Source organism: Pantoea sp. QMID4 (assembly GCF_030270445.1).
Lineage (GTDB): Bacteria > Pseudomonadota > Gammaproteobacteria > Enterobacterales > Enterobacteriaceae > Pantoea > Pantoea vagans.
Genome location: NZ_BSXL01000008.1, coordinates 1 through 228,991, shown reverse-complemented (window position 1 = coordinate 228,991; position 228,991 = coordinate 1). Strand labels below are relative to the sequence as shown.

Annotated in this window: 208 protein-coding genes, 2 tRNA genes and 1 riboswitch (1 of these 211 cut by a window edge); of the genes, 91 read left to right on the top strand and 119 right to left on the bottom strand. The window is 56.6% G+C overall.

Translation table 11 applies throughout. The features are described 5' to 3' along the window. A protein-coding gene (gene kefB, locus QSK07_RS18875) for a glutathione-regulated potassium-efflux system protein KefB (RefSeq protein ID WP_013359253.1) crosses the window boundary here: on the bottom strand, positions 1-789 show its start. It extends 1,020 nt beyond the left edge of the window; only the first 789 of its 1,809 coding nucleotides appear in the window; the start codon lies at positions 787-789; its stop codon lies off the left edge, out of view. Continuing rightward, entirely contained in the window at positions 790-1,341 is a 552-nt protein-coding gene (gene kefG, locus QSK07_RS18870) for a glutathione-regulated potassium-efflux system ancillary protein KefG (protein ID WP_033784144.1), read from the bottom strand. It abuts the gene before it with no gap. 112 nt (positions 1,342-1,453) lie between these two features. Here kefG and QSK07_RS18865 point away from each other — a divergent pair, with 112 nt between their 5' ends. Next, positions 1,454-3,358 carry an ABC transporter ATP-binding protein gene (locus QSK07_RS18865; RefSeq protein ID WP_285722291.1) on the top strand — a complete coding sequence of 635 codons (1,905 nt, stop codon included), beginning with the start codon at positions 1,454-1,456 and terminating at the stop codon, positions 3,356-3,358. Positions 3,359-3,391: 33 nt separating this feature from the next. Here QSK07_RS18865 and tauD read toward each other — a convergent pair whose 3' ends face one another. From tauD to tauA, 4 genes are read right to left on the bottom strand one after another with little or no spacing between them, the layout of a single operon-like run. After that, positions 3,392-4,231 carry a taurine dioxygenase gene (tauD, locus tag QSK07_RS18860; protein WP_285722289.1) on the bottom strand — a complete coding sequence of 280 codons (840 nt, stop codon included), beginning with the start codon at positions 4,229-4,231 and terminating at the stop codon, positions 3,392-3,394. Continuing rightward, entirely contained in the window at positions 4,228-5,055 is an 828-nt protein-coding gene (tauC, locus tag QSK07_RS18855) for a taurine ABC transporter permease TauC (protein WP_285722287.1), read from the bottom strand. Before tauC ends, tauD begins: the two co-directional genes overlap by 4 nt. Next, entirely contained in the window at positions 5,052-5,819 is a 768-nt protein-coding gene (gene tauB, locus QSK07_RS18850; RefSeq protein ID WP_033784147.1) for a taurine ABC transporter ATP-binding subunit, read from the bottom strand. Before tauB ends, tauC begins: the two co-directional genes overlap by 4 nt. Positions 5,820-5,828: 9 nt before the next feature. Further along, entirely contained in the window at positions 5,829-6,806 is a 978-nt protein-coding gene (gene tauA, locus QSK07_RS18845; RefSeq protein WP_285722285.1) for a taurine ABC transporter substrate-binding protein, read from the bottom strand. 236 nt (positions 6,807-7,042) lie between these two features. On the opposite strand from tauA, the gene QSK07_RS18840 reads away from it, so the two are divergent. After that, positions 7,043-8,023, top strand: coding sequence for a LacI family DNA-binding transcriptional regulator (locus tag QSK07_RS18840; protein ID WP_098052220.1), 981 nt, complete (start codon positions 7,043-7,045; stop codon positions 8,021-8,023). A gap of 1 nt (position 8,024) precedes the next feature. Here QSK07_RS18840 and QSK07_RS18835 read toward each other — a convergent pair whose 3' ends face one another. After that, entirely contained in the window at positions 8,025-8,627 is a 603-nt protein-coding gene (locus tag QSK07_RS18835; RefSeq protein WP_098052219.1) for a LysE family translocator, read from the bottom strand. A gap of 57 nt (positions 8,628-8,684) precedes the next feature. Here QSK07_RS18835 and QSK07_RS18830 point away from each other — a divergent pair, with 57 nt between their 5' ends. The 3 genes from QSK07_RS18830 to QSK07_RS18820 all read left to right on the top strand — a co-directional run bounded on the left by QSK07_RS18830 (position 8,685) and on the right by QSK07_RS18820 (position 10,855). Then, positions 8,685-9,701, top strand: a complete 1,017-nt coding sequence (locus QSK07_RS18830; RefSeq protein WP_275222237.1) for a hydrolase — start codon at positions 8,685-8,687, stop codon at positions 9,699-9,701. Between the two features lie 4 nt (positions 9,702-9,705). Then, on the top strand, positions 9,706-9,924 hold the full coding sequence (locus QSK07_RS18825) for a YheU family protein (RefSeq protein WP_013359263.1): 219 nt from the start codon (positions 9,706-9,708) through the stop codon (positions 9,922-9,924). A 61-nt stretch (positions 9,925-9,985) separates the two neighbouring features. After that, positions 9,986-10,855: a phosphoribulokinase gene (locus QSK07_RS18820; protein ID WP_013359264.1), complete on the top strand. Its 870-nt coding sequence runs from the start codon at positions 9,986-9,988 to the stop codon at positions 10,853-10,855. Positions 10,856-11,366: 511 nt separating this feature from the next. On the opposite strand, the gene QSK07_RS18815 is transcribed toward QSK07_RS18820, so the two are convergent. Beyond that, on the bottom strand, positions 11,367-11,771 hold the full coding sequence (locus QSK07_RS18815) for an OsmC family protein (protein ID WP_013359265.1): 405 nt from the start codon (positions 11,769-11,771) through the stop codon (positions 11,367-11,369). Between the two features lie 303 nt (positions 11,772-12,074). Between QSK07_RS18815 and crp the strand changes: the two genes are divergently transcribed. Continuing rightward, positions 12,075-12,707, top strand: coding sequence for a cAMP-activated global transcriptional regulator CRP (gene crp, locus QSK07_RS18810; protein WP_003852956.1), 633 nt, complete (start codon positions 12,075-12,077; stop codon positions 12,705-12,707). 57 nt (positions 12,708-12,764) lie between these two features. Beyond that, positions 12,765-14,840: a YccS/YhfK family putative transporter gene (locus tag QSK07_RS18805; RefSeq protein ID WP_013359266.1), complete on the top strand. Its 2,076-nt coding sequence runs from the start codon at positions 12,765-12,767 to the stop codon at positions 14,838-14,840. A 1-nt stretch (position 14,841) separates the two neighbouring features. Here the strand turns inward: QSK07_RS18805 and argD are convergent, their stop codons facing one another. From argD to ppiA, 5 genes are all read right to left on the bottom strand, one after another. Then, the gene (argD, locus tag QSK07_RS18800; protein ID WP_285722277.1) at positions 14,842-16,062 is read right to left on the bottom strand and encodes a bifunctional acetylornithine/succinyldiaminopimelate transaminase; all 1,221 of its coding nucleotides are present in this window, start codon (positions 16,060-16,062) and stop codon (positions 14,842-14,844) included. 81 nt (positions 16,063-16,143) lie between these two features. Next, positions 16,144-16,719: an aminodeoxychorismate/anthranilate synthase component II gene (locus QSK07_RS18795; RefSeq protein WP_285722275.1), complete on the bottom strand. Its 576-nt coding sequence runs from the start codon at positions 16,717-16,719 to the stop codon at positions 16,144-16,146. 41 nt (positions 16,720-16,760) lie between these two features. Then, positions 16,761-17,354, bottom strand: a complete 594-nt coding sequence (locus QSK07_RS18790) for a putative adenosine monophosphate-protein transferase Fic (protein ID WP_285722273.1) — start codon at positions 17,352-17,354, stop codon at positions 16,761-16,763. Then, on the bottom strand, positions 17,344-17,514 hold the full coding sequence (locus tag QSK07_RS18785) for a YhfG family protein (RefSeq protein ID WP_285722271.1): 171 nt from the start codon (positions 17,512-17,514) through the stop codon (positions 17,344-17,346). Before QSK07_RS18785 ends, QSK07_RS18790 begins: the two co-directional genes overlap by 11 nt. A gap of 99 nt (positions 17,515-17,613) precedes the next feature. Beyond that, positions 17,614-18,186 carry a peptidylprolyl isomerase A gene (gene ppiA / locus QSK07_RS18780; RefSeq protein ID WP_003852970.1) on the bottom strand — a complete coding sequence of 191 codons (573 nt, stop codon included), beginning with the start codon at positions 18,184-18,186 and terminating at the stop codon, positions 17,614-17,616. Positions 18,187-18,447: 261 nt separating this feature from the next. Between ppiA and tsgA the strand changes: the two genes are divergently transcribed. Then, complete coding sequence (gene tsgA, locus QSK07_RS18775) at positions 18,448-19,626, top strand: MFS transporter TsgA (RefSeq protein ID WP_285722269.1); 1,179 nt, start codon at positions 18,448-18,450, stop codon at positions 19,624-19,626. Between the two features lie 35 nt (positions 19,627-19,661). Here the strand turns inward: tsgA and QSK07_RS18770 are convergent, their stop codons facing one another. Beyond that, positions 19,662-20,939, bottom strand: coding sequence for a cytosine deaminase (locus QSK07_RS18770; protein WP_275222242.1), 1,278 nt, complete (start codon positions 20,937-20,939; stop codon positions 19,662-19,664). A 221-nt stretch (positions 20,940-21,160) separates the two neighbouring features. Between QSK07_RS18770 and nirB the strand changes: the two genes are divergently transcribed. The 3 genes from nirB to cysG are packed head-to-tail and all read left to right on the top strand — an operon-like array spanning position 21,161 to position 25,434. Further along, on the top strand, positions 21,161-23,701 hold the full coding sequence (gene nirB, locus QSK07_RS18765) for a nitrite reductase large subunit NirB (RefSeq protein WP_285722266.1): 2,541 nt from the start codon (positions 21,161-21,163) through the stop codon (positions 23,699-23,701). After that, entirely contained in the window at positions 23,698-24,024 is a 327-nt protein-coding gene (gene nirD, locus QSK07_RS18760; protein WP_098052209.1) for a nitrite reductase small subunit NirD, read from the top strand. Before nirB ends, nirD begins: the two co-directional genes overlap by 4 nt. 45 nt (positions 24,025-24,069) lie before the next feature. Continuing rightward, on the top strand, positions 24,070-25,434 hold the full coding sequence (gene cysG / locus QSK07_RS18755; protein ID WP_285722264.1) for a siroheme synthase CysG: 1,365 nt from the start codon (positions 24,070-24,072) through the stop codon (positions 25,432-25,434). A 55-nt stretch (positions 25,435-25,489) separates the two neighbouring features. Here cysG and trpS read toward each other — a convergent pair whose 3' ends face one another. The 7 genes from trpS to aroK form a co-directional block, all read right to left on the bottom strand. Further along, positions 25,490-26,491, bottom strand: coding sequence for a tryptophan--tRNA ligase (trpS, locus tag QSK07_RS18750; protein ID WP_285722262.1), 1,002 nt, complete (start codon positions 26,489-26,491; stop codon positions 25,490-25,492). A gap of 16 nt (positions 26,492-26,507) precedes the next feature. Then, positions 26,508-27,185: a phosphoglycolate phosphatase gene (locus tag QSK07_RS18745; protein WP_285722260.1), complete on the bottom strand. Its 678-nt coding sequence runs from the start codon at positions 27,183-27,185 to the stop codon at positions 26,508-26,510. After that, positions 27,169-27,852 carry a ribulose-phosphate 3-epimerase gene (gene rpe / locus QSK07_RS18740; protein WP_098052205.1) on the bottom strand — a complete coding sequence of 228 codons (684 nt, stop codon included), beginning with the start codon at positions 27,850-27,852 and terminating at the stop codon, positions 27,169-27,171. The genes QSK07_RS18745 and rpe overlap by 17 nt, the downstream gene beginning before the upstream one ends. A 67-nt stretch (positions 27,853-27,919) precedes the next feature. Further along, positions 27,920-28,735: an adenine-specific DNA-methyltransferase gene (dam, locus tag QSK07_RS18735; RefSeq protein ID WP_098052204.1), complete on the bottom strand. Its 816-nt coding sequence runs from the start codon at positions 28,733-28,735 to the stop codon at positions 27,920-27,922. Positions 28,736-28,828: 93 nt separating this feature from the next. Then, positions 28,829-29,881, bottom strand: a complete 1,053-nt coding sequence (locus tag QSK07_RS18730; RefSeq protein WP_098052203.1) for an SPOR domain-containing protein — start codon at positions 29,879-29,881, stop codon at positions 28,829-28,831. A 72-nt stretch (positions 29,882-29,953) separates the two neighbouring features. Beyond that, complete coding sequence (aroB, locus tag QSK07_RS18725) at positions 29,954-31,042, bottom strand: 3-dehydroquinate synthase (protein WP_098052202.1); 1,089 nt, start codon at positions 31,040-31,042, stop codon at positions 29,954-29,956. A 38-nt stretch (positions 31,043-31,080) separates the two neighbouring features. After that, complete coding sequence (aroK, locus tag QSK07_RS18720; RefSeq protein WP_003852989.1) at positions 31,081-31,602, bottom strand: shikimate kinase AroK; 522 nt, start codon at positions 31,600-31,602, stop codon at positions 31,081-31,083. Positions 31,603-31,678: 76 nt separating this feature from the next. On the opposite strand from aroK, the gene QSK07_RS18715 reads away from it, so the two are divergent. After that, positions 31,679-31,873: a hypothetical protein gene (locus tag QSK07_RS18715; RefSeq protein WP_098052201.1), complete on the top strand. Its 195-nt coding sequence runs from the start codon at positions 31,679-31,681 to the stop codon at positions 31,871-31,873. Between the two features lie 91 nt (positions 31,874-31,964). On the opposite strand, the gene hofQ is transcribed toward QSK07_RS18715, so the two are convergent. Genes hofQ through pilM form a run of 5 tightly spaced genes read right to left on the bottom strand, consistent with a single transcriptional unit; the run spans position 31,965 to position 35,386 of the window. Further along, positions 31,965-33,236 (bottom strand): DNA uptake porin HofQ, encoded by a 1,272-nt coding sequence (gene hofQ, locus QSK07_RS18710; protein ID WP_285722254.1) that lies wholly within the window; start codon positions 33,234-33,236, stop codon positions 31,965-31,967. Next, positions 33,175-33,558 carry a HofP DNA utilization family protein gene (locus tag QSK07_RS18705; protein ID WP_285722252.1) on the bottom strand — a complete coding sequence of 128 codons (384 nt, stop codon included), beginning with the start codon at positions 33,556-33,558 and terminating at the stop codon, positions 33,175-33,177. The genes hofQ and QSK07_RS18705 overlap by 62 nt, the downstream gene beginning before the upstream one ends. Next, entirely contained in the window at positions 33,548-34,045 is a 498-nt protein-coding gene (locus QSK07_RS18700) for a HofO family protein (protein WP_098052198.1), read from the bottom strand. Before QSK07_RS18700 ends, QSK07_RS18705 begins: the two co-directional genes overlap by 11 nt. Beyond that, positions 34,038-34,580 (bottom strand): PilN domain-containing protein, encoded by a 543-nt coding sequence (locus QSK07_RS18695; RefSeq protein ID WP_352230971.1) that lies wholly within the window; start codon positions 34,578-34,580, stop codon positions 34,038-34,040. Before QSK07_RS18695 ends, QSK07_RS18700 begins: the two co-directional genes overlap by 8 nt. Beyond that, on the bottom strand, positions 34,580-35,386 hold the full coding sequence (pilM, locus tag QSK07_RS18690) for a type IV pilus biogenesis protein PilM (protein WP_285722247.1): 807 nt from the start codon (positions 35,384-35,386) through the stop codon (positions 34,580-34,582). The genes QSK07_RS18695 and pilM overlap by 1 nt, the downstream gene beginning before the upstream one ends. Positions 35,387-35,503: 117 nt before the next feature. Between pilM and mrcA the strand changes: the two genes are divergently transcribed. From mrcA to QSK07_RS18670, 4 genes are all read left to right on the top strand, one after another. Next, positions 35,504-38,053, top strand: coding sequence for a peptidoglycan glycosyltransferase/peptidoglycan DD-transpeptidase MrcA (gene mrcA, locus QSK07_RS18685; RefSeq protein ID WP_098052195.1), 2,550 nt, complete (start codon positions 35,504-35,506; stop codon positions 38,051-38,053). A gap of 487 nt (positions 38,054-38,540) precedes the next feature. Next, positions 38,541-38,951 carry a GNAT family N-acetyltransferase gene (locus QSK07_RS18680; protein ID WP_285722244.1) on the top strand — a complete coding sequence of 137 codons (411 nt, stop codon included), beginning with the start codon at positions 38,541-38,543 and terminating at the stop codon, positions 38,949-38,951. 24 nt (positions 38,952-38,975) lie between these two features. Then, complete coding sequence (locus QSK07_RS18675) at positions 38,976-39,665, top strand: helix-turn-helix transcriptional regulator (protein WP_275222254.1); 690 nt, start codon at positions 38,976-38,978, stop codon at positions 39,663-39,665. A gap of 19 nt (positions 39,666-39,684) precedes the next feature. Then, positions 39,685-40,983 (top strand): cytosine permease, encoded by a 1,299-nt coding sequence (locus QSK07_RS18670; RefSeq protein WP_285722241.1) that lies wholly within the window; start codon positions 39,685-39,687, stop codon positions 40,981-40,983. A gap of 50 nt (positions 40,984-41,033) precedes the next feature. Here the strand turns inward: QSK07_RS18670 and nudE are convergent, their stop codons facing one another. Then, positions 41,034-41,597, bottom strand: a complete 564-nt coding sequence (nudE, locus tag QSK07_RS18665; RefSeq protein ID WP_098052191.1) for an ADP compounds hydrolase NudE — start codon at positions 41,595-41,597, stop codon at positions 41,034-41,036. Positions 41,598-41,988: 391 nt separating this feature from the next. Here nudE and QSK07_RS18660 point away from each other — a divergent pair, with 391 nt between their 5' ends. The 5 genes from QSK07_RS18660 to pckA all read left to right on the top strand — a co-directional run bounded on the left by QSK07_RS18660 (position 41,989) and on the right by pckA (position 48,146). Continuing rightward, on the top strand, positions 41,989-44,124 hold the full coding sequence (locus QSK07_RS18660) for an intracellular growth attenuator family protein (RefSeq protein WP_285722239.1): 2,136 nt from the start codon (positions 41,989-41,991) through the stop codon (positions 44,122-44,124). A 55-nt stretch (positions 44,125-44,179) separates the two neighbouring features. Beyond that, complete coding sequence (gene yrfG / locus QSK07_RS18655; protein WP_098052189.1) at positions 44,180-44,827, top strand: GMP/IMP nucleotidase; 648 nt, start codon at positions 44,180-44,182, stop codon at positions 44,825-44,827. A gap of 13 nt (positions 44,828-44,840) precedes the next feature. Beyond that, the gene (gene hslR, locus QSK07_RS18650; RefSeq protein ID WP_098052188.1) at positions 44,841-45,242 is read left to right on the top strand and encodes a ribosome-associated heat shock protein Hsp15; all 402 of its coding nucleotides are present in this window, start codon (positions 44,841-44,843) and stop codon (positions 45,240-45,242) included. Positions 45,243-45,291: 49 nt separating this feature from the next. Continuing rightward, complete coding sequence (hslO, locus tag QSK07_RS18645) at positions 45,292-46,158, top strand: Hsp33 family molecular chaperone HslO (protein ID WP_033734210.1); 867 nt, start codon at positions 45,292-45,294, stop codon at positions 46,156-46,158. 368 nt (positions 46,159-46,526) lie between these two features. Beyond that, the gene (pckA, locus tag QSK07_RS18640; RefSeq protein ID WP_285722235.1) at positions 46,527-48,146 is read left to right on the top strand and encodes a phosphoenolpyruvate carboxykinase (ATP); all 1,620 of its coding nucleotides are present in this window, start codon (positions 46,527-46,529) and stop codon (positions 48,144-48,146) included. Between the two features lie 39 nt (positions 48,147-48,185). On the opposite strand, the gene envZ is transcribed toward pckA, so the two are convergent. Both envZ and ompR read right to left on the bottom strand, forming a co-directional pair. Continuing rightward, the gene (envZ, locus tag QSK07_RS18635; RefSeq protein ID WP_013359293.1) at positions 48,186-49,553 is read right to left on the bottom strand and encodes a two-component system sensor histidine kinase EnvZ; all 1,368 of its coding nucleotides are present in this window, start codon (positions 49,551-49,553) and stop codon (positions 48,186-48,188) included. Beyond that, on the bottom strand, positions 49,550-50,269 hold the full coding sequence (gene ompR, locus QSK07_RS18630; RefSeq protein WP_003853014.1) for an osmolarity response regulator transcription factor OmpR: 720 nt from the start codon (positions 50,267-50,269) through the stop codon (positions 49,550-49,552). Before ompR ends, envZ begins: the two co-directional genes overlap by 4 nt. Positions 50,270-50,804: 535 nt before the next feature. On the opposite strand from ompR, the gene yjbE reads away from it, so the two are divergent. The 4 genes from yjbE (at position 50,805) to QSK07_RS18610 (ending at position 55,950) form a co-directional block, all read left to right on the top strand. Continuing rightward, positions 50,805-51,053 carry an exopolysaccharide production protein YjbE gene (gene yjbE, locus QSK07_RS18625; protein ID WP_013359295.1) on the top strand — a complete coding sequence of 83 codons (249 nt, stop codon included), beginning with the start codon at positions 50,805-50,807 and terminating at the stop codon, positions 51,051-51,053. A 179-nt stretch (positions 51,054-51,232) separates the two neighbouring features. Further along, positions 51,233-51,706, top strand: a complete 474-nt coding sequence (gene greB / locus QSK07_RS18620) for a transcription elongation factor GreB (protein ID WP_013359296.1) — start codon at positions 51,233-51,235, stop codon at positions 51,704-51,706. Positions 51,707-51,809: 103 nt separating this feature from the next. Then, positions 51,810-54,137, top strand: a complete 2,328-nt coding sequence (locus QSK07_RS18615) for a Tex family protein (RefSeq protein WP_285722230.1) — start codon at positions 51,810-51,812, stop codon at positions 54,135-54,137. A 127-nt stretch (positions 54,138-54,264) separates the two neighbouring features. Continuing rightward, positions 54,265-55,950, top strand: coding sequence for a sugar phosphorylase (locus QSK07_RS18610; RefSeq protein WP_285722228.1), 1,686 nt, complete (start codon positions 54,265-54,267; stop codon positions 55,948-55,950). Here the strand turns inward: QSK07_RS18610 and QSK07_RS18605 are convergent, their stop codons facing one another. Together QSK07_RS18605 and bioH are read right to left on the bottom strand one after the other, a co-directional pair. Beyond that, a complete protein-coding gene (locus QSK07_RS18605; protein WP_003853019.1) occupies positions 55,951-56,220 on the bottom strand; it encodes a YdgH/BhsA/McbA-like domain containing protein in 270 nt (89 codons plus the stop codon). A gap of 170 nt (positions 56,221-56,390) precedes the next feature. Next, on the bottom strand, positions 56,391-57,167 hold the full coding sequence (gene bioH / locus QSK07_RS18600; protein WP_285722224.1) for a pimeloyl-ACP methyl ester esterase BioH: 777 nt from the start codon (positions 57,165-57,167) through the stop codon (positions 56,391-56,393). Between the two features lie 34 nt (positions 57,168-57,201). Between bioH and gntX the strand changes: the two genes are divergently transcribed. Both gntX and nfuA read left to right on the top strand, forming a co-directional pair. Continuing rightward, a complete protein-coding gene (gene gntX / locus QSK07_RS18595) occupies positions 57,202-57,882 on the top strand; it encodes a DNA utilization protein GntX (RefSeq protein WP_098052182.1) in 681 nt (226 codons plus the stop codon). A 58-nt stretch (positions 57,883-57,940) separates the two neighbouring features. Further along, positions 57,941-58,516, top strand: coding sequence for a Fe-S biogenesis protein NfuA (nfuA, locus tag QSK07_RS18590; RefSeq protein WP_061063562.1), 576 nt, complete (start codon positions 57,941-57,943; stop codon positions 58,514-58,516). Positions 58,517-58,836: 320 nt separating this feature from the next. On the opposite strand, the gene malQ is transcribed toward nfuA, so the two are convergent. The 5 genes from malQ to glpE form a co-directional block, all read right to left on the bottom strand. Then, positions 58,837-60,918 carry a 4-alpha-glucanotransferase gene (gene malQ, locus QSK07_RS18585; RefSeq protein WP_285722222.1) on the bottom strand — a complete coding sequence of 694 codons (2,082 nt, stop codon included), beginning with the start codon at positions 60,916-60,918 and terminating at the stop codon, positions 58,837-58,839. Between the two features lie 9 nt (positions 60,919-60,927). Further along, positions 60,928-63,333 carry a maltodextrin phosphorylase gene (gene malP, locus QSK07_RS18580; RefSeq protein WP_285722219.1) on the bottom strand — a complete coding sequence of 802 codons (2,406 nt, stop codon included), beginning with the start codon at positions 63,331-63,333 and terminating at the stop codon, positions 60,928-60,930. A 155-nt stretch (positions 63,334-63,488) separates the two neighbouring features. Next, positions 63,489-64,247, bottom strand: coding sequence for a DeoR/GlpR family transcriptional regulator (locus tag QSK07_RS18575; RefSeq protein WP_013359303.1), 759 nt, complete (start codon positions 64,245-64,247; stop codon positions 63,489-63,491). 32 nt (positions 64,248-64,279) lie between these two features. Further along, positions 64,280-65,101, bottom strand: coding sequence for a rhomboid family intramembrane serine protease GlpG (gene glpG, locus QSK07_RS18570; RefSeq protein ID WP_285722217.1), 822 nt, complete (start codon positions 65,099-65,101; stop codon positions 64,280-64,282). Between the two features lie 29 nt (positions 65,102-65,130). Beyond that, the gene (glpE, locus tag QSK07_RS18565; RefSeq protein ID WP_285722215.1) at positions 65,131-65,457 is read right to left on the bottom strand and encodes a thiosulfate sulfurtransferase GlpE; all 327 of its coding nucleotides are present in this window, start codon (positions 65,455-65,457) and stop codon (positions 65,131-65,133) included. A gap of 230 nt (positions 65,458-65,687) precedes the next feature. On the opposite strand from glpE, the gene glpD reads away from it, so the two are divergent. The 9 genes from glpD to mdcH all read left to right on the top strand — a co-directional run bounded on the left by glpD (position 65,688) and on the right by mdcH (position 74,609). Then, on the top strand, positions 65,688-67,193 hold the full coding sequence (gene glpD, locus QSK07_RS18560) for a glycerol-3-phosphate dehydrogenase (protein ID WP_275222262.1): 1,506 nt from the start codon (positions 65,688-65,690) through the stop codon (positions 67,191-67,193). A 355-nt stretch (positions 67,194-67,548) separates the two neighbouring features. Further along, positions 67,549-69,204 (top strand): malonate decarboxylase subunit alpha, encoded by a 1,656-nt coding sequence (mdcA, locus tag QSK07_RS18555; protein WP_285722213.1) that lies wholly within the window; start codon positions 67,549-67,551, stop codon positions 69,202-69,204. After that, a complete protein-coding gene (locus QSK07_RS18550; RefSeq protein WP_285722211.1) occupies positions 69,205-70,065 on the top strand; it encodes a triphosphoribosyl-dephospho-CoA synthase in 861 nt (286 codons plus the stop codon). Between the two features lie 8 nt (positions 70,066-70,073). Then, entirely contained in the window at positions 70,074-70,373 is a 300-nt protein-coding gene (mdcC, locus tag QSK07_RS18545; RefSeq protein ID WP_285722209.1) for a malonate decarboxylase acyl carrier protein, read from the top strand. Continuing rightward, positions 70,366-71,199 (top strand): biotin-independent malonate decarboxylase subunit beta, encoded by an 834-nt coding sequence (locus tag QSK07_RS18540; protein WP_285722207.1) that lies wholly within the window; start codon positions 70,366-70,368, stop codon positions 71,197-71,199. The genes mdcC and QSK07_RS18540 overlap by 8 nt, the downstream gene beginning before the upstream one ends. Continuing rightward, positions 71,199-71,999 (top strand): biotin-independent malonate decarboxylase subunit gamma, encoded by an 801-nt coding sequence (gene mdcE, locus QSK07_RS18535; protein WP_285722205.1) that lies wholly within the window; start codon positions 71,199-71,201, stop codon positions 71,997-71,999. The genes QSK07_RS18540 and mdcE overlap by 1 nt, the downstream gene beginning before the upstream one ends. Positions 72,000-72,131: 132 nt before the next feature. Next, positions 72,132-73,091 carry an AEC family transporter gene (locus tag QSK07_RS18530; RefSeq protein WP_285722202.1) on the top strand — a complete coding sequence of 320 codons (960 nt, stop codon included), beginning with the start codon at positions 72,132-72,134 and terminating at the stop codon, positions 73,089-73,091. Position 73,092: 1 nt separating this feature from the next. Further along, a complete protein-coding gene (locus tag QSK07_RS18525; protein WP_285722200.1) occupies positions 73,093-73,710 on the top strand; it encodes a malonate decarboxylase holo-ACP synthase in 618 nt (205 codons plus the stop codon). Further along, positions 73,707-74,609 (top strand): malonate decarboxylase subunit epsilon, encoded by a 903-nt coding sequence (gene mdcH, locus QSK07_RS18520; RefSeq protein ID WP_275222270.1) that lies wholly within the window; start codon positions 73,707-73,709, stop codon positions 74,607-74,609. The genes QSK07_RS18525 and mdcH overlap by 4 nt, the downstream gene beginning before the upstream one ends. On the opposite strand, the gene QSK07_RS18515 is transcribed toward mdcH, so the two are convergent. The 7 genes from QSK07_RS18515 to asd form a co-directional block, all read right to left on the bottom strand. Further along, positions 74,590-75,525 carry a LysR family transcriptional regulator gene (locus QSK07_RS18515; RefSeq protein ID WP_275222271.1) on the bottom strand — a complete coding sequence of 312 codons (936 nt, stop codon included), beginning with the start codon at positions 75,523-75,525 and terminating at the stop codon, positions 74,590-74,592. The two genes, mdcH and QSK07_RS18515, sit on opposite strands and share 20 nt — an antisense overlap. 228 nt (positions 75,526-75,753) lie before the next feature. Continuing rightward, positions 75,754-78,201: a glycogen phosphorylase gene (gene glgP / locus QSK07_RS18510; protein WP_285722196.1), complete on the bottom strand. Its 2,448-nt coding sequence runs from the start codon at positions 78,199-78,201 to the stop codon at positions 75,754-75,756. Between the two features lie 19 nt (positions 78,202-78,220). Continuing rightward, a complete protein-coding gene (gene glgA, locus QSK07_RS18505) occupies positions 78,221-79,654 on the bottom strand; it encodes a glycogen synthase GlgA (RefSeq protein ID WP_098052165.1) in 1,434 nt (477 codons plus the stop codon). A 63-nt stretch (positions 79,655-79,717) separates the two neighbouring features. After that, complete coding sequence (gene glgC / locus QSK07_RS18500) at positions 79,718-81,010, bottom strand: glucose-1-phosphate adenylyltransferase (protein ID WP_098052164.1); 1,293 nt, start codon at positions 81,008-81,010, stop codon at positions 79,718-79,720. 10 nt (positions 81,011-81,020) lie between these two features. Next, a complete protein-coding gene (glgX, locus tag QSK07_RS18495) occupies positions 81,021-83,003 on the bottom strand; it encodes a glycogen debranching protein GlgX (protein WP_285722194.1) in 1,983 nt (660 codons plus the stop codon). Continuing rightward, on the bottom strand, positions 83,000-85,183 hold the full coding sequence (gene glgB, locus QSK07_RS18490) for a 1,4-alpha-glucan branching enzyme (RefSeq protein WP_285722192.1): 2,184 nt from the start codon (positions 85,181-85,183) through the stop codon (positions 83,000-83,002). Before glgB ends, glgX begins: the two co-directional genes overlap by 4 nt. A 909-nt stretch (positions 85,184-86,092) precedes the next feature. Beyond that, entirely contained in the window at positions 86,093-87,202 is a 1,110-nt protein-coding gene (gene asd / locus QSK07_RS18485; protein ID WP_013359322.1) for an aspartate-semialdehyde dehydrogenase, read from the bottom strand. 217 nt (positions 87,203-87,419) lie between these two features. Between asd and QSK07_RS18480 the strand changes: the two genes are divergently transcribed. The 4 genes from QSK07_RS18480 (at position 87,420) to QSK07_RS18465 (ending at position 89,484) form a co-directional block, all read left to right on the top strand. Beyond that, positions 87,420-88,013 (top strand): YhgN family NAAT transporter, encoded by a 594-nt coding sequence (locus QSK07_RS18480; protein ID WP_013359324.1) that lies wholly within the window; start codon positions 87,420-87,422, stop codon positions 88,011-88,013. A 123-nt stretch (positions 88,014-88,136) separates the two neighbouring features. Further along, a complete protein-coding gene (locus QSK07_RS18475) occupies positions 88,137-88,718 on the top strand; it encodes a hypothetical protein (RefSeq protein WP_285722189.1) in 582 nt (193 codons plus the stop codon). Continuing rightward, complete coding sequence (locus QSK07_RS18470; RefSeq protein ID WP_285722187.1) at positions 88,715-89,140, top strand: hypothetical protein; 426 nt, start codon at positions 88,715-88,717, stop codon at positions 89,138-89,140. Before QSK07_RS18475 ends, QSK07_RS18470 begins: the two co-directional genes overlap by 4 nt. Then, positions 89,137-89,484, top strand: coding sequence for a DUF805 domain-containing protein (locus QSK07_RS18465; RefSeq protein ID WP_285722184.1), 348 nt, complete (start codon positions 89,137-89,139; stop codon positions 89,482-89,484). The genes QSK07_RS18470 and QSK07_RS18465 overlap by 4 nt, the downstream gene beginning before the upstream one ends. Here the strand turns inward: QSK07_RS18465 and gntU are convergent. The 4 genes from gntU to QSK07_RS18445 form a co-directional block, all read right to left on the bottom strand. Continuing rightward, positions 89,479-90,819, bottom strand: coding sequence for a gluconate transporter (gene gntU, locus QSK07_RS18460; protein ID WP_285722182.1), 1,341 nt, complete (start codon positions 90,817-90,819; stop codon positions 89,479-89,481). The genes QSK07_RS18465 and gntU overlap by 6 nt on opposite strands. A 2-nt stretch (positions 90,820-90,821) precedes the next feature. Further along, a complete protein-coding gene (gene gntK, locus QSK07_RS18455; protein ID WP_275222279.1) occupies positions 90,822-91,358 on the bottom strand; it encodes a gluconokinase in 537 nt (178 codons plus the stop codon). 140 nt (positions 91,359-91,498) lie between these two features. Beyond that, complete coding sequence (gntR, locus tag QSK07_RS18450) at positions 91,499-92,494, bottom strand: gluconate operon transcriptional repressor GntR (protein WP_098052155.1); 996 nt, start codon at positions 92,492-92,494, stop codon at positions 91,499-91,501. A 102-nt stretch (positions 92,495-92,596) separates the two neighbouring features. Then, positions 92,597-93,292 carry a pirin family protein gene (locus QSK07_RS18445; RefSeq protein WP_098052154.1) on the bottom strand — a complete coding sequence of 232 codons (696 nt, stop codon included), beginning with the start codon at positions 93,290-93,292 and terminating at the stop codon, positions 92,597-92,599. A 348-nt stretch (positions 93,293-93,640) separates the two neighbouring features. On the opposite strand from QSK07_RS18445, the gene QSK07_RS18440 reads away from it, so the two are divergent. Both QSK07_RS18440 and QSK07_RS18435 read left to right on the top strand, forming a co-directional pair. Beyond that, positions 93,641-94,135: a GNAT family N-acetyltransferase gene (locus QSK07_RS18440; RefSeq protein ID WP_098052152.1), complete on the top strand. Its 495-nt coding sequence runs from the start codon at positions 93,641-93,643 to the stop codon at positions 94,133-94,135. 448 nt (positions 94,136-94,583) lie between these two features. Then, positions 94,584-94,910 carry a hypothetical protein gene (locus QSK07_RS18435; protein ID WP_275222282.1) on the top strand — a complete coding sequence of 109 codons (327 nt, stop codon included), beginning with the start codon at positions 94,584-94,586 and terminating at the stop codon, positions 94,908-94,910. Between the two features lie 669 nt (positions 94,911-95,579). Here QSK07_RS18435 and ggt read toward each other — a convergent pair. Next, positions 95,580-97,331: a gamma-glutamyltransferase gene (gene ggt / locus QSK07_RS18430; RefSeq protein ID WP_285722178.1), complete on the bottom strand. Its 1,752-nt coding sequence runs from the start codon at positions 97,329-97,331 to the stop codon at positions 95,580-95,582. Between the two features lie 207 nt (positions 97,332-97,538). On the opposite strand from ggt, the gene QSK07_RS18425 reads away from it, so the two are divergent. Further along, entirely contained in the window at positions 97,539-97,826 is a 288-nt protein-coding gene (locus QSK07_RS18425) for a DUF2756 domain-containing protein (protein WP_098052149.1), read from the top strand. Here QSK07_RS18425 and ugpQ read toward each other — a convergent pair. The 11 genes from ugpQ to QSK07_RS18370 all read right to left on the bottom strand — a co-directional run bounded on the left by ugpQ (position 97,823) and on the right by QSK07_RS18370 (position 109,064). Then, entirely contained in the window at positions 97,823-98,566 is a 744-nt protein-coding gene (gene ugpQ, locus QSK07_RS18420) for a glycerophosphodiester phosphodiesterase (RefSeq protein ID WP_285722175.1), read from the bottom strand. The genes QSK07_RS18425 and ugpQ overlap by 4 nt on opposite strands. Continuing rightward, entirely contained in the window at positions 98,563-99,636 is a 1,074-nt protein-coding gene (locus tag QSK07_RS18415) for a sn-glycerol-3-phosphate import ATP-binding protein UgpC (RefSeq protein ID WP_285722173.1), read from the bottom strand. The genes ugpQ and QSK07_RS18415 overlap by 4 nt, the downstream gene beginning before the upstream one ends. Position 99,637: 1 nt before the next feature. After that, positions 99,638-100,483, bottom strand: coding sequence for a sn-glycerol-3-phosphate ABC transporter permease UgpE (gene ugpE, locus QSK07_RS18410; RefSeq protein WP_285722170.1), 846 nt, complete (start codon positions 100,481-100,483; stop codon positions 99,638-99,640). Beyond that, positions 100,480-101,367 carry a sn-glycerol-3-phosphate ABC transporter permease UgpA gene (gene ugpA, locus QSK07_RS18405; protein WP_285722169.1) on the bottom strand — a complete coding sequence of 296 codons (888 nt, stop codon included), beginning with the start codon at positions 101,365-101,367 and terminating at the stop codon, positions 100,480-100,482. The genes ugpE and ugpA overlap by 4 nt, the downstream gene beginning before the upstream one ends. A gap of 51 nt (positions 101,368-101,418) precedes the next feature. Beyond that, positions 101,419-102,735: a sn-glycerol-3-phosphate ABC transporter substrate-binding protein UgpB gene (ugpB, locus tag QSK07_RS18400; protein ID WP_285722167.1), complete on the bottom strand. Its 1,317-nt coding sequence runs from the start codon at positions 102,733-102,735 to the stop codon at positions 101,419-101,421. Positions 102,736-103,053: 318 nt separating this feature from the next. Further along, positions 103,054-103,971, bottom strand: coding sequence for a bestrophin family protein (locus tag QSK07_RS18395; RefSeq protein WP_285722165.1), 918 nt, complete (start codon positions 103,969-103,971; stop codon positions 103,054-103,056). Between the two features lie 172 nt (positions 103,972-104,143). Next, entirely contained in the window at positions 104,144-104,857 is a 714-nt protein-coding gene (gene livF, locus QSK07_RS18390; RefSeq protein WP_098052142.1) for a high-affinity branched-chain amino acid ABC transporter ATP-binding protein LivF, read from the bottom strand. Position 104,858: 1 nt separating this feature from the next. Then, positions 104,859-105,626 (bottom strand): high-affinity branched-chain amino acid ABC transporter ATP-binding protein LivG, encoded by a 768-nt coding sequence (livG, locus tag QSK07_RS18385; protein ID WP_010253302.1) that lies wholly within the window; start codon positions 105,624-105,626, stop codon positions 104,859-104,861. Then, positions 105,623-106,894, bottom strand: coding sequence for a high-affinity branched-chain amino acid ABC transporter permease LivM (locus QSK07_RS18380; RefSeq protein ID WP_098052141.1), 1,272 nt, complete (start codon positions 106,892-106,894; stop codon positions 105,623-105,625). Before QSK07_RS18380 ends, livG begins: the two co-directional genes overlap by 4 nt. Beyond that, positions 106,891-107,817, bottom strand: a complete 927-nt coding sequence (gene livH / locus QSK07_RS18375; RefSeq protein WP_009087789.1) for a high-affinity branched-chain amino acid ABC transporter permease LivH — start codon at positions 107,815-107,817, stop codon at positions 106,891-106,893. The genes QSK07_RS18380 and livH overlap by 4 nt, the downstream gene beginning before the upstream one ends. 134 nt (positions 107,818-107,951) lie before the next feature. After that, the gene (locus tag QSK07_RS18370) at positions 107,952-109,064 is read right to left on the bottom strand and encodes a branched-chain amino acid ABC transporter substrate-binding protein (protein WP_013359345.1); all 1,113 of its coding nucleotides are present in this window, start codon (positions 109,062-109,064) and stop codon (positions 107,952-107,954) included. A 395-nt stretch (positions 109,065-109,459) separates the two neighbouring features. Between QSK07_RS18370 and panM the strand changes: the two genes are divergently transcribed. Further along, positions 109,460-109,855, top strand: a complete 396-nt coding sequence (gene panM, locus QSK07_RS18365; protein ID WP_285722161.1) for an aspartate 1-decarboxylase autocleavage activator PanM — start codon at positions 109,460-109,462, stop codon at positions 109,853-109,855. Between the two features lie 60 nt (positions 109,856-109,915). Here panM and rpoH read toward each other — a convergent pair whose 3' ends face one another. From rpoH to ftsY, 4 genes are all read right to left on the bottom strand, one after another. Beyond that, positions 109,916-110,773, bottom strand: a complete 858-nt coding sequence (rpoH, locus tag QSK07_RS18360; protein ID WP_003852201.1) for an RNA polymerase sigma factor RpoH — start codon at positions 110,771-110,773, stop codon at positions 109,916-109,918. Positions 110,774-111,012: 239 nt separating this feature from the next. Continuing rightward, positions 111,013-112,002: a permease-like cell division protein FtsX gene (gene ftsX / locus QSK07_RS18355; RefSeq protein ID WP_098052140.1), complete on the bottom strand. Its 990-nt coding sequence runs from the start codon at positions 112,000-112,002 to the stop codon at positions 111,013-111,015. After that, on the bottom strand, positions 111,992-112,660 hold the full coding sequence (gene ftsE, locus QSK07_RS18350; RefSeq protein ID WP_013359348.1) for a cell division ATP-binding protein FtsE: 669 nt from the start codon (positions 112,658-112,660) through the stop codon (positions 111,992-111,994). Before ftsE ends, ftsX begins: the two co-directional genes overlap by 11 nt. Before the next feature lie 5 nt (positions 112,661-112,665). Next, a complete protein-coding gene (ftsY, locus tag QSK07_RS18345; RefSeq protein ID WP_275222349.1) occupies positions 112,666-114,375 on the bottom strand; it encodes a signal recognition particle-docking protein FtsY in 1,710 nt (569 codons plus the stop codon). 231 nt (positions 114,376-114,606) lie between these two features. On the opposite strand from ftsY, the gene rsmD reads away from it, so the two are divergent. Next, positions 114,607-115,206, top strand: a complete 600-nt coding sequence (rsmD, locus tag QSK07_RS18340) for a 16S rRNA (guanine(966)-N(2))-methyltransferase (RefSeq protein ID WP_285722157.1) — start codon at positions 114,607-114,609, stop codon at positions 115,204-115,206. Continuing rightward, positions 115,196-115,468: a DUF1145 family protein gene (locus tag QSK07_RS18335; protein WP_003852192.1), complete on the top strand. Its 273-nt coding sequence runs from the start codon at positions 115,196-115,198 to the stop codon at positions 115,466-115,468. Before rsmD ends, QSK07_RS18335 begins: the two co-directional genes overlap by 11 nt. Before the next feature lie 24 nt (positions 115,469-115,492). On the opposite strand, the gene QSK07_RS18330 is transcribed toward QSK07_RS18335, so the two are convergent. After that, entirely contained in the window at positions 115,493-115,849 is a 357-nt protein-coding gene (locus QSK07_RS18330; protein WP_285722154.1) for a DUF2500 domain-containing protein, read from the bottom strand. 137 nt (positions 115,850-115,986) lie between these two features. Here QSK07_RS18330 and QSK07_RS18325 point away from each other — a divergent pair, with 137 nt between their 5' ends. Both QSK07_RS18325 and QSK07_RS18320 read left to right on the top strand, forming a co-directional pair. Beyond that, positions 115,987-116,616: a lysoplasmalogenase gene (locus QSK07_RS18325; protein WP_013359353.1), complete on the top strand. Its 630-nt coding sequence runs from the start codon at positions 115,987-115,989 to the stop codon at positions 116,614-116,616. Positions 116,617-116,709: 93 nt separating this feature from the next. Beyond that, entirely contained in the window at positions 116,710-118,986 is a 2,277-nt protein-coding gene (locus QSK07_RS18320; RefSeq protein ID WP_285722151.1) for a zinc/cadmium/mercury/lead-transporting ATPase, read from the top strand. A 49-nt stretch (positions 118,987-119,035) separates the two neighbouring features. Here QSK07_RS18320 and tusA read toward each other — a convergent pair whose 3' ends face one another. Beyond that, positions 119,036-119,287, bottom strand: coding sequence for a sulfurtransferase TusA (gene tusA / locus QSK07_RS18315; protein WP_098052136.1), 252 nt, complete (start codon positions 119,285-119,287; stop codon positions 119,036-119,038). 204 nt (positions 119,288-119,491) lie between these two features. Between tusA and QSK07_RS18310 the strand changes: the two genes are divergently transcribed. Together QSK07_RS18310 and QSK07_RS18305 are read left to right on the top strand one after the other, a co-directional pair. Further along, positions 119,492-120,157: a 7-cyano-7-deazaguanine/7-aminomethyl-7-deazaguanine transporter gene (locus QSK07_RS18310; RefSeq protein WP_285722149.1), complete on the top strand. Its 666-nt coding sequence runs from the start codon at positions 119,492-119,494 to the stop codon at positions 120,155-120,157. Positions 120,158-120,273: 116 nt separating this feature from the next. Further along, complete coding sequence (locus QSK07_RS18305) at positions 120,274-120,828, top strand: DcrB family lipoprotein (RefSeq protein ID WP_275222295.1); 555 nt, start codon at positions 120,274-120,276, stop codon at positions 120,826-120,828. Between the two features lie 49 nt (positions 120,829-120,877). Here the strand turns inward: QSK07_RS18305 and iolE are convergent, their stop codons facing one another. The 3 genes from iolE to iolD all read right to left on the bottom strand — a co-directional run bounded on the left by iolE (position 120,878) and on the right by iolD (position 124,835). After that, positions 120,878-121,774 (bottom strand): myo-inosose-2 dehydratase, encoded by an 897-nt coding sequence (gene iolE / locus QSK07_RS18300; RefSeq protein ID WP_098052133.1) that lies wholly within the window; start codon positions 121,772-121,774, stop codon positions 120,878-120,880. Between the two features lie 47 nt (positions 121,775-121,821). Then, positions 121,822-122,832, bottom strand: coding sequence for a bifunctional inositol 2-dehydrogenase/D-chiro-inositol 1-dehydrogenase (gene iolG / locus QSK07_RS18295; protein ID WP_098052132.1), 1,011 nt, complete (start codon positions 122,830-122,832; stop codon positions 121,822-121,824). A 62-nt stretch (positions 122,833-122,894) separates the two neighbouring features. Beyond that, positions 122,895-124,835, bottom strand: coding sequence for a 3D-(3,5/4)-trihydroxycyclohexane-1,2-dione acylhydrolase (decyclizing) (iolD, locus tag QSK07_RS18290; RefSeq protein ID WP_098052131.1), 1,941 nt, complete (start codon positions 124,833-124,835; stop codon positions 122,895-122,897). Between the two features lie 544 nt (positions 124,836-125,379). On the opposite strand from iolD, the gene QSK07_RS18285 reads away from it, so the two are divergent. Continuing rightward, positions 125,380-127,293: a bifunctional 5-dehydro-2-deoxygluconokinase/5-dehydro-2-deoxyphosphogluconate aldolase gene (locus tag QSK07_RS18285; protein WP_285722144.1), complete on the top strand. Its 1,914-nt coding sequence runs from the start codon at positions 125,380-125,382 to the stop codon at positions 127,291-127,293. A 590-nt stretch (positions 127,294-127,883) separates the two neighbouring features. Next, positions 127,884-128,726: a MurR/RpiR family transcriptional regulator gene (locus tag QSK07_RS18280; RefSeq protein WP_098052130.1), complete on the top strand. Its 843-nt coding sequence runs from the start codon at positions 127,884-127,886 to the stop codon at positions 128,724-128,726. Between the two features lie 74 nt (positions 128,727-128,800). Here the strand turns inward: QSK07_RS18280 and iolB are convergent, their stop codons facing one another. Continuing rightward, complete coding sequence (gene iolB / locus QSK07_RS18275) at positions 128,801-129,619, bottom strand: 5-deoxy-glucuronate isomerase (protein WP_285722142.1); 819 nt, start codon at positions 129,617-129,619, stop codon at positions 128,801-128,803. 113 nt (positions 129,620-129,732) lie between these two features. Further along, positions 129,733-131,238, bottom strand: a complete 1,506-nt coding sequence (locus QSK07_RS18270; RefSeq protein WP_095706558.1) for a CoA-acylating methylmalonate-semialdehyde dehydrogenase — start codon at positions 131,236-131,238, stop codon at positions 129,733-129,735. 420 nt (positions 131,239-131,658) lie between these two features. Here QSK07_RS18270 and QSK07_RS18265 point away from each other — a divergent pair, with 420 nt between their 5' ends. Further along, the gene (locus tag QSK07_RS18265; RefSeq protein WP_285722139.1) at positions 131,659-132,474 is read left to right on the top strand and encodes a TIM barrel protein; all 816 of its coding nucleotides are present in this window, start codon (positions 131,659-131,661) and stop codon (positions 132,472-132,474) included. A gap of 74 nt (positions 132,475-132,548) precedes the next feature. Here QSK07_RS18265 and QSK07_RS18260 read toward each other — a convergent pair whose 3' ends face one another. Continuing rightward, positions 132,549-133,772 carry an MFS transporter gene (locus tag QSK07_RS18260; RefSeq protein ID WP_285722138.1) on the bottom strand — a complete coding sequence of 408 codons (1,224 nt, stop codon included), beginning with the start codon at positions 133,770-133,772 and terminating at the stop codon, positions 132,549-132,551. Positions 133,773-134,048: 276 nt separating this feature from the next. On the opposite strand from QSK07_RS18260, the gene QSK07_RS18255 reads away from it, so the two are divergent. Beyond that, a complete protein-coding gene (locus QSK07_RS18255) occupies positions 134,049-135,104 on the top strand; it encodes an AI-2E family transporter (protein WP_285722136.1) in 1,056 nt (351 codons plus the stop codon). Here QSK07_RS18255 and QSK07_RS18250 read toward each other — a convergent pair. Then, entirely contained in the window at positions 135,093-135,770 is a 678-nt protein-coding gene (locus QSK07_RS18250) for a FadR/GntR family transcriptional regulator (protein ID WP_098052125.1), read from the bottom strand. The genes QSK07_RS18255 and QSK07_RS18250 overlap by 12 nt on opposite strands. A 148-nt stretch (positions 135,771-135,918) precedes the next feature. Between QSK07_RS18250 and uxuA the strand changes: the two genes are divergently transcribed. From uxuA to QSK07_RS18225, 5 genes are all read left to right on the top strand, one after another. Further along, positions 135,919-137,103 carry a mannonate dehydratase gene (gene uxuA, locus QSK07_RS18245; RefSeq protein WP_098052124.1) on the top strand — a complete coding sequence of 395 codons (1,185 nt, stop codon included), beginning with the start codon at positions 135,919-135,921 and terminating at the stop codon, positions 137,101-137,103. A 282-nt stretch (positions 137,104-137,385) separates the two neighbouring features. Further along, entirely contained in the window at positions 137,386-138,993 is a 1,608-nt protein-coding gene (locus QSK07_RS18240) for an EAL domain-containing protein (RefSeq protein WP_285722133.1), read from the top strand. 439 nt (positions 138,994-139,432) lie between these two features. Further along, a complete protein-coding gene (proP, locus tag QSK07_RS18235) occupies positions 139,433-140,938 on the top strand; it encodes a glycine betaine/L-proline transporter ProP (protein ID WP_275222304.1) in 1,506 nt (501 codons plus the stop codon). A 127-nt stretch (positions 140,939-141,065) separates the two neighbouring features. Continuing rightward, positions 141,066-142,043: a porphobilinogen synthase gene (gene hemB, locus QSK07_RS18230; protein WP_033734324.1), complete on the top strand. Its 978-nt coding sequence runs from the start codon at positions 141,066-141,068 to the stop codon at positions 142,041-142,043. Positions 142,044-142,143: 100 nt separating this feature from the next. Beyond that, the gene (locus QSK07_RS18225; RefSeq protein WP_285722131.1) at positions 142,144-143,112 is read left to right on the top strand and encodes a sensor domain-containing diguanylate cyclase; all 969 of its coding nucleotides are present in this window, start codon (positions 142,144-142,146) and stop codon (positions 143,110-143,112) included. A 26-nt stretch (positions 143,113-143,138) separates the two neighbouring features. Here the strand turns inward: QSK07_RS18225 and QSK07_RS18220 are convergent, their stop codons facing one another. Continuing rightward, positions 143,139-144,161 (bottom strand): alpha/beta fold hydrolase, encoded by a 1,023-nt coding sequence (locus QSK07_RS18220; protein WP_285722129.1) that lies wholly within the window; start codon positions 144,159-144,161, stop codon positions 143,139-143,141. Between the two features lie 344 nt (positions 144,162-144,505). Here QSK07_RS18220 and QSK07_RS18215 point away from each other — a divergent pair, with 344 nt between their 5' ends. Next, on the top strand, positions 144,506-145,006 hold the full coding sequence (locus QSK07_RS18215; RefSeq protein ID WP_275222307.1) for a helix-turn-helix domain-containing protein: 501 nt from the start codon (positions 144,506-144,508) through the stop codon (positions 145,004-145,006). Here QSK07_RS18215 and QSK07_RS18210 read toward each other — a convergent pair whose 3' ends face one another. Further along, on the bottom strand, positions 145,007-145,666 hold the full coding sequence (locus QSK07_RS18210; RefSeq protein WP_098052117.1) for an epoxyqueuosine reductase QueH: 660 nt from the start codon (positions 145,664-145,666) through the stop codon (positions 145,007-145,009). Between the two features lie 271 nt (positions 145,667-145,937). Between QSK07_RS18210 and QSK07_RS18205 the strand changes: the two genes are divergently transcribed. Continuing rightward, the gene (locus tag QSK07_RS18205; RefSeq protein ID WP_098052116.1) at positions 145,938-147,326 is read left to right on the top strand and encodes a sugar porter family MFS transporter; all 1,389 of its coding nucleotides are present in this window, start codon (positions 145,938-145,940) and stop codon (positions 147,324-147,326) included. A 15-nt stretch (positions 147,327-147,341) separates the two neighbouring features. Here QSK07_RS18205 and QSK07_RS18200 read toward each other — a convergent pair whose 3' ends face one another. Beyond that, positions 147,342-148,019 carry an SDR family oxidoreductase gene (locus tag QSK07_RS18200; RefSeq protein WP_098052115.1) on the bottom strand — a complete coding sequence of 226 codons (678 nt, stop codon included), beginning with the start codon at positions 148,017-148,019 and terminating at the stop codon, positions 147,342-147,344. 227 nt (positions 148,020-148,246) lie between these two features. On the opposite strand from QSK07_RS18200, the gene QSK07_RS18195 reads away from it, so the two are divergent. Continuing rightward, a complete protein-coding gene (locus tag QSK07_RS18195) occupies positions 148,247-149,266 on the top strand; it encodes a LacI family DNA-binding transcriptional regulator (RefSeq protein ID WP_285722124.1) in 1,020 nt (339 codons plus the stop codon). A 320-nt stretch (positions 149,267-149,586) separates the two neighbouring features. After that, positions 149,587-150,672, top strand: coding sequence for a type I restriction endonuclease (locus QSK07_RS18190; protein WP_285722122.1), 1,086 nt, complete (start codon positions 149,587-149,589; stop codon positions 150,670-150,672). 28 nt (positions 150,673-150,700) lie between these two features. Here QSK07_RS18190 and QSK07_RS18185 read toward each other — a convergent pair whose 3' ends face one another. Then, a complete protein-coding gene (locus QSK07_RS18185) occupies positions 150,701-151,528 on the bottom strand; it encodes a hypothetical protein (RefSeq protein WP_098052112.1) in 828 nt (275 codons plus the stop codon). A 1-nt stretch (position 151,529) separates the two neighbouring features. After that, positions 151,530-151,727: a hypothetical protein gene (locus tag QSK07_RS18180; RefSeq protein WP_098053120.1), complete on the bottom strand. Its 198-nt coding sequence runs from the start codon at positions 151,725-151,727 to the stop codon at positions 151,530-151,532. 293 nt (positions 151,728-152,020) lie between these two features. Here QSK07_RS18180 and QSK07_RS18175 point away from each other — a divergent pair, with 293 nt between their 5' ends. Continuing rightward, positions 152,021-153,007 (top strand): aldo/keto reductase, encoded by a 987-nt coding sequence (locus tag QSK07_RS18175; protein ID WP_285722119.1) that lies wholly within the window; start codon positions 152,021-152,023, stop codon positions 153,005-153,007. A gap of 7 nt (positions 153,008-153,014) precedes the next feature. On the opposite strand, the gene QSK07_RS18170 is transcribed toward QSK07_RS18175, so the two are convergent. Continuing rightward, positions 153,015-154,199: a BaiN/RdsA family NAD(P)/FAD-dependent oxidoreductase gene (locus QSK07_RS18170; protein ID WP_013359384.1), complete on the bottom strand. Its 1,185-nt coding sequence runs from the start codon at positions 154,197-154,199 to the stop codon at positions 153,015-153,017. Positions 154,200-154,442: 243 nt separating this feature from the next. On the opposite strand from QSK07_RS18170, the gene pitA reads away from it, so the two are divergent. Next, the gene (gene pitA, locus QSK07_RS18165) at positions 154,443-155,945 is read left to right on the top strand and encodes an inorganic phosphate transporter PitA (RefSeq protein ID WP_285722356.1); all 1,503 of its coding nucleotides are present in this window, start codon (positions 154,443-154,445) and stop codon (positions 155,943-155,945) included. A gap of 349 nt (positions 155,946-156,294) precedes the next feature. Here pitA and uspB read toward each other — a convergent pair whose 3' ends face one another. Continuing rightward, complete coding sequence (gene uspB, locus QSK07_RS18160; protein ID WP_013359386.1) at positions 156,295-156,630, bottom strand: universal stress protein UspB; 336 nt, start codon at positions 156,628-156,630, stop codon at positions 156,295-156,297. Positions 156,631-157,045: 415 nt separating this feature from the next. Between uspB and uspA the strand changes: the two genes are divergently transcribed. Then, a complete protein-coding gene (gene uspA / locus QSK07_RS18155) occupies positions 157,046-157,483 on the top strand; it encodes a universal stress protein UspA (protein WP_003852123.1) in 438 nt (145 codons plus the stop codon). 60 nt (positions 157,484-157,543) lie between these two features. On the opposite strand, the gene rsmJ is transcribed toward uspA, so the two are convergent. Beyond that, positions 157,544-158,290 (bottom strand): 16S rRNA (guanine(1516)-N(2))-methyltransferase RsmJ, encoded by a 747-nt coding sequence (gene rsmJ / locus QSK07_RS18150; protein ID WP_285722114.1) that lies wholly within the window; start codon positions 158,288-158,290, stop codon positions 157,544-157,546. Between the two features lie 8 nt (positions 158,291-158,298). Further along, a complete protein-coding gene (gene prlC, locus QSK07_RS18145; RefSeq protein ID WP_285722113.1) occupies positions 158,299-160,341 on the bottom strand; it encodes an oligopeptidase A in 2,043 nt (680 codons plus the stop codon). Between the two features lie 416 nt (positions 160,342-160,757). Between prlC and QSK07_RS18140 the strand changes: the two genes are divergently transcribed. Further along, positions 160,758-161,600: a 23S rRNA (adenine(2030)-N(6))-methyltransferase RlmJ gene (locus QSK07_RS18140; protein WP_098052106.1), complete on the top strand. Its 843-nt coding sequence runs from the start codon at positions 160,758-160,760 to the stop codon at positions 161,598-161,600. A gap of 6 nt (positions 161,601-161,606) precedes the next feature. After that, positions 161,607-162,425 (top strand): CPBP family intramembrane glutamic endopeptidase, encoded by an 819-nt coding sequence (locus QSK07_RS18135; protein ID WP_275222315.1) that lies wholly within the window; start codon positions 161,607-161,609, stop codon positions 162,423-162,425. Here the strand turns inward: QSK07_RS18135 and rnz are convergent. Further along, positions 162,422-163,333 carry a ribonuclease Z gene (gene rnz, locus QSK07_RS18130; RefSeq protein WP_275222316.1) on the bottom strand — a complete coding sequence of 304 codons (912 nt, stop codon included), beginning with the start codon at positions 163,331-163,333 and terminating at the stop codon, positions 162,422-162,424. The genes QSK07_RS18135 and rnz overlap by 4 nt on opposite strands. A gap of 128 nt (positions 163,334-163,461) precedes the next feature. Here rnz and gorA point away from each other — a divergent pair, with 128 nt between their 5' ends. Beyond that, positions 163,462-164,814: a glutathione-disulfide reductase gene (gene gorA / locus QSK07_RS18125; RefSeq protein ID WP_275222317.1), complete on the top strand. Its 1,353-nt coding sequence runs from the start codon at positions 163,462-163,464 to the stop codon at positions 164,812-164,814. 109 nt (positions 164,815-164,923) lie between these two features. On the opposite strand, the gene QSK07_RS18120 is transcribed toward gorA, so the two are convergent. From QSK07_RS18120 to QSK07_RS18105, 4 genes are all read right to left on the bottom strand, one after another. Next, on the bottom strand, positions 164,924-165,820 hold the full coding sequence (locus QSK07_RS18120; RefSeq protein ID WP_098052102.1) for an alpha/beta hydrolase: 897 nt from the start codon (positions 165,818-165,820) through the stop codon (positions 164,924-164,926). 168 nt (positions 165,821-165,988) lie between these two features. After that, positions 165,989-166,333, bottom strand: a complete 345-nt coding sequence (locus tag QSK07_RS18115) for a hypothetical protein (protein WP_033784234.1) — start codon at positions 166,331-166,333, stop codon at positions 165,989-165,991. Positions 166,334-166,355: 22 nt separating this feature from the next. Continuing rightward, positions 166,356-167,702, bottom strand: a complete 1,347-nt coding sequence (locus tag QSK07_RS18110; RefSeq protein WP_285722107.1) for a cation:proton antiporter — start codon at positions 167,700-167,702, stop codon at positions 166,356-166,358. A gap of 60 nt (positions 167,703-167,762) precedes the next feature. Then, the gene (locus tag QSK07_RS18105; protein ID WP_285722105.1) at positions 167,763-168,965 is read right to left on the bottom strand and encodes an MFS transporter; all 1,203 of its coding nucleotides are present in this window, start codon (positions 168,963-168,965) and stop codon (positions 167,763-167,765) included. 93 nt (positions 168,966-169,058) lie between these two features. Between QSK07_RS18105 and QSK07_RS18100 the strand changes: the two genes are divergently transcribed. Continuing rightward, entirely contained in the window at positions 169,059-170,027 is a 969-nt protein-coding gene (locus QSK07_RS18100; RefSeq protein WP_285722103.1) for a LysR family transcriptional regulator, read from the top strand. A 37-nt stretch (positions 170,028-170,064) separates the two neighbouring features. Here QSK07_RS18100 and QSK07_RS18095 read toward each other — a convergent pair whose 3' ends face one another. The 9 genes from QSK07_RS18095 to QSK07_RS18055 all read right to left on the bottom strand — a co-directional run bounded on the left by QSK07_RS18095 (position 170,065) and on the right by QSK07_RS18055 (position 181,679). Then, complete coding sequence (locus tag QSK07_RS18095; RefSeq protein ID WP_003852093.1) at positions 170,065-170,562, bottom strand: TIGR00645 family protein; 498 nt, start codon at positions 170,560-170,562, stop codon at positions 170,065-170,067. A gap of 54 nt (positions 170,563-170,616) precedes the next feature. Continuing rightward, entirely contained in the window at positions 170,617-173,292 is a 2,676-nt protein-coding gene (kdpD, locus tag QSK07_RS18090; RefSeq protein WP_285722098.1) for a two-component system sensor histidine kinase KdpD, read from the bottom strand. Between the two features lie 226 nt (positions 173,293-173,518). Then, positions 173,519-174,085: a potassium-transporting ATPase subunit KdpC gene (gene kdpC / locus QSK07_RS18085; RefSeq protein ID WP_098052097.1), complete on the bottom strand. Its 567-nt coding sequence runs from the start codon at positions 174,083-174,085 to the stop codon at positions 173,519-173,521. A 10-nt stretch (positions 174,086-174,095) separates the two neighbouring features. Next, positions 174,096-176,144, bottom strand: coding sequence for a potassium-transporting ATPase subunit KdpB (gene kdpB, locus QSK07_RS18080; protein WP_266307936.1), 2,049 nt, complete (start codon positions 176,142-176,144; stop codon positions 174,096-174,098). Further along, positions 176,141-177,829 carry a potassium-transporting ATPase subunit KdpA gene (kdpA, locus tag QSK07_RS18075; protein ID WP_285722090.1) on the bottom strand — a complete coding sequence of 563 codons (1,689 nt, stop codon included), beginning with the start codon at positions 177,827-177,829 and terminating at the stop codon, positions 176,141-176,143. The genes kdpB and kdpA overlap by 4 nt, the downstream gene beginning before the upstream one ends. After that, positions 177,829-177,918, bottom strand: a complete 90-nt coding sequence (kdpF, locus tag QSK07_RS18070; protein ID WP_010253443.1) for a K(+)-transporting ATPase subunit F — start codon at positions 177,916-177,918, stop codon at positions 177,829-177,831. Before kdpF ends, kdpA begins: the two co-directional genes overlap by 1 nt. Before the next feature lie 108 nt (positions 177,919-178,026). Then, complete coding sequence (locus tag QSK07_RS18065; protein WP_285722088.1) at positions 178,027-179,193, bottom strand: HD-GYP domain-containing protein; 1,167 nt, start codon at positions 179,191-179,193, stop codon at positions 178,027-178,029. A gap of 157 nt (positions 179,194-179,350) precedes the next feature. Continuing rightward, a complete protein-coding gene (locus QSK07_RS18060; protein WP_285722086.1) occupies positions 179,351-180,307 on the bottom strand; it encodes a 2-hydroxyacid dehydrogenase in 957 nt (318 codons plus the stop codon). Further along, positions 180,288-181,679, bottom strand: coding sequence for an MFS transporter (locus QSK07_RS18055; protein WP_285722084.1), 1,392 nt, complete (start codon positions 181,677-181,679; stop codon positions 180,288-180,290). Before QSK07_RS18055 ends, QSK07_RS18060 begins: the two co-directional genes overlap by 20 nt. 420 nt (positions 181,680-182,099) lie before the next feature. Here QSK07_RS18055 and QSK07_RS18050 point away from each other — a divergent pair, with 420 nt between their 5' ends. Continuing rightward, on the top strand, positions 182,100-183,017 hold the full coding sequence (locus QSK07_RS18050; RefSeq protein WP_098052091.1) for a sugar ABC transporter substrate-binding protein: 918 nt from the start codon (positions 182,100-182,102) through the stop codon (positions 183,015-183,017). Between the two features lie 35 nt (positions 183,018-183,052). Here QSK07_RS18050 and QSK07_RS18045 read toward each other — a convergent pair whose 3' ends face one another. After that, positions 183,053-183,553, bottom strand: a complete 501-nt coding sequence (locus tag QSK07_RS18045; protein WP_285722081.1) for a GNAT family N-acetyltransferase — start codon at positions 183,551-183,553, stop codon at positions 183,053-183,055. Positions 183,554-183,625: 72 nt separating this feature from the next. On the opposite strand from QSK07_RS18045, the gene QSK07_RS18040 reads away from it, so the two are divergent. Beyond that, positions 183,626-185,458: an ABC transporter ATP-binding protein gene (locus tag QSK07_RS18040; protein WP_285722080.1), complete on the top strand. Its 1,833-nt coding sequence runs from the start codon at positions 183,626-183,628 to the stop codon at positions 185,456-185,458. On the opposite strand, the gene QSK07_RS18035 is transcribed toward QSK07_RS18040, so the two are convergent. Beyond that, the gene (locus QSK07_RS18035; protein ID WP_285722078.1) at positions 185,455-186,579 is read right to left on the bottom strand and encodes a GNAT family N-acetyltransferase; all 1,125 of its coding nucleotides are present in this window, start codon (positions 186,577-186,579) and stop codon (positions 185,455-185,457) included. The two genes, QSK07_RS18040 and QSK07_RS18035, sit on opposite strands and share 4 nt — an antisense overlap. A 141-nt stretch (positions 186,580-186,720) precedes the next feature. Between QSK07_RS18035 and QSK07_RS18030 the strand changes: the two genes are divergently transcribed. From QSK07_RS18030 to QSK07_RS18020, 3 genes are all read left to right on the top strand, one after another. Next, entirely contained in the window at positions 186,721-187,620 is a 900-nt protein-coding gene (locus QSK07_RS18030) for a LysR family transcriptional regulator (RefSeq protein WP_285722076.1), read from the top strand. 98 nt (positions 187,621-187,718) lie between these two features. Then, positions 187,719-188,660: a glutathione S-transferase family protein gene (locus QSK07_RS18025; RefSeq protein ID WP_285722075.1), complete on the top strand. Its 942-nt coding sequence runs from the start codon at positions 187,719-187,721 to the stop codon at positions 188,658-188,660. An 11-nt stretch (positions 188,661-188,671) separates the two neighbouring features. Then, positions 188,672-189,277, top strand: a complete 606-nt coding sequence (locus tag QSK07_RS18020; RefSeq protein ID WP_285722073.1) for an alpha/beta hydrolase — start codon at positions 188,672-188,674, stop codon at positions 189,275-189,277. On the opposite strand, the gene QSK07_RS18015 is transcribed toward QSK07_RS18020, so the two are convergent. Next, entirely contained in the window at positions 189,274-190,089 is an 816-nt protein-coding gene (locus tag QSK07_RS18015) for a sugar phosphate isomerase/epimerase family protein (RefSeq protein ID WP_098052084.1), read from the bottom strand. The genes QSK07_RS18020 and QSK07_RS18015 overlap by 4 nt on opposite strands. A 121-nt stretch (positions 190,090-190,210) precedes the next feature. Beyond that, positions 190,211-190,588, bottom strand: coding sequence for a fluoride efflux transporter CrcB (crcB, locus tag QSK07_RS18010; RefSeq protein WP_013359414.1), 378 nt, complete (start codon positions 190,586-190,588; stop codon positions 190,211-190,213). 88 nt (positions 190,589-190,676) lie between these two features. After that, a riboswitch (Fluoride riboswitch) is annotated at positions 190,677-190,752 on the bottom strand. A gap of 117 nt (positions 190,753-190,869) precedes the next feature. Between crcB and QSK07_RS18005 the strand changes: the two genes are divergently transcribed. After that, on the top strand, positions 190,870-191,790 hold the full coding sequence (locus QSK07_RS18005) for a nucleoside hydrolase (RefSeq protein ID WP_285722070.1): 921 nt from the start codon (positions 190,870-190,872) through the stop codon (positions 191,788-191,790). A gap of 6 nt (positions 191,791-191,796) precedes the next feature. Here QSK07_RS18005 and QSK07_RS18000 read toward each other — a convergent pair whose 3' ends face one another. After that, positions 191,797-192,825 carry a zinc-binding alcohol dehydrogenase family protein gene (locus tag QSK07_RS18000; protein ID WP_285722068.1) on the bottom strand — a complete coding sequence of 343 codons (1,029 nt, stop codon included), beginning with the start codon at positions 192,823-192,825 and terminating at the stop codon, positions 191,797-191,799. A gap of 137 nt (positions 192,826-192,962) precedes the next feature. Between QSK07_RS18000 and QSK07_RS17995 the strand changes: the two genes are divergently transcribed. Next, positions 192,963-193,865 (top strand): GntR family transcriptional regulator, encoded by a 903-nt coding sequence (locus QSK07_RS17995; protein ID WP_285722067.1) that lies wholly within the window; start codon positions 192,963-192,965, stop codon positions 193,863-193,865. A gap of 170 nt (positions 193,866-194,035) precedes the next feature. Then, on the top strand, positions 194,036-195,388 hold the full coding sequence (locus tag QSK07_RS17990) for an MFS transporter (RefSeq protein ID WP_098052080.1): 1,353 nt from the start codon (positions 194,036-194,038) through the stop codon (positions 195,386-195,388). Between the two features lie 16 nt (positions 195,389-195,404). Here QSK07_RS17990 and QSK07_RS17985 read toward each other — a convergent pair whose 3' ends face one another. Together QSK07_RS17985 and QSK07_RS17980 are read right to left on the bottom strand one after the other, a co-directional pair. After that, positions 195,405-196,796 carry a hypothetical protein gene (locus QSK07_RS17985; protein ID WP_275222332.1) on the bottom strand — a complete coding sequence of 464 codons (1,392 nt, stop codon included), beginning with the start codon at positions 196,794-196,796 and terminating at the stop codon, positions 195,405-195,407. Further along, positions 196,789-197,700 carry an alpha/beta fold hydrolase gene (locus tag QSK07_RS17980; RefSeq protein WP_098052078.1) on the bottom strand — a complete coding sequence of 304 codons (912 nt, stop codon included), beginning with the start codon at positions 197,698-197,700 and terminating at the stop codon, positions 196,789-196,791. Before QSK07_RS17980 ends, QSK07_RS17985 begins: the two co-directional genes overlap by 8 nt. 371 nt (positions 197,701-198,071) lie before the next feature. On the opposite strand from QSK07_RS17980, the gene QSK07_RS17975 reads away from it, so the two are divergent. Beyond that, entirely contained in the window at positions 198,072-198,401 is a 330-nt protein-coding gene (locus QSK07_RS17975) for a hypothetical protein (protein ID WP_107319138.1), read from the top strand. Here QSK07_RS17975 and QSK07_RS17970 read toward each other — a convergent pair. The 3 genes from QSK07_RS17970 to mntP all read right to left on the bottom strand — a co-directional run bounded on the left by QSK07_RS17970 (position 198,379) and on the right by mntP (position 200,401). After that, the gene (locus QSK07_RS17970) at positions 198,379-199,194 is read right to left on the bottom strand and encodes a DUF4225 domain-containing protein (RefSeq protein ID WP_285722061.1); all 816 of its coding nucleotides are present in this window, start codon (positions 199,192-199,194) and stop codon (positions 198,379-198,381) included. The two genes, QSK07_RS17975 and QSK07_RS17970, sit on opposite strands and share 23 nt — an antisense overlap. A gap of 436 nt (positions 199,195-199,630) precedes the next feature. After that, the gene (gene azuC, locus QSK07_RS22880; protein WP_123809971.1) at positions 199,631-199,708 is read right to left on the bottom strand and encodes a stress response protein AzuC; all 78 of its coding nucleotides are present in this window, start codon (positions 199,706-199,708) and stop codon (positions 199,631-199,633) included. Positions 199,709-199,825: 117 nt separating this feature from the next. After that, a complete protein-coding gene (gene mntP, locus QSK07_RS17965; protein WP_098052077.1) occupies positions 199,826-200,401 on the bottom strand; it encodes a manganese efflux pump MntP in 576 nt (191 codons plus the stop codon). Positions 200,402-200,716: 315 nt separating this feature from the next. Between mntP and QSK07_RS17960 the strand changes: the two genes are divergently transcribed. Next, complete coding sequence (locus QSK07_RS17960; RefSeq protein WP_013359425.1) at positions 200,717-200,959, top strand: DUF1158 domain-containing protein; 243 nt, start codon at positions 200,717-200,719, stop codon at positions 200,957-200,959. Here QSK07_RS17960 and pdxR read toward each other — a convergent pair. Next, a complete protein-coding gene (gene pdxR, locus QSK07_RS17955) occupies positions 200,949-202,385 on the bottom strand; it encodes a MocR-like pyridoxine biosynthesis transcription factor PdxR (RefSeq protein WP_285722057.1) in 1,437 nt (478 codons plus the stop codon). The genes QSK07_RS17960 and pdxR overlap by 11 nt on opposite strands. A gap of 57 nt (positions 202,386-202,442) precedes the next feature. Here pdxR and QSK07_RS17950 point away from each other — a divergent pair, with 57 nt between their 5' ends. The 3 genes from QSK07_RS17950 to QSK07_RS17940 all read left to right on the top strand — a co-directional run bounded on the left by QSK07_RS17950 (position 202,443) and on the right by QSK07_RS17940 (position 207,540). After that, entirely contained in the window at positions 202,443-202,898 is a 456-nt protein-coding gene (locus QSK07_RS17950) for a carboxymuconolactone decarboxylase family protein (RefSeq protein WP_285722056.1), read from the top strand. A 511-nt stretch (positions 202,899-203,409) separates the two neighbouring features. Then, the gene (gene mqo / locus QSK07_RS17945; RefSeq protein ID WP_098052074.1) at positions 203,410-205,026 is read left to right on the top strand and encodes a malate dehydrogenase (quinone); all 1,617 of its coding nucleotides are present in this window, start codon (positions 203,410-203,412) and stop codon (positions 205,024-205,026) included. A gap of 129 nt (positions 205,027-205,155) precedes the next feature. Next, complete coding sequence (locus tag QSK07_RS17940) at positions 205,156-207,540, top strand: phosphoketolase family protein (RefSeq protein ID WP_285722054.1); 2,385 nt, start codon at positions 205,156-205,158, stop codon at positions 207,538-207,540. On the opposite strand, the gene QSK07_RS17935 is transcribed toward QSK07_RS17940, so the two are convergent. After that, positions 207,537-208,124, bottom strand: coding sequence for a LysE family translocator (locus QSK07_RS17935; protein WP_285722052.1), 588 nt, complete (start codon positions 208,122-208,124; stop codon positions 207,537-207,539). The two genes, QSK07_RS17940 and QSK07_RS17935, sit on opposite strands and share 4 nt — an antisense overlap. 134 nt (positions 208,125-208,258) lie before the next feature. Between QSK07_RS17935 and QSK07_RS17930 the strand changes: the two genes are divergently transcribed. After that, positions 208,259-209,746: an aminotransferase-like domain-containing protein gene (locus QSK07_RS17930; protein WP_285722049.1), complete on the top strand. Its 1,488-nt coding sequence runs from the start codon at positions 208,259-208,261 to the stop codon at positions 209,744-209,746. Here the strand turns inward: QSK07_RS17930 and QSK07_RS17925 are convergent. Beyond that, complete coding sequence (locus QSK07_RS17925; protein ID WP_285722047.1) at positions 209,713-210,336, bottom strand: glutathione S-transferase family protein; 624 nt, start codon at positions 210,334-210,336, stop codon at positions 209,713-209,715. The genes QSK07_RS17930 and QSK07_RS17925 overlap by 34 nt on opposite strands. A 106-nt stretch (positions 210,337-210,442) precedes the next feature. Between QSK07_RS17925 and QSK07_RS17920 the strand changes: the two genes are divergently transcribed. Next, positions 210,443-211,288: a PhzF family phenazine biosynthesis protein gene (locus QSK07_RS17920; RefSeq protein ID WP_285722045.1), complete on the top strand. Its 846-nt coding sequence runs from the start codon at positions 210,443-210,445 to the stop codon at positions 211,286-211,288. 39 nt (positions 211,289-211,327) lie between these two features. Here QSK07_RS17920 and QSK07_RS17915 read toward each other — a convergent pair whose 3' ends face one another. Continuing rightward, entirely contained in the window at positions 211,328-212,086 is a 759-nt protein-coding gene (locus QSK07_RS17915; RefSeq protein WP_285722043.1) for an SDR family NAD(P)-dependent oxidoreductase, read from the bottom strand. A 115-nt stretch (positions 212,087-212,201) separates the two neighbouring features. Here QSK07_RS17915 and QSK07_RS17910 point away from each other — a divergent pair, with 115 nt between their 5' ends. The 3 genes from QSK07_RS17910 (at position 212,202) to QSK07_RS17900 (ending at position 215,770) form a co-directional block, all read left to right on the top strand. Further along, the gene (locus QSK07_RS17910; RefSeq protein WP_098052068.1) at positions 212,202-213,101 is read left to right on the top strand and encodes a LysR family transcriptional regulator; all 900 of its coding nucleotides are present in this window, start codon (positions 212,202-212,204) and stop codon (positions 213,099-213,101) included. Positions 213,102-213,146: 45 nt separating this feature from the next. Then, entirely contained in the window at positions 213,147-214,166 is a 1,020-nt protein-coding gene (yhjD, locus tag QSK07_RS17905; RefSeq protein ID WP_098052067.1) for an inner membrane protein YhjD, read from the top strand. A 272-nt stretch (positions 214,167-214,438) separates the two neighbouring features. Beyond that, positions 214,439-215,770, top strand: a complete 1,332-nt coding sequence (locus QSK07_RS17900; protein ID WP_285722040.1) for an MFS transporter — start codon at positions 214,439-214,441, stop codon at positions 215,768-215,770. 642 nt (positions 215,771-216,412) lie between these two features. Here QSK07_RS17900 and ilvC read toward each other — a convergent pair. After that, a complete protein-coding gene (gene ilvC / locus QSK07_RS17895) occupies positions 216,413-217,888 on the bottom strand; it encodes a ketol-acid reductoisomerase (protein ID WP_033784686.1) in 1,476 nt (491 codons plus the stop codon). Positions 217,889-218,049: 161 nt separating this feature from the next. Between ilvC and ilvY the strand changes: the two genes are divergently transcribed. Then, positions 218,050-218,931 carry an HTH-type transcriptional activator IlvY gene (gene ilvY, locus QSK07_RS17890; protein ID WP_033734419.1) on the top strand — a complete coding sequence of 294 codons (882 nt, stop codon included), beginning with the start codon at positions 218,050-218,052 and terminating at the stop codon, positions 218,929-218,931. On the opposite strand, the gene ilvA is transcribed toward ilvY, so the two are convergent. The 6 genes from ilvA to ilvL all read right to left on the bottom strand — a co-directional run bounded on the left by ilvA (position 218,932) and on the right by ilvL (position 225,491). After that, the gene (ilvA, locus tag QSK07_RS17885; RefSeq protein WP_098052064.1) at positions 218,932-220,479 is read right to left on the bottom strand and encodes a threonine ammonia-lyase, biosynthetic; all 1,548 of its coding nucleotides are present in this window, start codon (positions 220,477-220,479) and stop codon (positions 218,932-218,934) included. It lies immediately after the preceding gene. Between the two features lie 2 nt (positions 220,480-220,481). Then, a complete protein-coding gene (ilvD, locus tag QSK07_RS17880; protein WP_098052063.1) occupies positions 220,482-222,332 on the bottom strand; it encodes a dihydroxy-acid dehydratase in 1,851 nt (616 codons plus the stop codon). 62 nt (positions 222,333-222,394) lie between these two features. Further along, positions 222,395-223,324, bottom strand: coding sequence for a branched-chain amino acid transaminase (locus tag QSK07_RS17875; RefSeq protein WP_098052062.1), 930 nt, complete (start codon positions 223,322-223,324; stop codon positions 222,395-222,397). An 18-nt stretch (positions 223,325-223,342) separates the two neighbouring features. Beyond that, entirely contained in the window at positions 223,343-223,600 is a 258-nt protein-coding gene (gene ilvM, locus QSK07_RS17870; protein WP_008926359.1) for an acetolactate synthase 2 small subunit, read from the bottom strand. Continuing rightward, a complete protein-coding gene (gene ilvG / locus QSK07_RS17865) occupies positions 223,597-225,243 on the bottom strand; it encodes an acetolactate synthase 2 catalytic subunit (RefSeq protein WP_285722028.1) in 1,647 nt (548 codons plus the stop codon). Before ilvG ends, ilvM begins: the two co-directional genes overlap by 4 nt. Before the next feature lie 149 nt (positions 225,244-225,392). Then, positions 225,393-225,491 (bottom strand): ilv operon leader peptide, encoded by a 99-nt coding sequence (gene ilvL / locus QSK07_RS17860; protein ID WP_098052060.1) that lies wholly within the window; start codon positions 225,489-225,491, stop codon positions 225,393-225,395. 330 nt (positions 225,492-225,821) lie between these two features. Here ilvL and QSK07_RS17855 point away from each other — a divergent pair, with 330 nt between their 5' ends. Further along, on the top strand, positions 225,822-227,345 hold the full coding sequence (locus QSK07_RS17855; protein WP_285722025.1) for a YifB family Mg chelatase-like AAA ATPase: 1,524 nt from the start codon (positions 225,822-225,824) through the stop codon (positions 227,343-227,345). A gap of 26 nt (positions 227,346-227,371) precedes the next feature. Here QSK07_RS17855 and QSK07_RS17850 read toward each other — a convergent pair whose 3' ends face one another. Then, positions 227,372-227,710, bottom strand: a complete 339-nt coding sequence (locus QSK07_RS17850; RefSeq protein ID WP_098052058.1) for a MaoP family protein — start codon at positions 227,708-227,710, stop codon at positions 227,372-227,374. A 120-nt stretch (positions 227,711-227,830) separates the two neighbouring features. Between QSK07_RS17850 and hdfR the strand changes: the two genes are divergently transcribed. Continuing rightward, entirely contained in the window at positions 227,831-228,664 is an 834-nt protein-coding gene (gene hdfR / locus QSK07_RS17845) for an HTH-type transcriptional regulator HdfR (RefSeq protein ID WP_061061087.1), read from the top strand. A 118-nt stretch (positions 228,665-228,782) separates the two neighbouring features. On the opposite strand, the gene QSK07_RS17840 is transcribed toward hdfR, so the two are convergent. Next, positions 228,783-228,858: transfer RNA gene (locus QSK07_RS17840), tRNA-Trp, on the bottom strand. Between the two features lie 7 nt (positions 228,859-228,865). Continuing rightward, positions 228,866-228,942, bottom strand: a tRNA-Asp gene (locus QSK07_RS17835). Positions 228,943-228,991 lie beyond the last annotated feature (49 nt).

Here is a 228,991-nt window from a genome sequence, read left to right as displayed (position 1 = left end):
GATAGCGACTTCCAGCTCATGCCGGTATTCACTTTCTGCCAGCAGGATCCCGGCGATAAAGGTGCCCAGCGCCATCGATAGCCCGAGCGCATCCATAAACAGCGCGGAGCCCAGCACCAGCAGCAGCGACGCCGCGGTAAAGACTTCGCGCACGCCTGATGCCGCGATGTAACGGAAGATCGGCCGCAGCAGATAGCGTCCGCCCACCAGCATGCCGGCAAACGCCAGCACCTTCATACCGACTTTCATCCAGTCGATGTGACCGCTGTCGGTGCCGGCCAGCAGCGGGATCAGCGCCAGCGCCGGGATGACCGCGATATCCTGAAACAGCAGCACCGAAAAGCCCAACTGCCCGGCTTCGCTGCGGTTCATGCCTTTATCCATCATCAGCTGCAGCGCCATGGCAGTCGAAGACATCGCCAGACCAATTCCACCGATGATTGCCGCCTGCCAGCTAAAGTCGGTCAGCCATAATAAGCCGCCCAGAATAGCCGCTGAGAAGATCACCTGCGCCGCGCCGACGCCAAAAATGGAGCGGCGCAGCGCCCACAGCTTTGCCGGGTTCAGCTCCAGCCCGATAATAAACATCAGGAAAACCACGCCGAGCTCAGAGAAATGAAGAATCTCATCGACGTCGCTGATAAAGCCTAAACCCCAGGGGCCGATAGCGATACCCGCCACCAGATAGCCCAGAACAGCACCAATACCGAGGCGAGCCGCCACCGGCACAATCAATACCGCCGCGACCAGATAAATCACCCCGGCGGTCAGCAGCGTTTGCCCTTCCATCTATACCCCTCCATTCGGCAGCGGTGCTGCCAGCCAGTCGCCATAGGCGCGGGCATAATTTTTCATTAATTCCGGACTCTGCCGACGCGCCCAGTAGACGATCATCGGCGGCATCCAGTGCATACGGCACATCTGCGCGGTCAACTCAAAAGGACGCATAATGTCATTGAGCGAATAGCGGTTCAGACCCTGCTGTTTAAAGGCACTTTCCGGCTCCCCGGTCGTCACCACGCTGCGCCAGTACTTGCCCTCCAGCGCATTGCCATCCACACCATTGGCGAAACCGCGTGAAAGAACGCGATCCAGCCACTCTTTCAGCAGCGCCGGACAGCTATAGGTATAGAGCGGATGCTGGAAAATGATGACGTCATGTTCACGCAGCAGCTGTTGTTCATAGTGAATATCGATAAAAAAATCCGGATAGGTCGCGTACAAATCGTGCACGGTAACGTGTTCCAGTGCCTGAGCCGGCTGTAGCAGAATCCGATTCGCGATCGAATCCTGTGATTCCGGATGAGCATAAAGCAGCAAAACCCTGGGTGGCTGCGACATCCTTTCCCTCCAAAGCGTCGTCATTGGTGCGGTTTTCCGCTACCATGCACAACGCAGCAAAATCTCATTATGTTGCCAGTAAATTAACATATTCTGACGATACGGCGCTTACATGATTGTCTTCTCAGCCTTACAAATTCGCCGCGGCATCCGCGTCCTGCTTGACAACGCCACCGCCACCATCAATCCCGGCCAGAAGGTCGGGCTGGTGGGTAAAAACGGCTGTGGGAAATCCACGCTGCTGTCGCTGTTAAAAGGTGAAATCACCAGCGATGCCGGTACCGTCACGTTCCCCTCTCACTGGGCGCTGGCCTGGGTGAATCAGGAAACCCCCGCGCTGGATAAAGCTGCGCTGGAGTACGTGATTGATGGCGATCGCCAGTTTCGCCAGCTTGAGGCAGAACTGGCGGACGCCAATCTGCGCGACGATGGCAATGCTATTGCGCTGCTGCATGGCAAGCTGGATGCGGTGCAGGCGTGGAGCATTCATGCGCGCGCCTCAAGCCTGCTGCACGGTCTGGGCTTCAGTCAGGAACAGTTGCAGCGGCCGGTCAGCGACTTCTCCGGTGGCTGGCGCATGCGCCTTAACCTGGCGCAGGCGCTGATTTGCCGCTCCGATCTGCTGCTGCTGGATGAACCGACCAACCACCTCGATCTTGATGCAGTAATCTGGCTGGAGCGCTGGCTGAAGAGTTATGAAGGCACGTTGATCCTGATCTCGCACGATCGTGACTTCCTCGATCCGGTCATCGACAAAATTATCCATATCGAACAGGAGTCGATGTTCGAATACACCGGCAACTACAGCTCCTTTGAGCGGCAGCGCGTCGCCAAACTGGCTCAGCAGCAGGCGCTGTATGAGAGTCAGCAGGAGAAAGTGGCGCATTTACACAGCTACATTGATCGTTTCCGCGCCCAGGCTACCAAGGCGAAGCAGGCGCAGAGCCGCATCAAGATGCTGGAGCGCATGGAGATGATCGCGCCGGCCCATGTCGACAATCCGTTCAGCTTCACCTTCCGCAAGCCGGAGAACCTGCCTAACCCGCTGATGAAGATGGAGAAGGTCACCGCGGGCTATGGCGACCGTATCATTCTCGACGCCATCAAGCTCAACCTGGTTCCGGGATCGCGAATCGGCCTGCTGGGACGTAACGGCGCCGGTAAATCGACCCTGATCAAGCTGCTGGCAGGTGAGCTGGAAGCGATGGACGGCAAGATGGGTCTGGCGAAAGGGATCAAGCTCGGTTACTTCGCCCAGCATCAGCTGGAGTACCTGCGGGCTGACGAGTCGCCGCTGCAGCATCTGTCGCGCATTGCGCCTCAGGTGCCTGAACAGCAGCTGCGTGACTATCTTGGCGGCTTCGATTTCCGTGGCGATAAAGTCACTGAAAACACCGAACGCTTCTCCGGCGGTGAGAAGGCGCGACTGGTACTGGCGCTGATTGTCTGGCAGCGCCCTAACCTGCTGCTGCTCGATGAACCTACCAACCATCTGGATCTCGATATGCGTCAGGCGCTGACTGAAGCGCTGATCGACTTCGAAGGTGCGCTGGTGGTGGTGTCGCACGACCGTCACCTGCTGCGCGCCACCACCGACGATCTCTATCTGGTGCACGATGGCAAAGTGGATGTGTTTGAGGGCGACCTCGAAGATTATCAGCAGTGGCTGAGCGATCTGCAGAAACAGCAGGCACAACAGGATGCCGCACCAAAGCAGGATAACGGCAACAGTGCCCAGGCGCGTAAAGATCAGAAGCGCCGCGATGCCGAACTGCGCACCCAGACGCAACCCCTGCGCAAAGAGATCGAGAAGCTGGAAAAGCAGATGAGCAAATGGCAGAGCCAGTTGGCCGATGCCGAAGCGCAGCTCTCAGACAGTGCGATTTATGATCCGAGCCGTAAAGTGGACCTGACCACCGCGCTGCAGCGTCAGGCGGAGAGTAAATCTGCGCTGGAAGAGGTTGAGATGGCGTGGCTGGAAGCCCAGGAACAGCTCGAACAGATGATGGCTTCATAAATAAACTCTCCCCGCGAGCGGGGAGATTCTCTTTTAACGCGGTTTGTCTCCCAGTACCGTCGCCCGCTGCATGATCCGCCGGGCAGGATAGTAGTCGGCATTAGCATAATGCTGCGTGACCCGATTATCCCAGATAGCCAGATCGTCTGGCTGCCAGCGCCAGCGCACCTGAAACTCGGGTTTGGTGGCATGCGCAAACAGGAAGCCCAGCAGCGCATCACTCTCCTTCTCGCTTAACTCCACAATCCGCGTGGTAAAACCCTCATTCACAAATAGCGCTTTTTTGCCGCTGACCGGATGGGTGCGGATCACCGGATGCTGCACCGGTGGATGCTTCGCCACCGCCTGCTGCCAGCGCTGATGTTCCTCTTCAGTTTTGCGGTACTTGTACTCCTGGAATGACTTTTTGAAATCATGCTCGGCACTCAGGCCTGCCAGCAACTGCTTAAAAGGCTCAGAGAGCGCCTCATAGGCCGCAATGCCACTGGTCCAGAGCGTGTCACCGCCCGCCTCCGGCAACACTTTTGAGGCCAGCAAAGCGATGGCCGGTGGCGTGTCGATAAAGGTGACATCGGTGTGCCAGTTGTCGTTATCTGGCGGATTATCCTGATGCGTATCCAGCACGATAATCTCCTCAACACCTTCTGCGTGAGGATAGACCGGATGGATATGCAGGTCGCCAAAGCGGATTGCCAGGGCACGATGCTGTTCCGGCGTAATTTTCTGGTCACGCAGAAACAGCACCTGGTGGCGCAGCAGGCCATGGTAAATCTGTTCAAACTGCGCATCACTTAATGGCCGGGAGACATCCAGGTTTGAAACCTGCGCGCCGATATAGGGGCCAAGCGGGATAAAACTGAGACGTTCATTCATGACTGTTCTCCACTCCAGGGCGTCAGTCGGCGCTGCAACGCGCGGAGCCCGAGTTCTAAACTAAAAGCAATAAAGGCGATCACTGCGATACCCGCCAGCACCACATCAGTGGCGAGAAACTCTCCCGCTGACTGCACCATAAAACCGAGACCCCGCGTGGCGGCAATCAACTCCGCCGCCACCAGCGTTGACCAGCCCACGCCCAGACCAATGCGCAGACCGGTCAGAATCTCTGGCAGCGCACCTGGCAGAATCACCCAGCGCAGCAGCTGCCAGCGGTTAGCCCCCAGCGAGCGAGCAGCGCGAATACGTACCTGCTGTGTGTTACGCACCCCGGCCAGGGTAGAGAGCGTCACGGGCGCGAAGATCGCCAGATAGATCAGCAGGATTTTCGAGGTCTCACCAATGCCGAACCAGATAACCATCAGCGGCAGATAGGCGAGTGGCGGAATCGGGCGATAGAGCTCAATCAGCGGATCGAGCAGGCCACGAGCAACCGGGCTGAGGCCCATCAGAATCCCCACCGGAATACCGATAGCGGCAGCAGCCGTCAGCGCAATCAGCATCCGCGTCAGGCTGGCGGCCAGATGCTGCCACAGCGTGGCATCCATAAAGCCCTGCGCGCTGGCAATCACCAGCAGCTTGCTGAACACCTGCTGCGGCGACGGCAGGAACAGCGGAGCAATCAGGCCCAGCGCGGTGACGCCCCACCAGAGCAGTAACAGGAGAGAGAGGCTCAGCATGCTCAGCGTAAAGGCGGTTGAAAACGGCCAGCGCAGCCTGCGGCGCACCGGCAGAGACTTGTCCTGGATTAACGCGCTCATGCAAACGCCTCCCGCTGATCAAATACCCGGCTCAGCACATATTCGCGCTGGGCGATAAACTGCGGATCGGATTTGATGCTGCGGCACGACTCTCCCGCAGCAAAACGGCGGCCAAAGTCGGGCCGTAGCCGCTCCACGATACGGCCCGGTCCTGGCGACAGCAGAATCAGTTCGCTGGCGAGGAAAATCGCCTCTTCTATATCGTGTGTAATCAGCAGGATCTGTTTACCGCTGTCGCGCCACAGCGTCAGCAGCAGGGTCTGCATCTGCTCACGGGTAAAAGCATCCAGTGCGCCAAACGGCTCATCCAGCAGCAGCAGTTGCGGATCGGTGGCCAGCGCGCGGGCAATACCTACCCGTTGACGCTGACCGCCGGACAACTGCCAGATGGCGCGCTTTTCCGCCCCTTCCAGCCCGACCTGCCTGATGAGTTTCCGCGCTATGGCCTCACGTGCCTGGCGCGGCATCCCCGCCAGCTGCAGCCCAAAGGCAACGTTATCCAGCACGTTGCGCCACGGCAGTAACCCTTCATGCTGAAACACCACGCCGCGCTCCGCGCCTGGCCCGGTCACCGGCTGGTTATCCAGCGTGATGCTGCCCGACTCCACCGGCAGGAATCCGGCCACCAGATTAAGCAGCGTGGTTTTGCCACAGCCGGAGGGGCCGAGCACGACCAGCAGTTCCTGGCTATCCAGTTGCAGATTGATATCCTGCAACACGGGCTGTCCGGCATAACGGGCATTAAGGTGAGCGATGCGCAGCATAGTGCCTCCTTACGGTTTAACTAATGGCTCGACGAAGCGGGAGGTCACATAACTGCTGTAGTCGTTATCCGCCTGCGGCACCCGGCCCTGCGCTTTCAGAAACTGCGCGGTATCGACGATCGCCTTATTAACCGGCTTGCCCAGCTGCTCAACCTGCTGCTGCGCCGTCAGGTAGGTATTGCCCTTCACCAGACCCGGCACCTGCGCTTCCGGCACACCGCTCAGGCGTGAGAGTTTGCTGAGGTTATCGGGCTGCTTCAGCCAGCTGTCGGGATTGTTAAGGTAGGCCTGCTGTGCATCGATCGCGCTGCGGGCAAAGGCGGTCACGATCTCCGGGTGCTGTTCGGCAAAATCTTTGCGGACTACCCAGACATCCAGCGTCGGTGATCCCCAGCTTCCCACTTCCGCAGAGTCGGTTAACACCTTGCCCTCTTTCTCCAGCTCATTGACTGCGGGCGCCCAGACGTAAGCGCCATCAATGTCGCCACGCTGCCAGGCCGCGATAATCGCTGGCGGCTGCAGGTTCACCAGCTGCACCTGCGACGGCTTGATGCCCCAGTGCTTCAGTGCAGCCAGCAGGCTGTAGTGGGTGGTGGAGATGAACGGCACCGCGATGCGTTTACCGATGAGATCATTGGGGGAGGTAATATTCTTTTTTACCACCAGCGCTTCAGAGTTACCCAGCTGAGAGGCGAGTAAGAATGCTTCAATCGGCAGTTTCTGCGCTGCTGCGACCGCTAACGGACTGGAACCGATATTACCAATCTGGACGTCGCCGGAAGCCAGTGCGCGTAAAACGCCTGCACCGCTGTCAAACTTACGCCAGTCAACGCTGGCCCCGCTTTCTTTCGCAAAACTGTTGTCAGCCTGCGCCACTTTCGCGGGTTCGGCTGAGGTCTGGTACGCCACGGTGACATTGACCGCATCTGCCCGAAACGCCAGCAGCGCCAGCGCTGCGGCTAAAAAAGTTAAACGTGTTGCTGCCATGATCATTACCCCGCCATTTTTATCGTGGAGGTAGTGTCTGCGGCCGCTATAGTTTCATAAAGGAATTAAAAATTATCCCTAATAGAAATAAGTTCTTAGATCACTATCTGCAAAACTAAGTTAAAAATCGCAAATGCTGAAAATAGCTAAAGTAAGCAAAAATGTCAGGCGCTCACATTATCCCTGTGCTATTGATATGCGTTCCCAATTTTTGCCTGTTAAGGTCTCTGTGTCCGATGTCGATCGAGAAAGTCGCTCAGCTGGCTGGCGTCTCCAAAGCCACGGTATCGCGGGTTCTCAACGCGCATCCCGGCGTAAAGCCCGATACGCGTGAGAAAGTTCTGGCGGCAATCTCTGCCTGCGACTATCAGCCCAATCTGCTGGCTCGTCAGCTGCGTACGGCGCAAAGCAACATGCTGCTGGTGCTAATCTCGGATATCACTAATCCCTTCTGTTCACGCGTGGTTCAGGGCATCGAGGCCGAAGCGGAACTGCATGGCTATCATATCCTGCTCTGTAACTCCGCCTCGCAGCTTCAGCGTGAAGCCGCCTATCTGAGTCTGCTGACCGGCAAAGTGGTGGATGGCGTGATTACCATGGATGCGGCCTCCGGCTTACAGGATTTGCAGGCGCTGATCGCCGGAGCCCCCTGGGTGCAGTGTTGTGAATTTAATCCCGACATTCCCGCCTCCTCAGTCAGCATTGACCACCTTGAAGCGGCGCGTGACACCGTCCATTACCTCGCCGGTAAAGGGCGTAAACGCATCGGGCTGGTCAATGGCGACATGCGCTACCTCTACTCGCATCATCGTGAAAAAGGCTACCGGCTGGCGATTGAGGAACTGGGGTATGCGTGGTCCGGCGTCTCTTATACCTGTGAGATCTCCCCTGAGGCAGGCAGTCAGGGGCTGAAGGAGTTGATGGCGCTGCCGGAACCGCCGGATGCGGTGTTTGCGGTGTCAGATGTACTGGCGGTAGGCGTGGTTCATGCGGCGCTGGAAGCAGGTCTGCGCGTGCCGGAAGATCTGGCGGTCGTCGGGTTTGATGGCGTACCGTTTACCCGCAGCCTGAATCCGCCGCTGACCACCATTGAGCAGCCGATGAACCAGCTGGGCGCGCGCAGTGTGCAGCTGCTGCTCCAGAAGATCCGCAATCCGAACGCGCCAGTGATTCGTGAGGTACTGCCCTGGACGCGCGTTGAACGCGCATCCAGCTGACTCAGTGCCAGATTAACAGCACGCAGGCCGCCGTCAGCAGCCCCATAGCCAGGTTAAAAGTTTTCCAGGCGCGACGGCTGCGCAGAATGCGGCCGATCATCGCGCCAAATCCCATCCAGATCACGCCTGACACCAGATTAACCAGAAACATGCCGACGCTTATCGCCATTACCGAATGACGATATGCATCACCCGCCAGACTGAAGCTGGCGACCGCGCCCAGCGCCATCAGCCAGGCCTTAGGATTGATGAGTTGCAGCAACCCACCCTGCCAGAACGGCATCGGCGCATCCGGTGCCTGATCGGTTTCCAGCTTTTCATAGCTGGACGTCGCTATCTTCCACGCCAGCCAGAGCAGATAGAGGCTACCGGCAATCTTCAGTACCAGGTGCAGCGATGGATAGAGCAGGATCAGACCGCCAACGCCAAAGGCCACCATCAGCAGCATCACCTGCATGCCGATCATGATACCGATCATCAGCGGAATGGTGCGCAGAAAGCCAAAATTAGCGCCTGAGGCGGTGAGTAACATATTATTAGGTCCGGGCGTAATCGCCGCGACCCAAAGAAAGCCCAACATTGATAAGAAGAGACTCAGTTCCATGGCAATCGGGTACTCCTTACCCTTGCAAAAAAAACTTATCGAAGCTAACAGTGTGATATGGAACAGACAAGCTTTTACCACATGAAATTTACCGGATCGGAAAACGAGCAATTCACACCGCCTGACAGCCTGCGTAACGCCCACCTGCAGACAATGCTACCGCGCCTGCTGCGTCGCCGTGTCACGTTCGCTCCACACTGGCAGCGACTCGATCTGCCGGATGGCGACTTTGTCGATCTCGCCTGGAGCGAAGATCCACAACAGGCGCAGCATAAACCGCGCGTCGTGCTGTTTCATGGGCTGGAGGGCAGCTTTCACAGCCCCTATATTCATGGCCTGATGAACATCTGCCGTGCGCGCGGCTGGCTGGCAGTGGTGATGCATTTTCGCGGCTGCAGCGGCGAACCTAACCGGCTGAACCGCATCTATCACTCCGGCGAAACGGAAGATGCCCGCTTTTTCCTGCACTGGCTGCGAACGCGCTGGGGCCAGGTGCCGACCGTTGCCATCGGTTTTTCTCTGGGCGGCAATATGCTGGGCTGCCTGCTGGGCCAGCAGGGCGCCGCTGCCGAAGTGGATGCAGGCGTCATTGTCTCCGCGCCGTTGCTGCTGGAGCCGTGTAGCGTGAAACTGGAACGTGGCTTCTCACGCTTCTATCAATACTATTTGCTGGCGCAGCTGAAGAAAAATGCCCGCCGCAAACTGCACGCGTGGCCGGACACGTTGCCGGTCAATCTGGCGCAGCTAAAAGCATTGCGACGACTGCGCGATTTTGATGATGCGATTACCGCCCGTGCCCACGGTTTTGTCGATGCAGCCGATTACTATCATCGTGCCAGCGCCATGCCCTGGCTGAAGCGCGCAGAGAAACCGCTGCTGATCATCCACGCCAAAGACGATCCCTTTATGAGTGATGAGGTGATCCCGCACAGCAGCCAATTATCTGCCACTATTACTTATCAACTGACACCACACGGCGGCCACGTCGGTTTTGTCGGTGGGACGTTACGCCAGCCCGAAATGTGGCTGGAACAGCGCATCCCGCAGTGGATCGCCTCTTTCCTGGACAACTGATCTCGTGATTATTCCCTGGCAACAGGTCTCTCCTGAGACCCTTGAAAATCTGATTGAAACCTTTGTGCTGCGTGAAGGCACTGACTATGGCGAGCATGAACGCAGCCTGCTGGACAAGGTGGCTGATGTGCGACGCCAGCTGGAAACCGGTGAGGTAGTGCTGGTGTGGTCGGAACTGCATGAATCGGTCAATATCATGCCACGCAAAGAATTTCGTGGCTGATGCACCCGGCACCCTTTCATGATAACAATGTTCATCGTCCGACCTCACAGGGAGCTTTTCTATGTCTGCACGTCATCCCATTATCGCGGTGACCGGTTCCAGCGGCGCAGGAACCACCACCACCAGCCTGGCGTTCCGCAAAATCTTTCAGCAGCTTGACCTGCATGCGGCGGAACTTGAAGGTGACAGTTTTCACCGCTTTACCCGTCCGGAAATGGATATGGCGATTCGTAAGGCGCGCGATCTGGGACGTCATGTCAGCTACTTCGGCCCGGAAGCCAATGACTTTGGCCTGCTGGAGCAGAGCTTTAAAGAGTATGGTCACAGCGGACAGGGTCAGTCGCGTAAATATCTGCACACTTACGATGAGGCGGTGCCGTGGAACCAGGTGCCCGGCACCTTTACGCCCTGGCAGCCGCTACCGCAGAACACCGATATTCTTTTTTATGAAGGATTGCATGGCGGTGTGGTGACGGCGCAGCACAACGTGGCGGAACAGGTCGATCTGCTGGTGGGCGTGGTACCGATTGTTAACCTGGAGTGGATTCAGAAGCTGGTGCGCGACACCGGCGAGCGCGGTCATTCACGTGAAGCAGTGATGGATTCCGTGGTGCGCTCAATGGAAGATTACATCAACTACATCACGCCCCAGTTTTCACGCACCCATATCAACTTTCAGCGCGTTCCAACCATCGATACCTCCAACCCGTTCGCAGCCCGCGCCATTCCGTCACTGGATGAGAGCTTTGTCGTGATTCACTTTCAGGGGCTGGAGGACATTGACTTCCCCTACCTGCTGGCAATGCTGCAGGGTTCGTTTATCTCGCACATTAATACGCTGGTCGTACCCGGCGGCAAAATGGGGCTGGCGATGGAGTTGATCATGGGCCCGCTGGTGAAGCGGCTTATGGAAGGTAAACGGATAGAGTAAGAGAGCAGATGCCTTTCGTGCGGTAAAGAATGACTGCTGAGCAGGCGTCAGGGAGCATACGCCTTTCGCAAAGACGCAAAACCGCCATCCATGGCACGCTCGGCCCGCCCCATCCCTGGGGCAGGACGCTTTGCTACAGGCGTATGCTCCCTTCGCTTCACGTCCGGCAACCGCATCCGGTTTCAGTAAGGCCGCTACAGACAAACCCTAGGCACAAAGAATCTGACAGCAATAGATAAGCTCAACACGCAGGGAACCGGGTCAGAAGAGGAAAGCGTCCCGCGGCTGGGACAAAAACGCCTTGAGCGTTTTTGAACAACGCAATGCGTTGGCCCGGTTACGGGCGCACCTCAGGGATGAGGTGCGTAATTGCGCGGGCCGAGCATGCCATGGATGGCGTTTTTTGCGTCTTTCCGATCTGACCCGGTTCTCTGCGCAGGCACAGTCTTGAAGCAACCTGCATCAGACACTGGAAGTGAAGTTAACAGGTCTGCGATGATCCCTGCGGCCATTAAAGCTCAACCACCTCATAGCTATGCGTAATCGTCACACCTTTACCCAGCATGATGGCCACCGAGCAATATTTTTCAGCTGAAAGATCGACGGCGCGTGAGACCGCTTTATCCTGGAGCGCTTTGCCACTCACGATAAAATGCAGGTTGATGTGCGTAAAGATTCGCGGCGCCTCTTCACGACGTTCTGAGGTTAGTTTTACTTCACAATCAGCCACATCGTTACGACCTTTTTGCAGAATTGAAACCACGTCAATCGCGCTGCATCCACCCGCCGCCATCAGCACCATCTCCATTGGGCTGGGCGCTTTATCACCCGAATTGCCATCCATCAGTATCTGATGGCCGGATGAGGATTCTCCGAGGAATGTCAGCCCTTCTACCCATTTCACTCTTGCCTGCATGATTTTTGCTCCGGAATGCGCTGTTTTGTCGCCAGAGTACGCTTTCACCTGGTAAACAGCAATCCAGAGAAATCCGCCTCTAGCTGAAGCGAGACAACAGAAGACAGTCGGCAAAAGCTGTGCTACAAACAGTGCTGAAAATATTTTTCGTCACCCGATGGCGAAGCCGGGAAGAATGATGCGCACTGCGCCTGATGCGGCCCGAATAATTTCCTGAAAAGGAAACGCTTGAAGCTTTCACCGCCTGACAGGGAAAACTGCCCCCTGTATTTTGGGCACGATTACAACAGAGGATAATAGCGAATGGTTCTCGGCAAACCGCAAACAGACCCTACACTCGAATGGTTCCTGTCCCATTGCCATATTCACAAGTATCCATCCAAAAGTACGCTGATTCATCAAGGTGAAAAAGCAGAAACGCTTTACTACATCGTGAAAGGTTCCGTCGCGGTTCTGATTAAAGATGAAGAAGGCAAAGAGATGATTCTTTCCTACCTGAATCAGGGCGATTTTATTGGTGAGCTTGGCCTGTTCGAAGAAGGTCAGGAGCGCAGCGCCTGGGTACGTGCGAAAAGCGCGTGCGAAGTAGCGGAGATTTCTTACAAGAAATTCCGCCAGCTGATCCAGGTTAACCCCGACATCCTGATGCGACTCTCCTCGCAGATGGCGCGTCGCCTGCAGGTCACGTCTGAAAAAGTGGGTAACCTCGCTTTCCTCGACGTCACCGGACGCATTGCTCAGACCCTGCTTAACCTGGCGAAGCAGCCAGATGCCATGACGCATCCCGACGGCATGCAAATTAAAATCACTCGTCAGGAAATTGGCCAGATTGTGGGTTGTTCACGTGAAACCGTGGGCCGTATTCTGAAGATGCTGGAAGATCAGAACCTGATCTCCGCACACGGCAAAACTATCGTCGTTTACGGCACCCGCTAATTCCTGTCATCCACGGCGTGATGGCAACATCACGCCGTTATTGTTTGTGTTGGGGCGATGTGGCGTCGAATCATTTACCATCCTGAAGTTAACTACGCCTTGCGGCAAACGCTGGTGCTCTGTCTGCCGGTCGCGCTGGGCTGGCTGGCTGGCGACCTGCAAAAAGGTCTGCTGTTCTCACTAGTGCCCGCCTGCTGCAACATCGCCGGTCTCGATACTCCGCATAAACGCTTCTTCAAACGTCTGATTGTAGGCGGCAGCCTGTTTGCCCTCGGCAGCTTCCTGATCCAGTGGCTCACCCTGCATGCGATTCCACTGCCGCTGATCCTCTTCGCTATGCCTTTGCTGCTCGGCGTCACCGGTGAGATTAGTCCGCTGCATGGCCGTCTGCTGCCCGGCACCCTTATTGCCGCCATCTTTACCCTCAGCCTGATTGGCCGCATGCCCATCTATGTCACTCCACTGCTCTATATCGGCGGCACGCTCTGGTATGGGGTATTTAACTGGTTCTGGTTCTGGCTGTGGAAAGAGCAGCCGATGCGTGAGAGCCTCAGCCTCATCTACCGCGAACTGGCCAACTACTGCGACGCCAAATATACCCTGCTTACACAGCTGACCGATCCCGAAAAAGCGCTGCCGCCGCTGCTGGCTCACCAGCAGAAAGTGGTCGATCTGATCAACACCTGTTATCAGCAGATGCACATGCTGTCGGCCAGCCGCGATCACAGCCATAAGCGGCTGACACGCGCTTTTCAGGTGGCGCTCGATCTGCAGGAGCATATCTCGGTCAGCCTGCATCGGCCGGAAGAAGTACAGAAGCTGGTGGAGCAGAGCCATGCTGAAGCGGTGATCCGCTGGAATGCCAAAACCATCTCCGCCCGGTTGCGGGTGCTGGCGGATAACATCCTTTATCACCAGTTACCCGACCGTTTTGCGATGGATAAACAGCTCGGCGCGCTGGAGAAAATTGCTCATCAGCACCCCGATAATCCGGTGGGTAATTTCTGCCTTTATCACTTCAACCGCATTGCGCGCGTGCTGCGCACCCAGAAGCCGCTTTACCAGCGCGATCTGATGGCAGACCGCCAGCGCCGCCTGCCGCTGTTACCGGCGCTGCGAAGTTATCTCTCGTTTCGCTCGTCGGCGCTGCGCACGGCGGGTCGCTTTGCGGTGATGCTGATGCTGGGCAGTGCGCTGGCGCTGTTCTTCAACATCCCTAAGCCCTACTGGATCCTGATGACCATTATGTTCGTCAGCCAGAACGGCTACAGTGCCACCCGCGTCCGTATCCAGCACCGGGCGCTGGGCACCTTTGCAGGACTGGTGATTGCGGCTGCCACGCTGCGGCTGGCGGTGCCGGAGTCACTGGTACTGCTGATCATGCTGGCGATCACCTTTATCAGCTATCGCTTTACCCGCCAGTTTTATGGCTGGTCGATGATTGGCTTTACGGTCACGGCGGTTTACTCGCTGCAACTGCTGTCACTGAATGGCGCGCAGTTTCTGCTGCCGCGACTGATGGATACACTGATGGGCTGTCTGATCGCCTTTGGCGGGATGCTGTGGCTGTGGCCGCAGTGGCAGAGCGGCTTACTCCGGCAGAACGCCCACGATGCGCTGGAAACCTATCAGGATGCGCTGCGGCTCTTGCTGGGCGATGAACAGTCGCCAGAGAAACTGGCTTATCAGCGCGTGAAGGTTAATCAGGCACACAATGCACTGTTTAACTCGTTAAATCAGGCGATGCAGGAACCCGCGTTCAACTCGCGCTATCTGAGTGATATGCGGCTCTGGGTCACGCACAGTCAGTTTATCGTCGAGCATATCAATGCGATAACGATTCTGGCGCGTGAGCACACGATGCTGACCGCCTCGCTGGCTCAACGCTATCTGCAGTCCTGCGAAATTGCGCTGCAGCGGTGTCAGCAGCGGCTGGAATATGATGGTGAAAGCTCACAGGTGAATCTGCTGGATGACCTGGAGAACATCAGTGAGGGACCGATCACGGTGGTGGAACAGCATGTGCGGCGCATTCTCGATCATCTGAGCGTGATGTACACCATTTCATCGCTGGCGTGGAACCAGCGACCGCAACATGGCCGCTGGTTAATCAGACGCTTACGCAAAAACTAAGCTAGCCGTTGAGCACTTTGCCAACGGCAGTAGCGAAGCGGCTCATGCCCTCTTCAATGTCAGCAGGCTCGATGATCAGCGACGGAGCAAAGCGCATCACGTCGGTGCCAGCCACCAGCACCATCACCCCTTCAGCGGCAGCAGCATTCAGAATGTCGCGCGACCTGCCGGCATGCTGAGGTTTCAGCGCCGCGCCAATCAGCAGACCTTTGCCGCGAATGTCACTGAACAGGTCATACTTCGCGTCGATGGCCTGCAGCGCCGTGACAAAGTGCTGACGACGCATCTCCACACCCGCCAGCACTTCCGGCGTATTAATAATATCCAGCGCGGTTTCGGCAATGGCACAGGCGAGCGGGTTGCCGCCATAGGTGGTGCCATGCACGCCCGGTGCCATGGTCGAAGCGATATCATTCGTGGTCAGCATGGCGCTGACCGGGAAACCGCCACCCAGCGCTTTGGCTGAGGTCAGGATATCGGGCTGGACACCATAATGCTCATAGGCGAACAGTTTGCCGCTACGTCCCATACCGCTCTGTACTTCGTCCAGTACCAGTAGCGCCTGATGCTGATTGCAAAGTGAACGCAGTCCCTGCATAAATTCCTGTGTCGCGGGCATGACGCCCCCCTCACCCTGAATCGGTTCAACCACAATGGCACAGGTGTGATCGTCGATTACTGCTTTCACGGCGTCCAGGTCATTAAACGGCACGTGGACAATGTCCGCCGGCTTCGGGCCGAATCCGTCAGAATATTTTGGCTGGCCGCCGACCGTAACGGTAAACAGCGTCCGGCCATGAAAAGCGTTATGAAACGCGATGATCTTACTTTTAAACGGGCTGTGACGTTTGCAGGCGTAGTAACGCGCCAGCTTAAACGCAGCTTCATTGGCTTCGGCACCGGAGTTGGCGAAGAAGACGCGATCGGCAAAAGTCGCCTGTATTAACTTACTGGCAAGACGTAACGCCGGTTCGTTGGTAAAGACATTGCTGGTGTGCCACAACGTTTCGCCCTGGCTCTTCAGTGTTTCCACCAGCGCAGGATGGCAGTGTCCAAGTGCGGTAACGGCAATACCACCCGAGAAGTCGATATACTCTTTGCCCTGCTGATCCCATACGCGACTGCCCTTGCCTTTTACCGGCACAAACTGCGCAGGTGCATAAACAGGCAAAATAACGTTATCGAACGTCTCCCGCGTGACCGCAATTTTTTCCGCTGCCATTAGTGACCCCATTTGAATGAATGTTGTGCAACATTGAAATAATAATCACAAAATATGCATAAAAAATCACTCAAAGGCAACTTATTGCGCAAGGAAATTACGCAGCAGCTGATGTCCCTGCTCGCTGAGAATGCTTTCGGGATGGAACTGCACGCCTTCCAGCGCCAGGGTTTTATGGCGGAATCCCATAATCTCGTCAGGCTCGCCATCACGCACCGTCCAGGCCGTCACCTCGAACGCATCGGGCAGGGAATCACGCTGCACAATCAGCGAGTGGTAGCGGGTCACGGTAAGGGGATTATTGAGATTTCGGAACACGCCCTGACCGGTGTGCTGAATCGCGGAGGTTTTGCCGTGCATCACCTGACGCGCCCGCACCACCTGCGCGCCGTAGGCCTGCGCGATCGCCTGATGGCCCAGACAGACACCCAGCACCGGCACGTTACCGGCGAAGTGACGGATCGCCGCCAGCGAGATGCCCGACTCTGACGGCGTGCAGGGGCCAGGCGAGATCACCAGATGGGTCAGCGGTAACGCTGTCATCTGCTCCAGGGTGATGGCATCATTGCGCACCACCTGAACCTGCGCACCCAGCTCGCAGAAATATTGATAAAGATTCCAGGTAAAGGAGTCGTAATTGTCGATAAGCAGCAGCATGACGCGTCCAGAATGATAAACCGCGCCGCTATTCTACGCGGTTAAGCCGCCTCACTCACCACTTTCGCAAACACCTGCTCCAGCGGGGCCAGGTCTCCGGCTACACCCGCCTGATTAGCGGCTTTCCAGCTCTCTGTGTCCGTCTCTTCCCACGACAGCAGATAACCGGCATGCAGCGCCAGCTGTTCAAAGAAAATCCGCTGCGCCCGGCCATTTCCATGACGGAAGGGATGCAGCATATTGATTTCGCAGTAATAATGGGCGATGCGCTGGATAAATGCGTCACGCGTCAGCTCAGCGAGTCCTTTCTCTTCTTCCAGCATGGCCATCAGCGCGTTGCCTTCCTTTTCAATATATTCAAAATGGCAGAACGGCGTATCATCACGCCAGATATCGATGGTGCGCAGTTCGCCGGCCCAGCTGTAAACGTCCTGGAACAGCGTGCGGTGGATCTGGCGCAGGTAAGGCAATCCGGGATTACGCGGTCCCAGTTCCAGCGTAGCAACACGTGCTGCACTGAAGCTCAGCTCCGCCTTGCGCAGTTGCGCGGCGTCATGAATGTCGGCCAGATTTTTCAGCACTGTGTCATGCTGCCACAGATAAGGATCCTGAGTCACAGCGGTATCAGAGTCCATATTGCCTCCTCAGTGACGCCAGGCGTGCAACCGCATCTTCACTGTTCAGGCTGGTTTCATTCGGCGCAAAGCCTTCCAGCTTACAGCTGGCCTGATAGCTGGCGCTACGCCGCTGTTGCCACAGAGTGACCTTCTGTTTTTCGGTGAGTTTGTTCGCCATACCGCCTCCTGCTCAGGTTTTTGCCCTAAGTATAAGAGCAAATTCTGGCTTTGCCGGAAGCGGCAGGCGGTCGCCATCCGCAGATGGCGACAAAAAACGTTAAGGCAGGACTTTGGCGGAGAGGATAACTACCGGTTTGGACGGCACATTCTGGTACGGACCCACATCTTTGGTCGGCACCTGAGAAATTTTTTCAACCACATCCTGACCCTTCACAATCTTACCAAATACGGCATAGCCGAAATCGCGCTGGCCGTGGTCGAGGAACGCATTATCCGCGACGTTGAGGAAGAACTGGCTGGTGGCACTGTCTTTATCGGCGGTACGCGCCATAGAGATGGTACCGCGCAGGTTACGCAGTCCATTGTCCGCTTCGTTTTTAATTGGCGCGTTGGTCTGCTTCTGCTGCATATCCGTGGTAAAGCCACCACCCTGCACCATAAAGCCTGGGATCACACGATGAAAAATGGTGTTGTTGTAAAAACCGTTGTTGACGTAATCAACGAAGTTTTTCACAGAAACCGGCGCTTTCTGGTTATTCAGTTCGAGTTCGATATTGCCGGCGGAGGTGGTGAGCAGAACGTGGGTGTCACCTTTTGCGGCCAGCGCCTGGGCGGAAACGGAAGAGAGCGCTAACAGGGTGATGGCCGCTGTTAAAGTACGTTTAAACATAAAAGATTCCTTACCTGGGAGAGCGGGCACAAAAACGTGATTGATTGTAAAGAGACTCTATTCCATGAGCCAGCGTTTTACCTATATTTACGCTGTTGCGGCAAAAGCACTGAGCAAACGTTAAACAATCGTAATTGCGTGATTAAAATCACACAACGCATGAAATATGGATCTGTAGTTTCACTGCTGGTTTATTAAGATCACAGTTCCGTTTACACTTTCTGACACTTTTTGGCACCCGGTTCTCAACAGGTTCAGAACATGACAAACCGTAATCGTATTGGCCTTACCTGGATAAGCTTCTTCTCCTACGCGCTGACCGGCGCGCTGGTGATCGTTACCGGCATGGTAATGGGCGATATCGCAAAAGATTTCCAGATCCCCATCTCCAGCATGAGTAATACCTTCACCTTCCTCAACAGCGGCATCCTGGCGGCAGTTTTCCTGAACGCCTGGCTGATGGTGATTGTGCCACTGAAGCGTCAGCTGATTTTCGGCTTCGTCCTGATGGTACTGGCGATAATCGGGTTGATGACCAGCCGCGATCTGACCGTCTTCTCGCTCTGTATGTTTGTGCTGGGCGTGGTCAGCGGCATCACTATGTCGATCGGCACCTTCCTGATCACTCACCTGTATGAAGGCCGTCAGCGTGGTTCACGCCTGCTGTTTACCGACTCCTTTTTCAGCATGGCGGGCACGCTGTTTCCGGTGCTGGCAGGCATTCTGCTGGCGCGTCAGCTGCCGTGGTATTGGGTCTACGTCTGCATCGGTGTTATCTACGTCGCCATCTTCGTCATGACGCTGTTTGTGGAGTTCCCGGTGCTGCGCAAGCCTGAGAACAGCCCGACCGTTGAGAAAGAGAAATGGGGTGTGGGCGTGCTGCTGCTGGCTGTCGCGGCACTCTGCTACATTCTGGGCCAGCTCGGCTTTATCTCCTGGGTGCCGGAATATGCCACCAAAGTTATGGGCATGAACATCAATGACGCCGGACAACTGGTGGGCAGCTTCTGGACGGCATATATGGTCGGAATGTGGGCTTTCAGCTTCCTGCTGCGCTTCTTCGATCTGCAGCGCATTCTGATGGTACTGGCGGGTCTGGCTACAGTGCTGATGTACTGGTTTGTCAGCAGCAGCGATGCCGGCATGCTGAAATGGATCATCATGATTCTGGGCTTCAGCTCAAGTGCTATCTATACCACCATCATCACTCTCGGCTCGCTCCAGACCAAAGTGGCGTCACCGAAGCTGGTGAACTTCATTCTGACCTGCGGCACCGTCGGCACCATGCTGACCTTTGTGGTCACGGCGCCTATCGTTGAGAAAAGTGGTGTGCATACCGCACTGGCGACGGCGAACGCGCTTTACGCCGTGGTATTTGTGATGTGTGCCCTACTCGGCTTTGTCAGCCGTCATCGTACTCACGGTCACGTCACGCATTAATCCTTCAGGGCGGCGAGCGATCGCCGCCCTGCTCGTTAACGCCGGAAATCTACGCGTTCCCGTTCCCGCCAGTAAATCTCGCTTTCTGCAGGCTTCGTCTCCGCCACGACCACACCGCGACGCAGCGAATAGCGCACCGGGACCTGCCTTCTTACCGCATCAAAACCGCTCTCTGCTGGCAGTATAATCAGACTGGCTTCATTGCCGCTCTGAATGCCATAGCCTGCAAGCTGCATCGTCTTCGCGCTATTATGCGTAATCAGATCCAGACCTGCATCAATCTGCTCATAGCCCATCAGCTGACAGACATGTAATCCCATATGCAGCACCTGCAGCATGTTGGCGGTGCCCAGCGGATACCAGGGATCAAACACATCGTCGTGGCCGAAGCAGACGTTGATCCCGGCCTCCAGCATCTCTTTTACCCGCGTAATGCCGCGCCGCTTAGGATACGTGTCAAAGCGACCCTGCAGATGAATATTGACCAGCGGATTGGCAACAAAGTTAATGCCCGACAGCTTCAGCAACCGGAACAGCCGTGAGGCGTACGCGCCATTGTAAGAGTGCATCGCGGTGGTATGACTGGCCGTCACGCGTGCGCCGTTGCCATCGCGATGTGCCAGCGCCGCCACGGTTTCCACAAAACGTGACTGTTCATCATCGATCTCATCGCAGTGAACATCGATCAGCCGGTCATAGCGGTCAGCCAGCGCAAAGGTTTTATGCAGCGACTCAACGCCATATTCGCGGGTGAATTCGTAGTGCGGAATCGCGCCGACCACATCCGCGCCCAGCCGCAAGGCTTCTTCCAGCAGCGCTTCGCCGTTGGGATAGGAGAGAATGCCCTCCTGGGGAAACGCCACTATCTGAATCGTGATCCAGGGTGCCATCTCCGCTTTCAGCTCCAGCATTGCTTTCAGCGCCGTCAGTGACGGATCAGACACGTCAACATGGGTGCGCACAAACTGAATGCCGTTGGCGATCTGCCACTTCAGCGTCTGTAACGCCCGCTGTTTCACATCTTCGTGGCTGAGCAGCGCCTTACGCTCGGCCCAGCGCTCAATCCCTTCAAACAGCGTGCCGGACTGATTCCATGCCGGTTCACCCGCCGTCTGGGTGGTATCCAGATGAATATGCGGCTCAATAAAGGGCGCGCAGGCTAAGCCGCCCTCGCCGTCCAGCGACTGCTCCACCGGAGAAGGCTGCTGCGGCTGGGCTGAAATTCGGACTATTTTTCCATCGGCGATTTCGATTTGCCACAACCCTTCCCGCCAGGGCAAACGCACGTTATTGATCCACTTAGGTGACAGCATGGCTGATTCCTTATCCGATTAACCTGTGTGGTTAAAACTAACACGATTCATACCACCCGCGGCAATGCAGGATATTCAGCAGGTTAGCTTCTTCAGACAAACCTGATTAAAATCAAATATATACCTCTTAATGGGTATATGGCATTGTGGTTGATGCATATCAATAAGCGTCAGAAAGGGCGCGCTATTGTAGCCGCAGATATCGCAAATTTGAGGCAAAAATGAGCAAGCAAAATGTCGTCGTTATCGGTAACGGCATGGTCGGCCACCGCTTCATAGAAGAGTTACTTGAGAAAGCGGAACCCGACCTGTTTTCGCTGACCGTCTTTTGTGAAGAACCCCGCGTCGCCTACGACCGTGTCCACCTGTCCGCTTACTTCTCCCATCACACCGCCGAAGAGCTGTCGCTGGTTCGTGAAGGCTATTACGACAAACATCAGGTCAATCTGCTGCTGGGCGAGCGCGCCATCACCCTTAACCGTGATGAGAAGCTCATCCACTCCAGCACCGGTCGCGCGGTTCACTACGACACACTGATTTTTGCCACCGGCTCTTATCCGTGGATCCCTCCAATTAATGGTGCCGAAGGCAGCGACTGCTTTGTCTACCGCACTATCGAAGATCTCAACGCCATTGAAGCCTGCTCGCGTCGCAGCAAACGCGGAGCGGTAATTGGCGGCGGTCTGCTGGGACTGGAAGCAGCGGGCGCGCTGAAAAATCTGGGTATTGAAACCCACGTCATTGAATTTGCGCCGGTACTGATGGCAGAACAGCTCGATCAGCAAGGCGGGGAACAGCTGCGTCGTAAGATTGAGCAGATGGGCGTGCGGGTCCACACCGGCAAAAACACCCAGCAGATAGTGCATCATGAGCACGGCGGTAAAACGCTGCAGTTCGCCGACGGCAGCGCGCTGGAAGTCGATTTTATTGTCTTCTCCACTGGCATTCGCCCGCAGGACAAACTGGCGAAGCAGTGTGGATTAACGCTGGGCCCGCGCGGCGGCATCGCCATTGATGATCAGTGCCGCACCAGCGATCCCGCCATTTACGCCATCGGTGAGTGTGCCGCCTGGCAGAATCGCCTCTATGGCCTGGTGGCGCCAGGTTACAAAATGGCGCAGGTCGCCAGCGACCATCTGCTGGGCCGCGATAATGCGTTTACCGGCGCGGACATGAGCGCCAGGCTCAAACTGCTGGGTGTCGATGTCGGCGGCATTGGCGATGCGCGCGGCACCACGCCAGGCGCACGCAGCGTGGTCTGGCTGGATGAAAGCAAATCGGTCTACAAACGCCTGATTATCAGTGAAGATCAGAAAACTCTGCTGGGTGCGGTGCTGGTGGGCGACGCCAGCGACTATGGCAACCTGCTGCAGCTGGTGCTGAATGGTATTCCGCTGCCGGATAACCCGGAAGCGCTGATTCTGCCTGTGGGCAGCGGAGATAAACCGGCCATCGGCGTCGATTCCCTGCCAGATACCGCGCAAATCTGCTCCTGCTTCGACGTCAGTAAAGGCGACATCATCAGGGCGGTTCAGGGTGGCTGTCACACCGTGGCCGCGCTGAAAAGCAGTACCCGAGCTGGTACGGGCTGCGGCGGCTGTATCCCACTGATTACTCAGGTACTTAACAGTGAACTCAGTCGTCAGGGCATCGAGGTCAATAACCACCTTTGTGCCCACTTCGCCTGGTCACGTCAGGAGCTGTATCACCTGATTCAGGTGGAAGAGATTAAATCCTTTGATGAGCTGCTGGTCCGCTATGGTCAGGGTTACGGCTGTGAAATATGCAAGCCTGCGGTGGGCTCCCTGCTCGCCTCCTGCTGGAACGAATACGTACTCAAGCCGCAGCACGCACCGTTGCAGGACAGCAACGACCTCTATCTGGGCAATATCCAGAAAGATGGCACCTATTCGGTCATCCCGCGCTCGCCCGGCGGTGAAATCACGCCGCACGGACTGAAAGTGATTGGCGAGATCGCCGAACGTTATCAGCTCTATACCAAAATCACCGGCTCGCAGCGCATCGGCTTGTTTGGCGCGCAGAAAGACGATCTGCCCGCTATCTGGTCACAGCTGATCGAGGCCGGATTTGAGACCGGCCAGGCCTATGCCAAGGCGCTGCGTATGGCGAAAACCTGCGTCGGCAGCGCCTGGTGCCGTTACGGCGTGGGCGACAGCCTCGGCTTCGGCGTTATGCTCGAGAACCGCTATAAAGGCATCCGTACGCCGCACAAAATGAAGTTTGGTGTCTCTGGCTGCACCCGTGAATGCGCAGAGGCACAGGGAAAAGATGTCGGCATTATCGCCACCGAAAAAGGCTGGAACCTTTACGTCTGCGGCAACGGCGGCATGAAACCGCGTCATGGCGACCTGCTGGCGGCAGATCTCGATCAGCAGACGCTGGTCACCTATCTCGACCGCTTCATGATGTTCTATATCCGCACCGCCGATCGCCTGCAGCGCACCTCGCTGTGGCTGGAGAGTCTGGAAGGTGGCATCGATTATCTGTGTAGCGTGATTGTGGATGACAAACTCGGCCTTAACAGCCAGATGGAACAGCAGCTCGCCGCGCTGCGTGCCAGCGTTCGCTGTGAATGGCAGGCGACGCTGGAAGATGAGAGTCAGCTGACGCACTTTACCCACTTTATCAACTCGCCGCAGCGCGACCCTGCAGTGCAGCGGGTGACAGAACGCAATCAGCATCGCCCGGCGCGCCCTGAAGAACGTATTGCCGTGACCCTGATTGAGGAGATCGAATTATGAGCCAGTGGAATCCGGTGTGCCCGCTGACGCAGATCCTGCCCGCTACGGGCGTCTGCGCGCTGGTCAAAGGTCAGCAGGTGGCTATCTTCCGCCCGCGCGACGATGAGCAGCTTTATGCCATCAGCAATATCGACCCGTTTGCCGATGCCAGCGTACTATCACGCGGCATCATCGCCGAACATCAGGAGGCGCTGTGGGTGGCCAGCCCGCTGAAGAAGCAGCATTTCCGCCTCAGCGATGGCTACTGCATGGAGGATGAAACGCGCTCCGTGGCGGCCTGGCCGGTGCGGGTCAACGCCGGACAGGTTGAAGTCTGCCTGTAACGCCTGTCAACTGCCCGCCTTAGCGGGCTTTTTTAAGGACCTCTGATGGACTACTTCCCCTTGTTCTGCCGCCTGCAGAGCCGACGCTGTCTGCTGGTCGGCGCGGGTGACGTGGCGGAGCGAAAAGCGCGCCTGCTGCTGGCGGCCGGTGCCGATCTTTGGGTCGGTGCCCCCGATTTCTCCCCTGCCTTCCTGCAATGGGCGCAGCAGAAAGCCGTCACGCTGCTGCCCGGGCATTTTGATCCCACGTGGCTGACCGGCTGCTGGCTGGTTGTCGCCGCCACCAATCACGATGCGGTCAATCAGCAGGTGGCAGACGCAGCTGAAAAACAGCAGATTTTCTGTAATCTGGTGGATGCGCCGCAGCAGGCCAGCGCCATTATGCCGTCGATCATTGACCGCTCCCCGCTGATGGTCGCCGTCTCTTCCGGTGGACGCGCGCCGGTGCTGGCGCGGCTGCTGCGGGAGAAACTGGAGGCGATGCTGCCACAACATCTGGGTCAGCTGGCGCAGCTGGCGGGTGGCCTGCGCGATCGGGTGAAAAAGCAATTCGGCTCCCTCAATGCCCGCCGCCACTTCTGGGAGCGCTTCTTTCACAGCGAGCGGCTGGCCCAGACGCTGGCTAACGGCGACAGTGAACGCGCGGATCAGATTACCAACGCGCTTTTTAGCGCAGACCTTCCGCAACAGGGTGAAGTGGCGCTGGTCGGTGCCGGTCCGGGCGATGCCGGATTGCTCACACTCAAAGGTTTGCAGCTGATCCAGCAGGCGGACGTCATCGTCTATGACCGGCTGGTTTCCGATGAGATTTTGAATCTGGTGCGCCGCGATGCCGAACGCTTCTTCGTCGGTAAACGCGCCGGACATCACTGCGTGCCGCAGGATGCGATCAATCGGCTGCTCTGCGAACAGGCGCAGCGCGGAAAACGCGTGGTGCGGCTGAAAGGTGGCGATCCCTTTATCTTTGGTCGCGGTGGTGAAGAGCTGGAAGCGCTGGCGCAGCTGGGGATTCCGTTTAGCGTGGTGCCGGGCATCACCTCGGCATCAGGCTGTGCGGCCTACAGCGGTATTCCCCTGACCCATCGCGATCATGCGCAGAGCGTCAGGCTGGTTACCGGGCATCTGCAGAAATCCGCTACGCTCGCCTGGCAGACGCTGGCAGCAGAGCAGCAGACGCTGGTCTTTTATATGGGGCTGGGCCAGGCCGGAGAAATTCAGCAGCAGCTGATAAAACATGGGATGCGCAGCGATATGCCGGTGGCGCTGGTGGAAAACGGCACCAGCACGCGTCAGCGCGTGGTCACCGGAACACTGAATGAGCTGGAAGCGTTAGCCGGTCAGGTGAGCAGCCCCAGCCTGATGATCATCGGCAGCGTGGTAAGTCTGCGCGAAAGCCTGCGCTGGTTCTGAATGGGCAAATAAAAACGGCGGGCACAATGCCCGCCGTTTTTTATCCGCTCAGCCATTACGGCATCGCGACAAAGCCTACCGCTTCGTAAACCTTCTTCAGCGTTTCCTGCGCCTGTGCGCGTGCTTTCGCCGCGCCATCACGCATCACCTGCTCCAGCAGCGCTTCATCGTTGCGAAAGCTGTGATAACGCGTCTGCAGCTCAGACAGCATGCCCGACACCGCATCGGCTACTGCGCCTTTCAGGTGGCCATACATCTTGCCTTCGAACTCCTGCTCCAGCTCAGCGATGGTTTTACCGGTCACGCCCGACAGAATATCCAGCAGGTTAGAGACGCCCGCTTTCTCTTTAATGTCGTATCGCACCACTGGCGGCTCTTCAGAGTCAGTAACAGCACGTTTGATCTTCTTCACAACCGCTTTCGGATCTTCCAGCAGGCCGATCACGTTGTTGCGGTTATCGTCAGACTTGGACATTTTTTTGGTCGGTTCCAGCAGCGACATTACGCGCGCGCCAGACTTCGGAATGAACGGCTCTGGCACCCGGAAAATATCGCCATAGATCGCATTGAAGCGATGCGCGATATCGCGGCTCAGCTCCAGATGCTGCTTCTGATCTTCACCGACCGGCACCTGATTGGTCTGATAGAGCAGAATGTCTGCCGCCATCAGCACCGGGTAGTCGAACAGCCCGGCGTTGATGTTCTCTTCGTAACGCGCTGATTTGTCCTTGAACTGCGTCATACGGCTCAGTTCACCGAAATAGGCGTAGCAGTTCAGGATCCAGCTCAGCTGCGTGTGCTCTGGCACATGCGACTGAACAAAGATGGTGCTTTTCTGCGGGTCGATACCACAGGCCAGATAGAGCGCCAGCGTATCCAGCGTCGCTTTACGCAGTGCAGCAGGATCCTGACGCACGGTGATCGCGTGCAGATCAACAATGCAGTAAATGCAGTGGAAATCATCCTGCATCTGCACCCACTGACGCAGCGCTCCCATATAGTTGCCAATGGTCAGTTCGCCGGACGGCTGTGCGCCGCTGAAAACGATGGGTTTCATACTTGAGTCCTGATATTTACAGCCCCAGTGCGGGCAAAAGTTCGTCGAAAGAGTCGAGGGTTAAATCGGGCTGGCTTGTGGCAATCGGCTCGCCATAGTTATAGCCAAAGGTCATACCGACGTTGGGTACGCCTGCCGCCTGCGCCGCCTGGATATCATTGCGAGAGTCGCCAACAAACAGCAACTCGTTCGGCAGTACGCCGAAGGTGCCCAGCACCATGAAGATCGCTGCAGGATGCGGTTTTTTAACCGGCACATCGTCGCCACCGATAATCAGCGAAAACGCATCGGCAATGCCAAGCGATTCAAGCAGCGGTGCCACAAACGGCGTTGGCTTGTTGGTCACAATCGCCATCGGCAGCCCGGAAGCTTTTAAGGCATCCAGCGTCTGCTTCACCTGCGGGAACAGCGTGCTGCCTGCGTCCACGGTGTTGGCGTAGTGGCGGTCAAACAGCGCGCGTGCATCGCGCTGCTCTTCCGGCTGGGGCTCACGGCCCAGCGCAAAGGTCAGCGCACGGGCCATCATGATATCGGCACCGTTGCCAATCCAGGTTGAGACACGCTCAAGGCCCGCCTGCGGCAGGCGGAGATCGTTCAGCGTACGGTCGATCGCATCGGCAAGGCCTGGCGCGCTATCCACCAGCGTGCCATCGAGATCAAACGCCAGCGCACGAATATCAGTGAAATGAGCCATTGGCTTTCTCCAGTTCGTTCCGCATATCATCGATCACTTTTTTATAGTCAGGATGACCGAAGATGGCAGAACCAGCGACAAACATATCGGCACCAGCAGCCGCAATCTCGCGGATATTGTCGATCTTCACGCCGCCATCCACTTCAAGACGAATGTTGTAGCCGCTCTGATCGATACGTCTGCGCGCTTCACGCAATTTATCCAGGGTACCGGGAATAAATGACTGACCGCCAAAACCAGGGTTAACGGACATCAGCAGAATGATATCCAGCTTATCCATGACGTAGTCGAGGTAGCTCAGCGGGGTCGCCGGGTTAAACACCATACCCGCTTTACAGCCGTGCTCTTTAATCAGTTGCAGGGTGCGATCAACGTGTTCGCTGGCTTCGGGATGAAAGGTAATATAGGTGGCACCGGCTTTGGCAAACTCCGGGACCAGCGCATCCACCGGCTTCACCATCAGATGCACATCGATGGGTGCAGTGATGCCATAGTCGCGCAGTGCTTTCAGCACCATCGGACCCATGGTCAGATTAGGGACGTAGTGGTTGTCCATTACGTCGAAGTGAACCACGTCACCTCCGGCCGCCAGCGCTTTGGCTGTGTCTTCGCCCAGGCGGGCAAAGTCCGCCGACAGGATTGAAGGGGCCAGCAAATATTGTTTCATCCGATTCTCCCACTGTTGTGCGTCAGCCCTGCGGCTGGCGTAATGCGTTGGTCGCGGACGAAACAGACTAGCGATAAAGTGCCAGCAGTTCGTCGACCTTGGTGCGACCGGCTATGCTCCGGCTGATAGAACGCCGGGCTTTGACCACATGTAACACTGCATCCTGATACCATAAACGCGTCAGTGCAGTGTCGTGGTTAGAAATCAGTACCGGAATCCGGTGCTCCGACGCAGCCAGCTGTGCTGCTAACGCCGCCAGATTCTCCTGCTCACGCAGGCTGAAGCTGTTGGTGTGATAAGCCGTAAAATTGGCCGTGGCCGACAGCGGTGCATAAGGCGGATCGCAATAGACCACCGAGCCTTTACCGGCATTGGTCAGGGTAACATCGTACGATTCACAGACAAACGTCGCTTTTTGCGCGCGCTCGGCAAACCATAACAGCTCGGCTTCCGGAAAGTAGGGTTTGCGATAGCGGCCAAACGGCACGTTGAATTCACCACGCAGGTTATAGCGACAGAGGCCGTTGTAACAGTGACGGTTCAGATAGAGGAACAGCAGCGCGCGCTGGTAGGCGTCGCTACTGGTATTAAATTCGGTGCGCCGCTGGTAATAACAGATTTCGTTGTTACCTTCCGGCGTAAACAGCAGCTGCGCGTCACGGATGAAATCCGCCGTGCGGGTTTTGACAATGCTGTAGAGATTAATCAGGTCACTGTTGATATCAGCCAGATGGTAGCGATCAAATTCAGTGTTCAGAAACACCGAGCCCGCGCCAACAAATGGCTCGACCAGACAGTCGCCTTGCGGCAGATGACGATGGATCTCTTCTACTAAGGGAAATTTTCCCCCTGCCCATTTCAGGAAAGCGCGATTTTTTTTCATGCTGTCGTGGTTATTACATCTTATTGTGAGGCTGTGGCTGGACCGACAGCAGATCTGCGCTTAAAACGGGGCCAGAGCCTGGCCCCACATCCGCTATTGGCTGGCTTCTTTCTTCACCTGGCTGACTGGTTTTACCCACGGGTTCTTCGCACGCACGTCTGCAGGCAGCGATGCTACAGCGCGTTTGGCATCGGCCGGTGTGGCATAGGAGCCACTCACCAGTACGTACCACGACTGACCGTTACGGGTGGTTTTGTAGACGTGATATCCACTCAGATTCTGTTGCCTGGCCCAGGCATTCAGGCTTTCCGGCTTCGATGCGCCGCTCAGCTGCAGAGTGTAGCTGCCACCTGGCAGTGATTTACTGGCTGAACTGCTGCCCGCGGCCGTGGTAGCTGGCGCAGAACTCACTGGCGTACGCGCTGGCGTGGTGTGCGTTTTGCTGTCACGGGTTACAGGCTTCGACGCTGTTTTATGCGATGAATCGTGCGCCGGACGAGCAGCGGTATTTGATTTAGTCGGTGTCTGACGGACTGAAGGTGCCGCAACAGGATTGGCAGCCGTTCCGGCATTACCGCTGACCGTTGCTGGCGCAGTTGGCAGTGAACTGCCGCCCTGCGTTCCCATCGCGGCACTGTCAACCTGCTGCTGCTGATTAGTCAGCGCGCTGTTCAGATCGCCCGGCAGCGTGACACGCTGCTGATTCGCGGGCGCATCAACCGGTGCGGCCTGGGTAGGTGTTGAAGCCACAGGCGGCATCGAGATGTCGCGCTGCGGATTAGAGGCAGCATCACCGCTGGTCGCTGCGTTATTTTCGCTGGTGGCGGGGGTAGTCTGCGCATCTGACGGAGGCGTCTGACCACCGGACATGGAAGAGGAGCCGCCCAGGTCAATGTTCTTCTCGCTACCGGAACCGCCATTAGTGGCAGGGGTTGTGCCCGCCGTGGCCGGTTTTTTCTCATCCGGGCCATTCAGCGCCGAACCAATCCCCAGTACCAGTAACAGCAGAACCAGGATCCCGACGCCCATCATGATACGCTGGCGCGAAACCGGTGTTTTGGCCGCAGCAGACGACTTACGAGGGCGCGAGGGACGGCGGTCGCTGGCGTCAGGCTTTAACTCGTCTTCCGGTTTAAACTCATCCATTTTGGCTCCTCCGTAAAGCGGCATTCCGCACTGCGCACCCTGCGCGCCGCGTCACCACTCAACTGCTTAATCTCAGGGTTGCTGACAATCGTTAATTGCAGCCAGCACCATATCATGTGCCACGCCACCACGCACTTCAGAGCGGCCAATCGACAGCGGGAGTATCAGCCGCAGTTCGCCCGCCAGAACTTTTTTATCGCGCATCATGTGCGGCAGATACATCTCTGCACTCATCGCCTGCGGCCCATGCACCGGCAAACCGGCACGCTGGAACAGGGCAATAATGCGGTCGGTCTCCTGCGGCTGAAACTGTCCCAGACGTTCAGCCGTGCGTGCTGCCATTACCATGCCCGCCGCAATTGCTTCACCATGCAGCCAGTTGCCGTAGCCCATGTGTGCTTCAATCGCATGACCAAAAGTATGGCCCAGATTAAGCAACGCCCGCTGACCGTTTTCACGCTCATCGGCCGCCACGACTTCAGCCTTCAGTTCACAACAGCGACGAATGCAGTACGCCAGCGCCTGTTCATCCAGCGCCAGCAGAGCATCGAGATTCTGCTCCAGCCACTGGAAAAACGCACCGTCGAGGATAATGCCGTACTTAATGACTTCCGCTAAGCCAGACGCCAGCTCGCGCGCAGACAGCGTCTTCAGACAGGCCGTATCAATCACCACTGACGCGGGTTGATAAAACGCGCCGATCATGTTTTTGCCCAGCGGATGGTTAACGGCCGTTTTGCCGCCAACTGAAGAATCGACCTGCGACAGTAAGGTGGTCGGTACCTGGATGAAGCGTACGCCACGCTGATAACTGGCCGCAGCAAAACCGGTAAGATCGCCAATGACGCCGCCGCCTAAGGCGACAAGCGTCGTATCACGACCGTGCGGCTTTTGCAGGAGCGCGGTAAAGACCTGATCCATCACGGCCAGCGTCTTATATTGCTCGCCGTCGGGTAAGATCACCTGATCCACTTTTACACCTGCTGCTGTCAGCCGCGCTGTCAGCTGGTCAAGATAGAGCGGAGCCAGCGTCTGGTTTGTCACCACCATGGCGTTTTCGCCCGCGGTCAGCGGCCAAAAAGAAGCCGGATCGTTAAACAGTCCGGCGGCGATAGTGATGGGGTAACTGCGTTCCCCCAGTGAGACGGTGATCTTCTCCATGATGCCCGATACCTGTTAAAAAGCCTTCGAACGTTGGATCAACTTTTTTCCAACATGTGGATAATCTGATTCGCCACCACTTTTGCACTCTGATCATCTGTGCGAATGGTGACATCGGCGATCTCTTCGTAGAGCGGGTTACGTTCGCCAGCCAGCGCTTCAAGCACTTCACGCGGCGGTGAATCCACCTGCAGCAACGGACGTTTTTTGTCACGCTGGGTGCGCGCCAGTTGCTTCTCGATGGTGGTTTCAAGATAAACCACAACACCGCGGGCGGAGAGACGATTACGCGTTTCCCGGGATTTGACGGAACCCCCGCCTGTCGCCAGGACGATGCCTTGCTTCTCGGTCAGTTCGTTAATGATTTTTTCTTCGCGATCGCGAAAGCCAGCTTCGCCTTCGACATCGAAAACCCAGCCCACATCCGCTCCGGTGCGTCGCTCAATTTCCTGATCGGAATCGAAGAACTCCATGTTGAGTTGCTGAGCCAACTGACGGCCAATAGTGCTTTTGCCGGCACCCATCGGCCCAACCAGAAAGATATTGCGTTTCTCTGCCATTTTGTCGGTATTACTAAGAATTCGTTAATGATACCCCGCGTTCAGCATTTGCTGGCGGGACAGGAACTGAGACCTCATGAGCGTTAGCAAGAGTCAGATGAAAAATTATCTCAACACTCAAGGCTGTTTGGCAACCGATTATATTGCCTTCAGCACATCCATTTCTGAATTGGCCTGTGTTCGCGAAACTGTAACGCGCCAGCGCTGCGTCTTTACAACGCTGCTTACAGAGGAGTTTTCTGATCTGTTTGCCGGGACTTACCCTGCATAGACGGTTACACCGTATTGAAAATCGCTAAACCTTGTAAGCTAATTCCTCTCCTGCGTCAACGCAGATGGCCTTAAGGGACGCATTTTCCGTTTTATCCAGCCGTAAGCGCTGCTTCCCTGACCAATCGCGGCGTTATGAAGATCACCAGCTCTCTTTTTTTGCGCTGCTCCGATTGCTGACGAAACAACCCGCCAATCAGCGGCACATTTCCCAGCAGCGGTACCTTATTCTCTCCGTGACTCCGCTGCTGCTGAAAGATACCCCCTAACGCCAGTGTTTGCCCGTCACTGACCGTGACCTGCGTCTCAATTTCCTGTTTATCAATGGATAATATGTCGCTGTCGCCGGTTCTGATGCTGCGACCCGGCATGTTCTGACTGATATGGATTTTCAGCTGGATGCGGCCATTCCCGGAAATCGTCGGTGTTACCTCCATGCCCAGCACCGCTTCTTTGAACTCAATACTGGTGGCACCGCTGTTTCCCGCCGACACTTCATAAGGTATCTCCGTGCCCTGCTTAATCGACGCGGTCTGCTGATGTGAGGTAAAGAGGCGTGGACTGGCGATGATTTCAATCTGGTTCTCCTGCTCCAGCGCACTTAGTTCCAGATCCAGAAGCTGACCGCCGATGCGCGCCAGCGCCATACCCACGCTGATGCCGGGTGAACTCACCGCCAGCGGAATATCCAGCCGTGGATGATGCAGGATGTCAGTCACGGCGGCGTCACCGGCCTGCAATCCCCACTTCACGCCCAGCTCCTGCAGATGCTCTTCACTGATGGTGACGATATGCGCCGATAGCTCGATTTGTTCCAGTGGGAGGTCCAGCGCCCGTATCCAGCGTTCCGTCTCTGTCAACGCTACCGCCGTATCGCGCAGTAACAGGGCGTTGGTGCGTTTGTCGACCGTCACGCTGCCGCGCGGCGTCATCAGCGACTGCCGCTCACTTAGCAGACTGGCATGCACCTCGCTGGCGCTGGCATAGCGCAATATCACAGCGCGCTGCTGCAAAGGCGTCTGCTGCAACTTTTCCTGCTGCTCCGCTTCCCGTGCCTGCTGCTGAGCCTGCTGCCAGCTCTCCGGATAGACCAGCAGGACATTATCCTGTTCTATCAGCGTCAGCTTTGCCATGCGCGCTACCAGGTCCAGCGCCTGATGCCACGGCAGGTTATCAAGCCGTAGTGACAACGACCCTTCCACCTCTGGCGCAATCATCAGGTTGATCTGCTGATAGTCAGCCAGCGCCTGCAAAATGCGCGCTACCGGCGCGTTATCAAATGTCAGGCTAAGAGGTTCCTCATCAGCGGCGTAAACCGGCAGCAGGCAGCTTATGAGCAGCAGCAGAGTCGCTATCCTTTTCATGCGAACGTCCTTTTAAGTAAAACGAAGTCTGTTGTGCAGTGCAGCTATTCGGTACCGCTAAGGAGAGGCTGCGGCGGGTCATATGAGCGAGTTGCCAGGGCGTCAGGGGAAATGGCTTCCCTGTGCGGACTGCAACGCTCTCTCCCTGCGGGTTTAGCAGCCAGGCATGAAAATGCATCTCACGGCCAATGATTCCTTGCAGACGCCAGCCGGTCAGCGGCTCCACGAGCGTCTCACAAATCGAACCGGCAACAGGACGGAACGGATCACGCGCCAGCACCCCGCCACAGCACAGCAGTAAAATCAGCAGGCTATGGCGCATCGTCAGGCTCCAGCCAGAGTTGAGCCACCAGATGATGCGGCTGCGCCAGCAGCTGGAAATGCACCGGAGGCGCCAGGAAAGCATCGGCAAGCTCGGCAAAAAGTGACTGAAACGCCGGCCACTGCAGTCGCAGGGTCAGCGTGCGTGAAGGAGAATCCGGCTGCCACTCTTCCAGCTGATGACGGCGTGCCGCCAGGATCGTTTCCACTGCCCGGCCCGATGCACCGGATGCTGATCTGGCGGTCTGCATCGACCGCAGTTGTGCCTGCAACTGCGCATTATCCGGATTCTGACGCCACTGTTGCCGGCGCTGTTCCAGGGTACGGTTTAACTGCAACAGTTTCTGCTGTTCAGCGATCAGCGCCTGCTGCTGTGGCCGCAACCAGAAAACCCATGAGATCAGTAACAGGCCAGCTGAGAGGGCAGCGAGCATGCCGTAACGCGGAAGTGAAGCCATCTGCCACCAGCGATCCCACCACTCATTCATCAGTCACCTCCTGCACTTGTGCCCGCAGTGAAAAGCGATAATGACTATCAGCCTGACGCTTAACGCTGCCCTGCCTCACCTGACCAAACAGCGCGACGGTGGTTAACTGCTCACGGAACTGCCGGACCGCCGCCATATCCTGCGCCAGCCCCTCCAGCGTGAGACGATTGTCGCGCTTCTCGAGCCGGATCAGCCAGGCGGTGTCAGGCAGTAACGCGGGTAAATCGATCCAGAACTGATGCCATGCGGTCAGTTGCAATGCCTTCTGGCGCTGCTTCGCCTGCTGTTTTTGCACTACCGTGAGCTGCGCCAGTAACGTCTTTTGCTGCGCCAGCTGCGCGTTCAGGTTTTCCAGCACCTGCTGCTGCTCCCTGCTCGTCTGCGCCACCTGCTTACGCACCTGACAGATGCGCCAGCTTTGCTGCATGACTCCCACCAGAACAGTACTCAGCATCAGTAACAGCACGACAAGGCTCTGTCGCCGCTGCTGTTGCTGACGGCGCTGCCGCCACGGCAGCAGATTCACTGCGACCATCATTGATCTCCGTCGCGCAGCGCCAGCCCGGCCGCCAGCGCAAAGGCACCCGGACTTTCCGGTAACGGCGGCTGTTTATAACGGAACAAATCAAAAGGGGAAAACGCGCGGGCGTCAGCGGGCAGCGCAGAATTATCGGCTGAGCACCAGGCGACAGAACGGGCGTCGGGGAAGGCCTGCTGCTGCAGTGCCGCAAGCGTGGTAGCTTCGCCGTTGTCAGCCGCAGTATGCACATCGCTCCAGAGCCAGCGGTTATCCTGCTGCAGCACCAGTACCGCACCCTCCTGCAGCGCGGCCTGGCGGGCCAACCGTCTGAGCGCTTCGGTAGTCAGTTCAAACACCTGCGGCTTTAATCCCGCCTGCAGCAGTGGCGCTGCCCACTGGTCTATAATCTCCAGCCGGGCCGCCGTGACGCAGAGCTGACTGCTCTGTGCATCCGTGCGGTAATCCAGTGCCAGCGCAGCAGGCTCCAGTGGAAAGAGACGGCGCGCGGCCGCCTGCACGTAGTGCCCCAGCGCAGGCTCATTGAGCGACTGTGCAGGTAGCGGGAGCTGGCGCTGCAGTACCAGCCGGACGGGCAGCGCGACCCGCAGCGAGTAGCGACGCGGCAACCGCTGACGCCAGGCCGTTAAGGCTGCCAGTAATTCAGGCGAAGATTGCAGCACGCCGTTTCTTAACGTATCTTGCGGCAGCCGCTGCTGCCACCAGTGGCGTAGCTGCCAGCCATCACGACGAGGCTGGAGGGCCAGGGCACAAATCTGCCTGTTCTGAATATCCAGCCCAATTTGCCAGGTATGAAAAGCCATGCGCGCGATCTCCTTATCGTCCGGGAAAGATGGACATATCAAAGCGTCTGGCTTGCCTTTATACTACCGCGCGGTTGTTTATAAACTGCTCAAACGACAAGAGATGGGAAATTCCAGGTGAAGTTCGTAAAGTATTTATTGATCCTTGCAGTGTGTTGCATCCTGTTGGGAGCTGGCTCGATTTATGGTTTATACAAATACATAGAGCCGCAGCTGCCCGACGTAAACACGCTGAAAGATGTGCGTCTGCAAACCCCGATGCAGGTTTACAGCGCCGATGGCGATTTAATCGCCCAGTATGGCGAAATGCGCCGTATCCCTTTGACTCTGCAGCAAGTGCCACCTGTGATGGTGAAAGCGTTTATTGCGACCGAAGACAGCCGTTTCTATGAGCACCATGGTGTTGACCCGGTGGGTATTTTCCGTGCGGCCAGCATTGCGCTGGTTTCCGGTCACGCCTCACAGGGTGCCAGTACCATCACTCAGCAGCTGGCCCGTAACTTCTTCCTGAGCCCGGAACGCACCCTGATGCGTAAAATAAAGGAAGCGTTCCTGGCGATCCGCATTGAGCAGTTGCTGAACAAAGATGAAATTCTTGAGCTCTACCTGAATAAGATCTACCTCGGCTACCGTGCTTATGGCGTCGGCGCAGCTTCGCAGGTCTATTTTGGTAAGCCAGTTGACCAGCTGTCGCTGAGTGAGATGGCGATGATTGCTGGTCTGCCAAAAGCGCCGTCCACCTTTAACCCGCTTTATTCACCGAGCCGCGCCCTGTCGCGCCGCAACGTGGTACTGGCGCGTATGCTGGATCAGCATTACATCACGCAGCAGCAGTATGACGAGGCACGTAATACGCCGCTGGTGGCGAAGTATCACGGTCCTGAAATCGCCTTCTCTGCCCCCTATCTCAGCGAGATGGTGCGCCAGGAGATGGTGAAACGCTACGGCGACAATGCCTATACCGACGGCTACAAGGTTTACACCACTGTCACCCGCCGTCTGCAGGAAGCCGCTCAGACCTCGGTGCGCAATAACGTCATGGCTTACGACATGCGTCATGGCTATCGCGGCCCGACCAGCGTGCTGTGGAAAGTGGGTGAACCTGCCTGGGATCAGACAAAGATTGAGAAGGCGCTGAAGCCGCTGCCGGTTTATGGACCGTTGCATCCGGCCGTAGTCACAGAAGCTCGCAGCGATGAAGCGACCGTAATGCTAAAAGATGGCAGCAATGTGTCGCTGGCACTGGCGGGTGTGCGTTGGGCGCGTCCTTATAAATCTGACACCGTGCAGGGCCCGACGCCGAAAAGCGTGACGCAGGTCCTGCAGGCTGGCCAGCAGATCTGGGTGCGTAAAGTAGGTGACGACTGGTGGCTGGGCCAGGTGCCGGATGTGAACTCGGCGCTGGTCTCGCTGGATCCAAATGATGGTGCAGTGCGCGCGCTGGTGGGCGGTTTCGCCTTTAACCAGAGCATGTTTAACCGTGCGACCCAGGCGCTGCGCCAGGTCGGTTCTAACATCAAGCCTTTCCTCTATACCGCCGCCATGGATCGCGGCCTGACGCTCGCCTCCATCCTTAACGATGTGCCGATTTCCCGCTGGGATGCGGGTGCCGGAGCTGACTGGCGTCCGAAGAACTCACCGCCAACGTATGATGGTCCGATTCGTCTGCGTCAGGGTCTCGGCCAGTCGAAAAACGTCGTCATGGTACGTGCGATGCGTGCGATGGGCGTGGACTACGCCGCAGAGTATCTGCAGCGTTTTGGTTTCCCGGCTCAGAACATTGTGCACACCGAGTCGCTGGCATTGGGTGCGGCCTCATTCACACCGTTACAGGTGGTACGCGGCTACTCCGTGATGGCGAATGGCGGCTTCCTGGTCGATCCTTACTTCATTACCAAAATTGAGAATGAACAGGGCGGCACCGTATTTGAAGAGAAACCGAAGATCGCCTGTCCACAGTGCAATCTGCCGGTCATCTACGGTGAGACCAAAAAAGCGCTGGCGTTAAATGAAGAGAGCGTCGAGAACGTTGCCGCCTCAAATAACAATCAGAATCAGGCGGTTCCTCAGCCTGAACTGGAGCAGGTGCCGGCGCAGGCACAGCAGGGTGAGCAGCAATATGCGCCGCACGTGATCAATACCCCACTCACCTTCCTGATTAAGAGCGCGCTGAACAGTAATATCTTTGGCGAACCGGGCTGGATGGGAACCGGCTGGCGTGCCGGGCGTGACCTCAAGCGTAATGATATCGGCGGCAAAACCGGTACCACCAACAGCTCGAAAGATGCCTGGTTTTCGGGTTACGGCCCTGGCGTGGTGACGTCAGTCTGGATCGGTTTTGACGATGCGCGCCGCAATCTGGGCCGCAGCACGCTCTCCGGTGCGATTCCCGATCAGATTTCGGGCTATGAAGGCGGTGCGAAGAGTGCACAACCGGCATGGGATGAGTACATGAAGAGCGCGCTGGACGGTGTGCCGGTACAGCCGTTAACCCCGCCGGATGGCGTGGTCACTGTGAATATCGACCGCAGCACCGGCAAGCTGGCCAATGGCGGTGGCAACACCCGTCAGGAGTACTTCATCAATGGCACCCAGCCAACCGAATATTCGGTGCATGATGTGGGTACGACGATTATGGATAACGGCGAGAGTCACGAGCTGTTCTGATGTGATATCCATCAATTGAAATGTCTGAGGCTGGTCACTGTAAGGTGACCAGCCTTTTTTTATCGGCCCCTCTATCCTGACGAAACAGGTGATGCTTTTCGTATCTGGGCGGCTCAGTCAGTCGGGGCAGGAAAAAAAGAAAGGTAAAAACCGAAGAGAGCATCCTCTGTTGCGGAGAAAAATGCCGATCACTCTGAGCGATCGGCATTAATTCAGTCTGACAATATAAAGCAATGTGTATTAAGCGATTCAGTAAGTGAACCGAAAAAATAATATAGTTATTATATTGATATGATTAGTCTGGTCTTCCCTGGTGCCAGCAAATATAATTATTGGCATATCTAATGAACAACGGTCATCAGCGTAATGTTAATTGCGCTCAATAACAGGAGGGATATTAACCCTTGCGCATAGCTTATCATCATGATAAGAATGGAAACCCCGAAATCTTCTGATTTGATTTAATCACCTATGGATGTTTTTATATATGGAAATCAAAGTGGGCCATACGCAAGCCCCTAAAACTGAAGAATATATTATTCAGCGACTCTGGCAGCATAATGAACGCTTTGCTGACATCAACATGAAAACGCTGAATGTTATCCTGTATGACGACCAGAAAAATATCCAGGGCGGCCTGTTAGCCCATACCTGGTGCGGCACGCTGGATATTCATTACCTCTGGATAGATGATGGCTGGCGGCTGCTTGGCACAGGTCGTCAATTGATGCAGGCTGCAGAAGATGAAGCGCGCAATCGAGGCTGCCATATGTCCGTCGTCGACACGTTAAGTTTTCAGGCGCGTGGTTTCTACGAAAAGCTGGGCTATCGCGTTTATGGCGAACAGGATGGCTATGCGCAGCGCTACGCACGTTATTATCTGGCAAAAAGATTATAATCTGAACGCTTTCAGCGAGGTGCCATGGACAGCCCATACCGTAGTATCGATGAATTCATTTCTGCATTCGCCACCACCATGGATTTATTACCGACGCCCTGGGGTTTTAAGAATGCTGCATCGCAGCATCTTTATATGAATGAAGCTGCAAAATTATATACTGCTACGCCTAAAAGTTATTTATTAGAGGGAAAAAAAGACAGTGAGTTTCCCACGCGCTGGAGTGATTGTGCTGATGAATTCTGCGAGCACGATCAACAGGTAAAATTAAATAACCGTTGCGTAGCGGTGATTGAAACCCATTACTGGTATGGCAACAATTATCTCACCCCGTTTATCAGTGAAAAATATCCTGTTTTCGACAATCAAAACCAGTGGCTGGGCTGCATCTGGAATGCACGTCCGGTTGATAACCTTACGGCAATGAGCTTTATCGATCCCAGAAAATCTTCTGTACTCACGACGCATCTGGAACACGCCGTGTTTACTCCCGCCGAGCTGGATGTCATTTTTCTGCTGCTACGGCGCTTTAGCGCAAAAGAGATCGCCCGCATCTATAACCTCAGCGTAAAAACTGTCGGTAACCGCATCACCACGCTTTATCAAAAAGCGGGTGTGCATTCGCTACAACAATTTGAAAGCTACTGCCGTGCGGAGTCACTGGAGAATTATCTGCCAGAGCGGTTTCTCAGCACAGGCGTTATTTATATATAAACGGTAAGGAAACCCTGTTGTGAGTAAATTTGATGATTATCCACTGAGCCCTGTCCCGGCAAATAAAAGGCTCTCATTGCTGAGCGTCGCTATTGTGCATATGGGTATGCTGACTGCGCTGGATCAGTTTATGCTCGGCGCGGTTCTGGGCAACAGCATGACGCTGGCTGAGGCGTTTACCGCAATCACGCTGGCCAGCCTGCTGTTTGGTGTGCTGACCTTTGCGCTCGGCTATGCAGGAATGCGCGAGGGACTGCCGGGGAGCTTGCTGGCGCGCTGGTGTGGTTTTGGTCGTCACGGCTCTGTGCTGATTGGCCTGCTGGTCGCGGTCAGCCTGCTGGGATGGTTCGGCATTCAGAACGCGGTGTTTGCCCGATCGCTGAGCTATGCCCTGAATGGCAAACTCAGCTTTGCAGAGTCGGCAGCACTTTCAGGTACCGTGTTGACGTTACTGGTTACCTTTGGCTTTAAGGCGCTGCGCTTTACCGCACGCATTGCGGTTCCGCTTTTCATCGCGCTGGTCGGCTGGATTTTCTGGCACGCGTTCCACGGCCAGTCTGGCCAGAACATACCGCCGGTTATCGCCAGCCAGGCCATTACTGTAAGCGCTGCGATGACCATGGTGATTGGCGGTGCTATCCTGGCCAGTCTGATGACGCCTGATTTAACACGTTTTTCACGTAATGGCAGAGATGTCTTTGCCATTACGCTGCTGACCATCCTGGCGGGCGAATATGGGGTTAATGGCGTAGCGATTCTTATCGCCAGAAAATTGCAGACCTCAGATATCATCGCGATTATTACGCAAACCACCAGCTCACTGGGTTTGCTGGCTGTCGTTTTTTCTACCCTGCGCATCAATGACCTGAATCTCTATTCCTCAACGCTGGGCATCTCTAACGCGATTGAAGGCGTGACCGGCTATAAACCACGTTATCAGATGATTACGCTGCTGCTGGGAATGCTCGGTACACTCTGTTCAGTTTTCGGGATTCTTGACCGTTTTGTCGATTTTCTGGAACTGCTGGGCGTCATCTTCCCGCCGATACTGGGCGTAATGATCGTTGACTACTACGTACTGAAAACTGACCGACAGACGCTGGCGCTCAGTCGTACCAGCGATGCCTTACCGGCAACCTCCCAGCTTATTGGCTGGCCCGCGCTGATCGCCAGCGGCGCAGGTGCAGCCACGGGTCTGCTGGTTGAGCGCGGCGTACCGGTGCTTAATTCAATTCTTGTCGCGTGCGTCATTTATCTGCTGACCGCGTCATTATTAAAGCGATCATCGTCCTTACAGGAAAAAGTTACTGCTGAATAAAGCAAAAACGCGCCTGTGGCAGGCGCTTTTTTTTTCTCAGCCGTTACGCTTCAATAATTCAGCCGCTCCTGTTTCACCAGCCATTCGCGTGCCATAAACAGCGCACTGACATTGCGTGCTTCGCGGAAGTCGGGTTCGTCCAGCAGCGACAGCATATCGCTCAGCGGCCAGCGGTGGACAATCAGCGGCTCCGGCTCATCGCCTTCCAGCTTTTCGGCGTAGAGACCTTCCGCTATCACAATATTCATCTTGCTGGAAAAATAGGAGGGGGCCATGGTGAGTTTGCCCAGTGTGGTCAGCTGTTCGGCACCAAAACCCACCTCTTCTTTCAGTTCGCGCACCGCCGCTTCATTCACGGTTTCACCTGCATCGATCAGCCCTTTCGGAAACCCCAGCTCGTAAGTTTCCAGTCCGACGGCATACTCCTGAATCAGGATCAGATGGTCATCAATAATCGGCACGATCATCACCGCTTCACGCTCAGAGGGTTTCATCCGCTCATAAACGCGATGCGCCCCATTGCTGAAAGCCAGATCGACCGACTCAATAGTGAATAACCGTGAACGTGCCACGGCGGTGATATTGAGGATGTCGGGTTTTTTTGGAATTTTCATATCAGCCTCAAATTATTCTGCGTCGGCTATCTGGAGCGAATTAGCATACCTAACCACAGGCAATTGTGCGACAGTCAGGCAGTGACGTTATCGTTGCATAGATTACAGCGATTGAATAACAGCCTTTGGTTATCAGTTAAGACTAAATTTGCATTAGTCAATATGCTGCGATAAGTTTCAGATAATACCGATATTTAATCCAGTCTGTGCCAGTTACCATTCGCACAAGACAGGGTTTAACAAATGCCAATAAGATATACGCTGGCACTATTTCATCGGGTGCCTGACTCCTCAGGGTTATATAATCTTCCGGAATATCTCTTTTATAGTGAGCATAACCGGAGGCGAAAGTTTAAAGTGAAGGCAGCATTTTGGCTGAATTGAGCAGAGCATGAGCACAATCTTTATGATCCTGGCCATAGTGCTGACCTGTTCACTCCTGGCAGGTATTGGGTTCTGGTACGCTATGCGGCATCGTCCGCCGTTGGCGAAACCGCTGCCATTCATCAGTCCGCCCTGCCGTAAACTTTCTGCCCAGGAGCGTGAGGCGGTCGATAAATATGTCGCCGCGCTGGAAAAGCAGCCCCGTACCACGCTGACTACCGATAAGCGGAGCGCGCCTGAACGTCTGACACTCACGGCGCAAAGCAACAATGTCTATCCGGTTACCCGCGCCATTACCCGCTATGGCCTTTCTACTGACGATCCCCATAAATGGCGCTACTACCTGGATGAAGTTGAAGTTCATCTGCCGCCGCTGTGGGAACAGTACATCACCGACGAAAACTACGTAGAGTTAATCCGCACCCAGTCCATTCCGCTGGTGATCTCACTGAACGGCCACTCGCTGGTGGATTACGCCGTCGACCAGCAATCGCTGCCGACACTGATGCGCCCGGTGTCGACCAACGCTTCTATCCGCAAAGCAGAAACGGAAAATGTCGAACTGCTTCAGGTGCGCAAAGAAACAGCGGAAGAGTATCGGCTGTCACGACCAGACGGCACGCGTGAAGCGGTGATGATCTCCCTTGCCTTTTTACTGTTCTTCTTAAGCCTGTCAGTGCCCACCACACTGATGATCTGGCTGGTACTGACGGGCGCAGTCACGATCGCGGCCAGTCTGTGGCTTCTCTATCGTATTCCCGGTGAGCGCGGACTGCGTGATATCCACTGCCTGCGCGGCGCGCCAAAGCGCTGGGGCCTGTTCAGCGAATCGAATCAGGAGCAGAGCAACATTACGCTGGGGATTATTGACCTGGCCTATCCCCCGCACTGGCAGCCTTATGTGGCACACGATCTCGGTCAGGTGACGGACGTCGAAATCTACCTTAACCGCCAGGTAGTGCGTCAGGGACGTTTCCTGTCGCTGCAGGATGAAGTCAAAAACTTCCCTATCCAGCGCTGGCGGAAAAACGTAGTGCTGGCCTGTGGTTCGCTGATGGTGCTGACCATGCTGGTCACCTGGATCCCGCTTGGTATGCCGATTAAGCTCAGTCTGGCCTGGGCCAGAGGCACCGACAGTCTGGAGGTCAACAGCGTCGATAAACTCAGCAGCGTGCCGCTGAATATTGGCGACAACCTCAAAGTGAGTGGCACCGGCATGTGTTCCGTGCCAGACAACTACCAGAGCAACCGCAGTTACGCCTACATGCCGTTTGACTGCTCGGCGGTCTACTGGAATAACGCCACGCCATTGCCGCAGCCACAATCTGACATCATCGACAAAGCCGCGGCGCTGCTGGATACCACCACAAAGCAACTGCATCCGGAAACCAATACCGATCCTAAACTTAATCCACAACTGGCGTCCGCGATTCAGAAGTCTGGCATGATTCTGCTGGATGATTTCTCCGATCTGGTGATGAAAACGCAGGATCTCTGCAATCAGCCGCAGGACTGTATGCGCCTGAAAAATGCGCTGGTGAACCTGGGCAACGCCAAAGACTGGGAAGCGCTGATGCGCCGGGCAGATTCCGGCCAACTCAACGGCATGAATGTGCTGCTGCGGCCAGTGAGCGCCGAAGCGCTGGAAAATCTGGTGAATACCGCCACCTCGACCTTCTTTTTCCGCGAAACTCGTCGTGCGGCAGAAAATCTCAACAGCCCGCCGCCAGGGGGATTCCTGATCGTCAGCGATGAGGGTCGCCAGCTGGTGAATCAGCCACAACCTGGCGTGTCACTGTTTGATCTTGATCCACCCTCTCAATGGCGCGAGCTGCAACGTATCTCTGCCATGCTGCTGCACACGCCGTTCAGCGCCAGCGGCATCATTACTGGCATTTCTACCGATGCCAACGGCACACGTCACATCATGCTGCACAATGAACCGGACGCCATGGCGCAGTGGCGCTATCTCGGCACCGTATTGCTGCTGCTGGTGCTGCTGACCTGCGGCGTAATCAACGGGCTGCTGGCGCTGCGCCGCATGCACTGTAATCGCCAGCGCATGATCGATATCCAGCAATACTACGACAAGTGTTTCAACCATAACCTCGGCACTTTGCAGAGCGTGCGCCCGATATTCTGAGCCCTGCCCTTCTGTGCTACCCTGTCGCCCGGTTTTTACAGGGTCTGACACTACGATGCTCAACTGGTCTGAGATTGATACCGTGCTGCTCGACATGGATGGCACGCTGCTGGATCTGGCATTTGATCGCCACTTCTGGCTGGAGCATGTCCCTGAACAGCTCAGCCAGCAACGCGACATCACCCGTGCAGAAGCCGACGCGATCATCACGGAAAAGTATCAGGCCGTCGCCCATACGCTAAACTGGTATTGTCTGGATTACTGGGCAGAGGCGCTGTCGCTGGACATCCGTGCAATGACCTGGGCAATGCGCGGCCGAATCGTACTGCGTGACGATACGCTGCCTTTTTTGCAGGCCCTGCGTCGCGCCGGAAAGTCCACGATTCTGCTGACCAACGCGCATCCTTACAATCTGGACGTCAAACTGGCGCAGACTGGTTTAGCGCCGCACCTTGATTTATTACTTTCCACCCATACCTTTGGGTATCCGAAAGAAGACCCGCGTTTATGGCACGCGGTACAACAGCACACCGGCTTTTCTGCGCCGCGCACGCTGTTTATCGACGACAGCGAAGTGATTCTGGATGCTGCAACGCTATGGGGCATCGGCTGGTGCTTAGGTGTTAAGAATCCTGATTCGGGTCGTCCTGAACAAATCTTTCAGCGTCACCGCGCCACGGACGATTACCGGACGCTAATCTGAGTCAGGAGCAGCAATGAAAGAGAAAAGCAGCGATGAGGTCCGCCTCGACAAGTGGCTATGGGCCGCGCGCTTCTACAAAACCCGGGCCATGGCGCGAGAAATGATTGAAGGCGGCAAGGTGCATTACAACGGCCAGCGCAGCAAACCCGGTAAAGTGGTAGAGCTGAATGCGGAACTGACACTGCGTCAGGGCAATGATGAACGCACCGTGGTGGTGGCGGGTATCACCGCGCAGCGCCGTCCCGCCAGCGAGGCCCAGCAGCTCTATCGCGAAACCGATGCCAGCATTGAAAAACGCGAAAAAATGGCGCAGGCGCGCAAGATGAATGCGCTGACTATGCCCCATCCCGATCGGCGACCTGACAAAAAAGAGCGTCGCGATTTGATGAAGTTTAAATTATCGGGCGATGAATAACGCCGTCTTCACTGACGCACCATCGCCCCGTTCCAGTGAGAGAAAAAATATGTCAGTCCAGGATCAACTGCACCGTTATCTGTTTGAAAATGCCGCCGTGCGCGGCGAGCTGGTGAACGTCTCTGACACCTGGCGTGAAACCGTGAAGAACCATGACTATCCGGCACCGGTTAAAACGCTGCTGGGTGAGATGCTGGTCGCCACCAGCCTGCTGACCGCTACGCTGAAGTTCGATGGCGAAATCACCGTGCAGTTACAGGGTGACGGCCCGCTGTCGCTGGCCGTGATCAACGGTAACAACAACCAGGAACTGCGTGGCGTCGCACGAATCAAAGGCGACATCGCGGACGACAGCACCCTGAAAAGTATGGTCGGCAATGGTTATCTGGTGATCACCATCTCCCCTGAAAAGGGTGAGCGTTATCAGGGCGTGGTCGGGCTGGAGGGTGACACCCTCGCGGCGTGCCTGGAAGATTACTTCATGCGCTCCGAGCAGTTGCCTACGCGGCTGTTCATCCGCACCAGCGACAAAGGCGCTGCCGGTATTCTGCTGCAGGTGCTGCCCGCGCAGGACACGGAGAAAGAGGTCTTCGAACACCTGGCGACCCTGACCGAAACTATTAAAACGGAAGAGCTGATCGATCTGCCTGCCAATGAAGCGCTGTGGCGTCTTTACCATCAGGAAGAGGTTACCCTCTACGATCCGCAGCCGGTGATCTACAAGTGCACCTGCTCGCGTGAACGCTGTGGCGAAGTGCTGACCACGCTGCCGCAGGAAGAAGTGGATGAGATCATCGCGGAAGATGGCAAAATCGACATGCACTGCGACTATTGCGGCTCAAACTACGTGTTTGACGCAGTTGACATTGCCGCCATCCGCAGCCACTCCCATGAGAATAACGACCAACTGCACTGATTAATCGGGCGGCATCTGCCGCCCCTTCTCCATTCCCCCGCCCTATCCCCATAATTTTTCAGACAAATTATCTTTTTTTACTTTCATAACATCTTTTAAACGTTCGAAACATAGCCTTAACGCGCCCTGAGTCGCATTTTTAGATCACTGCCCTTTTTCCCTTAACGCAGAAGAGTAAACTGCGCGCGATCGTGCAAACGCCCGGAAGCCAGGGGCAGATGCCCGGAATAGCCCGGTTATCTTTGCAGGCTGTCGTAACGACGCGCAGTAAACCGTCAGTGATTCACGGCACCCGATACAACAGCCGGTGGCACGATCCCAACCTATCTCTGCTTTGCAGAACAGACACCGATTTAAGGAGCAGTAAAATGCGCGTTAACGGCCTGACCTCGCAAGACCTTGCCGCTTTGGGCATCGTGGATACCACGGAAGTGGTTTACAACCCTGATTACGACACGCTATTTCAGGAAGAGACGCGCCCGGACCTCGAAGGTTTTGCTCGTGGCACCCTGACGCAGAGCGGCGCGATTGCAGTAGACACCGGGATTTTCACCGGGCGATCGCCAAAGGATAAGTACATTGTGCGTGACGACACCACGCGCGATACCCTGTGGTGGAACGACCAGGGCACCGGCAAAAACGACAATCAGCCTCTGTCAAAGGAGACCTGGAACGCGCTGAAAAGCTGCGTGACCCGCCAGCTTTCCGGCAAGCGTCTGTTTGTGGTGGATGCCTTTTGTGGTGCCAATGCCGATTCACGTCTGAGCGTTCGTTTTGTCACCGAGGTGGCCTGGCAGGCGCACTTCGTGAAAAACATGTTCATCCAGCCTACAGACGCTGAGCTGGCCGACTTTACGCCTGACTTTGTGGTGATGAACGGGGCCAAATGCACCAATCCGGACTGGCAGGCGCAGGGTCTGCACTCGGAGAACTTTGTTGCCTTCAATCTGACAGAACGCATGCAGCTGATTGGCGGCACCTGGTACGGTGGCGAGATGAAGAAAGGTCTGTTCGCCATCATGAACTACCTGCTACCGCTGAAAGGCATTGCCTCAATGCACTGTTCAGCTAACGTCGGTAAAGCAGGTGATGTGGCCGTCTTCTTCGGCCTCTCCGGCACCGGCAAAACCACACTCTCCACCGATCCTGACCGCCAGTTGATCGGCGATGATGAACACGGCTGGGACGATGATGGCGTGTTTAACTTCGAGGGCGGTTGCTACGCCAAAACCATCAACCTTTCTGAGCAGGCTGAGCCGGAGATCTACCGCGCCATTCGCCGCAATGCGCTGCTGGAAAACGTGGTAGTGCGCGAAGATGGCAGTGTTGATTACACTGACGGCAGCAAAACAGAGAACACCCGCGTCTCCTATCCGATTAATCACATCGACAATATCGTGCAGCCGGTCTCAAAAGCAGGCCACGCGAAGAAAGTGATTTTCCTGACCGCCGATGCGTTTGGCGTGCTGCCACCGGTTTCACGTCTGACGCCGGAGCAGACACAGTATCATTTTCTGTCAGGCTTTACCGCCAAACTGGCCGGCACCGAGCGTGGCGTGACGGCGCCGACCCCGACCTTCTCCGCCTGTTTTGGCGCGGCATTCCTGACGCTGCATCCGACGCAGTACGCTGAAGTGCTGGTGAAACGGATGGAGGCGTCCGGTGCTCAGGCTTACCTGGTCAATACCGGCTGGAACGGCAGCGGCAAACGCATCTCACTGAAGAATACACGCACCATTATCAATGCGATCCTGGCGGGTGAGCTGGATGATGCACCGACAGAAACGCTGCCAATCTTTAATCTGCAGATGCCGGTTGCGCTGGGCGAGCTGGATAGTGAAACGCTCGATCCGCGTCGTAGCTGGGAAAGTGAAGAGAAGTGGACCGCTGCCGCCGAAGGTCTGGCACAGCGCTTTATTGATAACTTCGACAAGTATACAGATAACGCCGCAGGGGCTGCGCTGGTGAAAGCCGGTCCGCAACGCTAAAAGAACCGGCGCGGCAGTGATACTGCCGCGCCGCGTTTATCAGTTTGAGATGCTGTTGCTGCCATTATTGTGACTCAGCGCCATTGTTTCCACCAACGGCAACCAGGCACGAATACGCAAGCCCCCGCGTTCGCTCTCGCCAATCTCCAGCGAGCCCTGATGGGCATCGATAATCCGCTGTACAATCGCCAGACCGAGACCGGTTCCGCTAGTGCTGCGGGCGCTGTCGCCCCGCACAAACGGCTGGAACAGATGCGCCAGCTGATCCGGCTTGATGCCGGGTCCATCATCTTCCACCTGGAACCAGGCGCGATGCAGTTCCCGTCCGCTGCTGACCTTAATCCAGCCATTACCGTAGCGTGCGGCATTGACCACCAGGTTAGCCAGCGCGCGCTTAATCGACAGCGGGTTGATATCCAGCATTAACTCTTCCGGCATCACCGCATTTTCGATTTCACGCTCGTAGCCACTTTCCGCCGCCACCACTTCGCCCAGCACGCTGTTCAGGTCGGCGCGCTCGGTCTGCATCTCCTGACCGGTGCGCAGGTAGTCGATGAACTGTTCGATGATGGCGTTGCACTCTTCAATATCTTTGTTAATCGATTCGGCCAGATAGCCATCCTGCTCGCTCATCATCTCGGTGGCGAGACGAATACGGGTCAGCGGCGTACGCAAATCGTGGCTGACGCCCGCCATTAACAGCGTGCGGTCATCCGCCAGCTGCTTCACCCCGGCCGCCATCTGATTAAAGGCGCGGGTCACCGATCGCACTTCTGACGCACCATACTCACGCAGTGGCGGCGGAATAATCCCGCGTCCCACCTGCAGCGCGGCGTGCTCCAGATCCACCAGGGGTCGGTTCTGGATGCGGATAAACAGCCAGGCACCGCCAATCGCCAGCAGCATAATCGCCAGGGTATAGCGGAATAGCGGTGAGAAGTCGCCCTGATGAATCTCTGTCAGCGGCACCCGTACCCAGATATCGGGCGACAGCCAGGTTTTCAGCCAGACTACCGGTGAGTTTTTGTTCACCTCAACCCGGACATCGGTCGGACCGCCGAGCTGCTGCCCCATTTGCTCGCTCAGGAATTCATAGTGCTGCGCCCAACGCAATCCGCTCTCCTCTGCTGCTGCATTGGTATAGAGCGAGATCCCCAGTTCGCGGTAGATTTCCCGGCGAAACGCCGGGGGCACTTCCAGCTGCGTGCCATCTTCCAGCTGCAACCGGTCGGTCATCAGCATACGAACTTCGTAAGCGAGCACCTTATTGAACTGTTGCAGGCTGGGAAGAATGGCGAAGTTCAGCACCACCAGATAGGTCGTGACCAGGCTGACGAACAGCAGGGTAACGATCAACAGCAGGGTGCGGGCAAACGAACTCCGTGGCGAGAAGCGCAGTCGCTTCATGCTTTACTGCCGTCCGGCACAAAGACGTAGCCCAGACCCCAGACGGTCTGAATATAACGCGGATGCGCAGGATCCTCTTCCACCATGCGACGCAGGCGGGAGATCTGGACGTCGATCGAACGTTCCATAGCACTGTATTCACGGCCACGTGCCAGGTTCATCAGCTTGTCACGGGACAGCGGCTCACGCGGGTGGCTTACCAGCGCTTTCAGCACCGCAAACTCACCGCTGGTCAGCGGCATCGGCTCATCTTCGCGGAACATTTCGCGGGTGCCGAGGTTAAGTTTGAATTTACCGAAGGCGATAATCGCCTCTTCCTGCGATGGTGCCCCTGGCAGTTCGTTGGCCTGACGGCGCAGCACCGCGCGAATACGCGCCAGCAGCTCACGCGGGTTGAACGGTTTGGGAATGTAGTCGTCAGCGCCGATCTCCAGCCCCACAATACGGTCCACCTCTTCGCCCTTAGCGGTCACCATGATAATGGGCATCGGGTTGCTCTGACTGCGCAGACGACGGCAGATAGAGAGGCCATCTTCGCCCGGCAACATCAGGTCGAGCACCATCAGATGAAAGGATTCACGGGTTAACAGACGATCCATCTGCTCGGCATTAGCGACACTGCGCACCTGAAAGCCCTGCTCGGTGAGATAGCGTTCAAGCAGTGCACGCAGACGCATATCATCATCGACGACCAGAATTTTGTAGTTCTCTTGCATTTTCAACTCCCAAAGGCGCTATTGCCTGAGCCAACATTGTTAAAAAAAGATGCCTTATAGTGACAGTCATTAATGGTTTATATTCTAGCCAAAATTGTTACAAAGCATATTAAACAGGAGCTTATATTTGAATTAAGGTGATTTCGGTCCTGTTTTAACCCATTTGCCCCTGCCCGGCCCCTGATACGGCAAATCTGAAAAAAAGGCCCCGTTTCTCTGTATCGCTGGCGTCAGAAGCGAGCCAGTTTTTAATCAATTAATCAATTCAGTGAGTTAGCGGATAATTTGACTTAACGATCAGCCATCATTGTAGATAAGCTCCAGATAATCTACCTCAACAGCGAATCGGCAGCATAATATTCCAGTAAACCTGCGTAACGCCCCACGCTCCTCTCGGATTAGTTTCAGCGACACTCTCAGCAAGGCCATTTTAAATTAAAGCCCTTTAAATCAATCAGTAAAGCCAACTTTTCGCCCCTCTCGTTTTGAACCAGACTGCTCTGGCAACATTCGATGTCTCAACGGGGAATACACAATGAAAAAAACAATTTTACTGCTTAGCGCGCTGGCATTAGGCAGCGTCAGCCCAGGTTATGCTGCCACAGCAACCGGTGAAGCCGCCGGCGCAGCAGCGACAACGACTGCAAAAGGTAACTCTGACGCCATCGGTGTGGGTGCAGTCGCAGCCCTGCTGGGCGTTGCGCTGGCCACCATGGGCGGCGGCGGCGGTGACGGTCACAGCACCGGCACCTCGACCACCACGGCGACTCACGCCGGAAAATAAGTTTAAACATCTACTGGCTTCAGATTACTGGTTTGATTTTGAATCACAGCACCAACCCTTTCGCCGCCGGGGAAATCAACGTGGGTTTTTAGCCTTTAAAAACCCTTTCCCCGACTCTTTTTTGCCGCGCCTTCTTTGCCTTACACTGTCGCTCCTGAGATCTCTGTGGCCGGTATAGCATGAAAACCCGACTTATTACCCGCGAAGGCTTCGATAAGCTGAAAGCGGAACTCGACTATTTATGGCGTGAAGAGCGACCGGAAGTGACGAAAAAAGTCACCTGGGCTGCCAGTCTTGGCGATCGCAGTGAAAATGCCGATTATCAGTACAACAAAAAACGGCTGCGTGAAATTGACCGCCGCGTTCGCTATCTGACCAAAAGTCTTGAACAGCTACGTATTGTTGACTATTCCCCCCAGCAGGATGGCAAAGTCTTCTTTGGTGCCTGGGTGGAAATTGAGAACGATGAGGGCGACCTCAAACGCTTTCGCATTGTGGGCTACGATGAGATTTTTGGCCGCAAAGATTACATCTCTATCGACTCGCCGATGGCGCGGGCGCTGCTGAAAAAAGAGGTCGGCGATGCCGCCACCGTTGAGACGCCATTGGGTCCGGCACTGTGGTATGTCAACGCGATTGACTACCCGCAATAAGGATTCAGATTATCGCTGAAAGCCGCCAGCGTCTCTGGCAATTTTGACCATCAATCCGTATAACTGTCGGCTATTTCTCAACCCGGAAAGCAAGACAGTCCTGATGATGAACGTTCTGAGCCAGATAATTGCCAGTGAGCTACAGGCGCGACCAGAGCAGGTTGACGCCGCCGTTCGCCTGTTAGATGAAGGGAATACCGTGCCGTTTATCGCACGCTATCGCAAAGAGGTCACCGGCGGCCTGGATGATACCCAACTCCGCCAGCTGGAAACCCGCCTCAGCTATCTGCGTGAACTTGAAGAGCGACGCCAGTCGATTCTGAAGTCGATTGACGATCAGGGAAAACTGACTGACGACCTCGCCCGCGCCATCAATACCACCCTCAGCAAAACCGAGCTTGAAGACCTCTACCTGCCTTATAAACAGAAACGCCGCACGCGTGGACAGATCGCGATTGAAGCGGGTCTGGAACCGCTGGCGGACACATTGTGGCAGGAGCCGTCGCACATCCCTGAGCAGCTGGCGGAGCAGTATGTCGATGCTGATAAAGGCGTCGCCGACGTCCGTGCCGCGCTGGATGGTGCCCGCTACATTCTGATGGAGCGTTTCGCCGAGGATGCCGCACTGCTGGCCAAAGTGCGTAACTATCTGTGGAAAAATGCTCACCTGGTCTCACGCGTGGTGGAAGGTAAAGAGGAAGCGGGCGCGAAGTTCCGTGACTACTTTGATCATCATGAAGCGCTGAGCACTGTGCCGTCGCACCGTGCGCTGGCAATGCTGCGTGGACGCAACGAAGGCGTGCTGCAACTCTCGCTGAATGCCGATCCGCAGTTTGATGAAGCTCCGCGTGAAAGCCACGGTGAAACCCTGATTGCTGAACACCTGAACCTGCGTCTGAATAACGCCCCTGCCGACAGCTGGCGTAAAGCCGTCGTGAGCTGGACGTGGCGCATCAAGGTGATGCTGCATCTGGAAACTGAACTGATGGGCACGGTGCGTGAACGTGCAGAAGATGAAGCGATCAACGTCTTTGCCCGCAACCTGCACGACCTGCTGATGGCAGCCCCGGCAGGCATGCGTGCCACCATGGGACTGGATCCCGGTCTGCGTACCGGCGTTAAGGTCGCGGTGGTCGATGCCACCGGCAAAGTCGTGGCGACCGATACCGTTTATCCGCACACCGGCCAGACCGCTAAAGCCGCAGCCGCCGTTGCTGCGCTCTGCATTAAGCATCAGGTAGAGCTGGTGGCGATTGGCAACGGCACCGCTTCCCGTGAAACCGAGCGTTTCTTCCTGGATCTGCAACAGCAGTTCCCGCAGGTCACCGCACAGAAAGTGATTGTCAGTGAAGCTGGCGCATCGGTCTACTCGGCTTCTGAACTGGCGGCGCTGGAATTCCCGGATCTCGATGTTTCGCTGCGCGGCGCGGTGTCGATAGCCCGCCGTCTGCAGGATCCGCTGGCCGAGCTGGTGAAAATCGATCCGAAATCAATCGGTGTCGGCCAGTATCAGCATGATGTCAGTCAGAGCCAGCTGGCTAAGAAACTCGACGCTGTAGTCGAGGATTGCGTGAACGCCGTCGGCGTTGACCTGAATACCGCCTCGGTGCCGCTGCTGACCCGCGTCGCGGGCCTGACGCGCATGATGGCGCAAAACATTGTCGGCTGGCGTGATGAGAATGGCCGCTTCCAGAACCGCCAGCAGTTGCTGAAAGTCAGCCGTCTTGGGCCAAAAGCCTTTGAGCAATGTGCGGGCTTTCTGCGTATCAACCACGGTGATAACCCACTGGATGCCTCGACCGTTCACCCGGAAGCCTACCCGGTCGTGGAGCGTATTCTGGCCGCCACCGAGCAGGCACTGAGCGATCTGATGGGCAACGCGGGCAGCCTGCGTAACCTCAGCGCCCGCGATTTCATTGATGAACGTTTTGGTCTGCCGACCGTTACCGACATCATGAAAGAGCTGGAGAAGCCGGGCCGCGATCCCCGTCCTGAGTTCAAAACCGCGCAGTTCGCGGAAGGCGTGGAAACGCTGAACGATCTGACGCCAGGCATGATCCTCGAAGGTGCCGTCACCAACGTCACTAACTTCGGTGCGTTTGTGGATATTGGCGTGCATCAGGATGGCCTGGTCCATATCTCGTCGCTTTCTGACCGCTTTGTGGACGATCCACATCAGGTAGTGAAAGCGGGTGATATCGTCAAAGTGAAAGTGATGGAAGTCGATCTCCAGCGTAAACGTATTGCCCTGACCATGCGTCTTGATGAGCAGCCAGGCGAAGGCAATGCACGTGGCGGCGCGAAGAATGCCGCCCCGCGCGAAGAGAAACGTCCGGCCGCCGGTAAAGGCCGTCCACGTCCGGTCAGTTCCTCAGCGGGTAACAGCGCGATGGGGGATGCGCTGGCCGCGGCATTCGGTAAAAAACGCTAAGCTTTTCAGGGGCCATCATCTGGCCCCCTCTTCACCCCCTTCTCCCCGGTTGAAAATCCCCGCCATCGCGCTACGCTGAAAAGACGCCTGTCATAAAAACAACACCTGCTGTGGCACCCAATTCACAATGGAAACGATCACCGATCTGATTGAGAAGATTTATGCTGGCACATTCCCGGAGGCGACCTTTGCGCGCCTGCAGGCTGACATCGCTACCGCCCGCGAGGCGATTAAGCTGCCCCGTAAGGCACACTGGGATGAACAGGATGTGGTACTGATCACCTACGCCGATCAGTTTCGGGAAGCCGGTAAACCCACGCTCAGCACCTTTTCCCGTTTCTATCAGCAGCATCTGCAATCCACGTTTCCGCTGGTTCACCTGCTGCCCTTTTTCCCCTGGTCGTCCGATGACGGCTTTTCGGTGATTGATTACCATCAGGTCGATCCGCAGTGCGGCGACTGGCAGGATATTGCGCGCCTGCATCAGGAAACCCGGCTGATGTTCGACTTCGTCTGTAACCATATGTCGTCGCAGAGCGCCTGGTTCAGCCACTTTCTGGCGCAGGATCCTGGCTGGGACGATTTCTTTATCAGCATGCCGCCCGCTACCGATCTCAGTGCCGTCACGCGACCGCGCACTTCGCCGCTGCTGACGCCGTTTAAAATGGCCGATGGTGCCACCCGCTTTATCTGGACCACCTTCAGCGCCGACCAGATCGACCTTAACTTTGCCAATCCTGAGGTGTTGCTGCGCATGGTCAACGTGCTGCTCGACTACCTGATCCGTGGCGCTGACTATGTACGTCTCGATGCGGTCGGCTATATGTGGAAAACGCCCGGCACGCGCTGTATTCATCTGGAAAAAACCCATCAGCTGGTGAAGCTGTTTCGCGCCATTGCCGACCATGTCGCGCCTGGCACGGTGATTATCACTGAGACCAACGTGCCGCACCAGGACAACATCCGTTATCTGGGCAATGGGCACGATGAGGCACAGATGGTTTATCAGTTTTCCCTGCCGCCACTGGTCCTGCACGCCATTCATACCGGATCGGCACGCGCGCTGCGGCAGTGGGCCAGTTCGCTGGATCTCAGCAGCAACGACACCACCTTCTTCAACTTCCTGGCGTCACACGATGGTATCGGGCTGAATCCGGCACGTGGCATTTTATCGGAGGTGGAGATTGTGGCGCTGGTGCGCGATCTGGCGCTGGAAGGCGCGCTGGTCTCCTATAAAAACAACCCTGACGGCACCACCAGCCCCTATGAAATCAACGTCACCTATCTGGATGCGTTAAATAGCGAAGCTGACGATGACGCCACGCGGCTGAAACGCTTTTTGCTGGCCCATGCGATTCTGCTGGTCTTTCCTGGCGTGCCAGCTATCTATATCCAGAGCATTGTCGGCGGTCGTAACCATTATGAGGGCGTACGCGCAGCCGGTCACAACCGGGCGATTAACCGGCAGAAGTATGATTTGCAACAGATTGAGGCGGCGCTGGCGGGCGGTGACTGGCTGCGTCAGCAGGTCTACACCCGTCTTGGCCAGCTGATTCAGTTACGACGTCGCCAGCCTGCGTTTCATCCTGATAATCCGATGACGATCTATGACAGCGAAAACGCCCTGCTGGTGCTCAGCCGTCATCAGCCGGAGAGCGGCGACGGACTGCTGTGCGTGTTTAATCTCAGTGGACGTTCAGTGATGACGCAGCTGCCGGTGGCGCATACATTGCAGGATGTGGTAAGCGGAGAGAAAATTGAGGGCACCCAGCCGGTTAAGCTGGATGCCTGGCAGTTCATGTGGCTACGTTAATTACTTGTAGACTTCAGCGGTGGCGCTGAATTTACCGTGTTCGCGACCGGCGATCACCAGGTAGTATTTACCGCCTTTTTCATCAGCGAGCTTAGACAGCACTTTTTTAGCATCCATTGGCGAGGTCGTTTCCGCCGTGGTGTTAACGGTGCCAATCTTCTGCAGGTTCATTGTCTTAACTTCTTCTTTGGTGACTTCTTTCGCTGCCATCGCAGAAAATGAAATCGCGCCCATCATCATTGAAGCCACAACCCATTTAAAAACCTTCATTATGTTTACCCTCATTCATGATCCATTGTGAGATGTAAGCAGCCGCTAAACGCGTAAGGCAGTATGGAACGGCATAGTCATTTCCGTGACTAATCACATAAAATTGCAGCGGTCTTGCTCACAGAGAGAAGTATTGCTGCTGTCAGCGATTTTGCCACTATAAAGCAGCACTATCCTGGTAAGCTACTGATAAAATTAACAATATGCTGACAGACGTTGTCAGGATGGGAAATAAAAGGTGCATGCGCTGCTTTTTCGATAACTACCGAAGGCGAATCTGGCAACATTTCATCTATCTCAGCGGCTATCCGGCGCGGCACCAGTCCATCCAGCGCTCCGTAAAGTCGCAGTAACGGCAGCCTGATCTGCGTTAGCGCGTCGCGCAGATCGACCTGGCGCAGAATCTCCAGCCCGCCATCCAGTACCGCCACCTCTGGCATCGGTTGTGACAGCACCACCTCTTTCAGCTGTCGCGCATCAGCACGCGCTGTGTCGGTGCCCAGCGTCTGCAGCGCCAGAAAGCGCTCCACCGTGCGCTGGAAATCGTTGCTGAGCATCTGCTGAAAGTTCTGCAGCGTCTCCGGTTTAATGCCGGGCCAGCGCTCTGTGGCGGTGAAACAGGGTGACGACGCCACGGTGATCAGTGCAGCCAGCTTTTCTGGCGCTGTCAGCGCAAGCTGCGTTGCCACCAGTCCGCCCAGCGACCAGCCCACGACTATCGCCTGCGGTGGCAGCAAAGGCAGTAACGCTTCTGCCATCTGCGCCAGCGTCAGCGCGCCAAAATTCTGACTGCGGCCATAACCCGGCAGATCGACCAGATGCAGGCGATAGTGCGTGCTGAGCCGCGGAATAATGCTTTGCCAGACTTCGGCATTCAGTCCCCATCCATGCAGCAGCACAAGATCGCGTTTTCCTTCCCCGCAGGTGTACCAGTAGAGCGACGTCATCAGTTACTATCCCGAAATTGATAAGGAGATCGCTATGCTAGCAATGCCCGCCCTGTGTTGGCTATGCCGGATGCCGTTACGGATAGCCCGGCACGGCATCTGCAGTTTATGCCTGCGCGAATTACCGCCGTTGCCATTGCTCTGCCCGCGCTGCGGATTACCGGCAGGCTCAGCAAAGGTCGCCTGTGGCCGCTGCCAGCTTAAACCGCCTGCCTGGCAGGCGCTGGTCTGCGTCAATGACTACCGTCCACCGTTCAGCCAGTGGGTTAATCAGCTGAAGTTTTCTCACATAACCGCACTCAGGGTGATGCTGGCGCGGCTGCTTTTGCTAAGCTGGCTGAATGTTTACCGGCGTGGCATGGTGCCGCGTCCCGATCTACTGCTGCCGGTTCCGCTGCACCGGCGACGACGCTGGCAGCGCGGCTTCAATCAGACGGTACTGCTGGCCGCTCCGCTGGCGCACTGGCTGGGATGTGAATGGCGTGAAGGTGTTTCCCGCAGGCGAAGGGGCGCACTACAGCATCAGCTCAGCGCCCTGCAGCGCCGCACCAATTTACGCGGTGCCTTCCGCCTTGAAATGGCGGTGCAGGGACGCCATATCGCCCTGCTGGATGACGTCATTACGACCGGCAGTACCGTAGATGAAATCAGTCGTCTGTTACTGGCGCAGGGTGCCGCCAGCGTGCAGGTCTGGTGCCTGTGCCGTACCTTGTAGAGCGTCATTGATGGGCGTATTATAACCAACTAAGTTAGTCAACTATTGAGCAATCGACATGATCCGAATTACTGACTCTGCCCAGGAACATTTTTCTAAACTGCTATCCAAACAAGAAGATGGCACCCAGATTCGCGTATTCGTGATTAACCCGGGTACGCCAACAGCAGAATGTGGCGTCTCTTACTGTCCGCCCGATGCAGTTGAAGCTACTGACACCGAACTGAAGTTCGAAAAGCTCTCTGCCTACATTGATGAGCTGAGCAAGCCGTATCTGGAAGAGGCGGAAATCGACTTCGTGACGGATAATCTCGGTTCACAGCTTACGCTGAAAGCGCCGAATGCCAAGATGCGTAAAGTCTCGGATGATGCGCCAATGGTTGAGCGCGTAGAGTATCTGCTGCAGGCGCAGATCAACCCACAGCTGGCCGGCCACGGTGGTCGCGTGTCGCTGATGGAGATCACCGATGAAGGTTACGCCATTCTGCAGTTTGGCGGCGGCTGTAACGGCTGTTCGATGATCGATGTGACCCTGAAAGATGGTATTGAGAAAGAGTTGCTGGCCGCCTTCCCGGAACTGAAAGGCGTGCGGGATATTACCGAGCATCAGCGCGGTGAACACTCGTTCTACTGATGATAAAACGGGGGATAGCAGAGATACTCTGCTCTCTCCGCGGTAAGATTGAGCCTGCTCAGGGAACACCGTCAGATCGTAAAAACGCAAAAGCCGCCATCCCTGACATGCTCGACCCGCACGATTACGCACCTCATCCATGAGGTGCGCCCGTAACCGGGCCAACGCTTTGCGTTGTTCAAAAACGCTCACGGCGTTTTTGTCCATAGCACGGCACGCTTTACTCCTCTGACCGCGTTCCCTTCGTGTTGGGTTGAACCGTTGCTGCCAGATTCCCTTTGAGTCAGTTTTGACATCGATCAGAACGCGGCAGCTCTTTCTTACTTCTCTTTCTTTCCTGACTGACGCTGCTGACTCACTACCTTCAGTAACGCATTCACTTCCTTGTCCGCAAAGATCTGCTCCAGCGTTTTGCTCAGCTTGCGTCGCCAGTTAGGGTACTGATCCACCGTACCCGGCACGTTAACCGGCGTGGTCATGCCAAGCCAGTCCTCAGGCTGCAGGCCCAGCAGCGCACTGTCGGTATCTGCCAGGAAGCGATGGATCGCCCGGTTCAGCGCAGGCGTCATAGCCAGCTTCTCCGCCTTCTTCTGGCTGCGTGCTGGTAAGGCACCCGCCTGATGCAGCGCATCCAGCAGCGCCTGCTTCTGTGCGGCACGCTGCTCGTGTAACGCTTTCACCGCATCGCCCGGATAAAGACCCAGCTTCTCACCCAGTTCCAGATCGCCCTGCTCCCAGAAACCGGTCAGCGTCGGCAGATCATGGGTACTGGCGCTGGCGATAGACTGACGCGGGTAATCTTCAGGCGCGCGATAACGTTCATCTTTCTCCTGCTCAAACCAGAGCACCTTCCATGAAAAGACACCGCTTTTGCGCAGCAGGCTGACGATCTCCTGAGGCACGGTCCCAAGGTCTTCGCCAATCACCATACAGCGCAGTCGGTGGCTCTCCAGCGCCAGAATAGCCAGCAGATCGTTGACCGGATAGGCCACATAAGCACCTTTATCCGCCGTCTCTCCGGCTGGCACCCACCACAAACGCAGCAGCGACATCACATGGTCGATACGCAGCGCGCCACAGTCACGCATATTGGCGCGCAGCATGTCGATAAAGGGCTGATAGGCACGCGCCTGCATCACATGCGGATCCATCGGCGGTAAGCCCCAGTTTTGTCCCAGCGGTCCCAGACGGTCAGGTGGTGCACCCACCGAGGCCTTGAGGCGATAAAGCTCAGGATCGTGCCAGGTTTCCGCGCTGCCTTCCGCCACGCCCACCGCCAGGTCACGGTAGAGACCGACGCTCATGCCCAGCGCCTGACTGTGCGCCCAGCAGCCTGAGAACTGCTGCTGCGCCAGCCATTGCAGCCACTGCCAGAAGGCGATCTCCTCTTCATGCTGTTCACACCACTGCTGCACTTCCGGCGACTGACTGTTGCGCCACGCCTCTGGCCAGGCTGGCCAGCCGCCCTGCTGCGACTTGTCTGCCTGCCGCTCCAGCTGTATGCCGTCGTAGGCAGCCTGATAACGCAGGCTGTCACCGCCGTCACGCACAAAGGCTGCAAAGGAGAGATGCGCTTCGCTCTGGCTGTCACGCGCCTGAAAGTGTGTCCAGGCGTGGCGCAGCGCCGCCAGCTTCAGCGCCATCACGGCTTCGTAGTCGACCCGTTCCGCCTCACGCGCTTTAGTCAGCGCCTTCTGCGTTTTAGCGCTTTTCCACCACTTCTGCGCTGCCGCGCTTTGCTGAAAATCGGCCACCTGACTGACGTCGATATAGATTACGTTCAGCCAGCGGCGCGATGACGGACTATACGGACTGGCAAAACCGGCGCTGGCAGGATAGAGCGCATGCAGGGGATTCAGCCCGACGAAATCGCCGCCGCGCTCAGCCAGCTGTACCAGCATTTGATCGAGATCGCCGAAGTCGCCGATGCCCCAGTTCTGTTCAGAGCGCACGGTATAAAGCTGAACCAGTGCACCCCAGCGTTTTTCTCCGGCCTCCAGCGCCGGAGGCAGATAGCAGCGCCGCGGCGCAACAATAATCTGCGTCTGCCAGCTTTTCTTCCCTTTGCTGAGCGTCAACTGGTGATAACCCTGGGCCAGCGGTCCCGGCAGCGTAAAACGTTCACCGGCGGTTAACTCGCCGCTGTGCTGTTTGCCCTTTTCGGTCTGCAATTGCCAGCTGTAAGTCCCACTGCCCTGAGGCGTCAGCTGTCGCTTACTGCTGCCGCTGAACACCGCGACTGACGGCAGCGGGGATTTACTGGCCTTCTTCGGTTCTGCCATCACCGCCAGCAGTGCGCGTTTGGTCTCATCGCTGACGGCCTCTTTCCTGCCGTTAACGTCGATATAATCCAGTGAAATGCCTGCGGCACGGGCGGCCTGATCGAGTGAATTTTGCTTCATTGCTGCTCCTTAGCGCGGTGCCTGCCAGATACGTTGCTGATAGTCACGAATGGAACGGTCCGAACTGAACATGCCGGTTCGTGCCGTATTGAGGATGGCGGCGCGGGTCCAGCCTTCGGGGTCACGCCATAGCGCTTCCACCCGTTGCTGCGCCTCGATATAGGCCTGGAAATCGGCCAGCACCAGCCAGGGATCGCCGTGTTTCGTCAGGCTCTCCAGCATCAGGTCAAAGGCGTGCTTATCCCCGTCGCTGAATTTGCCCTTCTCCAGCGATTTCAGTAAATCGTCCAGCGGCTTGTTCTGCTTACGCACCTTTTTCGGGTTATAGCCTTTCGCCTTGAGCGCCTTCACCTCATCCACGGTGTGACCGAAGATAAAGATGTTCTCCTCGCCCACCTGTTCGGCAATTTCGACATTGGCACCATCGAGTGTGCCAATCGTCAGCGCACCGTTCAGCGCCAGCTTCATGTTGCCGGTGCCGGAGGCTTCATAACCGGCAGTGGAGATCTGCTCGGAGAGATCGGCCGCCGGGATCATCTGCTCGGCCACGGTAATACGGTAGTCGGGGATAAACACCACTTTGAGTCTGTCGCCAACCCGCGGATCGTTGTTCACCACCTCCGCCACGTTGTTAATGGCGTAGATGATATTTTTGGCGAGGTAGTAACCCGGTGCGGCCTTGGCCCCGAACAGGAATACCCGTGGCGTAAAGGTGACATCTTCCGGGTTACTACAGAGCGTCTGATAGCAGTAGAGGATATGCAGCAGGCTGAGATGCTGGCGCTTGTACTCATGCAGTCGCTTGATCTGCACATCGAACAGCGCAGCCGGATTCACAATGATGCCGGTGTGCCGGGCGATATACTCTGTAAGCTGCGCTTTGTTCTGCTGTTTGATGCTGCGATAGCGCTGACGAAACGCCTGATTGTCGGCATAGGCCTCCAGACCGATCAACGCATCAAGGTTATTGGCCCACTCGGTTTTCAGCGTCTCATCAATCAGCCCGGCCAGCGCCGGATTACATTGCTTCAGCCAGCGACGCGGCGTAATGCCGTTAGTGACGTTATGGAATTTCTGCGGCCAGAGCTGGTGATATTCCGGGAAGAGATCGCTGACCACCAGACGTGAGTGCAGCGCCGCCACGCCGTTGACCGCAAAGCCGCTGACGACGCAAAGATTGGCCATCCGCACCTGCCCATCAGCCACCACCGCCAGCTTATGCCACATCGCTTTGTCATCCGGCCAGCGCTGCTTCACCTGCTTCTTCAGCCGCTGATTAATCTCTTTGATGATCAGCATGTGGCGTGGCAGCAGACTGCGCATCAGCTTCTCATCCCAGCGCTCCAGCGCCTCCGGCATCAGCGTGTGGTTGGTGTAAGCAAACAACCGGCTGGTGATCTGCCATGCTTCATCCCAGCTCAGCTGATGCGCATCCAGCAGCACGCGCAGCATCTCCGGAATGGCAATAGTCGGATGGGTATCATTGAGCTGGATCACTTCGAAGTCCGGCAGGCTGTGAATGCTGCGCCCCGCCAGATGGTGACGCCGCAGAATATCGGCCACCGCACAGGCGCACTGGAAATATTGCTGCATCAGGCGCAGCCGCTTGCCAGCCTGATGGTTGTCATTGGGATAAAGTACTTTGGTGAGCTTTGCCGCTTCGATACCGGGCTGCTCCGCCTGCAGGAAGTGGCCGTCGTTAAAGGCGGTGAGATTAAACGGATGCGCGCTCACTGCCTGCCACAGGCGCAGCGGCAGCGTCGTGCCATTGCGGTAGCCGGTGACCGGCAAATCCCAGGCCTCGCCGCGCAGTGTAAAATCGGGATGCCAGCGTACACCGCCGTTTTCCAGCTTTTCTACCCGGCCGCCCATCGCGACGTCAACATCCAGCGCCGCGTTGTGACGGAACCAGGGATAACGCTCGCGCTGCCAGTCATCGGGCGCTTCAATCTGCTTACCCTCGTCAAAAGACTGGCGGAACAGGCCGTACTGGTAATTCAGTCCGTGGCCGGTGGCGGACTGCCCTACCGTTGCCATTGAATCCATGTAGCAGGCGGCCAGTCGTCCCAGCCCGCCGTTGCCGAGCGCCGGATCGACCTCCTGCTCCAGCAGTTCGGTTAAATCAAGCTGCTGCTCAGCCAGCGCCGCCTTAACCTCGTCATACCAGCCGAGATTCAGCAAATTGTTGCCGGTCAGACGGCCAATCAGAAACTCCATCGACAGATAATTAACGTGGCGCTGCTGCAAAGCCGGACGCGGTGCCGGTTGCGCGGCCAGCAGTTCTGCCAGTGCCGCGCTGACCGCCTGCCATGCCTGGTGCGGGGTCATCTGTTGTGCGGAGAGGAGACTTAACTGCTGCCACTGGCGGGTCAGTGCGGCGTTAAAACGGGCTTTATTAAATTTTTGCTGCGGCATATCACTCCCTTCTGTTACGCAATGAGGTGAAGCAAAAATAGAAAGCGCACGGGCTGGCAACCGGGTGCCAGCAACCGTTAAGTAAAGACGGGAGTGAGGAAAAAAGCGACAGCAATCAAAGAAAAACGCCAGCCGGGCGGCTGGCATGGCAGGAATCAGCAGAGTTCGAGGTGAACCTCATGCTGCTCAATCACTTTCATGACGCTGGCGGGCGGCATTTTGTCGGTGTAGAGATAGTCCAGAAGACTCATGTTGCCCAGATTAACCATGGCGTTACGGCCAAACTTCGAGTGATCCACTACCAGCATCACGCAGCGTGAATTTTCAATGATGGCGCGCTTGGTGCGGACTTCGTGATAGTCGAACTCCAGCAGCGATCCATCCATATCGATGCCGCTGATCCCCAGGATGCCGTAATCGAGCCGGAACTGGGAAATAAAGTCGAGCGTCGCTTCACCCATCACTGCGCCATCGCGGGTCCGTACTTCACCGCCTGCGATGATCACCCGGAAGTCGGGTTTGCCCATCAACAGCATCGCCACGTTAAGATTGTTGGTCACCACACGTAAATCGCTATGGTTGAGCAGCGCGTGCGCTACCGCTTCCGGCGTGGTGCCGATGTCGATAAACAGCGTGGCGCCATCCGGGATCTGGCTGGCAACGCGCTGCGCAATCCGCGCTTTTTCCGCTGACCACATCATTTTACGATCGTGCCAGGCGGTATTTTCAGAGCTGGAAGGAAGCGCCGCGCCGCCGTGGTGGCGCTGAATTTTATTCTGATCGGCCAGATCGTTGAGATCGCGACGAATGGTTTGCGGGCTGACTTCAAAATGATCCACCAGCTCCTCAGTACTGACATATCCCTGACGACGGACTAAATCGATAATCGCGTCATGACGTTGCGTCTGCTTCACGTTCCTCTCCTGTTAACCCGCTTATATCCTGTCTAACGACGCATGACGTTACGCGTATCCACCAGCGCCATCGCCAGCCCGACGACCAGACCGGCGACGTGCGCCGCGTTGGCAATAGCCAGACCAAAGACGCCGAACCAGCCAATCACCAGCCAGACCAGCGCAAAACCGATCAATCCCCTTTCAAGATAGACGCCGCTGTCAGGATCGCGCTCGCCGCGTAGCCAGCAGTAACCCATCAGCGCATACACCACGCCAGACAGACCGCCAAACCAGATGCCGCTGAACTTCGCCTGCAGCCAGCCGCTGAGCAGCGCCGAAATCAGCATAATCACGAACAGTTTGCCGCTGCCAAGGCGCTTTTCAACCGCGCCACCGAGATACCACCACCACATCAGATTAAACAGGATGTGCAGCAGTGAAAAGTGCAGCAGCGCATGGCTGAACCAGCGCCAGACCTGCAGATGCTGGTCGGCATCCGGCCATGAGAGCCAGGCCATCACGGTCTGATCGCCCATCACCTGCATCAGAATAAACACGGCGATACAGAGCACCATCAGGGACAGGGTCAGCGGACCGGCCCGCTCGCGGATGTTCGCCCAGATGTTGCTGCGCTCATAGCGCAGACCGCTGTCGGTCTTGCCGCTGTGCCAGCTGGCAGCCTGATAGCGTGGATGGTTAGGGTCGTGCAAAAACTGCTGAAGTTCGTTTTCGACCACTGAGATCTTGCTCTCGTCATCCAGCATGATGACGTAGTGATTTTCATGCTCGATGCGCAGCGTGATGCCCTGCGTCGCCATGTAGTCCACAAACGCCTGCGCCATGCGTGGCTGATTAAACTGGGTAATGCGCATCAGTAACTCTCCATGTGACGGGCGGCAATTTATTCACTGCCGCGGGCAACCTGCTGAGGAAAGGCGGCACGCCAGGCATCAAAGCCGCCATCAATGCTGTAGGCCGCGCTGAAACCCTGACCCAGCAGATATTGTGCCGCGCTTTTGCTGCTGTTGCCGTGATAGCACATCACCAGCACCGGCAGGCTGTGATCTGCGCCACTGACAACGTCGTTGAGGTTGGTGTTAGTCAGATGCAGCGCACCTGCCGCATGGCCCAGGGCATAGCTTTGCGGATCGCGGATATCCACCAGCAGCGCACCCTCAGCCAGATGCGCCTGCGCCTGCTGCACGTTAATACATTCGAACATTTCCATGGAATCTCTCATAACAGCGTCGTCGTAATGGTGCGTAGTGTAACCCGAGAATCCACGCCGATAACCTGACAATCGTTACGGCTATCTGTTTTTTTAGTGGGCAGAATGTTAGCTATATCACGCAAAAATGTTTTTACCCGGTTAAAGACTGGCGTAAATGTTGGTTTGCGATTATTATTATGCTCGAAAACGAACATTAGAGAACTATTCCGAACATCGGAGGAGATGACGTGGAAACCAAAGACCTGATCGTGATCGGCGGCGGCATCAACGGTGCCGGCATTGCAGCAGACGCTGCAGGACGCGGACTGTCGGTGTTAATGCTGGAGGCGCGGGATCTGGCTTGCGCGACCTCTTCTGCCAGTTCAAAACTGATTCACGGCGGCCTGCGCTACCTTGAACATTACGAATTCCGTCTGGTCAGCGAAGCACTGGCCGAACGTGAAGTCCTGCTAAAAATGGCCCCACATCTGGCGTTCCCGATGCGCTTCCGTCTGCCGCACCGTCCGCACCTGCGTCCGGCGTGGATGATCCGCACCGGTCTGTTTATGTATGACCATCTCGGCAAGCGTACCAGCCTTCCAGGCAGTAAAAGTCTGCGGTTTGGCGCAGATTCGGCCCTGAAGCCGGAGATTACGCGCGGATTCGAATATTCTGACTGCTGGGTCGATGATGCCCGCATGGTAGTATTGAATGCGCAGGAAGTGGTGAAGCGTGGCGGTGAAGTCCGTACCCGTACCCGTGTAACCCGTGCCTGGCGTGAAGGTGGCCTGTGGAAGGTTGAAGCGGAAGATGTCGATACCGGCAAAACCTTTACCTGGCAGGCGAAAGGCCTGGTCAACGCCGCTGGCCCATGGGTTAAGCAGCTGTTTGATGACAGCCTGAAACTGAAATCGCCGTACGGTATCCGCCTGATCAAAGGCAGCCACATCGTGGTACCGCGCGTTCATACCGAGAAGCAGGCGTATATCCTGCAGAACGAAGATAACCGTATCGTGTTTGTCATCCCGTGGATGGATGAGTTCTCCATCATCGGCACCACCGATGTGGAGTACAAAGGCGATCCGAAAAACGTCCATATCGACGACAACGAAACCGAATACCTGCTGAAAGTGTTCAACGGACACTTTAAAAAGCAGCTGACCGCTGACGATATCGTCTGGTCTTACTCTGGTGTGCGTCCGCTGTGTGATGATGAATCCGATTCACCGCAGGCGATCACCCGTGATTACACGCTGGACGTGCGCGACGATAATGGTCAGGCACCCCTGCTTTCCGTATTCGGCGGCAAGCTGACCACTTATCGTAAGCTGGCGGAACATGCGCTGGAAAAACTGGTGAAGTACTACCCGAATGCCGGTCCGGCCTGGACCAAAAACTGCGTGTTACCGGGCGGCAATATCTCTGGCACCCGTGAAGATTATGCAGCCAGTCTGCGTCGTCGTTATCCGTTCATCAGCGAAAATATGGCGCGTCACTTCTCGCGCACTTATGGCAGCAGCACGGAAACCCTGCTGGCTGGCGCGAAAAGCCTGGATGACCTGGGTGAGAACTTTGGACACGAGTTTTACGAAGCTGAACTGCGCTACCTGGTTCAGCATGAGTGGGTGCGTGAACTGGATGATGCTATCTGGCGTCGTACCAAACAGGGCATGTGGCTGACCAAAGAGCAGCAGGCTCGTGTTGCCGAGTGGCTGGCAGCGAAAGCGAAACCCGTCCTTTCACTGGCCTCCTGAGCAGACAGTTAAAATACAGAAAGCAGGCTTCGGCCTGCTTTTTTTATGGCATGTTCACGGGATAAACGTTCAGATCCATCAGAATCCTCACGCTGCAGGATTAACGCTGGCTGAATATTAAGCATGGCTGAATCTTTATATTGATAATTAACGACGACCCGCAATGCTCATTACTGTAACTTTTACTTCATCTTTCTCAGTCTGCACTTAACCCCTCGCTTATCTCTCCCCCCTTTCTCTATCGTTACCTTAAATCTAACGTTCAGCTTTTTTGCTTAATTGAACGATGCATTAAGAAAGCTCAGACTTCCCTCAGCATCAATGAAGCAACAGCGATTCTAATCAGGAGGTTGAAATGAACACAGGCCAAACGCCTGCACGGGAGTGGAACACACGCCGCAGTGAAAAAGCGCGCCGTATAGCTTCCTTTCCCCTTGATGGCAAAGTCATTCCTTCAGAAAGAGCAACAGAAGCCCTGGAAACACTCATTGCACCAGGCGACCGCGTGGTGCTTGAAGGCAATAACCAGAAACAGGCTGACTTCTTATCCCGCACGCTGGCAGCGGTGAATCCGGCAAAGATTCACGACCTGCATATGATAATGCCCAGCGTCGGCCGCAGTGAGCATCTTGATATTTTTGAAAAAGGGATTGCCCGCAAACTCGACTTCTCTTTTTCCGGTCCGCAAAGTCTGCGCATGTCTCAGCTGTTACAGGATGGTCAGCTGGAAATCGGTGCTATCCACACCTATATCGAACTCTATTCCCGTCTCTATGTTGATCTCAGCCCGAATGTGGCGTTGATTGCCGGCTACAAAGCCGACCGAAAAGGCAACCTCTATACCGGCCCGAGTACCGAAGATACCCCGGCTCTGGTGGAAGCCGCCGCGTTTCGTAACGGTATCGTGATAGCCCAGGTCAATGAACTGGTCGATGACGAAACCGACCTGCCTCGCGTCGATATCCCCGGCTCCTGGATCGACTACGTCGTCGTCGCTGACAAGCCGTTCTTTATCGAGCCGCTGTTTACCCGCGATCCGCGCCTGATTAAACAGGAGCATATCCTGATGGCGATGATGGCGATTAAAGGCATCTACGCCGAACACCAGGTGCAGTCGCTAAACCACGGTATCGGTTTTAATACCGCCGCGATTGAACTGCTGCTGCCAACCTACGGGGAGCAGCTCGGCCTGAAAGGCAAAATCTGTAAGCACTGGACGCTGAACCCGCATCCGACGCTTATCCCGGCGATTGAGAGCGGCTGGGTCGAGAGTGTGCACTGCTTCGGCGGCGAGCTGGGAATGGAAGAATATATCCGTGCCCGTCCCGACATCTTCTTTACCGGCAGCGACGGCTCAATGCGCTCTAACCGCGCCTTCTGTCAGCTGGCCGGCCAGTACGCGGTCGATATGTTTATCGGTGCCACCCTGCAGGTTGATGGGCTGGCAAACTCCTCTACCGTGACGCGTGGTCGTCTTTCCGGTTTCGGCGGCGCACCTAACATGGGTCACGATCCCCATGGCCGTCGTCACGCCACGCCCGCCTGGCTGAACATGATCACCGAGCCAGACCCGATGCAGCGCGGTAAAAAACTGGTTGTGCAGATGGTCGAAACCTTCCAGGCAGGCGCGAAACCGACCTTCGTTGAAACCCTGGATGCGGTTGAGGTCGCCAAAACCACCGGTATGCCGCTGGCACCGGTCATGATTTACGGCGATGACGTGACCCATGTGCTGACTGAGGAAGGCATCGCCTATCTCTATCGCGCAGAAAGTCTTGAAGAGCGTCGCGCTATGGTCGCTGCCGTTGCGGGCATTACCGACATTGGTCTGGGTGTGGATGCGGCACGCGTCGCAGCCCTGCGTAAAAGCGGCAAAGTGGTCTACCCGGAAGATATGGGTATCCGCCGCTCTGACGCCACGCGTTCACTGCTGGCAGCGGGCAGCGTCGCTGACCTGGTTGAATGGTCAGATGGCCTGTACAACCCACCTGCTAAATTCCGGAGCTGGTAAATGAAACGCCTGTCACAGACTCAAGCCGAGGCGCAGTCCAGCCAGCTGGCGACGATGGCGCGCGATTGTCTGATCGATGAAGCACGCCTGAGCCCTAAGCCGGGTCTGGTCGACAGTCGGGGAAACGGCGCGCATCAGGATTTGACGCTGGCGCTGATGGAGCGTTCCGCTCACAGCCTGATGCCCGCCTTCCTGGCGCTGGCCCGTCACAGCTGGCTGCGCCCCGCTGATATCGCCCTGCGCGAAACGGTAGGCCGCCTGGGCCGCGACGGTGAGCAGCAGATGATGGCGGCAACCGGCGGCATTAACACCCATCGTGGCGCGATCTGGGCGCTGGGATTGCTGGTGAGTGCCGCGGCCATGCACGGCGGTACTGCCCATGCCGACCAGCTGACCCGCACCGCCGCCACACTGGCCAGCCTGCCCGACCGGGCTGCGCCAAAGCTGTTCAGCAAAGGGTTAAAAGCGACGCACCGCTATCAGGTGCCCGGCGCACGCGAAGAGGCGCAACAGGCGTTTCCTCACGTAATGAAGCTGGCGCTGCCGCAGCTGCTGGCCAGCCGGGCGGTGGGTGCCAGTGAGAACGAAGCCCGCCTGGATGCGCTGATGGCGATCATGACCTCGCTCAGCGATACCTGTGTGCTGTCACGTGCGGGTATGACCGGGCTGGACGCCATGCAGCAGGGCGCACGCGCCGTACTGCTGGCGGGAGGCTGCCGCACAGCCGCAGGTCAGTTGGCGCTGTCGCAGCTCGACCGGCGCATGCTGGCGCTCAATGCGTCGCCTGGCGGGGCCGCTGATTTGCTGGCCGCGACGCTGTTCATTGATCGGATCTGCTCGCCTGAACATTCTTATTTTTAGAGGCCATTATGGAACACATCACATTATCTTTACCTGCTAACCGCCTGCTCAATGGCAGAGCGCTGGCCGGGGTCGTTGGTTCCGGTGATATGGAAGTGCTGTACACCGCAACTGAAGGCCAGACACTAAACATCGACATCACCACCTCACTGGATAACAGCGACGCTCGCTGGAAGGCGCTGTTTGACCGCCTGAACTTAATAAACGGCCTGCCCGCCGGAAAGCTGATTATTCACGATTTCGGCGCGACACCCGGCGTAGCGCGTATCCGTATTGAACAGGTTTTTGAAGAGGTGAACCATGCGTAATGATGCCAGTTTTATTGAATTGCGGGCCCGTGAACGCGCCCATGCGCTGCTGGATGCAGGCAGCTATCGCGAACTGCTTGATCCCTTTGAAGGCATGATGTCGCCATGGCTGGCCCCGCAAGGCGTGGTGCCTCAGTCAGACGACGGCATGGTCGTGGCACGCGGCACCCTGAACGGTCAACCTGCCGTGGTGGTTGCCATCGAAGGCACCTTCCAGGGCGGCAGCATGGGCGAAGTCTCCGGGGCGAAAATGGCGGCAGCGCTGGAGCTGGCGGCGGAAGACAATCGCAACGGCATTCCGACTCAGGCGGTGCTCTGCCTGGAAACCGGTGGCGTGCGCTTACAGGAAGCGAATCTTGGCCTGGCGGCGATTGCGGATATTCACGCAGCGATTGTCGATCTGCGTCGCTACACCCCGGTTATCGGCATCGTCAGCGGCACCGTTGGTTGCTTCGGCGGGATGTCTATCGCCGCCGCGCTGTGCAGCTACCTGATTGTCACGCGCGAAGCCCGTCTGGGGCTGAACGGTCCGCAGGTAATTGAGCAGGAAGCAGGTATTGAAGAGTATGACTCACGCGATCGCCCGTTTATCTGGAGCATGACCGGCGGCGAAATCCGCTACGCCAGTGGCCTGGTCGATGCGCTGGTGAATGATGGCATCAACGCGGTAAAAACCGCCATGAATGACTTCATTGCCAAAGGCGTTCCGGTCCGGAACCGCAGCGATAACTATGCCGATTTCCTGTCACGTCTGTCGCAGTTTGACACCCGCCAGCAGGCGAACACCGCGCAGATTAAACAGCTTTTCGCCCGGGAGGAGAAATAATGACTCAGACAAGCAGCCGCGGTGCAACCTGGCTGGAAAAACTCGCACCCAATGCACAGCGTCTTAGCGGCCTGTGTGCCTCTGTTCAGGTGGCTGACGGCCAGCTCAATGGCGAAAACGTCCGCTTTATCGCCGTCGTGCCCGATCCACAAAACCACTATCCGCGCGCCGCGCAGGGTGAAGTTGGTCTGCTGGAAGGCTGGACGCTGGCAAAAGTGGTGAATGAAACGCGGGAAGCAGACACAAACAGTGCTGTGAAACGCCCGATTGTGGCGGTGATTGATGTGCCGAGTCAGGCCTATGGCCGCCGCGAAGAGGCATTCGGTATTCATCAGGCGCTGGCGGGTGCGGCGGGGGCGTATGCCAACGCACGCCTTGAGGGTCATCCGGTCATTGGCCTGATTGTCGGCAAAGCGATGTCCGGTGCGTTCCTGGCCCACGGCTATCAGGCTAACCGACTGATTGCGCTTAACGATCGGGGTGTGCTGGTGCACGCCATGGGCAAAGCATCGGCGGCGCGTATTACGCTGCGTTCCGTGGAAGCGCTGGAAAAACTGGCTGCGACCATTCCACCGATGGCTTACGACGTCAATAACTTCGCCACGCTGGGCCTGCTCTCCGATCTGCTAAACGTGGGCAATCCTGATGCGCCATCTGACGCCGATGTGGCGATGGTTGAAATTGCGCTGCACAAGGCGATCAGCGACGCACGCCAGGATCCCAGCCTGAAAATCCGCCTCGGTGCCTCCAATCGTCACAGCTCCTCCCAGGTTCGCGAACGTATGCGCGCGGCCTGGTAATTAATTAAAAAAATTAACCTGCCGAAACCGGTCTGACGGGGCGCATCGCTCATTGCGCCCCGGAGCAGTGGCCGTGTTCAGAATTATAAACATCGCTGTTTTTAAAGAATTCTTCTTAAATACAGGTGATTTATGATTTATATCATTGTTCATGCCCTTGCTCCGATCTTTGTCATTATGCTGCTGGGTTTCTGGGCCGGTAAGGCCGGAATGGTCAACAACAAAGATGTCTCTCTGCTCAATATCTTCGTGATGGATTTTGCACTGCCCGCCGCGCTGTTCAGCGCCACGGTTCAGACACCGTGGCCAGGTATTGTGGCGCAGTGGCCGCTGATTGTGGTGATCACCGGTGCAATGTGGATTACCTATGGCACCGTCTATTTCGTTGCGACCAAAATGTTCAAAAAGTCACCGCAGGATGCGGCCGTTCTGACGCTGACCGTGGCGCTGCCTAACTACGCCGCACTGGGACTGCCCATTCTGGCCAGCGTGCTGGGTGAAAATGCGGCCACCTCCCTTTCCGTGGCGGTGTCGATTGCCTGTGGTTCAGTGCTGCTCACCCCGCTGTGCCTGCTGATCCTGGAACGTGAAAAGGCGTTTGCCGCAGGTACCGAACACGGTTCAACGCTGAAAATGCTGCCGATCCTGATGTGGCGTTCGGTAAAAAAACCTATCGTGATGGGACCGTTGACTGGAGTGGTGCTGTCAGCGCTGGGTATTAAAATGCCGGATCTGGTGCTGGCCGCGATCAAACCGCTGGGCCTGGCGGCCACCGCGGCTGCGCTGTTCCTGACGGGTGTCATCCTCTCTGCGCGTCAGCTGAAACTCAACGCCGTCGTCGGCGTCGGTACTGTGGCTAAGCTGCTGATTCAGCCCTTTATCGCCTGGGGTCTGGTACTGGCGCTGGGACTTAACGGTTCAGTCGCCATCACCGCTATCCTGATGATTGCGCTGTCGGCCGGTTTCTTCGGCGTGGTGTTCGGCAACCGCTTTGGCGTGCAGTCACCCGATGCTGAAGCCGTGCTGCTGTTAAGCTCAATTCTGTGTATTTTATCGTTACCGCTGTTCATCACGCTGACATCAGGAATGTAATATGAGTGCGCCGCGCCCCCACGATCTGCTCTGGCTGTGTCACAGTGACGCGTTAGCCGCAGTTAAAGAGAGCTGGGTCAGCCAGTTCTGGCATCCCGATCTGCCAGTGGTGGTACGGCGCGACCACCGTGAATCCGGTCTGATTCCGGTGGGTGTGCGCGGTGAGCGACGTGAGCAGCGTGCTGCCGGCTGGATTAGTCCAGCCGATATTGTCCGGATGGTGACGCCAGAGAGGCTGGCAGAACGGACATGGCTGCTGGATTCACCCTTTACCGCTTATACGCCGGTTCGCGCGGCGATTTCGCTCAGCGAGACTTTCTGGCCCTGGCTCTGGGGCATTACCGGCAGCACCGGTTATGCGCTGGCGACGCAGCGGCCCACGCTGCACGCTGCCAGCGATCTTGATTTAGTGATCCGCGCTCCGCAGCCGCTGCCACCCTATGCGCTGCAACAGTGGCTGACGCAGACCGACTCGCTGGACTGCCGGGTGGATACTCAGGTGGAAACGCCGTATGGCGCATTTGCGCTGAACGAGTGGCTGCGTGAGGGTCGCGTGCTGTTAAAAACCGATACCGGACCGATACTGACCGCTTCACCCTGGAGCAGGGAGAATCCATGAAAATACTCTTTACCTTTCCCGGCCAGGGCACCCAGCGTGCCGGGATGCTGCAGCATCTGCCCGACGGCGACGCGGTGTTAAACAGTGTGCGAGCGATACTGGGCGACGAGACTGACCGGCTCGATAGCACTGATGCGCTGCGCCACACCCGCACCGTCCAGCTCAGCCTGCTGATTGCGGGAGTCGCCTGGGCACGCGAGCTGATCCGCCGTGGGGTGAAACCGGACATTGTCAGTGGCCTGTCGATTGGTGCATTTCCCGCTGCGGTGATCGCCGGTGCGCTCGATTTCAGCGACGCCCTGCGGCTGGTTGCGTTGCGCGGTGATCTGATGGAACAGGCGTATCCGCAGGGATATGGCCTGACCGCCATCACCGGCCTGACACTGAATCGTCTGGAGAAGCTGCTGGCTGGCAGCAATACCTACATCGCCAACCTGAATGCGGAAACGCAGATTGTGATTGCCGGTTGTGACGAGGATATGGCTGTCGTGGCGCAGAAAGCGCTGGATGCCGGTGCCAGCAAAGCCGTTAAACTCGCGGTGAGCGTGCCGTCGCACTGCGCGCTGCTGGACAAGCCCGCCGCCGAACTGGCGCGCGCGTTTGAGTCCGTCAGCCTGTCGCGGCCCGATTGCGCTTATCTCAGCGGCTCAACCGGACGGGTGATTTGGGAACCGGAGAAGATTGCTGACGATCTCGCCTTTAATATGGCGCGCACGGTGCAGTGGAATGATGCGATGGTTTCCGCTAATCAGCGCGATGCCCGACTGGCGATTGAGATGCCGCCTGGCAATGTGCTGACCGGCCTGACGCTGCAGGCGGGCTGGCAGGGCGAAGCGATCTGCATGGAGCGCAACAGCGTCGAGGTGGCGCTGCATCTGGCTAAACGGCTGAGTCAGTAAGGCTGCGGGCATACATCCGCCCTTCTGCCGCCAGGGCCAGCAGGTCATTATCGCGTTCGCGACGATGTGAGTAGACAATCGAGATCTGCTGACGCATCTGATAAGGCCCAGCGAGCGGCAGCAACTGAATGTTGTTTTCATACACCTTCTTCATCCGTCCCGGGATCAGTGCCAGGCCAATGCCCGCCTGCACCAGGCTTATCATTGAGAAGATATCATTTACCTGCGTGACCATGCGCGGTTCAAATCCGGCTATCTGAAACGCCTCCTGCGAACCGGTATAGGTGGCAAATCCCTCAGCCAGTGAGACAAAATCACGGTCGGCAAAATCACGCAGATCCACCGGGCCGGTTCCCTCCCGCGTCTCCCCGGCTGGCGCAGCCAGAAAAATACGGTCTTCAAACAGCGGAATCACATCAAAATGCGCATCGCTGAGTTCGCCATCGTCGGTGGCGATCAGAATGGCATCCAGCACGTCATCTTCCAGCATGTTCAGCAGCATCTGATTGGAGCCCATGGTCAGATCAAGCTCCAGCGTGGGCCGACGCAGTTTCATGCCCATGATCAGCCGGGGAATGGTTTCAAGCGTCAGCGAGTAGAGCGTGCCAAGCCGCAGACGACCTACGCCGATGCCCGCCACCTTACGCGCCTCTTCAATCCCTTTGCCCATCAGGGTCGTCACGTCACGACAGTAGTCCAGCAACGTCCAGGCGGCAGGCAACGGCACCAGGTTACGGCCTTTGTGGATAAACAGCGGGCAGTCGATGCCCTCTTCCAGCGTGTGCAGCGCGCGATGCACGCTGACGCTGCTTAGCGCCAGCGCTTCCGCCGTGCGGGCGATATTCCCTTTGCTCATAAACATCATAAAGACACTGAGCTTGCGGAAGGTAATTTCCTGATTGATGTTGTCACTCATGGGCCGCGGTTGCCTGTCGGGTCGTTTTGCTTTCCCGCATAGTAGCGATTCTCAGCCAGGGTGTAATGATCTGGCTCGCTCTGCGGGCAAATACAGGCACAGAAATCATAAGACGCTGAACCCTGTGGAAAAGCGTGCGGGATGGCGGGAGGGTCGGAAGAGAAGATGGCAATGTGGCGGCCGGTTACCCGGCCGCAAAGAACGTCAGAAAGGCGTACTGCCCGGATCCTACAGCCTTATTGGTGAGATGTTCCAGATCTCATCGGCGTACTCCTGAATGGTACGGTCCGACGAGAAGTAGCCCATGCCGGCGATATTTTTCGCCGCGCGGCGCTGCCACTCATCCGGTTTACGATAGAGCGCATCCACCTTATCCTGGGTATCTACATAGCTGCGATAATCCGCCAGTAACTGGTAGTGATCGCCGAAGTTAACCAGAGAATCGAACAGATTGCGGTAGCGGCCCGGATCCTGCGGGCTGAATACGCCAGAGGCAATCTGAGTCAGCACCTGATGCAGCTCTTCATCCTTTTCGTAATAGTCACGCGGGTTATAGCCGCCCTTACGCAGCGCTTCGACCTGCGGCGTGGTATTACCAAAGATGAAGATGTTCTCTTCCCCGACGTGATCCAGCATCTCAACGTTGGCGCCATCCAGCGTACCGATCGTCAGCGCACCGTTCAGCGCAAACTTCATGTTACTGGTACCGGACGCTTCCGTCCCTGCGGTCGAGATCTGCTCAGAGAGATCGGCCGCCGGAATAATGATCTGTGCCAGACTCACGCTGTAGTTCGGGATGAAGACCACCTTCAGTTTGTTCTTCACCTGCGGATCGTTGTTGATCACATTCGCGACATCGTTGATCAGATGAATGATGTGCTTGGCGACGTAATAAGCCGACGCTGCTTTACCGGCAAAGATATTCACGCGCGGCACCCAATCTGCCTGCGGATCGGCCTTGATGCGGTTGTAGCGGGTGATCACATGCAGCACGTTAAGCAGCTGACGTTTGTACTCGTGAATACGCTTGATCTGTACATCAAACAGCGCGTTCGGGTCGAGCACCACATCCAGATTCTTCGCCACCCAGTCGGCCAGCCGGCGCTTGTTCTGATGCTTGGCAACCGCGACTTTTTCAATAAACGCCGGATAGTCGATCTGGGCTTTCAGCTCATCCAGCTGGCTGAGATCGGTACGCCAGTTGCGACCAATCTCTTCATCCAGTACCTCTGACAGCGCCGGGTTCGCCAGCGCCAGCCAGCGACGTGGGGTGACGCCGTTGGTTTTGTTGCAGAAGCGGCCCGGGAACAGACGGGAGAAGTCGGCAAACAGCGACTGGACCATCAGGTTAGAGTGCAGCTCTGAGACGCCATTCACTTTGTGGCTGACCACCACGGCCAGCCAGCCCATGCGTACCCGGCGTCCATCGTTCTCGTCGATGATCGAAATGCGCGACAGCAGGTCCAGGTCATCAGGGTAATGATCCTGAATCGTCTTGAGGAAGAAGTCGTTAATCTCGAAAATGATGCTGAGGTGGCGCGGCAGGATCTTACCGATCATATCGACCGGCCAGGTCTCGAGCGCTTCGGTCATCAGCGTATGGTTGGTATACGAGAAGACCTGACAGCAGACGTCGAAGGCGCTGTCCCAGCTGAATTTATGTTCGTCAATCAGCAGGCGCATCAGTTCGGGGATCGCCAGCACCGGATGGGTATCATTCAGGTGAATGGCGATTTTGTCCGCCAGGTTGTCCCAGGTCTGGTGCATCCGCCAGTGACGATTCAGGATGTCCTGCACGGTGGCGGAAACCAGGAAATATTCCTGACGCAGACGCAGCTCACGGCCTGAATAGGTGGAGTCATCCGGGTAGAGTACGCGCGACACGTTTTCAGAGTGGTTTTTATCTTCCACGGCCGCGAAGTAGTCGCCCTGGTTGAACTTGCCGAGGTTGATTTCGTTGCTGGCCTGCGCACCCCACAGTCTCAGGGTATTGGTGGCATCGGTGTCGAAGCCAGGAATGATCTGGTCATAGGCCATCGCCAGGATCTCTTCGGTCTCAAGCCAGCGCACCTTCGTGCCTTCATGCTGGACGCGACCGCCAAATCGTACTTTGTAACGGGTATTGAAACGCTGGAATTCCCACGGATTACCATATTCGAGCCAGTAATCCGGCGACTCTTTCTGCTCACCTTCCACGATGTTCTGTTTGAACATGCCGTAATCATAGCGGATGCCATAACCGCGGCCCGGCATGCCCAGCGTTGCCAGTGAATCGAGGAAACAGGCCGCCAGGCGACCCAGACCACCGTTGCCCAGCCCCGGATCGTTCTCCTCCTCCATCAGCTCGGCCAGATCCAGACCCATCTCATCCAGTGCCTGGTTGAGATCGTCATAGATCCCCATCGCCAGCAGCGCATTCCCTAACGTGCGGCCCATCAGGAACTCCATCGACAGGTAATAGACCTGGCGGACATCCTGAGAGAGCTGGGCACGGCTGGAACGCAGCCAGCGCTCCACCATCCGGTCGCGCACTGCCAGCAGCGAGGCGTTGAGCCACTCGTGCTTGTTGGCGATCGAGGGATCTTTGCCGATAGTGAACATCAGTTTGTAGGCAATCGAATGCTTTAAGGCATCAACCGTCAACGTTGGTGAGGCGTAAGTGAAAGGTGCATTCATATCCAGTTTTCCCAATCCGTTACATCAAACGTTGGTAGAGATCACGGTAGGCTTGTGCGGCCACCTGCCAGCTAAAGTCCATGCCCATCGCCTGACGCTGAACGTAACGCCACAGTGAAGGACGGGACCACAATACAAACGCGCGCCGGATGGCCCGCAACAGCGACCAGGCGTTGGCATCTTCAAAGCTGAAGCCACTGGCGATACCGTCGGCCAGGTTCTCCAGAGAGCTGTCATTGACGGTATCTGCCAGCCCGCCGGTGCGGCGCACTAACGGCAACGTACCATACTTCAGGCCATAAAGTTGAGTCAGGCCGCAGGGCTCAAAGCGACTCGGCACCACGATGACATCCGCGCCACCGACAATACGGTGGGAGAACGCTTCGTGATAGCCAATCTGCACACCCACGCTGCCCGGATGCTCCGCCGCTGCCGCCAGAAATCCCTGTTGCAGCTCGGCATCACCCTGTCCCAGCAGCACCAGCTGTCCGCCCTGCGCCAGCAGGCCAGGCAGCGCTTCCAGCACCAGGTCCAGGCCCTTCTGTTTGGTCAGACGGCTGATCACGCAGAATACCGGCGCTTTATCATCCACCTTCAGGCCCATTGCCACCTGCAGCTGCCGTTTGTTTTCCGCTTTCGCTTCCAGCGTGTCGCGGTTATAACGCGCACTCAGCAGCAGGTCGTGCGCCGGGTCCCAGATAGAGGGATCGACGCCATTGAGGATCCCGCTAAGACGGCCTTCCAGCATCCGCTGCGCCAGCAGGCTTTCCATGCCATAAGCATATTCGGCAGAGGTAATTTCATGAGCGTAAGTCGGGCTCACCGCCGTAATGTGGTCAGCGTAAAAGAGTCCCGCTTTCAGGAAGGAGATCTGACCGAAGAACTCCAGCCCATGCATGTTAAAGAACGACCACGGCAGGCCAATCTCATCCATGTGATGCGCCATGAACAGCCCCTGGTACGCCAGGTTATGTACGGTGAAGACGGATTTAGCCGGACGACCACGCGCTTCCAGATAGGCGCAGGTCAGGCCAGCATGCCAGTCATGCGCATGCACAATCTCGGGACGCCACATAGAGTCCATGCCGCACGCCAGTTCACAGCCGACCCAGCCCAGCAGCGCAAAGCGCAGATAGTTGTCAACATACGCAAACTGCGACTCGTCATGGTAGGGACTGCCGGGACGATCGTAGAGGCCAGGCGCATCAATTAAGTAGATGCCCACACCATTAAATTCACCAAATAGCAGACGTATATGACCGGCAAATGTCTCTCGCTCCGTCACTACCTGGAGATCGGGTATGCCTTTGCGCAATGCGGGAAAAGCGGGCAACAGTACCCGTGTATCCGTGCCGCCCGCAATCTGCGCCTGAGGTAATGCCCCGACTACATCAGCCAGTCCGCCCGTTTTCAGCAGCGGGAAAAGTTCTGAACAGACATGTAAAACCTGCATCCTCGACCTCATTAAGTTATCCGGCACGCTCCGCGTGCCGATTGCGTAAGTTCCGCTTATCGCTTACAGCCCCGCTTTGGCCAGCCTTGCCAGCATGGCGCGAGTGACCAGTACGATCCCTTCATCCGAACGGTGAAACCGGCGACTGTCTTCATCGGGGTTTTCGCCAATAACCATGCCTTCCGGCAGTTCGCAGGCGCGATCAATCACACAGCGACGCAGGCGACACGATCGACCCACTACCACATCAGGCAGCAGTACGGTTGAATCAATATTGCAAAACGAGTTAACGCGAACGCGTGGGAACAGCACTGAATTGACCACCACCGAACCGGAGATAATGCAGCCGCCCGACACCAGCGAGTTCATGGTCATCCCGTGACTGCCGGAACGATCCTGAACAAATTTGGCTGGCGGCAGCGGCTCCATGTGAGTACGAATCGGCCAGGTAACGTCATACATATCAAGCTCAGGCATCACCGAGGCCAGGTCGAGATTGGCGCGCCAGTATGCTTCCAGCGTTCCGACGTCGCGCCAGTAAGGCGGCGCATTGTCATCGTTCTGGACGCAGGAGAGCGCAAAGGAGTGCGCATAGCCTTCGCCGCTTGCCACGATTTTCGGCAGGATATCTTTGCCGAAATCATGGTTAGAGCCTGGCGTCTGCAGATCCTCCTCCAGCAGCGCATAGAGATAGTCCGCGTTAAACACGTAAATCCCCATGCTGGCGAGCGACTGCGTGTCATCACCTGGCATGGTGGGCGGTTTCGCGGGTTTCTCCACGAAGTCGACCACCCTGTTATCTTCGTCCACCGCCATCACGCCAAAGGCCGTGGCCTCATGCACCGGCACCGGTAAACAGGCGATGGTACATTTCGCCTCGTTCACCACGTGATCCAGCAGCATGCGTGAATAATCCATCTTATAAATGTGGTCCCCGGCAAGGATCACGATGTACTGCGCCTGATAGCGGCGAATCACATCAAGGTTTTGCGTCACGGCATCGGCCGTTCCGCGATACCACTGTTCGGTCGAAAAGCGCTGCTGCGCTGGCAGCAAATCGACAAACTCATTCATCTCTTCATTGAAGATCGACCAGCCACGCTGGATATGCTGAGTCAGGGTATGAGACTGATACTGGGTAATCACGCCAATCCGTCGGATACCGGAGTTGACGCAGTTGGAGAGGGCAAAGTCGATAATGCGGAACTTGCCGCCGAAATGCACCGCCGGTTTAGCACGTTTGGCCGTTAAATCGACCAGACGCGTGCCGCGTCCGCCGGCAAGGATCAGAGCAACCGTCTGTGTAGGGAGCTGGCGGGCCAGCATCAGGTGTTCTGTTCTGTCTAACTTAACCATGTCTGACTCCTTATGATTGCTTTTGGAACGCGCACACACCGTGTGCGGGACCATGCCAGACAGTTAGCAGGATGGGGTTGTCGTCCCCGGCGAAAGGAGGAAGGGCACGCCATTCTCCGTCTGGTAACACGATGTCATTCACCGTATCCGTGGCGTTTATTGTTATTAACCAGCGGCCGGACAGCAGGATCTGCAATCTGTGCATCCCCTGTGCCCATTCATCGTGTTGCAGTGGCTGGCCACCGGCATTGAGCCACTGCACATTGCCGTCACCGTCCTGCCACCAGCGATCTACGGTCAGCGCAGGAATGCGCTGGCGCAGAGCAATCAGTGCTGCGGTGAATCCGACTAATCCCTTCTCATCCGCCTGCCAGTCAAGCCAGCTCAGGGCGTTATCCTGACAGTAGGCGTTGTTGTTGCCGCGCTGCGTATGGCCGCGCTCATCGCCAGCCAGCAGCATTGGCGTGCCCTGTGACAGCAGCAGCGTCGTCAGCAGTGCCCGCACGCTGCGACGGCGACGTTCGATCACGTCAAAGCTGACGTTCAGCCCCTCTTTGCCGTGGTTGTGGCTGTAGTTATCACCGTGGCCATCGCGGTTATCTTCCCCGTTGGCTTCGTTGTGTTTACGTTCGAAGCTCACCACATCCCACAGCGTAAAGCCGTCATGGGCGGTGATCAGGTTAACCGTGGCGTGTGGTGGCCGGTCATCATGCTGGTAGAGATCGCTGGAGGCGGCAAAGCGCCGGACGAACTCACCATTGCTCAAGCCACCATGTAGCCAGTAACGACGCGCAGTGTCGCGAAACTTATCGTTCCATTCGGCAAACGGTGGCGGAAAACGGCCAACCTGATAGCCGTCAGGGCCGATATCCCAGGGTTCTGCAATCAGCTTGACCTGAGAGAGCAGCGGACAGGCGCGTATCGCCTCAAAAAAGGGTGCATCACGCTGGTAATCAGGTGTGCGGCCAAGAACCGGTGCAAGGTCAAAGCGGAAGCCGTCGACATGGCAGACGCGCACCCAGTAACGCAGCGCCTCCAGCGCCCACAGCATCACCTGCGGATGGTGGATGTTCAGCGTGTTGCCGCAGCCGGTCCAGTTCTGATAACCGCCCTGCTCATCGAGCCAGTAGTAGCTGGCATTATCGATACCGCGCATCGAGATCGTCGGGCCAATCTCGTCCAGCTCAGCGGTGTGGTTGAACACCACATCCAGCAGCACTTCGATACCCGCGGCATGCAGGCTTTTAACCGCCTGCTGAAACTCCTGCAACGGCGTCACGCCCGGCTGACCGGAAGCGTAACGGGGATCCACCGCCCAGAGCGCAAAAGGGTTATAGCCCCAGTAGTTGCTGAGGCCGAGCTGCAGCAGTCGCGGCTCGCTGGCGAAGTGGGCCACCGGCAGCAGCTCAAGGGTGGTAATTCCCAGCTTGCGCAGGTAATCCACCATAACAGGATGACCCAGCGCCGCGTAAGTCCCGCGCAGCGTTTCCGGAATTTCCGGATGCTGCTGTGTCAGGCCGCGCACATGGGCTTCATAAATTACCGTGTTGCCCCAGGCCATACGTGGCGCGACATCGCCCTGCCAGTCAAAATCTTCGGCTACCACCACACATTTAGGCGCAATCGCGGCGTTGTCATGCGGATCGGGCTGCGCGTCGCCGCCCTGAAACAGCGGGTCATCCGGAACATCGCCTTCCACCGCGCGGGCGCAGGGATCAACCAGCAGCTTTGCCGGGTTAAAGCGATGTCCCCGCTGCGGCGACCAGGGGCCGTAGACCCGGTAGCCGTAGCGCTGTCCCGGTTTTAACGCCGGAACATAACCGTGCCAGATATCCCCACTGCGGCCAGGCAGGTTAAGACGCTGTTCTGCGCCCTGTTCATCAAACAGGCAGAGCTCTACGCGCTCCGCATGCTGTGAGAACAGAGTGAAGTTAACGCCTTTGCCATCGTAACGGGCACCCAGCGGTTCGGGATCGCCGGCAGTAATGGTCATTCAGCCTCCCGCACCAGCCAGACTGTTGCCAGCGGCGGCAGATTGAGACTCAGTGACTGCGGTCGTCCGTGGCTCTCCTGCTCATCGGTATGCACCCGATGAATGCGCACGTCGCTACCGTGATACTCATGCTGATCGGTGTTGAGCACTTCACGCCAGTAGCCCGGCTGATTAACGCCAAAGCGATAACCCGAACGCGGTACCGGGGTGAAATTGCTGATGACGATCACTTCGTTGCCTTCACGGTCGCGGCGGACAAAGGCGAAGACGGAGTGTTCCGCATCGTTCACCACCAGCCACTCAAAGCCTGCCGGTTCAAAGTCCAGCTGATGCAGCGGCGTGTAATGCTGATAGGTATGGTTGAGGTCGCGCACCAGACGCTGAACACCGTGATGCCAGTTGTCATCCCCTTCCAGCAGATGCCAGTCCAGGCTGACGTCATGATTCCACTCGCGGCCCTGAGCAAATTCGTTGCCCATGAACAGCAGTTTCTTGCCCGGGAAGCCCCACATCCAGCCGTAGTAGGCACGCAGATTGGCGAATTTCTGCCAGGCGTCGCCCGGCATACGATCGAGAATCGAGCGCTTACCGTGCACCACTTCGTCATGCGACAGCGGCAACACAAAGTTTTCGGTGTAGTTGTACATCATGCCGAAGCTCATCAGGTTGTGATGGTGCTTGCGGTAGATGGGATCGACCTGCATGTAGTCGAGCGTGTCGTGCATCCAGCCCAGATTCCATTTGAACCAGAAGCCCAGTCCGCCGCCTTCGGTCGGACGCGTCACGCCAGGATAGTCGGTAGACTCTTCAGCCATAGTTACCGACCCGGACGCCACCGTGCCGAGCGTGCGGTTGGTGTAACGCAGGAATTCGATCGCTTCGAGGTTCTCACGGCCACCGTACTGATTTGGCACCCACTCCCCTTCGTTGCGGCTGTAATCGCGGTAGATCATTGACGCCACCGCATCCACACGCAGGCCATCGATGCCAAAGCGTTCGGTCCAGTAGAGCGCATTGCCCGACAGGTAGTTGCTTACTTCGCGGCGACCAAAGTTGTAAATCAGGGTGTTCCAGTCCTGATGGAAGCCTTCACGCGGGTCGCTGTGCTCATAGAGCTGCGTTCCATCGAAGCGCGCCAGACCGAAATCATCGCTGGGGAAATGACCCGGCACCCAGTCGAGCAGCACGTTGAGGCCCGCTTCATGGGCGGCGTCAATAAAGGCGCGGAATTCATCACGGGTTCCAAAACGGCGTGTCGGCGCATACATGCCCAGTGGCTGATAGCCCCAGCTGCCATCGAACGGATGCTCGTTGATTGGCAGCAGTTCGATATGGGTAAAGCCCATCTCTTTAACGTAAGGCACCAGCTGTTCAGCCAGCTCTTTGTAGCTCAGCCAGAAGTTGTTGTCGGTGTGCCGACGCCAGGAGCCCAGATGCACTTCATAGATGGAGATGGGCGCGTCAAAACCGTTGGCGGCTTTACGCTCCTCTTTCATCTCAACCGGCTCTGGCAGGCCACAGATCATCGACGCAGTTTGCGGGCGCATCTGCGCTTCAAAGGCATAGGGATCCGCTTTGATGCGCAGTTCACCATTGGCATCGATAATTTCATATTTGTAGAGCTGACCGTTGACCGCGCCCGGTACAAACAGCTCCCAGATGCCCAGTTCCTGACGCAGACGCATCGGATGACGGCGGCCATCCCAGAAGTTGAAGTCACCAACCACTGAGACGCGACGGGCGTTGGGTGCCCAGACGCAGAAGCGGGTCCCGAAGACGCCATCGATGACATCGCCATGCGCGCCCAGCGTCTCGTAAGGACGCAGGTGTGTTCCTTCCGCCAGCAGCCATAAATCCATCTCCTGCAGCAGCGGGCCAAAGCGGTAGGCATCATCGACCAGATTTTGCTGGCCGTGCCAGTTCACCGCCAGCTGATAGCGGAAATGATTTTTACGGCGTGGAATGACGCCACTGAAGAAGCCGCGTGCATCCTCGCACACCAGCTGAGCCAGTTTACGTCCGGTGGAGGTTTCAATGACCCACACTTCGAGCGCTTCGGGGAGCAATGCCCTGACTTCCAGGCCTTGCTGAGTTCGGTGCATCCCTAGTAACGAAAAAGGGTCGGCATAATTACCCGCAAACAGGGCATTGATCGCATCGCGATCGGGAAGCTCTGACATGACTTTCTTCCTGTGATAATTGGCAGCCGAAATGAACGCAACATAGCCTGTCGCGCTTCACCTGCGCTGCTCTTCATTGAGCCATACGTACAACGGCAAAGAAGTCAGGCCATTCCGTGGGAAAATTTTTTTGCCGTGTACCACAACCATTTAGTCCGGAAAGCACAAGAGTTACCTGTGGCACATCATGGTTAAATCATAGCTTGGTCGCGGCAGTTGCCATGGACTTAAGCAAAATATTCTTTAGCGATCGGCAAAAAAGGGAAGCTGATCACTGAGTAAGCGAAACGGCAGGCTATTTCCCATACGAAACAGACAAAAAAGGCCGGATAAATCCGCGGATTAGTGTCATTTATGCTGCCCGGCGTGTCCGGATGGAAGACGCTGCATTTTTCACCGGGCTGGAACAGTGTCTCTGCCGCCGGACAATGTCAGACACCCGGCGTGATGAGCGCAGACGGCGATGGAGAAAAGCTACCTGATAACGTGTTGTAAAGCGATGGTTAACGACATGTTTCTAATCGAATGAGAGATAAGAGCCTGTAATGGCTGAGATACAGGGCACCTTTACTTCATCCTGCTCAGCATCTTCGTGCCGCCTGCTCTGTGTCACAGGCAGAGTAACGTTGTCGTTATTGCTCTGTGTCCTGACAGCCCAGGCGATCCGATCGGGGTCTACCCGAACACAGGTTAATCACGTCTCAGAGAGAGCAGCCAGCCATAAATGACCAGACAGGTCATAAAGTGCAAAGCGTTTTTTTTGCTAAAACGCCATAACATTATCCCCGGCCGGACAACAAAAAAGCCCATAACCATGAGTCATGATTACGGGCTTTCACATAGCGACCAGATCCTTTAGCCAATCATTTTGTCTGATCCGACCGGTATGACTCAGGCGATGTTTGCTGGTTAGTTGGTTAACAACCGCAGCATGCGGCGCAGCGGTTCGGCAGCGCCCCATAACAGCTGGTCACCTACCGTGAAGGCGGAAAGATATTCCGGCCCCATGTTCAGTTTACGCAGACGACCAACCGGCGTGGTCAGCGTGCCGGTGACGGCGGCAGGCGTCAGTTCACGCATCGTCAGCTCGCGATCATTCGGCACCACTTTGACCCACTCATTATGGGAGGCCAGCAGCTGTTCAATTTCAGCCAGTGGCAGGTCGCGTTTCAGCTTCAGCGTAAAGGCCTGACTGTGACAGCGCAGCGCACCGACGCGCACACACAATCCATCAACCGGGATGACCTTAGAGGTGGCGAGGATCTTGTTGGTCTCCGCCTGGCCTTTCCACTCTTCGCGGCTCTGACCGTTTTCCAGCTGCTTGTCGATCCACGGAATCAGGCTGCCCGCCAGCGGTACGCCGAAGTTATCGGTCGGTAAGGTGCCGGAACGGGTAAAGTCGGTCACGCTACGCTCGATGTCGAGGATGGCGGAAGCCGGGTTCTGCAGCGCAGGCGCAACGTGATCGTGCAGCATGCCCATCTGGGTTAGCAGTTCGCGCATGTGCCGCGCGCCGCCGCCAGAGGCGGCCTGATAGGTGGCAACCGACGCCCACTCCACCAGATCCTGCGCAAACAGGCCGCCCAGCGACATCAGCATCAGGCTGACGGTACAGTTTCCGCCGACAAAGGTTTTGATGCCACGGTCGATGCCCTGGCGAATCACAGCATGGTTAACCGGATCGAGGATGATGATTGCATCATCCTTCATGCGCAGCGTGGAGGCCGCATCAATCCAGTATCCCTGCCAGCCGCTGGCGCGCAGCTTTGGATAGACGTCACTGGTGTAGTCGCCGCCCTGGCAGGTGATAATGATATCCAGCGCGCGCAGCGCTTCAATATCAAATGCATCCTGCAGTGTGCCCTGCTGTTTGCCCGCAAACGCGGGGGCCGCCTGACCATGCTGCGACGTCGAGAAGAAGACCGGATTGATTGCATCAAAATCACGCTCTTCACTCATGCGGGACATCAGCACTGAGCCAACCATACCGCGCCAACCAACAAAACCTACATTCTTCATGTCGTGTCCGTCTAAGGCAGTTACACCTGCTTTTCATTTCAGAGGAGAGAGCCGCGTGCTATTTTCACGCCGCTCTGCGTAATAATAAGGTTTACCTATGTCCCCTCACTCTACAAAATGCAGGCCGGGTAGCAAGTGAATTAATTCGATTACGCTAATTTTTTCAGCAGCGTAACTAATAACTCCGCTTTTTCGCGAACAATATGGCGTAAAACCGATGACTGAAATGATTTCGGCAACAATATTATTGTTGTTAATTATGGATCCACTGGGCAATCTGCCGATTTTTATGTCGGTTTTAAAGCATCTGGAGCCGAAACGGCGGCGGGTGGTGCTAATCCGCGAAATGCTGATCGCGCTGATCATCATGCTGCTATTCCTGTTTACCGGTGAACGCATCCTGGCGTTTTTGAATCTGCGCACCGAAACGGTGTCGATCTCCGGCGGGATCATCCTGTTTCTGATCGCCATCAAGATGATTTTTCCGTCGGCCGAAAGCAGCAGTTCTGGCTTACCGGCGGGCGAAGAGCCTTTCCTGGTGCCGCTGGCGATTCCACTGGTGGCCGGGCCATCGCTACTGGCCACCTTGATGCTGCTGTCGCATCAATATCCGCATCAGATGTCGCATCTGGTGGGTGCGCTGCTGATCGCCTGGGGCGTAACGGTCGCTATTCTGCTGATGTCAGGTCTGTTCCTGCGTCTGCTGGGCGATAAGGGTGTGAATGCGCTGGAACGTCTGATGGGATTGATACTGATTATGCTGGCAACCCAGATGTTTCTGGACGGTATCCGGGCCTATCTGAAGTTATAGGCGCACCTTTGTCCATTTGAACTGACAGGCAGGCAGCCGCATTAATTCAGCCTTTTTATCACAAAGTTACGACATTGAAATGAACAATAATATTAATATAATGTTGTAAAAAAAGAGATTTCTATGGCGGGTAGTATCGAAAATTATGCCGGGACAGGCGTCTTTATTATCGTTGAGCGGCTTTACAGCAGGGATGCGCCGAACTGGCACGGTGTTGGCGCATCCATGATGCAGATTCACAAAATGGTTTACCAACTTTATCATAAACAAGATGTTTATCTGGAAGGCGAAAAGATCGAACCCGACAGCGCGACGGTCTGGCAGCGTTTAAAAATCCTGTTTGGCGCGGATTTGGTTCAGAAAAATGCAGCCGATAACAGTACCTGCTTTTCCCTCGATTATGCGGGTTCCCGCTTTGTCACTACGCCTTTCTCAGGCGTCGACTCAAAAAAAATCCCGGATTTTTTGACCAGAGAATATACCCTGTTTGGCCGAAACGTGCTGGCCTTTGGCAGCAATCCCTTCCCGCACGTCGGCCTTTATGGCCGTTCAGATGCACGCTTTGTGATGGCGGAGGGCGGTAAAGGTGACCCGACCGCCGCCGCGAAATACGATGCAAAAAGTAAACAGCTGGTGATGGTTGACCCCGGAAAAGAGCTGCCGCAGCTGATGCAGCGGCTGAAAACCCGGAGGGCAATGCAATGAGGTTGTTATTCCCCTTTCTCTTCGGCGCGCTCTATCTGATAACAGGTTACTTCTCCCTTCAGGAAGTCCTGGAGTATGCCAGCAGCGGCCATTCAGGGGTGATCACAGATATGCGCAGTTATCTGGTTGCCCCGCTACTCTGCGCGTTACTCTGGCTGCTGGTTTATCTGGTAGGCTGGTGGGGTTTCAGAAAAATTTCCGCCCTGTCTGTGGCTAAAGAAACCGTTTTTCAGGCGCTATTCTTTCTGGCAAATATACTCTGTTTAGCTGGCCTGACCGTATTATCCGTCCCGGGCCAGAAAGCGGCGTTGAATGACGTGCAACTGATGCAAGTTGACGTCACTGATTTTGCCTGGGTTTACCTGCTTGCTGCCGCCATCACGCTGGTTGTTTTTGCTCTGATAAGAAGAAAATGGGCATGAACAGACTGCTGCAGATTATCAAAAGCTGTCTGCTGCGCACGTTTAACTATGAAGGGCGTGAAGGAAGGACGAGCTATTTTATTTTCCTGCTGTTTCAGCTGGTCTGGTTCTGCAGTTATCTGCAATGGTTTACCGGGCCAGAGCATGAAATAGGCTTAATCGCGCTACTGCTGTTTGTTTTGCCTCTATTTTCCTGCGGGGTGAGAAGAATAGATGACGCCGGCTATTCACGCGGCGTCATTGCCCTTTTGGTAGTGGCGCCTTATCTGCTGTTCCCTTTTTTACTCTTTCCCGGCTCGCGGGAAAAAAACCGACGGGCAGATAGCCCGTCGGGTTGGTCATGAGAGCAGTTCGAAAGCAATCATTCCAACAACCGCGCCCACGGTGCCGAGAATGGTCTCCATCAGTGTCCAGGTCTTCAGCGTTTCCGCTTCGCTGGCTCCGGTGAAGCGGCCAAACAGCCAGAACCCGGCATCGTTCACATGGCTGATAATAATCGAGCCACCGCCGATGCAGATCGACAGCGCTGCCAGTTGCGCACCGCTGTAATGCAGCGGTTCAATCACCGGCATGATTAGCCCGACGGTGGTCAGACAGGCGACTGTCGCCGACCCCTGAATCACCCGCACCGCGCCCGACAGAATAAAGCAGGCCAGCGCAATCGGCAGACCTGCACCGGTCAGCGCATTGCCCAGCACCGGCCCTACGCCGGAATCCACCAGCACTTGCTTGAACACGCCGCCTGCGCCAATCACCAGCAGGATAATCCCGGCCGGTTGCAGCGCGCTGCCGCACACCTGCATCACTCGCTCTTTATCCATACCCTGACGGTAAGCCAGGCCATAAATCGCGACCAGCAGCGCCAGCAGAATGGCGGTGAAAGGATGGCCGATAAATTCCAGCCACTCGTACAGCGTGGTGCCTTCGGTTGTGAAGCGTGCGCCGATGGTTTTCAGGCCGACCAGCACCAGCGGGAACAGAATCAGTGAGAGGCTGAAGCCAAACGACGGCAGCTTGCTTTCATCGACATCCGGCTGATGATCTTCCGGTGGTGCGCTGAACGTAACGTGATTGCCGATGAAGTTGCCAAACAGCGGCCCGGCAATCAGCATGCCGGGGATCGCCGCACAGAGACCCAGCAGGATCATCCAGCCAAAGTCCGCATGCATCTGTGAAGCCAGCAGCATCGGGGCCGGTCCGGGCAGCAGGAACGCCGCCGCCGCGGCCACACCGGCAAACAGCGGAATGACCAGCTTCACCAGATTGCCGCCGGTACGCCGCGCCACCGCAAACGCGATACTGATCAACAGTGCCACCGCCACCTCAAAGAAAAGCGGCAGCGCGCAGATCAGACCGGCAATGCCCATCGCGTAATGGGCGCGGCTCTGACCAAAGGTTTTCAGCATCCGGATAGCAATCTGATCCACCGCACCGGTTTCATGCAGGATTTTGCCGAACATCGCGCCCAGCGCGACCACGATGGCGAGGAAGCCGAGCGTGCCGCCCATCCCCTTCTGCATGGTTTCAGCGATTTTGTTCAGTGGCATGCCAGAGAAGAGCCCGGCACCGATGGAGACTAACATCAGCGCGACAAAGGCGTGCATTCGTGCCCTCATCACCAGAAAAAGCAGCAGCAGGACAGAGCCTGCTGCGGTCAAAACGAGTGTTGCGGTATTCATCTCTAATCCTGGCTGATAGCGTCCTGGATAGTCGCAACCGTAGCCGCCACCACCTCGTCCAGTGAATGCGCGATATCGACGACCAGGACATCCGGCTCGTCTCGCCCTGGCTCTTCCAGCGTGGCAAACTGGGTGACCAGCATCTGCGGCTTGAAGAAGTGGCCTTTACGCGCCTTCAGGCGGGCTTCGATGGTATCGAAATCGCCTTTCAGGTAGACGAAACGCAGGTTGTCATTGCCCTGACGCAGAATGTCGCGATAACTTTTTTTCAGGGCTGAGCAGACAATGATGGAGATCGCCTGGGTGCGCTGCATGGCAAACGCGGCATCATTCAGCGCCTGTAACCATGGCTGGCGATCGCTGTCATCCAGCGGATGACCATCGGCCATCTTCAGGATGTTGGCGCGCGGGTGGAGAAAATCACCGTCAAGAAAGGCTGTCTTCAGCTGGTGAGAAACCTGGTTGGCGACGGCAGACTTTCCGCTGCCTGAAACGCCCATCAGGATAAAAACATGATGTGACGGGGATTGCGTTGTCATTTTTCTGCTCCGGCAGGTGAGAATTTGCCAATGTTACCGATAACAATGTCGTTTCTCATTCTCCTGGCCGGTTAACAGCCTGGCAACCTTTTTACCAGGAAAAGCATGAAAGTGTGAGCTGACTCATAAAAACATCACAATCAGATGCTGCCACCTTCACTGATCTCAAAACCGATATCCCGCAGCGGCTCATCACTGCTCTCACCGGCAATGCGCGCCAGCAACATCGCCGCCGCTTCACGGCCCATGCGGTCGCGCGGCGTCAGCACTGTCGCCAGCTGTGGTGTGACGACCTGACTGATATCATGGCCGTGAAAACCCGCAATCGCCATCTGAGTGGGTACCTGCAATCCCTGGCGCTGACATTCAAACATTGCGCCGACCGCCAGGTCATCATTGGTGCAGAACAGGCTATCCGTTTCAGGATAGAGACGTTGTGCCTCACGCAGCAGATCGCCACCGGCACTGAATGATGAGGCATCTTCCATCATCACGCTGTGCGGTGTCAGACCCGCTTCGCGCATGGCGATTTCATAACCGCGCTGCTTTTGCAGCGTGCGTTCATCAAGGCGTGCGCCAAGATAGACGGTGTGACGATGGCCTTTGCTGAGGATCGCCTGCGTCATCTGCCGGGCCGCTTCGACATTATCAAAGCCGACCGCCATATCCAGGCAGGGTGTCACGCTGTCCATCATTTCAATTACCGGAATACCGGCCACTTCCAGCATACGCAACGTGCCTGGCGTATGGGTGCGTTCGGTGAGGATAACGCCATCAATGTTCCAGCCCAGTAGCGAGCGCAGTTGCAGCTCCTCTTTTTGCGGGTTGTAACCAAAGTGGGCGACCAGCGTCTGGTAGTTGGCTTCGTCAGTGACGGCTTCAATGCCGCGCAATACGTCAGCAAAAACCTGATTGGTGAGAGACGGGAGCAGCACACCGATGGCACGGCTGGTAGCGTTAGAAAGCATATCGGGGGCGCGATTGGGGATATAACCCAGCTCATCCAGGGCCACTGCAATCTTGTCCCGCAGGGCAACAGAAACCTGCTCAGGATTACGCAGGTAACGGCTGACGGTCATTTTAGTAATGCCGACGCGATTGGCAACGTCCTGTAATACCGGTCTTTTCTTCTTCATCGTAGCGCCTGGGATCGCCCTGAAAGCTAAAGTACGATGAGTCTATCACTTTTCTGTCACAAAATTCCTAACCGGGCGCGACGAGGCGCGCCCGTTATCTGCTTAGACAGGTGGCAGATCAAACAGCAGGACTTCGGCCGCCGAGCCAGCTTCAATCGTCAGCGCGCTTTCGTCCCAGATCGCCAGGGCGTCGCTGGTGGTGACCGCGTTACCGTTAACGCTGACATCGCCTTTCACGACCTGAATCCAGATACGACGTCCCGCATCAATCGCGACGTTATCCTGCTCACCGGCTGCCAGTACCCAGCGCGATAAGGTCATGTCCTGATAAACTTTCAGCGACCCGTCACGGGCATCCGGGCTTAACACCAGCTGACGTCCCTGCACATCCGGGAAGCGGCGCTGATCGTAGCGTGGCTCAATGCCGGTACGCTCAGGAATGATCCAGATCTGATAAAGGTGCAACGGCTCGCTTTCGCTGGCGTTGTACTCAGAATGACGCACGCCGGTACCGGCGCTCATGATCTGAAACTCACCAGCCGGGATCTGCTCTTTATTGCCCATGCTGTCCTGATGCTCAACCGTACCGGAAAGCACGTAGGTCAGGATTTCCATATCTTTATGCGGATGAGTGCCAAATCCCTGACCGCCATCGATCACATCTTCATTGATGACCCGCAGCGCGGAGAAACCCATGAAGTTCGCATCGTGATAGCTGGCGAAAGAGAAGGTATGCCAGCTATCCAGCCAGCCATGGTTTGCGTGACCGCGTTCTTCAGCTTTGCGTACATAGATCATGTTCAAATCTCCTCAATGTTTTTTATAGTGTGTTACTGAGACGGTTTGATTGATAGCTGAAAAACTTCACCCCTCTGTTCAGATTTATTGAATGAGCGTGAAACCGTGGCTGAAAAACATTGAAGGAGAGCAGGCAAAAAAAAGCCAGCATCTAAGCTGGCGAAATAATACTGGAAGCAATGTGAGCAATGTCGTGCTTCTCCAGGCTGTCGGGCGACCTCCCGGAAATGCATGGCAATAATAATCATTATCATTCGCGTCTGTAAAGTCATTTTCACTTTTTTTAGCTTGATTAATGATCTGAATACCTTGATGTTTAAAAGGTTTTTATAGGCTAAAGGAGCGATCATGAGTGAAATAGTTGTCCGCCACGTCATGCCAGAAGATGCTGCTGCGCTGCACAGGATTTACAGTCAGCCAGATACCCAGGCCAGCACGCTGCATCTGCCTCATTCATCGCTACAGATGTGGCAGACCCGCCTCGCAACGCCCCAGCCCCATTCGCATCTGCTGGTGGCGTGTATTGATGATAACGTCGTCGGTCAGTGTGCTTTGCACGTAGAAGAGCGCTCCAGACGCCGTCACGTCGCCTCGCTGGGGATGGGCGTGGATGAACGATACCGGCAGCGAGGCGTCGGCACCGCTCTGATGCATGAAATGGTCTCGTTGTGCGATAACTGGCTACAGGTGAGCCGGATGGAGCTAACGGTGTTCATCGATAATGGCCCGGCTATCGCCCTGTATCAGCGTTTCGGTTTTGAGATTGAGGGAACGGCCAGAGGTTTCGCCATACGGCACGGTGAACTCATCGACGCGCATTATATGGCGCGGGTTAAAGCCTGACGAGGGAAAACAGAAAGGGCATCGAAGGTGTCTTTTCTGCTTGATGACAAATCTAAAGCCCGGTGAATTTGAAAGCAACGGATTAGCTTAACGCGCAGGGAACACGGTCAGAGGAGGAAAGCGTCCCGCCGCCCGGAAAAAAACGCCGGGAGCGTTTTTGAACGACGCAACGCGTTGGCCTGGCTACGTCTGGCACGCCCGTCATGCGATGTTTATGAGGATTAGGCCGCACTGATCACCTGCTATGGCTGACGTCATGCAATATGTTTCTGATAAGCTGGAAATTATTCCGGATGCAGGAGATGCTCAGTCGCGCTGACTTATACACCGGCATAGAGCACTTTGCTCAAAGTTCTGGAACGATCAGTAGTTCTGAAATCTGAGGGCACTGCAGACCTGGCTGCAGATTAAAAAAAGGAACCAGGGTAGTGAGAGAGGATAATTATTTATGATTAATAATTATACAGTTATTACAAAAATGCAGGCTGACAGCCTGCTGGGAGTGCGCCTTGATAAGGCATTGGCCGGCGTAAAAGATGCCGTTCTGGATCAGGCTCGACATGTAAACATGGGTGTCACACGTCTCACTTTCTACAGCTCATGTTTTACCGATAATTATCAAGACGTATGTGCAGCGCAGAAAAGTGAAGACGTGCGTTTTATGGAAGCACTGGTTCAGTTGGTAAAGCGCCATGATGTCATCAAAAGAATGTTTCAAATCTACATTGAGCACCTTCTGAGTAACCGCTCCTCTGAAAGCGCACGCAGAACTTAGCAGGCTCTGATAAAAAAAGGGGCGACTATCGCGTCATCCTCGCTGACCAATCAGGCGCTTAGTTTTGCAATCGTCGCTGCTCTGGGTTTCAGCTTCGGGATGAAAATTTCCGTAGATGCCAAAGTTGCCAAAATCTCTGCTGTATCAGTCACTCTTGCAAGCTATTACGGCTATGTTCAGGAAGCGGCAGAGGCTGCACACACGGGTTGTTGCAGCGCAGTCCCCCTTATTACAGGGCGCTTTACGCTGAAAAGTTAGAAATGCTTTATTTCATCATTGAGCCGGTAATCAATCAAAATGTACATCTGATTTCTACTCTGTCTTCAGAGGATGAAATCGCCAACGCCATCATGCGAGTTCTTAGATGAGTCATTATTTTATCAAATGGCTGTACCGGCAGTTCCGCTATTTCGCGGCCACCCTAATCCCGGCAGCGCTTATTATCGGATTTGGCATGTTAGCCGTCACCTTCTGGCCAGCCTTTGCATGGAGCTCTACAGCCGTCTTTGCCGTTCTGGTTATAGGCCTGACTTTCTGGCTCGTTTAAATAATTGCACATACCCCTTGTATGCCCATTAGCGGCATACAAGGGATAACGCTTTTGCGTCTTTCCGATCTGACCGTGTTCCCTGAGCAGACTCGTTCCAGTCGCCACTTTGTTCTCAGATATCAGTAACCCGCACTTAAATCATCAATACTGCGCGGGTCAGACGCGCCATACAGCATGCCATCCGGCCCAATCATAATGCTCTGAGTACTGCCCATCGCAGGCAGCACCTTCACATGCTGGCCTTTAGCTTCCAGCAGACGCAATGTATCAGGGCTGAAGCCCTTCTCCACCCGCAGCTGATCCGGCAGCCACTGATGATGGAAGCGTGGCGCGTTGGTGGCTTCTGCCACGTTCATCCCGAAATCGATGCTGTTCACCACCATCTGCAACACCGTGGTGATAATGCGGCTGCCGCCCGGACTGCCGGTCACCAGCCAGGTTTTGCCACCTTTAGCGACGATGGTCGGCGACATCGATGACAACGGACGCTTCGCCGGCTGCACCGCATTCGCTTCCCCGCCTACCAGCCCGTAGACATTTGGCGTGCCCGGCTTGGCGGAGAAGTCATCCATCTCATTATTCATCAGGATGCCACTCTTGCCCGCCACAATTCCGCTGCCGAAATAGGTGTTCAGCGTATAGGTGACCGCAACGGCATTGCCCTGCTTATCCACCACCGAGAAATGGGTGGTCTGGTTGCTTTCGTAAGGTTCGAGCTTGCCCGGCTTGATCTCACTGGAAGGACGCGCCTTTGCCACGTCGATCTGCTGCGCCAGCGTTTTAGCATAGGCTTTACTGGTCAGCGCCTGCCACGGCACTTTCACGAAATCGGGATCGCCGAGATATTCCGAGCGGTCCGCGTAGGCATATTTTTCCGCCTCCGCCATCACCTGCATGGCGTCAGCGCTGCCAAAGCCCATCTTCGCCAGATCGAAGTTTTCCAGGATATTGAGGATCTGCACGATATGGATGCCCCCTGATGACGGCGGCGGCATAGAGAAGACTTCATAACCGCGGTAGGTGCCACTGATGGGCTGACGCTCGACCGCACGATAGGCCGCCAGGTCAGCTTTGCTGATCAGCCCGCCATGCTGCGCCATCTCGCCGGCGATCTCATCCGCGATTTCACCTTTGTAAAAGGCATCCGGCCCCTGACGGGCGATCAGTTGCAGGCTGTGCGCGAGGTTCTTCTGCACCAGCCGATCGCCTTTCTGCCAGGGTGTGCCGTCCGGTTTATAGAAGATCGCTTTGCTGTTGGGATGGGTGATCAGCACCTCTTTGCCGTAGGTCTTCAGGTCATCCGCCAGCGCATCGTTGACCGGAATACCGTCACGCGCCAGTTTGATCGCCGGTGCCAGCAGGGTGCTCAGCGGCAGGGTGCCATATTTCTTCGCCGCCAGCGCCAGTCCGGCGACGGTGCCCGGCGTACCGGAAGCCAGATGTGACGTCAGCGACAGCTTACTGTCGGCGTTGCCCTGCTTATCCAGGAACATGTCGCGCGACGCGTGGCCCGGTGCCATTTCGCGGAAATCGATCGCGGTAGCACGGCCAGACGCGGTGCGCAGCAGCATAAAACCGCCGCCGCCCAGGTTGCCCGCCTGCGGATGGGTCACGGCCAGCGCAAAGCCCACGGCGACCGCGGCATCCACCGCATTACCGCCCTGACGCAAAATTTCCACGCCCACCTGGGTTGCCAGCGCATCCACCGACGCCACCATACCGTGCTGCGCTTTTACCGGGTGAAAAGTATCACTGTCCACGCCGTAGGAGACTGGCGGAGCCTGAACAGGCGCGGCGTTCGCGCCTGCCACCACGGTAAAACTCATCACCAGCGACCAGCTAAGCTGACGCACTGTCTGCTGCATTTTCATCCTGACACCATCCCATGTTGTTATTTACATTTTTTTATCATTTCTGCAAGTGCCTACAAATACAGCAAAATAACCGGGGTTAAGTCAAATCAGGAATACATCTGAAAGTAAGGTCTGTGATATCGCATAAACTTATAGATGCGACCCTGATATCGGTGTGCGCCGTTGTGCACCCAAAAACCTGTCGCGATAAAAGAAGGAGGAAAGATGAAAAAGTGGATGATTGTTTTAGCCGCCCTGCTGCCTTTTGCCAGTCAGGCGAACACGCTGAACAGCACCAACGATCCGAATAAACCGGGCTATAACCCGAGTCAGCAGCGGATGCAGTCGCAGATGCAGAGCCAGCAACAGCAGCAACAGCTGAAGCTGCGCCAGGATCAGCAGCGTCAGACACAGGACATGCAGCGTAAAATGCAGGAGCAGCGCAACAGCGCCCAGCAGCAGGTGATCACCACGCAGCCGGGCCAGCAGAACCAGAATTCAAATCAGAATTAATGAAAATCGGGGCCAATGATGTCGATGCTGTCGGTACAGATGGCATCGATGCCCCACTTCAGCAATTCCCGCGCCCGGTCCGGGCTGTTCACGGTATACACCAGAATCTTCAGTCCGCCTGCTTTCAGTTCGGCGACCCGCTCAGCCGTCAGTACCTTGTGATTGAGATGAATGGAGACGCACGCCAGCGCGCTCGTTTTTTCCTGCCACTGGGGATCCCAGCTGTGCGACAGCAGGCCACGCGGCAGCTGCGGCTCGGCCTGCATCGCGGCTTCCAGCGCCTCAAAAGAGAAAGATGAGAGCAGCGGTGGGGTCTGATCCTGCCACAGAATCGCGGCAGCCTGCGCCACGGCCCGTCCGGTTTCGGCGTCGCTGCCGGTGGTCGGTTTGATTTCGATGTTCGCCATCATCTGATGCTGACGACAGCGTGCCGCCACCTCATCCAGCCGCGCCAGCTTTTCGCCGGTAAACGCGTTACCAAACCAGCTGCCCGCATCGAGCTGCGACAGCTTCTCCCACGGCAGCTGACCTGCTATGCCCCAGCCGTTGCTGGTGCGATCCAGCGTATCGTCATGCAGCAGAAAGATCTGCGCATCCATTGATAATTTGGCATCAAACTCAATCATCTGATGACCATACTTTGCGCCGATATCAATTGCCGCCAGAGTGTTTTCCGGTGCCAGTTTACCGCCGCCGCGATGGGCAACGATGCGGGGATAGGGCCAGTGTTGTGTGCTCATTCCAGACGCTTTCCATGGGTTGAATCGAAGAAGTGTAACGCATCTGACGGCAGATGCAGCCACAGCGTACTGCCTGGCTGCGGCCGTTCGCTGTGGGCTAAGCGTACCACCAGTGGCGTGTCCCCGATGCGACCGTGTGCCAGATTATCGGCACCCAGCATCTCCAGCGTATCGACGCGTAGCGGCACACCGCCCTGCTCACGGCAGCTGAGCTGGATATGCTCTGGCCGGATACCCAGCACCACCGGCTGGTTAGCCCATTTCGGTTTACTGTCACTGAGCGGCAGTGCATGCGAGGCATCGAGATTAAAGCGCGAACCATCGCTGCTGATCTGCCCTTTCAGCAGATTCATCGCGGGCGCGCCGATAAACGAGGCAACAAACTGGCTGGCGGGACGTTCATACACGTCGACCGGTGTGCCGATCTGTTCGACCACGCCTTTGTTCATCACCATCACCCGCTGCGCCAGCGTCATCGCCTCAACCTGATCGTGCGTCACATAGAGACTGGTCGTCTGTAAGCGGCGATGCAGCTGCTGCAGTTCCAGCCGCATCTGCACCCGCAGGCGGGCATCGAGATTCGACAGCGGCTCATCGAACAGAAACACCGCCGGTTCACGCACGATGGCGCGACCCATCGCGACGCGCTGGCGCTGTCCGCCCGAAAGCTCGCGAGGCCGGCGCATCAGCAGGTGATCCAGCTCCAGACTGCGCGCCGCGTCGAGCACCCGCTGACGGATCTGCTCTTTACCCATCCCACGGATTTTCAGGCCATACGCCATGTTCTCCTCCACCGACATATGGGGATAGAGCGCGTAGTTCTGGAATACCATCGCAATGCCGCGATCTTTTGGCTCTTCCTGGGTGACGCGCCGGTTGTCGATATAGATATCGCCGGAGGTGACGCGCTCCAGTCCGGCCACCATGCGCAGCAGGGTCGATTTACCGCAGCCGGATGGCCCGACCATCACCATAAATTCGCCTTCATTAATAATGACGTTCAGCGGCTGAATGATCTGATTTTTGCCATCGTAGGATTTGGTTACTGCCTGAAGGGTTACGCCTGCCATCTTATTTCTCGCTCTCAACCAGACCGCGCACAAAGGCACGCTGCATGACTAACACCACCGCCAGCGGTGGAATCAGGGTTAATAACATTGCCGCCATCACTTCGTTCCACTGGGTTGGCGATCCGCTGGAGGAGATCATGCTTTTGATCCCTGCCACCGCGGTGCCGAGGCTGGCATCATTGATGATCAGTAGCGGCCAGAGATACTGGTTCCAGCCGTAGATAAAGGTGATCACGAACAGCGCCGCCAGATTGGTTTTCGACAGCGGCAGAACAATGTCGATAAAGAAGCGCATCGCACCGGCACCGTCGATGCGCGCCGCTTCCACCAGCTCATCCGGCAGTGACATAAAGAACTGACGAAACAGAAAAGTGGCGGTCGCTGAGGCCATCAGCGGCAAGGTTAAGCCGCTGTAGCTGTCGAGCAGATTAAGGTCGGCAATCACCTGAACCGTGGGGAAGATACGCACCTCAACCGGCAGCATCAGCGTGATGAAGATCAGCCAGAAAAAGAGCGTGCGCAGCGGAAAGCGAAACCAGACCAGCGCAAACGCCGACAGCATCGACACGGTGATTTTGCCGAAGGTGATGCCCAGCGCCATAATCATGCTGTTGAGCAGCATCAGGCCAAACGCCGGTCCGCTGCCGTTGACGCCTTGCGCCCAGATACGCGAGATGTTCTCCCACAGGTGCGTACCGGGCACCAGCGTCATCGGCACCTGATAGACCGCCTCGTTATCCAGCGTCGCCGCCACAAAAGCGACATAGAGCGGAAACAGGATGGTGAGCACGCCCAGCACCAGCACGATGTGGCTGAAGAGATCCAGCCCGCGTCGATTCTCAATCATTGATATTGCACCTTACGTTCAACAAAGCGGAACTGGAGCACCGTCAGCCCGATGACCATCAGCATCAGCACCACCGACTGCGCCGCGGACGAGGAGAGATCCAGACCGGTAAAGCCTTCGCGATAGATTTTGTAGATCAGTGTGGTCGTCGCCTGCACTGGTCCGCCGCCGGTTGCGGCATCGATCACCGGGAAGGTATCGAAGAAGGCGTAGATCAGGTTCACCACCAGCAGAAAGAAGCTGACCGGCGTGATCAGCGGCAGTGAGAGATTGAAGAAGCGACGCACCGGCCCGGCACCGTCGATGGCGGCGGCTTCCACCAGCGATTTAGGGATTGATTGCAGTGCGGCGAAGAAGAACAGGAAGTTATAGCTCATCTGCTGCCAGATCGACGCCAGCACAATCAGGAACATCGCCTGATCGCTGTTCTGCGCGTAGTTCCAGTTGTAGCCGATGTGGTTCAGCAGATAGCTGAACAGGCCCAGACCGGGGTTAAACAGAAACATCCAGAGCACCGCGGCCACCACGGGCGCCACGGCGTAGGGCAGCAGCAGCAGGGTCTGATAGAGGCGGCGCAGTCGCACCACATAATCCACCAGCGCCGCCAGCAGCAGCGAAAACACCATGCCGAACACCGTGACCATGCCGCTGAATTTTATCGTAGTCCAGAACGAATCCAGATAGTAGGGATCGGCAAACAGGCGTCTGAAGTTTTCCAGCCCGACAAAGCTGCTGGAGATGCCAAAGGGATCGAGACTTTGCAGCGAGTACCACAGCGCTTCACCGGCAGGCCAGAGAAAGAAGATGGCGGTAATCAGCAGTTGCGGCAGCACCAGCAGATAGGGCAACAGGCTGGTGCGAAAAACCGGACGGGATGAAGACATGGCGTACCTGACGTCAGAAAAGAGGGGCCAGCCTGGGCTGGCCAGAGGAGATTACTTCATTTGCTGCTGGAAGCGGCGCAGCAGCTCATTGCCGCGTTTCACTGCGTTATCCAGTGCGCTTTGCGGCGACTGCTTGCCCGTCCAGACACTTTCCAGCTCCTCGTCGATCACGGTACGAATCTGCGGCATGTTGCCCAGACGCATTCCTTTGGTGAACGGCAATGGCGGCTTGTTCATCATCTGGCGGGTCGCGATATCTGCACCCGGATTTTTGTCGTAGAAGCCCTGCTGTTTCGTCAGCTCGTAGGCGGCGGTGGTAATTGGCAGATAGCCGGTTTTCTGATGCCATTCCGCGGCGATTTCCGGTTTAGCGAGGAACTGCATGAACTCAGCCACGCCTTTGTAGGTTGCCGCATCTTTGCCTTTCATCACCCACAGGCTGGCACCGCCAATCAGGGCGTTCTGCGGTGCAGTCGGCACGGTGTCGTCATACGGCATCATGCCAACGCCGAAGTTGAATCTGGCGTAGTGACGGATATCGGCCAGCGAACCGGATGAGGCGGTAGTGATGCCGCAGTCGCCGTTATAGAACTTGGCGGTGGACTCATCTTTGCGGCCAAAGTAGGTAAAGTCCCCTTTCTTATTCATCGCTTCCAGCAGGTCGATATGACGAACCTGCACCGGCTTGTTGAACTCCAGCACCGCGTCGAGGCCGTCAAATCCGTTGTTCTCCGTCGCAACTGGCAATGCATGCCAGGCACTGAAGTTTTCGATCTGGATCCAGCCCTGCCAGCCGCTGGCGTAGCCACAGCTCATGCCTGCTTTGCGCAGTGCCGCGGCATCGGTCGCCAGCTCCTGCCAGGTTTTCGGTGGCTGATCCGGATTCAGACCCGCTTTTTTGAAGGCGTCCTTGTTGTAGTAGAGCACCGGCGTCGAGCTGTTGAACGGCTGAGAGATCAGCTGACCTTTACTGTCGCTGTAGTAGCCCGCCACCGTCGGTACGAACTGCTTTTCATCAAAGGGGATGCCGGCATCTTTGAAAACCTGATGCACCGGAACAATCGCCTTAGAGGCCATCATGGTCGCCGTACCGACTTCATAGACCTGCAGCACCGCGGGTGCTTTGCCGCTGCGCACGGCCGCAATCCCTGACGCCAGACTCTGCTCGTAATTACCTTTGTAGGTCGGAACAATTTTGTAATCGGGATGCGTCTCGTTAAAACGCTGTGCCAGCGAATCCACTTCTTTGCCTAACTCGCCTTCCATTGAGTGCCAGAAGGGGATCTCAGTGGCGGCAATGGCATGGCTGCTGAGCGTCAGACCGAGCAGCACGCTCATCAGGCTACGACGAAAGGTAACGACGGACATAGAATTTTCCTGTGCAGGTAAATACGCGTGAAATCACAGATTTCTGGTTCGCGAAGTAACATGACACGGGGAAATGACGGATTAATAACAGAAAAATGACAGCGGGATGACCATCAGCGCGTAAAAGGCGACGCGGCGGCTGAATGTCCTGACCCGGTCTGAACGCGTCGCGGTAAGAGCAACCTGCGCAGAGAACAGGGTCCGTCCGGAAAGACGTCATTCCCTCATCCCGTAATCCCTGCGCCCTGTGTTTCCCTGCCCGATAGCTCAGGATCGGCGATAAGCAAAAAGCGGCGCCCCGTAGCGGCCAGCACGCCATCAGGTTAGATTGAAATGCTTGTCCGGCTGCAGTAAAGCGGGTAGCGGAAAGTCACTGTTCATGGCTTTGAGATTACGCTCAATCACCACGCAGATAGCATTCAGCGGCAGATGGTTAGCAGCCGTGCCAAAAGGATCTTCCAGCTCTTCAGCCAGCGATTCCAGTGATAAAAAGGTGTAAGAGATAAACACGGACACCAGCGGCGTCATGTAGTGCAGATCTTTGACTAACGCGAACGGCAGCAGGGTACAGAACAGATACACGGTACGGTGCAGCATCAGACTGTAAGCAAAGGGAATGGGTGTTGACGAAATACGCTCGCAGCCGCCCAGTACGCATGAGAGCTGATGCAGATTTTTATCAATGCTGTGCCAGACGATATCTGAAATTACGCCTTTTTCACGCTGTTCTCCCAGCCAGATCCCCATACACAGCAGTATCTGACTGGCCTGCACAGGATGATGCATAACCTGTTCGCGCCAGCGCGCTGGCAGCAGACGCTCTATATCGCAACGCGCATCAGTCTGGCGTAGCTGATGTTTCAGACACCAGCTGAAGGCTGTCATTAAAGCAGCAAATTCCCGTGCTGCAGGTTCGTCTGACAATAAACAGCTTTTTACCTGGCGTAACAGAGAACGCTGCGTAATGAGCAACGAACCCCAAAGCGCGCGCGCTTCAGTAAAGCGCTCATAACCGGCGTTATTGCGAAAACCCAGGAAGATTGCAATGGCCACACCTAACAAGCTGAACGGCGCGGTAGTGAGATGGATGCCCAGCGATTCATATTGCTGGTAACTCAGAACAGCAAGGACAGACGCCAGCAGGTTAAGCAACAGGCGAAACAGAATTTTTGAAAGCACCGAACCGTGCCAGTCAAAAAGACGGCGGAACCAGTGCTGATGGGGACGAACAATCATAATGTGCGATGCGTCAGTTTTTGAATTTGTATCTTAGAGGTTACGCCGCTGTTGCAACAAAATCGACTCTGGCTACACAGGCTGGCTAATTATAGGGGGTAACGTGTCCACTGCCAGCGACGGTTCTGTTCTGAACCGACAGTCACGGCCTGGCAAGCCAGGCCGTGCCCCATCAGGCACCTAAGTAAGCGCTGCGGACGGCTTCGTTGGAAAGGAGCGCTGCACCGGTATCTTCGAGCACCACATGCCCGTTCTCCAGCACATAGCCCCGATCCGCCAGCTTCAACGCCTGATTCGCATTCTGCTCCACCAGGAAAATCGTCATCCCTTCGCTGCGCAGTTGCTCAATGGTGTCGAAGATCTGCTGAATAATGATCGGTGCCAGTCCCAGCGACGGCTCATCCAGCAGCAGCAGGCGCGGCTGGCTCATCAGCGCGCGGCCAATCGCCAGCATCTGCTGTTCGCCACCTGACATCGTTCCGGCACGCTGGATTTTACGCTCCTCCAGCCGCGGAAAGAGTTCATAAACGCGCTTAATCCGCGTCAGATACTCCGGGCGGCTGGCAAAAAAGCCGCCCATCGCCAGGTTCTCTTCCACCGTCATGCGCGAAAACACCCGTCGTCCCTCTGGCACGATGGCGATCGCTTCGCGCATGATGCGCGCCGTTTGCCAGTCGGTAATGGCTTTGCCATCAAAGGTAATGGTGCCCTGGGTCGCGCGCGGCTCGCCGCACAGCGTCCCCAGCAGCGTGGTTTTTCCGGCTCCGTTAGCGCCAATCAGGGTGACAATTTCGCCCTGATTGATATAGAGGCTGACGTTGTGCAGCGCCTGAATTTTGCCGTAGTGAGCACTGACGTTCTCAATGGTTAACATCGCATTTGCCATCTCAGGCCTCTCCTAAATAGGCACGAATGACATCCGGATTATTTCGAATCTCTTCCGGCGTTCCGTTAGCCAGCGGCGTTCCCTGATTAACCACATAAATACGGTCAGAAATGCCCATTACCAGCTTCATATCATGTTCAATCAGCAGCACCGACACCTTGTGTTCGCCACGCAGTTCCGCAATCAGCGCATCCAGCTCGTGGGTCTCTTTGGGGTTAAGGCCCGCCGCCGGTTCATCCAGCATCAGAATCTCCGGGCGCGTCACCATGCAGCGCGCAATCTCCAGCCGGCGCTGCTGACCATAGGCCAGATTGCCCGCCTGACGGTTTGCCAGATCCAGCAGACCCACCCGCTCCAGCCAGGTCGCCGCACGATCCAGCGCCTCGCTCTCACTGCGGCGAAACGCCGGGGTTTTCAGCAGGCCGGAAAACACGCCGCTTTTCAGATGCTGATGCTGAGCGACCAGCAGATTCTCAATCACCGTCATCTCACGGAACAGGCGCACGTGCTGGAAAGTGCGCACAATGCCCATCCGCGCAATCTTCTGGCCCGGTAGCCCTTCCAGATGCTGCTCACGCAATGTGATCGTGCCGCCGGTAGGCTTATAAAAGCCGGTCAGGCAGTTGAACACGGTGGTTTTACCGGCACCGTTGGGACCAATCAGTGAAACGATCTCCTGCGGACGCAGCTCCAGCGCCACATTGTTTACGGCTAGCAGACCGCCGAAGCGCATCATCAGGCCTTCAACGGCTAATAAAGGCTGAATCATGCCTGCTCTCCTTTTTTAGCGGCTCTGAGCTTCAGATGCGGACGCTTCATCGGTAATAATCCCTGTGGACGCCAGATCATCATCAGCACCATCAGGCCGCCCAGCACCAGCATGCTGTATTCATTAAGATCGCGCATCAGCTCGCGTGACACCACCAGCAGAATGGCAGCCAGAATCACCGCAAACTGCGAGCCCATCCCGCCCAGTACCACAATCGCCAGCACAAAGGCGGACTCGACAAAGGTAAAAGATTCCGGGCTGACAAAGCCCTGACGCGCTGCGAACAGACTGCCGGCAAAGCCGGCAAATGCGGCACTGATGGTAAAGGCAGTCAGCTTGATGCGGGTCGGACTCAGGCCCAGCGAACGGCAGGCAATCTCATCCTCGCGCAGCGCTTCCCAGGCCCGGCCCAGCGGCATCCGCAGTAGCCGGTTGATCACAAACAGCGTCAGTACCACCAGCAGCAGCGCCACCAGATAGAGGAAGATGATGCGGTCGCTGGGGTCATATTTCAGCCCAAAGAAGTTGTGAAAAGTATCCCAGCCGCCTTCACGCGGCGTACGGCCAAACTCCAGACCAAACAGCGTTGGTTTCGGGATCTGGCTGATGCCGTTCGGCCCGCCGGTCAGAGCAGTATTGTTCAGCAGCAGAATACGCACGATTTCACCGAAGCCCAGCGTTACAATTGCCAGATAATCGCCGCGCAGTCGCAGCACCGGGAAGCCCAGCAGCAGACCAAACAGCGCGGCGACCATGCCGGAGAGCGGCAGACACTGCCAGAAACCAAGACCGTAATAGTGGTTCAGCAGCGCAAAGGTATAAGCGCCGATGGCATAGAAGCCGCCATAACCCAGCACCAGCAGGCCAGAGAGTCCGACCACCACGTTCAGGCCCAGGCCGAGCATCACGTAGATCAGCGTCATGGTAGCGATATCGACAGTGCCGCGTGACACCAGGAAAGGCCAGGCAACCGCCGCGATAATCAGCACCGCCATCACCAGCTTCTGCTTCGGCGTCGAGCCATCCAGACCGGGCAACATCAGTGCCGGACCAGACACTTTCTTCAGTCCGCGTTGCCAGATCGGACGCAGCAGCTGGAACAGAAACACCACCGCACAGCCTGCGGCGATCCAGTTCCAGCGCACGCTACCAGCGTTCTGCACCACCAGATTTGTGCCGTCCAGATTCAGGCGCAGCCCCATAAAGAAGGTGGCAAGCACCAGCAGCATCAGGGAGGAGATCAGAGCGTTGATAAAGGAGGTCTTCATACTTTTTCGACCTCCGGACGACCCAGAATGCCGGTCGGCATCACCAGCAGCACCACAATCAGCAGGGCAAACGAAACTACATCTTTATATTCCGTGCTGAGATACGCAGAAGTCAGCGCTTCAGCGATGCCCAGTACCAGGCCGCCAATCATTGCGCCCGGAATACTGCCAATTCCGCCCAGCACCGCGGCGGTAAAGGCTTTCATGCCCGCCATAAAGCCGATGAAGGGATTAATTGAACCGTAGAACTGGCCCAGCAATACGCCTGCTACGGCGGCCATCGCGGCACCGATTACAAAAGTCAGTGAGATCACGCGGTCGGTGTTAATCCCCAGCAGGCTGGCCATTTTCAGGTCTTCTGCGCAGGCGCGACAGGCGCGGCCCATGCGGGAGTAACGAATAAAGGTGGTCAGCGCCAGCATTGCCAGGAAAGTCACCACCCAGATGACAATCTGCATGGTAGAGATGGTCGCGGCAAAACCGTTGCTCTCGCCCACCGTCCACTGTCCGGTGATCAGGCTCGGCAGCGCCAGGTCGCGTGAACCCTGGGTCAGGCTGACGTAGTTTTGCAGGAATATCGACATCCCGATGGCAGAGATCAGCGCAATCAGGCGCTTGGATGAACGCACAGGCCGGTAAGCGACGCGCTCAATGCTCCAGCCGTAAGCGCTGGAGATAATGACTGCCATCACAAAGCCAGCTGCAATCATCAGCCAGGTGGTGTCGATGCCCATCATCATCAGGGCGGCAATCACGATAAAGGAGACATAGCTACCGATCATGTAAACCTCGCCGTGGGCGAAGTTAATCATGCCGATAATGCCGTAAACCATGGTGTAACCGATGGCGATCAGCGCGTAGGTGCTTCCCAGGGTCACACCATTAAACATCTGCTGAATAAAATAGAGGAACTGCTCGGACATACCTTGACCCTTACTTAACCGATCGCAGACGATCGGGGTACAAAAAACGCCTGGCAGACGAGCACCAGGCGTTCGTGTCGCTGGTCAGGGGAAACCGGTTATCCGGCTTCCCGCTCACCACAAAACAGCCTGATTTACTTCACAGCGGTCGAGGTGCCATCGGCATGCCATTTGAAGACGCCAAATTCAAAGCCCTTAAGATCGCCCTTCTCATCCCAGTTCAGGTTGCCCATCACGGTTGGGACTGCAGCGCCTTCCTTGAGGTTTTTCACGATAGCGTCCGGCTCAGCGCTCTTGCTGCGCTCCATGCCGGTTGCCAGAGACTGCAGTGCTGCATAGGTGGTCCAGACGAACGGGCCGGTCGGATCCAGTTTCTTCGCTTTCAGTGCGTCCACGATCGGTTTGTTGGTTTCAACCTGGTCGTAGCGTTTCGGCAGGGTCACCAGCATGCCTTCAGAGGCTGCACCGGCGATGTTCGACAGCGAGGCGTTACCCACGCCTTCTGGTCCCATAAACTGAGTTTTCAGACCCGCAGCGCGCGCCTGACGCACGATCTGCCCCATTTCCGGGTAGTAACCGCCGAAATAGACGAAGTCGACGTTCTCTTTCTTGAAGCGGGCTACCAGCGTAGAGAAATCTTTATCGCCTGCGGTGATCCCTTCAAACATGACGATATTAGCGCCCTGCTTTTTCAGGCTCTCCTGCACGGAGCGCGCCAGGCCTTCGCCATACTGCTGTTTGTCGTGAACCACAGCGATACGCTGCGGTTTCAGCTCAGTCATGACATATTTCGCAGCGGTCGGGCCCTGATCGGAGTCGAGGCCGGTGGTGCGCATAATCAGTTTATAGCCACGGGAAGTCAGGTCTGGTGCGGTCGCGGCCGGGGTGATCATCAGCACGCCTTCATCTTCATAGATGTCAGACGCCGGCTGGGTGGAGGACGAGCAGAGGTGGCCGATGACGTAGCGGATGCCGTCGTTAATCACCTTGTTCGCGACCGCAACCGCCTGTTTCGGGTCACAGGCATCGTCATATTTCACCGCCACCAGCTTGTTGCCGTTAACGCCGCCTTTAGCATTGATATCTTCAATTGCCTGCGTTGCACCGGCGAACTGCATGTCGCCGTACTGTGCCACCGGACCCGACATTGCGCCGACAATGGCCACTTTGATATCTTCAGCCAGCGCCGCATGGCTCATCGCCAGTGCTACACATCCCGCCAGTAATGCGCGACCTTTCATTTTCATCCTGACTACCCCATTTGTTTTGTCGTGTATGTTGTGAGTGCTTGCGTTGCCAGATAAAGTCGAAAACTGATTAATGATGAATGAGTTAGCGTACTTTTCTGACATTTATTAGTAATAAGGCTTTATTTTTCAGGTTATTAAACAGGAAGTTTCTTCTGTAAATCAACTGACACATTCAGAATTGACCGGGTTAAACAGCATAATACACTGGATGCAACGGCCGGTTTATGACCACTTTGCCAGCGCGTTATGCTGGATTGATCGCCAGCTATCCAAGTTTACTCCTGTTATCCTGGCATCCAGGCCATCTTTTGACCTGTTTTATTGATGAAAATGTGGTGGCCCTCCGGTTGTATACTTTCGCTACACTTTTCCCTTTTTTAGAGGTTTTTGTTATGAAGCTCACTATCCAGCGCCTGACCGCGCTGACGCCGCAGGACCGCATCGATCTTGGCAAAGTCTGGCCGGATCTGGAGATGGAAAAACTGGAACAGGGTTTAAGTGAATCTCATCGTCTTTATGCAGCGCGTTTTAACGACCGCCTGCTGGCGGGTTTGCAGCTGGAAATCTCCGGCATCCACGGCAAGGTTCACCGGCTGGCGGTGCGCGATATCACCCGGCGACGCGGGGTAGGACAGTATTTGCTGGAGGAGACGATCAGGCAGAATGGTTCAATCGCGGACTGGTGGATTGCCGATGATGGCAGTGATGATCAGCAGGTACGCGCGGCGTTTATGCAGGCGTGTGGCTTCAGGGCGCAGAGTGACGGCTGGATACGGGCGGCAGACTAGCCAGACGCAGAAAACAAAAAGGGCGACATCATCTGTCGCCCCTTGAGATATTGAAGTGCGTTACGCTTCAATCGCCATACGCAGTTTCTTCATGGCGTTTTTTTCCAGCTGCCGGACGCGTTCGGCGGATACGCCGTACTGATCGGCCAGCTCCTGCAGCGTGGTTTTATTGTCTTCGTCCAGCCAGCGGGCGCGAATGATGTGCTGACTGCGCTCATCCAGACCTTCCATCGCATAGCTCAGCTTATCAGCCGCGTGCGCATCCCAGTTGTCCTCTTCGATGCCGTCGGCAAAGTCAGAGGTTTTATCCTGCAGATACAGCACCGGTGCCATTGAACGGCCTTCGCTGCTCTCGTCGTCGGCAGACATATCAAAGGTCATATCCTGCGCCGCCATACGCGATTCCATTTCGCGCACGTCTTTGCTGCTTACGCCCAGCTCGCGCGCAACCATCTCGACTTCGTCCTGATTGAACCAGCCCAGACGCTGCTTGGTTTTACGCAGGTTAAAGAACAGCTTACGCTGTGCTTTGGTGGTCGCGACTTTCACGATACGCCAGTTACGCAGCACGTATTCGTGAATCTCCGCTTTAATCCAGTGCACGGCGAACGAAACCAGACGCACGCCCACTTCAGGGTTGAAGCGACGCACCGCTTTCATCAGGCCGATGTTACCTTCCTGGACCAGGTCAGCCTGAGGCAGACCGTAGCCGGAGTAATTACGAGCGATATGAACTACAAAGCGTAGGTGTGACAGGATCAGCGTCTTAGCTGCTTCCAGATCGCCCTGGTAATGCAGCCGTTCAGCCAGCGCTTTTTCCTCTTCTGCCGAGAGCATCGGCCAGGTATTCGCCGCCCGGACGTAAGACTCCAGGTTGCCAAGAGGAGCAATAGCTAAAGTTTGCATTTCTTTGGTCATTCAAACCCTCACAAATTCAGTGGAATTGCCGCACATTTCCCTGCGCGGACGATACATTACGTCAACGTCGCGCGAGATCCGAAAGCAATCTGTGCTACTTAGAGTGATAAAGTTATCCACAAGTTCAACTATAGCAGTGAATATTTTACACACAGATGACAGGAAGGGAAGAGGGGAAAATCCTCTGCACCCACCATCGGTAGCAGAGGACCATTATAACAAAAAAATGTTGCAGGCGTTTACTGCGGCGTAAATCGACGTAAATGTTGTACCGTCGCCAGCCAGGCTGCGACCCAGCCGATGATGGCTGCAATCAGCAGCAGCAGCAGCGCTTCATCCCAGGAGAAACCTTCCAGCGAGAAGGTGGTACCAAATACGGTTGCCACACTGGCGACGACCGACTGCAGACGCAGCACCAGCACTTCTGACAGCAGCAGCGACAGCACTGCCCCACTGAAGCCCAGCAGCGCTCCGCCGTAGAGGAACGGACGCAGGATAAAGCCGTCAGTGGCACCAATCAGCTTTTGCACGTTAATGGTGTCGCGCCGGGCAAAGATGCTAAGACGGACGCTGTTACCGATGACCAGGAACACCGCCACAATCATCAGCACGCCAATCATTGAGGCGATTTGCCCCACCAGCCCGGTCAGCGCCGCCAGTCGCGCAAACCAGCTGTCATCCATTCGTACTTCATCCACGCCCTGCACTTTGCTCACCCGATCGCGCAGGCTCTGCATGGTGTCTGAGTTCTGGAAGTTGAGCTTAGGCGTGATGATGGCCACCGCAGGCAGCGGATTCTGCTCCAGCATATCCATTGCGCCACCAAAGCCTGACCAGTTACGGAACTCGTTCAGCGCCTCTTCCCGCGTCAGGTAGTTGACGTTATCCACGCCTTCGACCTCCTTAAGCTGTGCCACCACATTTTCTGCCGCCGTATCATCCAGCGTTTTGGAGAGATAAACGGTCAACTGCGGCGCCGGATACCACTGTGTGGCTGCCTGACTGACATTTTTCCACACCATGTAGCAGACGCTGGGCAGCGTCAGAGAAATGGCGATGACCATCACCGTCAGTAGCGTCGCCAGCGGCTGACGCCACATGTCCGAAAGTGTGCCGCGCAGCGCATAACGCCACTGCTCCTGCCAGCCGCCCTTCAGCGCTTTACTCTTCGACTTCGGCGGCTGCTTCGCTTTTGGTGCAGCCGGACGTTTAATGCGTTTATTGACCATCGTGGCCTCCGTGCAGACGTCCCTGATTCAGCGTCATCATCCGGTAGTTGCGTCGGGCGATCAGGCCGCTGTCATGCGTCGCCATCAGGACGGTGACGCCGACGCGGTTAAACTCTTCGAACAGGCGCAGAATGTCTTCTGACAGCGCGTCGTCCAGGTTACCGGTCGGTTCATCGGCCAGCAGCACGGCCGGCTTGTTCACCACCGCACGGGCGATGCCCACACGCTGCTGTTCACCACCCGAAAGCTGAATCGGATAACTTTTCGCTTTGTCGAGCAGGCCCACTTTATCCAGCGCCGCCGAGACGCGACGACGGATATCCTCGCCGCTGGCACCGGAGATAATCAGCGGGATCGCCACATTGTCATAAACCGACCGATCCATCAGCAGGTGGTGATCCTGGAAAATCATGCCAATCTGACGACGCAGGAAAGGCACCTCACTGTTACGCAGGCGGGAGATGTCATGGCCGCTGAACCAGATTTTTCCGGCACTCGGGCGCTCGATGCCACAAATCAGCTTCAGCAAGGTACTTTTACCGGCACCAGAGTGGCCGGTCAGAAACGCCATTTCGCCGGGACGCAGATGGAAATCCACCCCCTGCAGCGCCTGACGTCCGCCGAGATATGCCTTACTGACCTCTTCAAAGCGAATCATTCTAATTAGTCCTCTCGGGCAAACAGTGCCTCAATAAAATCTTCCGCCTTAAACGGCCGTAAATCTTCAATGCCTTCACCGACGCCGATGTAGCGAATCGGAATACCGAACTGATCGGCCACCGAGAAGATCACACCGCCTTTGGCGGTGCCATCCAGCTTGGTGAGCGCAATCCCGGTCAGGCCAACGGCTTCATTAAACAGTCGGGCCTGGCTGACCGCATTCTGTCCGGTGCTGGCATCCAGCGTCAGCATCACTTCGTGAGGCGCGGAATCATCCAGCTTTTTCATCACGCGGGTGATTTTTTTCAGCTCTTCCATCAGGTGCGATTTGTTCTGCAGACGACCCGCCGTATCGGCAATCAGCACGTCAACGCCGCGTGATTTCGCTGCCTGAATGGCATCGAAGATCACCGAAGCGGAATCTGCGCCGGTATGCTGCGCAATGACCGGAATGTTATTACGCTGGCCCCATACCTGCAGCTGCTCAACCGCCGCGGCGCGGAAGGTATCACCGGCCGCTAACATCACGGACTTGCCCTCGGCCTGATACTGGCGCGCCAGCTTACCGATGGTGGTGGTTTTACCCACGCCATTGACGCCCACCATCAGGATGACAAACGGCGTTTTGCCTGAAACGTCCAGTGGCGCATCCACTTTCGCCAGAATCGAGGCCATCTCTGCTTTCAGCAGGCCGTAGAGCGCTTCCGCGTCACGCAACTGCTTGCGGTTTGCCTGCTGCGTCAGGTTGGTGATGATGCGGCGCGTGGTATCCACGCCCACATCCGCAATCAGCAACTGCTCTTCCAGCTCGTCAAACAGGTCATCATCAATCTTTTTGCCACGGAACAGGCTGACAAAACCGGAACCGAGGTTCTGACGGGTTTTGACCAGGCTGCGCTTCAGGCGGGAGAAGAAGCCCTCTTTGCTGGGACGCTCCTGCTCCTGCACGATGAGCGGCGCGGCGGCCAGCGGCAGATCGCTGACGGTATCGGATAACGACTCAGTCGGTTCCTGGTCAGTGATGTCGGCGTCACCCAGTGCCAGTGCAGTCAGCTCTTCCTCAGTCAGCGGCGCGTCTGCTTCGCTGTCCTGAATTTCAGCGATCGCTGCGTCATCCTGCACCTGTGGCATGAACACTTCGTTGTTTAACGGTGCTTCGCTGTGCGGGGGTTCGACGATTTCTGCATCGCCCAGCGCCAGCGCCGTCAGCTCTTCTTCGCTTAACGGTGCGTCGGTTTCGCTGTGCGGAATGTCAACGATTTCTGCGTCGCCGAGCGCCAGTGCCGTCAGCTCCTCTTCGCTTAACGGCGCGTCAGCGGGTTCCGCGTCAGCGGGTTCCGCGTCAGCGATCGGCGTGACCACGTCATCGGCGTCGATAACCGGCGTCGCGTCATGTTCAGGCGCGGCAACCTCCAGTAGCGCTTCAGGGTCGGCCTCAATCGGCTCAGCCTCATCCAGCACCGCAGGTGCTGATTCATGCAGCGCTGCTGCAGTGACTTCCGCCTCACGCTGCTGTCCGGCCACCGTTTCGGTGATGACGACAGTCTCTTCCGCTTGCGCTTCAGCCTGGCTTAATGCCGGGGCTTCCTGTTCTGTCTGCTGCTGTTCGGGCTGAGCGACCTCTGGTGTCTGCTCCTCCGCTGCAGGTTGTTTCTCTTCCTCTTTGCCAAATCCCAGCCAGGAAAAAAAGCCACGTTTTTTCTCTTTTGCCATTGTGTGACGACACTCCTCGATGGCTTTGTCCCGGTCGCGCGTGGTTTCCAGGGGTAAATCAATGAAATTGGTCAGCGCCAGACCGGCGTAAACCGCAGAATAATGCATGACTTCAGCAACTCGGTAGTCTAACACTTTCCAGCCAGCTCACCACAGCACCCTTTTTTAACGTTTCTTCTCACCGATTCGCCCGTTAAACTACGCAACAAATTATGACGAGTTGTGAGCAAGATGAATAAAAACCCCCGCAGTACAGGCGGTGCCGGACAGATTCGCATCATTGGCGGTCAGTGGCGCGGGCGCAAATTGCCGGTGCCGGACAGCGCCGGACTGCGCCCCACGACCGATCGGGTTCGCGAGACGCTGTTTAACTGGCTGGCCCCGGTGCTGCCAGAGGCGCGCTGCCTTGATTGCTTTGCCGGTAGCGGCGCATTAGGACTGGAAGCGCTGTCGCGTTACGCGGGATCGGCGACGCTGCTGGAGCTGGAACGTCACGTGGCACAGCAGTTAACAAAAAATCTGCAGACGCTGCGCGCGACGAGTGGCACCGTGGTTCAGACCAATGCGCTAAGCTGGCTGGCACAGGCGGGTACACCCTTTGATGTGGTGTTTATCGATCCGCCGTTTCGTCAGGGATTGCTTGAGCAGACGCTACAGCTGCTGGAGCAGAATAACTGGCTGGCCGATCAGGCGCTGATTTACGTCGAAAGTGAAGTGGAAAATGGCGCACCACCGGTGCCGCCAGAGTGGGATCTTTATCGCGAGAAAATAGCCGGACAAGTGGCTTATCGTTTGTATCAACGTCAACAGGAGACGCAGGATGTTACTTAATTTGGGGCGTCTGTTGATGCTATGCGTGTGGGGATTTTTACTGGCCAATCTGGTCCACCCCTACCCGAAGCCACTGACTTATTTTATCAACGTTGCACTGATCTTCATGATCCTGATGCATGGTCTGCAACTGGTATTACTGCGCACGACGCAGACCAAAGATGCACCGCCGATTGACCGCGTCACCCAGGCGAAAGTGTTTCTGTTTGGCGTGTTTGAACTGGTCGCCTGGCAGAAGAAAAACTTCCCACGCAAAAAGTAGTGTCGGGCGGGCGCAATGCCCGCCTTACTGCACGGGCGTGAAGCTGATAAAGCGCGTGCCCTGCATCTTCAGCTCACCTCTTGCGCCTTTATCCAGTTGATGATATTCACCTTCTCTAAGCTGCACTTTGATGTCGCTGTCACCGTTCAGCGGATGAAAAAGCACCTCATACCGCATCTCTTCCCCGGCGATGACTTCACGCTGCCGTGAACGACGATTGGGAGAAGGGAATTCACGCTTCGTTTTGACCTCAGCCTGCAGAGCACGCGTGGGGGAGGCATCATTCACCGCAGCCTCACGCCGTTGCTTAATGAACTGACGACTCGCCAGCACGGCAATAATCGCCAGAACGATAATAAAGATTAAGGGTGGTTTGCTCATAGCGCTCTCATGCCTGTTAAATCAGGCGGCAAAGCATACAACCAGAGTTGCCTGATTGTCACATCTCAGAGGCTTAACCTAAACTGGAAGTGATATTTTGGGATCTTTCACCATTTTGAGTAAAAAAGGGAGAAACAATGCTCTGGTCTTTCCTCGCTGTACTTTTCTCCGGCTGGCTCTATGTCGATGCCACCTATCGCGGCCCACAATGGCAGCGCTGGCTGTTTAAGCCCGTCACGCTGCTGCTGCTGGTCGGGCTCGCCTGGCAGGCCCCGGTGCTGCAAACCACGGACTATCTGATTCTGGCCGGTCTGGTTGCGACGCTGGTCGGTGATGCGTTAACACTGCTGCCGCGTCAGCAGATGCTCTACGCCGTCGGGGCGTTTTTCCTGTCGCACCTGCTCTATACGCTCTGCTTCGCCGCCAGTATGACAATGACCTTCTTCTGGCCGATTCCGCTGACGCTGCTCATCATCGGTGCTGCCCTGATTGGCATCATCTGGAGCCGACTGGAGGATCTGCGCTGGCCTGTCTGCACCTTTATTGGCATGACGGTAGTGATGACCTGGATAGCGACCGAGCAGTACTTCTTCCGCCCGACCGATTACAGCTTCTCGATCATGGTCGGTGCTGGTCTGCTGCTGCTGGCCAACGCGGTCTGGTTTATCTCGCACTATCGTCGTCGCTTTAGCGCTGACAGCGCGATTGTGGCCGCCTGCTACTTTGCCGGTCACTTTATGATCGTGCGTTCACTGTGGGTCGTCTGAGAAATGAGTCTTGACTCTGGAGTTCACTCCAGAGTGTAGGATAAGGGATGAGCAACGTTGCTCATCCCGCGACGCTTACACTCCGGAGGTCATATGCATCAACATCACGCCTGTAGCTGCGGCAAACCGCGTGCCAGCCACGCCGCAGCAAAACCGCTGTGCCAGGTTCGTCAGGCCCGTCCACTTTCCCTTTCTATTCATGCTGCTACGCCCGTGACCGCGGATACGGCAGGCTGCTGCTGTGACGGCAACAGCAGCCCTGGCAATGAGGCCGACGCTGCTGAGGAAAGCGACCGGCGAGGCGCCTGGCCCTTTAGCTGGCAGGTCAGCGGGATGGACTGTCCGGGCTGCGCCCGCACCATTGAAACCGCCGTGCGCCAGATAAACGGCGTAACCGACGCCCGCGTACTGTTCAGCAGCGAGAAGCTGGTGGTTAAGGCTGACGACGATGTAAAAAGCGCCGTTGAACAGGCCGTAAAAAAAGCCGGTTTCCAGCTTGTTACACCTTCGGAGACGCCGTCCGCAAGCTCGCGCTGGCAGCAGAACCGGATATTGATTTTACTGGCGCTGCTGGTACTCGCCAGCAGCGTACTCAGCCAGTTCGCACCCGTCTGGGGCGATCGGCTGTTTGTGCTGACCACCCTGGTCGGCCTGGTCCCGGTCGCGCGCGGTGCCTGGCAGCGTCTGCGAAGCGGATCGCCTTTTACCATTGAGACATTAATGACGCTGGCGTCGGCAGGCGCGCTGATTATTGGCGCGCATGCTGAAGCCGCCATGGTGCTGGTGCTGTTTCTGCTGGGCGAACAGCTGGAAAGCTATGCCGCGTCCAGGGTACGCAGCGGCGTCACCAGCCTGATGGCGTTGCGGCCTGAATCAGCGATTCGCCTGGAACGGGGCAAACGCAGTGAGGTGCCGCTGGCGACGCTGCAACCGGGTGATGTGATTGAGGTCGCGGCGGGCAGCCGCTTGCCAGTCGACGGCCGTTTAATCAGCCCGCTCGCCAGTTTCGATGAGAGCGCGCTGACGGGTGAGTCATTGCCCGTCACCCGCGCCAGCGGTGAACAAATCCTGGCCGGGGCCACCAGCGTCGACCGGCTGGTGACGCTGGAAGTGATGTCGAAGCCGGGGGAAAGCGCGATTGACCGTATCCTGCAGCTGATTGAAGAAGCGGAAACGCACCGTGCGCCGGTTGAACGCTTTATCGATCAGTTCAGCCGCATTTACACGCCGCTGGTCATGCTGCTGTCGCTGCTGGTGATGGTCGTGCCGCCCCTGCTTTTCGCAGCTGACTGGCAGCCGTGGATCTACAAAGGGCTGACCCTGCTGCTGATTGGCTGCCCCTGTGCACTGGTGATCTCTGTGCCCGCTGCCATTACTTCCGGACTGGCGGCGGCGGCGCGTCAGGGTGCACTGATTAAGGGGGGTGCAGCGCTGGAACGTCTGAGTTCGCTACGCAGGATGGCGTTTGATAAAACCGGCACGCTGACGCTGGGCAAGCCCCAGCTGACGCAGATCCTGCGGTTTAGCGAAGCCAGCGAGTCAGAGATGCTGGCGTTAAGCGCTGCGGCGGAACAGGGTGCGACCCATCCGCTGGCCAGCACTATCGTGGCAGCTGCGCAGGCACGTAACCTGATCATTCCTGACGCGCAAGATCAGCAGGTACAGGCGGGACGCGGCATCAGTGCGCGGGTCTCAGGCCAGCAGATTCAGCTGCTGACGCCCGGCCATACGCCCGGTCTGACGCCGCAGCAAAGCGCGCAGATTGCGCAACAGGAAGCCGAAGGTGAAACCCTTGTGGTGGTGGTGCGCGATGGCGAGGCGCTGGGTGCGCTGGCCCTGCGCGATCAGCTGCGCGACGATGCCGTGGAGGCGTTAAAGGCGCTGAAAAAGCTGGGTATTGAGAGCCTGATGCTGACCGGCGATAACTCGCGCGCGGCAGCCACCCTTGCCCGCCAGCTCGATATTGATTATCGCGCCAGCCTGCTGCCCGCCGATAAAGTCGCGGCCATCCGTGAACTGAGTCAGCAGCAGCCGCTGGCGATGGTCGGAGATGGCATTAACGACGCCCCGGCGATGAAAGCGGCGACGCTGGGCATTGCGATGGGTAGCGGCACCGATGTTGCGCTGGAAGCGGCTGATGCGGCCCTGACGCGGAATCAGCTCAGCAATCTGGCCCCGATGATTGCGCTGGCACGCCGGACACGGCGCATCATTCGCCAGAATATCGGCATTGCACTGGGGCTGAAGGCGATTTTCCTGGTCACCACCCTGCTGGGTCTGACCGGACTCTGGCTGGCGGTGCTGGCAGATTCCGGTGCGACCGCGCTGGTTACCGCCAACGCGCTGCGGTTACTGCGGCGCCGCGCCTGAGTAAGAGGCTCTGTCTGAAGAGAGTTAACGGCGGCCTGAACAGCTGCTGTTAACCCGCCAACCCTTTGCGAATCAGAAACTGATAGGGCAGCGTGTCGGTCTGCTGTGCCAGCAGGCCGTGTTCCATGAAACGGCAGAAGCCGGGAATATCGCGGGTCGTCGCCGGATCATCGGCGATGATCAGTAACGTCTCGCCATCCTGCAGGCTGCGTACAGTTTTGCGCACCATCATCACCGGCTCCGGGCAACGCAGGCCACGGGCGTCCAGCTGATGGTCGGCAGAGGAAAAAGCATCGCTCATAATCAACTCGATCCAGGTAAGGGGCGCTCATTCTAGCGCGTGCTGGCGGTGAAGCAAGGCGATAACGATTGCGTTAAAATTAACCATTGCATAAAAAGCACAACGCGGTAATATGCCGCCGCTTTTTGCTCATAAAACTGCCAGGCGCTGCCCGAACGGCGTCCCGCAATGGGTTCCCTCACCCCAACATTAAAAAGGTTGAATATGCTCGCATTTTCTTCACGTCAGCGCATGCATGCGCTTTTCTGGCTATCACTGTTTCACCTGCTGGTGATCACCTCCAGTAACTACCTGGTGCAGTTGCCGATCGCCGTCTTTGGCTTCCACACCACCTGGGGGGCGTTCAGCTTCCCGTTTATCTTCCTGGCGACCGATCTCACCGTGCGTATTTTTGGCGCACCGCTGGCCCGATGCATTATTCTGGCCGTGATGATCCCGGCGCTGTTTATTTCGTATGGCGTCTCGGCGTTGTTCTATCAGGGTGAGTGGCAGGGCTGGCAGGCGCTGGAAGTGATGAATCTGTTTGTTGCCCGTATCGCCTGCGCCAGCTTTATGGCTTACGCGCTGGGTCAGATCCTCGACGTTCATGTCTTCAACCGTCTGCGTCGTCTGCCTCAGTGGTGGATAGCACCCGGCTGCGCCATGTTCCTGGGGAATATCAGCGATACGCTGGCCTTCTTCTTTATCGCCTTCTATAAAAGTCCCGATGCGTTTATGGCGCAGCACTGGGTTGAGATTGCTCTGGTGGATTACAGCTTCAAGGTGCTGATCTGCATGGTTTTCTTCCTGCCTGCCTATGGCGTACTGCTCAATGCTGCATTGAAACGTATGGCTGAACGCCAGACCGCCCGCCAGGTCAATTTCGGCTAATAGCCCATACCGTTTCCACGACTATCCGCTAAGATCTTCTGACAATCATCAGGTTGCGTTTGCAACCTGATTCCTGTTGTATTAACGCCTGACTGGAAACTTAAAAAGGGATTCTGATGCGCAACCTGGTGAAATATGTAGGAATGGGTTTACTGGTACTTGGCCTGGCGGCCTGTGACCAGAAGAAAGATGAAGCGGCGAACGACAACGGCGTTAGCGCCAGTCAGTCAGCGCAGACCGTCACGCTGATGGATGGCAAACTGAGCTTCTCACTGCCGCCAGGCATGTCAGATAAAAGCGGGAAACTGGGTTCGCAGACCACGAACATGCACGTTTATGCGGATGAAACCGGTGCCCGCGCCATTATTGTGATTGCCGGTGACCCGACCAGTGACGGGCTGGATGTGCTGTCGAAGCGCATGGAACAGCAGCAACGTAACCGCGACCCGCAGTTGCAGGTGGTGTCGAACAAACCTGTGACGCTGAAAGATCAGCCCGCTCAGCAGCTGGATACCGTAATTTCTGCTAACAACCAGACCTCATGGTCTTCCGTGGTTCTGGCAAAAGTGGATGGCAAGCTGGTGACGCTGCAGATTACGCTGCCAGGCGATAATCAGCAGCAGGCGCAGAGCGATGCTGACAGCATTGTGAAAAGCATTACGCTGAAGTAAAACAAAAGGCTGGCTTCCCACCGGGAAGCCAGCCTTTGTTCAGAGCACGTTATAACCCTGTATTTTCCCGGATATATTTCCGCGCTTTCACAGCATACTCAAATGGATTGGCCAGCGCCGGATCCTGCTCCGCTTCCACCACCATCCAGCCTTTGTAGCCGTAATCGTCCAGGATTTTAAACACTGGCTTAAAGTCGATCACGCCATCGCCCGGCACGGTAAAGGTGCCCTTTTTCACCCCTTCCAGGAACGAGAGATGATTCTCGCGCACCTCAGCCACCACATCATCACGCACATCTTTGAGATGAACGTGGAAGATGCGCGGCAGATATTTTTCCAGTACCGCCAGCATCTTCTGCTGGGAGCCTTCGGAGTAGTAGACGTGGCCGGTGTCATAGAGCAAACCGACCTGCTCGTCAGTCATCGCCATAAACTGGTCGATCTCTTCTGTGGTCTGAATGCCGGTGCCCATGTGGTGATGCAGCGTCACGCGCATTCCCTTCTCTGCTGCGATGCGGGCCAGTTCGTTGTAGCCCTCTGCGGTTAGCCGCCACTCTTCATCGGTGAAAATCGCTTTCTCGTCAAACACCGCCAGCGTGGTGCCCTGAATACTTTTACTCTGCTCAGAACAGCCAATCACCCGCGCGCCCATCGCATGCAGGAAGTTCATGTGCTCAATGAACTGCTCGATGGTTTTCTCTTTGTCACCATTAGCGAAAAAGGTGCTGAACCAGGCGTTGCAGATTTCGATACCGCGAATGTCGAGCATCGGTTTCAGAATCGCCGGATCGCGCGGATATTTACTGCCCACTTCGCTACCGGTAAAGCCCGCCAGCGCCATCTCACTGACGGTCTGCTGGAAGGTGTTTTCACTGCCAAGATCCGGCATGTCATCGTTGGTCCAGCCGATCGGCGCGATCGCCAGTTTAACAATCTCTTTATTCATCTTCTTATTCCTGGATGGAGAGCGGCCAGGCCGCATAGAGGGCTGAATCAGTTATAGAAAGCGGGACGCGGCGGCATCTCTACCGGCTCAATCGCACCACTGCTCTGCGCTTTGATGCAGGCGTCGGCGGCCACCGAGGCAGCAAAGCCATCCCAGGCAGAAGGACCGGTAAGCTGACCCGCGTTGATGTCGTTGATAAACGCCTGCAGCTCAACGTCATATGCCTCGATAAAGCGATCTTTCCAGTCCACCAGAATGGTGTTCGACAGGCGGGCATCTTTGCGCAGCTGCACCGAAGAAGGCTCTGGCAGGCGGGCAATACCCTCTTCACCGACCACTTCACACTGAATGTCATAGCCGTAAGCGCAGTTAACGAAGATCTCGACGTCGATGCGCACCCCTTTGTGGGTTTCGAACAGGACGATCTGCGGGTCTTTCAGCTGACCATGGGTCTTCGACGTCACGCGCGGGAAGATCACCTGCACCGTTTTATAGTCGTCACTGGTCAGCCAGCGCAGCACATCCAGCTCATGGATCAGGGTATTCGTGATCGCCATCGGCGTGGTGTAGTTCTCCGGCACAGTCGGGTTGCGGTGCGCGCAGTGCAGCATCAGCGGCTCACCGATATCACCATCGGTGATCACTTTTTTCAGAGCGCGGTAGCCCGCATCGTAAGGGCGCATAAAGCCAACCTGCACCAGGCGTTTACCCGCCTGAATCTCTGCATCTACCACCCGGCGGCAACCCTCGGCGCTCATTGCCAGTGGCTTCTCACAGAAGACCGGTTTACCAGCGGCAATCGCCGCCAGGGTGAACTCTTCATGGGTCGGATCCCATGAGGTGACCAGCACCGCATCGACGTTGGGTGACTGAATCACATCGTGACCATTTTCAAACACCTCCGCCTCAATATTCAGGCGTTGCAGTGCAGCACGCGCGCCGTCGACATTGATATCAGAGACGGCAACCACCTGAGCCCCCTGCAGCACATGGCTGCAGCGGCGAATATGTTCCTGACCAATTGCACCTGTACCGATGACGCCAAGTTTCAAAGTCATAATTACACCTGTGTAGGGTTTGTACGGATAAGAGGAAAACGGGCCGCAGCACGGCCCGGAAATCAGTATTTGCGCGCCTGATCCAGATGGCTGTTGAGCTTGTCCGCCACCGCCTGAGCGCGTTCGGTTTTCGACGCCTGCGCCACGCCGACGTGCCACCAGCTGAAATATTTGTGGATCATGGTTTTTGGCAGCACTTTAATGTCGATAAGGGTGGAAACCGTCTGGGTGCGGGCATCTTCCAGCGCCGCTTTAAGCTGTTCCAGGCTAGTGACGCGATAAGTTTTGCAGCCATAACCGGCAGCAATGGCCGCGAAATCGACCGGAATAAAGCCACCGTCCAGCCTGCCGCTTTCCGCATTACGGAAACGGAACTCGGTGGTGAAGCTGTCCATACCGTGTTCCATCTGCAGGTTGTTGATACAGCCGTTAGTCATGTTATCCAGCAACACGACGTTGATCTTCGCCCCTTCCTGTATCGAGGTGACCAGTTCAGAGTGCAGCATCATAAAGGAGCCGTCGCCGACCAGCGCATAGACCTCGCGCTGCGGCTGCGCCAGTTTTGCACCCAGCGCGGCATTGACTTCATAACCCATGCAGGAGTAGCCATATTCGACGTGGTAGGCGTTGTAATCTTTGGTGCGCCAGACACGCTGCAGGTCGCCCGGCAGGCTGCCTGCGGCGGCTACCACGACCGCATCTTTCGGCAGTTGCTCATTTAAGGTGCCGAGCACGCTGCTTTGCGTCAGCAGTGACTGAGTCAGGCGGTTAAATTCTGCGAAAACCGCTTCGCGGTCGAGATGGTCAGCAATCTCCGGCACAAAGTCGCCATCGTGATATTCCACCTGATAGACGCGCTGCGTCTCTTTCAGCAGCTGGCTCTGCGCCTGCTCAATCTGGTTGCCCCAGTCATTGCTGTAGTGCTGTGAGGCCAGCGCAGCGGTGAGCGCGGTCAGCCCTTCACGGGCATCGGCCAGCAACTGCACGCCATCGAGCTTATAGCTGTCGAAGTTGCTGACGTTGATGTTCAGGAAGCTGACATCGGGATGCTGGAAAATCCATTTCGATGCGGTGGTGAAGTCGGTATAGCGGGTGCCGATGCCGATGACTAAATCGGCTTCTTTCGCCAGCAGGTTCGCGGCCAGACAGCCGGTTTCGCCTACGCCGCCGACATTCAGCGGATGGTCAGAGACCAGCGTGCCCTTGCCCGCCTGCGTCTCGGCAAAGGGGATCTGATAGCGTTCGGCAAACTGGCGCAGCGCCTCGCCCGCTTCAGAGTATTTCACCCCACCGCCGCAGATAATTATCGGCTTGCGCTTACGGTTAATCAGCGTCAGGGCATCCGCCAGCTGCGCCGCGACCGGCAGGCGGCGATCCAGACGGTGCACGCGTTTCTGGAAGAAGTAGTCCGGGTAATCCCAGGCCTCACCCTGCACATCCTGTGGCAGCGACAGCGTGACTGCGCCAGTTTCGGCCGGATCGGTCAGGACACGCATGGCATTGATACAGGCTGACATCAGCTGCTCAGGGCGGCTGACGCGATCCCAGTATTTGCTGACGGCGCGGAAGGCGTCATTGGTGCTGATGCTGAGATCGTAGCTCTGCTCAATCTGTTGCAGCACCGGATCGGGCTGACGGGTGGCGAAGACGTCGCCGGGCAGCAGCAGCAGAGGAATGCGGTTAGCGGTCGCAGTGGCGGCGGCAGTAATCATGTTAGCCGCACCCGGTCCCACAGACGAACTGCAGGCGATAATCTGACGGCGCAGCGACTGACGGGCAAAGCCGGTGGCAGCATGGGCCATACCCTGCTCGTTACGACCCTGCCAGACCACCAGATCGCCACTGTCCTGTTCCAGCGCCTGGCCCAGCCCCAGCACGTTGCCATGGCCGAAAATCGCGAAGATGCCTTTGACGAACTTCGTCTCAGTGCCATCAACATCGATGAATTGATTATCAAGAAATTTAACCAGCGCCTGTGCCGTGGTCAGTCTGATTGTGCCCATGTTTCTTCCTTACATGCTGGTGGACCCCGACTTCCGCGACAGCGCGCCAGGCGTTGTCATTGGCGGAAAAGCGGCCGGAATAACTGAAACGTGAGGCGATTATAAACAAATATATTTTTCATAAAACACGATTACAGAAGAAACATTTCATTTTGCGAGTGAGATCAAATTTAACGGTGGCAACAGGTCTGGCGGGCAATCACGGCGAGGAAATCTGAAACGTTTAGCAGAGAGTGATTCATGATGAAAAAATTCATTTCAATGCAGCAGCTTGCCTGACTGGCGTACGGATTCCTGCGATCCCCCTCACAACCCTGACATACCGCACATCGTGACGACAGAGACCGCGCAGACGGGTGGCAATCAGGAGTTTTACCTGGTTCACAAAATTGCGATGGATATTTCATTTCATATTGAATATGGAATTTTTATTCCTCATACTTATCTCATAGCCAGTCAGATCCCTACAGACCCGGAAGCAGAGCCTGCCTGGATCGATCTTTTCGCCCGCCAGCTCTGCGAATCACAGAAGGAAACTACAGGTATGAGTACACAACAGAAGCCGCTTGATGTGATTTGTATCGGGCGCATCGCCGTTGATTTTTATGGCCAGCAGATTGGGGCACGGCTGGAAGATGTCACCTCCTTTGCTAAATATCTGGGCGGATCGTCAGGCAACGTCGCTTATGGCACCGCGATTCAGGGGCTGAAATCGGCAATGCTGGCGCGGGTGGGAGATGAGCATAATGGTCGCTTTCTGCGTGAGGAGTTGCAGCGCGTGGGCTGTAACACCGATGCTCTGATCACCGATGCAAAACGCCTGACCGGCATGGTGATTCTGGGGATTAAAGATGATGAGACTTTTCCGCTGATTTTCTACCGTGATAACTGCGCTGATATGGGTCTGGTACCGGACGATATCGATGAAGCCTTTATTACCTCGTCCCGCGCGGTGGCGGTCACCGGCACGCACTTGTCACATCCGCAGACCCGTGAAGCGGTGCTGAAAGCGCTGGATATCGCCCGCCGCAATGGCCTGCGAACGGCGCTGGATATCGATTACCGCCCGGTGTTATGGGGACTGACCTCTCTGGGCGACGGCGAAACACGTTTCATTGAGTCGTCTCAGGTCACTCAGCAGTTGCAGGAAGTGGTGCACTATTTCGATTTGATCGTCGGCACCGAAGAGGAGTTTCATATTGCCGGTGGCAGCACCGATACCCTGACTGCGCTGAAGAACGTGCGTCAGGCGAGTCAGGCGACGCTGGTCTGCAAACGCGGTCCGCTGGGTTGTGTGGTATTTGAAGGTGAAATTCCGGATAGCTGGGAACAGACTCAGCTGCACACCGGCGTGCGCGTCGACGTGCTCAACGTGCTGGGCGCGGGCGATGCCTTTATGTCTGGCCTGCTACGCGGCTGGCTGAATGATGAAGGCTGGGAGCAGGCGTGCCGTTATGCCAATGCCTGTGGCGCGCTGGTGGTGTCACGCCACGGCTGTGCCCCTGCCATGCCAACTAAAGCGGAGCTGGATGATTTCCTGAGCCGCGACACAGAGGTGAAACGTCCCGACCTCGACAGTCGTCTGAACCATCTGCACCGTGTGACCACCCGTAAGCAGCAATGGCCGGAACTGAACGTGTTCGCCTTTGACCATCGCAAACAGCTGGCGGATATGGCGCAGGAAGCGGGCGTTGATGAGAGCCGTATTCCACAACTTAAACTGCTGCTGCTGGAAGCCGCTCAGCAGGCGGCCAGTGAGGCAGGATTAGAGAACAAAAGCGGCATTCTGGCAGATACCACATATGGTCAGAAAGCCCTGAATGCTATCACGGGTAAGAAGTGGTGGATTGGCCGCCCAATCGAGCTGCCCAGCTCACGTCCACTCCGTCTGGAGCATGGTAACATCGGCTCGCAGCTAATCGACTGGCCCGCCGAACATGTCGTGAAATGTCTGGTTTTCTATCATCCTCATGACAGTGCTGAACTGCGCAAAGAGCAGGATGATCTGGTGCTCGATGTCTGGAAAGGCTGTAACAAAAGTGGCCATGAGCTGCTGCTGGAAGTGATTCTTCCTGAGAGCAACCCGGATAAGAATGAAGCCTATTACCTTGATATACTCAGTCATTTCTACAGTCTGGGTATTCAGCCGGACTGGTGGAAACTGCCTCCGCTATCCGCAGAGAGCTGGCAGGCGATCAGTCGTCTGATTGAAGAGCAGGATCCTCACTGTCGCGGCATTCTGTTGCTTGGTCTGGATGCACCCGAAGAGAAACTTAAAGCGGGCTTCGCCGCGGCGGCCAAAGCGCCATGGGTAAAAGGTTTTGCGGTGGGTCGCACCATCTTTGGTCAGCCTTCGCGTCAGTGGTTGCAGGGTGAACTGGACGATCAGGCGCTGATTGAGACCGTAAAAGGGAATTACCTGCGGCTGATTGCGTACTGGCGGGCGGCCCGCGCCTGATTTGCTGCCCTGCACCAGGCTGCCTCAACCGCGATGGCCTCAGACTGCTGACTCACTCAAAGCAGGGTGAATGTTGCAGCAACGAATAAGCTCAACGCGCAGGTAACACGGTCAGAAGAGGAAAGCGTCCCGCGCCCGGGACAAAAACGCCGGGAGCGTTTTTGAACAACGCGAAGCGTTGGCCCGGCAACGGGCGCACCTCATGGATGAGGTGCGTAATCGCGCGGGACGAGCGGCCATGGATGGCTTGAGCGACTTTCCGATCTGACCGTGTTACCTGAGCCTGTGCGGACTCATAGCAAGCAGAGACAGACTTTTTAGTAATATCACGCCATCCCAACCGGGATGGCGTTTTACTGGTTACCCCTCTTCCCTTCTGTCATTTCATCCCAGCTATCATTTCATCCCGTTTTTCACCCTGTCATTGCCCGCCAGGATGCCCGCCTGGGCGCGCTAAAGCCAATCTGTGAACCATTTCATAAAGCCATGAAATAAACCGCTTCGTTGACGCAAACAAATGAAATTTTCCATCCATCTGATACTATAGCGCTCATTATGCAGCCATTATTCTAATGATACGGGCAGAAGTGATGAACAATAATCCCACCCAACTTTCTCTCTTGCAGGACGATATTCGTCGTCGCTACGAAACGCTGAGCAAGCGTCTTAAACAGGTTGCGCGCTACATCCTTGATAACAGTAACAGTATTGCTTTCGATACCGTCGCCTCGATTGCTCAGCAGGCCGATGTACCACCGTCGACGCTGATCCGTTTTGCGAATGCGTTTGGCTTCAGCGGCTTCAACGAAATGAAACAGGTTTTTCGTCAGCACCTGATGGAAGAGACGGTCAACTATACCGAGCGCGCACGTCTGTTTCGTCAGACCTCAACGGACGACAGCGCCAGTGCGCCTGAGAGTCCGGCGGAGATCCTCAACGTCTTTACCATGGTGAACAGCCAGGCGCTGCAGCAGCTGGCGATGCAGGTGAATCCTGAGCAGCTGAACAAAGCAGTGAAACTGCTGAATGAGGCTGAGAACATCTATGTAATTGGCCTGCGTCGCTCGTTCAGCGTCGCCTCCTATCTGGTCTACGCGCTGCGTCATCTGGAGCGTCGTGCTTTTCTGATTGATGGTCTGGGCGGGATGTTTACCGAGCAGCTCAGCCTGGTTAACCCGAAAGATGTGGTGATTGCGATCAGCTACTCGCCTTATGCGCGTGAAGCGGTCGAGGTCGTCGAAATGGGGGCTAAGCGTGGCGCGCATCAGATCGCCATTACCGACAGCCAGGTCAGCCCGCTGGCTGCCTTTAGCGATGTCTGCTTTGTGGTGCGTGAAGCGCAGGTCGATGGCTTCCGTTCGCAGGTCGCCTCACTTTGCCTGGCACAGACGCTGGCGGTGTCACTGGCGCTGAATAATGCCGAAACCTCCTGAGTTACATACAACAAAAAGGGCAGCCCGATTGGCTGCCCTTTTTTACAGGCATGCACTGATAAAACCGCTGCGCCTTACTCTGTTCGTGGATAGCTGTCGCTGTTCACCCAGGCATGATCTTTCTCCCAGCTGAATTTCCACAGCCGTATCGGCCCTGCCATCACGTTCAGATAGTAGTTGTTGTAACCGGCCAGCGTCGCAACCGGATGATAGCCACGCGGCACCATCACGACGTCGCGGTTATAGGGTGCCATACAGGCATCCAGTGAGCGATCGTCGGTGTAGACGCGCTGCATGGCAAAGCCAGGTTCCGGATCGAAACGGTGATAGTAAGTCTCTTCCAGGTAGGTTTCGTTTTCACTCTCCTCCTGATCATGCTTGTGGCTGGGATAGGAACTGGTATCGCCTTCGTTGGTATAAACTTCCACCACCAGCAGGCTGTCTGCCGGTTCAGTATCAGGCAGGATATTATGTACCAGACGCTGGTTGCGCCCTTTACCGCGATGCTCAACACCGACATCTGCTGGCGCAATCAGTCTTGCGGGCAGATTGCCCTGACCGGGTGCGTTACAGACGGCCAGCTCAAGATCGCTGTCAGCATAGACTTCCACTTCATCGTCATGCGGCACATACACGGAATACGGTGGCACGCGTTCGAAAGGCGACATGCGCTTACCGATCCCGGGAAACTCAGCATGACGGGTTTTCACCGAGGCCAGCCCGGCCACCAGCACCAGACACAGCTCTTTATCACCGCTGGTCAGGCGCAGGGTTTCCCCTTTTTTCAGCAGATAAGCATCAAAGCCAACATAACGCCAGCCAGCACGCTCAGGCGTCACATGCTGGATACAACCCTGTGCGTCAGGGGCCTGTGCTTTCGACAGTAAAGACATCCTGATCCTCCTCTCTGTCAGGATTGACGCTGCGGTAGGTTCACCGGGCAAGGTGCCAGCGAACAAAGCGACCGGCTGACTCTCCTGCCGGTCGCGATCAGCGTTGAAATAGATCAGCCTAAGGTTGGCATACTGAATTCAGACACAGTCTGCTGACCGGACGGCCAGCGCACAGTGGCGGTTTTCATGCGGGTATAGAAGCGCACGCCATCCGGCCCGTGAACATTGAGCGCGCCAAACACGGAACGCTTCCAGCCCCCGAAGCTATGGAATGCCATCGGCACCGGAACCGGCACGTTAACACCAACCATGCCCGCTTCAACGTTCTGCACAAACTCACGCGCGGTGTGACCGTTGCTGGTGAAAATTGCGCTGCCGTTACCAAACTCATGGCTGTTGACCAGCTGCAGCGCGCTGTCGTAGTCCGGTGCGCGCATGATGCTCAGCACCGGCCCAAAAATCTCTTCACGCCAGATCACCATCTCAGAGGTGACGTTATCAAACAGCGTGCCGCCAACGTAGTAACCTTCGGCGTGACCTGCAACCTGCACGTTACGGCCATCGACCACCAGCTTCGCGCCTTCCTGCTCGCCTTTATCGATGTAACCCAGCACCTTCTTCTGGTGCGCGGCGGAGACAACCGGTCCCATCTCATTTTCATCGGCACCCTGATTGATCCCAGGACCGATCCGCAGCGCTTTCACCAGTGGCGTCAGACGGGCAATCAGCTTGTCAGCAGTGTCATCGCCCACCGCGACCACAACCGGCAGCGCCATGCAGCGTTCACCGGCCGAGCCAAACGCACCGCCCATAATCGCGTTAACGGTGGCATCCAGATCGGCATCCGGCATAACGATAGCGTGGTTTTTCGCCGCGCCAAATGCCTGCACCCGCTTGCCGTGGGCGCTGGCAGTTTTATAGATATGCTCAGCAACGCCGGACGAGCCGACGAAGCTTACCGCTGCGATGCGCGGATCTTTATAGAGCTGCTCAGCATCTTCGTTAGAGCTGTGCACCACGTTGAATACGCCATCCGGCAGTCCCGCTTCAGTCAGCAGCTCGGCCATGCGCACGGCCGCAGAGGGATCCAGCGCCGGCGGTTTCAGAACAAAGGTATTACCGCAGGCCAGCGCGATCGGGAACATCCACAGCGGCACCATCGCGGGGAAGTTAAACGGCGTAATCCCCGCTACAACACCCACCGGCTGCATCAGCGAAAAGCTGTCAACGCCGCCGCCGACGTTCGGGGAATATTCACCTTTAAGCAGATGTGGAATCCCGCAGGCAAACTCAATCACTTCAATGCCGCGCGTCAGTTCACCTAACGCATCAGACCAGACTTTGCCATGCTCAGAGACAATCAGCGCCGCCATCTCTTCACGATGCTGCTCCATCAGAGCTTTAAAGTTAAACAGAACGCGGGCGCGACGCAGCGGCGAGGTTTTTGACCAGGCAGCAAATGCGTCATGCGCGACACCAATCGCCTGGGCCACTTCATCAGCAGTACTTTGCGTCAGTTCACGTACCACTTTGCCGGTTGCCGGATCGTAAACAGGAATGGTTTCATTGCTGGCGCTGAAAGTCGTTTTGCCGCCAATAAAGTTACCTATGATTGTCATGATGTTGCCTCTTAAGATGGTTAAGTTTCCTGCAGACGGGCCCTGTGGCCTGCCACACTGCCTGACCAGGCAAACCTGAAAGCGTGCTATGAAGCTATTACAGTGGAATAAATTTTTCAAATAGTTCTTTTTGGAAAATTTGCTTTTAGCGGCACGGATCGCATTTTTGCCGCCCTCCAGCCTCTGACGATGTCCCGATGGCAGGCGGCGTTTAACCGCGCTCAGCCTTAGCCAGACAGGCAAAAAGCAGTGGCGGACAGAGCAGGTAATCCTGCGATGTTGATCCAGCGTTTATGCATCAGACTGAAACGGAATATGAAATTAATGCGAGACCGATCTAATAATCTGTATTTCATAATTCACTATTAATGAAATAAATGTTTTCTTTAGTTCATCCTTCTCCTGTCCCGGAGTCAACGCATGGCCATCGATCCCACCCGTTTCTGTATCAATCGCAAAATTGCGCCCCGGCTCTCGCTGGAAGCCTTCTTTCAGCTGGTTCAGCGTCTGGGGCTGAGCAAGGTCGAACTGCGTAATGACATGCCGGGCGGCAGCGTCACCGATGACCTCAGCACCGATCAGCTGCGCGCCCTGGCGGATAAGTATCACATCGATATTGTCACGATTAATGCGCTCTACCCCTTTAACCGGATCGATGACGCGCTGCTGACGCGGGCGGAGTCGCTGCTACAAACCGCACAACAGATCGGCGCAAAGGCACTGGTGATGTGCCCACTGAATGAGGGAATTACCGTGTCGCCTCAGCAGACGCAGGCGGCAATGCAGCAACTGGCGCCGCGCTTTGCACACTATGGCATTCAGGGGCTGGTGGAGCCGCTGGGGTTTCCGATCAGCTCACTGCGTTCGATCGTAGAGGCGCAGCAGTTGATCGCCGCGGCGGATGTGCCCTTCAGGCTGCTGCTGGATACCTTTCACCATCATCTCTATGAACAGGCTGAACAGGAATTTCCGGCGGGTATCAATATTGACCAGATTGGGCTGGTGCATCTTTCGGGTGTGGAAGATCGGCGTCCGACTGCCGAACTGACCGACGACGAACGCATCATGCTGAGTGACAACGATGTGCTGAAGAGCGTGGTGCAGGTTAAACGGCTGGAGATGCTCGGCTATAAGGGCGTCTACGCCTTTGAGCCGTTCTCCGGTCAGCTCAACAGCTGGACACCGGCGGAGATTGAACGCCAGATCCGCCACAGTATTGAACTGCTGCAGGCCTGAAACCTGTTGCACCCGAAATTTATTGGTTTATCTGTGTCTGAAAAGACGTTATGGCCCGCTGCTGGGCCATTTTTTTATCCTGACGAATCCCCGGTTACGGGCTCTGAAGTCTGGCGCCGCTGCAGGCGCAGCGTACAGAAGAAGGCGACGCAGACCAGCAGCGCCGTGAGCAGGTAGACGCGGGAGACGCCGGCATAATTCATGATGAATCCGGCCAGTGGCCCGGTTATTCCCAGCGACAGATCCATAAAAGCAGTGTAGGTCGCCAGGGCGCTGCCCTGATTCTGCTGCGGCACCACTTTTACCGCCACCACACCCAACGCCGGGAACACCAGCGAGAATCCGGCACCGGTCAGAAACGCGCCCGCTTTTGCCATCCAGGGATCACCCGCTGCGGCGACCAGAAAGAGGCCGGCAGCCTCAACTGCCAGACAAACGCTGGCGACCCGCAGGCCACCGTGGCGGTTAATCGCATTCGGGAACAGCAGGCGCGCCCCGACAAAAGCGCCGCTGAACAGGGAAAGCGCAAAGGCGGCCCCTTCCCAGCCTTTATCCTGATAGAACAGCGTGATAAAGGTGGCAATCACGCCGAAACCCGCTGAACCCATCGCCAGAATCGCGCCAAAGCCAGCGATTTTCCCCAGCACCGCCCGAAACGGCAGCGGCCTGGCGCGGCTGGCTTTTACCGCCGGGCGCGGGACCGCGCAGACGATACCCACCACGCAGATGGCCACAATCACCAGCGATAGCCACAGCAGCCCGCCGGCCCGGAAGATCACTACGCCCAGCGGCGCGCCTATCGCCATCGCGCCATAGGTGACGATGCCGTTCCAGGAAATCACGCGGCCAATGTGCAGCGAACCGACCCGCGCTACGCCCCACAACGAGGTGCCGGTGCCGGTGAAGCTCTGGCCCACACCCAGAATCAACCGGCCCACGCAGAGCAGTATCAGGCTCCACAGCGGGGATGCGATCAGTGCCGCCAGCAGAATGCACAACCCGCTAATCAGACAGCCCACCAGACCCGTCACCACCACTTTCTTTGGCCCCCAGAGATCGGCATAGCGCCCGGCATGTGGCCGGCTCAGCAGTGTTGCAACATATTGCAGGCTGATCACCACGCCCGCCCAGAATGCACTGAAGCCCAGCTGGTCATGCACCCAGCCTGGCAGGACCGCCAGCGGCAGACCAATTGTGAGATAGCTGGCAAAGTTGTAGGCGACGATAGAGAGGATCAGCAGCGAGATGTTCAGGCTTCCGGATGGAGCATTCTGTTCCGCTGCAGGCTGTTCAGGCATAGGTTCTCGCACGTAGTTGGCTGAATGATAAGGTTTATCCTTTAACTATACCTGCTTTCGCTACCGGCGCATCACACTGGCACGGTTATCGGGCAGTTAAACGCGGCGCAATAACAGTAACAGCAGGAGGTCGCGGTCCTGCCGTCATAGCTGAGTGCGGTGGCGCTGATTACCTCGCTATTATGCCGCCGCGCTTTACCGTTTCTCTGATAAATCAGATTGTTAATTTTCTTTCAGCTACACTTCCAACAGCCAGATTACGTCACGGGAGAGGCAATGAGCGAGCTGCAACAGGAAAAGATTGGACAAAATATTCTGATAAAACTGGCGATGCTGGTCATCATTGTTGCCGGGGTTCGGGCCGCGTCCGATATTCTGGTCCCGCTTCTGCTGGCGGCGTTCTTTGCCATTGTGCTCAACCCGCTGGTGACGATGCTGATGCGTCGTGGCTTCCGCCGTGGACTGGCGATTGGGCTGGTCATTACTGTGATCTTCTGCGGCATCCTGCTGCTGGGTACCATCATCGCCAGCTCAATGAGCGAGTTTTCTGACCTTTACCCGCAACTGCGCACCACCATGGAGCAGAAAATGACGGTGCTGCAACATCTGGCGGCGGGCTTTCATCTCAATATTTCTACCGACGCGCTGGTACAGCGTTTCGACCCGAATACCATGATGAATCTGGCGAGCGTGGCGCTCAGCGGCTTTTCGGGTGCGATGACCAATACTGTGCTGCTGGTGCTGACCGTGGTCTTTATGCTGTTTGAGGTTCATCACCTGCCTTACAAAATGCGTAACGCGCTGGTGAACCCGAAAATTCGTATCGCCGGGCTGCATAAGGCGCTGAAAGGCGTGACGCATTATCTGGCGCTGAAAACCCTGGTGAGTCTCATCACCGGCATCGCCGTCTGGCTGAGTCTCTATCTGCTGGATGTGAAGTTCGCGCTGCTGTGGGGCGTCGTGGCATTTATCCTCAACTATATTCCTAATATCGGCCCGATTATTGCCGGCATTCCGCCCTTTCTGCAGGCGCTGTTACTGAACAGCCTGTTTGATGCCGCGATGGTGGCAGCGTTGTTTACCGCAATTCATATGGTGTTCGGCAACATGCTGGAACCGCGTCTGATGGGTCGCGGCCTGGGCTTATCAACGCTGGTGGTGTTCCTGTCGCTGGTCTTCTGGGGCTGGCTGCTCGGTCCGGTCGGCATGCTGCTCTCGGTGCCGCTGACCAGTATTACCAAAATCCTGATGGAGACCACGCCAGGCGGCAGCCGTCTGGCGATTATGCTGGGCACCGGACGACCTAAACGCGTTCGGGGATTAACCAAGTAGCCGCTGCTGGACGTGCTGCAGATGGCTCTCCATCGCCTGGCGGGCCGCTGCTTCATTGCCTGCCACAATCGCATCGGCAATCTGCTGATGGTCAGCGTTCATCGCCTGTGCGAAGCTGTTATCGGCATAATGGCGTTCCAGCCGCTGCACGTGCGGGCTGTGACGCCGGTTCCAGAGCTGCTCCAGCAGGTCGCGTAACACGTCATTGCCGCTCATCTCGCCGATCAGCAGATGGAAGCGTTTATCCTGCTCCAGAAATGCCGCATCGTTTTCATTGTACTGCTGCAGTTCAGCGGTCAGCGCCAGCAGTGCCTCCCGCTGCCCGGCGGTACCGTTACGGGCGGCAAATCCTGCCAGCATGCCTTCAAAGGCTTCACGCGCCTGCAAAAGATCCTGCAGGCTGCAGCTCTCCTGCGGGATTGCAGCCTGTGGCTGCGGCTGAGCGACGTAGACGCCGTTGCCGGTGCGGATATCGACCCAGCCGGTCATCTCCAGCGCAATCAATGCCTCACGCACTGATGAACGGCTGACACCCAGCTGTTTTGCCAGCTCGCGCTCGGGCGGCAACAGGCCGCCCGCCACAAAATCACCGTGCGTGATGCTGGCCATAATGGCGTTGGCGATCTGACGATACAGGCGCTCCGTTTTGATGACTGGCAGGGTCATTACCCTCTCCTTTTATTCCGCATAAACCGCTTACTTGCCGGATGCAGTTTGTCATGCTGCGATCCGGATCACGGCCCTGATGTGTCCACTATCCTACTCTTGGCCCAGCGGCCTGACCACTGGGCCACATCACAGTTGAGGAGTAATAATGGAACATACATGGCGATGGTACGGCCCGAACGATCCGGTCTCCCTGGATGATGCGCGTCAGGCGGGCGCAACCGGTATTGTGACGGCGCTGCACCATATCCCTAACGGTGAAGTGTGGCCGGTTGAGGAGATTAAAGCGCGTCAGGCACTGCTGGCGGAAAAGGGTCTGGTCTGGTCGGTGGTTGAGAGCATCCCGGTCCATGAGGCGATCAAAACCCAGCGCGGTAACTACCTTCGCTATATCGCCAGCTATCAGCAGTCGATACGCAATCTGGCCGCCTGCGGTATTGATACCGTCTGCTACAACTTTATGCCGGTGCTGGACTGGACGCGCACCGACCTCGCCTGGACCCTGCCGGATGGCGCAAAAGCGCTACGCTTCGACGCCGACGCTTTCGCCGCTTTCGAGCTGTATCTGCTGCAGCGTCCGGGCGCGGAGCAGGATTACAGCGCGGCTGAACAGCAGGCCGCTGCTCAGCGCTTTGCCACCATGAGCGCTGACGATAAAAGCACGCTGGTGCGCAATATTATTGCCGGTCTGCCCGGTGCCGAAGAAGGTTACACCCTGGAGCAGTTCCAGGCGCAGCTGGCACAGTATGACGGCATCGACAAAGCGAAACTGCGCGAGCATATGGCAACCTTCCTGCGCGCTATCGTGCCGGTTGCGGAAGAAGTAGGTATTAAACTGGCGGTGCATCCGGACGATCCACCGCGCCCGATTCTGGGCCTGCCGCGCATTATCTCTACTCAGGAGGATATGCAGTGGCTAAAGGAAACCGTGGACAGTCTGCACAACGGTTTCTGTTTCTGTACCGGTTCCTATGGCGTGCGTGCCGACAATGTGCTGGTTGAGATGGCGGAAACCTATGCCGACCGCATCAACTTTGTCCACCTGCGCGCCACAAAGCGCGAGGCAAACCCCAGCAGCTTCCATGAAGCCGCACACCTGACGGGCGACGTCGATATGGTCGGTGTCATCAGGGTCATTCTGGCGGAAGAGCAGCGGCGACGACGGGCGGGCAATCAGCGAGCGATTCCGATGCGCCCCGATCACGGCCATCAGATGCTGGACGACCTGCATAAAAATACCAATCCCGGCTATTCTGCCATTGGCAGGCTGAAAGGACTGGCTGAATTGCGTGGCGTTGAAGTGGCGCTGAAACAGATCTATTTTGCTGATTAAGAATCACCTTTACCCTGCGCCCGCGCTCAGGCGGGCCAGGGTCAACCCAGGCTGCAGCAGCGATTCATCCTTCTGCCTGGCCCGCCGTTCTCACCTGTTTTTTTGCTGAATACCAATAAAGGCAAAACAACCTGTCAATAAAATGTAAAGTCTGGTCGATAATTGACCTGAGTCAGTTCAGTTGATCGCAAAAACGCTAATCTGCACCGCCCGGAGAAATGCTATGCTGCGCCACTGATTAGCCCCTCCATATAATACCAATAATACCCAGAGGATTTAGCGGTGCCGCTACTGAAACGAAAACGCGACTACGCCAGGCTGGTGATTATTATCTCCGGCGTGCTGCCTCTGATTATTGGCATTTTTTTCACGGCCCTTGATGCGCGTCACACCGTGTGGCAGCAGCAGATGAGCGCGGCAAAGACGTTATTATCTCAGGCCGAGAGAATGAGCGACAGCGCCTGGAATATGATTACTGAACTGCGCCAGTTTCAGCATCAGCCCTGCAGCCAGATTGAAAGCCAGTTACAGCGCATCGGTGCGCTGACTCCCTATTTTCGCGCCATTGGTAAAATGGAAGAAAATAGAATTGCCTGCTCTTCAGCCTATGGTACAAAGCCTGCTTTTCTGAGTGATATGATCATGCGTGATGCGCCGGTCACCGGAAAAGCCTGGTGGAGCCTGTCGATTGCCGGAACGGCGGGTGTGCCGGACCGTCCCGCAGTGATTTTTATGCGCGATCTGCCCGATGGTGAGGGATTCTGGGCAGTCGTTGATGGCCAGTATCTGATCGATTTTATGCGCGCCATCAGCAGTACCCATCTCTATCATTTCAGCATGGAATTTAACGACGGCGCCCCGATCTCGTTTGGCGCTCCGCAAATCGCTCAGTCCGGCTGGTTGAAACCGCTGATTTATCAGGCCAGCTCCAGCCGCTATCCGCTCTCTGTCACCCTTATTGCCTCACCCTCTGAGCTGATCCTGGCCTGGCGTCAGGTGATGTTGATCATCATGCCGATGGCGATAATTTTCTCGATTCTGCTGATGATGCTGATGGCGAACTGGCTGCAACGGCGTATTTCCTGGCGCGATGAGATTCGGCGGGCCATCGCCAGCGGTCAGTTCAGGGCGCACTATCAGCCGGTCTATGACAACCGGCTGCAGCGCTGTAGCGGCGCAGAGGTACTGCTGCGCTGGACAACGCCCGACGGTAACGGCATCCGGCCCGATATTTTTATCAGTGCCGCTGAAGCGGAAGGCATGATTGTGCCGCTGACCCGACATCTGCTCGATTTAATTGCAGAGGATGTGCAGGCGTGGCAGGTTGAGCCAGGCTTCCATCTGGCCATTAACGTGGCGGCCGATCATCTGCAGCACCCGGACTTTGTCGACGATATGCTGCACTTCGCCGGGCGGGTAAAAGAGAAGCAGTTCCTGATTACCCTGGAGCTGACCGAACGCAGCCTGATCAAAGATGGCGTTGAGGTGGCACGCAAGCTGGAGCAGCTGCGCGGTTGCGGAATGAAAGTCGCGATTGATGATTTTGGTACCGGTCACTGTTCGCTGAGTTACTTACAGACCTTCACCATGGATTATCTGAAGATCGATCGCGGCTTTATCAACACGATCGAATCTTTGGAGGGCAAAACCCCGGTGCTGGATGCAATCATTCAGCTCAGTCATGAGCTTGAGCTGGAAGTGCTGGGGGAAGGCGTCGAGAGCGCATTGCAGTTCAGCTATCTGCAACGGCGCGGCGTGGTCTTCATTCAGGGCTATTATTATGCCCGCCCGATGGACAACGCGGCGTTGATCGCCTGGCTCGCCAGACAGGGCGCACAGCCGGTTAAAGCGAATCACGCCCCTGATACTCATCAGACAGCCAGCATCTGAACCAACCCTGAACTTAACAGGCTTTCCGCGCAATATCGGCGTCTGCGCGTCTTTCGTTATGTCGCATGGCTTACTGCCATCCTGCTCTGTATAGAGAATAACCACCTGTGACGTCGGTATCGCCGCTCATCACTCCTTCCCGCCCCCAATTTGCTGAAAAAAACGGCGATCGTCACGCAGCGTGATAATTTTTTTGCGCAGCTAACCAGCCATATCAGTGATAGAAATAGCCTGTATGTAGCCCAAACATGACAGATATCACACTAAAACGGTATACTCTGTCGCTGTTCGCAATAATAACAACAGTAATTATTGTGTCAGCGAGCGCGTAAACCGTGCTTATTTGAAGCTATGCTTAAATTTCTCAACGCAGCGGTCTGACTGCTTCACCCCGGCTCGCGCCGTTGAGGACTTTCGTGTTCTATAACAGGGTAATTCTATGAAATTGCGTAGGAAGCGTGTAAAACCAATTGGGCTAGATGATGTGACCATCATCGATGATGCCCGTTTACGTAAAGCCATCACCGCGGCCTCTCTGGGTAACGCGATGGAGTGGTTCGACTTCGGTGTTTATGGCTTTGTGGCCTATGCACTGGGTAAAGTCTTCTTCCCGGATGCATCACCAGGTGTGCAGATGATCGCCGCGCTGGGTACTTTCTCTGTACCTTTCCTGATCCGTCCGCTGGGTGGTCTGTTCTTTGGTATGCTGGGCGACAAATATGGTCGTCAGAAAATCCTTTCCATCACCATCATCATCATGTCAGTCAGTACGTTCTGTATCGGCCTGATACCCTCCTATGCCTCCATCGGCATCTGGGCGCCGATTCTGCTGCTGTTAGCTAAGATGGCACAGGGCTTCTCGGTCGGCGGTGAATATACCGGTGCGTCTATCTTTGTCGCCGAATATTCGCCTGACCGTAAACGCGGCTTTATGGGGAGCTGGCTCGACTTCGGTTCGATTGCGGGCTTCGTGCTGGGCGCGGGTCTGGTGGTGCTGATCTCCTCCATTATCGGGGAAGCGAACTTCCTTGAGTGGGGCTGGCGTCTGCCGTTCTTCGTCGCGTTGCCGCTGGGCATCATCGGTCTTTACCTGCGTCATGCGCTGGAAGAGACCCCGGCATTCCAGCAGCACGTGGATAAACTGGAACAGGGCGACCGCGAAGGCCTGCAGGATGGTCCGCAGGTTTCGTTTAAAGAGATTGCGACCAAACATTGGCGCAGCCTGCTCTCCTGTATCGGTCTGGTTATCGCGACGAACGTCACCTACTACATGTTGCTGACGTACATGCCGAGCTACCTGTCGCATAACCTGCACTACAGCGAAGATCACGGCGTGATGATTATCATCGCCATCATGCTTGGTATGCTGTTTGTTCAGCCGATGATCGGCATGATGAGTGACCGTTTCGGCCGTCGTCCGTTTGTCATTATCGGCAGTATCGCCCTGCTGGTCTTCGCAATTCCCGCCTTTATGATGATCAACAGTGGCGTGCTGGGCCTGATTTTTGCCGGTCTGCTGCTGATGGCGGTGATCCTCAACGCCTTTACCGGTGTGATGGCCTCGTCACTGCCTGCGATGTTCCCGACGCACATCCGCTACAGTGCGCTGGCGAGTGCGTTTAACATCTCGGTACTGGTTGCCGGTCTGACGCCAACGCTGGCGGCCTGGCTGGTAGAAACCACCAGCAACCTCTACATGCCAGCCTACTATCTGATGGTCGTCGCAGTGATTGGTCTGATTACCGGTCTGTTCATGAAAGAGACGGCGAACAAGCCACTGAAAGGTGCGACACCAGCCGCCTCAGACATGGAAGAAGCGCGCGAAATCCTGCAGGAGCATCACGATAACATCGAGCATAAAATCGAAGATATCGACGAAGAGATCGCTCGCCTGGAAGCGAAACGTAAAACCCTGGTGCAGCAGCATCCGGATATCAACGAGTAATCGCTCTGCTCTCCCGCCGCCCGGCGGGAGACTCCTTTTCCCCTCTTATTTCCGCACACAAACCTTCATGCCTTGCGGGCAAAGAGAGTAAACTGTCGTCACTTTTTTCACCTGCGTAAGAATGAAAATGTCTGATTATTCACTTATCCAGCGCCCAAGAAGATTGCGCGCCAGCGCTTCAATGCGTGAAATGTTCCAGGAGTCTTCTCTGAGCCTGAACGATCTGGCTCTGCCTATCTTTGTTGAAGAAGAAGTCGACGATTACAAAGCGATTCAGGCGATGCCTGGCGTGATGCGTATTCCGGAAAAACGTCTCGCTTATGAGATTGAGCGCATCGCCAAAGCAGGCATTCGCTCGGTGATGACCTTTGGTATTTCGCACCATACCGATGCGACCGGCAGCGATGCCTGGAACGAAAACGGTCTGGTGGCACGTATGTCCCGCATCTGCAAAGATACCGTGCCGGAAATGATCGTGATGTCTGACACCTGTTTCTGTGAATACACCAGCCACGGCCACTGTGGCGTGCTCTGCGATCACGGCGTCGATAACGATGCAACTCTGGCAAACCTGGGTAAGCAGGCCGTGGTTGCCGCCGCGGCCGGTGCGGATTTTATTGCGCCGTCAGCGGCAATGGATGGTCAGGTTGAGGCGATTCGCCGGGCACTGGACGCGGCGGGCTTTACCCAGACCGCCATCATGTCCTACTCCACCAAATTCGCTTCATCGTTTTACGGCCCGTTCCGTGAAGCAGCCGGAACAGCGCTGAAAGGCGATCGTAAAACCTACCAGATGAACCCGATGAACCGTCGTGAAGCGATCCGTGAATCGCTGCTTGATGCGGCGCAGGGCGCGGATTCACTGATGGTGAAGCCGGCAGGTGCCTATCTGGATATCCTGCGCGACATTCGTGAACGCACCGAACTGCCGCTGGCGGCGTATCAGGTGAGTGGCGAATACGCGATGATCAAATTTGCCGCACAGGCCGGTGCCATTGATGAGCGTAATGTAGTGCTGGAAAGTCTCGGTGCGATTAAACGCGCCGGTGCGGACCTGATTTTCAGCTATTTCGCCCTTGATCTCGCAGAACAAAAAGTGCTCTGATCCCCTCCTCATAAAGAGCGTGATATGTGTATCACGCTCTCCTTCGCCATAAGGCAAACACCAGAACCTGGCTTCCGCTAAAACAATAAAGGTCTCTGTGATGAAAGCACCTGAAATCCCTGCCGACGAGGCACAACGTTTATCGCAGTTGCGTGCGCTGAACATAATGAACACACCAGCGGAGGAGCGGTTTGATCGTTTAACCCGCCTGGCACGCCGCCTGTATGACGTTCCTATCGCGTTAGTCAGCCTGCTGGAAGCTGACCACCAGTGGTTTAAATCTGCTCAGGGCTATAAACCTCAAGGATCGCCCCGCAACATCTCCTTTTGCGGCCATGCCATCCTGCAGGATGAGATCATGATTGTCGAAGATGCGCAAAAAGATGCGCGTTTTTATGATAATCCGCTGGTGACCGGCGAGCCGCATATTCGCTTTTATGCAGGCTGTCCGCTGCGTGCACCCGGCGGCGCGAAAATGGGTACGCTCTGCATTATTGGCCGCGAGCCGCGTCAGTTTAATGAAGAGGATCAGGCCACGATGCGCGACCTTGCCGCGATGGCCGAAGCGGAACTGGTCGCCTTTCAAACCGCCACCTGCGATGAGCTGACCCAGATTACCAACCGCCGCGGCTTTATGACGCTGGGGCAGATGGTACTGAATGAGTGCCTGATGAAAAACCGGCCCGCCAGCCTGACCTTTCTCGATCTCGACAAGTTTAAGCAGATTAACGACACGCTGGGCCACCGTGAAGGCGACCGCGCACTGATGGACTTTGCCGATGCGATGAAGGTAGTGTTTAAGCACTCCGATCTGTTTGCCCGTCTGGGCGGCGATGAGTTCGTGGTGCTGTTTAACGGCCTGCAGCAGCAGCAGAGCGAAGCGTTACTCGCCCAGTTCGATCGTTATCTGAAACAGCAGTCAGTCAGCCTGAACCGTCGTTACCGCCTGCAATTCTCGTCCGGCGTGGTGGAGTTTGACGCGGCGCACCCGCAATCGCTGGAACAGTTGCTGCACGACAGCGATGAGCAGATGTACCTCAGGAAAAAGCAGAAACGCGTAGCGGTTTGAGATCAGGCGCCGCAGCGCCTGACCCGTCAGGGTCGCGCCAGATCGTCGAGCAGTGTCTGATTAAACTTTGCCGGTTCTTCCATTTGTGGCGCGTGTCCCATCCCGGGGAATTCAATTAAACGCGCGCCCGGAATGCGTTTTGCGGCCTCTTTCCCCAGCACCGCATAATCCCCCAGCCGGGCTTTCACGTCTGCTGAGGCGATGTCACTGCCGATGGCTGTGGTGTCTGAGGTGCCGATCATCAGGGTGGTGGGCACGTTCAGGTCGCCAAATTCATAAAATACCGGCTGCGTGAAAATCATGTCGTAGATGAGGGCGGAGTTCCACGCCACTTTCTGATGTCCCGGCCCGCTGTTGAGCCCGGCCAGCATATCGACCCACTTGTCATAGTCAGATTTCCAGCGCCCGACATAGTAGGTCTGCTGCTCATACTTCTTAATGCCCTCCGCGCTGAGTTTCAGTTCACGCTGATACCACTGATCCACCGACCGCCACGGTGCGCCTTTGGCTTTCCAGTCCTCCAGCCCAATCGGGTTGACCAGCACCAGCTTCTGCGTCTGTTCCGGGTACATCAGCGCATAACGCGTGGCCAGCATTCCGCCCGTAGAATGACCGATGATCACCGCCTTCTCCACCCCCAGCCGGGCGAGCAGCTGATGGGTGTTTTCAGCCAGTTGCTGAAAGCTGTATTGATAGCTGGCGGGCTTGGTCGAGCTGCAGAAGCCAATCTGGTCGGGCGCGATAACGCGATAGCCCTGCTGACTCAGTGCACGAATGGTCACTTCCCACGTTGCGCCACAGAAGTTTTTACCGTGCATCAGCACCACCGTTTTGCCGTTGGCCTGTTGCACCGGTTTCACATCCATATAGCCCATACTCAGCGTTTGCTGCTGGGACTGAAAATCGACATGCTGCAGAGGATAGGGGTAATGAAATCCTTCCAGCTGTTCGCCATAAACAGGCGCGGCACTGGCGGGCGCATGCGCAAATAAAGCCAGCGAGGTGAGCAAAGCGGCAAGCGGTTTTTTCAACGCGTATGTCGGGCTCATCCGGTGTTCTCCAGGTTAAAGGTGAGTCGTAAGCCTGGCATGTCGCGGCAGAAAATCTATTGATGGTCCGTGCTATGGCGTTGATTTCATAGACGCTGGCCGCCTTAACCGTGAAGCGGCAAGCGAAATAATATGCTCGCGTTTATCTTATCCGCCCTGGATAAATTATTCCTCTTAGAGTTAACAACAGACTAATCACAATTCGTCTTTTTTATTAATAACTGCTGTTCATATGAATATCTCAAGAGATAACGATTCAAATACTGAAAGAACTTTACGCAAAGAATAAGCACATTAAGATAAACAATTCATAATCCCGCTGAATTAAACAGGGGAGAACAGCCATGAAAGAAAAAAGATATAACGAAAGCGTGATCGTCTCTATCACTGAGTGGATTAACAATAATCTCGACCAGCGTTTAAGCGTGGATGATATTGCAGAAAAAGCCGGCTATTCGAAATGGTATTTACAGAAACTCTTTGCCCGTTATCATAATGAAACGCTGGCGCGCTATATTCGCAAGAAAAAACTTAACGCCAGTGTGAATGATTTGAAAAACAGCCGCACGCCAATCATCAGCCTGGCGCTGAAATACCATTTTGAAAGCCAGCAGTCTTTTACCCGCTCGTTTAAGCAGATTATGGGCTGCACGCCAGGCGCCTGCCGTAAACGTATGATGAGTAAAGAAGCGAAGCAGCAGGTGGCCGACGTTGACGACCCCTGCGCGCTGTGCAACTACGTACGGCCAGACAGCATAAAGCAGAGCTATGGCGTAACAGTCCGGCCTGTTACGCGCTCAGCGCGCGGCTATGCGCAGGCAGATGCTTTCTGCGATATCAGTTAATCAGGATTCATCCGGCTGATAATATTGCACACCAATCTTAATACGCTCACGTCCCTGGGTGACGCGATGACGGTTGGTGTCGCGCAGTGAATAGACGCAGCCGCAATATTCCTGCTGATAGAAGCTCTCGCGCTTGCTGATTTCAATCATGCGTGCCGATCCGCCACCTTTACGCCAGTTGAAATCCCAGTAGAGCAGATCCGGATACGCCGCCGCCGCACGGACACCACAGCTATTAATCTGCTTCATATCTTTCCAGCGTGAAATACCCAGACAACTGGTCATTACCGGGAATCCGTGCTCATGGGCATAGAGTGCCGTGCGCTCAAAGCGCATATCAAAACACATGGTGCAGCGTTCACCGCGCTCCGGCGACCACTCCAGCCCGCGCGCCCGCTCAAACCAGTTATCCCGGTCGTAGTCAGCATCAACAAACGGCACGCCAAATTTCTCAGCGAAGCGAATATTCTCCTCTTTGCGCAGCTCATACTCTTTGAGCGGATGAATATTCGGGTTGTAGAAATAGATGGTGTATTCAATGCCGGAGGCCAGCATCGCTTCCATCACTTCACCCGAACAGGGTGCGCAGCAGGAGTGCAGTAAAACTTTTTTATGACCGCCCGGCAAGGGCAGCGGCTGACGCTGGAAAGGTTCGGACATAAGCACCTTCAATAAATAGCAGAAAGGCGGAAGTGTAATGCCGCAGGCGGTCAGTTGCAAAATCTGACCTGCTGCAGGCTGCTTTGCGTATTCGTGCCTCGGCTACGGTTTCCCGTTTCTGCATCAACCTGCTGATCTCTGATGCTTTCTTTTCACAGCCCAGTTATACGACCCCGGCGATAGCCGGAAGTGTGATCGGACCCACATTGATATCGGCTATGTTTACATAACATTAACAATGTTGACACTGAATCATCGCAAGGAGACTCGCATGGCCGCGGCTAAAAAATCGGGAAATCATCAGAACCGTTTTACCTGGTTCGTCTGTTTTATGGCGGCGCTGTCCGGCCTGCTGTTTGGTCTGGATATCGGCGTCATCGCAGGGGCCTTGCCGTTCCTGGCGAAGGATTTGCAGATTACCAGCCATCAGCAGGAGTGGGTGGTGAGTTCGATGATGTTTGGTGCGGCGCTGGGTGCGCTGGCGGCGGGCTGGATGTCCTCAAAGCTGGGACGTAAGAAAAGTATGCTGGCGGGTGCGACGCTGTTCGTCATTGGTTCGCTGTGGTCCGCCTTTTCTCCCGATGTGGAGTCGCTGGTCTGTGCCCGTGTGATGCTGGGGCTGGCGGTAGGGATCGCTTCTTACACCGCGCCGCTCTATCTGGCGGAGATTGCGCCGGAACGTATTCGTGGCTCAATGATTTCGATGTACCAGCTGATGCTCACCACCGGGATCGTGGTCGCTTATCTCTCCGACACCGCGTTCAGCTACAGCGGCAACTGGCGCGGGATGCTCGGCGTTATCGCTATTCCGGCGGTGATCCTGTTTATCGGCGTGCTGTTTTTGCCCAACAGTCCGCGCTGGCTGGCAGCGCACGGACGCTTCAACGAGGCGCAGCGCGTGCTGGATCGGCTGCGTAACAGCAGCGAGCAGGCGCGGGAGGAGCTGGAAGAGATCCGTGAAAGCCTGCAGGTGAAACAGCGCGGCTGGTCGCTGTTCCACTCTAATGGCAATTTCCGCCGCGCGGTCTGGCTGGGGATGCTGCTACAGGTCATGCAGCAGTTTACCGGGATGAATGTGGTGATGTATTACGCCCCTAAAATCTTCAATATTGCCGGTTTCTCCAGCACCAGTGAGCAGATGTGGGGCACGGTAGTTGTCGGGCTGGTCAACATGCTGGCCACGCTGATTGCCATCTTTTTTGTCGATCGCTGGGGTCGTAAGCCAATGCTGACCACCAGTTTTCTGGTGATGGCGGTGGGCATGGGCGTGCTGGGCACGCTGCTGCACATCGGCGTCGAAACGGATTTCCGCAAATACTTTGCGGTCGCGATGCTGCTGATGTTTATCGTTGGCTTTGCAATGGCGGCCGGACCGGTCATCTGGCTACTCTGTTCAGAGATTCAGCCGCTGAAAGGGCGTGACTTCGGCATTACTGCTTCCACCACCACCAACTGGGTCGGCAACATGATAGTGGGAGCCACTTTCCTGACGATGCTGGATCAACTGGGGAATGCCAACACTTTCTGGTTCTACGGCGCGCTCAATCTGGTGTTTATCATGCTGACGATGATGCTGGTACCCGAGACCAAACATGTGACGCTGGAGCACATTGAACGCAACCTGATGAAGGGTAAGGCACTGCGTGACATCGGGGCGTAACCGCCCCGTTTCAGCTTACCACTGCAGCTGCTGGCCGGCGTAATCAACGTAGTGATGCCCCCCACGTCCGCGCCATTGGGTCAGCTGCTGAACGATACCGGCCGCGCTCTCTTCTGCCGTCAGCGGCGCACTCTCGCCGCCCATATCCGTTTTCACCCAGCCGGGATGCAGCGTCAGCAGCGTCCCGTTCTGTGCTTCAACCGCCGGGGTCAGCGTGCGGCTCAGCATATTCAGTGCGGCTTTGCTGGCCGAGTAAATCGGCATCTGCGCCTCCGGATTTTCATTCAGGCTGCCGAGCTGGGATGAGGTCAGTGCCAGTACGCCCTCCGGCTTCAGCAGCGGCAGCAGAATCTCTGCAGTGCGAACCGGGGCTATCGCATTGGTCAGGAATAGCTGCGCCAGTTCCTGATCGTTACTCTGCGACACCTTCTGGTGCGAAGGCCCGGAAATTCCGGCATTAATCAGAATCGCATCGAACGCTTTGCCACTGAGCTGGCCGGCAAGCTGCTGAACCGCTGATGCGTCGGTCATATCCAGCGCCTGCCAGTCGATACCTGGCCTGTTGCCCTGCTCCGGAACACCGCTGCGGTGGGTGGCCGTGACCTGCCAGCCCTCACCGGCAAACGCCTGCACAACCGCCAGACCGATACCGCGTGAAGCACCAATAATCAGAACGTCTTTTTGCTGCGCCATATTCACTCCTCGTTAATTGTCTCGCTACAAGCTTAACGGTATTTCCGCCAGGACAGCGGCCCGCTGTGCTTTTTAGCCTGACGACCGCACCGAAGGTAAAAGCCTGTGGCGCAGCGCCGTTGATGGTTTTCCATCATTAAATCGCTTTATCTTTTACTATTAAACGGTTAGAAGAGTTAAACAGTCTGACAGGCATCAGCTAATCGCCATCTACACGTGGAGTCTGAATGAAAAAGCTCACCTTAGAGGTGGTGGCAAAAATGGCGGGCGTCGGGATTGCGACGGTCGACCGGGTGCTGAATGAGCGCGGCGGCGTCTCGCTGGAGACCAGCCGCAAAGTTCTGAAGGCCGCGCGCGAAGCGGGACTTCGCCGTCTGCTGCCAGAGGAGTATCAGCATCCGTGGCAAATCGAAGTCTTCCTCAGCAATAACGGCTCATCCTTTTTTCAGCAGCTCACCACTTGTTTCAGCGAGATCGCCAGTCAGCTTGGCTATCGCCGCCTGAAGCTGCACAAAACCCTGGTAGCCGAAGCGCAGCCCGGGCAGCTGGCACAGAGCATTGTCGCCCGCAGCAGCACCCGAGACGGCATTATTGTGTTTGCACATGACTCACCGCCTGTCTATCGGGCACTGGCGCTATGCCGCAGCCGCAATGTGCCGGTGATCACCATCGTCACCGATCTGCCCGACGCTGACCGCTTGTGTCATGTTGGCATCAACCAGTATCAGGCAGGCCGTACCGCGGGCCTGCTGATGAGTAAAACCCTGAACCAGCCCGGCGACATTCTGATGGTCAGCGGCCGCTTTGATTATCGCGCCCATCGTCAGCGTATCGCCGGTTTCCGTGAAGCCATGGAGCAGCGTGCGCCGCAGCGTTATCTGCGTGAGGTGCTGTCGGGTCAGGACCAGCGGCAAACCATCCGCAGCGAGCTGGCCCGCAATCTGCGTTCGTCACAGGCGATTGCCGGGGTCTATAACACCGGCATGGGCAACACGGACGTCAGCGATACCCTGCGCGCCCATCAGCTGCTGGGTAAATGCACATACATTACCCATGAGCTTTATGATGTGACCCGTCAGCTACTGCTGAACGATGAAGTGGCGTTTACCCTGGATCAACATGCCCGACAGCATGCCCGTTTAGCGATCGATCTGATGCTGAGTCATCTGGAAACCGGCTATCAACCGGATGTTTATGAGGAGGGTAAAGTCGCATTCCGGCTGTTTACGGCGGAAAATATGGTGTGAGTAGTAAGTATTTTTCATATTGCTGTCAAGTGATAAACACTGCGGTCTAACTATAAAGCTCCAACATCCACTGTTGAAAGTAACTGTTTTGAAAAAAATCCTCTGATTAGCGATCACTAAATAGCCAACAACTTTTTTTTCTGATAATTTTTTCTTACTTTATTCTGGATTAAAGGAGCAATTCATCACACCTACCCTCAACTAAGAAATTGATTAATATAACAAAAAAATATTTTTAACCTTTCATATCCCGGATACTTCATTACATCAGCTAATGAAGTTCAAAACATGGCTTAAGTCGAACAAAAACATGGTGAGCAATGGATATTTTCAATAACCTCAATGGCCTTTCAGCGAAGATTCAACAGCAAGCAGCGATTATTCAGACAGAAGAGGCCACAAAAAGCGCTTTTGTCATGCCCTTCATCAGCCAGATACTGGGATATGATGTTTTTGATCCTACAGAAGTCATTCCTGAGTTCATCTGTGACGTCGGCACTAAAAAAGGTGAAAAGATCGATTACGCCATTTCTAAAGGTGGTGAGATTCAAATCCTCATCGAATGCAAAAAAATTGGCGAACCTTTGAATGTTAAACACGCTTCGCAACTCTTCCGTTACTTTCACGTGACAAACGCTCGCATTTCTATCTTAACAAACGGCCAGCTTTATAAATTTTTCACCGATTTGGATGCACCAAATAAAATGGATGAGAAGCCGTTTTTAGAACTGGATTTATTGGATATCGATGAACACGTGGTCCCAGAGTTAGTTAAACTCACTAAAAGTGCTTTTGATGTCGATTCAATTGTCAGTGCCGCAGGCGAGCTTAAATTTATCAGCCAGATAAAGAAGATGATTTCCAGCCAGTTCAGCGAACCTGATGAAGATTTCGTTAAATTTTTTGCCTCGCGTGTTTATGACGGCATACTCACGCAGAAAGTCAGAGAGCAATTCTCTATACTGACTAAAAAAGCAGTCACTCAATGGCTCAATGACCAGGTAAATGAAAGGCTAAAATCTGCTATTAGCGGTGGAGCAATGGTATCAAACCAACCTAACAATGAAGATTTGTCGAAAAGCAACAATGATAAAAGTGAGGCGGATAGTGGCACCATAATCACTACGGAAATGGAGATTGAAGGATTTCATGTTGTTAAATCAATAATTAGAAAAGTTATTGAGCCTCAGCGCATCACTTTTCGCGATACACAGAGTTATCTTGGTATTTTAATCGATGACAACAACCGTAAACCAATTTGTCGCCTTCACTTCAACCGTAGCCAGTTGTATATCGGAATGTTTGATGGCGAGAAAAAAGAAACTCGCCATCCAATTACGTCACTCAATGATATCTACAACTTTACCGACGTGCTAAGAGATACTGCGCAGCAATATGCCTGTTAGCCAGAAGCCAGGATGCTTTCCTGGCTTTTTAATCCGCCTCGTCCCGGCTTTTATTGCTATCCGGGCTGTCGTCGTCATTCGCCTGACTCTTCTCCACTTCCTGTGGATGTCCCATCGAAAGTGCCGTGGCGCTGGCCGGATCAAACAGTGACAGACTCTCAATCTGGTCCACCATGATCACTTTTCGGAACGACATCGCATCTTTAGGCTTCGAGTCGAGCGTGATCTCATGCTCGGCGTACCATTTGCTGTAGTTATGCTCTACCGCCAGCTTCAGCGTTTTGCTGTCGCGATAGCCGCTCAGCATCGGGATCAGCACGATGTTTTTGGTGCTCTCATATTCAAAGGTCGAGGCATGCACCATGCCGATGTAAATACGGCGCGACTTCAGCGTAATCCACGCCAGTTCGCCCTCCTCCATGCACTGAAACAGCAGTTGCTCCACGCCGTTGGAACGTGACAACCGCTGATAGAGGTCTTTACGCCCTGATACATTCAGGCGTGCACTGCCCGCCCAGTTTGAGCGATAGAGGCAGAGCAGAATGGCAAAGGCGAGCATAACAACAACTGGCGCCTGGATGCCCAGAAAACTCCAGTTCATGAACTCCACCTGCCACTTCAGGTGCACGCCGGGAATCATCTGCAGGGCATTGGCGATACCGGACATACAGAGCAGCAACAGCCAGATGATACCGGTGGCAAACACGCCCTGCAGAACAAAAATACAGCCGTAGAGGGCGACCAGAAAATAGACATCCCAGCCTGATGAGCGGCGGATTTTAAAGCGGCTGTTTAAATCACGGCTGGTGTACCAGTAACCACTGACCATCAGCACCATAAATATTGCGGTACCCACCTTACACTCCCTTTAACGTATTCACATGGCGGGCAAAATCTTCGTTGACTTCCTCACTCAGCGTATTGACCGAGATATTACCGTTCTCATCAATAATGATGCGCTCACCTTCGGCGATGGAGTCGTTGATATCCTGACGGGTCATGATCTGCAGAAACTTCTCTGGACTGGCAAAGACCGACTTAACAAATTTAAACATAGCGATCCACTTGTTGGCCTGAAAATTGAAGTATGTGACCGAATCCACACTCTCGCCTGTTTAATTTAAGGTGAAATTTCTTAAAATCAATTAATTAGCGAAGCGGTATCCACGCGGCCTGGCCTGTTTTTTGCAGAAATCTTCAACGTAACCAGCAGCCTGCCGTCAAAAGCCTCCTTTTTATACCGCTCTGGTATGCAACAACGCCGGATCGCCTCACCGCCGGAAAGCGCTAAGCTCAGTGGTTAGCCCTTTTCTGTCACCCTGTCTGAAACGCATCGAGGAAGGTTTGCATGAAATTACGAATACTGGGCCGTACCGGTCAGCGCGTCTCTGAAGTTGGCTTTGGCGCATGGGCCATTGGCGGAACCTGGGGAGAAGTGAGCATGGAGGATGCCAAAGCCGCGCTGAACGCCGCGCTGGATGCGGGCATCACCTTTATTGATACCGCCGATGTCTATGGCGATGGCCGCTCCGAAAAGATTATCGCGGAGGTGCTGAACCAGCGCGGCGGGGAACGCCCGTTTGTCGCCACCAAGCTGGGGCGTCGGCTTTCACCGCACGTGGCTGCGGGCTACAAAGCCGAAAATCTCAACGCCTTTATCGATCGCTCACGTGAAAATCTGCAGACCGAAACGCTGGATCTGGTGCAACTGCATTGCCCGCCGACCGAGGTCTACTACAACCCGGACGTCTTTGCGGTGATGGATGAGATGGTGGCCGCCGGAAAAATCCGTCACTACGGTGTTTCAGTTGAGAAAGTTGAGGAAGGGCTTAAGGCGCTGGAATTTCCCAACGTCTCGTCGATTCAGCTGATCTACAACATTTTCCGCCAGCGTCCGGCGGAACTGCTGCTGCGTGAGGCGAAACGCCGTGATGTGGCGATCATTGCCCGTGTGCCGCTGGCCTCAGGCCTGCTGACCGGCAAAATGCGAGCCGACAGCGTGTTTGCCGCTGACGACCATCGCACCTTTAACCGCAATGGCGAAGCGTTCGATAAGGGCGAGACCTTCTCCGGCGTGCCGTATGAGGTGGCGCTGGAAGCGGTTGAGGAGATTCGCCACTTTGTCACCGGGGACACCACCATGGCGATGTTTGCGCTGCGCTGGATCCTGATGAACGATGATGTCAGCGTGGTGATCCCTGGCGCGAAAAACCGTGAACAGGCTGAAGCCAATGCCCGCGCCAGCGACGTCGATGCGCTCTCTGAGGAGACGATGGCGGCGCTGAAGCAGATCTATCAGGAGAAGATCGCGCCTCACGTCCATCAGCGCTGGTAGACGCGCGTTACAACGCCTGGGCGCATGCCCAGGCGGAACTCCACGCCCACTGGAAGTTATAGCCGCCCAGCCAGCCGGTGACATCGGCCACCTCACCAATAAAGTAAAGCCCCGGCACCGCACGCGCCTCCATAGTTTTTGAGGAGAGCTGCGTCGTATCCACGCCGCCCAGCGTTACTTCCGCCGTACGATAGCCCTCTGTGCCGTTTGGCTGAATGCGCCAGGCGTGCAGCGTCTGCGCCAGCTCAGTTTGCTGTTTGCTGTTGAGCTGCTTCAGAGTGATGTCCGGCACCACCTTCAGCGCCTGCAGGACTTCAACCAGACGCTTCGGCAGAATTTTCGCCAGGCTGTTTTTCAGGCTGAGATTCGGATGTGCTTCACGCTGTGCCGTCAGAAACGCCTCAAGCGGTGTAGCGGGCGACAGATCGATGGTGACGAATTCACCCGGCTGCCAGTAGCTGGAAATCTGCAATACCGCCGGACCGGACAGGCCGCGATGGGTAAAGAGCATCGCCTCTTTGAAGCGGGTGCCATCCTGTGCATCGATGGTGGTTTCCAGCGCGACGCCTGACAGCGTCTGCAGCTGCTCCAGCAGCGGCTTGTGCAGGGTAAAAGGCACCAGCGCCGCCCGCGTCGGAAAGACGCTCAGGCCGAACTGCTCCGCAATTTTATAGCCAAATGGCGAAGCCCCCAGGCCCGGCATCGACAGGCCGCCGCTGGCGATGACCAGCTTCTCCGCCTGAACCGTACTGCCGTTGAGTTGCAGGGTATAACCGCTTTCATCGCGCGCCACGCTGAGCACTTCACTGCGCAGCCGCAGAGTGACATTGCCCTTGTCACACTCGGCCAGCAGCAGATCGACAATCTGCTGAGCCGAGTCATCACAGAAGAGCTGGCCCAGGGTTTTCTCATGCCAGGCAATCCCGTGACGATTCACCAGATCAATAAAATCCCACTGGGTATAACGCGCCAGCGCCGATTTACAGAAGTGAGGATTGTGCGACAGATAGGCCGCCGGTTCGGTATAGAGGTTGGTGAAGTTGCAGCGGCCACCGCCCGACATCAGAATCTTGCGTCCCGGCTTTTTGCCGTTATCCAGCAGTAACACGCGGCGCCCCCGCTGTCCGGCCTGGGCGGCACAGAACAGCCCGGCGGCGCCGGCACCAATGATGATAACGTCAAACTGTTCCACTACGGTTCACTCACTTAACTGGAAAGGCGCAGATTGTAATGATCTGCTCACTGAGACGCCAGCGTCAAAAAATTGCCGTAAATGTGTCATATTGTATCTGCTTAATATCTAACCCTTTTTAGCTGGCTTCCCCGTATGCCTTGCGACGAAAGGTCAAATTAACGCTATATTTTCCTTTCCCATACAGCACGTTGTCGCGGATAATGCGCCGCGTTCATGTCCTCCAAAAATGGCGTAACGTTTATGCTACATCTGTTTGCTGGTCTAGACCTCAGTACTAGTCTGTTATTGGTTCTTGCCCTGCTGTTTGTATTGTTTTACGAAGCGATCAACGGTTTCCACGACACGGCCAACGCAGTTGCGACGGTCATTTATACGCGTGCCATGCGTGCCCAGCTTGCTGTGGTGATGGCGGGTGTATTCAACTTCCTTGGCGTGCTGCTCGGTGGATTGAGTGTCGCTTACGCTATTGTTCATATGCTTCCCACCGATCTGTTGTTAAATGTTGGATCGGCTCACGGTCTCGCCATGGTGTTTTCTATGCTGCTGGCGGCGATTATCTGGAACCTCGGCACCTGGTATCTCGGTCTGCCGGCCTCCAGCTCCCATACCCTGATCGGCGCCATTATCGGTATCGGCCTGACCAACGCCCTGATGAGCGGAACCTCGGTAGTTGATGCACTCAACATCCCGAAAGTCCTGAACATCTTCCTTTCTCTGATCCTGTCGCCGATTGTCGGCCTGGTGATGGCGGGCGGCTTGATCTTCATTCTGCGTCGCTACTGGAGCAATACCAAAAAGCGTGCGCGTATTCATATGACGCCTGCTGACCGCGAGAAGATCGACGGCAAGAAAAAGCCGCCGTTCTGGACCCGTATCGCCCTGATTGTTTCGGCAATTGGCGTGAGCTATTCGCACGGCGCGAATGACGGCCAGAAAGGCATTGGCCTGATCATGCTGGTCCTGATTGGCGTGGCACCGGCCGGTTTCGTGGTAAATATGAATGCCTCCGGTTATGACATTACGCGTACCCGCGATGCGGTTAATCACCTGGAGCAGTATTACCAGCAGCATAATGCCTCGCTGACGCACATCATCCAGATGGCACCGCCTAAGCTGCCAACGCCGGAAGAAGTGCCAGCGACCAGCCCGCAGGAGTTCCACTGTGACAGCGCGCGCGCGCTGCAGGCAGTTCAGCGTGCTCAGGTGTTGCTGAATAATCTGCAGAGCTACAACCAGCTGACGGTTGATCAGCGCGGTCAGATGCGTCGTCTGCTGCTGTGTATCTCAGACACCGCCGATAAAGCGGCCCGTCTGGAAGAGACCTCGCCAGATGACAAGCGCTTCCTCAGCAAACTGAAAAGCGACCTGCTTGGCACCATCGAGTATGCGCCGATCTGGATTATTGTGGCCGTCGCGCTGGCGCTGGGCATCGGCACCATGATTGGCTGGCGTCGTGTTGCCACCACCATTGGTGAGAAGATTGGTAAAAAAGGCATGACCTATGCACAGGGCATGTCAGCGCAGGTGACAGCCGCGCTGTCGATTGGCGTCGCCAGCTATACCGGCATGCCCGTCTCCACTACGCATATCCTCTCTTCATCCGTAGCCGGTACGATGCTGGTTGACGGGGGCGGACTGCAGAGCCGGACCATCAAGAACATCGCCATGGCGTGGATCTTCACCCTGCCGGTTTGTATTCTGCTGTCAGGTTCGCTCTACTGGATTGCCTTAAAACTGGTGTGATGCCAGCAGACAAAAGGGCGACGCAAGTCGCCTTTATCTTAATGGCAAAATGTGGTCCGGTTAGCTTTGAGACCGGACCAGCTCAGGAAACAGAGTCAGATCGGAAAGTCGCTTACGCCAAGCCCTGGCTCGCTCGTCCCGCGCGATTACGCACCTCATCCCTGAGGTGCGCCCGTTGCCGGGCCAACGCGTTGCGTTGTTCAAAAACGCTCCCGGCGTTTTTGTCCATGGCGCGGGACGCTTTCCTACTCTGCCCCTGTTCCCTGCGTGTTGAGCTAATCCATTGCTGTCAGATGCATCCAGATTTGAGTTTGTCAGCAGTCTAAAGGGCGACGTAAGTCGCCCTTTTTTAATGCCAGATCGCCAGCGCCACCAGACTGATCACTACCAGTCCGCACAGTGCACTGGTCAGAAGAAACTGCCCCCGCACCCGCTCGCAGCGCCGGATAAACTCATCGTCATGATGATCAAGATAGCGCTTTGCCCAGATATAGGTGACCAGCCGCACCTGCTTGCTCGGCTGACCGTGAGAGGTGAAGAATCCCGCTCCATCGACATACTGATACAGCAGTGGATCACAGCCCCGTAATACCGCCAGCAGAGCACGCAGCGATGAAAAATAGCGCGCCATATTCACGATACACACCACACAAAGAGCCCAAAAAAGCGCAATAGTGTTGATCATATTCTCCCCCTCCCGGCTGGCATCGCAGCAACAGACCCAGCGTCAGACACTGTATCCACCTGCAGAAAAAACCAGCCACTGAATCACCGGACTGCGAAAATTTTCGACCCCCTGAGCGGCTGCGAACCGGACCGCCTTTTTTCAGTGTAGGAGAATTCTTTACATTTTTTCCAACGATGATTTTCGTTCAGCGCGAGTAAATCTGGCATAGCCTTGATCTTATTCATAAGCCAGGCGGCAACGGCAGCATTTGCCGTGAGAGAAGGCTATACTCAGAACATAACAACATCATCACCTGCCCCGCAGGTAGACACTTTGGTGGCGCTCATCGCCCGCTCGCGCAAAGGATTTCGCTAAGCTGTGACGCGGCAGGAACACCGGATGCCATCCTTAATCTCGTGAAAGGAGTTTTATCATGGCTTATAAACACATCCTGATTGCAGTAGACCTTTCTCCCGAAAGTCAGTTACTGGTGGATAAGGCCGTCTCACTGGCTCGCCCGTACGATGCCAGAATTTCCCTGATTCACGTTGATGTGAATTACTCCGATCTCTACACCGGCCTGATTGATGTCAACTTAGGAGATATGCAGAAGCGCATCTCCGAAGAGACGCATGCGGCGCTGAAAGGATTATCAGATGCCGCGGGCTATCCGATCAGTGAGACGCTGAGCGGTAGTGGCGACCTCGGCCAGGTGCTGGTTGATGCGATCAAAAAATATGACGTTGACCTGGTAGTGTGCGGTCATCATCAGGATTTCTGGAGCAAGCTGATGTCTTCAGCCCGTCAGCTGATTAACACCGTGCACATCGACATGCTGATTGTGCCGCTGCGCGATGAAGACGAGGCGTGATTCAGCCGCTTAAGTGAAGAAAGCCGGCACGGAGCCGGCTTTTTTATGCGTTTAAATCGGTTAAAGCGGAGGATAAATATCAAAGCGATGGCTTTTGGTTACGACCGCCGCCTGCGTCACGACACCCGCCAGTGGTGGAGCATAGTCCGGCCGCTTCACCACAATCCGTTTCTTCGCCAGCCGCCGGGCCGGTTCCAGTAGCGCATCGGCATCTTCATCGGACCCTACCAGCGACTGAAAGACCCGCATCTCCTTTTTCACCAGCGCACTTTTCTGGCGATGGGGATACATCGGATCGAGATAGACCACATCCGGCTGCGGCGTAATCTCGCCCAGCGCCTGCGCGCTGGCTGCATGAATCAGTGTCAGGCGTTCGCGCAGCCAGGGACCAATTTCCGCATCCTGATAACCGCGCTGCAAACCATCTTCCAGCAGCGCAGCCACCACCGGATGACGCTCAAGCATCCGCACCCGGCAGCCCAGCGCCGCCAGCACAAACGCATCACGTCCCAGTCCGGCCGTCGCATCCACTACATCCGGCAGATAGCCGCCTTTGATACCGACCGCTTTGGCAACAGCTTCGCCACGTCCACCACCGAAGCGACGGCGATGCGCCATTGCCCCGGTGACGAAATCAACAAAAATACCGCCCAGCTTTGGCTCATCACGCTTGCGCAGCTCAAGATGCGTCGGCGTCTGCACCAGTGCCAGCCGCGCGTCTTCGTCTTGCGCCAGCTGCCAGCGCTGCGCTAAACGTGATAAGGCGCCGTCTCCGGCGCCTGATTCATCGAGCAAACAGATCTTCACGAACCGACTTATCCCTGAATGCCGTAATGTTCCAGCATCGCATCGAGCTGCGGCTCACGGCCACGGAAGCGTTTGAACAGCTCCATCGGCTCTTCAGAACCGCCACGCGTCAGGATGTTATCCAGGAACGACTGACCGGTTTCACGGTTAAAGATGCCCTCTTCCTCGAAGCGGGAGTACGCATCCGCCGCCAGCACGTCCGCCCACAGATAGCTGTAGTAACCTGCTGCATAGCCACCGGCAAAGATGTGGCTGAAGGCGTGCGGGAAACGGCCCCATTCAGGGCTCGGCACGACCGCCACGCGGCTTTTCACTTCGCGCAGGGTTTCCAGAATCTGCGCGCCTTTCTCCGGATTAAACTCGGTATGCAGACGGAAATCGAACAGGCCGAACTCCAGCTGACGCAGGATAAACAGCGCGGCCTGATAGTTTTTCGCCGCCAGCATTTTATCCAGCAGCGCTTTCGGCAGCGGTTCGCCGGTCTCAAAGTGACCGGAGATAAATGCCAGCGCATCCGGCTCCCAGCACCAGTTTTCCATGAACTGGCTTGGCAGTTCGACCGCATCCCATGGCACACCGCTGATACCGGAAACGCCAGGCGCTTCGATGCGGGTCAGCATGTGGTGCAGGCCGTGACCAAACTCATGGAACAGGGTAATCACTTCGTCATGGGTGAACAGCGCAGGTTTGCCTTTCACCGGACGGTTAAAGTTACAGGTCAGGTAAGCAACGGGCTTCTGCAGGCTGCCATCGGCTTTGCGCATCTGGCCGACGCAGTCATCCATCCACGCGCCGCCACGTTTGTGCTCGCGGGCGTAGAGATCGAGATAGAAGCTGCCGCGCAGTTCGCCGGTTTCATCGAACAGATCGAAGAACTTCACGTCAGGATGATAAACCTCAACGTCGGTACGCTGCTTCGCGGTGATACCGTAAATGCGTTTCACCACTTCGAACAGACCGGCGACCGCGCGCGCTTCCGGGAAGTAAGGGCGCAGCTGCTCATCGCTGATGGTGTAGAGATGCTGCTTCTGCTTTTCACCGTAATAAGTGAGATCCCATGGATTCAACTGCTCAACGCCATGTTCTTTCTGCGCGAAAGCGCGCAGCTGCTCCAGCTCTTTCTCTCCCTGCGGACGCGCGCGTTCAGCCAGGTCATTCAGGAAGTCAATGACCTGAGACGGACTTTGCGCCATTTTGGTCGCCAGCGATTTATCCGCGTAGGAGTCGAAGCCTAGTAGCTGAGCCAGCTCGTGACGCAGCGCCAGCTCTTCCGCCATGATGGGGCCATTGTCCCATTTACCGGCGTTCGGCCCCTGATCGGAAGCGCGCGTTGCATAGGCGCGATACATCTCTTCGCGCAGCGCGGCGTTATCGCAGTAGGTCATGACCGGCAGATAGCTTGGGATATCCAGCGTCAGCAGCCAGCCTTCCTGCTCTTTAGCTTCAGCCTGGGCTTTCGCTGCCGCCAGCGCGCTTTCCGGCATACCGGCCAGGTCGTTTTCATCGGTGATCAGCTTGCTCCAGCCCATGGTGGCATCGAGTACGTTGTTGCTGTAAGCCGAACCCAGCTCAGAGAGGCGCGCGGCGATTTCGCCATAGCGCTGTTGTTTATCTTTTGGCAGACCGATGCCAGAGAGTTCGAAATCACGCAGGGCGTTATCGACCGCTTTCTTCTGCGCCAGATCAAGTGCCGCGTATTGATCACCCTCTTTCAGGTTGCGATACGCCTGATACAGCCCTTCATGCTGACCGACCCAGGTGCTGTATTCAGAGAGCAGCGGCAGCGTCTGCTCATAGGCTTCACGCAGCTCCGGACTGTTTTTTACCGAATTAAGATGGCTGACCGGGGAAAAAATGCGGCTCAGGCGATCGTCGGTTTCAGCCAGCGGCTGAACCAGGTTATCCCATGTATAGGGCGCACCCTGCGCCACAACTTTTTCGACTTCTGTGCGGCACTGGCTCAGCACCTCCGTCACGGCAGGAACAACATGTTCAGGCTGGATGGCAGAAAAAGGGGGAAGCGTAAAAGATGTCAGTAGCGGATTGGTCATAGCGCAGTCCTTTATCGATGTATGGGGCGCAGCGGGTCGCGCAACGCAATCTAAGTAACATGCGGCTTAGTGTAGTGAAAATCAATGGGGGTCAGGATGAGGTGGGGAAGAAACGCGCGAATGGCTACCCTAAAGCCCGCTGCTTTTAAACCATGGCAGCGATTATTGCGGGCGCGTCGGATAGCTTTCTGCGTTTGCGCGCCACAAGCCAGACATCTCGCCCCGAACAGCCCTGTAATCCCGATTTGTTATCACGCTTCTGGCCCATCGCCAGGCCATCCCTGATATAATCGCGGATTCTCATGCTTTTCCTGCGTCGGTTGCTGTGCGTCGTTCTGTGGGTAATACGTGAGGTAATAATTGGTATAAATTGATTTTCCATCAATTAAAACCTTATACATTCAACAGGATAAACAATGCTGAGTTATCGCCATAGCTTCCATGCGGGCAACCACGCCGACGTGCTGAAGCACACCGTTCTGAGCCTGATCATCACGGCGCTGAAAGAGAAAGAGAAACCGTTTTTCTACCTGGATACCCATGCGGGCGCAGGTCGCTACCAGTTGAGTGGCGAGCACGCCGAGCGTACCGGTGAATATCTGGAAGGCATCTCGCGTATCTGGCAACAGCCCGATGCACCGGAACTGCTACAACCCTATTTTGACGCGATAAGTGCGCTGAATCGTGGCCCCTCACTGCGCTACTATCCCGGCTCCCCGCTGATTGCCCGTCACCTGCTGCGTGAGGATGACAGGCTGCAACTCACCGAACTGCACTCCAGCGACTATCCGCTGCTGCGCAACGAATTCAGCAAAGACAACCGCGCGCGCGTCGACCGGGCCGACGGTTATCAGCAGTTGAAATCGAAGCTGCCACCGCCGTCGCGTCGTGGTCTGGTGCTGATCGACCCGCCGTATGAGATGAAAAGCGACTACCAGGCGGTAGTAAAAGGGATTCAGGAAGGCCATAAACGTTTTGGTACCGGCGTCTTTGCGCTGTGGTATCCGGTGGTGTTACGTCAGCAGATCAAACACATGCTGCGCGATCTGGAAGCGACCGGCATCCGCAATATTCTTCAGATCGAACTGGCCGCCCGCCCGGACAGCGATCAGCGCGGCATGACCGCCTCCGGCATGATCGTGATTAACCCACCGTGGAAGCTGGCCGATCAGATGAATACCCTGCTGCCATGGCTGCACAAAAAACTGGTTCCGGCCGGTACCGGTCACTTCGTGGTGAATCAGATCGTTCCTGAATAACCGATTATGTGGATTCTGCTGGCAGGCGCGCTTGGCGCGCTGCAACCCGCCCGGCGGCTGGCGCTACTGCTGTTAGCGTTCGCCGCGCTGCTGGGGTTTTATCATGCCGTCCTGATGTGGCCAGTGCTGCCGCTGCTGGCCGGGATCGCGGCACTGGTCGCGCTGCGCCGCTTTGACCCAATCCGTTCCCGGCAGCACATCCTGAGCGAAACGCTGCTGGTGCTGATGTCGCTGGGATTGTTCCTCCATCTTTTTCCCGGCTTTCACAATCCCCTCGTAGTCGATGACGTAAAGGCTGGCGCACACAGCCTGCCGTTCAGTTTCTCCTTCAACTTCGATAAAGCGCTGATCCCCTTTGTACTGCTGGCCTGCCTGCCGACGCTGTTCCGCGCCCGGGCCTGTCCACCACGTTATCCGTGGATCGCTGCGCTGGCGTTAATCGCCGCCGTGCCGCTGCTGCTGGGTAGCGCCGTGCTGCTGGGCGGTCTGGCCGTTGAGCCTCATTTTCCGCCCTGGCTGCCCGCTTTTATACTGGCGAATCTGTTCTTTGTCTCGCTGGCCGAAGAGGCGCTGTTCCGGGGCTATCTGCAGCAACGGTTGAGAGAGAGGCTGGGTGGGATGCCCGCGCTGGCGATTAGCACGCTGCTGTTCGGGCTGGCGCATGCAACCGGCGGCGTACTGCTGGTGATTTTCGCGACGCTGGCCGGGCTGCTTTACGGTCTGGCATGGCACTGGAGCGGCCGCTTATGGCTGGCAACCGCCCTGCACTTTGCGCTTAACCTTACCCACCTGATGCTGTTCACTTATCCGGCGCTGCATCACTAAACCCTAAACACCGCCAGGTCCGAGGCCAGCTCGGTGCGGGGGAAAATGGTCTGACACTCCGCCAGCAGGCGGCTCATGTCTTTTGCCAGATAGCGGGAGCTGAAATGGGTGGCGATCATCCGCTTTGCCCCGGCACGCTTTGCCACCTCCGCCGCCTGCAGGGTTGTGGAGTGCCCGCGCCCGTTGGCTTTCTCCACCATCGCCGCCTCCAGCGTGGTTTCATGCACCATCAGGTCAACATCTGCCGCCAGCTGCAGCGCGACCTCGGTAGGTGCCGTATCGCCAAAGATGGCCAGCTTTTTGCCGGGTGTCGCCGGGCCAAGGTAGTCAGCGCCGTTAATTACCCGCCCATCGTCCAGCGTCACACATTCCCCCTGCTTCAGCTGCTGGAACCACGGGCCGCGGGGCACGCCTTCGGCTTTCAGCCGTTCAGCATCCAGCAAGCCGGGTTTGTCATGCTGTTCAATGCGATAGCCAAAACACTCCACCGGATGGCTCAGCGGCCAGGCACTGATACGAAACTCACCGTCATCCTGCGTCCAGCCTGCCTCAATTTCAACAATGTTCAGCGGATAATCGGTGTAGGAGCCGCTGATCGACAGCGCCGTCTCAACGAAGGTCTTCAATCCTCTGGGGCCATAAACCGTCATCGGTGAGGTCAGTCCGGCCATTGACCGGCTGGTAAGTAAGCCCGGTAGTCCGAAAATATGATCGCCATGCAGATGGGTGATAAAAATCTTATCCAGCTTGCCCGGTTTCAGGCTGGAGCGCATAAACTGTAACTGCGTGCCCTCCCCGCAGTCGAACAGCCAGGTTTCACCACTCAGCGCGCGGGTAAAAGCAATGGAGGTCACGTTACGTTGCAGGCTGGGAGCACCGCCGCCGGTGCCAAGAAAAGTAAGGTGCATGGTATGCTTCCCTGTAAGCAAGTGAAAAAACAGAACCCTATTACAATCATAGGCGCAAACTTTGCGTCATTTCGACCCGCAGCGTTACACTCAACCCCAATTTTTTATGCAACCGGATGGATACTTCAATGACCCGACATTTCGACTATCTCGCCATTGGCGGCGGCAGCGGCGGCATCGCCTCGATTAACCGTGCGGCTATGTATGGCCAGAAATGCGCCCTGATTGAAGCAAAAGAGCTGGGTGGCACCTGCGTGAACGTGGGTTGCGTGCCGAAGAAAATCATGTGGCACGCCGCGCAAATCGCCGAAGCTATTCATCTTTATGGCCCGGATTATGGCTTCGACACCACCGTCAATCGCTTTGACTGGGCCACGCTGGTCAAAAATCGCAGCGCCTATATCGATCGCATCCACAGCTCTTATGACAACGTGCTGGGTAAAAACAAAGTTGAAGTCATCAAAGGCTTTGCCCGCTTTGTCGATGCGCACAGCGTTGAAGTGAACGGCGAGATTATTACGGCTAACCACATTCTGATCGCCACCGGCGGTCGTCCGGTTCACCCTTCTATTCCGGGTGCGGAGTACGGCATTGATTCCGACGGCTTCTTCGAGCTGGACGCGCTGCCAAAACGCACCGCGGTTGTCGGCGCGGGCTACATCGCGGTTGAGCTGGCGGGCGTGGTGAACGCGCTGGGTTCAGAAACCCATCTGTTCGTGCGTAAACACGCGCCGCTGCGCAGCTTCGACCCGCTGCTCACCGAGACGCTGGTCGAAGTGATGAACACCGAAGGCCCGGCGCTGCATACTGAAGCGATTCCTGAGGCTGTGATCAAAAACAGCGATGGCAGCCTGACGCTGCAGCTGGAAAACGGCAGCGACTACACCGTGGATTGCCTGGTCTGGGCGATTGGGCGTGAGCCTGAAACGGACAATCTCAATATTCAGGCTGCGGGCGTGGCGCTGAACGAGAAAGGCTATATCAGCGTCGATAAATTCCAGAACACCAATGTCTCAGGCGTTTACGCCGTGGGCGATAACACCGGTGCGGTTGAGCTGACGCCGGTTGCGGTGGCCGCAGGACGTCGTCTCTCTGAGCGTCTGTTTAATAATAAGCCGGACGAGCATCTGGATTACAGCAACGTGCCGACCGTGGTGTTCAGCCATCCGCCGATCGGCACTGTAGGACTGACCGAGCCGCAGGCGCGCGAACAGTATGGCGACGATCAGGTGAAGGTCTACAAATCATCGTTTACCGCCATGTACACCGCGGTCACCCAGCATCGTCAGCCGTGCCGCATGAAACTGGTCTGTGTGGGTGACGATGAGAAGATTGTCGGCATTCATGGTATCGGATCCGGTATGGATGAGATGCTGCAGGGCTTTGCCGTGGCGCTGAAGATGGGCGCGACCAAGAAAGACTTCGATAACACCGTGGCGATCCACCCGACCGCAGCGGAAGAGTTTGTGACGATGCGTTAATCCGCACAGGACTTCAGAAACAGAACAGGCGACTTCAGGTCGCCTGTTTTTTTAGGCCGCATCCACTTCCGCTTTCTGACCGTGCAGTGCAGCACCGCGTCAGTGCAATTCAGCTTACGCGATCCAGCCAGCGTACATACGCCTGATCCCACAACGCTGCAGGCGTTCCCGCTTTGCCGAGGCCAAATCCGTGTCCGCCTTTGCTGATCTGAATCAGCTCAACCGGCACACGATTACGGCGACAGGTGTCGCGCATCAGCTCAGTGTTAAACGGATTGGAGGTGTGATCGTCCTCGGCCTGCGCCAGAAACGTTGGCGGATATTGCCGGGTCACATAGTTCTGCACTGACCAGTTCGCCTCATCCTGCGGCGTGGCATTTTTGCCGACCATCATCAGATGCGTATTGGTGTGCTGATAAGGCGCTTCCAGGGTGATGACCGGATAGATCAGACCGACGCTGTCGACTTTTGGCACCACTTCATCCAGCGGATCGGTGGCCGGATAAGATTCAAAGTCCGGCCGCGCCGCCGCCAGCCCCAGCAGATGTCCGCCCGCCGAGAAGCCCAGCACATGCACCTTGCGCTCGAAAGATCGCACCAGCCGGATGGCACGCTGCGCATCCTGCAGCGGTGCCAGACGACCCGCCTGCCACTTCTCATGCGGCAACCGGTAGCTGAGCACATAGGCGGTATAGCCACTGGCGTTCAGCCAGCGCGCCACCGGCCAGGCTTCACGTCCCATGCCGATCCAGCGATACCCGCCGCCAGCGGCGATTAATACCGCTTCGCCATTCGGATTTTCCGGCTTAAAACGCTGAATCGCCGGGCTGACGATATTTGACCAGGAACCGCTGCTGTTAATATGCAACTGGCCGGATGGGCCGCCGCCGCCGGGCGGATCGTCCGGCCAGAGGGGAATAATGTCATCACGGGCAAATAATTTGCCGGTGGTCATGGAGAGCCCGAGCGCTCCCGTGCCGAGAATAAAGCGTCGACGCGTAATCATAATGCCTGTTGTGTGATGCCAGAGTAATGAGCAAGCCATTGCGGCAGGCTACAGAAGAAGTAACAGATGCAAGTCTGGTGCCATGGGTGGCGATTATGTACGCAATAGACCCTGAAAAGCCATAAAAAAACGCGCCCGGCAGGCGCGTTTTTATTTGATTACGTAAGGTTAATCTTCCTGCTGAAATTGTGCCATCACGGCCTGTTCACACTGCTGTTCGTTGACGCGCAGTTTGGCACGCTCATCGTCGCCAAGTTGCAGCCAGGCACTGGCCACTTCACGCGCGGACTCTTCGTCAAATTCCGGCTGATTCATCGCCGACGGTGACTGGCCGCCCGCCACGGTCGATTTCATCTGCTCGACGTAATGATCTGCAGTGGCGACCTTTTTCTCGCCGCTGACAATGTGGCACAACTGACTGGCGTAAACATTCTGCTCAGTATCAGCATCGTCCGCTGCCAGCGCGCTGCCGGAGGCAAGGAGACTTAGCAGCACTATCTGAGTGACTTTCATTTTTAACTCCTGTTCGTTCAGGTTAAACCTTGCGCTGAAGGGCTTCGAGTCGCTTCTGACGCCAGTTCAGCAGCGGCGTCACCGTGGTGCCGTGAACCACTACGCTGCAGACCACCAGCGTTAACGCTATATTCGTCATAATTTCCATCTGCGGGCCTTGCATACCGTGCGTCCAGGCATAGGCGATATAGTTCAGGCTACCAATCCCCCGGATGCCCAGCCAGCCAATCAGCAGGCGCTGCCCCATCGGCAGTCCGGCGCGCAGCGTCACCAGCCAGACGGCCAGCGGTCGTACTACGGCAAACAGCACCAGGCCAATCAGCACGCCGTAGATGTTCCAGTGCTGCGCCAGTGTGACGCCCAGCACCACCATCATGCCAGCCGCCAGTAAACGTTCAATAGTATCGCCAAAAGAGAGCGCGTCGCCTACTACAAACCCAATCGACTTCACCATGTTATTGTTACCCTGATGCGCCAGCCGTTTGTTAGGGTTCACCAGCGCCTCAGAGGGCAACACACGCTCGTCGTCAGAGAGGTCTTCCGGCTGATGACGCTGGAACACACCCAGCTCGGCACGACGTAACCCTAGTCCGGCGGCGAAGGCGGCCAGGAAGCCGGAGGCACCCACGTACTCGACCAGCGAATAACTCAGCGCAATCAGCGCCAGCGCCAGGAAATCATTGGGCGCCACGTCGCCGTTGGCATTGCGCAGTCGGGTCGCCAGCATGCCAATCAACTGTCCCAGAACAAAGCCAATGATCAGACCGCCGCCAATCGCCCAGAGCACCTCGACCGCGCCCCAGTGCGCCAGCATCGCGCCACTCAGGCTTTCGCCATTGAACAGCAGCAGCGCCAGCATCAGCAGCGGCAGCGCGGATCCATCGTTCATGCCCGCTTCACTGGAGATCGCCACACGCAGCGAGTCATCATCCTGCGCATCGTTGACCGAGATTAAGCTCGCCAGCACCGGATCGGTCGGCGCGACAATGGCCCCAAACGCCAGCGCAACCGGCCAGTCTAATCCCATCAGGAAGTGCGCCAGCAGGGTCATCGCGGCGACGGTGAGCAGCATGGCGGGAAACGCCAGTTTCAGCCCGGTGTGCCAGCAGTTGTTCTGCAGCGGCTGACGCAGCTTGAGACCGGTGATAAACAGCGAGGCCGCCATGGTGATTTCAGTGATATGGGCCACGGTTTCGGAATGGGTGACGATATCGAGGTGGATAACATCAAATCCCCACGGGCCGCACAGCATGCCCGCGATAAGGAACAGACCAAATGAGGTGACTGGCCCCCGGTGAATCCAACCGGAAGCCAGCGACATCAGCAGCAGAAGGCCGCCCGTCGCTGCTGTCCAGGCTAAAAAGTTCATAACACTCCGCAATATTTCAGGTTTATGAATAAGCCTGGCACATTTTTTGACGGCGAGGTTTCAGTTTTTCAGGTGGCGACTGGCGAAGCGGACCGAGAGAGCAGCGGCACCGGCTAAAGTGGCGAGCGCAACGACGCCATTCCAGCCCCAATGAGCCAGCGCCAGACTGCCCAGCGCCGCGCCGGTTGCCATACCGATAAACACCACGGTAAACAGCAATGCATTCAGACGACTGCGGGCTTCCGGTGCCAGTCCATAGACCAGCGTCTGATGCGCCACCAGCGTGGCCTGCACCCCTAAATCAAAGCCGATGGTACAGATCACAATCAGCACCAGCTGCGCGGGCATGGGCAGCAATGGCAGCAGAAACATCAGTGCAAAAGAGATCGTCACCAGCGCGGCACCGGCCTGCGTAACGCGTGCCGGACCGATGCGGTCAGCAAAACTGCCCGCCAGCGGCGCGGCCATGGCGCCCGCTGCACCGGCTAAACCAAAGGCCCCCGCCACCGCACTGTCGAGATGAAAGCGGTCGCTGAGCATTAACGCCAGCGTCGACCAGAAGGCGCTGAAGGCGACCGACAGCAGACCCTGAGCCAGCGCAGCCCGGCGCAGCGTCTGATGGTGACGCCACAGATGCACCAGCGACAGCAACAGGCGCGGATAGCTCACCACGGTGCCCGGTGCGAAGCGCGGCAGCACCCGCCACAGCGTCAGCGTAATCAGCAGCACCACGAGTGCGGCGATCATATACAGAGTGCGCCAGCCGAAATACTCCGCTACGACGCCGCTGACTACCCGCGACAGCAGAATCCCTACCAGCAGCCCGGTCATCACCGTGCCGACCGTTTTACCCCGGCTGCGTTCCGCGGCCAGCGCCGCCGACGCGGGCACAATATCCTGCGCCACCGTGGCGGTCAGCCCGGTGATAAAACTCGCAACCAGCAGCGCGCTGAGTCCGCCGGAAAAGCCACACAGCAGCAGCGCCGCGACCAGCAGTAAGCCCTTGATAAAGATAATGGTGCGGCGGTCGTGACGATCGCCCAGCGGGGCCAGCAGCAGAATACCCAGCGCATAGCCCGCCTGAGTCAGCATCGGCACCATGCCGACAGCGCCAATGCCCACATTAAACTGCTTACTGATGATATCCAGCATCGGCTGACTGTAGTAAATCGATGCGACGCTGAGCCCGGCTCCGGCCGCCAGGGTAAGCACCAGCGGCGTGGAGAACGCTTCATTTTGCGTCTGAGTCTGTAGGGCTGACATGCTGTAATCCTCATCATTTCGTACAACCATTAAAGCGCATTACGGTTATACGCGGTAGACTGATACCAGACAAAACCGTTATGCGTGGTACGTATGAACAATTCCAGCAGCAGCGATCGCATCGACCTGATGCAGACCTTTATTCGTATCGTTGAGAGCAGCAGTTTGTCCGCAGCAGCAGCCCAGCTTGGCACGACTCAGCCCACCGTCAGCCGCCGATTGCAGACCCTGGAGCAACGGCTGGGCCTCAAGCTGATCCTGCGCACCACCCATGCGCTGAAACTCACCGATGATGGCGAATGCTGCTACGCCCAGGCTCGGCAGTTGCTGGCGACCTGGCATGCGCTGGAAGATGAGCTGACCGGTGCCAGTGATGACCCGGTCGGTACGTTGCGGATTCGTGCGCCGCACGCCTTTGGTCAGGATCAGCTGATCGCGCCGCTGGTGGACTATCTGCACCGCTATCCCCGCCTCAATATCGAGTGGATGCTGAATGACCGCACGCCCGACTTCATGGCGGAGAACGTGGACTGCGCCATTCAGGTCGGTGCGCCCACCGATCCCTCGGTGGTGGCGATTCTGCTGGCCGAAGTGCCGCGCATTGTCGTGGCGGCCCCGCGCCTGCTGGCGCAGCATCCGCCCATAGAGCAGATTGAACAGCTGCGCGATCTGCCGTGGCTGGCGCTGACCAGCTTTTACCGTAATGAAGTGGCGCTGCAGAAGATCGACGACGGCCAGCCGGTGAACCTGGCGATTACGCCCCGGCTGAGCAGCGACAGTTTATATGCAGTGCGCAAAGCGGCGCTGGCCGGGATGGGCGCAGCGATTGTCTCCTCGTGGGCGGTGCAGGAAGATTTAGCGGATGGCAGTCTGGTTCAGCTGATGCCCGCCTGGCAGGCCCCGCCGCTGCCGGTATGGCTGACCTATCCCTGGGCGAGTTACTACCCGGCCAGGCTGCAACACTTTTTTGCCATGATCAAAGAGGTAATGCCACAGCTGGCGGGCACGCGCCCGGCGTCGCAGCCAGCCGATCGTTCAGGGGGAGCAGAGCGGAAGGGATAAAGCAGGCGCCCGCGTCACCGGGCCGCCAGGTGATAAATTACTTTTTATCGTAGCGCGACATTTTGTCCAGCCAGCCCATCACAAAAGCCGAGAGCACAAAGGTCAGGTGGATAATTACGTACCACATCAGCTTGTCGTTTTCGACGTTGCGCGCTTCCATAAACACCCGCAGCAGGTGAATCGAGGAGATGGCCACGATAGAAGCCGCGACTTTGTTTTTCAGCGAGCCAGAGTCCATCTTGCCCAGCCAGCTCAGCTTCTCTTTGTCTTCGTCGATATCAAGCTTGGAAATGAAGTTCTCATAACCCGACAGCATTACCATCACCAGCAGGCCGCCCACCAGCGTCATATCCACCAGCGACAGCAGCAGCAGGATCAGATCGTTTTCCGCAATGCTGAAAATGTTGGGCAGCAGGTGGAAAATTTCCTGGAAAAATTTAATGGTCAGCGCCAGCAATCCCAGCGAAAGTCCAATGTAAACCGGAGCCAGCAACCAGCGCGATGCATACATCAGGTTTTCGGTAAAACGTTCCATACAATCCCACAAATAATCAAACAGGTCCGGAAGTATAACCGATCCACTGTGAAGTTATTTCAGCCCTTCGTCAGAAATTTCAGGGACCGGCGGCAGCGGCAGTGAGAGACGAAACGCTGCGCCACCTTCAGGTCGGTTCTCTGCCCAGATCTGGCCGCCGTGGCTCTCAATAATGGTTTTACAGATTGCCAGACCCAGCCCGACGCCTGGCACCGCCGACTCTTTATCACCGCGCCAGAATTTATCGAATATCCGGGTTAAATCGTCTTCGGCAATGCCCGGTCCGCTGTCCCAGACCGCAATCTCCAGCCGTGTCGCAGCACGCCAGGCGCGGATGCCACGCGGTGCGCTGTTACCGGCATACTTCAGGCTGTTCTCTATCAGGTTGGTGAAGACGCGTTCCAGCAGCGTGCTGTCACCTTTGATCAGCACGATATCGTCCGGCAGATCGAGCTGAACCTCATGCCCTTTCAGCGACGGTGCCATGCTGCTCAGCGCGCCGCCGATCACCTCTTCCAGCGCCAGCCACTCTTCACGAAGGTTGAGGCCGCCCGACTGAATGCGTGCCATATCCAGCATGTTGCTCACCAGCCGGATGGTGCTCAGCGTCTGCTCACGGATTTGGCTGGCCTGCGGCACATATTTTGAGTTGTCGCTGGCCAGGTCGAGCATCAGCATTTCCGCCTGACCAAACAGCACCGTTAACGGCGTGCGCAGGTCGTGCGACAGCGCCGACAGCAGCGCGTTGCGCAGCTGCTCTCGTTCCGCCGAAAGCCGGGACGCCGCCTCGCTGTGGGACAGCGCCATTCGCTCCAGGGCGTTGGCGATCAGTACGGTAAAGGTTTCCACCAGCCGCTGCTGTTCGGGGATCATCAGCTGACGCAGGTTCTGCGGCTCCACCACCAGCAGACCCCGGCAGTGCGCGCCGCTTTTCAGCGGCAGAATCTGATACGGCACCGCCGGTAAAGTATCGGTGCCCGCGCCCGCAGGCTGGCCTTTGCTGTAACTCCATTTCGCGATGGCGCGATCCGGTTCGCTGGCCGGTAACGCCTCGCCGACCGGTTGCAGCTCACCCTGCTCATCCGGCAGCAACAGCAGGCAGCGCGCCTGTAGCGTGGCGTCGAGTACCCGCTGGCTGGTGGCGGCGATATCCTGCAGCGTCAGCGCGCTTCCCAGCGATTTCGCCATCTCATAGAGCTGCCGCGCCCGCTGCTCGCGGTAGCGCGCCACCCGCGCCTGATAGCGGACCCCGGCCGTAAGGTTGCCGACAATGACGCCCACCGCCAGCATGACGCCAAAGGTCACCAGATATTGCAGGTCGGAGACCGCCACCGTGCCGGTGGGGGCCACAAAAAAGAGGTCGAAGGCAACGATATTCATCACCGTGGCGATCACCGATGGCCAGCGGCCATAGCGCAGCGCCACGATCACCACCGCCAGCAGGTAGATCATCACACAGTTGGCGGGATCGAAATTGATCAGCACCGACTGTCCGGCTGCGGTGACGACGATGCAGAGCATCAGCGCCATCATCACGCCGCGCAGCTGAATGCGCCATTTTTCACTGGTGACGCGGCCATCCGGCAGCGGATGCGGCGCATCCTTCAGTGGCTCATCCAGTGCGACAACCAGCAGGTCAAGATCCGGGCCGAGCTGGCCCAGACGTTCGGCAAAACTGTCACGCCGCCAGCGCCGCAGCGGGCGACGACCCGTGACGATTTTGCCCAGGTTGTGTTCGCGGGCGTAGCCCAGCACCGCTTCCGCTTCATCCGGTTCCGAGAGCGTGGCCGTTTCCGCACCCAGCTCCTGCGCCAGCTGTAAGGTGCGCAGAATCGCCCGTCGCCGCGCTTCGGGCAGCCGGTTAAGCCGGGGCGTTTCGACATAGACCGCGTGCCACTCACTGCCGAGCCGTGCCGCCAGCCGGGCGGCGGTACGCACCAGCTTTTCACTGCCGCTGTCGTCACCAATGCAGAGCAGAATGGCATCGCGGGTGTGCCAGACGCGATCCCGTCCCTGCTGATCGCGCCAGGCGCGCATCTGGTCGTCCACCCGATCGGCGGTGCGACGCAGGGCCAACTCACGCAGGGCGAACAGATTACCTTTGCGGAAAAAGTTTTCGATGGCCCGTTCCGCGCGGTCGCCAATGTAGACTTTGCCCTCTTTCAGCCGCTGCCGCAGATCGTCGGGCGGCAGATCGACCAGCACCACTTCATCGGCGCTGTCGAAAAAGGGATCGGGCACGGTTTCGCGCACCTGAATGCCGGTGACGCCGCCGACCACATCGTTGAGGCTCTCAAGATGCTGCACGTTGACGGTGGTGAGCACGTCGATGCCCGCTTCCAGCAGTTCCTCGATATCCTGCCAGCGCTTAGGATGGCGCGAGCCCTGAACGTTGGTGTGCGCCAGCTCATCCATCAGGATCACCGCCGGATGGCGGGCCAGCGCAGCATCAAGATCAAACTCCGCATGACGCGAACGGCCGGTTGCGCGCCGCGGCAGCAGGGTTAAGCCTGTCAGCAGCTGCGCGGTTTCCGGCCGTTCGTGGGTTTCTACCACGCCAATCAGCACATCCAGACCCTGCGCACGCAGCCGCTGTGCTTCCTGCAGCATGGCGTAGGTTTTACCCACGCCCGCACAGGCACCAAAGTAAATCTTCAGCTGCCCGCGATGACTCTCTCGGTTAGCCTGCAGCAGCGCGTCGGGATCGGGACGCTGGGGTTCGTGGTTCATCGCTTCCTTAGAGCCTATGCCAGTAGGCGTAATTGTTGCAGACAGTCTGGACACGGACAGAGCGGAACAACCGGAGCGTACACGTAGTACGTGAAGATGACTCGCTGTGCTCGCCCCTTCAGGGCCGCACTTCAGGGCGTTCAGGTTGCTAAAGCAGCCTGTGTGAGCACTGCCCAGGTTCAGACTGACAAATAAAATAGCCTAATGGGATAGGCTCTTAACACCATTACAGTTCGTTGAGGGCCATGTTCAGCTGCAGCACGTTGAGGGTCGGCGTGCCGAGGAAGGGCATCAGCGGACGATGCGTCATCTTTTCAATCAGCGCCTCAACCTGCGCGACCGGCACGTTGCGGCTGGCAGCGACACGCGGAGCCTGCCACAGGGCAGCCTGGGGCGAAATATCCGGGTCCAGCCCGCTGGCGGAAGCCGTCACCAGCTCAACCGGCACTGCGCCAGATGCCTGCGGGTTCGCGGCCCGCAGTGCAGCGACGCGGTCAGCGACCGCTTTATCCAGCGCCGGGTTGCTGGCGGCCAGATTACTGCCACCCGAGGCCAGCGGGTTATAGGCTTTATCACTGGTGGCTGAAGGACGCCCCCAGAAATAGCCAGGCTGGGTAAAGTTCTGCCCAATCAGCGCGGATCCGTGCGCCACGCCCTCCTCCTCCAGCAGCGAGCCATTGGCCTGGGCCGGAAACAGCCACTGCGCCAGACCGGTGGTGAGGAAAGGATAAACCACGCCGGTAACAAGCGTAAGCAGCAACAACAGTAAAATTGCCGGACGTAACTGACTCATTTTTTTCTCCTCAGGCCATGCCTGAAAGCACTAACAGCAGATCGATCGCTTTGATGCCGACAAACGGCACCAGCAGCCCACCCAGACCGTAAATCAGCAGGTTGCGGCGCAGCAGCGCAGCCGCACTCAGCGGGCGGTAGCTGACGCCTTTCAGTGCCAGCGGGATCAGGAAGATAATCACCAGGGCGTTAAAGATCACCGCCGACAGAATTGCGCTGGCAGGCGAGTGCAGCTGCATCACGTTCAGCATGTTGAGCTGCGGATAGGTCGCCGCAAACGCCGCCGGAATAATGGCGAAATATTTCGCCACGTCGTTGGCGATACTGAAGGTGGTCAGTGAACCGCGCGTCATCAGCATCTGTTTACCGATGTGCACCACTTCCAGCAGCTTGGTCGGGTTCGAGTCGAGATCGACCATGTTGCCCGCCTCTTTCGCCGCCTGCGTACCGGAGTTCATCGCCACCGCCACATCCGCCTGCGCCAGGGCAGGCGCATCGTTGGTGCCGTCGCCGGTCATCGCCACTAACCGTCCTTCTGCCTGATACTGGCGGATCAGCGCCAGCTTGGCTTCCGGCGTCGCCTCTGACAGGAAGTCATCCACGCCCGCTTCCGCCGCAATGGCCGCGGCGGTCAGCGGGTTATCGCCGGTGATCATCACCGTTTTAATGCCCATTTTGCGCAGTTCGGCAAAGCGCTCTTTGATGCCGCCTTTCACAATATCTTTTAGCGCCACCACGCCCAGCACGTTCGCGCCCTCTGACACCACCAGCGGCGTGCCGCCACTGCGCGCCACCTCTTCTACCTGCGCATTCACTTCGGCTGGGAAACGGCCATGGTTCGCTTCGATATGGCGACGGACCGCATCGACCGCGCCCTTGCGAATCAGCCGGTCCTGCACGTTCACGCCACTCATGCGCGTCTGCGCCGAGAACGGAATAAAGCTGGCGCCCATGCTGCTGAGATCGCGCTCACGCAGATTAAAGCGCTGTTTCGCCAGCACCACAATGCTGCGGCCTTCGGGTGTCTCATCGGCCAGCGAGGCGAGCTGCGCGGCATCGGCCAGCTGCTCTTCGCTGACGCCCGGCGCGGGCAGGAACTGGGTCGCCTGGCGGTTACCCAATGTGATGGTGCCGGTTTTGTCGAGCATCAGCACATCCACATCGCCTGCGGCTTCCACCGCACGTCCACTGGTCGCAATGACGTTCGCACCCAGCATCCGGCTCATTCCCGCCACCCCAATCGCCGACAGCAGGCCACCGATGGTGGTCGGGATCAGACAGACCAGCAGCGCCACCAGCACGGTGATACTGACCGGCGTGCCGCCCCATGCCGAGAACGGCCAGAGCGTCACGGTCGCCAGCAGGAACACGATGGTCAGTGAGACCAGCAGAATGGTCAGCGCGATCTCATTGGGTGTTTTGCGGCGTTTTGCGCCTTCCACCATGGCGATCATCCGGTCAAGGAAGGTTTCGCCCGGGTTGGCGCTACAGGTGATCACCAGCCAGTCAGAGAGAATACGCGTACCGCCCGTCACAGAGGCGAAGTCACCGCCTGACTCACGGATGACCGGTGCCGATTCACCGGTAATGGCGCTCTCATCCACGGAGGCACCGCCCTCCATCACTTCACCGTCGCAGGGAATGATGTCACCCGCTTCGACCAGCACCGCGTCGCCTTTGCGCAGCGCATCGGCACTGACCTGCTGCCACTCCGCGCCATAGCGCGCCGCTGACAGTTTTTTGGCAAAGCTGGTCTTTTTGACCCCTTTCAGGCTGCTCGCCTGCGCTTTACTGCGCCCTTCTGCCAGCGCCTCCGCCAGGTTGGCGAACAGCACGGTGAACCAGAGCCAGAGCGCAATCGCGCCGGTAAAGCTGGCACTGCCGCTGATGCGGCCAGACAGCATGGCCAGCGCCAGCAGCGTGGTCAGCACACTGCCGAGCCAGACCACAAACATCACCGGGTTACGGAACTGTACCCGCGGATCGAGCTTTTTCACCGCATCCCAGGCCGAGGTACGCAGCAGCGCTGCGTCAAATAACGCCTGTTGTTGACGACTCATGAGGATTGTCCCTGAACAAGTTGCAGATGCTCAGCCACCGGGCCCAGCGCCAGAGCAGGAATAAAGGTGAGTGCACCCACCAGCAGCACTGTGCCGATGAGTAAGGCAATAAACAGCGGGCCGTGGGTGGGCAGCGTGCCGTTACCCACCGGCTGTACTTTTTTCACCGCCATCGCCCCGGCAATCGCCATCACCGGAATGATGATCCCGAAACGGCCCAGCAGCATGCAGATAGCCAGTAACAGGTTCCAGAACGGCGTGTTAGCACTCAGTCCGGCAAAGGCGCTGCCGTTGTTGTTAGCCGCCGAGGAGACGGCGTAGAGCACTTCGCTGAAGCCGTGAATGCCGGGGTTCGCCATTGCGCTGCGACCCGCGTCGGTCATCATCGCCAGTGCGGTGCCAATCAGCACCAGCGCCGGGGTGACCAGAATCGCCAGTGCGGTCATTTTCATCTCCCACACGTCGACTTTTTTACCCAGGAACTCCGGGGTACGGCCAATCATCAGTCCGGCGATAAACACCGCCAGCAGCACAAACAGCAGCATGCCGTAGAGACCGGCACCGACGCCGCCAAACACGACTTCACCCAGCTGCATCAGCCACATCGGCACCATGCCGCCCAGCGCAGTGAAGGAGTCGTGCATGGCATTCACCGCACCACAGGAGGCCGCGGTGGTAATGACCGCGAACAGGCTGCTGTTAAGAATGCCAAAGCGCGTCTCTTTGCCTTCCATGTTGACGGCGCTGTCGGCACCCAGCGGGAGGAAATGCGGGTTGCCCTGCAGTTCGGCCCACATCACGACGGCGACCGCCGCGACAAACATCAGCGTCATCGCCCACAGCAGCATATGGCCCTGACGACGGTCACGTACGCTTTCCCCAAATGCGAAGCAGAGCGCGGCCGGGATCAGGAAGATACTCAGCATCTGCACCAGGTTGGTCAGCACCGTCGGGTTTTCAAACGGATGGGCGGAGTTGGCGTTAAAGAAGCCGCCACCGTTGGTGCCCAGCATTTTAATCGCTTCCTGCGACGCCACGGGTCCCATTGACAGCGTCTGCTGTACGCCTTCCAGCGTGGTGAAGCTGTGGTAAGGCGCAAAGTTCTGAATGCTGCCCTGACTGACAAAGAACAGCGCCATCAGCAGGCTGATCGGCAGCAAGACATAGAGCGTGATGCGTGTCAGGTCGCGCCAGGCGTTACCCAGAGAGGCAGAGCTGCGATTAGCGAAACCCCGGATCAGCGCAAACGCCACGGCGATCCCGGTTGCGGCAGAGAGGAAGTTCTGCACCGTCAGGCCCACCATCTGACTGAAATAGCTCAGAGTGCTTTCGCCGCTGTAGGACTGCCAGTTGGTGTTGGTGACGAAGCTCACGGCGGTGTTCAGCGCCAGATGCCAGCTCAGGCCAGGCAGCTGCTGCGGATTCAGCGGCAGCGAACCCTGCATCAGCAGTATGGCCAGCAGCACCACGAAGCCCAGCGCGTTAAACAGCAGAATCGCCAGCAGGTAGTGCGGCCAGCGCATCTCCGATTGCTGCGCGCCCAGCAGTCGCCACAGCGGCGCTTCCAGGCGGGCAAACACCGGCTTATCAGCCACTAACGCGGCCAGACCCCGGCCGAGCGGCTGCGCCAGCACCATCAGCAGCACCAGATAAAATGCGATGATTAAAAAAGCATTGGCCGCCATCAGAAGGCCTCCGCATTTAACAGGGCATAGATCAGATAGCCCAGTAACAACACCACCAGCACAATGCCGGTTATTACGCCCACGCTCACAAGAACCTCCGGAGGATTGGATTTATGGCTTAGCTTGCGCGGAGGCGTATAAAGAAGGGGTTAAAATGCAGCGGGCGGGCGTAAAAATAGTGTAAAAATGGCGAAAAATCAGGCGACTTCCAGCGCCCAGATACGATTGAGATCGACGTTACCCCATAGCGTACTGTCCTCTGCGCCCACAATGCTGTCGGTGCAGAAACTGTCGCCGAGGTCGAGCTCCTCCGGTTTCACTTCACGCTGGGCGTGCAGCGACCAGAAGACGTGCACACAGGGACGCATCAGCGATTTTTCGCCCGCTTTCACCACCAGCGCCACCCGGCCGGAGGCCAGACGCACCAGCGAGCCTACCGGATAGATGCCGATCGTTCGCACGAAGGTGTGCAGCAGGCCCGGATCGAAGTGGCCGCGCCAGCTCAGCATCTGGTGCATCGCCTCTGCCGGTGTCCAGCCGTTGCGATAGGAGCGCGTTGAGGTGACCGCATCGTAGACATCACACACCGCTGCCATCCGGGCGTAGAACGAAATCGCCTCCCCTTTCAGGCGGTGCGGGTAGCCACTGCCATCATACTTTTCATGGTGATGCAGGGCGATATCGAGCAGATCGTCATCGGCGTCGGCTTCAATCAGCATCTGCGTGCCCACCACCGGATGCTCGCGCATCACCCTGAACTCCTCTTCCGTCAGCTTGCCCGCTTTGTTCAGGATCGCCAGCGGCACAGCGGCTTTGCCGACATCATGTAGTAAACCGCCCATGCCCACCCGACGCAGCTGCTGCTCATCCAGCCCGAGTTTTTTACCCAGCGCAATCATCAGCCCGCAGACTGCCATGGAGTGCAGATAGGTGTAGTCATCATGATTTTTCAGCCGTGCCACGCTGAGCATCGCGGAGGGTTCACGCGTGATCGAGCCGGCGATTTCATCCACCAGATCCATCATATAATCGAACTTCAGGCCGTTGCCCAGTCGCGCTTCGTTAAACATCGCCAGTACTTTCGGTTTGCCCTGCTGAAAGATCAGCTGTGCCTGGTCCAGCTCCTGAAAAAACGGAGTGCGGCCAATGGTTCTTTTCGCGATCGAGGTGGCGATCGGCGCCTGTACGGATCGATCGAGGTCGATCCAGAGCTGGCGGATCCCTTCACTGCGTAACGCGGCGATTTGTCGCGGATCGGTGATCAGCATCTGATTATGAATACGCTGGTCCTTTATCCACCAGACCTCCAGTTTGTGGATAAACATCCCTGGGCGCAGTTCATCAATGGTAATCAGCTTTATCACGCTATCACTCCTTACGATCAGCGGGTGGTAAAGTGATATCGGCAGCTGGACAAATATTCTTCAGGCTGTTTTGTGCGGAGGCGGCGTGCGGGCGAGTGGTCAGAGGAGAGACGTCCTGCCTCACGCTCTGTCCAATATGGGTAAGTCGTTGTTGCCGCTAGACTACGCGGGTCAGGACCGGCTCTCCACGGGCAAACGCCAGCATGTTCTCAAACACCAGATCCGCCATCGCCGCCATGGTTTCGCAGGTGCTGCTGGCGATATGTGGCGTAATCACCACATTGTCGCGCTGACGCAGGGCGTCAGGCACCTGCGGCTCCTGTTCAAATACATCCAGTCCGGCACCGGCGATCTGTCCGGTTTCCAGTGCCGCCAACAGCGCCTGCTGATCGACCACACTGCCGCGCGCGATGTTGATCAGATAACCCTGCGGACCCAGCGCCTGCAGCACGTCTGCGTTAATGATATGCCGCGTTGCAGCACCGCCTGGCAGCGTGAGCACCAGAAAATCGGCCTGCTGCGCCAGCGCTATCAGGCTCTCATGCCGGGTATAGGGCACGTCGGGGCGTGAACGCGGGTTGTAGTAGTGAATCTGCATATCAAACGCCTGTGCGCGCCTGGCCACCGCCTGGCCGATATTGCCCAGCCCGACGATACCGCACACCTTGCCGCCGATTTTGCTGCTCAGCGGAAAGCGGCCCTGCGACCAGTGCCCGGCGCGCGTGAAGCGGTCGGCCTCACTGATGCGACGCGCCACATCCAGCAGCAGCGCCATGCCCAGGTCGGCGACGCAATCATTCAGCACCTCTGGCGTGTTGGTGACGACAATGCCGCGTGACCGGGCGGCTTCCGTATCAATGCTGTCATACCCGACGCCGTTGCTGCAGATCGCTTTAAGGTTGGGCAATGCCGCGATCAGTGCGGCAGGTGCGCCCATTACCGCGTTGCCGCTGGTGACCAGCATGTCGATGGCAGCACCCTGTTCAGCCAGAAAAGTCGCCTCATCGTCCGTCTCCCACAGCCGGAAGGCGGTGAACGCGTTTTCGATATTCTCAATCAACTCTGGTGGCAGAAATTTTCCTTTGATCAGCACATTACATTGCTTTAATGCCATCTTCTTTCTCCTGATTGTTATAGGCTGCCGGGCGATCGGTCTCTTCGCCAACGCGTTCAATCGGTCCCATCACCAGCAGGAACAGCAGCGCCGCAACCACGCAGTGTGCCGCCACAAATGCCAGCCCGATGCTGTAGCTGCCGGTCAGCCCGACGATGATGCCGAACAGCAGCGGCGTGGTGAAACCGGCGATATTGCCGATGCCGTTAAAAATGGACCCCGCCAGACCCACCGCCTCTTTAGGCGCGGTGTCGCTGATCACCGTCCAGGTGCCTGCGCCCGCCGCGATACCTTTGCCGAAAAAGGCGAAGGACATAATGGCGATGATGCCGCCATTACCGGGAATGATCGCCGCCAGCACCAGGCTCGACGCCATCAGCATGCCGACGATGTAGGGCGTTTTACGCGCCCAGGAGACGCTCCAGCCCCGGGCGATTAACTTATCTGACAGGTAACCGCCGCTGATCCCGCCGAGAAAACCAAACAGCGCCGGGGCAATGGTGGCGAAACCCGCCTCCATAATGTTCATGCCGTGTGCCTGCACCAGATAGATCGGGAACCAGGTAATAAAAAAGTAGCTGAGCGCGATGATGCAGTACTGACCAAGATAGGCGCACCACAGCATGCGATTGGTGAGCAGCTTTCTGAACATCGCTTTGCTGACCGGTGGCCAGGCCTTCAGGGTCTGCGCCGCATCGATATCCACCAGCGCGCCGCCATCAATGATGTGGCGCAGTTCACTTTCCGACACGCCGGGGTGATTACGCGGCTCCCGCATCCAGGCTGCCCAGACAAACACCGCCAGCAGGCCGATGCCGCCCAGCACAAAGAACGGCCACTCCCAGCCTAAGCGCGACACCAGCCAGCCTGACAGCGGCGAGAAGATGGCAACGGCAAAATATTGCGCCGAACTGAACAGCGATGACGCCCGTCCCCGCTCAGCGCCAGGGAACCACATAATCACCACGCGCGCATTGGCGGGAAAGCTGGGTGCCTCAATGAGCCCCAGCATAAAGCGCAGACCAAACATCAGCATCAGCGCGCCGGTCATACCGCTGGAGAATTCGCCCACAAACCCCATCGCCAGTGTCGAGACCGACCAGAGCGCCAGCGTGACGCCATAGACTTTTTTGGCTCCGAAGCGGTCAAGGAACAGTCCGCCGGGGATCTGACCGATAACGTAGGCCCAGCTGAAAGCAGAGAGGATCAGTCCCAGCTGGATCGCTGACAGGCCGAACTCCTCTTTGATCGCCGATCCGGAGATCGAGAGGATCGAACGGTCGGCGTAGGCCACCACCGACAGAAACAGGATCAGGCAGAGGATCCCGATGCGGACATGGGTGGTCCGTTGAGGCATTGCGTCTTTAGGCATGAGCTGAATTCCTTAAAAAGCGGCAGGTTGTGCCACAAGGTTTTTTTCAGGAATAACGCTGAGATTTCCCGCTTCTGGAAATATAGATAGGAGGCTAACTAAGGGTCATTGTGCGGATGTTGAGATCGACGGGTCCGAATAAACGATTTTCTGACAACCGCCACAACTGCCCGTGCGGCGCTGCACAAAAGCGCAAAAAGCTGCTGCTCTCTGCCGCAGAGTGTGCACCCGATCGGGGTTTTAACCGGCCCGGGCAGCTATGACGCAACGAATTTGCAGCAAAGTGTGGCGACGTCAGCAAGAGTGAAACGGGCGGCTTGTCAAACCTGACGGCAATTTCTAAGCTGCAGATGATCCTCTTTATCCATTTTTATAATAAATGAAAAATCCATTCCATCCGGTTATCTTCGGGAGTCCGCAATGAAAACACGCGCATGGGCATTACTCTGTCTGCTCTCTCTTTCCACGTCGGCGCTGGCAGAGAAGATTGGCGTTTCGATGGCTTATTTCGACCAGAACTTCCTGACTATTATTCGCCAGTCGATTGAAAAAGAGGCCAAAGCGCGTCAGCTGGATGCGCAGTTCGAAGATGCGCGCGGCGACGTCGGCCGTCAGACCGATCAGGTGCAGAGCTTTATCAGCGCCGGGGTGAACGCGATTATTGTCGATCCGGTCGACTCCGCCAGCACCCCAGCCCTGACGAAACTGGCGCAGCAGGCGCACATTCCGCTGGTCTACGTTAACCGCACACCGGGCGATAAAACCCTGCCACCGGGCGTGGTGTTCGTCGGCTCTGACGAACGCGAGTCCGGCACACTGCAGATGGAGGCGCTGGCGAAGCAGGCCGGTTACCGTGGCAATGTCGCCATCATGATCGGTAACCTCAGCGATGCGGGCGCACTGCAGCGCACCAGAGATGTGGAGCAGGTAGTGGCAAAGTATCCCGACATGAAAGTGGTGCTCAAGCAGACTGCCAACTATTCGCGCAATGAGGGCATGGATTTAATGCTCAACTGGCTGTCGAACGGAGAAGCGATTGATATTGTCGCCGCCAACAATGATGAGATGGCGATTGGCGCAACCATGGCGATTGCCCAGGCGAAGCCGAAGAAAACCATTCTGGTCGGCGGCATTGATGCCACACCGGATGGACTGAAAGCGCTGGCCAGCGGCAGACTGGCGGTGACGGTGTTCCAGGATGCCGTGGGCCAGGGCAGGAAATCGGTTGAGGTGGCGCAGCAGATGATCAAAGGCCAGAAGGTGGATTCCCACCAGTGGATCCCGTTTGAGCGGGTCACACAGCAGAACATGCAGCACTACCGCACTAACAATCCGTAACGCAACACGGCGCGGCAGCACTGCCGCGCCGGTTATCACTCCCCGTTCAGCAGCTTCGCCATCATCACCACATCGCGCAGCTGACCGTCACGCAGTGCGGCCTGACGTTTCACCCCTTCACGCTCAAAGCCCAGCCGCTCATAGAGCCGCAGCGCCCGGTCGTTGTCGTGAAACACTTCCAGCTCCACACGGGTAATGCCCAGCCAGTTGCGGGAGTAGTCGAGCGCGGTGCGGATCAGGCGCTCACCGACGCCACGACCGCCGAAATCGGGACGCACACCTAGTCCAAAACTGATGCAGTGGCGGGTGCGCGGCTTATTATCCACAAACAGCGTCAGTTCGCCGGCCAGCACGCCGTCGATCTCGGCGATAAAGGCGATAAAGCCCTCGGCATCCATTCTGGCGATTTTTTTTTCCCAGGTGGTGACGCTGGGAAACGGCAGTTGCAGCGTCCAGGGATAGACATCGGGATGACTGTAAAGCCGCTGATAAGCGGCAGCGTCCTGCGGTTCGCGTGCCCGTATCGTAATTTCCATATTTTCTCCTGTTAGCCGAATGGGGTTCATGCACTAAGCTGTAGCTCTTTACCGGACGGAAAGAGTATCGCTATGTTGTATCGTCGTTTTGAGCGTTTTATCAATATATTTCAGGACGCACCCACCGATTCGCCCCCCTCAACGGTCTGGTCGTTTTACCTCTACTACCTGCGCCAGGTCTGGCCCAGTTTTGCCGCGCTGCTGGTGGTCGGGCTGGCGTCAGCCCTGATTGAAGTGTCGCTGTTCAGCTATCTGAGCCGGATTATCGATATGGTCAATCACTCCACGCCCGCCACCCTGTTCCGGGATAACTGGCCGATACTGTTGTGGATGGGCGCAGTGGCACTCATCCTGCGACCGGTTTTTATCGCCCTGCACGATATGCTGGTGCATCAGAGCATCAGCCCAGGCATGACCAGCCTGATCCGCTGGCAGCATCACAACTACGTGTTGCGTCAGAGCCTTAACTTCTTCCAGAGCGATTTCGCCGGGCGTATTGCCCAGCGCATTATGCAGACCGGCAGCTCACTGCGTGACTCGGCGGTGCAGCTGGTGGACGCCATCTGGCACGTGCTGATCTACGCCGTAACCTCGCTGGTACTGTTTGCCGGTGCCGACTGGCGGCTGATGCTCCCGCTGATTATCTGGATGGTGGCCTACAGCGCCTCGCTGCGTTTCTTTGTACCGCGCGTCAAAGCACGTTCGGTGGTCTCCTCGGAAGCGCGCTCAAAGCTGATGGGCACCATTGTTGACGGCTACACCAACATCGCCACCATCAAGCTGTTTGCCCACAGCGACCTGGAACGTCAGTACGCGCGTGAGGCGATTCAGGAGCAGACCGACAAAACCCAGCACGCCAGCCGCATGGTAACCAGCATGGATCTGACGCTGTCGGCGCTGAACGGCCTGCTGATTGTCTCCACCTCGGGGCTGGCATTGTGGCTGTGGAGCCAGTCGCTGATCAGCGTCGGGGCGATTGCGCTGGCCACCGGTCTGGTGATCCGTCTGGTGAACATGTCCGGCTGGATCATGTGGGTGGTCAACGGCATCTTCGAAAACATCGGCATGGTGCAGGATGGCCTGAACACCATTGCGCAGCCGCTGAGCGTACAGGATGCGCCGCAGGCGAAGCAGCTTAAGGTGACGCGTGGCAACATCGGTTTTGAGGATGTACGCTTCGATTATGGCGGTGGCCGCCAGGTGATTAACGGTTTTAACCTCAACATCAGATCCGGTGAGAAGATTGGTCTGATTGGTCCCTCGGGTGCCGGTAAATCGACGCTGGTAAACCTGCTGCTGCGCCTCTATGACCTGAATGGTGGGCGGATTGTGATCGACGATCAGGATATCGCCGCCGTGACTCAGGAGAGCCTGCGCAGCCAGATTGGCATGATCACCCAGGATACCTCACTGCTGCATCGCTCAATTCGTGAAAACCTGCTTTATGGACGTCCCGACGCCACTGAAGAGGAGTTGCAACTGGCGATTCACCGCGCCCGCGCCGATGAGTTTATCCCGCTGCTTTCCGACTCGCTGGGCCGCACCGGGCTGGACGCGCACGTGGGCGAGCGCGGCGTGAAGCTGTCGGGCGGTCAGCGTCAGCGCGTGGCGATTGCCCGCGTGCTGCTGAAGGATGCGCCGGTTCTGATTATGGATGAGGCGACCTCAGCCCTCGACTCTGAAGTGGAAGCCGCCATTCAGGAGAGCCTGGAGTCCTTAATGCAGGGAAAAACCGTTATCGCCATTGCGCACCGCCTGTCGACCATTGCGAAGATGGATCGGCTGGTGGTGCTGGATAAAGGCGGTATTGCTGAGATGGGCAGCCATCAGGAGCTGCTGGCGCAGAACGGTCTTTATGCCCGACTGTGGCAGCATCAGACCGGCGGATTTGTCGGCGTCGATTAATCGCCGCGTCGATAGGGTAAGGCGTCACGCGCTTCTTCCGCCCAGCCGCGTACGCTTTCCCGCTCCTGCACCAGAAAATCTGCCACGGCCTCGCGCAGGCCGGGATGCAGCAGATAGTGCCAGGAGTGGGTAATCTGCGGTTCAAAGCCGCGCACCAGCTTGTGCTCGCCCTGCGCCCCCGCATCAAATCGCGTCAGCCCTTCATCAATCGCTAAATCCATCCCCTGATAAAAGCAGGTTTCGAAGTGCAGCCGGTCAAACTCCGCCAGACAGCCCCAGTAGCGGCCATAGAGCGTGTTGCTGTCGCGCAGATAAAAGGCCATCGCCGCCGGTTGCTGCTGTAAGCGAGCGATCACCACCACGATATTCTGCGGCATCCGCTCTGCCAGCAGGCTGAAAAAGTTGCGCGTCAGGTAGGGCCGCTGGCCGCGTACCGCGTAGGTATTGGCGTAACAGGTGTAGACAAAATCCCACTGATCTTCGCGCAGCTGACAACCCAGATAGCGGTCAAACACAAAGCCGCTTTGCGCCACCTGCTCGCGCTCTTTACGCAGCTGTTTGCGCTTGCGCGACATCAGCGTGTCCAGGAAATCCTGAAAATCGCGGTAGCCACGGTTATGCCAGTGATACTGACAGCCGAGCCGGGAGAGCCAGTCGGGCTGATCGGCCAGCAGCAGATTCGCCTGCGCAGCGGTAAAGTTAATATGCGCGCCGCTTAAGCCGTGCTGCAACAGGCTCTCCGGCAGGGCCGACAGCAGCTGTGCGGCGGCAGAGGCGTCACCCAGCAGGCGCGCGCCGCTGACCGGACTGAAGGGAATGGCGCCCAGCCATTTCGGGTAGTAGCGGATCCCGGCGCGCTGGCTGGCATCTGCCCAGGCGTGATCAAAGACATACTCACCCTGTGAATGATATTTCCGGTAGCCCGGCAGCGCGGCGCGCGTCACGCCTTTTTCCCGCCACAGCAGGTGATCAGGCTGCCAGCCCGATTCAGGCCGCACGCTGCCGCTCTCTTCTAAGGTGAGCAGAAAGGCGTGGCGCAAAAACGGCTGGTCATCAGGCAACAGCGCATCCCACTCGGCGGCCGGGATCGCCGCCAGTGACGTCAGGTGAATCAGCGACATGAAGTACTCCAGAGAACGTCGGGCAGAGCGTCAGTCAAGCAGGTTTTCCGCGGCAGCGAAAGGGTTAAGGCACGCAAAGTGAAGGCTGCAACGCCCGGCCGCAGCTTCTATACTGCGACTTTACCCTTTCAGGACTTCGCCATGGATCGACTCGATTGTGACCGGATGTTTGTCACGGTGCTGGAAACCGGCAGCTTTTCGGCGGCAGCGCTGCGTCTCGGTACCAGCAGCAGTCAGGCTTCCAAGCTGGTTTCAAAACTGGAGCAGCAGCTCGGTGTCCAGCTGTTTAAGCGTAGCACGCGCGCCCTCTCGCCTACCGACGTTGGCCGTAGTTATTATGAGCGGGTAAAAAACCTGCTTGATGCGTTTGAGACGCTGGATGCCAGCGTGCGTGAAAGCGCCACCACCCCCACCGGCAGACTGAAAATCAGCGCACCCGGCTCCTTTGGCACGGCGGTGCTTTCTCCGGTGCTGGTGGCGTTTGCCCGGCGCTATCCGCTGATTGAACTGGATGTCAGCTTTTCCGACCGGGCCGTGAACATCGTCGATGAGGGTTTTGATATGGCGATCCGCATCGGCAACCTCAGCGACAGCAGTCTGGTGGCGCGCAGGCTGGGCGAAGTGCATGTCCGCACTGCTGCGTCACCGATCTATCTTGAGCAGTTCGGTACGCCACAACACTGGCGGGACATGGCGCAGCATCACTGCATTATCGACACCAATTTCCGCGATCCCTGGCACTGGCCGTTTGCCAGCGATGATGGTGAGATCGTCACCGTACCGGTCCGGGGCCGTCTGCGCTTTGCCAACACTGAAGCCTGTCTGCAGGCAGCGGTGGCCGGATTAGGCATTGCGCGCCTGCCCGGTTTCATCGCCGCTCCCGCGCTGCAACAGGGTGATATTGTCCGGCTGCTGGATAATTTCGACACGCCGCCGCTGGGCCTGTTTGTGGTCTATCCGCCCGCCCGTCATCTGGCGCATCGGGCGCGCCTGCTCATCGACTTTCTGGTGACCCACTTTACCCACTTCCCGCCTGCGTGATTCCTTCCATAATGGAAGAAATGATTGTCTTTATGACTGGATTATCAGCCGTTTAGTCATCAGTTAAGCTGCTTCTCAAAACAGAGAGGAGTCGCGCGATGTTAGTAGAAGGCAAATGGAGTAGTGACTGGCATCCGGTGCAGGCTACCGATAAACAGGGCGGCTTCGTCCGTCAGACGTCCGGCTTCCGGGGCTTTATCAGCAGCGATGGCTCTACGGCATTCGCCGCCGAGCCCGATCGCTACCACCTCTATGTGGCGCTGATCTGTCCGTGGGCGTCGCGTGCGCTGATCGCCCGTAAGCTCAAGGGTCTGGAATCGCTGATCAGCGTGACGGTGGTCGAGCCGCAGCTTGGTGCTCAGGGCTGGCGCTTCGGCAACTTTCCCGGCGCGCAGCCGGACCCGCTGAATAACGCGCAATACCTGCATGAAATTTATACCCGTGTCGCGCCCGACTATACCGGACGGGCCACCGTGCCGGTGTTGTGGGACAGGAAAACCGCCACTATCGTCAGCAACGAGTCTGCGGACATTGTGCGGATGTTTAACAGCGGCTTTGGCAATCTGGCCGATAACCGCATCGACCTTTACCCTGCCGCGCTGCGTGCGGAGATTGATGCGCTGAATGAGAGCCTCTATCCGCGTCTGAATAACGGTGTTTATCGCGCGGGCTTCGCCACTACCTCCGTCAGCTATCAGCAGGCGTTTAATGACGTTTTCAGCCAGCTCGATGAACTGGAGGCGCTGCTCAGCGATGGTCGTACTTTCCTGCTGGGTGAACGGCTGACGGAAACCGACATCCGGCTGTTTGTGACCCTGATTCGCTTTGACGTCGCCTATCATGGCCTGTTCAAATGCAACCTGCGCCGGATCCGCGACTATACGCTGCTGAACCGCTATCTTAAGAGCATGTTGTCGGTCTCTGGCGTACGTGAAACGGTCAACATTGATCATATCAAACAGGGTTACTACTCGATCAAGGCGCTGAACCCGAACGGCATTGTTCCGGCGGGTCCTGATCTGAGTGAATACGGTTTATAAAAGGAGCAATAATGGCAAAAGCACTGGTGATTTTTCTGCATGGCGTGGGCAGTAACGGCGACGATCTGGCACCGATTGGCCGTCACTGGGCGACGCTGTTGCCGGATGTGGTTTTTGCCTCGCCCAATGCACCTGAACGTTTTCCCGCCGGTTTTGGCTGGCAGTGGTTCAGCCTGACAGACGTCACGCCAGAGAACCGGCCAGGTCGGGTTCGGGCGGCACGGGCCGCGTTTGATGCGACCCTCAATGAAATTGTCGCGCAGCACGGCTTTGCCGACCGCTGGCAGGATGTGGTGCTGGTGGGCTTCTCTCAGGGATCGATCATGGCGCTGGATGCGCTGGCGTCTGGCCGTTATCCGCTGGCGGGCGTGGTCGCCTTTTCCGGTCGTCTGGCGGTTGACGGTGAATTAACCCCGCGGGCTCATGTGCCCGCGCTGCTGATCCACGGTCAGGCCGATGACGTCATCCCGTGGCAGGAGAGCGAATCTGCGGCGGCCCGGCTGCGAGCTGTGGCGGTGCCGGTCGACGCGCGCTTTGAACCCGCCACCGGCCACACCATTTCTGCTCAGGGGGCCATGCACGCCGCCGCGTTTATCGGGCAGTGCTTACAGGATTAACCCCAGCAGCGCGTTAACGCCTGCCAGGCATGGCGGGCAGCCACGTCGGGCGGCAGGCGTTTCAGCGCATCATTAAAGACTTCAATCCCCACCGGCCCCTGATAGCCCGCGCTTTTGAGCTTATCGACAAAGCGCTTAACGTCGATAATCCCATCGCCGGGCAGCAGACGCTGGTGCTTCGCCATCGCCATCAGGCTCTGCTTATCCTGCGCGGGAACGGCGGCCATATCACACAGCTGTACTTCATAGATGCGATCGGCGGGAATGCCGTCCAGATGAGAGGCGTCACCGCCCAGCGCGCAGATGTGGAACAGATCGACAACCAGCCCGATATTGGGCTGATCGAGCCGCTGCAATCGCTGCCACGCCAGCGGCAGCGTGTTGTCCACGCTGCACCAGGCCATCGGCTCATACATAATGCGCATGTTGTAGCGCGCGGCTTCAGAAGCCATCCAGCGCAGGTCATCATCAATCTGGTCGGCACAGCAATCCTCACGGGTGCTGGCCGGTGCCTGAATGGTGTCACAGCCCAGCGACTGGGCAATCTGTATGAACTGACGCAGCTCTTCGCGCTTCTGAGATCGCAACGCACTGGGTGCGCCAGTGAAATCACGCAGCACCTGCAGATTGGTAAAGCCAGGTCCCTGTCGCGCGCTGATTTCAGCCAGTGCCGCTGCACCGCCTTCACAGGCTTCAACATCCTCGCGCCAGATCTCGACCTGATCAAAACCGGCGTCACGCGCCGCCTGCAGCTTCTGGCCGGGTTCACCGTTTAACAACACCAGGTTAAGGAAGGTGGGGTGGGTTCGCATTGCTCGGCTCCTTAATCGTCCGGAATAATCGGTGAGGTTCAGCGTCAGCGCCGCACATTATCCGATGCACGGCGCGCACGCCCGAAATCAGTATCTCCTGAGCGGTATGACGCGTACCGGGTCAGCCCAGCAGCGTGACCAGTGCAAAACCGGCAAACGCCATCAGCAGCGAGCCAATCACATGCACCAGCGCGCTGGCCATTGCCCAGAAATACTTCCCTGATTGTAGCAACACCATTAATTCTGCCGTGAAAGAGGAGAACGTCGTCAGCCCGCCGCAGAGTCCGGTGACGATTAACAGTTTCCAGATCGGGTCGATGTCGGGATGGCGGACAAACCAGGCCATCGCCCCGCCGATCACCAGACCGCCGATCAGATTCACCAGTAGCGTGCCAGGCGGCAGATTGGGAAAGAGTGCATTAAAACGCATCGCGAACAGCCAGCGGAGTACGCAGCCGGCAGAGCCGCCGATCACCACAGCCAGTAAGGGTTTAAACATGTCTTGCTCCTGATTACAGAGTAATGCCGGGCTGAGGAAGAGAGGCAGAGATAAACTGCGCCTGACACCTCAGCTCCCGCGAAAGGATTGAGTGTCAGGCGTCATCAGCCGGTGTTTAGCCCACCGGCGGTTGGGAAAGGTGGCACGCCATCACCTTGAGCCGGTGATAATACGATGCCCGTTTCAGGCTGGCAATAGTGCGCGCACAGCGGCTGAATCGCTTGACGATGTTGCTATTGCCGGGGTAATGCTGAAGGTTTACAGCCTGTTGCGGAGAGCCTATGCGTACCCTGATTTTTGATACTGATATCGGCGTGGATGACGCCTTTGCGCTAGCTTATGCGGCGCGAACGCAGCATCTGCTGGGGATCACCACGGTTTTTGGCAACGTGGCGGTGGGCCAGGCGGTGAAAAATGCCCGGCTATTCTGCGACAAAATGGCGATTAACGCGGCGGTCTGGCGCGGCTGTTCACGGCCGCTGGCGCTGGCCCCCTCTGCGCCCGCCAGGCTGCACGGCGAGGATGGGCTGGGCGATGCGTTTGATAATGCTTTTAGCGATGAGGCACCAGGCGCGGTGCAGTTTATTATCGACAGCGTGCGGGCGCAGCCTCATCAGATCACCCTGGTGGCGATTGGCCCGCTGACTAATATCGCCACGGCCATTAATCAGGCACCGGATATTATTCCGCTGGTGAAAGAGCTGGTGATCATGGGCGGCGCGTTTGGCACCGACGGCCATAGCGGCAACGTTACGCCTTTCAGCGAATTTAATATCTGGAAAGATCCGCACGCCGCCGATCAGGTGCTCGCGTCGGCGCTGAACGTGGTAGTGATCCCGCTGGATGTCACACACAAGGTGCTGATCAGCGGCGATGAGGTGCAACGTCTGAACCAGCCGGTGCTGAGCGCGATCTGTCGCCCTTACCTGGCTTACAGCCTGGAAAAAGAGGGATTTGACGGTATGGCACTGCACGACACCCTGGCGGTGGCGTGGCTGACGCTGCCACAGGCGTTTACGCTCATCGAAAGTCCGCTGCGGGTGATTACCGAGGGCATCGCCTGCGGTCAGACGGTGCGTAAACTGAACGCGCTGGCATCACGAACCGATCCGTTTGCCGGTCTGCCCGCCCAGCGTATTGCGCTCGGCGTGGATGCCGACGCGGTGCGGGCGCACTTCTTTGAGACCCTCACCGCGCCCTGAATCACGTTACCTGTCGAAGTGAATGACGCCTTTGATCAGCTCGTGGTTGTTGATGACCTGCGTCTCGAAGGTTTCATCCAGCGTGGAGAAAGCCAGATGGTGATTCAGCATCATGTCGGCGCGCAGCTGGCCGCTGGCCATTAACGCACGCACCCGATCAAAGTCTTCGCGGGTGGCGTTGCGGCTGCCCATCAGCGTGGCCTCTTTTTTGTGGAATTCACTGTCCGGGATGACCAGATCGCCTTTGTGCAGACCGACATAGACAATCGTGCCGCCGTGCCGCATAAGGTTGACCGCATTGTTCATCGCCGCCGGATTGCCGGTGGCGTCGATCACTTTCAGCGCCAGACGGCCACCAAACTGCTCGCGCAACGCACTATCGAACGCCTCATCAGCAGGATTGAGTGCCGCCAGCCCGAGCTGGTCAGCGACATGCTGGCGACGGAACTCGCTGGTATCTGCGACGACCACCTGTGCACCACTGGCAGCGGCAATGGCGGCGACACCCAGCCCAATCGGTCCGGCACCCACCACCAGCACCTGCTCATCCGCCCTGATTCCGGCACGCCGCACCGCATGGGCGCTGATGGCAAACGGCTCAATCAGCGCGGCCGCTTCCGGTGCCACCTCATCCACCGCCAGCAGGGTGCTGACCGGCACGCTCAGGTAGTTGCAGAAACCGCCATCCTGATGCACGCCAATCACCGAGATCTGCTCACAGCAGTTGGTTTTTCCGCTCTGGCAGGCGTCACAGCGCAGGCAGGAGATGTAGGGCATAAGTGCCACCCGCTGGCCTTGCTGAAAGCCTTCCGCGCCACTGCCCAGCGCCACTACTTCCGCACAGATTTCATGGCCCAGCACCCGGGGATAGCTGAAGAACGGCTGATTGCCGGACCAGGCGTGGATATCAGTGCCGCAGATCCCGGCGGTGAGGATTTTAATCAGTGCCTCGCCTGCGGCAGGCGTGGGGGTATCGCGGGGGGTCCAGACCATCTTACGTGGTTCAGCGATGACCAGTGCTTTCATTGTTGTCATGGTGATTCTCCGGTTGTCCTGCTGGCAGTTATGGCGAATCCTGACCGTCGCGCGGCGTTCGTTTGCGGGAAGTGTGAAGCACGGCGATTTTTTTGGGCTTTGAATGGTTTTTAATGCAGAAAAAACCGGAGAGTGAGATGAGCCGCAGCCAGAATTTGCGTCAGAACGTGATCAACCAGATGCTGGACAGTATTGCTCAGCGTCATATCTGTTCACCGTTGCCGCCGCAGGCCGCACTGGCCGAGATGTTCAATATCAGCCGGACCACGGTGCGCCATGCCCTGCACTATCTGCATCAGTGCGGCGTGCTGGATAAAGTCGATCAGACTTACGTTATCGTGCGCGATCCGCGCGCAGATGACGGCTTTAGCGCCTTAACGCCGCCGATTGAGCAGCAGGCCAGCCACTTCGAGCAGATGTTTTTTAATATGATTAATCAGCGGCAGCTGGTGCCGGGCGACACCTTCAGCGAGCTGCAACTGGCGCATCAGGTGAAGGTCAGCCCGGTAGTGGTACGCGAGTTTCTGCTGCGCTTTATGCGCTATGACCTGCTGGAGCCGGTGAAACGTGGTCAGTGGCGGATGAAGAAGTTTACTCAGGATTACGCCGAGAAACTGTTTGAGCTGCGCGAGATGCTGGAAACCCACGCCCTGAGCCGCTTCCTCAATCTGCCCGCCAGCGATGAACGCTGGGTTCAGGCGCGGGATCTGCTGGATCGTCACCGATCGATGCGCGACACCATCGCCAGCAACTATCGCCACTTTGCCGCGCTGGACCGCCAGATGCATTCGCTGATTTTATCCGCCGCTAACAATCCGTTTTTCAATCAGTCGCTGGAAATTATCTCGGTGATCTTTCACTCGCATTATCAGTGGGATGAGAGCGATCTCAAGCAGCGAAATATTGTGGCGCTGGAGGAGCATATGGCGATTCTCACCGCGCTGATTGGCCGTCAGGATATCGACGCGCTCTGTGCCCTGCATAACCATCTGGCGACCGCCAAAACCTCAATGGTACGCTCAATCGGTCAGTACAATTAAAAACCGATTAAAAACCACAAAGCATTAGCTCCCGCACGATTCAGAAACATCTTTGCAACATCCTTAACCCTTTGCTCTTAGTCTCGACTGCAACGTCACGGCGGCCTTTTGCCGCTGCGCGCAGACCCCTTCTCACCATAACGATAAGTACCCAGTTTCGGGAGAGTGCAATGGAAAAGAGTTCAGTAACCGGCCGCGACAGCGTGACCGGCGACACGCCACCAGGCCAGGATTTCGTGCCGATGCGCAGCGACGTGGTGCGTTCACCGCGCATCCGCAAAGTGCAGATCACGGCAATGTTGCTGCTGCTGTTCGCCGCCATCATCAACTATCTGGATCGCAGCTCGCTGTCGGTGGCGAATATGACCATCCGCGACGAGATGGGGCTGAGCGCCACCGAAATCGGCCTCCTGCTCTCTGCTTTTTCGCTGGCGTATGGCCTGGCGCAGCTGCCGTGCGGTGCGCTGCTGGATCGTAAAGGCCCGCGCATTATGCTCGGCATCGGCATGTTCATCTGGTCGCTGTTCCAGGCGGCCTCTGGTCTGGTGCATAACTTTACCCAGTTCGTGCTGGTGCGCATCGGTCTCGGCATTGGCGAAGCGCCGATGAACCCGTGCGGCGTGAAAGTCATCAACGACTGGTTCAACATTAAAGATCGTGGTATGCCGATGGGGATGTTCAATGCGGCGTCGATGATTGGGCTATCAGTGGCCCCGCCGATTCTGGCGGCGATGATGCTGGTGATGGGCTGGCGTGGCATGTTTGTCACCATCGGCATCCTCGGCATGTTCCTCGCGATCGGCTGGTATATGATTTACCGCGACCGCGATAACAACACCCTGAGCGCCGAAGAGATCCACTATCTGCAGGCGGGCAGCGTGGCATCGCGTAAAGAGCCGATCAGCTTCAGAGAGTGGCGCGGCCTGTTTAAGCAGCGCACCATGTGGGGCATGATGATTGGCTTCAGCGGCATCAACTACACTGCGTGGCTCTATATCGCCTGGCTGCCGGGCTATCTGCAGTCGACCTATCATCTCGATTTGAAAAGTACCGGCCTGCTGGCGGCGATTCCGTTCCTGTTTGGTGCGGCGGGCATGTTGCTGAATGGCTACGTGGTTGACTCGCTGGTGCGTCGCGGCTTTAACGCGGTCAAAACCCGCAAAGTCTGCATCGTCAGCGGGATGCTGCTGTCCGCCGGATTTACTGCGGTAGTGACTCGCGCGACCGACACCACCAGCGCCGTGACGCTGATCGGCATGGCGCTGTTCTGTATCCACTTTGCCGGAACCTCGTGCTGGGGGCTTATCCACGCCAACGTCACCGCCCGCATGACCGCCTCGGTCGGCAGCATCCAGAACTTCGCCAGCTTTATCTTCGCCTCGTTCGCGCCCGTCATCACCGGCTGGGTGCTCGACACCACCAAATCGTTCAGCCTGGCGCTGATGATTTGCGCCTGTGTGACGCTGGCTGGCGCACTCGCCTACCTGCTGCTGGTGCGCCAGCCGATTACCGACGGCGAATAATCACGGCTGACGGCGGCTACGTCAGCGCCGTCAGGGTGACGCCATATTTCGCACCGTAACGTTTAATCCCGGCCATCACCTTCTCTGTACTGAGCGGAGGGGGGGGTGGCAACAGCGGTGCCCGTTCACGCAGCGCCGAGTCGAAGCGGGCAAACGTCGCGAAATCACGCGGGAACCGCGCTTCATCCACGCCGATCAATGCCCCCTCGTCACGCGCATGGGACAACAGTGCCCGCCAGCGATCAATCTCCGCCAGCCCGATGCTATCGGTGCCGTGAGAAAAGAGCATCATGTCGATGTTGCGGAACGGCGGCTGTTTTTCCAGAAAGCGTTGCAGCGCCGCCGCGGACGGTTCGGTACAGAACACCAGCCAGAACGGAATCGCCTGCTGCTGCTGCGTACACCAGGGATCCATCAGCAGGAAACTGTCCACCGTCAGCCGGGTCGGTAAAATACCCGCTGCCAGATACCAGTCGCGATAAATCTCCGCCACCACATAACTCATTGCTTCCGGGTCTTCGTAACGCATCTCCATCAGCTTCCAGTTCTGCGCCGCCGCCAGTTTTTTCAGCGGGGAAATCAGATATCCATCCAGGCCCCACTCCGCTTCCGGCACATGGTCGGTAATGTCAGGCGGCGTCCAGCGCTCGCGGTCAATGCCGTAACGCGCCAGATATTCCGCTACCCGCGGGCCGCCCTGCAAATACTCTTTTTCGGTTGCGCCACCGAGCGCGCCAAACTGAAAGAACGAGCGATCGCTGGTGCGTGTCACCGGCCACTGGCGGGTACAGTGGTTGATAAACAGCGTTGAACCCGCGGGCAGACTCCCCATCAGGAATTCATTGAAAGCCAGCGGCAGTTCCCGCAGTTTCAGCCGGAAATAGCGCATCTGGTCGAGCATCAGCCGATCCTGATTCGGGTCATGCATGTGGTGCACCGCCAGCCTCGGCCAGGCGGCCAGCAGTGCAGCCGCAATCTCTTTGCCCTGCTCAAAGCTCGCCAGCGCATCATCAGGATCGCTGTTGGTCGCCCGCACCGGACAGAGGAAGGTCTGCGGCAGCCAGGGCACGCCCATCGCCGATGCCAGATGCACCAGCGCACCGTTCGACGAGCCGATAAAGGCTGCCGGATAATCCTGCTGCGGGTACTCGCTGACCATCCATTCTGCGATGCCTTCCACATCCAGTTCGCCCGCCTGACGCAGGCTGATGCCTTCTGCCATGCCGCCCAGCGCATAGCCCCACTCGCGCAGCCCGGTTGGCAGACGGTTCAGTGAGGGCAGCAGCCGGTCGAGCGTCGGTGACTGGCTTGGGCTGGCAAAGGGGCGATCGTGGAGCGCATTCGCCAGCGCCAGCAGCATGGCGGCGGCAGAGTCAAAACGGGCGATGCCCTTGGGCGGTTTACTCATGCTGATTCTCCTGCTGAATACGTGCCAGGAAGGGGCGAATGGCGTTGCAGAAACTCCATGGATAGACGTAGTGCAGCGTGTGAGTACCGTCGCGCAGCGTCAGGCGTTCACTGTGTGGCATCAGAGCAGCCAGCTCATCCAGCCAGCGTGCCCGACAGATCGGATCGCGCGAACCACGCAGCAGCAGTGTCGGCGCAGTAATGTAAGTCAGACGATGCTCGATGCGGTCACGCAGCATGGCGCACATCGTGCCAAAGGCGCGCCAGAGCCCCGCTTTAGCGTAATCGATACGGGCCAGCGGCCCCGGCGGACGACGCGTTTCCAGGCGGCCGTTACGCCAGCTGCGCCACAGCTGACGCGGCAGGCTGCGGGCATGACGATCGACCGTCGGCCCCTGCAACACCAGCCCCGCCACCGCCTGCGGATATTTCACCGCCAGTGCTGCCAGAATCTGACAGCCAAACGAGTTGCCCACCCAGATAGCACGCTGAAACCCGTTGTGCTGTAGCCAGAGCCAGAGTGCGTCAGCCTGCTCATCCACAGACATGATCGGCGCAGAAGCAGGCAGCGCACTGGCCCCAAACCCCGGCAGATCCGGCACCAGTACGTGATAGTCGCGACCCAGCGCCAGCGCCAGCGGCTCCATCGCCCGGCCCGACATCACCAGACCGTGAACCAGCACTACCGGCAGTCCCCGATCCTCATTGGGCGTGACACGGGTAAACATGCGCCAGTCGCCTACCTGCTGAAAATAACCCGCCAGCCCGGCGTGATGACTGCGCGGCGACACCGGCGGTGTCTGCTTCAGCTGCTGCCAGCGTTTCATGCCCCAAAGCGTAGCCGCCATACCTAATCCCACGCCTGCCACAATCGCTGCCTGTTTTCGTCGATGCTTCTGGATCATCCGCTGCTCCTGATTTGGGGAGAATAATTCAGTGTAGGACGGGATCGGGTTGGGGGCGGGTTATTGATGGGTTGGGGAGATTAGTGGGGTTTGGCGTAAGAGGTAATTTCTTAGAGAATGGCAAAATTTGCTGGGTAGTATCGATTGCTGTTTTGCGGATAGGATGGCACCGGCACCGGCACCGTACACTATCTTACAGATGACAGACAGCGCACTGCTTCATAATCCTGTTTACGACTTCTTTCCGCTTTGGAACTGGAGATCAGTCATAAATAGTAGTTGTCAGAAAAACTGCACTTTGCGGGCTTTTTAGTGCCATTTTCGGATGAAGTCATTTAAGCTATTCAGGTAATTTTTAAGGATAAAAGTCTATGAGAGTGAACGAAAAGGCGCTGCTGGATTCCGGCTTTAACTATGCAGATCTTCAGAAGCTTAAAAACAACATTGCTAACTTTGGCGGCTCTCTGGATTCGGTTATCCATGACCTTGCTAACCGCTTTATTGCTGCAAAGTGGATTACTATCATTGCCTTTGCCATCCTCGTTCTCACGCTAATGCTGGCATCCTCAGATACCAGCATTACGCTCGCAGGCACACTTGCGATTGTATTACCTTTTATATGGTATTTAACGCCAGCAAAACTTGCTTATAAGTCATGGCGCTATCGCAAATTAACAACTAATTCTGAACAGCGTCCTTAACAGACATAAGGTCAAATATGACCTTGGCTGTAACACCATAACCGACTATGTGCATTGTGAGTTTTGCGCGGCTCATGGTATTAACTTTTCGGAAATAATCAGATGGCATGTATCTGAATAAACGCCAGGTTCCAGGGCGCCTGAAGAGGCCAAATACGGTATAGGCATTTGCTACCAGAGAGATTGATTTATAGACCGCCAACCCGCTGTCTGGATTAAATCCCATAAATTGAGCGGAAGACATGGCAGCATCAGCCACTAAACCTTCGGTGTTTTTTATACCCATAACGTAGTTTGCAAATTCTTTGCTTATACCGTTAGCACCGTCAATAACCAGCACTGCACCGGCCAGAATACCCATAGGCGTCATAGAACCTATAAGGGTCAGGCCAGTGGCTATTTCGGCCCCAGCCATAACGACATTTACAGCAGAAATCACATACCCAACGATTTTATTGTTTTCCTTCACAAACTCTACTTTGGCGTAAAGTTTTGCAGCTTTCATGCGCAGCATTCTGTCCTGCTCCTGAAGGTTTTCCATTTCTGCCCGCAGATTTCTAATACATACCATGCACTCTTCGTCAGATTTTGCACGTCGTGCAGCGGCAAATTCCTGCTCAATAAGATCTCTGATCTCCTGAACGAATTTCACCTGAGTCATGCCATTTGAAAGATGGGCCGAGGACACATAATTAGCCGTATTAATCAGCTTTCTGGCCTCAAGGTTAATCATTGTTTCAGACCAGTTTTTATTTCTGCCTGAACGCATCATATCGAGCAATGCTGCATCCATTTATATTCTCCCTGAACATTATATCGCCAATAATACCTCAAATATTCAGCTATAAGTCGTCGATTACGACGGAATGAGGCTACATGAGATAGCATATGAAAGGATGAACCATCAGAAAAAATTTACAAATTACATTGGCACTAAATAACGAGACTTCTGCCATGATTCTCATGCTGACGCAGAGACAATCAACATGAAACCGAAAACAGGGTTATATCAATTAGTAATCACAACCTCCACATAACGCACGGAGGCAGAAAAAGGGTCATTTCATCGCCTGAAAGCGCTTATAGCGGTAAGACGACAAGAGTGGCAGTAGCAGAACTGACGCACAGGAAGTGCAAAAAAGCGGGTTTACTCAGCGGGGGCAAAAGCAGAAGGTGATAATCACAGGTCGATCCCTGACCGCGATTATCGAGGGTTTCTTGCGGGGTGTTTAGTACATGGCACCCGGCGGTACGTGTTTGAACGTCTCAACGTAAGCGCGGAACACGTGCTTAATGATGCGTTTCATAGAATACCTGTTTCAAATTTAGTTGAAGATATACTGAAAAAGTATAACCGCTGTGCGTTTTAACAGCAAATAAATTTGAACCAGATCACAATAATGGCGCTTTTATGTGCAAAAGCCTTAGCCCATGTAGCCAAGATGTTCCAACAGAATGGTGGAGCCAATGGCGATTAACACGACGCCACCCAGCACTTCCGCCCATTTGCCGAGTACCGGACCGATAAAGCGCCCGACTAAGACGCCGGTCGTCGCCATGACTGTGGTGGCGGCACCAATGGTCAGCGCAGTGGTGATGATATTCACCTGCAGGAAAGCCAGACCGACACCGACCGCCAGCGCATCCAGGCTGGTCGCAACGGCCGTGGTTGCCAGTACCATGAAGCCGTGGCTTTGCGGCGCTTCGCAGGGTTCTGCAACGGCCGTCTGACGGAAACCTTCCATCATCATACGGCCACCCAAAAACGCCAGCAGGCTGAAGGCAACCCAGTGATCCCACGCCATAATGTAACGGCTGGCGGCCAGGCCCAACGCCCAGCCAATCAGTGGAGTCAGCGCTTCAATAGAGCCAAAGATCAGACCGGTACGCAGCGCTTCTTTAAAACCAGGACGATGCAGCGTGGCACCTTTGCCCAGCGCAGCAGCAAACGCGTCCATCGACATACCCAGTGCAAGAATTAAAGTGGCAATAAAGGTCATGATTTATTCACCTGGGGCGAAAAAGCGGCAATTCACGCTGAATTCACCACACAAAGTGTTCAGTTATGAAAAAGTGGGCGCAGTCTACCACGCAAACCTAAAGATAAAAAGACAGTAAAATCAGGGATTTAAGTATAGCAAAGGCTATAACTCTTATCATTCGCTATGAATGGCGCTAAGTCGATGGTGGCAAAGCATTTTCTCAAGGCCGACCTGACCGTTTAAGGCTGCGGGATGGGGCTTTGTCGCACGCCACCATTGAACCCTGTCGCCGATTACCGGAAAATGCCGGGCTGATAAATATGGGAATCGGTTATGAATAACCCTTTTGAAACGTTGATCGTGCCAGGTGGCATTTTGCTGCTGGGCTTTCTCTCGGCGCTGCTGCTGCCCGCGCCCGCTTTTAGCGTGACGGTGGCGCAGCATCTGTTGCAGATGTTCCATTTGCAGGATCTGAATCAGCTCTACACTGTGGTGTTTTGCGTCTGGTTTTTAGTGCTCGGCGCACTGGAGTTTTTTGTGATCCGCTTTGTCTGGCGTCGCTGGTTCAGGAGCTGATCGCCTGCGCATCGACCAGCGCCTTTAGCCGTTCGGCGCTACGCGCATAACCCTCACGCGGCAGATGTGCCGCACCCAGTATCAGGCCCGCAGCGCGCTGATCGGCCTGCTGATACCAGATCGACAGCGGCGACGGTGCCATGCCCCACTCTGCTGCCTGCTGCGCAATCACCTCATCCGGCGTACCGGCGGGTAAGCGGACAATCACCGCCAGCCCGGCGCGTTGCAGGTCGGGAAAGTAAGGATGCAGCGCCGCGATCATCTGTTCCAGCCGCTCCTGATAGACGCGCTTCATGCGCCGCAGATGCCGCATAAAGTGACCTTCACGCAGAAACGCCGCTACCGCATTGTGCAGCAATCCCGAAGAGGCTGGCGCAAGCAAAGCGCACACTTCGCCGAACCGGGTCGTCAGCACTGGCGGAACCACGATAAAACCGAGCCTCAGTTGCGGCGTCAGCGTCTTACTGAAGGTGCCGATGTGCAATACCCGACCTTCGCTGTCAAGCGCTGCCAGTGCCGGCGCCGCGCGATTGCCGGGCTGAAGCTCGCCGAGATAGTCATCTTCGATAATCCAGCGCTGCTCGCGGCTGGCCCAGCTCAGTAATGCATGGCGGCGCGCGAGGCTCATCGTCATGCCCAGCGGTGCCTGCTGTCCCGGCGTCACCAGCGCAAAAGCGGCATCCGGCGCGCGGGCCATCCCGGCCTCCACCTGTAACCCTTCATCATCCACCGGCACGGCAACGGGCGTAACGCGCAGCGCGTCAACCGCGCGACGCGCCACCCAGAATCCGGGATCTTCCAGCCAGGCCGTTTTGCCCTGAAAATTCATCGCCAGGCCAATCAGGCCCATCGCGCCCGCATAGCCGCTGGTAATAATGATCTGGTCCGCCTGACAGCGCAGGCCGCGCGCCACGGCCAGATAGGCCACCAGTGCCTGGCGCAGCGCTAAGCTGCCGCGTGGATCGGGATAACAGGCCGGTCTGCTGACCTGCATGCGCGCCTGACGCTGCAGAATGCGCAGCCAGACTTTAACCGGGAACGCATCACTGGCCGGAATGCCCATCTGAAAGGTCAGCGGAGGCGCTTCAGCCTCTTCTGTGCCGGCCAGCAGCGGGCGTTCAGCACTGGCGATGGCCGGTTTTAACGGCGGTAGTACACTGACGAAGGTGCTCGCTGCGCCTCTGGCCTGCAGAAACTGACCATCGACCAGCATGTCATAGCTGGCGCGAACGGTGCCGCGCGCCACGCCGAGCTGCGCCGCAAGATCGCGACAGGAAGGCAGACGCGCACCGGGCGGCAAGCGCCCTTCACCTATCGCCTGCTCAATCAGCTGGCGTAGCTGTTCGCTAAGGCCACGTGACGTGCCGCGCTGGAGCGTCAGCGTCGAAAGCGGTGATGGACCAGTCAGACTCTCATTTTTTGGCACTTCATCTGCTCCATTGAAAGGCCGAAAATCGCCTCATCAATCCCAGGAGGCAATAAGATGAGCGAACGTATCGATTTTCACAGTGCGGCACCGGCAGGCATGAAAGCGCTGGGCGGCGTATACAGTTATCTGGCACAAAGCGATCTGCCGCTCACTTTACTGGAACTGCTGTTCCTGCGCATATCGCAGATTAACGGCTGCGCTTACTGCATTGATTTACATACTAAAGCGCTGAATAAATCGGGCATGGGCTGGGATAAAATCGTACTGACCTCGGTCTGGCATGAATCCGGCACGCTGTTCAGTGATAAAGAGAAGGCGGCCCTGCACTGGACTGAATGCCTGACGCTGATTGCTCAACAGGGCGCGCCGGATGCCTGCTATGCCACATTAAAAGCGCAGTTTAGCGAGAAAGAGATTGTCGATCTGAACATCGCAATTGGCCTGATGAATACCTATAACCGCATGGCGATAAGTCTGAAAAAGCTGCCTGCCAGTGCGAATCAGTCATAAGTGAATCCGATGCGTGCACCGGCGTGCGCGCATTTTCAGACTCACAAAAATGTAACATTATTTTTACACGAGCACCTGTTCAGGATCTCCTCACCCGATTCCTGTTATTCCTTATTGCATAATAAATCGCTTAATTTCAGCTAATTAAATAATTCCGCACCGTTTGCACCCATTTCTGCGTTGCACCAGTACAGGGCTTTTACGCAACAACTCTTTTCAGTTAACCTACTGACTTCACTCTAAAAAACCGCTAATACACCACTGCCCATGATGATTAATTCTTATGCTGAATCATTTCTGCATTTAAAAAATAAACAAATGTTTAATTCAGATGCGAGAATGTTATATTCGGATGACAAAGCATAACGTGCAGTTAACGCGTTATCACCGCTTTAACCCTATACCTGAGACTTAACCTTTGAGAAATAGCGCAACGCGCTCGAAAGAAGCGTGACTATTTCGCCTGCGAAACTGTTGGGCTTCAGGTCAACAGAAGAGGAGATGTCGCCTCATGTGCAATTCAGCTGTAAACCTTGCGCTCGCGATGAGTGCCATGGCAAAGGACACCACTACTACCGCGCAGGAGCGCAAAGACGTTGACGTGCTGCTGATTGGCGCAGGTGTGATGAGCGCTACCCTCGGTGCATGGCTGCAGGACTTAGAACCGGACTGGTCCATCGAAATGGTGGAGCGGCTCGATAGCGTGGCCGAAGAGTCGTCCAACGGCTGGAATAACGCGGGCACCGGTCATGCGGCGCTGGCGGAGCTGAACTACACGCCTCAGCAGGCGGATGGCAGCATCGACATCTCCAAAGCGGTAACGATCAACGAATCGTTCCAGATTTCCCGCCAGTTCTGGGCTTATCAGGTCCAGAAAGGCAACCTGCGCAACCCTGAAAGCTTTATTCACAGCACGCCACACATGAGCTTCGTCTGGGGCGACGACAATGTCGAATTCCTGCGCAAGCGCTTCAGTGCGCTGCAGAAGAGCACCTTGTTCCGTGGCATGGCCTACTCTGAAGATCCGCAGCAGATTGCCCGCTGGATCCCGCTGGTAATGAATGGCCGTGAACGCGGCCAGAAAGTGGCCGCGACCTGGACAGAGATGGGCACCGATGTGAACTTTGGTGAAATCACCCGTCAGCTGATCGTCGCGTTAGAGAAGAAAGCGAATTTCCAGCTGCGTCTGCGTCAGGAAGTGCGTGAGCTGAAGCAGCTCGCTGACGGTCGCTGGCAGGTTACCCTGCAGTGTCTGAACAGCGGCACGCGTCGCACACTGACGGCAGGCAAAATCTTTATCGGTGCGGGCGGCGCGGCGTTACCGCTGTTGCAGAAAGCCGGTATCCCGGAAGCCAACGGCTACGCCGGTTTCCCGGTGGGCGGTTCGTTCCTGGTCACAGAAAATCCGCAGGTCGTCGCGCAGCACATGGCGAAGGTCTACGGTAAAGCCAGCGTCGGTGCGCCACCGATGTCTGTGCCGCACGTCGACACCCGCGTGCTGGATGGCAAGCAGGTATTGCTGTTTGGCCCGTTCGCCACCTTCTCGACCCGGTTCCTGAAGCAGGGTTCGCTGATGGATATGTTCACCTCGCTCAACAGCAGCAATATGCTGCCGATGGTGAAAGTGGGGCTGAAAAGTTTTGACCTGGTGAAATATCTGATGGATCAGGTTCTGCAAAGCGATTGCGACCGGATGGACGCGCTGCGCGCCTATGTGCCGCAGGCGAAGCAGGAGGACTGGCGTTTAGTCACTGCCGGTCAGCGTGTGCAGATCATCAAGAAAGATGAAAAAGAGGGTGCCGTGCTGCGTCTGGGCACCGAAGTGGTCGCTTCACAGGATGGCACGATTTCAGCGCTGCTGGGTGCCTCGCCAGGTGCTTCTACGGCGGCACCGATCATGCTGGAGCTGCTGCACAAGGTCTGTCCTGAGCAGATGGCTTCACCAGAATGGCAGAACAAAATCCGTACGGTAATCCCTTCCTGGGGTCGCAAACTGAACGGCGACGTGGCGCTGACAGAGAAAGTGTTAGCTGAAACCAGCCGCATTCTGCATCTCGATTATTCGCCGGTCACCCCGATGGCGGCCAACGATGAAGGACGGGAAACCGCATTCGTCGTCGGCAAGTAATTCAGCGCCTTTGATAAAGAGGCTCCGCGCTGCGGGGCCTTTTTTATTGGCCGGTTGCCTGGTCGTACCGGATATTCTCTATTAGGGTTAAGGCATCTTTTTTTAGCTGAACGCTCAAGAGGAACCGGCATGTCTTACTCCCCTGCATCACCGGAATTTATGCTGATCGACCGCTACTGGCGGGCAGCAAATTACCTCTCCGTCGGACAGATTTACCTGATGGATAACCCACTGTTACGCGAACCACTCAAACCGGAGCACATCAAACCGCGTCTGCTGGGCCACTGGGGCACCACGCCAGGGCTGAATTTTATCTATGCCCATCTCAACCGTGTTATCCGCAAACAGAACCTGAATATGATCTACATCTGCGGGCCCGGACACGGCGGCCCCGGCATGGTGGCAAATACCTGGCTGGAGGGCAGCTACAGCGAAATTTATCCGCACATCTCCCAGGATGCAGCGGGCATGCAGCGCCTGTTTAAGCAATTCTCGTTTCCAGGCGGCATTCCCAGCCACGCAGCACCGGAAACCCCCGGCTCGATTAATGAAGGCGGTGAACTGGGCTATTCGCTCTCCCATGCCTTTGGTGCCGCTTTCGATAATCCCGATCTGGTGGTGCCGTGCGTGATTGGCGACGGTGAAGCCGAGACCGGCCCGCTGGCCTCCAGCTGGCACGGCATCAAATTCCTCAATCCTGAACGTGACGGCGCGGTGCTGCCGATTCTGCATCTCAACGGTTACAAGATTGCCAACCCGACGCTGCTGGGTCGCAGCAGCGACGACGATCTCCACCAGCTGTTCAGTGGCTACGGCTATGAGCCACTATTTGTCAGCGGAGATGAGCCGGAAAAAATGCATCCGCTGATGGCGGAGGCGCTGGATAGCGCCTTCACTAAAATCGCCTCGTATCAGCGTGAAGCGCGCAGCGGTAATGCCAGCACCGACGTGCCGCGCTGGCCGATGATCATCCTGCGCAGCCCCAAAGGCTGGACCGGCCCCAAAACGGTCGACGGTAAGAAAGTGGAGGATTTCTGGCGGGCGCATCAGGTACCGGTCGCCGCCTGTCGTGAAGATGACGGTCATCGCCAGATCCTTGAGACATGGATGCGCAGCTACCAGCCCGATGACCTGTTTGATGAACAGGGTCGCTTAAAACCGGAACTGCAGGCGCTGGCACCGGAAGGCGATAAACGTATGGGTGCATCACCCTATGCCAATGGCGGCCTGCTGCGCCGCGAGCTGGATACGCCTGCGCTGGCGGAATTTGCCTGCGATGTCAGCGAGCCAGGTACAGAGATGGCGCAGGCCACGGAGCATCTGGGCCGCTATCTCAGCGTGCTGTTCCAGCGCAACCGCGATAATTTCCGCCTGTTTGGCCCGGATGAAACCGCCTCTAACCGCCTGACGCGCGTGTTCGATGTGACCAGCCGCACCTGGCTGGAACGAACCGAGCCTTATGATGAGCAGCTGGCGCGGGATGGCCGGGTGATGGAAATCCTCAGTGAACATCAGTGTCAGGGCTGGCTGGAAGGTTATCTGCTGACCGGCCGCCACGGATTATTTAACTGCTATGAAGCATTTATCCATATTGTCGATTCGATGTTTAACCAGCATGCCAAGTGGCTGAAAGTGTCGCGTAAGCTGGGCTGGCGTAAGCCGATTTCATCGCTGAACTACCTGCTCTCTTCCCACGTCTGGCGACAGGACCACAACGGCTACAGCCATCAGGATCCGGGCTTTATGGATCACGTTGCCAACAAGAAAGCGGATATCGTGCGCATCTATCTGCCGCCTGATGCCAATACGCTGCTATGGGTTGGCGATCACTGTCTGCGCACCTGGAATCGGATCAATGTAATTGTCGCGGGCAAACAGCCAGCGCCGCAGTGGCTGGATATGGCCAGCGCCGTGGCGCATTGCGAAGCGGGGATGGGCGAATGGCGCTGGGCAGGCACGACACCGGAGAATGAACAGCCGGATGTGGTGATGGCCTGTGCCGGTGATGTGCCGACCATGGAGACAATGGCGGCGGTAGACCTGCTGCGCGAGATGCTGCCCGAACTGCGCATCCGGATGGTGAACGTGGTCGATTTACTGGCGCTGCAGCCGCAGGATAAACATCCGCATGGTAAATCTGATGCGGAATTCGACGCCCTGTTTACCCAGGATAAGCCGGTGATTTTTGCCTTCCACGGCTATCCGGCGCTGATACATCGGCTGACCTATGCGCGTACCAATCATCGCAACTTCCATGTGCGCGGCTTCAATGAAGAGGGAACCACCACCACGCCATTTGATATGACGGTGCTGAACGAGCTTGACCGTTATCACCTGGCGCAGGAGGTGATTCTGCGGGTGCCAGGTCTGGCCGACGCCCATCCCGAACTGCTGGAGGATTTACAGCAGCGTCTGGCGGAACATCATCGCTATGTTCGTGAACATGGCGAAGATTTGCCCGAGGTACAGAACTGGAAATGGCCGTCGGCCACTGCACCCGGTGCGCCCGATTAAGCGGCCAGCAGCGCGTCGGTCAGCATCCAGATGGTGGTCGCCACCAGTGACAGCGCCATCAGGCTGTTAAAAAGCTGACGCTTCCAGGCAATCTGCAGATGGCTGCGCAGGCGATCGCCCAGCGCCGCCCAGATCAGGATGCAGGGCAGATTGAGCAGCATAAAGCCGATCATCACCGTCAGCACGCCGCTGCTGCCGGTGTAGAGCAGCGCGACGTTGGTGGCCATCAGCCAGGCTTTAGGGTTGATGGCCTGGAAGCAGGCACCGCCCACCAGCGTCATCGGCTGTGGACGGGTTCGCGCTTCCGGTGCACCGGCGCGAAAGATTTTCCAGGATAGCCACATCAGATAGGCGCAGCCTGCCAGCGTCAGCGGCAGGCGAATCGCCGCCATCCAGTGCAGCAATATCTCCAGCGCCACTCCGGCAATCACCGTCTGCACCGCGCAGCCCATTAAAATGCCAAACACCATCGGCAGGGTTCGCCGCATGCCAAAATTGACCCCGGATGTCGCCAGCAACAGATTGTTCGGGCCTGGCGTAATGGACATCACGGTGACGTAACTGAAGAAAGAGGGATCGAGCATAGTGGCTCTCCTGAAAGTGGACAGCGTTCTATGCTACGGCGGAGAAAGAGATGGTAACAGTGACACAAAATTATTATTGTTATGGTTACAATTCCCGTTAATAGCAATTGTACCCATTTACGCCGGAGGCTACTGTGTCCCTCGCTCCCACTTCTGATCAACCGCTCTATCAGCAGCTCGCAGACAGCTTCGCTGAGGCCATCCATCAGGGCACGCTGAAACCCGGTAAACGCCTGCCGGCGATCCGCCGCGTTGCCCAGTCACACCAGGTCAGCGTCAACACGGTATTGAATGCCTGGCAGCTGCTGGAAGATCGCGGGCTGATTGAGGCGCGTCCGCAGTCGGGCTATTACGTGCGCGGCGTATTGCCCGCTGTCACTCGCCACGGTCAGCATAAAGCCCGGGTACGCGATCCCAGCAGCGGCAAGCTCGACCTGATCGATAAGGTGTTTGCAGCGCAGAACCATCCCGACTACACCAATATCTCCCTGGCCTGCCCGCAGGACAGCGAACTGTTTCCGGCGGTGCGCATCGCCCGGATTACCGCCTCACTGTTACGCCGTCATCCCAACATTATCGGGCGCTATGCACTTCCGCCCGGTAGTGAGCGCTTACGGGAGGAGATTGCGCGACGGGCGCTACACGCCGGGCAAACGCTCACCGCCGATGAGATCACCCTGACCCACGGCTGTATGGAAGCGCTTCAGCTGGCGCTGCGGGCGGTGACGCAGCCCGGCGACTGCGTCGGGCTGGAGTCGCCGACTTACTTCTTCCTCTTCCCCCTTCTGGCGTCGCTGGGCCTGAAGGCGCTGGAAATCCCCACCGATCCGCAACATGGCCTGTCGCTGGATGCGCTGGAGATGCTGCTACAGGAGCAGCGTATTAAGGCACTGATTGCGATGCCCAGCGTGCAGAACCCGCTGGGCTGCGGCATGTCGCTGGAGAATAAGAAGCGGCTGGCGAAGTTAGTGAATACTTACAACGTTCCGCTGATTGAAGACGGGCTGTATGACGAGTTGCAGTTCGACTGGCCGCTCTCGCCCGCCGTGAAAGCCTTTGATCGCGATGGCTGGGTGATTTACTGCACCAGCTTCACTAAAACCGTGGCACCCGATTTTCGACTTGGCTGGACCGCCGCAGGCCGTTTTCATGACGCGATAGCCCGACTGAAAGCCGTGTCGTCGATGGCCGAATCTGCCCTGCTCTCCGAAACGCTGGCGGAGTTTCTTGCGTCCGGCGGTTATGACCATCATCTGCGCACGTTGCGTCGTCGCTACGCGGCCAATCTGGATGAGGCGCGCGGTCTGATCGCCCGCTACTTCCCGGTGGGAACCCGCGCGACGCTGCCGCGCGGTGGGTTTGTTTTCTGGGTCGAATTACCGGGCAGCGTGAACACCACCGAGATGTTTGATCGGCTGCTGCAGGAGCAGATTTGCGTCACGCCTGGCGCGCTCTATTCGCTGAGTGAGCGCTACAACCATGCGCTGCGTCTCTCCTGCTGCTATCCGTTTGATGCCCGCTACACCCGGGCGATTCAGCGCGCGGGTGAAATCGCCTGTGAACTGGCGGACGTGTCGTGCGGCGAAGCTCAGGGTGTACCGTTGCGGCCCCAGACGGTATAGCCGCGACGCTCAGTCAGACGCTCATAATAAGTGCGCACCGCCGGATAGTCGGGATGATCGAGCGGGGTTTCAAACCAGCGGTTTACCGCCAGGCCAATCGGAATGTCTGCCAGGGTAAAATTGCGACCTGCGACGTAGCGGCCGGTTTTTTCCAGCTGCTGATTGAGAATACTCATGGTGTGCGCCCAGCCTTTGCTGGCCGCAGCCAGCAGTCGCGGGTCCTGATGGGCCGGTGAGTTTCGCACCAGCGACATAAAGGCGTAGCGCCACGAGGTGTTGAGTTCGGTGGATTGCCAGTCCATCCACTGATCGACAGGCGCACGCGTCTGCGGATGCAGAGGATAAATCCATTCACCGCCATAGGCGTTCGCCAGATAGCGCAGAATAGCGTTGGATTCCCACATCACAAAGTCATCATCTTTCAGTACCGGCACCATCGCATTCGGGTTGAGTGCCATGAATTCGGGCAGGTGCGTTGAACGGAAGCCGTCGCCCCACTCTTCGCGCTGGTAATCAAGGTCAAGCTCGTCACACAGCCATAATACTTTGCGCACGTTGATTGAGGAGGCGCGTCCCAGGATCGTCAGCATTCACAGTCTCCGATAAAATCTTTAACTTATTGATAACGCTGTTAGCTGTTATAAGCAATCATCCGGCAGAGAAAAGGCCACACTGAACCCGGAGCAAGGAGTCACAATGAAGGTCGCGTTTAAACAAGTCGATGTGTTTACCTCATCAGCCTTTAACGGCAATCCGCTGGCGGTGATCATGGATGCTCAGGGGTTAAGCGATAGCCAGCTGGCGGCGATTGCCCGCTGGACAAACCTGTCGGAAACCACGTTTGTCCTGCCGCCTCAGCATGAAGAGGCGGACTATCGGGTGCGTATTTTTACCGTTGAAGGCGAGCTGCCGTTTGCCGGTCATCCGACGCTTGGCACCGCCCACGCGCTACTGGAGGCGGGCTGGCCAACCCGCACGCCGGGTGAAATCGTGCAGGAGTGCGGCGTCGGTAACGTGACGGTGAAGATAGTTGACGCGGGCCTGGCATTTGCCGCGCCGGCTGCCACGCTGATGCCCTGGCAGGATGCGCGGATGAGTAACGCCTTAAACAGCGATGCGTTCGATCTGACGCAAAGTCCGACGGTAGTGGACATGGGGATTCGCTGGCTGCTCATACCGATGACCAGCGCCGAAGCGGTACTGGCGCTGCAGCCCGATGTCAGTGAATTGCAGCGTCTGATTCAGCATGCGGGTGTCTCGGGCATCATGCCCTTTGGTCGTTTGCCCGCCGATGAGCCTGAACAGTATGAAGTGCGCGGTCTGCTGGTGGAGAATGGCAGCCTGACCGAAGATCCGGTGACCGGCAGCGCCAACGCCTGCCTGGCACGTTACTTTGCGGCGGCAGGACAAACCACCCCCTATTGCGTTCGCCAGGGCACCGCCCTGCAGCGTGCGGGGCGGGTGAAGGTGACCTATGCCGGTGAGACCATCTGGATTGGCGGCAATACCGTGACCGTCATCGACGGCACCATTACGCTGTAACATGCGGCGGCGTCATGTTTTCCGCGACGCCGCCCGTGGTTAAATTCCCTGCCCGCCGGACGCTTCAATGCGCTGCGCGGTGATCCAGCCGGTTTCGTCACTGAGAATCGCGCTGATAGCGTCGCCAATATCATCCGGCAGTCCGACCCGACCCAGCGCCGTCAGCCCGGCAATCTGGTCATTAATCTCGCGGGTATCACGCACACGTCCTCCGCCAAAATCAGTCTCTATCGCGCCAGGTGCCAGAATATTGACGCGAATGCGGCGTTCACCCAGCTCTTTCGCCTGATAGCGCGTCAGGACTTCCATCGCCCCTTTCATCGACGCATAGGTCGCGGAGCCAGGATAGACCAGGCGGGTCAGACCGCTGGAGATATTCAGGATGCGACCCCCGTCGTTGATTAGCGGCAGCAGCTTCTGGGTCAGGAAGTAAGGCCCTTTGAAATGCACATTCACCAGTGCATCAAATTCCGCCTCGGTGGTATCGGTAAACGGCCTGTAGTGTCCGTGACCGGCGTTGTTCACTAAATAGTCAAAGCGCTCACGCTGCCACTGCTGTTGCAGTACCCCTTTCACCTCACCGACAAAGCGATCAAACTGCCCGGTTTCGCCGACATCCAGCGCCAGCGCCACGGCGCGCTGTCCCAGCGCTTCAATTTCCTTTACAACCGCCTGCGCCTCATCGGCATGGCTGCGGTAAGTCAGAATAATATCTGTGCCTCTGGCAGCCAGTTTTAAGGCCCCATTGCGGCCTAAGCCGCGGTTTGCACCGGTAATTAACGCCACTTTCTGATTCATCTCACACACCTGTTGAAAAATTGAACACGGTTTAAGGATATTCGCGAATTATTGATCTATAAACAGGGTTAAACGCGCATCACTGTTTCAATAAAAACAACAATCGGTGAACAACATGGACAAAATTCACGCAATGCAGGTGTTTGTGCGAGTGGCCGAAATGGGCAGTTTTACCCGCGCGGCAGAGAGTTTAGGCATACCCAAAGGCAGCGTATCGCGACAGATTCAGGCGCTGGAGAATCAAATGGCAACACGTTTGCTGCATCGCACCACGCGCCGGGTGCAACTAACCCAGGATGGCCTGGTCTATTACGACCGCTGCCTGGATCTGTTGTCGATGATTGACGATATGGACAGCCTGTTTCAGCATGAGCCCGCTTCGCTCAGCGGTAAACTCCGGGTCGACATGTCAGTGGCGATGGCCACCGGCTTTATCCTGCCAAGGCTGCCGGAATTTCTGCAGCACTACCCGGGCGTGGAAATTGAGCTGAGCAGCAGCGACCGACAGGTGGATGTGATCCGGGAAGGATTTGACTGCGTCATCCGGGTCGGTGAGCTGAAGGATTCAGGTCTGATTGCGCGAAAAATTGGTACCCATACCTTGATCAACTGTGCCAGCCCTGGCTACCTTTCGCGGTTCGGCATGCCAATCCGGCTGGAAGAGCTGTCGCAGCATGCGATGGTGCATTACAGCCAGCAGCTCGGCCAGGCCTCACCCGGTTTTGAATATTTTGATGGCAGGCAGTGCCATTACGTTCATACCGGTGGCGTGGTGACGGTGAACAGCACGGAAACCTACCGCGCCGCCTGTCTGGCAGGGCTGGGGATTATTCAGGTGCCCGCCACCGGGATTCAGACGTTACTGGAAAGGGGCGAGCTGGTGGAAGTGCTGCATCGCTTTCCCGCCAGGCCGATGCCGATTCATTTGCTTTATCCGCACCGGCGCAATGTGGCACGCCGCGTAAGGGTATTTATGGAGTGGCTGAGTCAGGTGTTACAGGAGTACGTCACCTGAGCGGCTATACTTTGATTTTAATAATAAACAGGACAGTGAAGGTCTATGACAGACAAGCAGGAAAATCCGCAGGATATGCAGCCAGAAAAGCCGCTTATCGATATTAAAACCGGCAATCACACCGTGGATGAGTCGATTGTTCGCGTGTCGCGCTTCGCCACCTGGTTCCAGTCTATTCCGGCGGTGGCGCATTTTATTCGCGCTCTCGACCGCTTTAATGACCGGCTCGGCAGCCAGTTTGGCGCGGCTATAACTTATTTCTCGTTTTTATCGCTGATCCCCATTCTGATGGTGTCGTTTGCCGCCGTGGGTTTTGTGCTGGCATCGAATCAGGATCTGCTGACCGATATCATCAACAAAATCGTCAGCAGCATCAGTGACCCGACGCTGGCAACCACGCTGAAGAATACGGTGAATACCGCCATCCAGCAGCGTGCCACCGTGGGTATCACCGGTTTACTGCTGGCGCTCTACTCCGGTCTTAACTGGATGGGTAATCTGCGTGAAGCGATTCGCGCCCAGTCGCGCGACGTGTGGGAACGCAAACCGGATGACAAAGAGAAGATCTGGAAACGTTATATCCGCGACTTCCTGTCGCTGACGGGTCTGATGCTGGCGCTGGTGATTACGCTGTCGCTGACCTCGGTGGCCGGTTCTGCCCAGGCGACCATTGTGAGTGCGCTGGGGCTGGATGGCATTGAGTGGTTACGGCCTGCCCTGACCATTATCGCCACGTCGATTTCCGTTCTGGCGAACTACCTGTTGTTCCTGTGGATTTTCTGGATCCTGCCGCGTCATAAGCCGCGCAAGAAAGCACTGTTTCGCGGCACCCTGCTGGCGGCAATCGGCTTTGAGGTGATTAAGTTCGTGATGACGCTGACGCTGCCGAAGCTGGCAACCTCACCTTCCGGTGCAGCCTTTGGTTCTGTACTCGGTCTGATGGCGTTCTTCTATTTCTTCGCCCGTCTGACGCTGTTCTGTGCAGCGTGGATCGCCACGGCAAAATATAAAGACGACCCTAAGATGCCGGAAGCGGGCAGCGCATCCCGCCGCAAAGCCTCGTAATCCGTTAACAACAGCGGAAAATGTCACCCTTCGGCTATTTTTTCACCAGATAACAGGATGAATAGCTGAGGGGTCACTTTTATTTAGCCCTTTCTTAGAGTATCCCGCCAGATATCGCCCGGTTTACCCCGGTATCGCCCGGCATTCGTCATACCACAGAAATTATCCTCTTTTTGCCCTCTGAAGCCAGACGCGGCGCGGGTTTTCATCATTGAATGCGCTCTGGCAGATGCGTAAGATTCTTTGTCTGTATTTACAAATAAGAAACAGTTATGCAAGCCTCCTTCACAGACACACTCGACAAACAGCAGGATCCCACACCGGTTAACTCACGCAGTAAAGTGGTGATTGCCTCGCTGGTCGGAACGGCCATCGAGTTCTTCGACTTCTATATTTATGCCACTGCTGCGGTCATCGTTTTCCCGCACATTTTCTTCCCGCAGGGTGATGCCACGGTCGCGACGCTACAGTCGCTGGCCACTTTTGCTATCGCCTTTATCGCGCGTCCGATTGGCTCTGCGGTGTTTGGTCACTTTGGCGATCGCGTCGGGCGTAAAGCCACGCTGGTTGCCTCGCTGCTGACCATGGGGATCTCCACGGTGGTGATTGGTCTGCTGCCCAGCTATGAGACGATTGGCGTCATGGCGCCGCTGCTGCTGGCGCTGGCGCGTTTTGGTCAGGGACTGGGGCTGGGCGGAGAATGGGGTGGCGCGGCGCTGCTGGCAACGGAAAATGCTCCAGCGAAGAAGCGTGCGCTTTACGGCTCCTTCCCTCAGCTGGGTGCACCGATTGGCTTTTTCTTCGCGAACGGGACTTTCCTGCTGCTCTCCTGGCTGCTGACCGATGAACAGTTTATGCAGTGGGGATGGCGCGTGCCGTTTATTCTCTCTGCCGTACTGGTACTGATTGGCCTGTATGTGCGCGTGTCGCTGCATGAGAGTCCGGTGTTTGCCAAAGTGCAGAAAGAGAAGAAGCAGGTTCGCGTGCCGATTGCGGCGCTGCTGGGCAAGCATCTGACCGCCACCATTCTCGGCACCTTTATCATGCTGGCGACCTATACGCTGTTCTATATCATGACCGTCTATTCGATGAGCTATGGCACCACGCCAGCACCAGCGGGTCTGGGTATTCCGCGTAACAGTATGCTGTGGATGCTGATGCTGGCGGTGATTGGTTTTGGGGTGATGGTGCCGATTGCCGGTCTGCTGGCCGACCGTTTTGGTCGTCGCAAAACGATGATTACCATTACGCTGATGATTATCGCGTTTTCGTTCCTGTTCCCGGCAATGCTCGGTTCCGGTTCACAGGCGCTGGTGATGGCGTTTCTGCTGCTGGGTCTGAGCATTATGGGGCTGACATTTGGCCCGATGGGCGCGCTGCTGCCGGAGCTGTTCCCGACGGAAGTGCGTTATACCGGTGCCTCTTTCTCTTACAACCTCTCCTCGATTCTGGGTGCCTCTGTTGCGCCTTACATCGCGACCTGGCTGAATGCCAATTATGGTCTGCAGGCGGTGGGGCTGTATCTGGCATCGATGGCGGTGCTGACGCTGATAGCGTTGCTGGCCTGTAAAGAGACGCGTCACCAGACATTGTATGACGTTTAATCCTGTTGGATGAAGGTCAGTGAAACCCGGCAGCCGCCGGGTTTTTTTATGAGTTGGGTTTAGTAAATAAAGGGCGGTTCAGGAATATATACATCGGCCCTAAAGGCGTAGAAGTGCTGACTGAAGGGCAAAACAATTGCCTTGATATTAGCCGGCATGCTCAGGGAGCATACGCCCTCCGCAAAGACGCAAAAGACGCCATCCCTGGCGGGCTCAGCGCGGGCCATCCCTGGCCCGCTATGCTTTGCTACAGACGTATGCTCCCATCGCTTTAAGTTGATTGGCTGTCTGTTTGAAGATCCTGCATCGTGCTAATAAGGTAGGGTTATTCTGGCAGCAATATAGAAGCTTAAGGACACAGAGAACACGGTCAGAAGAGGAAAGCGTCCCGCGCCAGGGACAAAAACGCCGGGAGCGTTTTTGAACAACGCAACGCGTTGGCCCGTTTACGGGCGCACCTCAGGGATGAGGTGCGTAATCGCGCGGGCAGAGCATGCCAGGGATGGCGGGTTTGCGTCTTTCCGATCTGACCGTGTTCCCTGTGCAGGCACGGTCCCATCAGTGAACTGCTCAGGCAGTGTTCACAAACAATAAACCCCGGCGAGCCGGGGTTTATTTTGCTGAAAACTGTGAAGAAAACTATTAGCCCGCGACAGCGATACGCTTCATGTCTGTCATGTAGCCACGCAGCTTGCGGCCAACGGTCTCAATCGGGTGCTGGCGAACCGCTTCATTGACGTCACGCAGCTGCGCGTTGTCGACCTGCGTGCCCTCAACCGCTTTACCCAGATCGCCTGGCTGCAGTGTGGTCATGAACTCTTTCAGCAGCGGCACCGCCGCGAAGGAGAACAGGTAGTTACCATATTCGGCGGTATCAGAGATAACTACGTTCATTTCATACAGACGCTTACGTGCGATGGTGTTCGCAATCAGCGGCAGCTCATGCAGTGATTCGTAGTAAGCAGACTCTTCAATGATGCCGGCATCGACCATGGTTTCAAACGCCAGCTCAACGCCCGCTTTAACCATCGCAACCATCACAACACCTTTGTCGTAGTACTCCTGCTCTTCGATTTTGCCTTCATACTGTGAAGCCGTTTCGAATGCGGTCTGGCCGGTCTCTTCACGCCAGGTCAGCAGGTTTTTATCATCGTTAGCCCAGTCAGCCATCATGCCGGAAGAGAATTCGCCGGAGATGATGTCATCCATGTGCTTCTGGAACAGCGGCGCCATGATGGTTTTCAGCTGCTCTGACAGCGCATAAGCGCGCAGTTTCGCCGGGTTAGAGAGACGATCCATCATCAGGGTGATGCCACCAAACTTCAGTGACTCGGTGATGGTTTCCCAGCCGAACTGAATCAGTTTTTCTGCGTAAGCCGGGTCAGTCCCCTCAGCCACCAGCTTGTCGAAACAGAGCAGTGAACCCGCCTGCAACATGCCGCACAGGATGGTCTGCTCACCCATCAGGTCAGATTTCACTTCTGCAACGAAGGAGGATTCCAGCACACCAGCACGATCGCCGCCGGTCGCTGCTGCCCAGGCTTTAGCAATCGCCATGCCTTCGCCTTTTGGATCGTTTTCCGGGTGAACCGCGATCAGCGTCGGGACACCAAAGCCGCGTTTGTACTCTTCACGGACTTCAGTTCCCGGGCACTTCGGTGCCACCATGACTACGGTGATGTCTTTACGGATGCTCTCGCCCACTTCAACGATGTTGAAACCGTGCGAGTAGCCCAGCGCAGCGCCATCTTTCATCAGCGGCTGAACAGCCTGAACGACAGCAGAGTGCTGCTTGTCTGGCGTCAGGTTAACGACCAGGTCCGCCTGCGGGATCAGATCTTCGTAAGTACCCACTTTGAAACCGTTATCGGTCGCTTTGCGCCATGAAGGCCGTTTCTCCGCAATCGCTTCGGCACGCAGTGCATAAGCAACATCCAGACCGGAATCACGCATGTTCAGACCCTGGTTCAGGCCCTGCGCGCCACAGCCAACGATAACGACTTTCTTGCCTTTCAGGAAACTGGCACCATCTGCGAATTCATCACGCGCCATGAAACGACATTTGCCTAATTGCGCCAGCTGGTTGCGCAGGTTCAATGTGTTGAAATAGTTAGCCATGGGTACTCCGGTAAGGTTGTGTTTGCTTTTTTGTTCAGGAACGGCGTGTCATGCAACGCCGCGAATGACCCCATCATATGACAGGAATTCTGTTGCTTAAATTGATATATTAACAACGTCACATTGCAATAAATGCAACACCACCCAGAGGCGACGCGCACATGGATTTACGGGATCTGAAACTGTTTCTTCATCTGGCAGAAAGCTGCCACTTCGGGCGCACGGCGCGTGCGATGCACGTCAGCCCTTCCACGCTGTCACGCCAGATCCAGCGGCTTGAAGACGATGTCGGCCATGCGCTGTTTCTGCGTGATAACCGCACCGTGACGCTGACGGAGGCAGGTGAACGCCTGCGTCAGTTTGCCCAACAGACACTGTTGCAGTATCAGCAACTTCGCCATGTGATGGATCTTAACGGTCCCTCACTCAGCGGCGAACTGCGCCTGTTCTGTTCGGTGACGGCGGCCTACAGCCATCTGCCGCCAATTCTTGACCGCTTTCGCGCGGAACATCCGCAGGTCGAAATCAAACTGGACACCGGCGATGCTGCGGATGCGGTGGAAAAAGTGCACTCCGGGGATGCCGATCTGGCGATTGCCGGCCGTCCTGAAACCCTGCCCGCCAGCATTGATTTTATGCCACTGGGACTCATTCCGCTGGTACTGATCGCGCCTGCACTGCCCTGTGCCGTTCGCACCCAGGCCACCCAGCCGCAGCCCGACTGGTCAAAAATTCCGTTTATCCTGCCGGTGCAGGGACCCGCACGGCGGCGTATCGACCTCTGGTTTCGCCGCCAGCGCATCCCGAATCCGGTGATTTACGCCACGGTATCGGGGCATGAGGCGATTGTCTCGATGGTGGCGCTGGGTTGTGGTATTGCGCTGTTGCCGGATGTAGTGCTGGAGAACAGTCCGGACCCGGTGCGGAACCGCGTGCTGTTGCTGGAGAATATTGACTCTGTTGCGCCGTTCGAACTCGGCATCTGCGTGCAGAAAAAGCGGCTCGGAGAGCCGCTAATCAGTGCTTTCTGGAGCCAGCTGTAATCAGTGGCCTGACAGGAAGAAGCGGAACGCCGGGTTCTGGCTTTCATCATGAAAGTCGTAACCCAGATCGGTGAGATGCTCCTCGAAACGTGGCTCATCGCTGCCCAGTTCAAAAGCTGCCAGTACACGACCGTAGTCGGTGCCGTGACTGCGGTAATGAAACAGTGAGATATTCCAGTGGGTGCCCAGCGTTTGCAGGAACTTCAGCAACGCGCCAGGCGCCTCCGGGAATTCAAAGCTGAAGAGCCGTTCACGCAGCGGCTTGGAGGGACGTCCGCCCACCATGTAACGCACGTGCAGTTTCGCCATCTCATCATCTGAGAGATCGACCACCTGGTAACCGCCGCGGTTGAGCTCGCTGATGATCTCGCTGCGCTCTTCCACGCCACGCGTCAGACGTACACCAACAAAGATGCAGGCTTTGTCCGCGTCCGCGTAGCGGTAGTTGAACTCGGTGATCGAACGTCCGCCCAGCGTCTGGCAGAAACGCAGGAAGCTGCCCTGCTGTTCCGGGATGGTGACGGCCAGCAGCGCTTCACGCTGTTCGCCCAGCTCGCAACGCTCGGAGACATAACGCAGACCGTGGAAGTTGACGTTGGCCCCGGACAAGACATGCGCCAGCCGCTCGCCTTTGATCTCGTGCTGCTGGATATACTTCTTCATGCCCGCCAGCGCCAGCGCGCCAGACGGCTCCGCCACGGCGCGAACATCTTCGAACAGATCTTTCATCGCAGCGCAAATGGCATCGCTGTCGACGGTGATGATGTCATCGATGTAGGCCTGACAGAGCCGGAAGGTTTCGCTGCCAATCCGCTTAACCGCGACGCCTTCGGCAAATAGCCCGACGCGTGGCAGATCGACCGGATGACCGGCGTCCAGTGCCGCTTTCAGGCAGGCTGAATCTTCTGACTCCACCGCAATCACTTTGATTTGCGGCATCAGCTGCTTGATCAGCACGGCAACGCCCGCGGCCAGACCGCCGCCACCGACCGGGACAAAGACCCGGTCGAGGTGCGCATCCTGCTGCAACAGCTCCATCGCCAGCGTGCCCTGTCCGGCAATCACAGCCGGATGGTCAAACGGCGGCACGAAGGTGTAACCGCGCTGTTCAGCGAGCTCTATTGCTTTGGCTTTCGCCTCGTCAAAATTGGCCCCAAAAAGAAAAGCCTCACCGCCAAATGCGCGCACCGCATCAACCTTGATGTCTGCGGTCGCCAGCGGCATCACAATCAGTGACTTAATGCCCAGCTTTGTCGCGGAGAGCGCTACGCCCTGCGCGTGGTTACCGGCTGATGCCGTCACCACGCCGCGCGCTTTCTGCTCTTCGTTCAGACCGGCAATCATCGCGTAGGCACCGCGCAACTTGAAACTGTGCACCGGCTGGCGATCTTCCCGCTTCACCAGAATGGTGTTGCCGAGACGCGATGAGATTTTTTCCATAACCTGCAGCGGCGTCACCTGAGCGACTTCATACACCGGTGAACGCAGCACTGCGCGCAGATACTCCGCGCCGCACGGCGCGTCGGGTAGCGGTTGAGACTCGGCCATGGTTAGCCTCCCAGCTTGCTCTTATCGCGGACGGCGCCTTTATCAGCACTGGTCGCGAGTAATGCGTAAGCACGCAGCGCAAAGGAGACTTCACGCTCACGATTGACCGGCGTATACGCCGCATCGCCACGTGCCTGCTGCTCTTCACGGCGGGCGTGCAGTTCGTTATCCGGCACAGCGAGTTTGATGCCGCGATTAGGGATATCGATTTCAATGGTGTCGCCATCTTTGACCAGCGCAATGGTGCCGCCGTTGGCCGCTTCAGGCGAAGCGTGGCCGATAGAGAGACCCGACGTACCGCCGGAGAAACGACCATCGGTGATCAGGGCACAGCTTTTGCCCAGACCCATCGATTTCAGATAAGTAGTCGGATAGAGCATTTCCTGCATGCCCGGCCCGCCTTTTGGTCCTTCGTAGCGGATGACGACCACGTCGCCTGCGACTACTTTTCCGCCCAGAATCGCCTCTACCGCGTCATCCTGGCTTTCATAGACTTTGGCCGGACCGGTGAAGGTCAGTATCTCTTTGTCTACGCCTGCCGTTTTAACAATACAGCCATCTTCGGCAATGTTGCCGTACAGCACGGCCAGACCGCCATCCTGTGAGTAAGCGTTTTCGCGGGTGCGGATACAGCCTTCGGCACGGTCATCATCCAGCGTGTCCCAGCGGCAGTTCTGCGAGAATGCCTGGGTAGTACGGATGCCCGCCGGGCCCGCGCGGAACATATCTTTTACCGCCTGATCGTTGGTCAGCATGATGTCGTACTGATCCAGCGTTTCACGCATCGTCTGCTGCAGGATGTTGCGCGCGCTGCTGTCGAACAGACCTGCACGATCCAGCTCGCCCAGAATCGCGAAAACGCCACCTGCGCGATGCACATCTTCCATGTGGTATTTCGGGGTACTTGGCGCGACTTTACAAAGCTGAGGCACTTTACGTGACAGGCGATCGATGTCGGAGATATTAAAGTCGATGTCGCCTTCCTGTGCTGCCGCCAGCAGGTGCAGCACGGTGTTGGTGGAGCCACCCATGGCGATATCCAGCATCATGGCGTTCTCGAAAGCAGCCTTGTTCGCAATGTTACGCGGCAGCATGTTGACGTCATCCTGCTCGTAGTAGCGTTTGGTCAGACTGACAATGCGCTTACCGGCATTGATGAACAGCTCTTTGCGATCGGCGTGCGTGGCCAGCAGTGAACCATTACCAGGCTGCGACAGGCCGAGTGCTTCGGTCAGGCAGTTCATCGAGTTAGCGGTGAACATACCGGAACAGGAGCCGCAGGTCGGACAGGCAGAACGTTCGATCTGTTCGCTGTCGGCATCGCTGACGTTCGGGTTGGCACCCTGAATCATCGCATCCACCAGGTCCAGCTTGATGATCTGGTCAGAAAGCTTGGTTTTACCCGCTTCCATCGGGCCGCCAGAAACGAAGATCACCGGGATATTGAGGCGCAGTGACGCCATCAGCATTCCCGGAGTGATTTTGTCGCAGTTGGAGATACAGACCATGGCGTCGGCGCAGTGTGCGTTGACCATGTACTCGACCGAGTCAGCAATCAGCTCGCGCGAAGGCAGTGAATACAGCATGCCGCCATGACCCATGGCAATACCGTCATCCACCGCGATGGTGTTGAACTCTTTAGCCACACCACCCGACGCTTCAATCTGCTCAGCGACGAGTTTACCCAGATCGCGGAGGTGAACGTGGCCAGGGACAAATTGGGTGAATGAGTTAACCACAGCGATAATCGGCTTGCCGAAATCGTCGTCGGTCATTCCTGTCGCGCGCCATAAGGCACGGGCACCCGCCATATTGCGGCCGTGGGTGGTAGTGGCGGAACGGTACTTAGGCATGCTCTATTTACTCCAGTAAGAATTAGCTCGCGGACGTCAGATGACGCCCGCGCTGTATCTGATTATGGGTTAACCGGATCTAACCAGCCCCATTTGTCTTCAGTTTCGCCGGTGAAGAGACCGAAGAAGGCCTGCTGGACACGTTTGGTGACCGGACCACATTTGCCTGCGCCCACCTGAATGCGGTCAACGCTGCGCACCGGTGTGATTTCTGCCGCGGTACCAGACATAAAGACTTCGTCAGCCAGATAGAGAGATTCACGCGACAGAGTCTGCTCACGCACTTCAATGCCCATATCACGCGCCAGCGTGATGATGGCATCGCGGGTGATGCCCGGCAGTGCCGAAGAAGTAAATGGCGGGGTATAGAGTACGCCATCCTTAACTTCAAACAGGTTTTCGCCTGCACCTTCGGAGATCAGGCCATTGGTATCCAGCGCAATCCCTTCCTGATAGCCGTGACGACGGGCTTCGCTGCCCACCAGCAGTGAGGAGAGGTAGTTACCACCGGCTTTAGCAGCAGTTGGCAGAGTGTTTGGCGCCACGCGGTTCCATGAAGAAACCATGGCATCGATGCCATTTTCCAGCGCTTCAGCGCCCAGATACGCGCCCCACGGGAAGGCGGCAATGATCACATCAGTCGTGAAGCCGTCTGGCGGATTCACGCCCAGGCCCACATCGCCGACAAAGGCCAGCGGACGGATATAAGCACTTTTCAGTTTGTTCACGCGGATGACTTCGCGGCACGCTTCCATCAGCTCATCAACGCTGCTTTTAATCGGGAAGCGGTAGATTTTGGCGGAGTCGTGCAGACGTTGCATGTGTTCGCGATGACGGAACACAACCGGTCCTTTGTGAGAGTCGTAGCAGCGGACGCCTTCAAATACCGACGTACCGTAGTGCAACGCGTGGGACATGACGCTGACCTTCGCCTCTTCCCACTTAACCATCTCGCCATTGAACCAAATAAAGTCTGCTTTCTTGGTGCTCATTGTTATTCCCTCTCGCGGCTACGCGCGGATTTGTTGTGTTGTCTGTTGTTGAATCTGAACGCATGCAACGTCGATCAATTTACTTAACTGCGAAGACAGTAAATCGACGGAGCGCTGGCTGGCAACGGTCATTTCAATATTAATGTTTTCTGCGTTGGCGACTGAGGCCATGTTCATAGAACAGACCTGAAAACCGCGGTGACGCACGACGCGTAAAATGCGCTCTAATATTTCAGGGCGGAAACGGGCTTCGATAGACAATTGATGCTGGTTCATACGGTTTTCTCCATCATGTTTGCATTGCTGGCACCCGGCGGTACCAGAGGCCAGACGTTTTCATGCTCATCAATTGCAACATGCAGGAAGTAAGGACCTTCGCTGTTCAGCAGAGCATCAAGGGCGTCGTCGACCTGATCTTTACGGGTAATGCGCTGACCGGGAATGTTGAACGCGCTGGCCAGCGTGAGGAAGTCGGGATTGTCGGACAGGTTGGTTTCACTGTAGCGACCATCGAAAAACAGCTGCTGCCACTGGCGCACCATGCCCAGACGCTGGTTATCCATCAGTACGATTTTGACCGGCAGCCTGCCGCGCTTGATGGTACCCAGCTCCTGGATGTTCATCATGATAGAGCCATCGCCGGAGACACAGATCACCGTATCGTCCGGACGTGCAACCTGCGCACCGATAGCAGCCGGTAAGCCAAAGCCCATAGTGCCTAAGCCGCTGGAGGTGATGAAGTTCTCCGGCGCGCTGAAATCCATATGTTGCGCTGTCCACATCTGGTGCTGACCAACATCAGTGGTGACGACGGCATTGGCCGGTTTGCGATCGGAAAGCTGCTTCAGCAGCAGCGGCGCATAGATCGCGTCGCCCGGATGGTCGTAGCGCCATGTATGGCTGGCTTTCAGTGCCTGCACCTCATCGCGCCAGGCGTTAATGTGCAAAGGCTGACTCAGGGCGGGCAGCAGTTCGTTAAGATCCCCCTGCAGAGAGACATGAGCGCGACGTAATTTGTTTAACTCAGCAGGATCGATGTCGAGATGAATGACGCTGGCGTGCGGTGCGAAGGTATCCAGCTTGCCGGTCACGCGGTCATCGAAACGGGCACCAACCGCGATCAGCAGGTCACACGCCTGTACGGCCAGGTTAGCGGCTTTGGTGCCGTGCATCCCCAGCATGCCGAGATAGACGTCACTGTGTGGGTCCACACTGCCCAGTCCCTTCAGGGTAGCGACCGCCGGGATACCGGTCTCTTCTGCCAGCGCGCGCAGTGCCGGAACCGCCTGCGCCAGACCAACACCGCCGCCAACGTAGAGCATGGGCTTTCTGGCCTGCGCCATCAGTGCACGTGCCTGGTCAATCGCCTGATGCGGCAGCGCATTTCCTTCTTCAACCGGAACCAGATGCGGCGCGGGTTCACCCTGTGCAATCTGAATGTCTTTCGGGATATCAACCAATACCGGGCCAGGACGGCCTGACTGCGCTAGCGCAAAAGCTTCCGCCATGATGGCCGGCAGCTCATCCAGCGATTCCACCAGGAAGCTGTGCTTGGTGCAGGCCAGTGACAGTCCCAGTACGTCGATCTCCTGGAAGGCATCGGTGCCGATGAAGGCCGAGGTGACCTGACCCGTTACCGCCACGACCGGCACCGAATCCATCATGGCATCCGCCAGACCGGTGATCAGGTTTGTCGCACCAGGCCCGGAAGTGGCGATACAGACGCCGGTTTTACCGGTCGAGCGTGCATATCCGATAGCCGCCATCACAGCGCCCTGCTCGTGACGACACAGTAGGTGTTCCACGCCGCCATCATAGAGCGCGTCGTATACCGGCATGATGGCGCCACCAGGGTAACCAAATACGGTATCAACACCCTGCGCGCGTAAAGCCTGAACTACCCACTGTGCACCTGTCATCGCTATTCTCCTGTGTCCTGACCGGAACAACAGAATTTTATGCTACTGTTCATTGTTTGTTCCTTGTGGATTTACTGATATTTCCTCGGGTCGAAAAAAAACCCCCGGACCTTTCGGTGCGGGGGTTTTTCGAATTCGAGGCTTGATTTTTAAGCCTTTCTTTCTCCAAGCGCTGCCCCGCACGGTAGGTTAATAACCACCACCACGCTAATCACGACCAGGCTAATCACTTGTAGAAGGGCTTTCATGTGTTGTTCAATTCTTTTTCGTGTTCGAAGTAATGCCTACAGAGTTATCATAGTCAGGGGACATGACACAACTTTTTTTACAGATTTATTTTAGCTTGCTGCCCTGAATCAAGACCTATCAACCTGTAATAAAAGAAAAAATTACATAATGATATTTATTCATCACTTTAGTGACGTAATAATATTTTGATGAATTTGCGTACTGCCGCGCAGCGTTCCAAAACGCCATGAAACAACTTTCGATGGGGTGTGTAATGGCCCGAACTGTGCTGATGCTGTCCTCGCTTTTCTTTGATGCAGTCACCAGACTGACGGCAACAAGGAGCGAGTATGTCACTGTCAAAAGTTCTGACCCGGGCAGCACTGGGCGTGGAAGCCCCGCTGGTGACCATTGAGGCACACATCAGTAACGGCCTGCCTGCCTTAACCCTGGTAGGCCTGCCTGAAACCACGGTCAAAGAAGCGCGTGAGCGGGTACGCAGCGCCATTATCAACAGCGGTTTCACCTTTCCGGCAAAGCGGGTCACCATCAATCTGGCTCCAGCGGACTTACCCAAAGAGGGCGGACGGTATGACTTACCTATGGCAATCGCCATTCTGGTCGCCTCTGAGCAGCTTCCTGCCGACAAGCTGACGCACTATGAGTTTCTGGGTGAGCTGGCACTCGACGGCGCGCTGTGCGGTGTACAGGGCGCGATTCCGGCGGCCATGGTAGCAATTCAGGCTGGACGGCAGCTGGTTCTCTCTGCTGAGAATGAGGCGGATGCCGGACTTATCCGTCAGGGATCATCGCTGGTCGCCTCTCACCTCAGCGACGTATGCACTTTTCTGCGCAACGAACTCACATTACCGATAGCTCAGTCCCCTGATCATCAGGGCAATCCGCCTGCTGACGATCTCGCAGATATCATTGGTCAGGAACAGGGGCGCAGAGCCCTGGAGATCACGGCGGCTGGCGGGCATAACCTGTTGCTGATTGGCCCGCCAGGCACGGGTAAAACCATGCTTGCCACCCGGCTGCCCGGCATCATGCCTTCTTTAACCGATCAGGAAGCACTGGAATGCGCAGCAATCGCCAGCCTGGTAAACAATAGCAGTACTCTGCACCGACAATGGCGCAGCCGGCCTTTCAGGTCACCTCACCATAGCGCATCTCTCTATGCTTTGATTGGTGGCGGATCGCTGCCACGCCCCGGCGAGATCTCACTGGCACATAACGGTGTGCTGTTTCTGGATGAGTTGCCGGAATTTGATCGCAAGGTGCTGGACTCTCTGCGCGAGCCATTAGAGTCGGGCGTCATCGCTATTTCACGTGCCCGCGCAAAAGTCGCCTATCCGGCACGATTTCAGCTGATTGCTGCGATGAACCCAAGTCCAACCGGACATTATCAGGGGCAGCATAACCGCACCTCACCTCAGCAGGTGCTGCGTTATCTCAGCAAGCTGTCCGGCCCTTTTCTCGATCGTTTTGATCTTTCGCTGGAGGTGCCGCTATTGCCGGGTGGAATGCTTAGTGGTCAACGCCCTGTAGCAGAAACGTCTGAACGGGTTCGTCATCGGGTGGTCGCGGCGCGGGATATTCAGCTGACCCGTGCAGGCAAAATTAATGCGCATTTAAACAATGCGGAGATTATGCGCTGGTGTCAGCCGGCTAAGGAGGATGCGGAGTGGCTGGAGTCAGTACTGGACAAACTGGGTTTATCTGTACGTGCCTGGCAGCGGATTTTGAAGGTCGCGCGTACCGTGGCCGATCTGGCGGGAGATGCAGAGATCAGCCGGCATCATCTGCAGGAGGCTGTCAGTTATCGCACGATTGATCGTTTAATGATTCATCTGCATAACAGCCTGCAATAAAAAAAGGGGCTTTCGCCCCTTCTCTGTTAATCGTCGCTGTCGGAAAAGTCTTCAACGGTGTCCATCTGTGGTTTGCCACCGGACAGCGTATGAAAACGCTTAGGACGCTTGATGCGGGTCATATATTTAGACCATACACGTTCAGCTTCTGTTTGCGGCTCACGCACGCCACGACACACTTCAATAAACAGACGTTCTTCTTCGGTTGCAGGCTCACGCTTTGATAAATCCAGCTCATTAAAGGCGAAACCGTGGCGTTCAAGAAGCTGAGCTTCTTTAATAGTAAAGTCACCGTGGCGTGAGAAACCACGCGGGTAATGTTTGTTATCAAAGAAACGATTCTCTGTAGAGAAGCTTTCCGCCATGTTACACGCTCCTGATTTTCTAATGCCGTGCTGTTAATGGCGCGGAGTATTAGATAGGCTTGACAGAGTGTAAAACAAAACATTTAAATCTATACGACAAACACTTTTTGGGAGAACGCTGTGGATACGGAATTACTGAAAACTTTCCTGGAAGTGAGCAGAACACGCCATTTCGGGCGTGCTGCAGAAGCACTTTACCTTACGCAATCTGCTGTCAGTTTTCGCATCCGCCAGTTAGAGAATCAGCTTGGCGTTAACCTTTTTACACGGCATCGCAATAACATACGTCTGACGGCGGCCGGAGAGCGCCTGCTTCCCTATGCTGAAAGCCTGATGAGCACCTGGATGATGGCAAAGAAGGAGGTTTCTCACACTCAGCAGCACCATGAGCTTTCGATCGGTGCCAGTGCATCACTATGGGAGGCCTATCTGACGCCGTGGCTACAGACGCTGTATGAGAATCGTGAAAGCCTGCATTTAGAAGCGCGCGTGGCACAACGACACCTGCTGGTTAAGCAGCTCCATGAACGTCAGCTGGATCTGTTGATTACCACTGAAGCGCCTAAGATGGATGAGTTAACGAGTCAGCAGATTGGTCATATCTCGCTGGCGCTGTTCTGCGCCCGACAGAGCGAGAAACGCGAAAAATATGATTATATTAAACTGGAATGGGGAGCAGATTTTCATCAGCACCAGAGTTACCTTTCCGGGGCGGATGATGTGCCAGTACTGACCACCACGTCGGCGCATGTCACCCGTGAACTGCTGCATACCACCGGAGCGTGCGCGTTCCTGCCTGATTTCTGGCAGGGTGTTTACAGTGAGTTGATGGTGATTCCGGATACGCCCGTCGCCGTTCGTCCGCTCTATGCTGTCTGGTTGCAGAACAGCGATCAGCAGGCGCATATCCGGCAGTTGCTTAAATTTCCGATTCTGGTCAGGCAAAACAGCTAAAGATTGGCAGGCAGAGAAGCAAGCAGGGAAGAGATGAGACCAGTTAGAGTTAGCTGGTTTTTCTTTTTACCTTTCTGAAGGCAAAAAAAATCCTTTGCCGAAGCAAAGGATTGTTTTCTGGCAGGGGCGGAGGGACTCGAACCCCCAACACCCGGTTTTGGAGACCGGTGCTCTACCAATTGAACTACGCCCCTAATAGGGTGGCGGAACGGACGGGGCTCGAACCCGCGACCCCCTGCGTGACAGGCAGGTATTCTAACCAACTGAACTACCGCTCCACCGATTCTTTCACGCTTATCAGCAACCGGCTGATAACCGTCTGTTCCC

What these genes read in the sequence shown, in the direction of transcription:
- QSK07_RS18705 (WP_285722252.1), bottom strand. Translation starts at nt 33,558, where the DNA reads ATGCGCCATAGCCTGCTGATTTTACTGCTGTGCTGTGGCGGGGTGCTG.
- tauC (WP_285722287.1), bottom strand. Translation starts at nt 5,055, where the DNA reads ATGAGCGCGTTAATCCAGGACAAGTCTCTGCCGGTGCGCCGCAGGCTG.
- QSK07_RS18770 (WP_275222242.1), bottom strand. Translation starts at nt 20,939, where the DNA reads ATGCTGTCACCTAAGTGGATCAATAACGTGCGTTTGCCCTGGCGGGAA.
- QSK07_RS18515 (WP_275222271.1), bottom strand. Translation starts at nt 75,525, where the DNA reads ATGAGTGACAACATCAATCAGGAAATTACCTTCCGCAAGCTCAGTGTC.
- nudE (WP_098052191.1), bottom strand. Translation starts at nt 41,597, where the DNA reads ATGAAAATTCCAAAAAAACCCGACATCCTCAATATCACCGCCGTGGCA.
- QSK07_RS17980 (WP_098052078.1), bottom strand. Translation starts at nt 197,700, where the DNA reads ATGATCCAGAAGCATCGACGAAAACAGGCAGCGATTGTGGCAGGCGTG.
- QSK07_RS18095 (WP_003852093.1), bottom strand. Translation starts at nt 170,562, where the DNA reads ATGGAACGTTTTACCGAAAACCTGATGTATGCATCGCGCTGGTTGCTG.
- mdcE (WP_285722205.1), top strand. Translation starts at nt 71,199, where the DNA reads ATGACTCAGACAAGCAGCCGCGGTGCAACCTGGCTGGAAAAACTCGCA.
- QSK07_RS18285 (WP_285722144.1), top strand. Translation starts at nt 125,380, where the DNA reads ATGAGTACACAACAGAAGCCGCTTGATGTGATTTGTATCGGGCGCATC.
- ftsY (WP_275222349.1), bottom strand. Translation starts at nt 114,375, where the DNA reads ATGGCAAAAGAGAAAAAACGTGGCTTTTTTTCCTGGCTGGGATTTGGC.
- QSK07_RS18320 (WP_285722151.1), top strand. Translation starts at nt 116,710, where the DNA reads ATGCATCAACATCACGCCTGTAGCTGCGGCAAACCGCGTGCCAGCCAC.
- QSK07_RS18220 (WP_285722129.1), bottom strand. Translation starts at nt 144,161, where the DNA reads ATGAGCCCGACATACGCGTTGAAAAAACCGCTTGCCGCTTTGCTCACC.
- QSK07_RS17985 (WP_275222332.1), bottom strand. Translation starts at nt 196,796, where the DNA reads ATGAGTAAACCGCCCAAGGGCATCGCCCGTTTTGACTCTGCCGCCGCC.
- greB (WP_013359296.1), top strand. Translation starts at nt 51,233, where the DNA reads ATGAAAACCCGACTTATTACCCGCGAAGGCTTCGATAAGCTGAAAGCG.
- QSK07_RS18190 (WP_285722122.1), top strand. Translation starts at nt 149,587, where the DNA reads ATGGATATTTTCAATAACCTCAATGGCCTTTCAGCGAAGATTCAACAG.
- QSK07_RS18475 (WP_285722189.1), top strand. Translation starts at nt 88,137, where the DNA reads ATGGCGGGTAGTATCGAAAATTATGCCGGGACAGGCGTCTTTATTATC.
- QSK07_RS18135 (WP_275222315.1), top strand. Translation starts at nt 161,607, where the DNA reads ATGTGGATTCTGCTGGCAGGCGCGCTTGGCGCGCTGCAACCCGCCCGG.
- QSK07_RS18795 (WP_285722275.1), bottom strand. Translation starts at nt 16,719, where the DNA reads ATGCTGCTGCTTATCGACAATTACGACTCCTTTACCTGGAATCTTTAT.
- QSK07_RS18465 (WP_285722184.1), top strand. Translation starts at nt 89,137, where the DNA reads ATGAACAGACTGCTGCAGATTATCAAAAGCTGTCTGCTGCGCACGTTT.
- ilvG (WP_285722028.1), bottom strand. Translation starts at nt 225,243, where the DNA reads ATGACAGGTGCACAGTGGGTAGTTCAGGCTTTACGCGCGCAGGGTGTT.
- glgX (WP_285722194.1), bottom strand. Translation starts at nt 83,003, where the DNA reads ATGACCATTACTGCCGGCGATCCCGAACCGCTGGGTGCCCGTTACGAT.
- kdpB (WP_266307936.1), bottom strand. Translation starts at nt 176,144, where the DNA reads ATGAGTCGTCAACAACAGGCGTTATTTGACGCAGCGCTGCTGCGTACC.
- QSK07_RS18210 (WP_098052117.1), bottom strand. Translation starts at nt 145,666, where the DNA reads ATGTCCGAACCTTTCCAGCGTCAGCCGCTGCCCTTGCCGGGCGGTCAT.
- kdpD (WP_285722098.1), bottom strand. Translation starts at nt 173,292, where the DNA reads ATGAACCACGAACCCCAGCGTCCCGATCCCGACGCGCTGCTGCAGGCT.
- ugpE (WP_285722170.1), bottom strand. Translation starts at nt 100,483, where the DNA reads ATGATTGAGAATCGACGCGGGCTGGATCTCTTCAGCCACATCGTGCTG.
- gntR (WP_098052155.1), bottom strand. Translation starts at nt 92,494, where the DNA reads ATGAAGAAGAAAAGACCGGTATTACAGGACGTTGCCAATCGCGTCGGC.
- QSK07_RS18790 (WP_285722273.1), bottom strand. Translation starts at nt 17,354, where the DNA reads ATGGACTCTGATACCGCTGTGACTCAGGATCCTTATCTGTGGCAGCAT.
- yhjD (WP_098052067.1), top strand. Translation starts at nt 213,147, where the DNA reads ATGACAGACAAGCAGGAAAATCCGCAGGATATGCAGCCAGAAAAGCCG.
- QSK07_RS17920 (WP_285722045.1), top strand. Translation starts at nt 210,443, where the DNA reads ATGAAGGTCGCGTTTAAACAAGTCGATGTGTTTACCTCATCAGCCTTT.
- QSK07_RS18255 (WP_285722136.1), top strand. Translation starts at nt 134,049, where the DNA reads ATGAGCGAGCTGCAACAGGAAAAGATTGGACAAAATATTCTGATAAAA.
- QSK07_RS18030 (WP_285722076.1), top strand. Translation starts at nt 186,721, where the DNA reads ATGGATCGACTCGATTGTGACCGGATGTTTGTCACGGTGCTGGAAACC.
- pitA (WP_285722356.1), top strand. Translation starts at nt 154,443, where the DNA reads ATGCTACATCTGTTTGCTGGTCTAGACCTCAGTACTAGTCTGTTATTG.
- QSK07_RS18100 (WP_285722103.1), top strand. Translation starts at nt 169,059, where the DNA reads ATGAACAATTCCAGCAGCAGCGATCGCATCGACCTGATGCAGACCTTT.
- QSK07_RS18225 (WP_285722131.1), top strand. Translation starts at nt 142,144, where the DNA reads ATGAAAGCACCTGAAATCCCTGCCGACGAGGCACAACGTTTATCGCAG.
- QSK07_RS17925 (WP_285722047.1), bottom strand. Translation starts at nt 210,336, where the DNA reads ATGCTGACGATCCTGGGACGCGCCTCCTCAATCAACGTGCGCAAAGTA.
- uspB (WP_013359386.1), bottom strand. Translation starts at nt 156,630, where the DNA reads ATGATCAACACTATTGCGCTTTTTTGGGCTCTTTGTGTGGTGTGTATC.
- ugpB (WP_285722167.1), bottom strand. Translation starts at nt 102,735, where the DNA reads ATGTCCGTCGTTACCTTTCGTCGTAGCCTGATGAGCGTGCTGCTCGGT.
- QSK07_RS18025 (WP_285722075.1), top strand. Translation starts at nt 187,719, where the DNA reads ATGTTAGTAGAAGGCAAATGGAGTAGTGACTGGCATCCGGTGCAGGCT.
- QSK07_RS18060 (WP_285722086.1), bottom strand. Translation starts at nt 180,307, where the DNA reads ATGGCATTAAAGCAATGTAATGTGCTGATCAAAGGAAAATTTCTGCCA.
- QSK07_RS18000 (WP_285722068.1), bottom strand. Translation starts at nt 192,825, where the DNA reads ATGACAACAATGAAAGCACTGGTCATCGCTGAACCACGTAAGATGGTC.
- tauB (WP_033784147.1), bottom strand. Translation starts at nt 5,819, where the DNA reads ATGCTGCGCATCGCTCACCTTAATGCCCGTTATGCCGGACAGCCCGTG.
- crcB (WP_013359414.1), bottom strand. Translation starts at nt 190,588, where the DNA reads ATGTTTAAACCCTTACTGGCTGTGGTGATCGGCGGCTCTGCCGGCTGC.
- bioH (WP_285722224.1), bottom strand. Translation starts at nt 57,167, where the DNA reads ATGACGTCGCTCTACTGGTACACCTGCGGGGAAGGAAAACGCGATCTT.
- QSK07_RS18310 (WP_285722149.1), top strand. Translation starts at nt 119,492, where the DNA reads ATGCTCGCATTTTCTTCACGTCAGCGCATGCATGCGCTTTTCTGGCTA.
- malP (WP_285722219.1), bottom strand. Translation starts at nt 63,333, where the DNA reads ATGCCGCAGCAAAAATTTAATAAAGCCCGTTTTAACGCCGCACTGACC.
- QSK07_RS18270 (WP_095706558.1), bottom strand. Translation starts at nt 131,238, where the DNA reads ATGACAATCATAGGTAACTTTATTGGCGGCAAAACGACTTTCAGCGCC.
- mdcC (WP_285722209.1), top strand. Translation starts at nt 70,074, where the DNA reads ATGGAACACATCACATTATCTTTACCTGCTAACCGCCTGCTCAATGGC.
- envZ (WP_013359293.1), bottom strand. Translation starts at nt 49,553, where the DNA reads ATGAAGCGACTGCGCTTCTCGCCACGGAGTTCGTTTGCCCGCACCCTG.
- QSK07_RS18035 (WP_285722078.1), bottom strand. Translation starts at nt 186,579, where the DNA reads ATGTCGCTGATTCACCTGACGTCACTGGCGGCGATCCCGGCCGCCGAG.
- proP (WP_275222304.1), top strand. Translation starts at nt 139,433, where the DNA reads ATGAAATTGCGTAGGAAGCGTGTAAAACCAATTGGGCTAGATGATGTG.
- QSK07_RS18745 (WP_285722260.1), bottom strand. Translation starts at nt 27,185, where the DNA reads ATGGCTCATTTCACTGATATTCGTGCGCTGGCGTTTGATCTCGATGGC.
- mqo (WP_098052074.1), top strand. Translation starts at nt 203,410, where the DNA reads ATGTGCAATTCAGCTGTAAACCTTGCGCTCGCGATGAGTGCCATGGCA.
- hslR (WP_098052188.1), top strand. Translation starts at nt 44,841, where the DNA reads ATGAAAGAGAAAAGCAGCGATGAGGTCCGCCTCGACAAGTGGCTATGG.
- QSK07_RS17970 (WP_285722061.1), bottom strand. Translation starts at nt 199,194, where the DNA reads ATGGATGCAGCATTGCTCGATATGATGCGTTCAGGCAGAAATAAAAAC.
- QSK07_RS18120 (WP_098052102.1), bottom strand. Translation starts at nt 165,820, where the DNA reads ATGATTACGCGTCGACGCTTTATTCTCGGCACGGGAGCGCTCGGGCTC.
- QSK07_RS18480 (WP_013359324.1), top strand. Translation starts at nt 87,420, where the DNA reads ATGACTGAAATGATTTCGGCAACAATATTATTGTTGTTAATTATGGAT.
- rpoH (WP_003852201.1), bottom strand. Translation starts at nt 110,773, where the DNA reads ATGACCAAAGAAATGCAAACTTTAGCTATTGCTCCTCTTGGCAACCTG.
- QSK07_RS18105 (WP_285722105.1), bottom strand. Translation starts at nt 168,965, where the DNA reads ATGTCAGCCCTACAGACTCAGACGCAAAATGAAGCGTTCTCCACGCCG.
- ftsE (WP_013359348.1), bottom strand. Translation starts at nt 112,660, where the DNA reads ATGATTCGCTTTGAAGAGGTCAGTAAGGCATATCTCGGCGGACGTCAG.
- QSK07_RS18200 (WP_098052115.1), bottom strand. Translation starts at nt 148,019, where the DNA reads ATGGCGCAGCAAAAAGACGTTCTGATTATTGGTGCTTCACGCGGTATC.
- rnz (WP_275222316.1), bottom strand. Translation starts at nt 163,333, where the DNA reads ATGCACCTTACTTTTCTTGGCACCGGCGGCGGTGCTCCCAGCCTGCAA.
- QSK07_RS18175 (WP_285722119.1), top strand. Translation starts at nt 152,021, where the DNA reads ATGAAATTACGAATACTGGGCCGTACCGGTCAGCGCGTCTCTGAAGTT.
- QSK07_RS18050 (WP_098052091.1), top strand. Translation starts at nt 182,100, where the DNA reads ATGAAAACACGCGCATGGGCATTACTCTGTCTGCTCTCTCTTTCCACG.
- ilvL (WP_098052060.1), bottom strand. Translation starts at nt 225,491, where the DNA reads ATGAAAGCCCTTCTACAAGTGATTAGCCTGGTCGTGATTAGCGTGGTG.
- hemB (WP_033734324.1), top strand. Translation starts at nt 141,066, where the DNA reads ATGTCTGATTATTCACTTATCCAGCGCCCAAGAAGATTGCGCGCCAGC.
- mdcH (WP_275222270.1), top strand. Translation starts at nt 73,707, where the DNA reads ATGAAAATACTCTTTACCTTTCCCGGCCAGGGCACCCAGCGTGCCGGG.
- QSK07_RS18785 (WP_285722271.1), bottom strand. Translation starts at nt 17,514, where the DNA reads ATGGCGAACAAACTCACCGAAAAACAGAAGGTCACTCTGTGGCAACAG.
- iolD (WP_098052131.1), bottom strand. Translation starts at nt 124,835, where the DNA reads ATGGGCACAATCAGACTGACCACGGCACAGGCGCTGGTTAAATTTCTT.
- pilM (WP_285722247.1), bottom strand. Translation starts at nt 35,386, where the DNA reads ATGGCTTTTCATACCTGGCAAATTGGGCTGGATATTCAGAACAGGCAG.
- dam (WP_098052204.1), bottom strand. Translation starts at nt 28,735, where the DNA reads ATGAAAAAAAATCGCGCTTTCCTGAAATGGGCAGGGGGAAAATTTCCC.
- QSK07_RS18040 (WP_285722080.1), top strand. Translation starts at nt 183,626, where the DNA reads ATGTTGTATCGTCGTTTTGAGCGTTTTATCAATATATTTCAGGACGCA.
- ompR (WP_003853014.1), bottom strand. Translation starts at nt 50,269, where the DNA reads ATGCAAGAGAACTACAAAATTCTGGTCGTCGATGATGATATGCGTCTG.
- QSK07_RS18615 (WP_285722230.1), top strand. Translation starts at nt 51,810, where the DNA reads ATGATGAACGTTCTGAGCCAGATAATTGCCAGTGAGCTACAGGCGCGA.
- QSK07_RS18695 (WP_352230971.1), bottom strand. Translation starts at nt 34,580, where the DNA reads ATGGTCGCAGTGAATCTGCTGCCGTGGCGGCAGCGCCGTCAGCAACAG.
- ilvM (WP_008926359.1), bottom strand. Translation starts at nt 223,600, where the DNA reads ATGAACCAGCATCAATTGTCTATCGAAGCCCGTTTCCGCCCTGAAATA.
- QSK07_RS18020 (WP_285722073.1), top strand. Translation starts at nt 188,672, where the DNA reads ATGGCAAAAGCACTGGTGATTTTTCTGCATGGCGTGGGCAGTAACGGC.
- QSK07_RS17960 (WP_013359425.1), top strand. Translation starts at nt 200,717, where the DNA reads ATGAATAACCCTTTTGAAACGTTGATCGTGCCAGGTGGCATTTTGCTG.
- nirB (WP_285722266.1), top strand. Translation starts at nt 21,161, where the DNA reads ATGAGCAAGCAAAATGTCGTCGTTATCGGTAACGGCATGGTCGGCCAC.
- livF (WP_098052142.1), bottom strand. Translation starts at nt 104,857, where the DNA reads ATGGCAAATGCGATGTTAACCATTGAGAACGTCAGTGCTCACTACGGC.
- QSK07_RS17855 (WP_285722025.1), top strand. Translation starts at nt 225,822, where the DNA reads ATGTCACTGTCAAAAGTTCTGACCCGGGCAGCACTGGGCGTGGAAGCC.
- iolB (WP_285722142.1), bottom strand. Translation starts at nt 129,619, where the DNA reads ATGTCTTTACTGTCGAAAGCACAGGCCCCTGACGCACAGGGTTGTATC.
- QSK07_RS18815 (WP_013359265.1), bottom strand. Translation starts at nt 11,771, where the DNA reads ATGCAGGCAAGAGTGAAATGGGTAGAAGGGCTGACATTCCTCGGAGAA.
- tsgA (WP_285722269.1), top strand. Translation starts at nt 18,448, where the DNA reads ATGACAAACCGTAATCGTATTGGCCTTACCTGGATAAGCTTCTTCTCC.
- ggt (WP_285722178.1), bottom strand. Translation starts at nt 97,331, where the DNA reads ATGAAAATGCAGCAGACAGTGCGTCAGCTTAGCTGGTCGCTGGTGATG.
- QSK07_RS18700 (WP_098052198.1), bottom strand. Translation starts at nt 34,045, where the DNA reads ATGAATGAGTGGTGGGATCGCTGGTGGCAGATGGCTTCACTTCCGCGT.
- QSK07_RS18395 (WP_285722165.1), bottom strand. Translation starts at nt 103,971, where the DNA reads ATGATTGTTCGTCCCCATCAGCACTGGTTCCGCCGTCTTTTTGACTGG.
- QSK07_RS17990 (WP_098052080.1), top strand. Translation starts at nt 194,036, where the DNA reads ATGGAAAAGAGTTCAGTAACCGGCCGCGACAGCGTGACCGGCGACACG.
- mdcA (WP_285722213.1), top strand. Translation starts at nt 67,549, where the DNA reads ATGAACACAGGCCAAACGCCTGCACGGGAGTGGAACACACGCCGCAGT.
- pckA (WP_285722235.1), top strand. Translation starts at nt 46,527, where the DNA reads ATGCGCGTTAACGGCCTGACCTCGCAAGACCTTGCCGCTTTGGGCATC.
- QSK07_RS18425 (WP_098052149.1), top strand. Translation starts at nt 97,539, where the DNA reads ATGAAAAAGTGGATGATTGTTTTAGCCGCCCTGCTGCCTTTTGCCAGT.
- cysG (WP_285722264.1), top strand. Translation starts at nt 24,070, where the DNA reads ATGGACTACTTCCCCTTGTTCTGCCGCCTGCAGAGCCGACGCTGTCTG.
- QSK07_RS18445 (WP_098052154.1), bottom strand. Translation starts at nt 93,292, where the DNA reads ATGATCTATGTACGCAAAGCTGAAGAACGCGGTCACGCAAACCATGGC.
- QSK07_RS18675 (WP_275222254.1), top strand. Translation starts at nt 38,976, where the DNA reads ATGGACAGCCCATACCGTAGTATCGATGAATTCATTTCTGCATTCGCC.
- ilvY (WP_033734419.1), top strand. Translation starts at nt 218,050, where the DNA reads ATGGATTTACGGGATCTGAAACTGTTTCTTCATCTGGCAGAAAGCTGC.
- QSK07_RS18680 (WP_285722244.1), top strand. Translation starts at nt 38,541, where the DNA reads ATGGAAATCAAAGTGGGCCATACGCAAGCCCCTAAAACTGAAGAATAT.
- QSK07_RS17975 (WP_107319138.1), top strand. Translation starts at nt 198,072, where the DNA reads ATGAGAGTGAACGAAAAGGCGCTGCTGGATTCCGGCTTTAACTATGCA.
- QSK07_RS18835 (WP_098052219.1), bottom strand. Translation starts at nt 8,627, where the DNA reads ATGGAACTGAGTCTCTTCTTATCAATGTTGGGCTTTCTTTGGGTCGCG.
- glpG (WP_285722217.1), bottom strand. Translation starts at nt 65,101, where the DNA reads ATGCGCATTACCCAGTTTAATCAGCCACGCATGGCGCAGGCGTTTGTG.
- ilvA (WP_098052064.1), bottom strand. Translation starts at nt 220,479, where the DNA reads ATGGCCGAGTCTCAACCGCTACCCGACGCGCCGTGCGGCGCGGAGTAT.
- QSK07_RS18045 (WP_285722081.1), bottom strand. Translation starts at nt 183,553, where the DNA reads ATGGAAATTACGATACGGGCACGCGAACCGCAGGACGCTGCCGCTTAT.
- QSK07_RS17935 (WP_285722052.1), bottom strand. Translation starts at nt 208,124, where the DNA reads ATGCTCGATCCCTCTTTCTTCAGTTACGTCACCGTGATGTCCATTACG.
- QSK07_RS18415 (WP_285722173.1), bottom strand. Translation starts at nt 99,636, where the DNA reads ATGGCAGGCGTAACCCTTCAGGCAGTAACCAAATCCTACGATGGCAAA.
- QSK07_RS18380 (WP_098052141.1), bottom strand. Translation starts at nt 106,894, where the DNA reads ATGAAGACCTCCTTTATCAACGCTCTGATCTCCTCCCTGATGCTGCTG.
- QSK07_RS18140 (WP_098052106.1), top strand. Translation starts at nt 160,758, where the DNA reads ATGCTGAGTTATCGCCATAGCTTCCATGCGGGCAACCACGCCGACGTG.
- gntK (WP_275222279.1), bottom strand. Translation starts at nt 91,358, where the DNA reads ATGACAACGCAATCCCCGTCACATCATGTTTTTATCCTGATGGGCGTT.
- QSK07_RS18805 (WP_013359266.1), top strand. Translation starts at nt 12,765, where the DNA reads ATGTGGCGTCGAATCATTTACCATCCTGAAGTTAACTACGCCTTGCGG.
- livG (WP_010253302.1), bottom strand. Translation starts at nt 105,626, where the DNA reads ATGATTCAGCCTTTATTAGCCGTTGAAGGCCTGATGATGCGCTTCGGC.
- QSK07_RS17940 (WP_285722054.1), top strand. Translation starts at nt 205,156, where the DNA reads ATGTCTTACTCCCCTGCATCACCGGAATTTATGCTGATCGACCGCTAC.
- tusA (WP_098052136.1), bottom strand. Translation starts at nt 119,287, where the DNA reads ATGAGCGATGCTTTTTCCTCTGCCGACCATCAGCTGGACGCCCGTGGC.
- nfuA (WP_061063562.1), top strand. Translation starts at nt 57,941, where the DNA reads ATGATCCGAATTACTGACTCTGCCCAGGAACATTTTTCTAAACTGCTA.
- aroK (WP_003852989.1), bottom strand. Translation starts at nt 31,602, where the DNA reads ATGGCAGAGAAACGCAATATCTTTCTGGTTGGGCCGATGGGTGCCGGC.
- QSK07_RS18730 (WP_098052203.1), bottom strand. Translation starts at nt 29,881, where the DNA reads ATGGATGAGTTTAAACCGGAAGACGAGTTAAAGCCTGACGCCAGCGAC.
- ugpQ (WP_285722175.1), bottom strand. Translation starts at nt 98,566, where the DNA reads ATGAGCACACAACACTGGCCCTATCCCCGCATCGTTGCCCATCGCGGC.
- QSK07_RS18180 (WP_098053120.1), bottom strand. Translation starts at nt 151,727, where the DNA reads ATGTTTAAATTTGTTAAGTCGGTCTTTGCCAGTCCAGAGAAGTTTCTG.
- QSK07_RS17910 (WP_098052068.1), top strand. Translation starts at nt 212,202, where the DNA reads ATGGACAAAATTCACGCAATGCAGGTGTTTGTGCGAGTGGCCGAAATG.
- kdpC (WP_098052097.1), bottom strand. Translation starts at nt 174,085, where the DNA reads ATGAGTCAGTTACGTCCGGCAATTTTACTGTTGTTGCTGCTTACGCTT.
- QSK07_RS18865 (WP_285722291.1), top strand. Translation starts at nt 1,454, where the DNA reads ATGATTGTCTTCTCAGCCTTACAAATTCGCCGCGGCATCCGCGTCCTG.
- livH (WP_009087789.1), bottom strand. Translation starts at nt 107,817, where the DNA reads ATGTCCGAGCAGTTCCTCTATTTTATTCAGCAGATGTTTAATGGTGTG.
- iolG (WP_098052132.1), bottom strand. Translation starts at nt 122,832, where the DNA reads ATGACTTTGAAACTTGGCGTCATCGGTACAGGTGCAATTGGTCAGGAA.
- gntU (WP_285722182.1), bottom strand. Translation starts at nt 90,819, where the DNA reads ATGAATACCGCAACACTCGTTTTGACCGCAGCAGGCTCTGTCCTGCTG.
- QSK07_RS18610 (WP_285722228.1), top strand. Translation starts at nt 54,265, where the DNA reads ATGGAAACGATCACCGATCTGATTGAGAAGATTTATGCTGGCACATTC.
- QSK07_RS17875 (WP_098052062.1), bottom strand. Translation starts at nt 223,324, where the DNA reads ATGAGCACCAAGAAAGCAGACTTTATTTGGTTCAATGGCGAGATGGTT.
- QSK07_RS18325 (WP_013359353.1), top strand. Translation starts at nt 115,987, where the DNA reads ATGCTCTGGTCTTTCCTCGCTGTACTTTTCTCCGGCTGGCTCTATGTC.
- ftsX (WP_098052140.1), bottom strand. Translation starts at nt 112,002, where the DNA reads ATGGTCAATAAACGCATTAAACGTCCGGCTGCACCAAAAGCGAAGCAG.
- yjbE (WP_013359295.1), top strand. Translation starts at nt 50,805, where the DNA reads ATGAAAAAAACAATTTTACTGCTTAGCGCGCTGGCATTAGGCAGCGTC.
- QSK07_RS18015 (WP_098052084.1), bottom strand. Translation starts at nt 190,089, where the DNA reads ATGCGAACCCACCCCACCTTCCTTAACCTGGTGTTGTTAAACGGTGAA.
- QSK07_RS18530 (WP_285722202.1), top strand. Translation starts at nt 72,132, where the DNA reads ATGATTTATATCATTGTTCATGCCCTTGCTCCGATCTTTGTCATTATG.
- panM (WP_285722161.1), top strand. Translation starts at nt 109,460, where the DNA reads ATGAAGCTCACTATCCAGCGCCTGACCGCGCTGACGCCGCAGGACCGC.
- azuC (WP_123809971.1), bottom strand. Translation starts at nt 199,708, where the DNA reads ATGAAACGCATCATTAAGCACGTGTTCCGCGCTTACGTTGAGACGTTC.
- uspA (WP_003852123.1), top strand. Translation starts at nt 157,046, where the DNA reads ATGGCTTATAAACACATCCTGATTGCAGTAGACCTTTCTCCCGAAAGT.
- QSK07_RS18820 (WP_013359264.1), top strand. Translation starts at nt 9,986, where the DNA reads ATGTCTGCACGTCATCCCATTATCGCGGTGACCGGTTCCAGCGGCGCA.
- QSK07_RS17950 (WP_285722056.1), top strand. Translation starts at nt 202,443, where the DNA reads ATGAGCGAACGTATCGATTTTCACAGTGCGGCACCGGCAGGCATGAAA.
- trpS (WP_285722262.1), bottom strand. Translation starts at nt 26,491, where the DNA reads ATGAAACCCATCGTTTTCAGCGGCGCACAGCCGTCCGGCGAACTGACC.
- gorA (WP_275222317.1), top strand. Translation starts at nt 163,462, where the DNA reads ATGACCCGACATTTCGACTATCTCGCCATTGGCGGCGGCAGCGGCGGC.
- QSK07_RS18055 (WP_285722084.1), bottom strand. Translation starts at nt 181,679, where the DNA reads ATGCCTAAAGACGCAATGCCTCAACGGACCACCCATGTCCGCATCGGG.
- rpe (WP_098052205.1), bottom strand. Translation starts at nt 27,852, where the DNA reads ATGAAACAATATTTGCTGGCCCCTTCAATCCTGTCGGCGGACTTTGCC.
- tauD (WP_285722289.1), bottom strand. Translation starts at nt 4,231, where the DNA reads ATGAATGAACGTCTCAGTTTTATCCCGCTTGGCCCCTATATCGGCGCG.
- QSK07_RS18330 (WP_285722154.1), bottom strand. Translation starts at nt 115,849, where the DNA reads ATGAGCAAACCACCCTTAATCTTTATTATCGTTCTGGCGATTATTGCC.
- glgA (WP_098052165.1), bottom strand. Translation starts at nt 79,654, where the DNA reads ATGCAGGTTTTACATGTCTGTTCAGAACTTTTCCCGCTGCTGAAAACG.
- QSK07_RS18260 (WP_285722138.1), bottom strand. Translation starts at nt 133,772, where the DNA reads ATGCCTGAACAGCCTGCAGCGGAACAGAATGCTCCATCCGGAAGCCTG.
- glpE (WP_285722215.1), bottom strand. Translation starts at nt 65,457, where the DNA reads ATGGAAATGTTCGAATGTATTAACGTGCAGCAGGCGCAGGCGCATCTG.
- QSK07_RS18005 (WP_285722070.1), top strand. Translation starts at nt 190,870, where the DNA reads ATGCGTACCCTGATTTTTGATACTGATATCGGCGTGGATGACGCCTTT.
- ppiA (WP_003852970.1), bottom strand. Translation starts at nt 18,186, where the DNA reads ATGTTTAAACGTACTTTAACAGCGGCCATCACCCTGTTAGCGCTCTCT.
- mntP (WP_098052077.1), bottom strand. Translation starts at nt 200,401, where the DNA reads ATGACCTTTATTGCCACTTTAATTCTTGCACTGGGTATGTCGATGGAC.
- QSK07_RS18335 (WP_003852192.1), top strand. Translation starts at nt 115,196, where the DNA reads ATGTTACTTAATTTGGGGCGTCTGTTGATGCTATGCGTGTGGGGATTT.
- QSK07_RS18470 (WP_285722187.1), top strand. Translation starts at nt 88,715, where the DNA reads ATGAGGTTGTTATTCCCCTTTCTCTTCGGCGCGCTCTATCTGATAACA.
- QSK07_RS18370 (WP_013359345.1), bottom strand. Translation starts at nt 109,064, where the DNA reads ATGAAAATGAAAGGTCGCGCATTACTGGCGGGATGTGTAGCACTGGCG.
- tauA (WP_285722285.1), bottom strand. Translation starts at nt 6,806, where the DNA reads ATGGCAGCAACACGTTTAACTTTTTTAGCCGCAGCGCTGGCGCTGCTG.
- QSK07_RS18715 (WP_098052201.1), top strand. Translation starts at nt 31,679, where the DNA reads ATGAGCGTTAGCAAGAGTCAGATGAAAAATTATCTCAACACTCAAGGC.
- uxuA (WP_098052124.1), top strand. Translation starts at nt 135,919, where the DNA reads ATGGAACATACATGGCGATGGTACGGCCCGAACGATCCGGTCTCCCTG.
- prlC (WP_285722113.1), bottom strand. Translation starts at nt 160,341, where the DNA reads ATGACCAATCCGCTACTGACATCTTTTACGCTTCCCCCTTTTTCTGCC.
- iolE (WP_098052133.1), bottom strand. Translation starts at nt 121,774, where the DNA reads ATGAATAAAGAGATTGTTAAACTGGCGATCGCGCCGATCGGCTGGACC.
- aroB (WP_098052202.1), bottom strand. Translation starts at nt 31,042, where the DNA reads ATGGAGAAGATCACCGTCTCACTGGGGGAACGCAGTTACCCCATCACT.
- QSK07_RS17915 (WP_285722043.1), bottom strand. Translation starts at nt 212,086, where the DNA reads ATGAATCAGAAAGTGGCGTTAATTACCGGTGCAAACCGCGGCTTAGGC.
- QSK07_RS18840 (WP_098052220.1), top strand. Translation starts at nt 7,043, where the DNA reads ATGTCGATCGAGAAAGTCGCTCAGCTGGCTGGCGTCTCCAAAGCCACG.
- QSK07_RS18830 (WP_275222237.1), top strand. Translation starts at nt 8,685, where the DNA reads ATGGAACAGACAAGCTTTTACCACATGAAATTTACCGGATCGGAAAAC.
- QSK07_RS18540 (WP_285722207.1), top strand. Translation starts at nt 70,366, where the DNA reads ATGCGTAATGATGCCAGTTTTATTGAATTGCGGGCCCGTGAACGCGCC.
- QSK07_RS18440 (WP_098052152.1), top strand. Translation starts at nt 93,641, where the DNA reads ATGAGTGAAATAGTTGTCCGCCACGTCATGCCAGAAGATGCTGCTGCG.
- QSK07_RS18305 (WP_275222295.1), top strand. Translation starts at nt 120,274, where the DNA reads ATGCGCAACCTGGTGAAATATGTAGGAATGGGTTTACTGGTACTTGGC.
- QSK07_RS18110 (WP_285722107.1), bottom strand. Translation starts at nt 167,702, where the DNA reads ATGAACTTTTTAGCCTGGACAGCAGCGACGGGCGGCCTTCTGCTGCTG.
- gntX (WP_098052182.1), top strand. Translation starts at nt 57,202, where the DNA reads ATGCTAGCAATGCCCGCCCTGTGTTGGCTATGCCGGATGCCGTTACGG.
- ilvD (WP_098052063.1), bottom strand. Translation starts at nt 222,332, where the DNA reads ATGCCTAAGTACCGTTCCGCCACTACCACCCACGGCCGCAATATGGCG.
- hofQ (WP_285722254.1), bottom strand. Translation starts at nt 33,236, where the DNA reads ATGAAAAGGATAGCGACTCTGCTGCTGCTCATAAGCTGCCTGCTGCCG.
- ugpA (WP_285722169.1), bottom strand. Translation starts at nt 101,367, where the DNA reads ATGTCTTCATCCCGTCCGGTTTTTCGCACCAGCCTGTTGCCCTATCTG.
- QSK07_RS18550 (WP_285722211.1), top strand. Translation starts at nt 69,205, where the DNA reads ATGAAACGCCTGTCACAGACTCAAGCCGAGGCGCAGTCCAGCCAGCTG.
- asd (WP_013359322.1), bottom strand. Translation starts at nt 87,202, where the DNA reads ATGAAGAATGTAGGTTTTGTTGGTTGGCGCGGTATGGTTGGCTCAGTG.
- QSK07_RS18660 (WP_285722239.1), top strand. Translation starts at nt 41,989, where the DNA reads ATGAGCACAATCTTTATGATCCTGGCCATAGTGCTGACCTGTTCACTC.
- QSK07_RS17900 (WP_285722040.1), top strand. Translation starts at nt 214,439, where the DNA reads ATGCAAGCCTCCTTCACAGACACACTCGACAAACAGCAGGATCCCACA.
- QSK07_RS18435 (WP_275222282.1), top strand. Translation starts at nt 94,584, where the DNA reads ATGATTAATAATTATACAGTTATTACAAAAATGCAGGCTGACAGCCTG.
- glgC (WP_098052164.1), bottom strand. Translation starts at nt 81,010, where the DNA reads ATGGTTAAGTTAGACAGAACAGAACACCTGATGCTGGCCCGCCAGCTC.
- QSK07_RS18280 (WP_098052130.1), top strand. Translation starts at nt 127,884, where the DNA reads ATGAACAATAATCCCACCCAACTTTCTCTCTTGCAGGACGATATTCGT.
- yrfG (WP_098052189.1), top strand. Translation starts at nt 44,180, where the DNA reads ATGCTCAACTGGTCTGAGATTGATACCGTGCTGCTCGACATGGATGGC.
- rsmD (WP_285722157.1), top strand. Translation starts at nt 114,607, where the DNA reads ATGAATAAAAACCCCCGCAGTACAGGCGGTGCCGGACAGATTCGCATC.
- crp (WP_003852956.1), top strand. Translation starts at nt 12,075, where the DNA reads ATGGTTCTCGGCAAACCGCAAACAGACCCTACACTCGAATGGTTCCTG.
- QSK07_RS18250 (WP_098052125.1), bottom strand. Translation starts at nt 135,770, where the DNA reads ATGACCCTGCCAGTCATCAAAACGGAGCGCCTGTATCGTCAGATCGCC.
- QSK07_RS18195 (WP_285722124.1), top strand. Translation starts at nt 148,247, where the DNA reads ATGAAAAAGCTCACCTTAGAGGTGGTGGCAAAAATGGCGGGCGTCGGG.
- QSK07_RS17850 (WP_098052058.1), bottom strand. Translation starts at nt 227,710, where the DNA reads ATGGCGGAAAGCTTCTCTACAGAGAATCGTTTCTTTGATAACAAACAT.
- argD (WP_285722277.1), bottom strand. Translation starts at nt 16,062, where the DNA reads ATGGCAGCGGAAAAAATTGCGGTCACGCGGGAGACGTTCGATAACGTT.
- hslO (WP_033734210.1), top strand. Translation starts at nt 45,292, where the DNA reads ATGTCAGTCCAGGATCAACTGCACCGTTATCTGTTTGAAAATGCCGCC.
- QSK07_RS18265 (WP_285722139.1), top strand. Translation starts at nt 131,659, where the DNA reads ATGGCCATCGATCCCACCCGTTTCTGTATCAATCGCAAAATTGCGCCC.
- glgB (WP_285722192.1), bottom strand. Translation starts at nt 85,183, where the DNA reads ATGTCAGAGCTTCCCGATCGCGATGCGATCAATGCCCTGTTTGCGGGT.
- kdpA (WP_285722090.1), bottom strand. Translation starts at nt 177,829, where the DNA reads ATGGCGGCCAATGCTTTTTTAATCATCGCATTTTATCTGGTGCTGCTG.
- kefG (WP_033784144.1), bottom strand. Translation starts at nt 1,341, where the DNA reads ATGTCGCAGCCACCCAGGGTTTTGCTGCTTTATGCTCATCCGGAATCA.
- QSK07_RS18605 (WP_003853019.1), bottom strand. Translation starts at nt 56,220, where the DNA reads ATGAAGGTTTTTAAATGGGTTGTGGCTTCAATGATGATGGGCGCGATT.
- QSK07_RS18215 (WP_275222307.1), top strand. Translation starts at nt 144,506, where the DNA reads ATGAAAGAAAAAAGATATAACGAAAGCGTGATCGTCTCTATCACTGAG.
- QSK07_RS18115 (WP_033784234.1), bottom strand. Translation starts at nt 166,333, where the DNA reads ATGAAAGTCACTCAGATAGTGCTGCTAAGTCTCCTTGCCTCCGGCAGC.
- glgP (WP_285722196.1), bottom strand. Translation starts at nt 78,201, where the DNA reads ATGAATGCACCTTTCACTTACGCCTCACCAACGTTGACGGTTGATGCC.
- malQ (WP_285722222.1), bottom strand. Translation starts at nt 60,918, where the DNA reads ATGAAGCAAAATTCACTCGATCAGGCCGCCCGTGCCGCAGGCATTTCA.
- nirD (WP_098052209.1), top strand. Translation starts at nt 23,698, where the DNA reads ATGAGCCAGTGGAATCCGGTGTGCCCGCTGACGCAGATCCTGCCCGCT.
- QSK07_RS17995 (WP_285722067.1), top strand. Translation starts at nt 192,963, where the DNA reads ATGAGCCGCAGCCAGAATTTGCGTCAGAACGTGATCAACCAGATGCTG.
- ilvC (WP_033784686.1), bottom strand. Translation starts at nt 217,888, where the DNA reads ATGGCTAACTATTTCAACACATTGAACCTGCGCAACCAGCTGGCGCAA.
- QSK07_RS18205 (WP_098052116.1), top strand. Translation starts at nt 145,938, where the DNA reads ATGGCCGCGGCTAAAAAATCGGGAAATCATCAGAACCGTTTTACCTGG.
- QSK07_RS18525 (WP_285722200.1), top strand. Translation starts at nt 73,093, where the DNA reads ATGAGTGCGCCGCGCCCCCACGATCTGCTCTGGCTGTGTCACAGTGAC.